General features: G+C 73.0%; 215 protein-coding genes and 1 pseudogene (2 of these 216 only partly in view). 111 read left to right on the top strand and 105 right to left on the bottom strand.

The window, feature by feature from the left end:
* Nucleotides 1-356, bottom strand: the 5' portion of a protein-coding gene (locus BLT67_RS06995) for an NUDIX hydrolase (protein WP_092666352.1). Its footprint begins 292 nt before the window's first position; 356 of the gene's 648 nt are visible here — the first part of the coding sequence; it begins with the start codon at nucleotides 354-356; the stop codon falls past the left edge of the window.
* 4 nt (nucleotides 357-360) lie between these two features.
* The gene (gene rmuC, locus BLT67_RS06990) at nucleotides 361-1,869 is read right to left on the bottom strand and encodes a DNA recombination protein RmuC (protein WP_092666351.1); all 1,509 of its coding nucleotides are present in this window, start codon (nucleotides 1,867-1,869) and stop codon (nucleotides 361-363) included.
* A gap of 161 nt (nucleotides 1,870-2,030) precedes the next feature.
* Between rmuC and BLT67_RS06985 the strand changes: the two genes are divergently transcribed.
* Nucleotides 2,031-2,765: an MBL fold metallo-hydrolase gene (locus BLT67_RS06985; RefSeq protein ID WP_092666350.1), complete on the top strand. Its 735-nt coding sequence runs from the start codon at nucleotides 2,031-2,033 to the stop codon at nucleotides 2,763-2,765.
* 279 nt (nucleotides 2,766-3,044) lie between these two features.
* On the opposite strand, the gene BLT67_RS06980 is transcribed toward BLT67_RS06985, so the two are convergent.
* From BLT67_RS06980 to BLT67_RS06970, 3 genes are read right to left on the bottom strand one after another with little or no spacing between them, the layout of a single operon-like run.
* On the bottom strand, nucleotides 3,045-3,266 hold the full coding sequence (locus BLT67_RS06980; RefSeq protein WP_092666349.1) for a DUF5302 domain-containing protein: 222 nt from the start codon (nucleotides 3,264-3,266) through the stop codon (nucleotides 3,045-3,047).
* The gene (locus BLT67_RS06975; protein WP_157674256.1) at nucleotides 3,263-4,417 is read right to left on the bottom strand and encodes a DUF998 domain-containing protein; all 1,155 of its coding nucleotides are present in this window, start codon (nucleotides 4,415-4,417) and stop codon (nucleotides 3,263-3,265) included. Before BLT67_RS06975 ends, BLT67_RS06980 begins: the two co-directional genes overlap by 4 nt.
* Nucleotides 4,414-5,493 carry a DUF998 domain-containing protein gene (locus BLT67_RS06970; protein ID WP_092666347.1) on the bottom strand — a complete coding sequence of 360 codons (1,080 nt, stop codon included), beginning with the start codon at nucleotides 5,491-5,493 and terminating at the stop codon, nucleotides 4,414-4,416. Before BLT67_RS06970 ends, BLT67_RS06975 begins: the two co-directional genes overlap by 4 nt.
* Nucleotides 5,494-5,568: 75 nt before the next feature.
* On the opposite strand from BLT67_RS06970, the gene BLT67_RS06965 reads away from it, so the two are divergent.
* From BLT67_RS06965 to BLT67_RS06955, 3 genes are read left to right on the top strand one after another with little or no spacing between them, the layout of a single operon-like run.
* Complete coding sequence (locus BLT67_RS06965) at nucleotides 5,569-6,783, top strand: glutaminase (protein ID WP_092666346.1); 1,215 nt, start codon at nucleotides 5,569-5,571, stop codon at nucleotides 6,781-6,783.
* Between the two features lie 54 nt (nucleotides 6,784-6,837).
* Entirely contained in the window at nucleotides 6,838-7,317 is a 480-nt protein-coding gene (locus BLT67_RS06960) for a DUF2975 domain-containing protein (protein ID WP_092666345.1), read from the top strand.
* Nucleotides 7,317-7,547, top strand: a complete 231-nt coding sequence (locus BLT67_RS06955; RefSeq protein WP_092666344.1) for a helix-turn-helix domain-containing protein — start codon at nucleotides 7,317-7,319, stop codon at nucleotides 7,545-7,547. The genes BLT67_RS06960 and BLT67_RS06955 overlap by 1 nt, the downstream gene beginning before the upstream one ends.
* A gap of 55 nt (nucleotides 7,548-7,602) precedes the next feature.
* Here BLT67_RS06955 and BLT67_RS06950 read toward each other — a convergent pair whose 3' ends face one another.
* The 4 genes from BLT67_RS06950 to BLT67_RS06935 all read right to left on the bottom strand — a co-directional run bounded on the left by BLT67_RS06950 (nucleotide 7,603) and on the right by BLT67_RS06935 (nucleotide 11,188).
* Nucleotides 7,603-9,102 carry a PTS ascorbate transporter subunit IIC gene (locus BLT67_RS06950; protein WP_092666343.1) on the bottom strand — a complete coding sequence of 500 codons (1,500 nt, stop codon included), beginning with the start codon at nucleotides 9,100-9,102 and terminating at the stop codon, nucleotides 7,603-7,605.
* A gap of 34 nt (nucleotides 9,103-9,136) precedes the next feature.
* Entirely contained in the window at nucleotides 9,137-9,409 is a 273-nt protein-coding gene (locus tag BLT67_RS06945; RefSeq protein ID WP_092666342.1) for a PTS sugar transporter subunit IIB, read from the bottom strand.
* A 19-nt stretch (nucleotides 9,410-9,428) separates the two neighbouring features.
* On the bottom strand, nucleotides 9,429-9,884 hold the full coding sequence (locus tag BLT67_RS06940) for a PTS sugar transporter subunit IIA (RefSeq protein ID WP_092666341.1): 456 nt from the start codon (nucleotides 9,882-9,884) through the stop codon (nucleotides 9,429-9,431).
* Between the two features lie 107 nt (nucleotides 9,885-9,991).
* A complete protein-coding gene (locus BLT67_RS06935; protein ID WP_092666340.1) occupies nucleotides 9,992-11,188 on the bottom strand; it encodes an ROK family transcriptional regulator in 1,197 nt (398 codons plus the stop codon).
* A 53-nt stretch (nucleotides 11,189-11,241) separates the two neighbouring features.
* Between BLT67_RS06935 and BLT67_RS06930 the strand changes: the two genes are divergently transcribed.
* Entirely contained in the window at nucleotides 11,242-13,338 is a 2,097-nt protein-coding gene (locus tag BLT67_RS06930; RefSeq protein ID WP_092666339.1) for a transketolase family protein, read from the top strand.
* 3 nt (nucleotides 13,339-13,341) lie between these two features.
* On the opposite strand, the gene BLT67_RS06925 is transcribed toward BLT67_RS06930, so the two are convergent.
* The 7 genes from BLT67_RS06925 to BLT67_RS06895 all read right to left on the bottom strand — a co-directional run bounded on the left by BLT67_RS06925 (nucleotide 13,342) and on the right by BLT67_RS06895 (nucleotide 20,664).
* The gene (locus BLT67_RS06925) at nucleotides 13,342-14,283 is read right to left on the bottom strand and encodes a hypothetical protein (protein ID WP_092666338.1); all 942 of its coding nucleotides are present in this window, start codon (nucleotides 14,281-14,283) and stop codon (nucleotides 13,342-13,344) included.
* A 218-nt stretch (nucleotides 14,284-14,501) separates the two neighbouring features.
* The gene (locus BLT67_RS06920) at nucleotides 14,502-15,383 is read right to left on the bottom strand and encodes a S1 family peptidase (RefSeq protein WP_092666337.1); all 882 of its coding nucleotides are present in this window, start codon (nucleotides 15,381-15,383) and stop codon (nucleotides 14,502-14,504) included.
* 194 nt (nucleotides 15,384-15,577) lie between these two features.
* Nucleotides 15,578-16,699, bottom strand: a complete 1,122-nt coding sequence (nrdF, locus tag BLT67_RS06915) for a class 1b ribonucleoside-diphosphate reductase subunit beta (RefSeq protein WP_092667568.1) — start codon at nucleotides 16,697-16,699, stop codon at nucleotides 15,578-15,580.
* 31 nt (nucleotides 16,700-16,730) lie between these two features.
* Entirely contained in the window at nucleotides 16,731-18,881 is a 2,151-nt protein-coding gene (nrdE, locus tag BLT67_RS06910) for a class 1b ribonucleoside-diphosphate reductase subunit alpha (RefSeq protein WP_197674406.1), read from the bottom strand.
* On the bottom strand, nucleotides 18,869-19,267 hold the full coding sequence (gene nrdI, locus BLT67_RS06905) for a class Ib ribonucleoside-diphosphate reductase assembly flavoprotein NrdI (protein WP_092667567.1): 399 nt from the start codon (nucleotides 19,265-19,267) through the stop codon (nucleotides 18,869-18,871). Before nrdI ends, nrdE begins: the two co-directional genes overlap by 13 nt.
* Before the next feature lie 32 nt (nucleotides 19,268-19,299).
* The gene (gene nrdH, locus BLT67_RS06900) at nucleotides 19,300-19,527 is read right to left on the bottom strand and encodes a glutaredoxin-like protein NrdH (RefSeq protein WP_092666335.1); all 228 of its coding nucleotides are present in this window, start codon (nucleotides 19,525-19,527) and stop codon (nucleotides 19,300-19,302) included.
* A gap of 363 nt (nucleotides 19,528-19,890) precedes the next feature.
* Nucleotides 19,891-20,664 (bottom strand): DUF4232 domain-containing protein, encoded by a 774-nt coding sequence (locus tag BLT67_RS06895; RefSeq protein WP_157674254.1) that lies wholly within the window; start codon nucleotides 20,662-20,664, stop codon nucleotides 19,891-19,893.
* 98 nt (nucleotides 20,665-20,762) lie between these two features.
* Between BLT67_RS06895 and BLT67_RS06890 the strand changes: the two genes are divergently transcribed.
* Nucleotides 20,763-21,299, top strand: coding sequence for a type 1 glutamine amidotransferase domain-containing protein (locus BLT67_RS06890; protein ID WP_092666333.1), 537 nt, complete (start codon nucleotides 20,763-20,765; stop codon nucleotides 21,297-21,299).
* Between the two features lie 81 nt (nucleotides 21,300-21,380).
* On the opposite strand, the gene BLT67_RS06885 is transcribed toward BLT67_RS06890, so the two are convergent.
* On the bottom strand, nucleotides 21,381-22,400 hold the full coding sequence (locus BLT67_RS06885) for an LLM class flavin-dependent oxidoreductase (protein ID WP_092666332.1): 1,020 nt from the start codon (nucleotides 22,398-22,400) through the stop codon (nucleotides 21,381-21,383).
* 189 nt (nucleotides 22,401-22,589) lie between these two features.
* Here BLT67_RS06885 and BLT67_RS06880 point away from each other — a divergent pair, with 189 nt between their 5' ends.
* The 6 genes from BLT67_RS06880 to BLT67_RS06855 all read left to right on the top strand — a co-directional run bounded on the left by BLT67_RS06880 (nucleotide 22,590) and on the right by BLT67_RS06855 (nucleotide 29,649).
* Complete coding sequence (locus BLT67_RS06880) at nucleotides 22,590-23,027, top strand: hypothetical protein (RefSeq protein WP_092666331.1); 438 nt, start codon at nucleotides 22,590-22,592, stop codon at nucleotides 23,025-23,027.
* Nucleotides 23,028-23,132: 105 nt separating this feature from the next.
* Entirely contained in the window at nucleotides 23,133-25,655 is a 2,523-nt protein-coding gene (locus BLT67_RS06875) for an ATP-dependent Clp protease ATP-binding subunit (RefSeq protein WP_092666330.1), read from the top strand.
* Nucleotides 25,656-25,744: 89 nt separating this feature from the next.
* Nucleotides 25,745-26,413, top strand: a complete 669-nt coding sequence (locus BLT67_RS13700; RefSeq protein WP_157674252.1) for a hypothetical protein — start codon at nucleotides 25,745-25,747, stop codon at nucleotides 26,411-26,413.
* 140 nt (nucleotides 26,414-26,553) lie between these two features.
* On the top strand, nucleotides 26,554-28,146 hold the full coding sequence (locus BLT67_RS06865; RefSeq protein WP_231945433.1) for a DHA2 family efflux MFS transporter permease subunit: 1,593 nt from the start codon (nucleotides 26,554-26,556) through the stop codon (nucleotides 28,144-28,146).
* 46 nt (nucleotides 28,147-28,192) lie between these two features.
* Nucleotides 28,193-28,609 carry an SAM-dependent methyltransferase gene (locus tag BLT67_RS06860; protein ID WP_092666328.1) on the top strand — a complete coding sequence of 139 codons (417 nt, stop codon included), beginning with the start codon at nucleotides 28,193-28,195 and terminating at the stop codon, nucleotides 28,607-28,609.
* Nucleotides 28,610-28,710: 101 nt separating this feature from the next.
* Nucleotides 28,711-29,649, top strand: a complete 939-nt coding sequence (locus tag BLT67_RS06855) for an NAD(P)/FAD-dependent oxidoreductase (RefSeq protein WP_092666327.1) — start codon at nucleotides 28,711-28,713, stop codon at nucleotides 29,647-29,649.
* On the opposite strand, the gene BLT67_RS06850 is transcribed toward BLT67_RS06855, so the two are convergent.
* The 8 genes from BLT67_RS06850 to paaA all read right to left on the bottom strand — a co-directional run bounded on the left by BLT67_RS06850 (nucleotide 29,646) and on the right by paaA (nucleotide 36,432).
* Complete coding sequence (locus BLT67_RS06850; protein ID WP_172801992.1) at nucleotides 29,646-30,464, bottom strand: DUF805 domain-containing protein; 819 nt, start codon at nucleotides 30,462-30,464, stop codon at nucleotides 29,646-29,648. The two genes, BLT67_RS06855 and BLT67_RS06850, sit on opposite strands and share 4 nt — an antisense overlap.
* 58 nt (nucleotides 30,465-30,522) lie before the next feature.
* Nucleotides 30,523-31,275, bottom strand: a complete 753-nt coding sequence (locus BLT67_RS06845; protein WP_092666325.1) for a maleylpyruvate isomerase family mycothiol-dependent enzyme — start codon at nucleotides 31,273-31,275, stop codon at nucleotides 30,523-30,525.
* A gap of 56 nt (nucleotides 31,276-31,331) precedes the next feature.
* On the bottom strand, nucleotides 31,332-32,105 hold the full coding sequence (locus tag BLT67_RS06840; RefSeq protein WP_092666324.1) for an enoyl-CoA hydratase/isomerase family protein: 774 nt from the start codon (nucleotides 32,103-32,105) through the stop codon (nucleotides 31,332-31,334).
* A 221-nt stretch (nucleotides 32,106-32,326) separates the two neighbouring features.
* Nucleotides 32,327-33,475, bottom strand: coding sequence for a 1,2-phenylacetyl-CoA epoxidase subunit PaaE (gene paaE, locus BLT67_RS06835; protein ID WP_092666323.1), 1,149 nt, complete (start codon nucleotides 33,473-33,475; stop codon nucleotides 32,327-32,329).
* Nucleotide 33,476: 1 nt separating this feature from the next.
* A complete protein-coding gene (gene paaD, locus BLT67_RS06830) occupies nucleotides 33,477-33,986 on the bottom strand; it encodes a 1,2-phenylacetyl-CoA epoxidase subunit PaaD (protein ID WP_092667565.1) in 510 nt (169 codons plus the stop codon).
* Complete coding sequence (gene paaC / locus BLT67_RS06825) at nucleotides 33,986-35,038, bottom strand: 1,2-phenylacetyl-CoA epoxidase subunit PaaC (protein WP_231945432.1); 1,053 nt, start codon at nucleotides 35,036-35,038, stop codon at nucleotides 33,986-33,988. The genes paaD and paaC overlap by 1 nt, the downstream gene beginning before the upstream one ends.
* The gene (paaB, locus tag BLT67_RS06820; RefSeq protein WP_092666322.1) at nucleotides 35,035-35,340 is read right to left on the bottom strand and encodes a 1,2-phenylacetyl-CoA epoxidase subunit PaaB; all 306 of its coding nucleotides are present in this window, start codon (nucleotides 35,338-35,340) and stop codon (nucleotides 35,035-35,037) included. The genes paaC and paaB overlap by 4 nt, the downstream gene beginning before the upstream one ends.
* Before the next feature lie 126 nt (nucleotides 35,341-35,466).
* On the bottom strand, nucleotides 35,467-36,432 hold the full coding sequence (gene paaA, locus BLT67_RS06815; protein ID WP_197674455.1) for a 1,2-phenylacetyl-CoA epoxidase subunit PaaA: 966 nt from the start codon (nucleotides 36,430-36,432) through the stop codon (nucleotides 35,467-35,469).
* 184 nt (nucleotides 36,433-36,616) lie between these two features.
* Here paaA and paaI point away from each other — a divergent pair, with 184 nt between their 5' ends.
* From paaI to BLT67_RS13800, 4 genes are all read left to right on the top strand, one after another.
* The gene (gene paaI / locus BLT67_RS06810) at nucleotides 36,617-37,087 is read left to right on the top strand and encodes a hydroxyphenylacetyl-CoA thioesterase PaaI (RefSeq protein WP_197674405.1); all 471 of its coding nucleotides are present in this window, start codon (nucleotides 36,617-36,619) and stop codon (nucleotides 37,085-37,087) included.
* Nucleotides 37,084-38,400, top strand: coding sequence for a phenylacetate--CoA ligase PaaK (gene paaK, locus BLT67_RS06805; protein WP_092666319.1), 1,317 nt, complete (start codon nucleotides 37,084-37,086; stop codon nucleotides 38,398-38,400). Before paaI ends, paaK begins: the two co-directional genes overlap by 4 nt.
* A 127-nt stretch (nucleotides 38,401-38,527) precedes the next feature.
* Entirely contained in the window at nucleotides 38,528-39,148 is a 621-nt protein-coding gene (locus BLT67_RS06800) for a TetR/AcrR family transcriptional regulator (RefSeq protein WP_092666318.1), read from the top strand.
* A gap of 226 nt (nucleotides 39,149-39,374) precedes the next feature.
* Entirely contained in the window at nucleotides 39,375-40,055 is a 681-nt protein-coding gene (locus BLT67_RS13800) for a transglycosylase family protein (RefSeq protein ID WP_092666317.1), read from the top strand.
* 283 nt (nucleotides 40,056-40,338) lie between these two features.
* Here BLT67_RS13800 and BLT67_RS06790 read toward each other — a convergent pair whose 3' ends face one another.
* The 6 genes from BLT67_RS06790 to BLT67_RS13395 form a co-directional block, all read right to left on the bottom strand.
* The gene (locus BLT67_RS06790; protein WP_092666316.1) at nucleotides 40,339-40,734 is read right to left on the bottom strand and encodes a nuclear transport factor 2 family protein; all 396 of its coding nucleotides are present in this window, start codon (nucleotides 40,732-40,734) and stop codon (nucleotides 40,339-40,341) included.
* Nucleotides 40,735-40,886: 152 nt separating this feature from the next.
* Nucleotides 40,887-42,950: a phenylacetic acid degradation bifunctional protein PaaZ gene (paaZ, locus tag BLT67_RS06785; RefSeq protein WP_092666315.1), complete on the bottom strand. Its 2,064-nt coding sequence runs from the start codon at nucleotides 42,948-42,950 to the stop codon at nucleotides 40,887-40,889.
* Nucleotides 42,951-43,033: 83 nt separating this feature from the next.
* Nucleotides 43,034-43,912 carry a 3-hydroxyacyl-CoA dehydrogenase family protein gene (locus BLT67_RS06780; protein ID WP_092666314.1) on the bottom strand — a complete coding sequence of 293 codons (879 nt, stop codon included), beginning with the start codon at nucleotides 43,910-43,912 and terminating at the stop codon, nucleotides 43,034-43,036.
* Nucleotides 43,909-44,763, bottom strand: a complete 855-nt coding sequence (locus BLT67_RS06775) for an enoyl-CoA hydratase/isomerase family protein (protein ID WP_092666313.1) — start codon at nucleotides 44,761-44,763, stop codon at nucleotides 43,909-43,911. Before BLT67_RS06775 ends, BLT67_RS06780 begins: the two co-directional genes overlap by 4 nt.
* A 154-nt stretch (nucleotides 44,764-44,917) precedes the next feature.
* The gene (locus BLT67_RS06770) at nucleotides 44,918-46,102 is read right to left on the bottom strand and encodes a thiolase family protein (RefSeq protein WP_092666312.1); all 1,185 of its coding nucleotides are present in this window, start codon (nucleotides 46,100-46,102) and stop codon (nucleotides 44,918-44,920) included.
* A gap of 269 nt (nucleotides 46,103-46,371) precedes the next feature.
* Nucleotides 46,372-46,524 carry a hypothetical protein gene (locus BLT67_RS13395; RefSeq protein ID WP_157674250.1) on the bottom strand — a complete coding sequence of 51 codons (153 nt, stop codon included), beginning with the start codon at nucleotides 46,522-46,524 and terminating at the stop codon, nucleotides 46,372-46,374.
* 147 nt (nucleotides 46,525-46,671) lie between these two features.
* On the opposite strand from BLT67_RS13395, the gene BLT67_RS06765 reads away from it, so the two are divergent.
* A complete protein-coding gene (locus BLT67_RS06765) occupies nucleotides 46,672-47,196 on the top strand; it encodes a DinB family protein (RefSeq protein WP_092666311.1) in 525 nt (174 codons plus the stop codon).
* Nucleotides 47,197-47,352: 156 nt separating this feature from the next.
* Here the strand turns inward: BLT67_RS06765 and BLT67_RS06760 are convergent, their stop codons facing one another.
* From BLT67_RS06760 to ku, 4 genes are all read right to left on the bottom strand, one after another.
* Entirely contained in the window at nucleotides 47,353-48,525 is a 1,173-nt protein-coding gene (locus BLT67_RS06760) for an acyl-CoA dehydrogenase family protein (protein ID WP_092666310.1), read from the bottom strand.
* Nucleotides 48,526-48,616: 91 nt separating this feature from the next.
* Nucleotides 48,617-49,834 carry a CaiB/BaiF CoA transferase family protein gene (locus BLT67_RS06755; protein ID WP_231945431.1) on the bottom strand — a complete coding sequence of 406 codons (1,218 nt, stop codon included), beginning with the start codon at nucleotides 49,832-49,834 and terminating at the stop codon, nucleotides 48,617-48,619.
* Nucleotides 49,835-49,907: 73 nt separating this feature from the next.
* Nucleotides 49,908-52,439, bottom strand: a complete 2,532-nt coding sequence (locus BLT67_RS06750; RefSeq protein ID WP_231945430.1) for an ATP-dependent DNA ligase — start codon at nucleotides 52,437-52,439, stop codon at nucleotides 49,908-49,910.
* A gap of 1 nt (nucleotide 52,440) precedes the next feature.
* Complete coding sequence (gene ku / locus BLT67_RS06745) at nucleotides 52,441-53,367, bottom strand: non-homologous end joining protein Ku (protein WP_092666309.1); 927 nt, start codon at nucleotides 53,365-53,367, stop codon at nucleotides 52,441-52,443.
* Between the two features lie 109 nt (nucleotides 53,368-53,476).
* Here ku and BLT67_RS06740 point away from each other — a divergent pair, with 109 nt between their 5' ends.
* Nucleotides 53,477-54,586, top strand: a complete 1,110-nt coding sequence (locus BLT67_RS06740; RefSeq protein ID WP_157674248.1) for a carboxylate-amine ligase — start codon at nucleotides 53,477-53,479, stop codon at nucleotides 54,584-54,586.
* Between the two features lie 460 nt (nucleotides 54,587-55,046).
* On the opposite strand, the gene BLT67_RS06735 is transcribed toward BLT67_RS06740, so the two are convergent.
* Together BLT67_RS06735 and BLT67_RS06730 are read right to left on the bottom strand one after the other, a co-directional pair.
* Nucleotides 55,047-57,656 (bottom strand): ATP-binding protein, encoded by a 2,610-nt coding sequence (locus BLT67_RS06735; protein ID WP_092666307.1) that lies wholly within the window; start codon nucleotides 57,654-57,656, stop codon nucleotides 55,047-55,049.
* 73 nt (nucleotides 57,657-57,729) lie between these two features.
* The gene (locus BLT67_RS06730; protein WP_092666306.1) at nucleotides 57,730-60,351 is read right to left on the bottom strand and encodes an ATP-binding protein; all 2,622 of its coding nucleotides are present in this window, start codon (nucleotides 60,349-60,351) and stop codon (nucleotides 57,730-57,732) included.
* A gap of 91 nt (nucleotides 60,352-60,442) precedes the next feature.
* On the opposite strand from BLT67_RS06730, the gene BLT67_RS06725 reads away from it, so the two are divergent.
* Nucleotides 60,443-61,288, top strand: coding sequence for a DUF1206 domain-containing protein (locus BLT67_RS06725; RefSeq protein WP_092666305.1), 846 nt, complete (start codon nucleotides 60,443-60,445; stop codon nucleotides 61,286-61,288).
* Nucleotides 61,289-61,293: 5 nt separating this feature from the next.
* Entirely contained in the window at nucleotides 61,294-62,115 is an 822-nt protein-coding gene (locus tag BLT67_RS06720) for a DUF1206 domain-containing protein (protein WP_092666304.1), read from the top strand.
* A 31-nt stretch (nucleotides 62,116-62,146) separates the two neighbouring features.
* Here BLT67_RS06720 and BLT67_RS06715 read toward each other — a convergent pair whose 3' ends face one another.
* The gene (locus BLT67_RS06715; protein WP_092666303.1) at nucleotides 62,147-62,608 is read right to left on the bottom strand and encodes a hypothetical protein; all 462 of its coding nucleotides are present in this window, start codon (nucleotides 62,606-62,608) and stop codon (nucleotides 62,147-62,149) included.
* Nucleotides 62,609-62,771: 163 nt separating this feature from the next.
* Between BLT67_RS06715 and dcd the strand changes: the two genes are divergently transcribed.
* Both dcd and BLT67_RS06705 read left to right on the top strand, forming a co-directional pair.
* Nucleotides 62,772-63,350 (top strand): dCTP deaminase, encoded by a 579-nt coding sequence (dcd, locus tag BLT67_RS06710; RefSeq protein WP_092666302.1) that lies wholly within the window; start codon nucleotides 62,772-62,774, stop codon nucleotides 63,348-63,350.
* 4 nt (nucleotides 63,351-63,354) lie between these two features.
* Complete coding sequence (locus BLT67_RS06705) at nucleotides 63,355-64,296, top strand: hypothetical protein (protein ID WP_092666301.1); 942 nt, start codon at nucleotides 63,355-63,357, stop codon at nucleotides 64,294-64,296.
* Nucleotides 64,297-64,612: 316 nt separating this feature from the next.
* Here BLT67_RS06705 and BLT67_RS06700 read toward each other — a convergent pair whose 3' ends face one another.
* Nucleotides 64,613-65,539 (bottom strand): endonuclease domain-containing protein, encoded by a 927-nt coding sequence (locus BLT67_RS06700; protein ID WP_157674246.1) that lies wholly within the window; start codon nucleotides 65,537-65,539, stop codon nucleotides 64,613-64,615.
* Nucleotides 65,540-65,811: 272 nt separating this feature from the next.
* Nucleotides 65,812-67,251: an MFS transporter gene (locus BLT67_RS06695; protein ID WP_092666299.1), complete on the bottom strand. Its 1,440-nt coding sequence runs from the start codon at nucleotides 67,249-67,251 to the stop codon at nucleotides 65,812-65,814.
* Nucleotides 67,252-67,362: 111 nt separating this feature from the next.
* On the opposite strand from BLT67_RS06695, the gene BLT67_RS06690 reads away from it, so the two are divergent.
* The 9 genes from BLT67_RS06690 (at nucleotide 67,363) to BLT67_RS06650 (ending at nucleotide 76,173) form a co-directional block, all read left to right on the top strand.
* A complete protein-coding gene (locus tag BLT67_RS06690; protein WP_092666298.1) occupies nucleotides 67,363-67,845 on the top strand; it encodes a cation:proton antiporter regulatory subunit in 483 nt (160 codons plus the stop codon).
* Nucleotides 67,846-67,853: 8 nt separating this feature from the next.
* On the top strand, nucleotides 67,854-69,011 hold the full coding sequence (locus BLT67_RS06685) for a cation:proton antiporter (protein ID WP_092666297.1): 1,158 nt from the start codon (nucleotides 67,854-67,856) through the stop codon (nucleotides 69,009-69,011).
* Nucleotides 69,012-69,248: 237 nt separating this feature from the next.
* Complete coding sequence (gene dnaK, locus BLT67_RS06680; RefSeq protein WP_092666296.1) at nucleotides 69,249-71,117, top strand: molecular chaperone DnaK; 1,869 nt, start codon at nucleotides 69,249-69,251, stop codon at nucleotides 71,115-71,117.
* Between the two features lie 2 nt (nucleotides 71,118-71,119).
* Nucleotides 71,120-71,842, top strand: a complete 723-nt coding sequence (locus BLT67_RS06675) for a nucleotide exchange factor GrpE (RefSeq protein WP_092666295.1) — start codon at nucleotides 71,120-71,122, stop codon at nucleotides 71,840-71,842.
* A 33-nt stretch (nucleotides 71,843-71,875) separates the two neighbouring features.
* On the top strand, nucleotides 71,876-72,835 hold the full coding sequence (locus tag BLT67_RS06670) for a DnaJ C-terminal domain-containing protein (RefSeq protein ID WP_092666294.1): 960 nt from the start codon (nucleotides 71,876-71,878) through the stop codon (nucleotides 72,833-72,835).
* Nucleotides 72,835-73,269 carry a heat shock protein transcriptional repressor HspR gene (locus tag BLT67_RS06665; RefSeq protein ID WP_092666293.1) on the top strand — a complete coding sequence of 145 codons (435 nt, stop codon included), beginning with the start codon at nucleotides 72,835-72,837 and terminating at the stop codon, nucleotides 73,267-73,269. The genes BLT67_RS06670 and BLT67_RS06665 overlap by 1 nt, the downstream gene beginning before the upstream one ends.
* Nucleotides 73,270-73,450: 181 nt before the next feature.
* Complete coding sequence (locus BLT67_RS06660; RefSeq protein WP_092666292.1) at nucleotides 73,451-74,356, top strand: hypothetical protein; 906 nt, start codon at nucleotides 73,451-73,453, stop codon at nucleotides 74,354-74,356.
* Between the two features lie 12 nt (nucleotides 74,357-74,368).
* A complete protein-coding gene (locus BLT67_RS06655) occupies nucleotides 74,369-75,592 on the top strand; it encodes a hypothetical protein (protein WP_092666291.1) in 1,224 nt (407 codons plus the stop codon).
* Complete coding sequence (locus BLT67_RS06650; RefSeq protein ID WP_092666290.1) at nucleotides 75,589-76,173, top strand: hypothetical protein; 585 nt, start codon at nucleotides 75,589-75,591, stop codon at nucleotides 76,171-76,173. Before BLT67_RS06655 ends, BLT67_RS06650 begins: the two co-directional genes overlap by 4 nt.
* 188 nt (nucleotides 76,174-76,361) lie before the next feature.
* Here BLT67_RS06650 and BLT67_RS06645 read toward each other — a convergent pair whose 3' ends face one another.
* On the bottom strand, nucleotides 76,362-76,859 hold the full coding sequence (locus BLT67_RS06645) for an Hsp20/alpha crystallin family protein (RefSeq protein WP_092666289.1): 498 nt from the start codon (nucleotides 76,857-76,859) through the stop codon (nucleotides 76,362-76,364).
* Nucleotides 76,860-77,166: 307 nt separating this feature from the next.
* On the opposite strand from BLT67_RS06645, the gene BLT67_RS06640 reads away from it, so the two are divergent.
* The gene (locus BLT67_RS06640; RefSeq protein WP_092666288.1) at nucleotides 77,167-77,880 is read left to right on the top strand and encodes an ABC transporter ATP-binding protein; all 714 of its coding nucleotides are present in this window, start codon (nucleotides 77,167-77,169) and stop codon (nucleotides 77,878-77,880) included.
* Nucleotides 77,877-79,160, top strand: coding sequence for an ABC transporter permease (locus tag BLT67_RS06635; RefSeq protein ID WP_092666287.1), 1,284 nt, complete (start codon nucleotides 77,877-77,879; stop codon nucleotides 79,158-79,160). The genes BLT67_RS06640 and BLT67_RS06635 overlap by 4 nt, the downstream gene beginning before the upstream one ends.
* A gap of 8 nt (nucleotides 79,161-79,168) precedes the next feature.
* On the opposite strand, the gene BLT67_RS06630 is transcribed toward BLT67_RS06635, so the two are convergent.
* Both BLT67_RS06630 and BLT67_RS06625 read right to left on the bottom strand, forming a co-directional pair.
* A complete protein-coding gene (locus tag BLT67_RS06630; protein WP_092666286.1) occupies nucleotides 79,169-79,771 on the bottom strand; it encodes a uridine kinase family protein in 603 nt (200 codons plus the stop codon).
* 216 nt (nucleotides 79,772-79,987) lie between these two features.
* Entirely contained in the window at nucleotides 79,988-81,967 is a 1,980-nt protein-coding gene (locus tag BLT67_RS06625; protein ID WP_092666285.1) for an FAD-dependent monooxygenase, read from the bottom strand.
* A gap of 131 nt (nucleotides 81,968-82,098) precedes the next feature.
* On the opposite strand from BLT67_RS06625, the gene BLT67_RS06620 reads away from it, so the two are divergent.
* Nucleotides 82,099-82,764, top strand: coding sequence for an IclR family transcriptional regulator (locus BLT67_RS06620; protein WP_092666284.1), 666 nt, complete (start codon nucleotides 82,099-82,101; stop codon nucleotides 82,762-82,764).
* 23 nt (nucleotides 82,765-82,787) lie between these two features.
* On the opposite strand, the gene BLT67_RS06615 is transcribed toward BLT67_RS06620, so the two are convergent.
* From BLT67_RS06615 to BLT67_RS06595, 5 genes are all read right to left on the bottom strand, one after another.
* Entirely contained in the window at nucleotides 82,788-83,165 is a 378-nt protein-coding gene (locus BLT67_RS06615) for a DUF2255 family protein (protein WP_092666283.1), read from the bottom strand.
* A 35-nt stretch (nucleotides 83,166-83,200) separates the two neighbouring features.
* Nucleotides 83,201-83,569 carry a type II toxin-antitoxin system death-on-curing family toxin gene (locus BLT67_RS06610; protein WP_092666282.1) on the bottom strand — a complete coding sequence of 123 codons (369 nt, stop codon included), beginning with the start codon at nucleotides 83,567-83,569 and terminating at the stop codon, nucleotides 83,201-83,203.
* Nucleotides 83,566-83,769: a CopG family transcriptional regulator gene (locus BLT67_RS06605; RefSeq protein ID WP_092666281.1), complete on the bottom strand. Its 204-nt coding sequence runs from the start codon at nucleotides 83,767-83,769 to the stop codon at nucleotides 83,566-83,568. Before BLT67_RS06605 ends, BLT67_RS06610 begins: the two co-directional genes overlap by 4 nt.
* Nucleotides 83,770-83,812: 43 nt before the next feature.
* Nucleotides 83,813-84,574: an alpha/beta fold hydrolase gene (locus BLT67_RS06600; protein ID WP_197674442.1), complete on the bottom strand. Its 762-nt coding sequence runs from the start codon at nucleotides 84,572-84,574 to the stop codon at nucleotides 83,813-83,815.
* A gap of 111 nt (nucleotides 84,575-84,685) precedes the next feature.
* Nucleotides 84,686-85,597 carry a hypothetical protein gene (locus tag BLT67_RS06595; RefSeq protein ID WP_092666279.1) on the bottom strand — a complete coding sequence of 304 codons (912 nt, stop codon included), beginning with the start codon at nucleotides 85,595-85,597 and terminating at the stop codon, nucleotides 84,686-84,688.
* A gap of 249 nt (nucleotides 85,598-85,846) precedes the next feature.
* Here BLT67_RS06595 and BLT67_RS06590 point away from each other — a divergent pair, with 249 nt between their 5' ends.
* Together BLT67_RS06590 and BLT67_RS06585 are read left to right on the top strand one after the other, a co-directional pair.
* Nucleotides 85,847-88,150 (top strand): ATP-dependent Clp protease ATP-binding subunit, encoded by a 2,304-nt coding sequence (locus BLT67_RS06590; protein WP_231945614.1) that lies wholly within the window; start codon nucleotides 85,847-85,849, stop codon nucleotides 88,148-88,150.
* A gap of 263 nt (nucleotides 88,151-88,413) precedes the next feature.
* Entirely contained in the window at nucleotides 88,414-89,838 is a 1,425-nt protein-coding gene (locus BLT67_RS06585; RefSeq protein ID WP_092666277.1) for a sugar porter family MFS transporter, read from the top strand.
* Nucleotides 89,839-89,854: 16 nt separating this feature from the next.
* Here the strand turns inward: BLT67_RS06585 and BLT67_RS06580 are convergent, their stop codons facing one another.
* Nucleotides 89,855-90,136: a hypothetical protein gene (locus BLT67_RS06580; protein WP_157674244.1), complete on the bottom strand. Its 282-nt coding sequence runs from the start codon at nucleotides 90,134-90,136 to the stop codon at nucleotides 89,855-89,857.
* A gap of 56 nt (nucleotides 90,137-90,192) precedes the next feature.
* Nucleotides 90,193-91,515 (bottom strand): cytochrome P450, encoded by a 1,323-nt coding sequence (locus tag BLT67_RS06575; RefSeq protein ID WP_092666275.1) that lies wholly within the window; start codon nucleotides 91,513-91,515, stop codon nucleotides 90,193-90,195.
* 402 nt (nucleotides 91,516-91,917) lie between these two features.
* On the opposite strand from BLT67_RS06575, the gene BLT67_RS06570 reads away from it, so the two are divergent.
* On the top strand, nucleotides 91,918-93,456 hold the full coding sequence (locus BLT67_RS06570) for a DEAD/DEAH box helicase (RefSeq protein WP_092667561.1): 1,539 nt from the start codon (nucleotides 91,918-91,920) through the stop codon (nucleotides 93,454-93,456).
* Nucleotides 93,457-93,531: 75 nt separating this feature from the next.
* Here BLT67_RS06570 and BLT67_RS06565 read toward each other — a convergent pair whose 3' ends face one another.
* Nucleotides 93,532-94,587, bottom strand: a complete 1,056-nt coding sequence (locus BLT67_RS06565; protein WP_092666274.1) for an ROK family protein — start codon at nucleotides 94,585-94,587, stop codon at nucleotides 93,532-93,534.
* 87 nt (nucleotides 94,588-94,674) lie between these two features.
* Between BLT67_RS06565 and BLT67_RS06560 the strand changes: the two genes are divergently transcribed.
* A complete protein-coding gene (locus tag BLT67_RS06560) occupies nucleotides 94,675-95,841 on the top strand; it encodes a pyroglutamyl-peptidase I family protein (RefSeq protein ID WP_172801989.1) in 1,167 nt (388 codons plus the stop codon).
* 188 nt (nucleotides 95,842-96,029) lie between these two features.
* On the opposite strand, the gene BLT67_RS06555 is transcribed toward BLT67_RS06560, so the two are convergent.
* From BLT67_RS06555 to BLT67_RS06545, 3 genes are all read right to left on the bottom strand, one after another.
* The gene (locus BLT67_RS06555; RefSeq protein WP_092666272.1) at nucleotides 96,030-96,692 is read right to left on the bottom strand and encodes a YdeI/OmpD-associated family protein; all 663 of its coding nucleotides are present in this window, start codon (nucleotides 96,690-96,692) and stop codon (nucleotides 96,030-96,032) included.
* Between the two features lie 111 nt (nucleotides 96,693-96,803).
* Nucleotides 96,804-98,477, bottom strand: coding sequence for a glycoside hydrolase family 3 N-terminal domain-containing protein (locus BLT67_RS06550; protein WP_231945613.1), 1,674 nt, complete (start codon nucleotides 98,475-98,477; stop codon nucleotides 96,804-96,806).
* A gap of 48 nt (nucleotides 98,478-98,525) precedes the next feature.
* Nucleotides 98,526-99,575: a threonine aldolase family protein gene (locus tag BLT67_RS06545; RefSeq protein WP_092666270.1), complete on the bottom strand. Its 1,050-nt coding sequence runs from the start codon at nucleotides 99,573-99,575 to the stop codon at nucleotides 98,526-98,528.
* A 143-nt stretch (nucleotides 99,576-99,718) separates the two neighbouring features.
* Here BLT67_RS06545 and BLT67_RS06540 point away from each other — a divergent pair, with 143 nt between their 5' ends.
* Both BLT67_RS06540 and BLT67_RS06535 read left to right on the top strand, forming a co-directional pair.
* Nucleotides 99,719-100,051, top strand: coding sequence for a hypothetical protein (locus BLT67_RS06540; RefSeq protein WP_092666269.1), 333 nt, complete (start codon nucleotides 99,719-99,721; stop codon nucleotides 100,049-100,051).
* A gap of 136 nt (nucleotides 100,052-100,187) precedes the next feature.
* Nucleotides 100,188-101,540, top strand: coding sequence for a cryptochrome/photolyase family protein (locus BLT67_RS06535; protein ID WP_092666268.1), 1,353 nt, complete (start codon nucleotides 100,188-100,190; stop codon nucleotides 101,538-101,540).
* A gap of 70 nt (nucleotides 101,541-101,610) precedes the next feature.
* On the opposite strand, the gene BLT67_RS06530 is transcribed toward BLT67_RS06535, so the two are convergent.
* The 7 genes from BLT67_RS06530 to BLT67_RS06495 all read right to left on the bottom strand — a co-directional run bounded on the left by BLT67_RS06530 (nucleotide 101,611) and on the right by BLT67_RS06495 (nucleotide 108,006).
* Nucleotides 101,611-102,351, bottom strand: a complete 741-nt coding sequence (locus tag BLT67_RS06530) for a hypothetical protein (protein WP_092666267.1) — start codon at nucleotides 102,349-102,351, stop codon at nucleotides 101,611-101,613.
* Between the two features lie 13 nt (nucleotides 102,352-102,364).
* Nucleotides 102,365-103,267, bottom strand: coding sequence for an ABC transporter ATP-binding protein (locus BLT67_RS06525; protein WP_092666266.1), 903 nt, complete (start codon nucleotides 103,265-103,267; stop codon nucleotides 102,365-102,367).
* Entirely contained in the window at nucleotides 103,264-103,623 is a 360-nt protein-coding gene (locus BLT67_RS06520; protein WP_092666265.1) for a GntR family transcriptional regulator, read from the bottom strand. The genes BLT67_RS06525 and BLT67_RS06520 overlap by 4 nt, the downstream gene beginning before the upstream one ends.
* Before the next feature lie 152 nt (nucleotides 103,624-103,775).
* Entirely contained in the window at nucleotides 103,776-104,651 is an 876-nt protein-coding gene (gene erm / locus BLT67_RS06515) for a 23S ribosomal RNA methyltransferase Erm (protein ID WP_092666264.1), read from the bottom strand.
* 435 nt (nucleotides 104,652-105,086) lie between these two features.
* A complete protein-coding gene (locus BLT67_RS06505) occupies nucleotides 105,087-106,217 on the bottom strand; it encodes an ABC transporter permease (protein WP_092666262.1) in 1,131 nt (376 codons plus the stop codon).
* On the bottom strand, nucleotides 106,214-107,095 hold the full coding sequence (locus BLT67_RS06500) for an ABC transporter ATP-binding protein (RefSeq protein ID WP_092666261.1): 882 nt from the start codon (nucleotides 107,093-107,095) through the stop codon (nucleotides 106,214-106,216). The genes BLT67_RS06505 and BLT67_RS06500 overlap by 4 nt, the downstream gene beginning before the upstream one ends.
* A 200-nt stretch (nucleotides 107,096-107,295) precedes the next feature.
* Complete coding sequence (locus BLT67_RS06495) at nucleotides 107,296-108,006, bottom strand: RraA family protein (protein WP_092667560.1); 711 nt, start codon at nucleotides 108,004-108,006, stop codon at nucleotides 107,296-107,298.
* A 52-nt stretch (nucleotides 108,007-108,058) separates the two neighbouring features.
* On the opposite strand from BLT67_RS06495, the gene BLT67_RS06490 reads away from it, so the two are divergent.
* Nucleotides 108,059-108,844, top strand: a complete 786-nt coding sequence (locus BLT67_RS06490; protein WP_231945612.1) for a hypothetical protein — start codon at nucleotides 108,059-108,061, stop codon at nucleotides 108,842-108,844.
* Between the two features lie 46 nt (nucleotides 108,845-108,890).
* On the opposite strand, the gene BLT67_RS06485 is transcribed toward BLT67_RS06490, so the two are convergent.
* The 4 genes from BLT67_RS06485 to BLT67_RS06470 form a co-directional block, all read right to left on the bottom strand.
* Entirely contained in the window at nucleotides 108,891-109,766 is an 876-nt protein-coding gene (locus BLT67_RS06485) for a response regulator (protein ID WP_092666260.1), read from the bottom strand.
* Nucleotides 109,763-111,007: a sensor histidine kinase gene (locus BLT67_RS06480; protein WP_092666259.1), complete on the bottom strand. Its 1,245-nt coding sequence runs from the start codon at nucleotides 111,005-111,007 to the stop codon at nucleotides 109,763-109,765. The genes BLT67_RS06485 and BLT67_RS06480 overlap by 4 nt, the downstream gene beginning before the upstream one ends.
* A 207-nt stretch (nucleotides 111,008-111,214) precedes the next feature.
* Nucleotides 111,215-112,168: an agmatinase gene (gene speB, locus BLT67_RS06475; RefSeq protein ID WP_092666258.1), complete on the bottom strand. Its 954-nt coding sequence runs from the start codon at nucleotides 112,166-112,168 to the stop codon at nucleotides 111,215-111,217.
* A gap of 57 nt (nucleotides 112,169-112,225) precedes the next feature.
* Complete coding sequence (locus BLT67_RS06470) at nucleotides 112,226-112,687, bottom strand: SRPBCC family protein (RefSeq protein WP_092666257.1); 462 nt, start codon at nucleotides 112,685-112,687, stop codon at nucleotides 112,226-112,228.
* A gap of 101 nt (nucleotides 112,688-112,788) precedes the next feature.
* Between BLT67_RS06470 and BLT67_RS06465 the strand changes: the two genes are divergently transcribed.
* Together BLT67_RS06465 and BLT67_RS06460 are read left to right on the top strand one after the other, a co-directional pair.
* The gene (locus BLT67_RS06465) at nucleotides 112,789-113,229 is read left to right on the top strand and encodes a DUF6153 family protein (RefSeq protein WP_092666256.1); all 441 of its coding nucleotides are present in this window, start codon (nucleotides 112,789-112,791) and stop codon (nucleotides 113,227-113,229) included.
* An 83-nt stretch (nucleotides 113,230-113,312) separates the two neighbouring features.
* On the top strand, nucleotides 113,313-113,924 hold the full coding sequence (locus BLT67_RS06460) for a DUF305 domain-containing protein (RefSeq protein WP_231945611.1): 612 nt from the start codon (nucleotides 113,313-113,315) through the stop codon (nucleotides 113,922-113,924).
* A 20-nt stretch (nucleotides 113,925-113,944) separates the two neighbouring features.
* On the opposite strand, the gene BLT67_RS06455 is transcribed toward BLT67_RS06460, so the two are convergent.
* A complete protein-coding gene (locus BLT67_RS06455) occupies nucleotides 113,945-115,156 on the bottom strand; it encodes an MFS transporter (RefSeq protein WP_157674242.1) in 1,212 nt (403 codons plus the stop codon).
* A gap of 149 nt (nucleotides 115,157-115,305) precedes the next feature.
* Between BLT67_RS06455 and BLT67_RS06450 the strand changes: the two genes are divergently transcribed.
* From BLT67_RS06450 to BLT67_RS06425, 6 genes are all read left to right on the top strand, one after another.
* A complete protein-coding gene (locus tag BLT67_RS06450) occupies nucleotides 115,306-115,908 on the top strand; it encodes an RNA polymerase sigma factor (protein ID WP_157674240.1) in 603 nt (200 codons plus the stop codon).
* Complete coding sequence (locus BLT67_RS06445) at nucleotides 115,905-116,762, top strand: hypothetical protein (RefSeq protein ID WP_092666254.1); 858 nt, start codon at nucleotides 115,905-115,907, stop codon at nucleotides 116,760-116,762. Before BLT67_RS06450 ends, BLT67_RS06445 begins: the two co-directional genes overlap by 4 nt.
* Nucleotides 116,759-117,538: a hypothetical protein gene (locus tag BLT67_RS06440; protein WP_092666253.1), complete on the top strand. Its 780-nt coding sequence runs from the start codon at nucleotides 116,759-116,761 to the stop codon at nucleotides 117,536-117,538. Before BLT67_RS06445 ends, BLT67_RS06440 begins: the two co-directional genes overlap by 4 nt.
* Before the next feature lie 22 nt (nucleotides 117,539-117,560).
* Nucleotides 117,561-118,391 carry a hypothetical protein gene (locus tag BLT67_RS06435; protein WP_157674238.1) on the top strand — a complete coding sequence of 277 codons (831 nt, stop codon included), beginning with the start codon at nucleotides 117,561-117,563 and terminating at the stop codon, nucleotides 118,389-118,391.
* Nucleotides 118,392-118,674: 283 nt separating this feature from the next.
* Entirely contained in the window at nucleotides 118,675-119,577 is a 903-nt protein-coding gene (locus BLT67_RS06430) for a hypothetical protein (protein WP_092666251.1), read from the top strand.
* Between the two features lie 303 nt (nucleotides 119,578-119,880).
* Complete coding sequence (locus BLT67_RS06425; protein WP_092666250.1) at nucleotides 119,881-121,116, top strand: hypothetical protein; 1,236 nt, start codon at nucleotides 119,881-119,883, stop codon at nucleotides 121,114-121,116.
* A gap of 106 nt (nucleotides 121,117-121,222) precedes the next feature.
* Here BLT67_RS06425 and BLT67_RS06420 read toward each other — a convergent pair whose 3' ends face one another.
* The 4 genes from BLT67_RS06420 to BLT67_RS06405 all read right to left on the bottom strand — a co-directional run bounded on the left by BLT67_RS06420 (nucleotide 121,223) and on the right by BLT67_RS06405 (nucleotide 125,975).
* Nucleotides 121,223-123,040, bottom strand: a complete 1,818-nt coding sequence (locus tag BLT67_RS06420; RefSeq protein WP_172801988.1) for an HNH endonuclease signature motif containing protein — start codon at nucleotides 123,038-123,040, stop codon at nucleotides 121,223-121,225.
* A 270-nt stretch (nucleotides 123,041-123,310) separates the two neighbouring features.
* Nucleotides 123,311-124,138 (bottom strand): MetQ/NlpA family ABC transporter substrate-binding protein, encoded by an 828-nt coding sequence (locus tag BLT67_RS06415; protein ID WP_092666248.1) that lies wholly within the window; start codon nucleotides 124,136-124,138, stop codon nucleotides 123,311-123,313.
* A gap of 41 nt (nucleotides 124,139-124,179) precedes the next feature.
* Nucleotides 124,180-124,992, bottom strand: coding sequence for a methionine ABC transporter permease (locus BLT67_RS06410; protein ID WP_092666247.1), 813 nt, complete (start codon nucleotides 124,990-124,992; stop codon nucleotides 124,180-124,182).
* A complete protein-coding gene (locus BLT67_RS06405) occupies nucleotides 124,989-125,975 on the bottom strand; it encodes a methionine ABC transporter ATP-binding protein (protein WP_092666246.1) in 987 nt (328 codons plus the stop codon). Before BLT67_RS06405 ends, BLT67_RS06410 begins: the two co-directional genes overlap by 4 nt.
* Nucleotides 125,976-126,227: 252 nt before the next feature.
* Here BLT67_RS06405 and BLT67_RS06400 point away from each other — a divergent pair, with 252 nt between their 5' ends.
* On the top strand, nucleotides 126,228-127,010 hold the full coding sequence (locus BLT67_RS06400; protein ID WP_092666245.1) for a hypothetical protein: 783 nt from the start codon (nucleotides 126,228-126,230) through the stop codon (nucleotides 127,008-127,010).
* Nucleotides 127,011-127,274: 264 nt separating this feature from the next.
* Nucleotides 127,275-128,384: a hypothetical protein gene (locus BLT67_RS13390; protein WP_157674236.1), complete on the top strand. Its 1,110-nt coding sequence runs from the start codon at nucleotides 127,275-127,277 to the stop codon at nucleotides 128,382-128,384.
* Between the two features lie 456 nt (nucleotides 128,385-128,840).
* Here BLT67_RS13390 and dcm read toward each other — a convergent pair whose 3' ends face one another.
* A complete protein-coding gene (dcm, locus tag BLT67_RS06395; protein WP_092666244.1) occupies nucleotides 128,841-130,214 on the bottom strand; it encodes a DNA (cytosine-5-)-methyltransferase in 1,374 nt (457 codons plus the stop codon).
* Nucleotides 130,215-130,276: 62 nt separating this feature from the next.
* Here dcm and BLT67_RS13835 point away from each other — a divergent pair.
* Both BLT67_RS13835 and BLT67_RS06390 read left to right on the top strand, forming a co-directional pair.
* Nucleotides 130,277-130,540, top strand: a pseudogene (locus BLT67_RS13835) (hypothetical protein); the annotation flags it as partial.
* On the top strand, nucleotides 130,517-130,786 hold the full coding sequence (locus BLT67_RS06390) for a DUF559 domain-containing protein (RefSeq protein ID WP_331712170.1): 270 nt from the start codon (nucleotides 130,517-130,519) through the stop codon (nucleotides 130,784-130,786). The pseudogene BLT67_RS13835 and the gene BLT67_RS06390, both read left to right, overlap by 24 nt.
* A gap of 173 nt (nucleotides 130,787-130,959) precedes the next feature.
* Here BLT67_RS06390 and BLT67_RS13385 read toward each other — a convergent pair whose 3' ends face one another.
* Nucleotides 130,960-131,775 (bottom strand): restriction endonuclease, encoded by an 816-nt coding sequence (locus BLT67_RS13385; RefSeq protein WP_157674234.1) that lies wholly within the window; start codon nucleotides 131,773-131,775, stop codon nucleotides 130,960-130,962.
* Nucleotides 131,776-132,393: 618 nt separating this feature from the next.
* Nucleotides 132,394-133,386 carry a glucose-6-phosphate dehydrogenase (coenzyme-F420) gene (fgd, locus tag BLT67_RS06380; RefSeq protein WP_092666242.1) on the bottom strand — a complete coding sequence of 331 codons (993 nt, stop codon included), beginning with the start codon at nucleotides 133,384-133,386 and terminating at the stop codon, nucleotides 132,394-132,396.
* A 186-nt stretch (nucleotides 133,387-133,572) separates the two neighbouring features.
* On the opposite strand from fgd, the gene BLT67_RS06375 reads away from it, so the two are divergent.
* The 15 genes from BLT67_RS06375 to BLT67_RS06305 all read left to right on the top strand — a co-directional run bounded on the left by BLT67_RS06375 (nucleotide 133,573) and on the right by BLT67_RS06305 (nucleotide 150,061).
* A complete protein-coding gene (locus BLT67_RS06375; protein WP_157674232.1) occupies nucleotides 133,573-134,445 on the top strand; it encodes an ABC transporter permease in 873 nt (290 codons plus the stop codon).
* Nucleotides 134,442-135,263 (top strand): ABC transporter ATP-binding protein, encoded by an 822-nt coding sequence (locus tag BLT67_RS06370; RefSeq protein WP_092666240.1) that lies wholly within the window; start codon nucleotides 134,442-134,444, stop codon nucleotides 135,261-135,263. Before BLT67_RS06375 ends, BLT67_RS06370 begins: the two co-directional genes overlap by 4 nt.
* The gene (locus BLT67_RS06365; protein ID WP_092666239.1) at nucleotides 135,260-136,084 is read left to right on the top strand and encodes an ABC transporter permease; all 825 of its coding nucleotides are present in this window, start codon (nucleotides 135,260-135,262) and stop codon (nucleotides 136,082-136,084) included. The genes BLT67_RS06370 and BLT67_RS06365 overlap by 4 nt, the downstream gene beginning before the upstream one ends.
* A 14-nt stretch (nucleotides 136,085-136,098) precedes the next feature.
* Complete coding sequence (locus tag BLT67_RS06360; RefSeq protein WP_092666238.1) at nucleotides 136,099-137,244, top strand: ABC transporter substrate-binding protein; 1,146 nt, start codon at nucleotides 136,099-136,101, stop codon at nucleotides 137,242-137,244.
* Between the two features lie 2 nt (nucleotides 137,245-137,246).
* Nucleotides 137,247-138,104, top strand: coding sequence for a nitrilase-related carbon-nitrogen hydrolase (locus BLT67_RS06355; RefSeq protein WP_092666237.1), 858 nt, complete (start codon nucleotides 137,247-137,249; stop codon nucleotides 138,102-138,104).
* A 164-nt stretch (nucleotides 138,105-138,268) separates the two neighbouring features.
* Nucleotides 138,269-139,861, top strand: a complete 1,593-nt coding sequence (locus BLT67_RS06350) for an NCS1 family nucleobase:cation symporter-1 (protein ID WP_157674230.1) — start codon at nucleotides 138,269-138,271, stop codon at nucleotides 139,859-139,861.
* Complete coding sequence (locus BLT67_RS06345; protein ID WP_092666235.1) at nucleotides 139,858-141,003, top strand: zinc-binding dehydrogenase; 1,146 nt, start codon at nucleotides 139,858-139,860, stop codon at nucleotides 141,001-141,003. The genes BLT67_RS06350 and BLT67_RS06345 overlap by 4 nt, the downstream gene beginning before the upstream one ends.
* Nucleotides 141,004-141,005: 2 nt before the next feature.
* Nucleotides 141,006-142,505, top strand: a complete 1,500-nt coding sequence (locus tag BLT67_RS06340) for an aldehyde dehydrogenase family protein (protein WP_157674228.1) — start codon at nucleotides 141,006-141,008, stop codon at nucleotides 142,503-142,505.
* Nucleotides 142,502-143,944: a dihydropyrimidinase gene (gene hydA / locus BLT67_RS06335; protein ID WP_092666233.1), complete on the top strand. Its 1,443-nt coding sequence runs from the start codon at nucleotides 142,502-142,504 to the stop codon at nucleotides 143,942-143,944. The genes BLT67_RS06340 and hydA overlap by 4 nt, the downstream gene beginning before the upstream one ends.
* Complete coding sequence (locus BLT67_RS06330) at nucleotides 143,941-145,005, top strand: LLM class flavin-dependent oxidoreductase (protein ID WP_092666232.1); 1,065 nt, start codon at nucleotides 143,941-143,943, stop codon at nucleotides 145,003-145,005. Before hydA ends, BLT67_RS06330 begins: the two co-directional genes overlap by 4 nt.
* Before the next feature lie 10 nt (nucleotides 145,006-145,015).
* Complete coding sequence (locus tag BLT67_RS06325; RefSeq protein ID WP_157674226.1) at nucleotides 145,016-145,768, top strand: IclR family transcriptional regulator; 753 nt, start codon at nucleotides 145,016-145,018, stop codon at nucleotides 145,766-145,768.
* A gap of 197 nt (nucleotides 145,769-145,965) precedes the next feature.
* Nucleotides 145,966-146,559, top strand: coding sequence for an amino acid synthesis family protein (locus tag BLT67_RS06320; protein ID WP_231945610.1), 594 nt, complete (start codon nucleotides 145,966-145,968; stop codon nucleotides 146,557-146,559).
* Complete coding sequence (locus BLT67_RS06315) at nucleotides 146,556-147,938, top strand: aminotransferase class III-fold pyridoxal phosphate-dependent enzyme (RefSeq protein WP_092666230.1); 1,383 nt, start codon at nucleotides 146,556-146,558, stop codon at nucleotides 147,936-147,938. The genes BLT67_RS06320 and BLT67_RS06315 overlap by 4 nt, the downstream gene beginning before the upstream one ends.
* Nucleotides 147,935-148,744: a carbon-nitrogen hydrolase family protein gene (locus BLT67_RS06310; RefSeq protein WP_092666229.1), complete on the top strand. Its 810-nt coding sequence runs from the start codon at nucleotides 147,935-147,937 to the stop codon at nucleotides 148,742-148,744. Before BLT67_RS06315 ends, BLT67_RS06310 begins: the two co-directional genes overlap by 4 nt.
* Before the next feature lie 111 nt (nucleotides 148,745-148,855).
* Entirely contained in the window at nucleotides 148,856-150,061 is a 1,206-nt protein-coding gene (locus BLT67_RS06305) for a pyridoxal phosphate-dependent aminotransferase (RefSeq protein WP_092666228.1), read from the top strand.
* A gap of 137 nt (nucleotides 150,062-150,198) precedes the next feature.
* On the opposite strand, the gene BLT67_RS06300 is transcribed toward BLT67_RS06305, so the two are convergent.
* The 5 genes from BLT67_RS06300 to BLT67_RS06280 form a co-directional block, all read right to left on the bottom strand.
* Nucleotides 150,199-150,654, bottom strand: a complete 456-nt coding sequence (locus BLT67_RS06300) for a hypothetical protein (RefSeq protein ID WP_092666227.1) — start codon at nucleotides 150,652-150,654, stop codon at nucleotides 150,199-150,201.
* Between the two features lie 35 nt (nucleotides 150,655-150,689).
* The gene (locus BLT67_RS06295; protein ID WP_157674224.1) at nucleotides 150,690-151,202 is read right to left on the bottom strand and encodes a GNAT family N-acetyltransferase; all 513 of its coding nucleotides are present in this window, start codon (nucleotides 151,200-151,202) and stop codon (nucleotides 150,690-150,692) included.
* The gene (locus BLT67_RS06290) at nucleotides 151,199-151,468 is read right to left on the bottom strand and encodes a type II toxin-antitoxin system TacA family antitoxin (RefSeq protein WP_092666225.1); all 270 of its coding nucleotides are present in this window, start codon (nucleotides 151,466-151,468) and stop codon (nucleotides 151,199-151,201) included. The genes BLT67_RS06295 and BLT67_RS06290 overlap by 4 nt, the downstream gene beginning before the upstream one ends.
* A gap of 70 nt (nucleotides 151,469-151,538) precedes the next feature.
* On the bottom strand, nucleotides 151,539-153,359 hold the full coding sequence (locus BLT67_RS06285; RefSeq protein WP_092666224.1) for a nuclease-related domain-containing DEAD/DEAH box helicase: 1,821 nt from the start codon (nucleotides 153,357-153,359) through the stop codon (nucleotides 151,539-151,541).
* A gap of 78 nt (nucleotides 153,360-153,437) precedes the next feature.
* Complete coding sequence (locus BLT67_RS06280) at nucleotides 153,438-154,163, bottom strand: IclR family transcriptional regulator (protein WP_197674441.1); 726 nt, start codon at nucleotides 154,161-154,163, stop codon at nucleotides 153,438-153,440.
* A 138-nt stretch (nucleotides 154,164-154,301) separates the two neighbouring features.
* Here BLT67_RS06280 and BLT67_RS06275 point away from each other — a divergent pair, with 138 nt between their 5' ends.
* From BLT67_RS06275 to BLT67_RS06230, 10 genes are all read left to right on the top strand, one after another.
* Nucleotides 154,302-155,108, top strand: a complete 807-nt coding sequence (locus BLT67_RS06275; RefSeq protein WP_231945609.1) for a 2-keto-4-pentenoate hydratase — start codon at nucleotides 154,302-154,304, stop codon at nucleotides 155,106-155,108.
* Nucleotides 155,105-156,001, top strand: a complete 897-nt coding sequence (locus BLT67_RS06270; protein ID WP_092666221.1) for an acetaldehyde dehydrogenase (acetylating) — start codon at nucleotides 155,105-155,107, stop codon at nucleotides 155,999-156,001. The genes BLT67_RS06275 and BLT67_RS06270 overlap by 4 nt, the downstream gene beginning before the upstream one ends.
* The gene (gene dmpG, locus BLT67_RS06265) at nucleotides 155,998-157,020 is read left to right on the top strand and encodes a 4-hydroxy-2-oxovalerate aldolase (protein WP_092666220.1); all 1,023 of its coding nucleotides are present in this window, start codon (nucleotides 155,998-156,000) and stop codon (nucleotides 157,018-157,020) included. Before BLT67_RS06270 ends, dmpG begins: the two co-directional genes overlap by 4 nt.
* A complete protein-coding gene (locus tag BLT67_RS06260; RefSeq protein ID WP_092666219.1) occupies nucleotides 157,017-157,814 on the top strand; it encodes a 2-keto-4-pentenoate hydratase in 798 nt (265 codons plus the stop codon). The genes dmpG and BLT67_RS06260 overlap by 4 nt, the downstream gene beginning before the upstream one ends.
* Nucleotides 157,811-158,647, top strand: a complete 837-nt coding sequence (locus BLT67_RS06255) for an ABC transporter permease (protein ID WP_197674440.1) — start codon at nucleotides 157,811-157,813, stop codon at nucleotides 158,645-158,647. The genes BLT67_RS06260 and BLT67_RS06255 overlap by 4 nt, the downstream gene beginning before the upstream one ends.
* Nucleotides 158,644-159,507, top strand: coding sequence for an ABC transporter permease (locus BLT67_RS06250; protein ID WP_092666218.1), 864 nt, complete (start codon nucleotides 158,644-158,646; stop codon nucleotides 159,505-159,507). The genes BLT67_RS06255 and BLT67_RS06250 overlap by 4 nt, the downstream gene beginning before the upstream one ends.
* 18 nt (nucleotides 159,508-159,525) lie before the next feature.
* Nucleotides 159,526-160,341: an ABC transporter ATP-binding protein gene (locus BLT67_RS06245; protein ID WP_197674439.1), complete on the top strand. Its 816-nt coding sequence runs from the start codon at nucleotides 159,526-159,528 to the stop codon at nucleotides 160,339-160,341.
* Nucleotides 160,338-161,135 (top strand): SDR family NAD(P)-dependent oxidoreductase, encoded by a 798-nt coding sequence (locus BLT67_RS06240; RefSeq protein WP_092666217.1) that lies wholly within the window; start codon nucleotides 160,338-160,340, stop codon nucleotides 161,133-161,135. Before BLT67_RS06245 ends, BLT67_RS06240 begins: the two co-directional genes overlap by 4 nt.
* Nucleotides 161,136-161,194: 59 nt before the next feature.
* Nucleotides 161,195-162,202, top strand: a complete 1,008-nt coding sequence (locus tag BLT67_RS06235; RefSeq protein WP_157674222.1) for an ABC transporter substrate-binding protein — start codon at nucleotides 161,195-161,197, stop codon at nucleotides 162,200-162,202.
* A 76-nt stretch (nucleotides 162,203-162,278) separates the two neighbouring features.
* The gene (locus tag BLT67_RS06230; protein ID WP_092666215.1) at nucleotides 162,279-163,724 is read left to right on the top strand and encodes an aldehyde dehydrogenase; all 1,446 of its coding nucleotides are present in this window, start codon (nucleotides 162,279-162,281) and stop codon (nucleotides 163,722-163,724) included.
* A gap of 173 nt (nucleotides 163,725-163,897) precedes the next feature.
* Here BLT67_RS06230 and BLT67_RS06225 read toward each other — a convergent pair whose 3' ends face one another.
* Genes BLT67_RS06225 through BLT67_RS06215 form a run of 3 tightly spaced genes read right to left on the bottom strand, consistent with a single transcriptional unit; the run spans nucleotide 163,898 to nucleotide 165,730 of the window.
* Nucleotides 163,898-164,101, bottom strand: a complete 204-nt coding sequence (locus BLT67_RS06225) for a tautomerase family protein (protein ID WP_092666214.1) — start codon at nucleotides 164,099-164,101, stop codon at nucleotides 163,898-163,900.
* Nucleotides 164,101-165,045 carry a VOC family protein gene (locus tag BLT67_RS06220; protein ID WP_092666213.1) on the bottom strand — a complete coding sequence of 315 codons (945 nt, stop codon included), beginning with the start codon at nucleotides 165,043-165,045 and terminating at the stop codon, nucleotides 164,101-164,103. The genes BLT67_RS06225 and BLT67_RS06220 overlap by 1 nt, the downstream gene beginning before the upstream one ends.
* A 31-nt stretch (nucleotides 165,046-165,076) precedes the next feature.
* Nucleotides 165,077-165,730, bottom strand: a complete 654-nt coding sequence (locus tag BLT67_RS06215; RefSeq protein WP_092666212.1) for a class II aldolase/adducin family protein — start codon at nucleotides 165,728-165,730, stop codon at nucleotides 165,077-165,079.
* Nucleotides 165,731-165,813: 83 nt separating this feature from the next.
* Between BLT67_RS06215 and BLT67_RS06210 the strand changes: the two genes are divergently transcribed.
* The 4 genes from BLT67_RS06210 to BLT67_RS06195 all read left to right on the top strand — a co-directional run bounded on the left by BLT67_RS06210 (nucleotide 165,814) and on the right by BLT67_RS06195 (nucleotide 167,675).
* Nucleotides 165,814-166,419, top strand: a complete 606-nt coding sequence (locus BLT67_RS06210) for a helix-turn-helix transcriptional regulator (protein ID WP_092666211.1) — start codon at nucleotides 165,814-165,816, stop codon at nucleotides 166,417-166,419.
* Between the two features lie 9 nt (nucleotides 166,420-166,428).
* On the top strand, nucleotides 166,429-166,809 hold the full coding sequence (locus BLT67_RS06205; protein WP_092666210.1) for a VOC family protein: 381 nt from the start codon (nucleotides 166,429-166,431) through the stop codon (nucleotides 166,807-166,809).
* A 39-nt stretch (nucleotides 166,810-166,848) separates the two neighbouring features.
* On the top strand, nucleotides 166,849-167,040 hold the full coding sequence (locus BLT67_RS06200; protein ID WP_092666209.1) for a hypothetical protein: 192 nt from the start codon (nucleotides 166,849-166,851) through the stop codon (nucleotides 167,038-167,040).
* Nucleotides 167,041-167,117: 77 nt separating this feature from the next.
* Nucleotides 167,118-167,675 (top strand): hypothetical protein, encoded by a 558-nt coding sequence (locus BLT67_RS06195; protein ID WP_157674220.1) that lies wholly within the window; start codon nucleotides 167,118-167,120, stop codon nucleotides 167,673-167,675.
* Here the strand turns inward: BLT67_RS06195 and BLT67_RS06190 are convergent.
* Nucleotides 167,672-168,082 carry a DUF3054 domain-containing protein gene (locus BLT67_RS06190; protein WP_092666207.1) on the bottom strand — a complete coding sequence of 137 codons (411 nt, stop codon included), beginning with the start codon at nucleotides 168,080-168,082 and terminating at the stop codon, nucleotides 167,672-167,674. The genes BLT67_RS06195 and BLT67_RS06190 overlap by 4 nt on opposite strands.
* A gap of 409 nt (nucleotides 168,083-168,491) precedes the next feature.
* Between BLT67_RS06190 and BLT67_RS06185 the strand changes: the two genes are divergently transcribed.
* The 4 genes from BLT67_RS06185 to BLT67_RS06170 all read left to right on the top strand — a co-directional run bounded on the left by BLT67_RS06185 (nucleotide 168,492) and on the right by BLT67_RS06170 (nucleotide 172,897).
* Nucleotides 168,492-169,850 carry an amino acid permease gene (locus tag BLT67_RS06185; RefSeq protein ID WP_092666206.1) on the top strand — a complete coding sequence of 453 codons (1,359 nt, stop codon included), beginning with the start codon at nucleotides 168,492-168,494 and terminating at the stop codon, nucleotides 169,848-169,850.
* Nucleotides 169,851-169,862: 12 nt separating this feature from the next.
* Nucleotides 169,863-170,282: a GNAT family N-acetyltransferase gene (locus BLT67_RS06180; RefSeq protein ID WP_092666205.1), complete on the top strand. Its 420-nt coding sequence runs from the start codon at nucleotides 169,863-169,865 to the stop codon at nucleotides 170,280-170,282.
* A gap of 357 nt (nucleotides 170,283-170,639) precedes the next feature.
* The gene (locus BLT67_RS06175) at nucleotides 170,640-172,151 is read left to right on the top strand and encodes a SulP family inorganic anion transporter (protein WP_092666204.1); all 1,512 of its coding nucleotides are present in this window, start codon (nucleotides 170,640-170,642) and stop codon (nucleotides 172,149-172,151) included.
* 140 nt (nucleotides 172,152-172,291) lie between these two features.
* A complete protein-coding gene (locus tag BLT67_RS06170) occupies nucleotides 172,292-172,897 on the top strand; it encodes a DUF2306 domain-containing protein (protein WP_231945608.1) in 606 nt (201 codons plus the stop codon).
* Nucleotides 172,898-172,983: 86 nt separating this feature from the next.
* On the opposite strand, the gene BLT67_RS06165 is transcribed toward BLT67_RS06170, so the two are convergent.
* Together BLT67_RS06165 and BLT67_RS06160 are read right to left on the bottom strand one after the other, a co-directional pair.
* Nucleotides 172,984-173,736 (bottom strand): SDR family NAD(P)-dependent oxidoreductase, encoded by a 753-nt coding sequence (locus BLT67_RS06165; RefSeq protein ID WP_092666202.1) that lies wholly within the window; start codon nucleotides 173,734-173,736, stop codon nucleotides 172,984-172,986.
* A 71-nt stretch (nucleotides 173,737-173,807) separates the two neighbouring features.
* Nucleotides 173,808-175,442 carry an amidohydrolase gene (locus BLT67_RS06160; protein ID WP_092666201.1) on the bottom strand — a complete coding sequence of 545 codons (1,635 nt, stop codon included), beginning with the start codon at nucleotides 175,440-175,442 and terminating at the stop codon, nucleotides 173,808-173,810.
* Nucleotides 175,443-175,581: 139 nt separating this feature from the next.
* Between BLT67_RS06160 and BLT67_RS06155 the strand changes: the two genes are divergently transcribed.
* The 10 genes from BLT67_RS06155 (at nucleotide 175,582) to BLT67_RS06110 (ending at nucleotide 186,827) form a co-directional block, all read left to right on the top strand.
* Complete coding sequence (locus tag BLT67_RS06155) at nucleotides 175,582-176,922, top strand: MFS transporter (RefSeq protein WP_092666200.1); 1,341 nt, start codon at nucleotides 175,582-175,584, stop codon at nucleotides 176,920-176,922.
* Between the two features lie 78 nt (nucleotides 176,923-177,000).
* Nucleotides 177,001-177,774, top strand: coding sequence for a FadR/GntR family transcriptional regulator (locus BLT67_RS06150; RefSeq protein ID WP_092666199.1), 774 nt, complete (start codon nucleotides 177,001-177,003; stop codon nucleotides 177,772-177,774).
* Nucleotides 177,775-177,906: 132 nt separating this feature from the next.
* Complete coding sequence (locus tag BLT67_RS06145) at nucleotides 177,907-178,809, top strand: LysR family transcriptional regulator (RefSeq protein ID WP_092666198.1); 903 nt, start codon at nucleotides 177,907-177,909, stop codon at nucleotides 178,807-178,809.
* Nucleotides 178,810-178,910: 101 nt separating this feature from the next.
* Nucleotides 178,911-180,218: an aminotransferase family protein gene (locus tag BLT67_RS06140; protein ID WP_092666197.1), complete on the top strand. Its 1,308-nt coding sequence runs from the start codon at nucleotides 178,911-178,913 to the stop codon at nucleotides 180,216-180,218.
* Nucleotides 180,215-181,696, top strand: a complete 1,482-nt coding sequence (locus tag BLT67_RS06135; RefSeq protein ID WP_092666196.1) for an NAD-dependent succinate-semialdehyde dehydrogenase — start codon at nucleotides 180,215-180,217, stop codon at nucleotides 181,694-181,696. The genes BLT67_RS06140 and BLT67_RS06135 overlap by 4 nt, the downstream gene beginning before the upstream one ends.
* Before the next feature lie 26 nt (nucleotides 181,697-181,722).
* Nucleotides 181,723-182,844: an alanine dehydrogenase gene (ald, locus tag BLT67_RS06130; RefSeq protein ID WP_092667553.1), complete on the top strand. Its 1,122-nt coding sequence runs from the start codon at nucleotides 181,723-181,725 to the stop codon at nucleotides 182,842-182,844.
* Nucleotides 182,845-183,083: 239 nt separating this feature from the next.
* Nucleotides 183,084-183,773 carry a DNA alkylation repair protein gene (locus tag BLT67_RS06125; RefSeq protein ID WP_092666195.1) on the top strand — a complete coding sequence of 230 codons (690 nt, stop codon included), beginning with the start codon at nucleotides 183,084-183,086 and terminating at the stop codon, nucleotides 183,771-183,773.
* 181 nt (nucleotides 183,774-183,954) lie between these two features.
* The gene (locus tag BLT67_RS06120; protein WP_231945607.1) at nucleotides 183,955-185,376 is read left to right on the top strand and encodes a type III PLP-dependent enzyme domain-containing protein; all 1,422 of its coding nucleotides are present in this window, start codon (nucleotides 183,955-183,957) and stop codon (nucleotides 185,374-185,376) included.
* A gap of 10 nt (nucleotides 185,377-185,386) precedes the next feature.
* Nucleotides 185,387-186,457, top strand: coding sequence for an ATP-grasp domain-containing protein (locus BLT67_RS06115; RefSeq protein ID WP_157674218.1), 1,071 nt, complete (start codon nucleotides 185,387-185,389; stop codon nucleotides 186,455-186,457).
* A gap of 58 nt (nucleotides 186,458-186,515) precedes the next feature.
* Entirely contained in the window at nucleotides 186,516-186,827 is a 312-nt protein-coding gene (locus BLT67_RS06110) for a hypothetical protein (protein ID WP_092666193.1), read from the top strand.
* 33 nt (nucleotides 186,828-186,860) lie between these two features.
* On the opposite strand, the gene nhaA is transcribed toward BLT67_RS06110, so the two are convergent.
* From nhaA to BLT67_RS06090, 4 genes are all read right to left on the bottom strand, one after another.
* Complete coding sequence (nhaA, locus tag BLT67_RS06105) at nucleotides 186,861-188,120, bottom strand: Na+/H+ antiporter NhaA (RefSeq protein WP_092666192.1); 1,260 nt, start codon at nucleotides 188,118-188,120, stop codon at nucleotides 186,861-186,863.
* 136 nt (nucleotides 188,121-188,256) lie between these two features.
* On the bottom strand, nucleotides 188,257-188,532 hold the full coding sequence (locus BLT67_RS06100) for a YgaP-like transmembrane domain (RefSeq protein WP_092666191.1): 276 nt from the start codon (nucleotides 188,530-188,532) through the stop codon (nucleotides 188,257-188,259).
* A gap of 2 nt (nucleotides 188,533-188,534) precedes the next feature.
* Nucleotides 188,535-189,950, bottom strand: a complete 1,416-nt coding sequence (locus BLT67_RS06095; protein ID WP_092666190.1) for an MBL fold metallo-hydrolase — start codon at nucleotides 189,948-189,950, stop codon at nucleotides 188,535-188,537.
* Between the two features lie 164 nt (nucleotides 189,951-190,114).
* Nucleotides 190,115-190,300, bottom strand: coding sequence for a hypothetical protein (locus BLT67_RS06090; protein WP_092666189.1), 186 nt, complete (start codon nucleotides 190,298-190,300; stop codon nucleotides 190,115-190,117).
* A gap of 98 nt (nucleotides 190,301-190,398) precedes the next feature.
* Between BLT67_RS06090 and BLT67_RS06085 the strand changes: the two genes are divergently transcribed.
* A complete protein-coding gene (locus tag BLT67_RS06085) occupies nucleotides 190,399-190,680 on the top strand; it encodes a metal-sensitive transcriptional regulator (RefSeq protein ID WP_092666188.1) in 282 nt (93 codons plus the stop codon).
* A gap of 42 nt (nucleotides 190,681-190,722) precedes the next feature.
* Here BLT67_RS06085 and BLT67_RS06080 read toward each other — a convergent pair whose 3' ends face one another.
* From BLT67_RS06080 to BLT67_RS06055, 6 genes are all read right to left on the bottom strand, one after another.
* A complete protein-coding gene (locus tag BLT67_RS06080) occupies nucleotides 190,723-192,027 on the bottom strand; it encodes a M18 family aminopeptidase (RefSeq protein WP_092666187.1) in 1,305 nt (434 codons plus the stop codon).
* 102 nt (nucleotides 192,028-192,129) lie between these two features.
* Nucleotides 192,130-192,957 (bottom strand): class I SAM-dependent methyltransferase, encoded by an 828-nt coding sequence (locus BLT67_RS06075; RefSeq protein WP_092666186.1) that lies wholly within the window; start codon nucleotides 192,955-192,957, stop codon nucleotides 192,130-192,132.
* Between the two features lie 75 nt (nucleotides 192,958-193,032).
* The gene (locus BLT67_RS06070; protein ID WP_092666185.1) at nucleotides 193,033-193,830 is read right to left on the bottom strand and encodes an alpha/beta fold hydrolase; all 798 of its coding nucleotides are present in this window, start codon (nucleotides 193,828-193,830) and stop codon (nucleotides 193,033-193,035) included.
* Nucleotides 193,831-194,132: 302 nt separating this feature from the next.
* A complete protein-coding gene (locus BLT67_RS06065; protein WP_092666184.1) occupies nucleotides 194,133-194,708 on the bottom strand; it encodes a dihydrofolate reductase family protein in 576 nt (191 codons plus the stop codon).
* Between the two features lie 159 nt (nucleotides 194,709-194,867).
* The gene (locus BLT67_RS06060; RefSeq protein WP_092666183.1) at nucleotides 194,868-195,098 is read right to left on the bottom strand and encodes a putative acetyltransferase; all 231 of its coding nucleotides are present in this window, start codon (nucleotides 195,096-195,098) and stop codon (nucleotides 194,868-194,870) included.
* A gap of 42 nt (nucleotides 195,099-195,140) precedes the next feature.
* Entirely contained in the window at nucleotides 195,141-195,476 is a 336-nt protein-coding gene (locus BLT67_RS06055; RefSeq protein ID WP_092666182.1) for a hypothetical protein, read from the bottom strand.
* A 140-nt stretch (nucleotides 195,477-195,616) separates the two neighbouring features.
* On the opposite strand from BLT67_RS06055, the gene BLT67_RS06050 reads away from it, so the two are divergent.
* Together BLT67_RS06050 and BLT67_RS06045 are read left to right on the top strand one after the other, a co-directional pair.
* Complete coding sequence (locus tag BLT67_RS06050; RefSeq protein ID WP_092666181.1) at nucleotides 195,617-198,115, top strand: DEAD/DEAH box helicase; 2,499 nt, start codon at nucleotides 195,617-195,619, stop codon at nucleotides 198,113-198,115.
* 290 nt (nucleotides 198,116-198,405) lie between these two features.
* Nucleotides 198,406-198,846: a nitroreductase family deazaflavin-dependent oxidoreductase gene (locus BLT67_RS06045; protein ID WP_092666180.1), complete on the top strand. Its 441-nt coding sequence runs from the start codon at nucleotides 198,406-198,408 to the stop codon at nucleotides 198,844-198,846.
* Between the two features lie 82 nt (nucleotides 198,847-198,928).
* On the opposite strand, the gene BLT67_RS06040 is transcribed toward BLT67_RS06045, so the two are convergent.
* From BLT67_RS06040 to BLT67_RS06010, 7 genes are all read right to left on the bottom strand, one after another.
* The gene (locus tag BLT67_RS06040) at nucleotides 198,929-199,111 is read right to left on the bottom strand and encodes a hypothetical protein (RefSeq protein WP_092666179.1); all 183 of its coding nucleotides are present in this window, start codon (nucleotides 199,109-199,111) and stop codon (nucleotides 198,929-198,931) included.
* Complete coding sequence (locus tag BLT67_RS06035) at nucleotides 199,108-199,728, bottom strand: SDR family NAD(P)-dependent oxidoreductase (protein WP_092666178.1); 621 nt, start codon at nucleotides 199,726-199,728, stop codon at nucleotides 199,108-199,110. Before BLT67_RS06035 ends, BLT67_RS06040 begins: the two co-directional genes overlap by 4 nt.
* A gap of 75 nt (nucleotides 199,729-199,803) precedes the next feature.
* Complete coding sequence (locus BLT67_RS06030; RefSeq protein WP_092666177.1) at nucleotides 199,804-200,403, bottom strand: dihydrofolate reductase family protein; 600 nt, start codon at nucleotides 200,401-200,403, stop codon at nucleotides 199,804-199,806.
* Nucleotides 200,404-200,461: 58 nt separating this feature from the next.
* A complete protein-coding gene (locus BLT67_RS06025; RefSeq protein ID WP_092666176.1) occupies nucleotides 200,462-200,977 on the bottom strand; it encodes a nitroreductase family deazaflavin-dependent oxidoreductase in 516 nt (171 codons plus the stop codon).
* 131 nt (nucleotides 200,978-201,108) lie between these two features.
* The gene (locus BLT67_RS06020; protein ID WP_092666175.1) at nucleotides 201,109-201,750 is read right to left on the bottom strand and encodes an NAD(P)-dependent oxidoreductase; all 642 of its coding nucleotides are present in this window, start codon (nucleotides 201,748-201,750) and stop codon (nucleotides 201,109-201,111) included.
* A 104-nt stretch (nucleotides 201,751-201,854) separates the two neighbouring features.
* On the bottom strand, nucleotides 201,855-203,093 hold the full coding sequence (locus tag BLT67_RS06015; protein ID WP_092666174.1) for a nucleotide disphospho-sugar-binding domain-containing protein: 1,239 nt from the start codon (nucleotides 203,091-203,093) through the stop codon (nucleotides 201,855-201,857).
* Between the two features lie 127 nt (nucleotides 203,094-203,220).
* A complete protein-coding gene (locus BLT67_RS06010; RefSeq protein ID WP_092666173.1) occupies nucleotides 203,221-204,591 on the bottom strand; it encodes a DUF6421 family protein in 1,371 nt (456 codons plus the stop codon).
* A gap of 394 nt (nucleotides 204,592-204,985) precedes the next feature.
* On the opposite strand from BLT67_RS06010, the gene BLT67_RS06005 reads away from it, so the two are divergent.
* Nucleotides 204,986-205,585, top strand: coding sequence for a hypothetical protein (locus BLT67_RS06005; protein WP_092666172.1), 600 nt, complete (start codon nucleotides 204,986-204,988; stop codon nucleotides 205,583-205,585).
* A gap of 1 nt (nucleotide 205,586) precedes the next feature.
* On the opposite strand, the gene BLT67_RS06000 is transcribed toward BLT67_RS06005, so the two are convergent.
* Together BLT67_RS06000 and BLT67_RS05995 are read right to left on the bottom strand one after the other, a co-directional pair.
* Nucleotides 205,587-205,925, bottom strand: a complete 339-nt coding sequence (locus BLT67_RS06000) for a hypothetical protein (protein WP_092666171.1) — start codon at nucleotides 205,923-205,925, stop codon at nucleotides 205,587-205,589.
* Nucleotides 205,926-205,980: 55 nt separating this feature from the next.
* Nucleotides 205,981-206,793 (bottom strand): exodeoxyribonuclease III, encoded by an 813-nt coding sequence (locus BLT67_RS05995; protein ID WP_092666170.1) that lies wholly within the window; start codon nucleotides 206,791-206,793, stop codon nucleotides 205,981-205,983.
* A gap of 125 nt (nucleotides 206,794-206,918) precedes the next feature.
* Here BLT67_RS05995 and BLT67_RS05990 point away from each other — a divergent pair, with 125 nt between their 5' ends.
* From BLT67_RS05990 to BLT67_RS05980, 3 genes are all read left to right on the top strand, one after another.
* On the top strand, nucleotides 206,919-207,518 hold the full coding sequence (locus tag BLT67_RS05990) for a DinB family protein (RefSeq protein WP_092666169.1): 600 nt from the start codon (nucleotides 206,919-206,921) through the stop codon (nucleotides 207,516-207,518).
* Between the two features lie 52 nt (nucleotides 207,519-207,570).
* Nucleotides 207,571-208,128 carry an orotate phosphoribosyltransferase gene (pyrE, locus tag BLT67_RS05985; protein ID WP_092666168.1) on the top strand — a complete coding sequence of 186 codons (558 nt, stop codon included), beginning with the start codon at nucleotides 207,571-207,573 and terminating at the stop codon, nucleotides 208,126-208,128.
* A gap of 236 nt (nucleotides 208,129-208,364) precedes the next feature.
* Nucleotides 208,365-209,291, top strand: coding sequence for an AEC family transporter (locus BLT67_RS05980; RefSeq protein WP_092666167.1), 927 nt, complete (start codon nucleotides 208,365-208,367; stop codon nucleotides 209,289-209,291).
* 15 nt (nucleotides 209,292-209,306) lie between these two features.
* Here the strand turns inward: BLT67_RS05980 and BLT67_RS05975 are convergent, their stop codons facing one another.
* Nucleotides 209,307-209,675 (bottom strand): hypothetical protein, encoded by a 369-nt coding sequence (locus BLT67_RS05975; protein WP_231945606.1) that lies wholly within the window; start codon nucleotides 209,673-209,675, stop codon nucleotides 209,307-209,309.
* Between the two features lie 137 nt (nucleotides 209,676-209,812).
* On the opposite strand from BLT67_RS05975, the gene BLT67_RS05970 reads away from it, so the two are divergent.
* The 3 genes from BLT67_RS05970 to BLT67_RS05960 all read left to right on the top strand — a co-directional run bounded on the left by BLT67_RS05970 (nucleotide 209,813) and on the right by BLT67_RS05960 (nucleotide 212,121).
* Nucleotides 209,813-210,286 carry a hypothetical protein gene (locus tag BLT67_RS05970; protein WP_092666166.1) on the top strand — a complete coding sequence of 158 codons (474 nt, stop codon included), beginning with the start codon at nucleotides 209,813-209,815 and terminating at the stop codon, nucleotides 210,284-210,286.
* Nucleotides 210,287-210,368: 82 nt separating this feature from the next.
* On the top strand, nucleotides 210,369-211,508 hold the full coding sequence (locus BLT67_RS05965) for an NAD(P)-binding domain-containing protein (protein ID WP_092666165.1): 1,140 nt from the start codon (nucleotides 210,369-210,371) through the stop codon (nucleotides 211,506-211,508).
* Nucleotides 211,509-211,518: 10 nt separating this feature from the next.
* Nucleotides 211,519-212,121 carry a hypothetical protein gene (locus BLT67_RS05960; protein ID WP_092666164.1) on the top strand — a complete coding sequence of 201 codons (603 nt, stop codon included), beginning with the start codon at nucleotides 211,519-211,521 and terminating at the stop codon, nucleotides 212,119-212,121.
* Nucleotides 212,122-212,148: 27 nt separating this feature from the next.
* Here BLT67_RS05960 and BLT67_RS05955 read toward each other — a convergent pair whose 3' ends face one another.
* A complete protein-coding gene (locus BLT67_RS05955; protein WP_092666163.1) occupies nucleotides 212,149-212,976 on the bottom strand; it encodes an HAD-IIA family hydrolase in 828 nt (275 codons plus the stop codon).
* A gap of 120 nt (nucleotides 212,977-213,096) precedes the next feature.
* On the opposite strand from BLT67_RS05955, the gene BLT67_RS05950 reads away from it, so the two are divergent.
* The 5 genes from BLT67_RS05950 to BLT67_RS05930 form a co-directional block, all read left to right on the top strand.
* Complete coding sequence (locus BLT67_RS05950; protein ID WP_157674214.1) at nucleotides 213,097-215,994, top strand: hypothetical protein; 2,898 nt, start codon at nucleotides 213,097-213,099, stop codon at nucleotides 215,992-215,994.
* Between the two features lie 59 nt (nucleotides 215,995-216,053).
* Nucleotides 216,054-217,478: a SpaH/EbpB family LPXTG-anchored major pilin gene (locus BLT67_RS05945; protein ID WP_092666161.1), complete on the top strand. Its 1,425-nt coding sequence runs from the start codon at nucleotides 216,054-216,056 to the stop codon at nucleotides 217,476-217,478.
* A 77-nt stretch (nucleotides 217,479-217,555) separates the two neighbouring features.
* Nucleotides 217,556-218,452: a class C sortase gene (locus BLT67_RS05940; protein WP_092666160.1), complete on the top strand. Its 897-nt coding sequence runs from the start codon at nucleotides 217,556-217,558 to the stop codon at nucleotides 218,450-218,452.
* 209 nt (nucleotides 218,453-218,661) lie between these two features.
* Complete coding sequence (locus tag BLT67_RS05935) at nucleotides 218,662-221,874, top strand: hypothetical protein (RefSeq protein WP_157674212.1); 3,213 nt, start codon at nucleotides 218,662-218,664, stop codon at nucleotides 221,872-221,874.
* A 77-nt stretch (nucleotides 221,875-221,951) separates the two neighbouring features.
* Nucleotides 221,952-222,083 carry the 5' end (the start) of a SpaH/EbpB family LPXTG-anchored major pilin gene (locus BLT67_RS05930; protein ID WP_092666158.1) on the top strand. Its footprint extends 1,326 nt past the window's final position, so 132 of the gene's 1,458 nt are visible here — the first part of the coding sequence; it begins with the start codon at nucleotides 221,952-221,954; its stop codon lies off the right edge, out of view.

Here is a 222,083-nt window from a genome sequence, read left to right as displayed (position 1 = left end):
TGCGCGACCACTTCGCTCGGCTGCGGCACGACCTCGCCGTCGACCGCCTGGGCGACGAAGAACCACGTGTGGAAGCGCGCCTCGAGCTGGGGCGGCGGCGACCAGTGCGACAGGGGCTCGAGCGACTCGGGCGCCACGATCAGGCCGGTCTCCTCGGCGGTCTCGCGCACCGCGGCATTGCGGGCGGCGAGCTGCGGGTCGCCGCCGACCTCGTCGACCGGCTCGACCTTGCCGCCGGGGAAGACCCAACCGCCCCCGAACGCGCCGCGGTCGGGGCGCTGCAGCAGCAGCACCTCGATGGCGCCGGCCCCGTCGCGCAGCAGCACGAGGGTCGCGGCGGTGCGGATCTCGGTCACGGGCTCACGCTATCGCCGAGCGCCGCCCATCCCCGGCAGCCTCGCCCGCGAGCGCCTCGATCGCGGCGTCGGCGTGCGTCGTGCCGGAGGCAGGCTCGACCTCGACCTCGAGCTCGACTCCCGACTCGGACCCGGTGGCGTGCACGTCGGGCTTCTGCGCGGGCACCGCGAGCACCTCGAGCGGCGGCGTGCGCTCGAGCGCGGGCTCGAGGCCCTGCAGGCTCGAGAACCGCCGCGCCTGCGTCACGACGTTCCGGTCGAGGGAGGCGTTGAAGGCGTTGTACGCCTCGACGGTGCGGTTGAGGCTGCTGCCGAGCTTCGTGAGGTGGCTGCCCATCGTGCCGAGCCGCTTGTGCAGCTCGCGCCCGACCTCGAGCACCTGCATCGCCTCGCCCGCGAGCTGCTCCTGCCGCCACGTGTAGGCGACGGTGCGCAGCAGCGCGACGAGCGTGGCAGGGGTCGCGAGCACGACGTTGCGCTCGAAGGCGCGCTCGAAGAGCGTCGGGTCGCGCTCGAGCGCGGCGTTGAGGAACGGCTCGGCGGGCACGAACATCACGACGAACTCGGGGCTCCCGGGCACGGCCTCCCAGTAGGCCTTCGAGCCGAGTTGGTCGATGTGGTCGCGCAGGTGGCGCGCGTGCGCGTCGAGCCGCTTGTCGCGCGTCGCGTCGTCGCGCGCCTCCATCGCCTCGAGGTAGCCCGAGAAGGCGACCTTCGCGTCGACGACGACCTGCTTGTCGCCCGCGAGGTGCACGAGCAGGTCGGGCCGCAGCGCGCCGTCGTCGGTCGCGTGGTGCGCTTGCTCGGTGAAGTCGACGTGCTCGAGCATGCCGGCCGCCTCGACCACGCGGCGCAGCTGCAGCTCGCCCCAGCGGCCGCGCACCTGCGGCGCGCGGAGCGCCGTGACGAGCTGCCGGGTCTCGACCGTGAGCTGCTCGGAGGACGAGCGCATCGCCTGCAGCTGCTCGGCGAGCGCGGCGTTCGCCTCGGCGCGCGCCTTCTCGGCGGCGGTCACCTCGCTCCGCACGCCCTCGAGCGTCTTCGAGAGCGGCTCGATGAGCTGCTTGACGGCTGCCTCGCGCTTCGCGAGCTCGGCCGCGCCCTCGGTCTGCGAGCGGCGCAGCCGCTCCTCGGCCTGCTCGAGGAAGACCGCCGAGTTGCGCTCGAGCGCCGCCGACGAGAGCTTCGCGAACTCGTCGGCGCGGCGCTGCGCGTCGGCCTGCAGCTCGGCGATCGCCTCGCGGCCGCGCTCGCGCTCCTCGGCGATGCGCCGCTGGGCGTCGGCGCGCACCTCGTCGAGCTGCGCCGTGTGCCGCCGCTCGGCGATGTCGCGCTCGCGGTCACGCTCGGCGGTGAGCGAGGCGAGCTGCGCGCGCGCGGCCTGCAGCTCGCCGGCGGCGCGGGCGTGGTCGGCGAGCGCCCGCGCACGCCCGGCGCGTGCGCCGAGCCACGCCCCCGCGGCGCCGGCGGCGAGCACGGCGACGAGGGCGACGATCATGAGCAGCGGTTCCATGCCCCCATGGCACCAGAGGCCGGTGACATCGCCGGGCCGCCGCGCCCGAGTGCGGCCGGGCCGGCGCGCCCTGCCGGAGAGCGCCTCCGCGGGACCCACGGCATCCCCGGCACCCAGCATCCGCCCACCGACTCGCCCCCGGCGCCCCGTAGGGTCGGGGCATGGTCGAGATCCAGCGCATCCTCGCGCCCAACCCCGGACCCATGACCCTCGACGGCACGAACACCTACGTGCTCGGCGGCGAGATCGTCGTCGACCCCGGGCCCGCCGACGTGCAGCACATCGAGCGCCTCGTCGCGCTCGCGCCGCGGCTCGTGCTCGTCACGCACCACCACCCGGACCACACCGAGGCGGCGGCCGAGCTCGCGCGCTCGGTCGGCGCCGAGCTGCGCGCGCTCGATCCCGACGAGTGCTACCGCGGCGCGCCGCTCGTCGACGGGGAGTGGATCCCGGTGGGGGACGTCGAGCTGCAGATCCTCGCGACCCCCGGCCACACCTCCGACTCGATCTCGATCGTGGTGCCCGGTCGCGCGGTGCTCACGGGCGACACCGTGCTCGGCCGCGGCTCGACCGTGATCATGCACCCCGACGGCTCGGTCGGCGCGTTCCTCGCCTCGCTCGACAAGCTCGAGGCCCTCGGCGACCTCGAGGTGCTGCCGGGCCACGGCGAGCCGCTGCCCTCGATCGCGCGCGCCGCCCGCGACTACCGCGCGCACCGCCACGAGCGGCTCGACGAGGTGCGGGCCGCACTCGCCGAGCTCGGCACGACGGCGGCGGATGCGTCGGTCGCCGCGGTCACCGACGTCGTCTACGCAGACGTCGACGGCAGCATCCGGCAGGCCGCGGAGGCGTCGATGGCGGCACAGCTCGCCTACCTCGCCGCCGCCGACCGGTAGCCGGCCGCGAGCGGCGCCGCCCGCGAGTCGCCGACCGCGAGCGGCGTGGGCCGCTCCTCGTCGCGCTCCGGATCCGCCGCGTGGCCGTCGCCCGCGCCGAGCGGTGCGGTCGCGCCTGACCGGTGCGGGCGAGCCAGCACCGGTCGGGCGGAACGGCACCCGTCGGCGCCAGGTGCGCACGGTACGCCGACCGTGCGATCGGGGACCGCACCGCCGCCGCCGGCGGAGACGCGAACGGGCCCGCGCGCAGCGCGAGCCCGTTCGAAGGGACGGGAGTGCTCAGCCGCTCTTGCGTCGGTGCACCCGCTTCTGCACGGCGGGGCCCGTGTGGGCGGACTGCACGCCGGCATTGGGGTTCATGCCCTGGCCGTGGTGGCCGAGCTTCTTCTTGTCGAGCGCCTCGCGGAACTTGCGGCGCTGCGCCTCCTCGGGCGTCTCCGTGCCCTCCGGGGTGTCCTGCGGGGTCTCGAGCTCGCCCTCGGCGGGATGGTGTTCGGTCATGCGACCACCTTGCCGCCTACCGCCCCGGATGTCGACCCCGGCGCGCGAGCGCCGCCCGCAGCATCCGTGCCCGCTGCTCCCGTGCCCCGCGCCCCCGCGCCGCCCGCCGCATCCGCCCGGTCGGCGGAGGCCGCCCCGAGCGCCCGCACGAAGACGCTGAGCCACACGAAGATCAGCCCGCACGCGGCGAACTCGAAGCCGGTGAAGTTGTAGTAGCCCACCGGCACCCACAGCACGAGCGCGACGACCGTGCCCGCGACCATCGCCGCCGAGGCGACGTGCACCACGCGCGGCAGGTGCGGCGCGAACCACGGCAGGCCAGCGCAGAGCACCGCGAAGATCACGACCATGCTCGAGGCGAACGCGATGTGCAGCCACTCCGCGACGTCGACGCGCACGAGCCCGGTGAGCGCCATGCAGGCGCCGATCGCGGCGAGCAGGCGCCCCACCCACTCGGCGCCGCCGCGCTCGTCGCGCTGCGTGAGCAGGTCGAGGTCGCTGCGCACGCAGCCGCCCAGCGTGGCGACGAGCACGCCCGAGAGCACGAGCGTCATGTTGAACGCGAAGCCCGACACGCCGCCGCCGGCGCCGAGCGACGAGAAGTGCACCTGCCACCAGCGCTCGTCGGATGCGGTGAGCATCGAGAAGAGCACCCCCACCACGAGGAACGTCGGCACGAGCACCGCGAGCGTGCGGGTCGAGATGTCGTCGCCGAGCGGATGCGCGAGGTAGGCGGCGGCGCCGGCCGCGATGCCGCAGACCAGGGCGCCCGCGAAGGCGTCGAGCTCGAGCCCGACGAACCCGGCCTGGAAGACCTCGCCCGCCGAGACCGCGGCGAGGTAGCCGAGCCCGAAGACGACGAGCGCCATCGCGATCGTCGCGGCCGCCGTGAGCGTGCGGCGCAGCCGGCGGCTGAGGGTCGGCAGCGGGGCGGCGGAGCGCACGCGCGCGACGGCGAACGACCCCGCGCCCGCGAACCCGGTCGTGAACGCCGCGACGCGCGCCACCGACCCCGCGCCGCCGATCGGGTGGGTGCCGCCCTGCAGCAGCGCGAGCCCCACCGCGAACGCGGCGACGCCCGCGACGCCCGCGGTCACGACGGCGGCGAGCTCGAGCCGGGCGCGGGCTCCCTGGTCTGCTGCCGTGCTCATGCGCGGCGCAGGGGCAGCGCCAGGCGCGGCACGGCCGAGGGGCGGGATGCGTCGGGCGCGCACGCGCTCAGCGTGCGCACGAGGGTGGTCATCCAGACGAACGCGATGCCGACCGCGATCGCCTCGAGCGCCGCCGCGTTGTAGATCCCGGCCGGCCGCCACAGCAGCAGGGCGGCGACGATCGCGGCGCCGGCGCCGAGCGTGGTCCAGCGCATCGCCGCCGGCGGCCCCGGCATGACGAGCGTGACGACGACCGCCGTGAGCGCGAAGAGTCCGAGCGAGCCGAAGGCGGCGATGTCATGCAGCAGCGGCGCGCGGGCGACGGGGAAGGCGCCGACGCCCGCGAGGGCGGCGCCCGTGGCCGCGAAGAGCGCGACGACGGCCGCGATCGCGGGCAGCCGCGCGTCGCCGAGCCACCGGTGCAGGTCGCGGCCGACGTACGAGCCGATCGTCGCGACGAGCAGCCCGGCGACGATGACGGTCGCGTTGAAGGCCCAGCCGGCGCCGAGCTCCGAGAAGTGGCGCTCCCACCAGCGCGGGTCGGCGGCGGTGAGCATCGAGAAGACGGTGCCGATCGTCAGGTAGACGAACAGCAGCGTCGCGAGGTCCCGCGTGCGCAGCTCGACGCCCGCCTGCCACGCGAGCCAGCCGCCCGCCGCGCTCGGGAGCGCCGTGAGCAGCGCCCCGCCGATGAGCGGCGCCTCAAGCCCCTGCAGCCCCTGCGCGAGGATCTCGCCCGCGGTGAGCACGCCGAGGTACGCGACCGCCGCGAACGCGAGGGTGAGCGCGACGGTCGAGGCGTGCGAGACCGCCCGCTGCCAGCCGGGCATCGGCGCCGTCTCGCCTCGGCGGTGCAGCAGCGTGCTCAGCACGAAGGCCGCCGCGGTGACGATCGCCGCGATGCCGGCGGCGGGCTCGGCGACCGAGCCGTCGCCGGCGATCGGCCGCGGGCCGCCCGCGAGCGCGATGAGCGCCGCGGCGAGGCCCGCGCCGAAGCTCGCCCAGGCGGCGGCGATAGCCCGCGACTCCTGCCGGGCCGCGTCGCCGCGTGCGTCGTCGTCGGTGCGTGCCTCCACGCATCCGATGGAACCACGATCGGGTGACCCGGCGGCGCCCAGCCGCGCCGCCGGCCGCGCCGATACCCTCGCCGCATGCGCAGCCCCGTGCCCGACCTGCTCGATGCGGTGCTCGAGGAGTGCCGCGACGCCGGCGACGACGGGGAGCTCGCGGGCTCCATCCCCGAGCTCGCCGACGCCGACCCCGAACGGTTCGCGCTCGCGCTCTGCACGGTCGACGGCACGCGCTACGCGGTCGGCGACGCCGAGCACCGCTTCACGATCCAGTCGATCTCGAAGCCGTTCGTCTACGCGCTCGCGCTCGCCGATCGCGGCTACGACGAGGTGCTCGACCACGTGGGCGTCGAGCCGTCGGGCGATGCGTTCAACGAGATCTCGCTCGAGGACAACGGGCGGCCGCGCAACCCGATGATCAACATCGGCGCGATCACGACGCACGCACTCGCCGGCCCGCGCGGCGCGACGGCCGAGCAGAGCACCGCCCGCGTGCTCGAGGGGCTCTCGACGTTCGCGGGCCGCGAGCTCGAGGTCGACGAGGCGGTCGAGGCCTCCGAGCGCGAGACCGCCGACCGCAACCTGGCGCTCGCCTACCTCGTGCGGGCCCGCGGCAAGCTGCAGGACGAGCCGCACGACGCCGTCGACGGCTACATCCGCCAGTGCTCGGCGCTCGTCGACGTGCGCGACCTCGCCGTGATGGCGATGACGCTCGGCGCCGGCGGGCGGAACCCCGTCACCGGCGAGCAGGTGGTGCCCGCGTGGGTGTGCCGGCAGGTGCTGAGCGTCATGGCGACGTGCGGCATGTACGACGCGGCGGGCGACTGGATGACGACGGTCGGCATCCCCGCCAAGAGCGGCGTCTCGGGCGGCGTGCTCGGCGCCCTGCCGGGGCAGGTGGGCATCGGCGCCTTCTCGCCGCGGCTCGACCGCTTCGGCAACAGCGTGCGCGGCTCGCGCGCGTTCGAGCGGCTCTCGACCGAGATGGGCCTGCACCTCATGCACGCGCCCGAGGTCGCGGCGCACGTGCTCTACGGGCTCGTCGAGCCCGACGACGATGCGGATGGGCTGCGCGAGGTGCGGCTGCAGGGCACCATGCACTTCGCCGCGGCCGAGGCGGCGCTGCGCGAGCTCGAGGCGGTGCCCGATGACGGCGCCCCCGTCGTCGTCGACCTCTCGCGCGTCGGCTCCGCGAACGCCGTCGGGCGGCGGATGCTGCGGGAGGGCGTCGAGCGCCTCCGTCGCGACGGGCACGAGGTGCGGGTCGAGGACCCGGACGGCGTGCTCGACGACTGAGGCGACGCATCCGCATCGATTGACATTCGATAGATAGTGCTCGATCATCGATACATGCTCCGCTCCCGGCTCGTCCTCCTGCTCCTCCGGATCGTGCTCGTCGCCGCCGCGCTGTGGCTCGGCGTCGTGCTCGTCTTCTCGCTGCCGGGCGAGCTCGCCGACGAGGGGCTCGTCTTCCGCGTGATCGCGCAGATCGTGCTCTCGATCGTCATCCTGTGCGTGCTCGCCGTGATCGTCTGCACCTGGCGGCTGCTCACCCTCGTCGGCCGCGACCGCATCTTCAGCCCGGAGTCGCGCCGCTGGGTCGATGCGATCGCGTGGGCGCTCGGCATCGCGTGGGTGCTGTTCGCGGGCGGGGCGCTCGCGGTCGCTGCGGTGATCTTCGTCACCCCGGCGCTCCGCGATCCCGGCGTGCCGATGGCGCTGTTCGGCATGGTGGTGCTCTCGGCGCTGCCGGTGCTGCTCATGCTCGTGATGCGCGGGCTGCTGCGGCAGGCGACCGCCTATCGCGCCGAGCTCGACGAGGTCATCTGATGCCGATCGTCGTGCGCATCGACGTCGAGCTCGCGAAGCGCAAGCTGAGCGTCGGGGAGTTCGCCGAGCGGGTCGGCCTCACGCCCGCGAACGTCGCGGTGCTCAAGAACGGCCGCGCGAAGGCGGTGCGCTTCTCCACCCTCGACGCGATGTGCCGCGTGCTCGAGTGCCAGCCGGGCGACCTGCTCGAGTGGGTGCCCGACGAGGAGGGCGACCGCAGCTCCACGTGACGCGAGAGGTCCCGCACCGATGCGGTGCGAGACCTCTCGGTCGGTGGGGCATCCGTCAGGCGCGGGTCTCCGGCTGCTTCGCCGAGGCCTCAGCATCCGCCTTGGCGGCCGCCTGCTGAGCCAGGTAGGCGTCACGCTTGGCGCCGGGCACCCAGCCGCGGTCGACCACGCGCTTCTGGTAGACCGACGCGGCCACCACGAGCACCACCGCGATCAGGATCGAGACGATGACGCCCGGCACGACGCCGCCCAGGAGGCCGAGGCCGATCAGCGTGCCGAACCATCCGAAGTCCGCGTCGCCGAACGTCGTGTTCGCGAAGCCGAACTCGCCGAGCACGAGCAGCAGCAGCGCGGGCAGGATCGTGATGATCACGCCGTTGACGAAGCCGCCGACCGCCGCGCCGACCCGGCCGCCGGTGGCGTTGCCGAAGACGCCGGCGCCACCGCCCGTGAAGAAGTGGGGCACCATGCCGGGCAGGATGAGCGCGAGCCCGAAGGCGGGGTTCAGCCAGATCGCGATGAGCCCGAGGGACACGAGCCCGCCGGCGAACGAGGCGAGGAAGCCGATGAGGACGGCGTTGGCGGCGTAGGGGAAGACGATCGGCACGTCGAGGGCGGGCTTGGCGCCCGGCACGACCTTCTCGGCGATGCCCTGGAAGGCGGGGACCAGCTCACCCAGCACGGTGCGGACGCCGTACAGGATCACCGCGACGCCGACGCCGAACATCAGCGCCTGCATGAGTCCGGCCATCACTGCGGAGCCCGCGTCGGCGCTGCCGAAGATCTCGATCGTCGTCTCCGGCATCGACACGAGGCCCCAGACCACGAACACCTCGTAGATCAGCACCATCGAGAGGGCGGTCGCGACCATCGAGTCGCGCAGGAACTTCAGGCCCTGCGGGAAGCGGATCTCCTCGGTCGATCGGCTGCGCGGCCCGGTGACCTGGCCGGCGGCGCCCGCCGCGATGTAGCCGAGCGTGCCGAAGTGGCCCATGGCGATCGTGTCGTCGCCGGTGATCTTGCGCATCCAAGGCTGCGCGAATGCCGGCATCACCACCATGATCACGCCGAGCAGGAGCGCCCCGACCAGCACGACGAGCCAGCTGAGGTCCTCGCCGAAGCCGACCGTCAGCACGACGGAGAGCAGCAGCGACATGAAGACCATGTGGTGACCGGTCAGGAAGATGTACCGCAGCGGGGTGAAGCGCGCGAGTGCGAGCATCACGAGGAAGCCGAGCACGAGCACGTACGCGCTCGTGGCGCCGTACTGCTCCGACGCGATCGCGGTGATCACCTCGTTCGTCGGGATCACGCCCTGCGCCCCCGTGACGGCAAGGATGAGGTCGCCGAGCGGGGTGAGCGAGCCGACGACCACGCCGGCGCCCGCGCCGAGGATGAGGAAGCCGAGCGCCGCCTTGAGGCCACCGCCGATGACCTGCCCGGCGGAGCGGCCGAGTGCGATGAGGCCGATCGCGGTGATGAGGCCGATCAGGTAGGCGGGCACGTTGAGGATCTGCTGCCCGATGAAGTTGAGGATGTCGACGAACCACTCCATTGTGGTGCTCCTTCCGGGGGTGGGGGACTGCTGGTCAGCCCAGCTGGGCCTGGATCTTGTCGGTGATCTCTTGCACGTCGGTGAAGTTGTTGATGACGACGACCGACGCGGGCACATCGCCGATCTCGTCCGCGAGGTCCTGGGAGGTGAGCACCATGTCGGCGGTGCGCGCGACGCCGCGCGCGACGCCGATGTCCGCGGCCTCGACGTCCGCATCCACCCCGAGCGTGCGCAGCGCCTTCTCGGCGTTCATCTTCAGCAGCACCGAGGTGCCGATCCCCATGCCGCAGACAGCGACGATCTTCATGGCTGGTCCTCTCGTTCGATCATGATCCGGACGCGCGCGACAGGATCGCCCGCACGCCTGCAGGGCTCGTGGCCGCGCTGAGCTCCTCGAGCACGGCGGGCTCGGCGAGCACGCCGGCCAGCGCGGCCATCATCTCGATGTGCCCATCGTGGTCGGTGGCGGCGAGTCCCACGACGAGCCGCACCGGATCGTTCACGGCGTGGCCGAAGGGCACCGGCTCGGCGAAGGAAACCCAGCTGATGCCGGTGCGCCGGACCGCGGGCGATGGTCGCGAGTGCGCGAGCGCGAAGCCGGGTGCGATGACGACGTACGGGCCGTGGGCATCGATCGCGGCGATCATCTCGTCGGTGTACGCCTCGGTGGCGACTCCGGTGGCGACCAGCCGGTCTCCCGCCAGGCGCACCGCATCCCTCCAGTCGTCGGCGCGGGCGCCGACCTGGATCGCCTCCTCGGGCAGGGAATCCGCCAGGTTCACCTCGACTCCTTCGTCGCTGGTCCGTTCTGCAGGGAGCCTAGTGCAGACGCGACGACTTTTGCACAGTGTTGAGCGGAAGTGCGGCAAGCCATCGGCGCGCCGCGCGGTCAGCTCGACGGCGTGCCGCGCGTCAGCTCGCTGATGCGCGCGGCCTCGAACAGCGCGTCCTGCGCCAGCAGGGAGGCTCCGCGGACGCCGGCGCGATTGCCGAGGCGCGCGCGCTCGACCACGAGTCCCTGCTTGGAGAAGGCGTGGCCCGCGCGGAAGAGCGACCGGCGGATCGCTCCGACGAAGCGGTCGCCTGCCTCGGCGAGGTTGCCGCCGATCACCACCGCGGAGGGGTTCAGGAGGCCGACGACATCGGCGATGGTGTAGCCGATCTCCTCTCCCGCCTCCTCGATGGCGGCGACCGCCTCGCTGTCCCCGTCGGCGACGAGCGCGACGATGTCGGCGCTCGTCCGGATGCGGACCCCGTGGCGCTCCCGCTCGTCACGAGCGAGCTGCTCGCGGATCGTGCCGCCGGAGGCGACCGTCTCCAGCCGGCGGAGCGGCTCGCTCAAGGCGGTGCGCAGCGGCGCGCTGAGCTGGCCGGAGCCTCCCCGGCTCCCGCGGTGGATCGAGCCGTCGAGCACGAGCGCGCAGCCGACGCCGATGCCGGCCTTGACGACGACGAGGTCGCGGTGCTCCGGCCATGCCAGGCGGGCCTCCCCGATGGCCAGGATGTTCGCGTCGCGGTCGACGGTCACGACGACTCCGTGCGGCAGCGGACCCAGGAAGTCGGCGATGCGCACGTCATCCCAGCGGGGGTCGAGCTGCGGGCTGCCGAGCGTGCCCGTCTCGCTGTCGACGGGGCCCGGCACGCCGATGCCGATGCCGCGCACGTCGGCGAAGGATCCGCCGAGGCCGAGCAGCAGATGCTCGAACACCTGCATCGCCCAGGCGAAGATGTCGTCGGGGCCGTCGTACAGCCCGATGTCCGCCTCGCTCTCGCACAGCACCGTGCTCACGAGGTCGGTGACGCCGACGCGCGTGTGCGAGCCGCCGATGTCCATGGCGAGCAGCAGCCCAGCGTCCTTCGCCACCGCGAACGCGCTCGCGGGCCTGCCGCCACCGCTGTCCTCGAGCCCGGCCTGCACGATGATCCCGGCCGCGAGCAGCTCATCGAGCCGCTTGGCGAGCGTGACCCGCGACCAGCCGAGCTGCTCGATCAGGGCGCTGCGGGTCGTCGCGGCCCCGGAGCGGATGAGGTCGAGGACGACCCCCGAGCCGGTCGCGCCTGGCTTCGGCCGCGGCTGCTGCGCCATTGCGCCTCCTGGCTCCGTTGACTTTTGGATAGAAGTATACGAAAGTGGCCGCTATGGTCAACGACGCCACCGACATCCTGCCCGACGAGCGTCGCGTGAGCGACGCGGAGCTGCGCGCGCTCGCCTCGGCGACCGCGATCCCGGCGCACGTCGTGCAGTCGAAGGGCCATGGCCATGCGGGCACGGCGATGGCGCTCGCGCCGCTCGCCCACGTGCTGTTCCAGCGCGTGCTCCGGCACGATCCGGCGGATCCCGCGTGGGAGGGCCGAGACCGCTTCGTGCTCTCGGCCGGGCATGCGAGCCTGCTGCTCTACGTGCAGCTGCACCTGACGGGGTACGGCCTCGAGCTCGCAGACCTCGCGGCGAGCCGGGCGCTCGACTCCCGCACGCCCGGTCATCCCGAGCTGGGGCACACGCCGGGCGTCGAGATGTCCACCGGACCGCTCGGGCAGGGCGTCGCGAGCGCTGTCGGCCTCGCGCTCGCGGCTCGTCGGGATGCCGCGCTGCACGACGCCGGCACAGGGGTCTGGGACCCGACGGTCTACGTCATCGCGGGCGACGGATGCCTGCAGGAGGGCGTCTCGGGGGAGGCGTCGAGCCTCGCGGGCACACTCGCGCTCGACAACCTGGTGCTCATCTGGGACGACAACGCCATCACGATCGACGGCGGCACCGAGCTGGCCTTCGGCGAGGATGTGCGCGCCCGCTACCGCGCCTACGGCTGGCGCGTCATCGACGTCGAGGACTCCAGAGATCTCGACGCGCTCGAGGGCGCCTTGCGGGATGCCGCCGCCCGGGACGGCCGGCCGACGCTCCTCGCGCTGCGCACGGAGATCGGCTGGCCGTCGAAGCTCGTCGGCGGCACGTCCGCGGCGCACGCGGGCGCCTTCGGCGAGGAGGATGTGGCGGCGATCAAGGAGGGGCTCGGCTTCGCGGGCGACGCTCCGCTCGATGCGCTCGTCGAGCCGAGCGCTCTCGCGTGGGCTCGAGGTGCCGTCGATCGGGGTGCCGCGCTGCACGCGGAGTGGGAGCAGCGCCGCACGGCCTGGGCTGCAGCGAACCCGGAGGCGGCGCGCCGCCGGAGCGCGCTCGCGGCCGGCGCCGCGCGACCCGCTGTGCTCGGCGCAGCGCACCCGGACGCCGCGGAGCCCCTGGCGCTGCTGGCGGCGATGGAGCTGCCTGCCGAGGGAGCCGCGGTCGCGACGAGGAAGACCAACGGTCAGGTCCTCGCGCTCTTGCAGGGCTGGGGCGGGCTCTTCGGAGGCTCGGCCGATCTCTCGGGGTCGACGAACGTCGCGCTGCCGGGACGCGCCGCGTCCGCGACCGAGCACGCGGGCGACTTCGTGCACTTCGGCATCCGCGAGCACGCGATGGCCGCGATGCTCACGGGCATCGCGCTCCACGGGCTCTGGCGGCCGTACGGCTCGACCTACCTCGCGTTCAGCGACTACCAGCGCCCCGCAGTGCGCCTGCAGGCGCTCATGGGGGCGCCCGTGCTGCACGTCTACACCCACGATTCGGTGGCCGTCGGCGAGGACGGGCCGACCCATCAGCCGGTCGAGCAGATCGCGGCGCTCCGCACGATCCCGGGGCTGGACGTCATCCGGCCGGCCGATGCGGTCGAGGTCGCCGCGGTGTGGCGTCGCATCCTCGAGCGTCCGGCGGGTCCTGTCGCCCTGGTGCTCTCGCGACAGGACGTCCCGGTGCTCCCTCAGCCGGGAGCGAGGAGCGCTGCTGCGGTCGACGGCGCGTACGTCGCGTGGCAGCACGGCGACGGTGGCGGCGCCGCGATCCTCGCGACCGGCAGCGAGGTGCACGTCGCCATCCAGGCAGCGGAAGCGCTCGTCGACGACGGGATCGCCGTGCGCGTGGTCTCGATGCCCTGCTGGGAATGGTTCGAGCAGCAGGAGCAGTCGATGCGGGACCGGGTGCTGCCGCCCTCGCTGCGCGCGCGCGTCGCCGTCGAGGCCGGGCGCGGCGACGCGTGGCACCGCTGGGTCGGGCTCGACGGCCGCGTGGTGTCGATCGAGCGCTTCGGGGAGTCGGGGCCCGGCGCGGCGGTCCTCGAGCGGCGGGGGATCACCGCGATGGCGGTCGCCGAGGCGGTGCGCAGCGTCGTCGCCGCGCAGGCGCGCGACACCGCGCGCTGACCCTCACAGCAGCGTCTCCTCGGCGACGACGAACGGCACGGATGCGTCGACGTCGATCGTGCAGAAGCGGTACTGGTTCTTGTGCACCTGGGGCGATGCGCTCGCCTCGAGCCACGCGTAGACGTAGATCCCGTAGCGCCGCCCCGGCACCGCGACGAACGACGTCGCGAGGCCGTCGCCGACCGTCGCGGTGCCGGCCGCCGGCACGTCGTGCAGCAGGTCGGTCGTCGTGTGGGCGTAGGCGGTGATCCACGCATCCTGCTCCTGCCGCACCGCCGCATCGCCCGCCTTCCAGCTCTCGACGAGGATCCCGAGCAGGCACGAGACGGATGCGCGGGTCGCCTCCGGCTCCTCGTCCCACGTGGAGTGCGTGAACGACGCGGTCGTGCGCCACGGCAGGTAGGGCCGCACGGCGACCTGCGCGGCACCGTGCTCGGGCACGAAGAGCATGCCGGCGCCCGTCACCGCGAACGCCGACTGGCCGGAGTAGGCGTAGGCGTTGGCCTGCAGCAGCCCCTGCCCGATGATCTGCGGCGCCTTCGCGAAGATGATGCTGCCGCCCGGGCTGCCGTCCGTCCACGCGAAGCGGTAGTAGCGGCGCTCATGCTTGGCGTCGCGATCAGGGCCGTACACGTGGCGCAGGTCGCGCGGCTCGGGCGGCTTCCGGAAGCCGATGTGCTCGACGCCGGTGACCAGCACGCCGTCGGTGACACGCTGCAGCACCGTGCCGTGGAAGTCGCGCAGCGGCAGCCCGCGCATCGAGTCGCGGAACTGCTCGACGTGCTCGCGCACGACGGTTGCGATGGGTCGCCCGTCGTCGCTCGTCCAGTCGGGGTCGCGCCCACCATGGGGCGCGGGTGCGCCGCGACGCTCGCGCAGCCTCCGGCCGATCGTCTCGATCACGTGCTCGATGTCGTGGTTGTCGAGCAGCACGTCGTCGCTCATCGCCACCACCCCTCGGCAGTCGGCGTCACGATCCGCGTCGATCCCGGCCGGGTCGCGCGTCGGGACGGTTCGAAGCATCCCACCGCTTGAGCGCGCCCGCCAGAGCAGACCTGGCCCGAAGCAGACCTGGCCCGACTCAGACCTGGCCCGACGGCGGATGCGGCCGGCACCCCGAAGGGCGACCGGCCGCATCCGTCAGCGTCTGCTCGGGGGTGTGGTCAGATCGTCACGATCCGGATCTGCGAGAACTCCTCCGGTCCCACGACCGACGCGATCCAGTCGAGCACCTCCTGCCGGTCCGTCCGGTAGGAGAAGTCGACGCCGCGGCACCACGAGTTGAGGCCGAACGACGTCACGGCGACGATCGTGTTCGACTCGTAGCCGCCGTAGAAGACCGGGCCGCCGGAGTCGCCGGAGCACGTGCCGCCGCGGCCGTTGCCGTTGCCGTTCGTCTGCAGGTTGTAGCCGTCGGTGTTGGCGCTCCGCAGGTTCGTCAGCTTCGCCGACGCCATGAGGCGCTCGCGGAACGACGTGACCGAGACCGGGTTGCTCTTCGTCAGGCCGTAGCCGCTCGCCGTGAACGTCACGCTCTGGGTGCCGCGCGCCGTCGCGAGGCGGTCGAGCGACCCGGGCGCCGCGAGGGCCCCGTACTCGGAGAGCTGGATGGGCTGGTCGAGGATGACGATGCCCACGTCGTGGGTGTCGGGGAAGGACGCGAAGTCGTCGAAACCGTAGTTGTACAGCTCGTCGGATGTCGCGCACAGCACGCCGAGCGTGCCCGGAGCACACGTCTCGGGGTAGCCGGTGACGGGGTCGACCTGCGTCGCCGGGTCGTAGTTGGCGCCGGCATCCTGCTGGAAGTAGACGCGCGCCGAGGTGTTGCCGTCGGTGCAGTGCCCGGCGGTGAGGAACACCGTCGGGGTCAGCAGCGAGCCGGAGCACCGGCTCGTGAACTCGCCGGCCTCGTCGTAGAACACGACGAGCCCGACGTACGGGTGCTCGTTGTCCTCGACGTAGTTGCCGGTGATCGCGGACGCCGGGGCTGCGGCGCCCAGGATCAGCGCCACAGCGGCGACGACCCCCAGTAGTAGCTTTCGCATGGATCTCCTCCTTGAGATGAGCGAAGTCCGGGGCTCCGTCGTGCGGCTGCCCGTGTCTGCATGCGCGCGACGCTATCCGCAAACGGCGTTACGCTCAACCCGCAGACGGGCGGCGCCGCGAGCGATGCAGACCGGGAACGCGAAGCGGCCGGCCACCCGCTCGGGGTGACCGGCCGCATCCGTCAGCGATGGACTCAGAAGTCCCAGTCCTCGTCCTCGGTCGCCTCGGCCTTGCCGATCACGTAGGAGGAGCCGGAGCCCGAGAAGAAGTCGTGGTTCTCGTCGGCGTTCGGCGACAGCGCCGAGAGGATCGCCGGCGAGACGTCGGTGACCGTCGACGGGAACAACGGCTCGAACCCGAGGTTCATCAGCGCCTTGTTCGCGTTGTAGTGCAGGAACTTCTTGACGTCCTCGGTGAGGCCGACGGGGTCGTAGAGCTCGGCCGTGTACTTCGACTCGTTCTCGTAGAGCTCGTAGAGCAGCGAGTACGTGTAGTCCTTGATCTCGGCCTGCTTGTCGGCGGGCAGCTTCTCGTAGCCCTTCTGGAACTTGTAGCCGATGTAGTACCCGTGCACGGCCTCGTCACGGATGATGAGGCGGATGAGGTCGGCCGTGTTCGTGAGCTTCGCTCGGCTCGACCAGTGCATCGGCAGGTAGAAGCCCGAGTAGAACATGAACGACTCGAGCAGCGTCGAGGCGACCTTGCGCTTGAGCGGGTCGTCGCCCTCGTAGTAGCCGACGATGATCTCGGCCTTGCGCTGCAGGTAGGGGTTCTCGGTCGACCAGCGGAACGCCTCGTCGATCTCCTTCGTCGACGCGAGCGTCGAGAAGATCGAGGAGTACGACTTCGCGTGCACCGACTCCATGAACGCGATGTTCGTGTAGACGGCCTCCTCGTGCGGGGTGATCGCGTCGGGGATGAGCGAGACCGCGCCGACGGTGCCCTGGATCGTGTCGAGCAGCGTCAGGCCCGTGAAGACGCGCATCGTCAGCAGCTTCTCGGCCTCGGTGAGCGTGCCCCACGACTGCACGTCGTTCGACAGCGGCACCTTCTCGGGCAGCCAGAAGTTGTTGACCAGGCGGTTCCAGACCTCGAGGTCCTTCTCGTCCTCGATGCGGTTCCAGTTGATCGCCTGCACGAGGTGGTTGTGCTTGTGCTGCTGCTTCTGCGCCTCGGTCTGCTGCGCGCCCTCGGCGAAGGCCTCCTGCACCTCGACGCGCTCGGCCTCGATGGTCTCCTTCGCCTGCGAGGCGTCGACGGGGGATGCGTCGGCGAGCTCGTCGAAGGCGCTCGCGGCGGTGTCCTGCGTGTCCATGTTCGTGTCCTTCATCATCGTCTCGCCGGCGTCACAGCATGCAGCTGACGCAGCCATCCACCTCAGTGCCCTCGAGCGCCAGCTGGCGGAGTCGCACGTAGTAGATGGTCTTGATGCCCTTGCGCCAGGCGTAGATCTGGGCCCGGTTGATGTCGCGCGTCGTGGCGGTGTCCTTGAAGAACAGCGTCAGCGACAGACCCTGGTCGACGTGCTGCGTCGCCGCGGCGTAGGTGTCGATGATCTTCTCGGGGCCGATCTCGTACGCGTCCTGGAAGTACTCGAGGTTGTCGTTCGTCATGAACGGCGCCGGATAGTAGACGCGGCCGAGCTTGCCCTCCTTGCGGATCTCGATCTTCGACGCGATCGGGTGGATCGACGACGTCGAGTTGTTGATGTACGAGATCGAGCCGGTCGGCGGCACGGCCTGCAGGTTCTGGTTGTAGATGCCGTGCTGCTGCACGAGCGCCTTGAGCTCGCGCCAGTCGTCCTGCGTCGGGATGTGCACCTTCGCGGTGTCGAAGAGCTCCTGCACGCGCGCGGTCGCCGGCTTCCACTCCTGCTCGGTGTACTTGTCGAAGAACTCGCCCGAGGCGTACTTCGAGCGCTCGAAGCCGTCGAAGGTGCGACCCGTCTCCTGCGCGATGAGGTTCGACGCGCGCAGCGCGTGGAACAGCACCGTGTAGAAGTAGATGTTCGTGAAGTCGATGCCTTCCTCGGAGCCGTAGTGGATGCGCTCCCGGCCGAGGTAGCCGTGCAGGTTCATCTGGCCGAGGCCGATCGCGTGGCTCATGTCGTTGCCGCGGGCGATCGAGGGCACCGAGCCGATGTCCGACTGGTCCGAGACCGCGGTCAGCGCGCGGATCGCCGTCTCGACGGTGCGGCCGAAGTCGGGCGAGTCCATCGACAGCGCGATGTTCATCGAGCCGAGGTTGCAGGAGATGTCCTTGCCGACGCTCTCGTAGTCGAGGTTGTCGTCGTAGGTCGACGGGGTGTTGACCTGCAGGATCTCGCTGCACAGGTTGGACATGTTGATGCGGCCGTCGATCGGGTTGGCCCGGTTGACGGTGTCCTCGAACATCACGTACGGGTAGCCCGACTCGAACTGGATCTCGGCGAGCGTCTGGAAGAACTCGCGCGCGTTGATCTTCGTCTTCGTGATGCGCGGGTCGTCGACCATCTCGTGGTACTTCTCGGTCACGGAGATGTCGCTGAAGGGCACGCCGTAGACGCGCTCGACGTCGTAGGGCGAGAAGAGGTACATGTCCTCGCCCTTCTTCGCGAGCTCGAACGTGATGTCGGGCACCACGACGCCGAGCGAGAGGGTCTTGATGCGGATCTTCTCGTCGGCGTTCTCGCGCTTCGTGTCGAGGAACCGCATGATGTCGGGGTGGTGCGCCTGCAGGTACGCCGCGCCCGCGCCCTGACGGGCACCCAGCTGGTTCGCGTACGAGAAGCTGTCTTCGAACAGCTTCATGACGGGGATCACGCCGGAGGACTGGTTCTGGATCTGCTTGATCGGCGCGCCGTACTCACGGATGTTCGTGAGGTTGAACGCGACGCCGCCGCCGCGCTTCGAGAGCTGCAGCGCCGAGTTGATCGAGCGGCCGATCGACTCCATGTTGTCCTCGATGCGCAGCAGGAAGCACGAGACGAGCTCGCCGCGCTGCTTCTTGCCGGCGTTGAGGAAGGTGGGGGTCGCGGGCTGGAAGCGGCCGTTCACGACCTCGTCGACGATCTGCTCGGCGAGCGTCTCGTTGCCGGCCGCGAGCGCGAGCGCGACGTTGACCACGCGGTCCTCGTAGCGCTCGAGGTAGCGCTTCCCGTCGAAGGTCTTCAGCGTGTACGACGTGTAGTACTTGAAGGCGCCGAGGAAGGTCGGGAAGCGGAACTTGTAGCCGTAGGCCCGCTTCATGAGCGACTTGATGAACTCGAAGGAGTACTGGTCGAGCACTTCCTTCTCGTAGTACTCGTTCTCGACCAGGTAGTCGAGCTTCTCCTTGAGCGAGTGGAAGAAGACCGTGTTCTGGTTGACGTGCTGCAGGAAGTACTGGTTGGCCGCCTCGCGGTCCTTCTCGAACTGGATCTTGCCGTCCGGTCCGTAGAGGTTCAGCATCGCGTTGAGCGAGTGGTAGTCCATCGCCGACGCCTTGCCCGTCGTCATCTCTGGCGTCACTGTCGCCATAGTGCATCCAATCCTTCGTTGACGACGCGCACGTCGTCGGGGGTTCCGAACAGTTCGAAGCGGTAGAGGTGCGGCACGTTGCACTTGCGCGCGATGATGTCGCCCGCAAGCCCGTAGCCGGCGCCGAAGTTGGTGTTGCCGGCCGAGATCACGCCTCGCAGGTGCTTGCGGTTCTCCTCGTCGTTGAGGAACCGGATGACCTGCTTGGGGACGGCGCCCTTGCCGTTCCCGCTGCCGTAGGTCGGCACGATGAGCACGAACGGCTCACGCTGCTCCAACGGCGGATCCGAGGCGTAGAGGGGGATGCGCGAGGCCGGCCGGCCGAGCTTCTCCACGAATCGGGCGGTGTTGCCCGAGACGCTCGAGAAGTAGACCAGGTCGCTCACGGCGCCCCCCACGACGGCCGAGAACACGGGGCTCAGGCCGCGATGATCGCCTTGATGCGGTCGGGCTGGAAGCCGGACCAGTGGTCCTCGTCGGCGATCACGACGGGGGCCTGCATGTAGCCGAGGTCCTTGACCGTCTGCAGCGCCTTGTCATCGGCGGTGACGTCGAAGATCTCGTACTCGATGCCCTGCGCGTCGAGCGCGCGGGTGGTCATCGTGCACTGCACGCAAGCGGGCTTGGAGTAGACGGTGACGGTCATGTCTGGCGCTCCTTCTGTGCGGTCTGTGGTGAGCGGGGACTGCGGTGCGGCTGGGGCCGGGCTCCCACTATATGTGGGGTCTGGCGCCGGTCAACGGCACAAGATGGTGTGTTTCTCCACATCTGTTTCAACAAGAACTCCACAGATGTGATTCCCGCCGCGGAACGACGCGGAAGTTGCTGTGGAGAGCGCTCGCTGACAGCTGTGCACGGCCCCGGAAACCCGTTTCGCGACACGCCGAGGACGAATCACACGCGTGTGGTTCGAGCACTGCATCGGGCACCTCCGAGGGCTGCACCCATGCTCCACCCGACCGCCCACACGAGCCCCTCCCGCAGTGGCGCGGGGTGCGCGAGGGCACGCTCAGTCGGCGACGAAGGCGCCGACGCGCACGGTCGTGAGCATCCCGACGTCCATGCGGGCGTCGTGGGGCGGGCCGCTGTCGCCGCCGACCATCGTCTCGGCGCGGATCTCGGGCTCCACTCGCACCGGCGCCTGATCCTGCGCGAGCTGCACGACGAGCATCGAGATGTGCTCGTCGTGGGCGCCGGCGAGGGCGCCCGTCCATTGGATCGGCGCGCTCGCCGAGCCGCCCGGCTCGAGCACGAGCGGCATGGGCTCGCCCGAGTCCATCGGGCTCTGCTCGGCGAGGATGAGGAAGGTGCTGCCCCACTCGCCGCGTGCACCGATGCCGGGGTAGCCGCCGAGCGCGCAGGGGTCGCCGCCCGCGTTCGTGACGCGCAGCGTCGAGAAGCGGCTGCCCGCCGCGACGTCGTACCCCGAGAGCACGACCTCGACGTCCTCCGGCTCGCACGTCTCCGGCCGCACCGCGCCGGTCGCGGGCACCCGCAGCAGCGCCGCGAGCTCGTCGGCGGTGAGGGATGCATCCGGCTCCGCCACGCTGTCGGGCGGGCTGTCGAACCCCGGCGGCAGCTCGCTCTCGTGCGGCTCGGGCGCCGCGGTCGGGTCGGCGTCGGGCGCGGGCTCGACGGCGACGGGCGAGGGCGTCGGCTCGGGCGGCGGCGCGATGCAGCCCGTCACCGCGAGCGAGGCTGCCGCGCCGATCGCGAGCAGGCCCGCACGTCGAGCGGGCGGATGCGGGATGGGGTCGCCGGGGGACCGGCCGGCGTTCGCCATGGGCATGAGTATCGCAGGCTCATGGCTGACAGCCAGGGGGTGTCCAGGCGAGCGACGTAGCGTCGAAGGCGTACCCCGAACGAGAAGGAGGCAGCGCTATGGCTGACATCACAGGCAAGCAGGTCGCGTTCGTGCTCACGAACGGCTACGAGGACTCCGAGCTCACCAGCCCCTGGGAGGCCGTGCAGGCCGCCGGCGGCGTGCCCACGCTCATCGCGCCGAAGGGCGGCGAGGTCGAGGGCAAGAAGGGCCACACGCAGTCGGTGGACGCCCTCGTCGCCGACGTCGACGCATCCGCCTACGACGCCCTCGTGCTGCCGGGCGGCGTCGTCAACGCCGACCACCTGCGCATGGACGAGGACGCGGTCAAGCTCGTCAAGGGCTTCGTCGACGCGGGGAAGCCCATCGGCGTCATCTGCCACGGCGCCTGGATCCTCATCGAGGCCGGCGGCGTGCAGGGCCGCACCATCACGAGCTACCCGAGCCTGCGGACGGATCTCGTCAACGCCGGCGCCGAGTGGGTCGACCAGGAGGTCGTGACCGACGACGGGCTCGTCTCGAGCCGCACGCCCGACGACCTGCCCGCCTTCAACGCGAAGGTCGTCGAGGAGATCGCGGAGGGCGTGCACGTCTGACGCGCACCCCCTCGCCTCGGGGCCCCGCCCGCCGCTGCCGCGGCGCGCGGGGTCCCGTCGCGTGCGGCGATCGCGGAGCGGTCAGTCGCGCCAGCCGAGCTCGCGCGCGAGCAGGCCGAGCGACTCGAGCAGGTGCGCGTTGACGTCGAGGCCGAGCTGGCTCGGGAGGGCGAAGAGCACGGTGTCGGCAGCCTGCACCGCCTCGTCGGCGAGCAGTCGCCGCGCGACGTGCTCGGGCTCGCCCGCGTAGGTCGGGCCGCCGCGCACGGCGCCGCCCTCGATGCTGCCGCGCCCGTCGTGCCGCTCGTCGGCGAGGCCGAAGTAGCGGCGGTCGTCGTCGCTGCGGATGGGGAAGGCGCTGCGCGTCACGGCGGTGCGCGGCGGCACGACGTGGCCGGCTGCGGCGTAGGCGTCGAGGTAGTCGCGCACCTGGTCGGCCTGCTGCACGTGGAAGGGCCGTCCGTCGTCCTGCGTCAGCAGCGTCGACGAGAGCAGGTGGTAGCCGTGCTCGGCCGCCCAGAGCCCCGAGGCGTGGTTGCCGGCGCCCCACCACAGGCGATCGGCCAGGCCGGGCGAGCGCGGCTCGACGGGGAGGTCGGCGGCACCGCCCCGCTCGGCGGCGTGCGCGGAGCGCGCTTGCGGTTCGCCCCGCAGCGCCCGCCGCAGGTGCGCGGCGCGCTCGCGCGCGACCTCCGGCCACGCGGCGCCCTCGGGCAGCGGCAGCCCGAAGCGCGCCTGCCCGTCGACCGCCCGCTCGGGCGAGCCGCGCGAGATGCCCAGCTGCAGCCGGCCGCCCGCGATGAGATCGGTGGCGCTCGCGAGCTCGGTCATCGCGAGCGGCTGCTCGTAGCGCAGGTCGATCACGCCCGTGCTGAGCTCGAGCGTCGTCGTGCGCGCGGCCATCGCCGCCAGCAGCGGGTAGGGCGTGGCGAGCGACTGGTCGAAGTGGTGCACGCGCACCCACGCGCCGTCGACGCCCGACTCCTCGGCCGCGACCGCGAGCTCGACGTGCATGCGCAGCGAGTCGCCGGCAGTCGGCACGCGCGAGCCCGGCACGTCGCGGTAGTGGCCGAACGAGAGGAACCCGATGCGCTTGCCCATGCTGCGGGCAACCGGCGGGGCACCGCCCGCATTCCGGCGCACTCACCCCTGCCACCGCATCCGCGGCATCCGCAGCACCCCCGCATCCGGCGTCGTGCACACGCGCGACCGGATCGGGGGGTCGAGCGCAGCGCCGCGGCGCGGCATGATCGGTGGCAGCGCGACCCGCGCGCGACGAGAGGACGCACCATGGCAGAGGACGACGGCACGCTCTCCGACTTCGAGCGCAAGGCGCTCAAGGAGCGCACGGCCGAGCTGCGCAAGCAGGCGGGCCGCAAGGGCGGCAACAAGAAGGAGAAGGATCTGCAGGACGTGCTCGACACGATCCGCGACCTGCCCGAGCCCGACAAGGGCATCGCGCAGATGATCCACGAGGTCGTCACGGAGGTGGCGCCCGAGCTCGACCCGAAGACCTGGTACGGCTTCCCCGCCTACGCCAAGGACGGCAAGGTGCTCGTCTTCTACCAGCAGGCGAGCAAGTTCGAGGCGCGCTACGGCACGCTCGGGTTCCAGGACAACGCGATGCTCGACGACGGCCCGATGTGGCCGGCCTCGTACGCGATCGTCGAGGTCACGGATGCGGTGCGCACGACGGTCGCGGAGCTCGTGCGGAAGGCGGTCGGCTGACGCATCGCCGCTCGCCCGTGGCGAACGGGAATGCGCCGCACAGCCATCGTGCTCTAACTTGAGTCGAACGCACTCAAGTTTCGATGAGCACATGGAGGGGAGCTCATGGCAGCCATCTACGGCCCGGTCGGCGACGGATCGTTCGACGACCTCATCGCGCGGCTCATGCAGCAGGGCGGCCGCACGCCCGCGGCGCGCTCGATCGACCTGTCGCGCCTCATCTCGCGGCGCACCGGCTCGGTCATGGCGTCGGCGCTCGAGTACGCGCGCGCCCACAAGCACCCCGAGGTCGACGCGCTGCACCTGCTGCACGCGCTGCTCGAGCTGCCCGAGTTCTCCGCGGGCCTCCAGGCCGCTGGCGCCGACGTCGACGCGCTGCGCACGACGATCGCCGACCGCCTGCCCGCCGACGGCGAGGCCGAGGTGCAAGGGCCGCCGAGCCTCACCGCATCCGCCCAGCGCGCCCTGCGCGACGCCTACCAGCTCGCGCGCGCCAACGGCTCGAGCTACATCGAGCCGCAGCACCTCTTCTTCGCGTTCCTGTTCGCGGCCGACACCGCCGCGGGCGCCGTGCTGCAGGAGGCCGGGATCACGCAGGAGTCGCTGCAGCGCGCCCAGCTCGAGGCGCAGCGGCAGGCGATCGAGGCGCAGCACGGCCGGCAGCCCGGCAAGGCGGTCGACCCCTCCTCGAGCACGCCCACGCTCGACGAGTTCGGCATCGACCTCACGGCGCGCGCCCGCGAGGGCGAGCTCGACCCGGTCATCGGCCGCGCCGACGAGATCGAGCAGACGATCGAGATCCTCTCCCGCCGCACGAAGAACAACCCCGTGCTCATCGGCGAGGCGGGCGTCGGCAAGACGGCGATCGTCGAGGGGCTCGCGCAGGCGATCGTCGCCGGCGACGTGCCGAAGTCGCTCACGGGCAAGCGGGTCGTGGGGCTCGACCTCACCGCGATGGTCGCGGGCACGCGCTACCGCGGCGACTTCGAGGAGCGCATCACGAAGGCGATGGACGAGATCGCCGCGCACAAGGACGAGCTCATCGTCTTCATCGACGAGCTGCACACGATCCTCGGCGCCGGAGGCGGCGGCGAGGGCGGCATGGATGCGGCCAACATCCTGAAGCCCCGCCTCGCGCGCGGCGACCTGCACATGGTCGGCGCGACCACCCTCAACGAGTTCCGCCGCATCGAGAAGGACGCCGCGCTCACCCGCCGCTTCCAGCCCGTGCTCGTCGCCGAGCCCTCGGTCGAGGACGCCGTGCGCATCCTCGACGGGCTGCGCCCCGCCTACGAGCAGCACCACCGCGTCACCTACACGCCCGAGGCGATCCGCGCCGCGGTCGAGCTCTCGCACCGCTACATCTCCGACCGCTTCCTGCCCGACAAGGCGATCGACCTCATCGATCAGGCCGGCGCGCGGCTGCGCCTGCGGCTCGGCGCGAAGGTCGACGTGGATGCGCTGACGAAGGAGCGCGAGCACCTCGAGGAGCAGAAGCGGCAGGCCGTCGAGGCCGAGGAGTTCGAGGAGGCCACCCGCATCCGCGACCGCATCGCGACGATCCAGGCGACGATCGACTCGGGCTCGGGCGAGGACGGCGTCGTCGACGAGGAGGAGATCGCCGAGGTCGTCTCGCGCGCGACCGGCATCCCCGCATCCCGCCTCACCGAGGGCGACCGGCAGCGGCTCGCCGTGCTCGAGGAGGAGCTGCACGAGCGCGTCATCGGGCAGGAGGATGCCGTGGGCGCGGTCGCGAAGGCCGTGCGGCGCTCGCGGTCGGGGCTCGGCGACGCGTCGCGCCCGATCGGCTCGTTCCTCTTCCTCGGCCCCACGGGCGTCGGCAAGACCGAGCTCGCGAAGGCGCTCGCCGAGAGCCTGTTCGGCTCCGAGGGCGCGCTCGTGCGCTTCGACATGTCGGAGTTCGGCGAGCGGCACACGGTCGCGCGGCTCATCGGCGCGCCCCCCGGGTACGTCGGCTACGACGAGGCGGGCCAGCTGACCGAGCGCGTGCGCCGTCAGCCCTACTCGGTCGTGCTGCTCGACGAGATCGAGAAGGCGCACCCGGACGTCTTCAACCTGCTGCTGCAGGTGCTCGAGGACGGCCGGCTCACCGACGGCCAGGGCCGCACGGTCGACTTCCGCAACACCGTCGTCATCATGACGTCGAACCTCGGCGGCGAGGTGCTCTCGTCGCGGTCGGGCCCCATCGGGTTCCAGGCGGCGGGCGACGCGGCCGACGACGTGCGGGCGAAGGTGATGGGCAAGCTGCGCGAGCAGATGCGCCCCGAGCTCATCAACCGCATCGACGAGATCGTGCTCTTCCAGCGGCTCGAGCCGGAGCAGCTGCGGCAGATCGTCACGCTGCTGCTCGACCGCGTGCGCGACCGGCTGACGGCGCAGGATGTGCGGCTCGAGGTGACGGATGCGGCGGTCACGTGGCTCGCCGAGCACGGCTACGAGCCCGAGTACGGCGCGCGGCCGCTGCGCCGCCTCATCCAGCGCGAGGTCGAGGATGCGGTGGCCGACCTCATCGTCGGCGGGCTCGACTCCGGTGCGGTGCGCGTCGACGTCGAGGGCGACGAGCTGCAGGTCGCGGCGGTGGACGAGGCGCCGACGCCGGCGATGTAGCCCTCCGATTGCGGGCCGGGTGGGGAGCGAGCCGCTCGACCCGCGCCGCGGCGCTCCGATTCGCCGCGCGCTCGCGGGGCGCGCTGCGCGTGGAGCGCAGGCGTGCGAGCCTGGAGCGGCGGCGCGGCTGCGCCGCGCAAGAGCGAGCACAGGAGTCCGAGATCGAGCCCCGCACCACCTCCCCCGCCGACGCTCCCGCAACGCTCGGGCGCGGCGCGCACTGGCTGGGGCACCCGCAGATCAGCGGATCGATCGTCGGCGGCATCGCCGGCTCCGCGTTCGTGTGGGTGAACGCCGGCGCGCTGCCGGCGGGATGGAGGCTCGCGGCCGCCGTCGTCTGGGCGGGCGCGCTGGCGTATTGGGCATGGGCGGTGCTCATCGCCCGCCGGCCAGTGCCGCAGCTGGCGCGGCCGAGGCGATCAGCGCTCTGGGTCTACCTCGGCAGCGTCGTGGCGATGGTCGCGCTCATGGCGCTCGGCGCCTGGGTCGTGCGGGAGCTCGGCAGGCCGCAGCTGCAGGTCGCGGTCGTCGTGCTCGCCGTCGGCCTGCACTTCGTGCCGTTCGCCGCCGCGTTCGTCGCACCGGTGTTCCGCACGCTCGGCTGGGCGCTCGCGGCCATCGGCGCGCTCGGGCTCGCGCTCGGCGCGATCCTCGATCCCGTGGCGGCACCGGCCGCCGCGGTCGTCGCCGGGGTGGTCACGCTCGTGCTCGTCGCTCGCGCCAACCGCGCGCAAGGGGTGAGCCCGCGGTCCCGGTGAGTCGCTGCGCGGTATCTTCATCGCCCGGCACATAGCAAGCCGGGCTACATTGTCTGCGTCGAGAAGCCTCCGGACTGCGCGAGCGGCCCGTGCTCAGATCCCGCGGGCAGGTCCCCGTGGTCAGATCCGAAGGAGCATCCGTGAGCCAGCGCGTCGCATCCGCCAGCACCGCCGACCGCTTCGTCCGCTACCGATGGTGGGGGCTGCTGGCGATCAGCCTGGGCGTCGCGCTCATCATCATGGACTCGACGATCGTCTCGGTCGCGGTGCCAGCGATCGTCGACGAGCTCGGCATCTCGAGCACCGAGATCCAGTGGGTGCAGGAGATCTACACGCTGCTGTTCGCGGCGCTCCTGCTCACGTGGGGCCGGATGGCCGACCGGGTCGGCCGCCGCCGCATCATGCTCATCGGCATCGTGCTGTTCGTGGTCGCGAGCGTCGTCTGCGCGCTCGCCGGCAGCGGCGCGGTGCTCATCTTCGGCCGGGCGCTCCAGGGCCTCGGCGGCTCGATGATCCTGCCGACGACGCTCGCGCTGCTGAACGCGAACTTCCGCGGCCGGGAGCGCGGCATCGCCTTCGCGGTGTGGGGCTCGACGATCGGCGGCATGGCCGCGATCGGGCCGCTCGCGGGCGGCTGGCTCATCGAGCACGCGAGCTGGCGCTGGGCGTTCGGCATCAACGTGCCCGTCGGCATCCTCATCGTGGCTGGTCTGCTGCTCTTCGTCGCCGAGTCGCGCGAGGCGCGCGGCGCGGTGCAGCGGCTCGACCTCATCGGCGCGCTGCTGTCGATCGTCGGCTTCGGCGCGCTCGTGTTCGGGCTCATCGAGGGCCGCAGCTACGGCTGGTGGGCCGCCGAGGATGCCGCGCCGTTCACGGTCGGCGGGCTCTCGCCCATCCCGCTCGCCTTCGTGCTCGCGGTCGACGCGCTCGCCGCGTTCGTGCTCGTCGAGCGCGCACGCTCGCGCGCGGGGAGGGGCGTGATCCTCGACCTCTCGCTCTTCCGCATCCGCTCGTTCGCCAACGGCAACGTCACCGCGCTCATCGTGAGCTTCGGCGAGTTCGGCCTCATCCTCTCGCTGCCGCTGTGGTTCCAGAACGTGCTGGGCTTCACCGCGTTCGAGGCGGGGCTCGCGCTGCTGCCGCTCGCCATCGGGTCGTTCGTCGCGAGCGGCGCCGTCGCGGCCCTCACGAAGCGGATGCCGCCCGTCGTCGTCGTGCGCATCGGCCTCGTGCTCGAGATCGTCGCGATCGCGGCGCTCGCGCTGCTCATCCGCCCCGACAGCACGGGCTGGCTCACGTCGCCCGCGCTGTTCGTCTACGGGCTCGGCGTCGGCCTCGCGACGGCGCAGCTGACGAGCGTCGTGCTCGCCGACGTGCCCGTGGAGCGCAGCGGCCAGGGCTCGGCGACCCAGTCGACCGCCCGCCAGATGGGCTCGGCGCTCGGCATCGCCGTGCTCGGCACCGCGTTCTTCTCGACCCTCGCGAGCGGCACCGCCGACCGGCTCGCGGCAGCGGTGGCCGAGCAGCCGGCGCTGCAGGGCCTCATCGACTCGGTCACCGCGAGCTCCGGCGGCAGCATCGCGAGCCTCGCCGACGACCCGCGCACCGCGTTCGTGGCGGATGCGGCGCGGGCGGCGATGACCGACGGCACGGCGCTCGCCGCGTGGATCGCCGTCGGCGCGCTCGTGCTCGGCCTGCTCTCGAGCCTGCGCATCAAGCCCGCCGCCGGTTGACGCGCCGCCGGCGGAGCCCCATGCTCGTCGGACACGAGGAGGTGCCATGGCCGATCTCTCGGCACGACTGACGGCGGTGCTGCGCGCGCTGCCGCTGCGCGAGGGCATGCGCGTGCTCGAAGTGGGCTGCGGGTCGGGCGCGCTCGCCCGCGCGATCGCTGCGGAGGTCGGCGCGAGCGGCTCCGTGCTCGGCGTCGACCGGTCGCCGACCGCGATCCAGGCGGCTGAGCGGGCGAGCGACCACGGCAGCCTCGACTTCCGCGTCGCCGCCGTCGAGCGGTTCCGGCTCATGGGGCGCGAGCAGCCGTTCGACCTCGTCGTAGCCATCCGCGTGGGCGCGCTCGACGGCCGCCACCCCGAGCTCGAGGCCGAGGCGCTCGAGCGGCTGCGCGCGGCCACCGTGCCCGGCGCATCCCTCTACATCGACCGCGGCGACCCGCTCGAGCGGGTCGCGCTGCACTGAGGGGCCGCGATGCGCGTGTCGAGCGGGATGCGCCTCTTGAGAGGGATGCGCCTCTGGAGCGGGATGCGGCTGCCGAGCGGGATGCGGTGGGGGATGCCGGGATGAGCGAGCGGATCGCGGTGATCGGCGCGGGCGTCATCGGGCTCTCGATCGCGCACGAGCTCGCCTCGGCCGGGCGGGCGGTGACGGTGCTCGCCGACGCGGCGCCGCTCGAGACCACGTCGGCGGTCGCCGGCGCCATCTGGTTCCCCTACGCCGCCGAGCGCTCGCCCGCCGTCGACGCGATGCTCGAGGCGTCGCTGCGGCGCATGCGCACCATCGCGCTCGAGGAGCCCGACGCCGGAGTCGACCTGCGCAGCGGCATCATCGTGGAGCGCACGCCCGACCCCGACCGCGCCTGGACGCAATGGGTCGAGAGCGAGCCCGCCGACCCCGCCGAGCTCCCGGCGGGCGCGACCGGTGTGCGCACGACCGTGCCGCTCGCGACGATGTCGGTCTACCTGCCGTGGCTGCAGCAGCGCTGCGCGGGCCTCGGCGTGCGCTTCGAGCGGCGCGCGATCGACGACGTGGATGCGCTCGCGGGCGAGTGGAGCACGGCGATCGTGGCAGCGGGGGTGCGCGGGGGCGCGCTGCTCGGCGACGACGACGCGGTCGTGCCGATCCGCGGGCAGGTCGTGCGGGTCGCGAACCCGGGCATCGCCGAGTTCCGCATCGACGACGACAACCCCGGCGGCCTCGCCTACGTGCTGCCCCGCCGCGACTGCGTCGTGCTGGGCGGCACGGCGGAGCCGGGGGCGACGTCGCTCGCGCCGGATCCGGCGACCGAGGCGGGCATCCTCGAGCGCTGCGCGGCGCTCGTGCCCGAGGTGGCCGGTCAGCCCATCGTCTCCCGCGCCGTCGGCCTGCGGCCCGGTCGCTCGCGGCTGCGGATCGAGGAGGTGCCGGGGCGCGCGCTGCGGGTGATCGCGGCGTACGGGCACGGCGGCTCGGGCGTCACCCTGTCGTGGGGCACCGCCGAGCGCGTCGCCGGGATGCTCTAGCGCTGGGTGCCGGGCTGGCCGCCCGGCGCGTCACCGGGCTCGGTGCCGTGCGGGTGGCCGGGCAGCGGGGCGCCGGGCTGCGGTGCGGCAGGGTCGGCGCCGTACGCGGGGCCGCCGTAGGTCGGGCCGCTGTACGCCGCGCTGCTGTAGGCCGGGCCGCCGTACGCGGGGTCGCCGTACGCGGCGTTCGGCGCCTCGGCGCCGGGCGCCTGGCCGTAGGGCAGCTGCCCGGGCGCGGGCTCGTAGACGGGCTGGCCGAAGGCCGGCTCCGGGCCGGCGAAGGCAGCCTGCTGGCTGAAGGCGGGGTCGAACCGCACGCCCGCGGGGTGCGAGGGGAAGAAGCTCATGACGAGCGGCACGATCCCGAGGCTGATGATGTTGAGCAGGGCGAAGGCTCCGTGGAAGTTCGCGTCCTGCAGGCGGCGCCACTGCACCGCGAGGTAGGGGAGGAAGATGGCGAGCGTGATGACCAGCATGACGCCGAGCCAGCCGAGCATCGGGCCCATCGCGGCGAGCACGGCGTCGGGGTCGGGCTCGATCACGGGCGAGGAGGCCTCGAGCGCCATCGCCTCGCGCATGAAGCCGAACCAGGCGATCCAGAACGGGATCTGGGCCACGAGGGAGACGAGGGCGACGAAGAGGTAGGCCCACCAGTACTCGCTGCGGCTCGCGCGGCCCGAGAACGTCACGTAGCCGCGGAAGAAGCGCTGCACGGCCTGGCCGAACGAGGCGCCGTAGAGCGGTTGGCCGACAGGCAGGGGCGGACCGACGGGCAGGGGCTGGCCGGCGGGAGGGGGTTGGGTCGTGCTGCTCACCCTCCCATTGTCCCCCACCGAGGCGACACGCCGGTGCACCGCGCGTGAACGATCGATGTCATGGCGTGAGACCAGCGCGCAGCACCGCCTCGGCGAGCGCGCGGTCGCCGTGCACCTCGACGCCCTCGGCCGCGAGCCGGTCGTCCACGGGCACGCCGCGGCCCCACGCGAGGAGCGCGAGTGCGCGAGGCGGGCCTGCGATGACGACCTCGGGGGCGTCGTCGGCCGCGCCGCCGAGCGCGAGCCGCGCATCCGCCCCGGGGTCCGCCGACGCATCCGCCCCCGTGGGCTGGAAGACGATGCGCGCGGCGGGCGGTGCGACGCGGCCGAGGCGCAGCTGCCGCGGGTGCATCACGGTGACGACCTCGTCGAGGCAGTCGAGCCAGAGCGCGTCGTCGACGTCGACCGCCTCGCCGATCGCGGCCCGCAGATCCCAGAGGTGCACGAGGGTCTCGTGCGCCTGCCGGCGGTGCCAGAAGCGCACCGTGCCGGTTTGCTGCTCGCGGGGCACGCCGTCGTCGATGAGCGCCCACGCCCGCGCATCGGGGTCGAGCTCGGCGAGCGTCTCGCGCAGCTCGGCCGCGCACCGCTCGTAGAGCCCCGGCAGGTCGGCGAACGGCCCGCGGCCGAGGGGCGCCTCCTGGCGGCGCCGCGCCTGCCCAGCGGCCCAGTGGTGGATGCGCGCGAGGTGCACGACGAGCTGCTCGATCCGCCAGCGGCCGAGCCACGGGATGGGGGTGGCCGGGTCGGCGCGCCGGGCGGTCTCGAGGAAGTCGTGCTGCAGGCCGGTGAGCGCGCGCAGGTGGTCCATGACGGCAGGGTAGGGCGAGGCGCCCACGCTCGAGGCGCGCTCGGCCGCGGCGCGCCTCAGCCGCGGCCGGTGAACCGCGGCGCGCGCTTCTCCTGGAAGGCGGCGAAGCCCTCGCGGAAGTCGGCGGTCTGCCGCAGCTGCTCCTGCGCGACGTTCTCGGCGTCGACCGAGCGCCACAGCCCCTGCCGCTCGTCGCGGAGGCCGCGGATGATCTCCTTCGTCGCGAGGAACGCGAGCGTCGGCCCCTGCGCCGCGTGCGCGGCGGCGGCCCGGGTGGCCTCGAGCACCTCGTCGTCGGGGAAGGCCCGCGAGAAGAGCCCTGCCGCGACCGCCTCGGCGCCGCTCATGAGCTTCCCCGAGTAGATGAGGTCGAACGCGCGGTGCGCGCCGAGCCGCTCGAAGAGCAGCGCGTGGCCGCCCGAGTCGAGCGTCGCGCCGAGCGCGGCGAACGGGCTGCCGACCTTCGCCGACTCGGCGACGTAGACGACGTCGGTCGCGATCAGCAGGCCGAGCCCGATGCCGAGGCACGCGCCGTGCGCGACCGCGAACGTCGGGGCGGGGAACGCCGCCATCTGCTCGAGCACGGGCTGCAGGGTGCCGCGCATGAAGCCGAGCGCGTCGTCGGTCACCGGGTCGACCTCGGCGATGTCGCGGCCGGCGCAGAACGCCTTGCCCTCGCCGCGCAGCACGAGCGCGCGCACGCCCGCCTGCTCGGCGCGGGTGTACGCATCCGCGAGCTCGTGCAGGGCGGATGCGTCGACCGCGTTGCGCTTCTTGGGCGCGTTCAGGACGACCTCGGCGATGTCGTCGGCGATGGTCAGCTCGATCATGGGGCTCCTCGTGTTCGCTCGTCGAGCAGTGGCCGGAGGCCGTTGCTCCTCGGTCATCGAGTAGGCCCGCAGGGCCGTGTCGAGATGACGCCGTCGTGATCTCGATACGCGCTGCGCGCTACTCGATCACCGTATTGGGCCGTTGCGCCCGCAGGGCCGCATCGAGATGACGCCGTCGTGATCTCGATACGCGCTGCGCGCTACTCGATCACCGTATTGGGCTACACGTCGTAGTCGACGACCACCGCATCCGACGTCGGGTGCGACTGGCACGTCAGCACGTAGCCGCGATCGATCTCGTCGGGCTCGAGCGCGTAGTTCTCGGTCATCGTCACGCTGCCCGAGACGACCTTCGCGCGGCACGTGCCGCACACGCCGCCCGCGCACGCGAACGGCACGTCGGACCGCACCCGCAGCGCCGCGTTCAGGATGGACTCGCGCGCGGCGACGGGGCTCTGCACCTGCGACGACTGCCCGTCGAGCGTGAAGTCGAGGCTCCACGTCTCCTCGCCCGCCTCGACCGTGACGGGCCTGCCGCGGTCGCCCGCCGCATCCGTGGGCCGCCCCGTGGTGAAGAGCTCGAAGCGCACGTGCGCGGGGTCGACGCCCTTGCGCTCGAGCACGTCGCGGCACAGCTGCACGAGCTCGAACGGCCCGCACAGGAACCACTCGTCGACGCTCTCGGGGCGGATGAGGTCGGTGAGGATGCGCTCGAGGCGATCCTCGTCGATGCGGCCCGACATGAGCGGCGCGGCCCGCTGCTCGCGCGAGAGCACGTGGTGCAGCGCGAGGCGCGCGGGGTAGCGGTCCTTGAGGTCGGCGAGCTCCTCGATGAACATGACGTCGAGCGTCGAGCGGTTCGAGAAGAGGAGCGAGAACGTCGACGTCTCGCTGCTCGCGAGCACCTCGTGCGCGAGCGCCATCATCGGCGTGATGCCGCTGCCGGCGGCGATGCCGACGACGTGCGCGCCGTCGAGCGTCTCGAGCGTCGACGTGAAGGTGCCCTGCGGGCTCATGACGTCGATCCGGTCGCCCGGCCGCAGCTCGCTGTTCGCCCACGTCGAGAAGCGGCCGCCGAGGTCGCGCTTGATGGCGACCGAGATCGAGCCCCGGCTCGGCGGCCGGCAGATGGAGTACGAGCGGCGCATCTCGTGGCCGTCGATCGTCTTCCGCAGCGCCAGGTGCTGACCGGCGACGTAGCCGAAGGCGTCGTGCAGGTCGTCGGGCACCGCGAAGGTCACCTCGACCGACTCGCCCGTGAGCGGTCGCACCTCCGCGACCTCGAGGCTGTGGAACTGCCCGCGACGGCGGGCGGATGCGGTGCCCGCGGGGGCAGCGAGGCCGGTCGATCCCAGGTTGATGGCCGCCATGTCAGTGCACCTTGAAGTGGTCGAAGGGCTCGAGGCACGCGAGGCACTCGAAGTGGCTCTTGCACGCGGTCGAGCCGAAGCGCGACACCTCGCGGGTGCGGAGCGACCCGCAGCGCGGGCACTTGACGCCGAGCGAGAGCGGGATGGGGCCCGAGCGCTCGCCCGCGCGGTGCGTGGGCGGGGCGATGCCGTACTGCTCGAGCTTGGCCTTGCCGGCCTCGCTCATCCAGTCGGTCGTCCAGGCCGGGGTGAGCGTGAAGTCGACGCGCACGTCGCGGTAGCCCTCCGCGGTGAGCGCGAGCAGCACGTCGTCGCGCATCTGGTCGATCGCGGGGCAGCCCGAGTAGGTGGGCGTGAGCGTGACGACGATCGTGCCGTCCTCGTCGCGCACGTCGCGCAGCACGCCGAGATCGTCGATCGTGAGCACGGGCACCTCGGGGTCGACGACCGCAGCGGCGATGCGGCGGGCGTGCTCCACATCCGCGACCCGGGGCTGGCGCTGCTCGACCATCACCACGTCGCCCCCGGGTGCCGGCGGGCCAGCACCTGCATCTCGGCGAGCAGCGGGCCGAGGTGCGTCGAGTGGTTCCCGTGGCGGCCGCCGCCCGACGACTGGCCGATCTTGGGGTTCGTGAACTCCTCGACCGTGATCTCGGCCTCGGCGAGCACCGCATCCCACACCTCGTCGAAGCCCGCGCGGAGGCTCGAGGGGCGGGGCGCTGCGCCCCCGAGGCGGTCGTGCAGCGGGTCGTCGCGGAAGAGCTCGTCGGTGTACGGCCACAGGTCGGTGAGGCCCACGAGCATGCGACGGCGCGACTCGTCGGTGCCGCCCGCGAGGCGCAGCGTCCACTGCACGAAGTGGTCGCGGTGGTAGGCCACCTCCTTGACCGACTTCGCCGCGATGGCCGCGAGCGACGCATCCGTCGACTGCGTCAGCGCGGTGTAGAGCTCCTGCATCCAGATCGCGGCGATGAGGCCGCGCGCGACGGTGTGCGCGAAGTCGCCGTTGGGCTGCTCGAAGAGCCACGCGCAGCGGAACTCGTGCTCGTCGCGCCAGTACGCGAGGTCGTCCTCAGAGCGGTCGGATGCGGTGCCCGCGTAGTGCAGGAGCGAGCGCGCGTGCCCCAGCAGGTCGAGGGCGATGTTGCCGAGCGCCATGTCCTCCTCGAGCTCGGGGGCGCGCGAGATCCACCACCCGAGGCGCTGGGAGAGGATGAGCGCGTCGTCGCCGAGGCGCAGCGCGTACTCGGCGACGTCGGCGGTCGCCTTCGCCGATGGCACGCCCGAGAGCTCGGCGGCGAGGTCGAGCTCGTCGACGGTGACGTCGCCGTGCGCGTCGGCCGCCTCGGCCTCGTACTCGGCGTTGACGGTGGCGGCGTCGCGGTGGGGGGTCGCCGCCGGGGGCGCGGCGGTGGCTGCCTCGGAGTGGGGCGTGGCGGGGTGCGCCGCCTCGGAGTGGGGCGTCTCGGGTCGCGCCGTCTCCGGCCGCGCCGTGTCGGGCTGCGCCGGCTCGGCGGGCTGCGCGGCCTCGGCGAGCTCGGCGTCGTTCAGCTGGGCGTTCACAGGTGCGGCACCTCCGCGCTCTTCTCGTAGTACTTCGCGTGGCGGTAGTTCTTGCCCGCGGGGCTCTCGAAGAAGGCGCCCTTCTGGTCGGGGTCGCTCGTCGTGATCGCGCTCGAGCGCACGACCCACACCGAGACGCCCTCGTTGCGGCGGGTGTAGAGGTCGCGCGCGTTGCGCAGGGCCATGTCGTCGTCGGGCGCGTGCAGCGAGCCGACGTGCACGTGGCTCAGCCCTCGGCCGGCGCGCACGAACACCTCGTACAGCGGCCAGCCCTCGCCGGCGACGTCTCCGGGTGTCGACATCCTCGTCTCCTTCATCCTCTTGCGTGTGTGGGGGTGGTCACGACGCGCCGTGCGCCAGGGTCCGCCGCCGGCGTGTCGTGACCACCCGGGGGCGGGCCCGCGGCGTGTCGTGACCACCCGGGCGGATCAGGCGGCGGCGCGCTCCGCGGCGCGGGCGCGCGCGGCCTGCTTCTCGGCGTAGGCGGCGGCCGCCTCGCGCACCCAGGCGCCATCCTCGTGGGCGTCGCGGCGGTGCTGGATGCGCTGCGCGTTCGCGGGGCCGCGGCCGGCGAGCACCTCGTTGAACTCGGTCCAGTCGATCTCCGACATGTCCCAGCTCTTGGTCTCCTCGTTCCAGCGCAGGTTCGGGTCGGGCAGCGTGAGCCCGAGCACCTCGGCCTGCGGCACGAGCATGCCGACGAAGCGCTGGCGCAGCTCGTCGTTCGAGAAGCGCTTGATCTTCCACGCCATCGACTGCGCCGAGTTGGGCGACTCGTCGTCGGGCGGGCCGAACATCATGAGCGAGGGCCAGTACCAGCGGTTCACCGCGTCCTGCGCCATCTGGTGCTGCTCGGGGGTGCCGTTCGAGAGCTCGAGCAGGATCTCGAAGCCCTGCCGCTGGTGGAACGACTCCTCCTTGCAGATGCGCACCATCGCGCGGCCGTAGGGGCCGTACGAGGCGCGGCACAGCGGCACCTGGTTGCAGATCGCGGCGCCGTCGACGAGCCAGCCGATCGCCCCCATGTCGGCCCAGGTGGGCGTGGGGTAGTTGAAGATCGACGAGTAGCGGGCGCGCGAGGTGATGAGCTGCTCGGTCATCTCGTCGCGCGAGATGCCGAGCGTCTGCGCGGCGGAGTACAGGTAGAGCCCGTGGCCGGCCTCGTCCTGCACCTTGGCCATCAGGATGGCCTTGCGCTTGAGGCTCGGCGCGCGCGAGATCCAGTTGCCCTCGGGCTGCATGCCGATGATCTCGGAGTGCGCGTGCTGCGAGATCTGGCGGATGAGCGTCTTGCGGTAGGCGTCGGGCATCCAGTCGCGCGGCTCGATTCGCTGGTCGGCCTCGATGATCGCGTCGAACGCGGCCTGCGCCTCGGCCAGCTCGGCCTCGGTCATCGGCGCGTCACGACGGGCGGATGCGTCGGGTGCGGTGAGCGTCATCGTCGACTCCTCGGTGGCGGTGCGAATCGGAATTAGTGACCGAACGTTCAGTAAGTATAGACTCGGTCGCGACGGACCTGCAACGGGTCCTCCGGCAGGTGCAGAACCGACGCCCGACCCCAGACGCAATGGAGCGTGCATGGCACTCGAGACGAGCCCACCCGCAACACCCGCGGTCAGCAGGGACGAGACCTGGCTGGCCACGATCATGGCCGAGACCGACAACGCCAAGGCGGCGTTCGGCATCGAGATCGCCGAGCTCGAACGCGGCCGCGCGGTGCTCACGATGCCCATCGCCGAGTCGATGGTGAACGGCTTCGGCATCACGCACGGCGGGCTCGTCTTCACGCTCGCCGACACCGCCTTCGCGTACGCGTGCAACGAGGACGAGCACGTCACCGTCGCCTCGGGCGCCGACATCACCTTCGCGAAGGCCACCCACGCGGGCCAGACGCTCACCGCGACCGCCGAGCGGCGCTGGCGCGCTGGCCGCAACGGCATCTACGACGTGACGATCGTCGACGAGACCGGCGAGACCGTCGCCGAGTTCCGCGGCCGCTCCTTCACGACCAACCGCACCGCACCGACCGGACCTGGAGGGCCCGCATGAGCAACGCATCCGTCGACGTCGCCGGCCACGACCTGCGCGACCCGGGCGAGCGGCTCCCGCTCGACGAGCTGCGCGCGCTGCAGCTCGAGCGGCTGCAGCAGACGGTGGCCCACGCGTACGCGAACGTGCCGACCTATACGCGGAAGCTCGACGAGGCCGGCGTGCACCCCGACGACATCCGCTCGCTCGACGACCTCGCGCGCCTGCCCTTCACGACGAAGGAGGATCTGCGCCAGTCGTACCCGTTCGGCATGTTCGCGGTGCCGCGCGAGCAGGTCGTGCGCATCCACGCCTCCTCCGGCACGACCGGCCGCCCGACCGTCGTCGGCTACACGCAGGCCGACCTCGACAACTGGGCGGAGGTCGTCGCCCGCTCGCTGCGCGCGGCGGGCGTGCGCCCGGGCATGCGCGTGCACAACGCCTACGGCTACGGCCTCTTCACCGGCGGCCTCGGCGCGCACTCGGGCATCGAGCGGCTCGGCGCGACCGTCGTGCCCGTCTCCGGTGGGCAGACCGCGCGGCAGGTGCAGCTCATCCGCGACTTCGAGCCCGACGCGATCATGTGCACGCCGTCGTACCTGCTGACGATCGCGGATGCGTTCGAGGACGCCGGGCTCGACCCGCGCGAGACGTCGCTCAAGGTCGCGATCTGCGGCGCCGAGCCGTGGACCAACGAGATGCGCCACGAGCTCGAGCAGCGGCTGGCGATCGACGCGGTCGACATCTACGGCCTCTCGGAGGTCATGGGGCCGGGCGTCGGCAGCGAGTACGCGTCGACGAAGGACGGCCCGACGATCTGGGAGGACCACTTCCTGCCCGAGATCATCGACGGCGAGACCGGCGAGGTGCTGCCCGACGGCGAGATGGGCGAGCTCGTCTTCACGTCGCTCACGAAGACCGCGTTCCCGGTGCTGCGCTACCGCACGCGCGACCTGACGCGGCTGCTGCCCGGTACCGCGCAGCCGACGATGCGGCGCATCGAGAAGATCACCGGCCGCAACGACGACATGATCATCCTGCGCGGCGTCAACCTCTTCCCGACGCAGATCGAGGAGATCGCGCTCGAGATCGAGCACCTCACGCCGCACTTCGTGCTCGAGCTCGTCAAGCGCGGCAAGATGGACGGCCTCGTCGTGAAGATCGAGTGCCAGCCGGGCCTGAAGCCCGTCGTGATGACGGCGGCCGGCGAGGTGCTGAAGGCGCGCGTGAAGGAGCGCATCGGCACGACCGTCGACGTCGAGATCGTGCCGTCGGGGTCGCTGCCGCGCTCGGAGGGCAAGTACAAGCGCGTCTACGACCTGCGCGACCGGTGAACGCCACCTCACGGTGGTCGAGTAGGCCGCGCAGCGGCCGTATCGAGACCCACGGCCAGCCGCCTCGATACGCCGCTTCGCGGCTACTCGACGACCGTGGGCGGTGCACCGCTGAGAGGATGACCGGATGACCGCCACCGAGCCCGTCGCCGCCGCCGCCCGTCGCGGCCGCCCGGGCTACGACCGCGACTCGATGCTCGAGGTCGTCGTCGAGGCGTTCAACGAGCGCGGCTACGACGCGACCTCTCTCGGGGTGCTCGCCGACCGGCTCGGGCTGTCGAAGTCGGCGATCTACCACCACTTCGCGTCGAAGGAGCAGATGCTCGAGGTGGCGCTGGGCAAGGCGCTCGACGCGCTCGAGGCCGTGTTCGACGCGCCGGAGGCCAACGAGGGCCCCGTGATCGACCGCATCCGCTTCGTGATCCGGGGCGCGGTGCTCGTGCTGTGCGAGCGGCAGCCCTACGTGACGCTGCTGCTGCGGCTGCGCGGCAACACCCCGATCGAGCTCGAGGCGATGGCGCGGCGGCGCGCGATCGACCGGCGACTGCGCGCGCTGTTCGAGGCGTCGCGCGACGAGGGCACGCTGCGGCCGGACATCGAGCCGCGCGTCGCCGAGCGGCTCACCTTCGGCATGGTCAACTCGATCGTCGAGTGGTACCGCCCGGGCGGACCGATCACGCCCGAGCAGCTCGCCGACTCGGTGCTGCAGCTCGTGCGCACGGGGCTGCGCGAGCCGGCGTCGCTGTAGCCCGCGTCGCTGCAGCCGGCAGGGGCGTCGACCTCGCCGCGTCGTGGTGCACCTGAGAGCGCTGATTGTTATCGAATCGTGATCTTTGGTAGCGTCGTCGGCTTGAACCGCGAAGGACGGCCGTCGCATCCGCCCCGAGAGTCCTTCGTGCCATGGAATCGAGTTCCGGTCGGGCGGTCGGATGCGCGGAGATCCGCGCGCTGAGACGGGGCCGTGGAGTTCACCCATGCAGCAGTCCATCACTGACGCACCCAAGTCGAAGCGCCTCGCGCGCGGCGGCCTCCTGACGGGCGTCGGCGTCGCCGTCTTCGGCGCCGCGATGCTCGTGCCGACCGCGGCGAACGCCGCCGACGGGGCGACCTGGGACGCGCTCGCCGAGTGCGAGTCGGGCGGCAACTGGTCGATCGACACCGGCAACGGCTACTACGGCGGCCTGCAGTTCTCGCTGTCGACGTGGCAGGCGAACGGCGGCTCGGGCAACCCGGCCGACGCGTCGCGCGCCGAGCAGATCCGTGTCGCCGAGAACGTGCTCGCCACGCAGGGCTGGGGCGCCTGGCCCTCGTGCTCGGCGCAGATCGGCGCGAGCGGCCAGGCCGAGCCGAGCAGCGCGCCCGCCGCGGCGCCGCAGTCGGCTCCCGGCGCGCAGGCCTCGAACGCGCAGGCCGGCGCGAACGCCGCGCCGCAGGCCCGGGAGCAGGCCTCGCCCGAGGCGCTCGGCCTGCAGCTGCCCGACGTCGAGCCGGGCGATGAGACCTACACGGTCGAGTCGGGCGACATGCTCTTCGAGATCGCCGAGGAGCTCGACGTCGAGAGCGGCTGGCTCGGCATCTACGCCGTCAATCAGGATGTGCTCGACGACCCCGACCTCATCATGGCGGGGCAGGAGCTCGTGCTGCCGGCGGAGTAGGGCCGGGGCACCTCGACCCTAGAGCGGTACCGGTCGGTCGCTGCGCGCGTGCGTCGGCGGCCGATCGGTACCGCTCCGTCGTGTTCCGGCGGATGCGGGGGCGCGGATGCGGTCGGGTTCCGGTCTCGTGACGCGTCCGGCTGCGCCGGGCGCTCCTCGACCTACGAGCGTGATGGGTCCGGCTGCGCGGGGGCTCCTCGATCTGCGGGGATGACGCGTCCGGCTGCGCCGGGCGCTCCTCGGGCCGCGGGGGTGACGCGTCCGGCTGCGCCGGGGGCTCGACCTACGAGGGGGCGACCTCGACCCACGCGGCGCGCCAGGCGGGCGGCTCGAAGGGTTCGCTCCAGTAGGCGGTCTCGCGGGCGATGCGGTCGCCGCGGAACTCGAAGATGAACACCGTCGCGTAGACGGCGCTGCCGCCGTAGTCGAGCGACGCCTCAGCGACGACCAGGTCGCCCGCGCTCAGCAGGCGCCGGGGCGTGATCGTCGGCAGCTGCGGGAACGCGCCGTAGACGCCGCGCCGGTTCTCGCCGCCCACCACCCGCTCGCCGGACTGCGGCCAGTCCATCACCGCATCCTCGTGGAACAGCTCGTCCATCACCGAGATGTCGCGGTCGTTGATGCAGGCGATGAGCCGCTCGACGACGGCCTCATGCCCAGGGTTGCGCGAGTCAGCCATGGCGCACCTCCCTCTCAGGGACGGTGTACACCTGGGCGGCCGCTGGCGCCAGGGCGAGGTCGGCGGTGGCGGTCTCGTGACGCGTGCGGCTGCGCCGCGCGCTCCTCGACCTGCAGGGGTGACGCGTGCGGCTGCGCCGCGCGCTCCTCGACCTACGATGCGGTCTTCGCGACGTAGGTCAGCAGGTCGTACTGCGCGACCGTCTCGTCGTGCTGGTTCGTGAGCACCGCATCCCACCGCACCTCGCCGTAGTCCTCGGTCTCGCGCGGGGTGATCTGCTTGGCGGTGAGCGTCACGCGCAGCGAGTCGCCGGGGGAGACCGGCGTCATGAAGCGCAGGTTGTCGAGGCCCGTGTTCGCGAGCACGGGGCCGGGTGCCGGCTCGACGAAGAGCCCCGCCGCGAACGACAGCAGCAGGTAGCCGTGCGCGACCCGCCCGGGGAAGAACGGGTTGGCCTCTGCCGCCTCCTGATCCATGTGGGCGTAGAAGAGGTCGCCGGTGAACTCGGCGAAGTGCTCGATGTCGTCGAGGCTGATCTCGCGCCGCTCCGAGACCACCTGGTCGCCGATCCGCAGCTCGGCGAGCGACTTGCGGAACGGATGCGGTGCCTCGGCCGACGCCGGCGCCCCCGCGTGCCACACCCCGGTGAGCGCCGTGAGCATGGCCGGCGAGCCCTGCACGGCGGTGCGCTGCATGTGGTGCAGCACCGAGCGGATGCCGCCGAGCTCCTCGCCGCCGCCGGCGCGGCCGGGCCCGCCGTGCACGAGCATCGGCAGCGGCGAGCCGTGGCCGGTCGAGGCGCGCATGTCGTCGCGGTCGAGCAGCAGGATGCGGCCGTTGTGCGGCGCGATGCGGCGGGTGAGCTCGCTCACGAATGCCGCATCGTGCGACGCGACCGAGGTGACGAGCGATCCGCCGCCGCGCGCCACGAGCTCGGCGGCCTGCTCAGCGCTGCCGTACTCGACGAGCGACGAGACCGGGCCGAACGCCTCGATCGTGTGCAGCGCATCCGCCTCGGGGTCCTCGAAGGCGAGCAGCGTCGGCGCGACGAACGCGCTCGACTCGGGCGCCTCGCCCATCGACCCGTCGGCGAGCGTCACGTGGCCCGCGTCGCCCCCGACGACGATCGCGCCGCCGCCCTCGCGCAGCTTCATGACCTGCTGCAGCACCTCGTCGCGCTGCTCGACCGACGCGAGCGGACCCATCGTGACGCCCTCGGCGCGCGGGTCGCCGACGACCACCTTCGCGGCGATCCGGTCGCGCACGGCCGCGGCCACCGCATCCGTCATGCCGCTCGGCACGATCGCGCGGCGGATGGCCGTGCACTTCTGCCCCGCCTTCGACGTCATCTCGGTGACGAGCCCGCGCACGAACGCGTCGAACTCGGGGGTGCCCTCGGTGGCGTCGGGCCCGAGCACGGATGCGTTGATCGAGTCGGTCTCGGCGGTGAAGCGCACGCCGCGGGCCTGCACGGCCTCGTGGCGGCGCAGCGCGTCGGCGGTCGAGGCGCTGCCCGTGAAGCCGACGGTGTCGCCGAGGCGCAGGTGGTCCATGAGCTCGCGCGCCGAGCCGTTCAGCAGCTGCACGCTGCCGGCTGGCAGCAGGCCCGACTCGGCGAGGATGCGCACCATGTGCTCGGCGACGAAGCCCGTGGGGGTCGCCGGCTTGATGAGCGTCGGCATGCCGGCGAGGAACGCGGGCGCGAGCTTCTCGAGCGAGCCCCAGACGGGGAAGTTGAACGCGTTGATCTGCACCGCGACGCCCGGCAGCGTCGTGCAGATGTGGCGGGCGAGGAACGAGCCGTCCTTCGAGAGCACCTCGGCGGGCCCGTCGAGGTAGATCGACGACTGCGGCAGCTCGCGCCGGCCCTTCGACGAGTAGGTGAAGAGCACGCCGATGCCGCCGTCGACGTCGACCCAGCTGTCGGCCTTCGTCGCGCCCGCCTTGACGCTCAGCTCGTAGAGCTCGTGCTTGCGCTCGGTGAGGGCGAGCGCGAACTGCTTGAGCAGGATCGCCCGCTGGTGGAACGTGAGCGGCGCGAGGCTGTGCTGGCCGACGGTGCGCGCGTGCTCGAGCGCGGCATCGAGGTCGAGGCCTGCGGCGCTGACGCGCACGACCTCCTCACCGGTGGATGCGTCGCGGACGACCGCGGCGTCGGTCGCGTCGGCGGGCTCCCACCAGGCGTCCTGGATGTAGCTGGGCAGCAGTCGGGTCATCGTCGATCCTTCTTCTCTCGTCGTCTCGTCGTCTCCGGTCTCCTGACGCGTTCCGCTGCGCGGCGCGCTCCTCGACCTGCGGGTCAATCCCAGTGGTAGAAGCCGCGGCCGCTCTTCTTGCCGAGGCGGCCGTCGGCGACCATGTCGCGCAGCAGCTGCGGCGGCGCGAAGCGGTCGCCCAGGTCGCGGTGCAGCTGCTCGGCGATGCCGAGCCGCACGTCGAGCCCCACGATGTCGGTCGTGCGCAAGGGGCCGACCGGGTGCTTGTAGCCGAGCTCCATCGCGGCGTCGATGTCGCCCGGGCTCGCGACGCCCTCCTCGACCATGCGGATCGCCTCGAGCCCGATCGCGACGCCGAGCCGCGAGCTCGCGAAGCCCGGCGCGTCGTGCACGGTGACGGGCGTCTTGCCGAGCGCCTCGACCCACGCGCGCGCGTCGTTCGCGAGCGCCGGGACCGTCGCCTCGCCGAGCACGATCTCGACGAGCGCGGATGCGGGGACCGGGTTGAAGAAGTGGAGACCCAGGAAGCGCTCGGGGCGCGCGAGGCCCGCCGCGAGCCGGTCGATCGAGATCGAGGACGTGTTGCTCGCGAGCGCCGCCTCGGGCGCCAGGACCGCCTCGACGCGGCCGAGCGCATCCGCCTTGAGCGCCTCGTCCTCGGGGACGGCCTCGATCACGAGACCGCTGCCGGCGAAGGCGGCGACGTCGACCGCGGTCGCCACGCGGCCCTCGAGCTCGGCGAGCGGCTCGGACCAGCCGCGCTCGACGCTCCTCCGCAGGCTCTCGGTGACCCGCTCGCGGGCCGCGTGCGCGGCGACGTCGTCGCGCTCGACGACGACCACCTGGCTGCCGGCGAGCACGAACGCGTGCGCGATGCCGGCGCCCATGCGGCCGCCGCCGAGCACCCCGACGCGCTCGGGCGCGCCTGCGCCGACCACGGCATCCGTGTCGTCTGCGGTCATCGCTGCTCCTGATCGGTGTCGGCTCGGCTGGTGGCAGCCGCGCTGCTGGGGGCGGAGTTGGTCTCGCCCGGGCTGGTGTCGGCCGAGCCGCGCTCTGCCGGGCGGTTGCCGCTCGAGCGGCCGCGCCGCTCGAGGAAGTCGGTCATGCGGCGCATCTTCTCGTCGCTCTCGAACAGCACCGCCTGCTCGCTGAGCTCGATGCGCGGGTGCTCATGCGCGGGCGCGAGCAGCGCGCGCTTGGTCGCCTGGGTCGCGGCCGGGTCGAGCGCGGCGACCCGCTCGGCGAGCTCGGTCGCGCGCGCGAGGGCCGCCTCGGGCTCGAGCACGGCGCTCACGAGGCCCGCGGCGAGCGCCTCGTCGGCGCCCAGGATGCGGCCGGTGAGCAGCATCTCGCTCGCGAGCGCGTCGCCGACGATCTGGGGCAGCCGCCAGGTCGCGCCGGCCGCGGCGATGATGCCGAGCCCGGTCTCGGGGTTGCCGATCTTGAGCGTCGGCGTGCCGATGCGGATGTCGGCGGCGTAGGCGAGCTCGGCGCCGCCGCCGAGCGCGTAGCCGTCGAGCACGGCGATCACCGGCATCGGCAGGGCGCGGATGCGCTGGAAGCAGCGGGTGTTGATGCCGGCGAGCGCGTCGGGCGCGCGGCGCTCGCGCAGCTGCGCGATGTCGGCGCCGGCCGCGAACGAGCCGCCGGCGCCCGCGAGCACGAGGGTGCGGCGCTCGACCTCGAGCCGGGCGCAGAGGGCGTGGAGTGCGTCGACGAGCTCCTGGTCGATGGCGTTGCGCTTCTCGGGGCGGTCGAGGGTGGCGAGCAGGTGGGTGCCGCGATCCTCGATGCGGAGGGTCTCGCTCATCGCCCCGCCCCCTCGCTCGTAGCGCGGCGGCGGGCCGCCTCCCGCTCGCTCGTCGAGTAGCGGCCGGAGGCCGCGTATCGAGACGACGGACGGTCATGGTCTCGATACGGCCGGCTGCGCCGACCTACTCGACCAGCGAAAGGCGACGCGGCGCTCATACGCGCTCCACGATGATCGACGTCCCCTGGCCGACGCCGACGCACATCGTGGCGAGGCCCCGGTCGGCGCCCTCGCGCTCCATGCGGCCGAGCAGCGTCACGACGAGCCGCGAGCCCGAGGAGCCGAGCGGGTGGCCGAGCGCGATCGCGCCGCCATCGGCGTTGACGATCGACTCGTCAAGCCCGAGCCGCCGGATCGTGCCGAGCGACTGCGTCGCGAACGCCTCGTTGAGCTCGATCGCCCGGAGGTCGTCGATCGAGAGCCCGGTGCGCGCGAGCAGCTTCTCGGTCGCGGGCACGGGCCCGAGCCCCATGATCTCCGGCGCGATGCCGGCGCTCGCGCCACCCACGACGCGCGCGCGGGGCGTCAGGCCGAGCCGTTCGACGGCGGCGTCGCTCGCGACGACGATCGCCGATGCGCCGTCGTTGAGGCTGGATGCGTTGCCGGCGGTGACCACCGACCCTCCGGCCACGACGGGGCGGAGGCGCGCGAGCGCATCCATCGTCGTCTCCCGTCGCGGGCCCTCGTCGACCGCCACGTCGCCGGCCTTGGTCGGCACGGCGACGATCTCGTCGGCGAAGCGGCCGGCGTCGATCGCTGCGATCGCGCGCTCGTGCGAGCGCAGCGCGAACGCGTCCGCGTCCTCGCGGGTGATGCCGTCGACGCGCGCGACCTCCTCGGCGGTCTCGGGCATCGAGAAGGTCGCCTTGTCGCGCGCCGCGAGCCGCGGGTTGGTGAAGCGCCAGCCGATCGACGTGTCGAACGCCTCGCCGGGCTTCGCCCACGCCCGCTCGGGCTTCGCCTGCACCCAGGGCGCGCGGGTCATCGACTCGACGCCGCCGGCGATCACGAGGTCGGCGTCGCCGGCGCGGATCATCTGCGAGGCCATGATGATGGCCGACATGCCGCTCGAGCAGAGCCGGTTGACGGTGATGCCGGGCGTCTCGTCGGGCAGGCCCGCGAGCAGCGCGGCCATGCGGGCGACGTTGCGGTTGTCCTCGCCGGCCTGGTTGGCGCCGCCGAGGATCACCTCGTCGACCGGCTGGCCCTCGATGCCGGCGCGGCGCACGGCCTCGCCGACCACGAGGGCGGCGAGGTCGTCGGGGCGGATGCTCGCGAGTGCGCCGCCGTAGCGGCCGACGGGCGTGCGGACGCCGCCGACGAGAAGGGCCTCGGGCATGGGACTCCTGACTGCGCTGTCTGCGGGCCGACCGGACCGAATTAGTGACCGATCGTTCAGGAATACAGTATGCGGCGGCGGATGCGGCTGCAAGCGCGGCGCGGTCCGCGCGGCCGTGCGCGGCCGTGCCGCCTGCGTGGACGGGTGCGCGCTGCCGCCGTTCGTCAACCGGGTGTCACGCTCTTCGGGCTGGCGGGCGGCTCGCTGGGGCCGAGCACCGGCTGACCGATGACGCCGCGCTCGTCGTGCGGCCGGGCGGCGCGCGAGCGTCAGGCGCGCCGGCCGCCCCGCCGGCCCAGCAGCTCGGCGCCGCGCGCGAGCCCGATGACGACGGCGCCGAGCGCCACCACCGTCCCCGCGGCGATCGCGAGCGCCACGAGCGATGCGCTCGCGATCGTCTGCAGCAGCTCGAACATCTCCATGGTGCGGTCCTCTCCGTCTGCCTCCGACGCTAGGAATCCGGGGTGGGCCGCCGCATCCGCCCGACGGCCAGAGCGGGTCATCCTCGGGGATGATCCGCAGCCGGGCCGGGCCGTGCGGGGCCGGCCCGGCCGTGCCAGGCTGGCGGCATGCCGATCGAGCCAGACACGAAGGACTGGACGTGGGTGCTGCACGAGCGGTGCCCCGAGTGCGGGTTCGACCCGCTCGACGCGCCGCGCGACGACCTCGGCCGCCGCATCCGCCACGCCGCCGCCGCGATGCACCAGCGGCTGCACGGCGACGCAGTGACGGAGCGGCCCGACGACGCGACGTGGTCGCCGCTCGAGTACGCCGCGCACGTGCGCGACGTGTGCGACGTGATGCGCACGCGGCTGCACCAGATGCTCGGCGAGGACGATCCCGTGTTCGCGAACTGGGATCAGGATCAGGCGGCGATCGACGGCGACTACGCGAGCCTCGACCCCGAGCACGTCGCCGCCGAGGTCGACCTCGCCGCGGCGCAGCTCGCGAACGCGGCGGATGCGGTGCCCGCGGATGCGTGGGGCCGGCCGGGCAGGCGCTCCAACGGCTCGGTGTTCACGGTCGAGACGCTGCTCGTCTACGCGCTGCACGACCTCGAGCACCACGTCGTCGATGTGACGAAGGCTCGCTGAGGCGGCGGCGGATCGCTGCCTCGGTCTCGTGACGCGGGCGGCCTGCGGCCGCGCGCTCCTCGACCAGCGGGGTGGGTCTCGTGACGCGGGCGGCCTGCGGTCGCGCGCTCCTCGACCAGCGGGTGGGAGCGCTCCTCGACCAGCGGGGGCGGGGGACTACCCGCGGAAGGCGGCGATGCCCGTGAGCGCCTGCCCGATCACGAGGGTGTGCACCTCGTCGGTGCCCTCGTAGGTGCGCACGCTCTCGAGGTTGGCCGCGTGCCGCATCGGGGAGTGCTCGAGCGAGACGCCGTTGCCGCCGAGCAGCGCCCGCGCCTCGCGCGCGATCTCGATCGCGGTGCGGCAGGAGGCGAGCTTGCCCATCGAGATCTCGTGCGGGCGCAGCAGCCCCGCGTCCTTGCGGCGGCCGAGGTGCAGCGCGAGCAGCTGCGCCTGCTGCAGCGCGAGCACCATCTCGGCGAGCCGCGCCTGCGTCAGCTGCATGCCCGCGAGCGGCCGGCCGAAGACCTCGCGCTCGCCCGCGTAGGCGAGCGCGACCTCGAGCGCATCGCGGCCGGCGCCGAGCGCGCCCCACGCGATGCCGTAGCGCGCCTCGTTGAGGCACTCGAACGGCGCGCGCAGCCCGCGCGCCTCCGGGAGCCGCGCCGACTCCGGCACGCGCACGCCGTCGAGCACGATGTCGCACTGGATCGACGCGCGCATCGAGAGCTTCGGCTCGATCGGCGTCGCGGTGAAGCCCGGCGTCGGTCGGCCCTGCGCGGAGGTCTCGACGAGGAAGCCGCGCACCCCTTCCTCGGTCTGCGCCCAGATGACCGCGACGTCCGCGATCGACGCGAGCCCGATCCAGCGCTTCGCGCCGTCGAGCACCCAGTCGTCGCCGTCGCGCCGCGCGAACGTCGTCATCGCGCCGGGGTCGCTCCCGGCGCCGGGCTCGGTGAGCCCGAAGCACCCGATCGCCTCGCCGGCCGCCATGCGCGGCAGCCACTGCTGCCGCTGCTCCTCCGACCCGTGCTTCGCGATCGCCGTCATCGCGAGCGACCCCTGCACCGACACGAAGGTGCGGATGCCGCTGTCGCCGGCCTCGAGCTCCTGCATCGCGATGCCGTACTCGACCGCCGAGCGCCCCGCGCATCCGTGGCCCGTCAGGTGCATGCCGAGCAGCCCGGCCTCGCCCAGCACGGGCGCGAGCTCGCGCGGGAAGTGCCCGCGCTCGAACCAGTCCGCGATGTGCGGGCGGACCTCCCGGTCGACGAGCGCCCGCACCCGCGCGCGCACCGCGCGCTCCTCGTCGGTGAGCAGCGATTCGAGATCGAGCAGGTCGGTAGTCATGGGGCTCCTCGGTGTGGATCGGCGTGGGTCGGGTCGGATGCGTCGGGGGCGGAGGCGGGGTGTGGTTGCGCGGGTCGGCGGGATGCCGGGGTCACGGCGCGGGTCGCGACAGCCAGCCCCGCACGTCGGCGTCGTGCTCACCGAGCAGGGGCGGCGCGGCGCTCGCGGTGCGCGCGCGACCGTCGATGCGGATGGGGGAGGCGGGCTGCCGGCCGGCACCGGCGCCGCCGCGCACCTCGACGACGGGCTCGAGACCGAGCTCCGCGGCGAGCTCGAGGCCCTCGCCGATCGTGCGCACGCGGCTCGCGACGAGCCCGGCGGCGAGCATCCGCCGCTCCCACACGGCGGCGCCGTGGCGCGCGAGCGCGCGCTCGAGCAGCGGCACGAGCGCCTCGCGGTGGGCGACGCGCTGGGGATTGGTCGCGAAGCGCGCGTCGTCGGCGAGCTCCGGCGCGCCCAGCAGGGCGGCGAAGGCCCGGAACTGCGCGTCGGTGCCGACCGCGACCGCGAGCGGCCCGTCGCCGGTGTCGAGCAGCTGGTAGGGCACGATCGACGGATGCGCGCTGCCGGCTCGGCGCGGCTCGGTCGCCGGCGCGCCCGCGGCATCGCGATCCGCGTCGGCTGGCGGCACGACGGGCCCGAGCACGGTCTGCAGCTGGTTGACGAGCGCCGCCTGCGCGCTCGTCAGCAGCGCGACCTCGACGAGGCCGCCGCGCCCGGTGCGCTCGCGCCGCAGGAGCGCCGCGAGGATGCCGGAGAGGGCGTCCTTCGACGTCAGCACGTCGACGACCGCGACGCCGGCCTTCGTCGGCGGTCCGTCGGCGTCGCCCGTGATGTGCATGAGGCCGCTCGCCGCCTGCACGACGAAGTCGTAGCCGGCCCGGTCGGCACCGCCGGGCTGTGCGCCGTACCCGGTGATCGAGCACCACACGAGCCGCGGATGCTCGCGCAGCAGCGCGTCGCGGTCGAGCCCGAGCCGGGCGGCGCCGCCGGGCCGGAAGTTCTCGATCACGACATCGGCGCGAGCGATGAGCTCGCGGGCGAGGGCGCGGTCGTCGCGATCGGTCAGGTCGAGCGCGACCGACTCCTTGCCGCGGTTGGCGCTGTCGAAGTAGGTCGAGCCGGTGGCCGACGCGGGCGGCGACCAGGTGCGGGTGCCGTCGCCGACGCCCGGCTGCTCGACCTTGATGACGCGCGCGCCGAGATCCGCGAGCGCTGTGCCGGCGAGCGGCCCGGCGAGCACGCGCGACAGGTCTGCGACCAGCAGTCCTGCGAGCGGCGCGTCGTCGGGCGGGGCGTCGTGGCTCACCCTGCCAGCATGCCTGAAAGGGCGTGCGCGGATCGCCCTGCGGCCCCCGCCCGGGGTGCTCCGCTCCTGCCGACTACCGCGCGTTCAGGTCGGCGAGCGACTTGTCGGGGCGGAGGCCCCGCCACACGGGGTGACGCAGGGCGCCGGAGGCGGTGAGCTCGGTGTGCTCGACCTCGGCGACCGTCGCGCGCACCCACCGTGCCGTCCGCGCGACGTCCGAGGGCAGGTCGTCGACCGCGGGCACGGTCTTCCGCTCGCGCAGCTGCTCGCGCAGCCGATCGCGCTGGGCATCGGTGAAGCCCGTGCCCACCCGGCCGGCGTAGCGCATCCGCCCGCCCTCGCCCGGCAGCGCGAGCACGAGCGAGCCGACCGTGCCCGCGAGCGACCCCTTGCCCTCGAGCCAGCCGATCACGACGACCTCTCGCGCGAGCACGTGCTTGAGCTTGAGCCAGTCGCCCGAGCGGGCGCCCGACCGGTAGCGACTCTCGCGCCGCTTGGCCATGACGCCCTCGAGGCCGCGCTCGCTCGTCGCCTCGAGGATGCTCGCGAGGTCGCCGCGCAGCGGCTTCGAGAGCTTCACGCGCGGCCCCTCGCGCACGAGCTCGGCGAGCCGCGCCTGCCGCGCCTCGAGCGGCTCGTCGACGAGCCGCCGACCCTCGACCTCGAGCACGTCGAAGAGCATGAGCGTCGCCGGCGTCCGCGCGGCGGCCCGCGCCGCCTGCCGGCCCTCGAGCCCGCCGCGCTCCTGCAGCGCCGCGAAGCTCGCCGACCCCGCGCTCGATCCCGACCGCTGCAGCACCACGATCTCGCCGTCGAGCACCGCCTCCTCGGCGTCGACCGCACCCGGCACGGCCGCGGCGAGCTCGGGGAACGCGCCCGCGTAGTCCTTGCCGCCGCGGCTCACGAGCCGCACCTCGTCGCCGCTCACCTGCACGATCGCGCGCCAGCCGTCCCACTTGAGCTCGTACGACCACTCCGCTTCGTCGTCGATGTCGGATGCGTCGGCCGCCGTCGCGAGCATCGGGCGCAGCTCGGTCTGCGGTGCGGCCTTCGCGCGGGCACCGGCAGGCTTCGCAGCGGCCTTCGCCGAGCCGGCCTTCGCCGAGCCGCCTTTCGCCGAGCCGCCTTTCGCCGAGCCGCCCTCCGCCGAGCCCGCCGCAGGCGTCTCGCCCTCCGTGGCGGCGCCGCTCCCGCCGACGACCGGCGGCGCATACCCCTTCTTCCGCGCATCCCGCGCCGGGTCCTGCTCCTTCATGCGGTGCAGCAGCCAGTGCCGCTGCTCGGCATCCGTGCGGATGAGCGCGAAGCGGTAGGGCTCGCCGCCGAGCCCCCCGTCGGGCCGGCCGTGCAGCGTGCCGATCACCTCGTCGTCGCGGAACTTCTCGAGCTCCACGCGCCCCGCGTCCCAGATGCGGATCTCACCCGCGCCGTACTCGCCCTTCGGGATCGTGCCCTCGAAGCCGCCGTACTCGAGCGGGTGGTCCTCGGTCTGCACCGCGAGCCGGTTGCCGTCGCCCGCGCCCGGTAGCCCCTTCGGCACCGCCCACGAGACGAGCACGCCCTCCTGCTCGAGCCGCAGGTCGTAGTGCAGCCGCCGCGCGTGGTGCTCGTGCACGACCCACGAGTCGCCCGTGCCCGCGCCCGGCACGGGCGGCCCCTCGGGGATCGGCTCGGGCGTGCGGGAGGCCGAGCGCAGCCCGCGGTACTTCGCGAGTCGGTCGGGCGGCGGGTCGAGCGCCGCGATGAGGTCGCCGTCGCGCTCGAGCCGCTCGAGCACCTCGCCGTACTCGAGCTGCGTGAGCCCGCCGGCTTCGATCTCGTCCCACGTGCGCGGCGCCGCGACGGTCGGCCGCAGCCGCCCGCGCAGCGAGTAGGGCGCGACGGTCGTCTTGGAGCCGGAGTTCTGGCTCCAGTCGATGAGCACCTTGCCCTGCCGCTTCGCCTTCTTCATGTCGCTCACGATGAGGTCGGGGTGCATCTCCTCGAGCGACCGCGCGAGCTGGTGCGCGACCTCGCTCGCCTGCTCGGAGGTGACGGTGCCGTCGAGCCGCGTGTAGAGGTGGATGCCCTTCGAACCGCTCGTGAGCGGCACGGGGTCGAGCCCGATGTCGATGAGCAGCTCGCGCACCCACAGCGCGACGCGCGCGCAGTCGTCGAGCGTCGCGCCCTCGCCCGGGTCGAGGTCGAGCACGAGCCGGTCGGGGTTCCAGCGCTCGCCGTCGACGACCCGCCACTGCGGCACGTGCAGCTCGAGCGCCCCCATCTGCGCCATCCACGCGAGCACCGCGGGCTCGGTCACGACGGGGTAGTGCTTCGGGCCCGTGGAGTGGCGCTGCTCGATCGTCTGGATCCACTCGGGCGCGCCCCGCTCGAGCGTCTTCTGGAAGAACACCTCGCCCGGCGCATCCTCGGTGCCGACGCCGTCGGGCCAGCGCTTGCGCGTGACGGGGCGGCCGGCCATGTGCGCCATGAGGGGTGCGGATGCGCGCAGCACGTACTCGAGCACGTCGCGCTTGGTCGTGCCGGTGGCCGGGTACAGCACCTTGTCGGGGTTCGAGAACCGCAGCCGCCTCCCTCCGACGGCGATCCGGTCGGCGTCGGCCACGTCAGGCGGACTTCTTCTTCGTCGCGCGCTTCTTGGCGGGCTTCGGCTTCGCGTCCGCGTCGGCAGCCTCGTCCTCGTCGGCGGCCGCCTGCTTCGTGCGCCCCTTGGCACCCGACTTGGAGGACCCGGACTTCGTGCCCGCCGCATCCGCCTTCTTCTTCTCGACCGAGCGCTGCAGCGCCTCGAGCAGGTCGATGACCTCGCCGCCCTCGTCCTCGGCCTTGCCGAAGGTCGCGGCGGTGTCGAGCGCGTCGCCCTGCTCGAGCTTCGCCTCGACGAGCGTGCGCAGCTGCTCCTGGTACTCGTCGACGTACTGCTCGGGCTCGAAGTCGGCCTCGAGCTCGGACACGATCGAGCGGGCGAGCTGCATCTCGCGGTCGCCGACCGTGATGTCGCTGCTGAGGCTGTCGAACTCGGCGGCGCGCACCTCGTCGGCCCAGCGCAGCGTCTGCACCATGAGCACGCCGTCGCGCACCCGCATCGACGCGAGCCGCGTGCGCTGGCGCAGGGAGAACTGCACGATGGCGGTGCGCTCGGTCTCCTCGAGCACGCGCCGCAGCAGCACGTAGGCCTTCGGGCTCTTCGAGTCGGGCTCGAGGTAGTAGCTGCGCTCGAACAGGATCGGGTCGATCTGCTCGTTGGGCACGAACTCGAGCACCTCGATCTCGCGGCTCTTCTCGGCCGGCAGCGCCTCGAAGTCCTCCTTCGTCAGCACGACCGTCTGCTCGCCGTCGTCGTAGGCCCGGTCGATGTGCGCGTACTCGACCTTCTTGCCGCACACCTCGCACTTGCGCTGGTAGCGGATGCGGCCGCCGTCGGCGTCGTGCACCTGGTGCAGCTCGACGTCGTGCTCCTCGGTCGCGGCGTACAGCTTCACCGGCACGTTGACCAGCCCGAAGGTGATCGAGCCCTTCCAGATCGCTCGCATGGGGTTACTGTCCCCCGAACCCCGGGCCGCCGCCACCCCTGAAACGCCCAGGTTCGTGGGGCAGCGCGCCGCGCATCCGATGCTCAGCCCGGTGGGGGACAATCCGGGCATGACGCTCAGCACGCCTCCCGCGGGGGCGCCGCGCACCCTCGGGGTCGAGGAGGAGGTCATCCTGCTCGAGCCCGAGACGCTCTCGCCGGTCGACGTCGCCGACGAGGTGATCGCCGAGCTCACGCACCTCGACACGTCGATGTCGTTCATCACGCACGAGTACCTGCGCGCGCAGGTCGAGTTCTCGTCGCCCGTGCTGACGGATGCGGATGCGGCCGACCGGGTCGTGCGCGAGTTCCGCCGGGCGATGGGCCAGGCCGCCGAGCGGCGCGGCCTCATCGCCGCGAGCGTCGGCACGCCGCCGGGGCCGGGCCGCTCGGGCACCGCCGCGGGCGAGCGCTACGTGCGCTTCGACACCGAGCTCGGCGCCATGCGGCCCGACCACCAGATCCAGGGGCTGCACGTGCACGTCGCGATCCGCTCGCGCGACGAGGGCGTCGCGGTGATGCGGGCGCTGCGGCCGTGGCTCGCGCCGCTCATCGCCCTCTCGGCGAACTCGCCCCGCATGGCGGGGGTCGACACGGGCTTCGCGAGCTGGCGCACGATCGTCGGGCGCCGGTTCACCACGGCCTCGGTGCCGCCGATCTTCGCCGACGCCACCGACTACGACCGTCGCGTCCGCGCGCTCGTGGGCATGGGCACGACGTTCGACACCGCGTCGCTCGCGTGGATGATGCGGCTCGCCGAGCGCTGGCCGACGGTCGAGCTGCGGGTCTTCGACGCGCAGCTCACCGCCGACGAGACGGTCGCGCTCGCGCTGCTCGCGCGCGCGCTCGTCGAGACGGCGGCGGCGGGCGAGCTGCCGCACGCAGAGGCGGCCTCGCACGCCGAGCTCGTCGACGCCTCGGTCTGGCACGCGGCGCGGCACGGGCTCGAGGACGGCCTCGTCGACCCCGCAACGGGCTCGCAGGCTCCCGCATGGGTCGTGGTCGAGCGGATGCTCGGGGCGGCCCGGCCGGCCCTCGTCGCCGCGGGCGATGCGGAGCGCGTCGACGCCTACGTCGAGCACGTGCGGGCGGTCGGCAACGGTGCGCACCGGCAGCGCGAGGCGCTCGCGGACGGCGCCGCGGCGCTCGGGCGCCTGCTGCGGGCGACCTTCACGGCGTAGCCGCGCCTCGCCGGTCGAGGAGCGCGCGGCCGGAGGCCGCACGCGTCACGAGACCCAGCTCCCTCGCCGTCGGTCTCGATACGCGGGCTGCGCCCGCTACTCGACCAGCGGAACTGTCCACCCGCCGGTCGAGGAGCGCGCGCCGCAGGCGCACGCGTCACGAGACCCAGCTCGCTCGCCGTCGGTCTCGATACGCGGGCTGCGCCCGGTACTCGACCAGCGGAAGTGACCACCCGCCGGTCGAGGAGCGCGCGCCGCAGGCGCACGCGTCACGAGACCCAGCTCCCTCGCCGTCGGTCTCGATACGCGGGCTGCGCCCGGTACTCGACCAGCGGAGCTGTCCACCCGCCGGTCGAGGAGCGCGCGCCGCAGGCGCACGCGTCACGAGACCCAGCTCGCTCGCCGTCGGTCTCGATACGCGGGCTGCCGCCCGCTACTCGACCAGCGGAGCTCACCCCCGTCACGAGACCCCGCTCGCCCCCACCCCCGCGAGCGCATACGCCGCCGCCTCGAAGACCCCGTACTCCCGCCCCCGCTCCTCCGCCTCCCGCAGCGCCCCCGCATCCGCCCGCTCGGCGAGCGCGGCGAGGTAGCGCGTGTGGAAGACGAACACCTCGGCGTCGAACGCGGCGGTGCGCTTGCGGATCGTCGCGGCGGCGCCCGCGAGCACCCCCGCCCGCTCGACCTCGCCCCGCTCGGCCGCGACCGCGCAGAGCCCCTCGATCCCGTAGGCGACGCCCTCGTCGTGGCGCAGCGCCACCGAGCCCTCGAGCGCATCGACGTAGAGCCGTTCGGCGCCGTCGACGTCGCCGCCGAAGAGCCGGACGCGGGCGAGGTGGTGGGTCGCGACGGTCGCGGCGAAGCGGTCGCCGCTGCCCTCTGCAGCCTCGACCGCACGCCGGAACCGCTCCTCGGCGGTCGCGAGGTCGCCGCCGAGCGTCGAGGCACGCCCGAGCGCGACGAGCGCGAGCGACTCGCCCCAGCCGCTGCCGACCGCGCGGAAGCGCCGGGCGCCCTCCTCGACGCGCGCCGTCGCGGTCGCGAGATCGGGGTCGGGGGTCGAGAGCTCGGCGAGCCCGGCGGTCGCGGTCGTCATCGCGACGCCGAGCTCGTCGCCGCCGGCGGCGAACTGCTCGGCCGCCTCGAGCAGCTGGGCGGGGATGTCGTGCGACGGCGCGATCCACATGTCGCGCCAGCAGCGGTAGAAGGTGGCGATCGCGCGGGCGCGCGGCGAGCGGTCGCCCGCGCCGTCGCTCACCTGCTCCATCCACAGCGGCACCTCGGTGAGGTAGCCGCCGACCCACCAGTAGAGGAACAGGCGCCACGCGACGTCGGCGACCGTCTCGGCGTCGCCGGTGCTCACGAGGTGCCGCACCGCGCCGCGCAGGTTGCCGCGCTCGAGGTTGAGCCGCGCGACGGCGCGCAGCTGGTCGGCCCAGCCGAGCCCCCGGCCCTCGCGGCGCGCGAGGTCGACGTAGACGGCCGCGTGCGCGTCCCGCGCCGCGCGCTCCTCACCCGCCTCCTGCAGCTGCTCGACGCCGTGCTCGCGCACGGTCTGCAGCATCGAGAAGACGGCCTCGCCGTCGACGTCGTCCTGCTCGAGCAGCGAGCTGTCGACGAGCGTCTCGAGCGCCGTCCACACGTCGGCCTGCCAGCCGCGGAGCGCCGCGAGCGCCTCGACGGAGGCGAGCGTGAAGCCGGGGGAGAAGACCGACAGGTCGCGCAGCGCCAGCCGCTCGGGCTCGGCGAGCAGCCCCGTCGACCACTCGATCGTCGAGCGCAGGGTGCGCTGCCGCGGGGGCAGGTCGCGCGACGCGTCGACGAGCAGCGGCAGCTGCCGGTCGAGCCGCCGCAGCATCGCGGCGGGCGTGAGCACCCGCATCCGCGCGGCGGCGAGCTCGAGCGCGAGCGGCAGCCCCTCGAGCACCCGGCAGATGCCGACGACGGCCTCGGCGTTCGCATCCGTGACCGCGAAGTCGGGCTTGACCGCGTGCGCGCGCTCGGCGAGCAGCTCGACCGCCGGCGACGAGCGCGCGCGGGCGATCGAGTCGGGCGCGTCGGCATCCTGCGCCGCGAGGGGCGGCACGTCGACGACGCGCTCGCCGCGCACCCGCAGCAGCGTGCGGCTCGTGACGAGGAAGGTGACCTCGGGGGCCGCGCTGAAGAGGGCGACGATCGTCGGCGCGGCCGCGACGAGCTGCTCGAAGTTGTCGAGCACGATGAGCATGCGCCGGCCCTCGAGCGCGATCGCGAGCCGCTGCTCGATCGGCATCTCGCCCGTGTCGCGGATGCCGAGGGCGTACCCGATCGTGGGCAGCAGCAGCTCGGGCTCGAGCACGTTCTCGAGCAGCACGAACGCGGTGCCGTCGGGGAAGCGCTCCTGGGCGCGCCGCACGACCTCGATCGCGAGCCGGCTCTTGCCGATGCCGCCGGGCCCGACGAGCGTCACGAGCCGGTTCGCCGGGTCGTCGAGCAGCGCGAGCACCCGGTCGACCTCGCGCTCGCGGCCGATGAGCCGCGTGTACGGCGCGGGCGCGCGGGCCGCGCGCAGGTCGATCCCGGGCGCGGTCGCAGTCGGAGCCTGGCGCGCCGCGTCGAAGCGCTCGGCGAGCAGCGTCGCGAGGTCGGCCTCCACGAGCTCGGCGAGCGACTCGGGGCTGTCGTAGCCCTTGTAGGAGGCCGCGTCGTCCTGCTCGATGCGCGCGACGAGCGCGTCGAGCCGAGGCTCGCGGCTCGCGCCCTCGCGCAGGTAGATGAGGCGCGGCATCGCCGGCGGCGCGAGCCGGTACTCGTCCTCGAGCCCCGAGATCTCCTCGCCCGGCGCGATCCAGCCGTAGCGCTCGCCGTAGATGCCGATGAAGACGTCGCTCTGCTCGAGGTAGGCGCGGTAGAGGTCGCGCGGCGGGTGCGGCCGCGCGCCGAGCTCGAACATCACCGGCGCGAGGTGCAGCCGCTCGATCGCACCGCGCACCGCGCGCCGCTCGGGCTCGAGCTCGCGCAGGGTCGACGAGACGAAGATCCGCAGCCGCTGGTCGGGGGTGCGGATGCGGCCGGGCGCGTCGTCGCTCACCGTCCCGCCCCGCTCACCACGGCCCCGCCCACGACCGGCTCGCTCACCCCTCGCTCGCTCACCACCGGCTCGCTCACCACTGCGCCAGCGCGGGAGCGATGCGCTCGCGCTCGGCCTCCGGCAGCGCGAGCTCGATCGCCTCCACGACGCTCAGCGTCTCGCCGTGGCGCTCGCCGGCGGCCACCGCATCCGGGTCGGCCGCGCGCATCGCGTCGAGCTGCGGCGTGTGCACCGTGAAGACCTCGGCGTCGAACACGCCGATGCGCTGACGGATGCCGTCGGCGGCCGACGAGAGCGCCCCGGCGCGCTCGCCGTCGCCGCGCGCCGCCGCGACCGCGCACAGCCCCTCGAGCCCGTAGGCGACCCCCTCTTCGAAGTGCAGCCGGATCGAGACGAGCAGCGTGCGGATGCAGCCGCCTTCGGCCGCATCGATCTCGCCGCGCACGAGCTGCAGCCGCGCCTGGTGGTTGCCGGCGACCGAGAGCGTGAAGAGGTCGCCGCTCGCCTCGGCGACCCCGGTCGCGCGGTCGAAGTGCCGCTGCGCGTCGTCCGTGCGGCCCCGCAGCCACGCGAGCCGCCCGAGGGACACCTCGGTGATCGCCTCGGCCCAGCGGTTCTCGAGCGCGCGCAGCCGCTCGACGGCCTCGCCGAGCTCGCGCTCGGCGGTGTCGAGCTCGGGCAGCGGCAGCTGCAGCCGGGCGGTCGCGCGCGCGGCGGTCGCCATCGCCGCGGCATCCTCGTCGCCGCTCTCGGTGAAGAGGCGCACGCACTCGCCGATGCCCGCGACGACCTGCTCGGTGGGGCGCTGCCACATCTCGCTCCACAGCGCGAAGAACCACGCGATCGCACGCGTGCGCGGCTCGATCGGCTGCTCCTTGTCGAGCAGCTCGAGCATCCACACGCGCACCTCGCCGAAGAAGCCGGCGATCCACCAGTAGACGAGCAGCCGCCACGCGAAGTCGCCCGCGTCGTCGAGCCGCCCGATGTGCACGAGGTGCCGCACGGCGGCGCGCAGGTTGGGCAGCTCGAGCCCGAGCTCGACGACCGCCTCGCCCTGCCCGGGGCCGCGCAAGCCCGGCGCGACCCGCTCGACGAGCGCGCTGTAGTGGTCGGCGTGCGCCGCCCGCATCGCCGATGCCTCGCCCTTCTCCTTGAGCCGCCCGAGCGCGTACTCCCGCACGACCGCGAGCAGCGAGAGCACCGAGCGGCCGCCGATCTCGGCCTGCTTCACGAGCGACGCGTCGACGAGCGCCGCGATGCCCTCGATCGCCCGCCCCTCCCACGCGCGGCCGGTGCCGAGCGCCTCGACCGCCTCGAGCGTGAACTGCCGCGCGAAGACGCCGAGGTCCTCGAGCAGCGCGCCGTGCTCGGCCTCGAGCAGGCTCACGCTCCAGTCGATCGTCGACCGCATCGTCTGGTGGCGGCCCGGCACGTCGCGCGCTGCGGTCGTCAGCAGCGGGAGGCTCTGCTCGAGCCGCTCAGCGATGCCCTGCGGCGTGAGGAGGCGCGCCTTGGCCGCCGCGAGCTCGATCGCGAGCGGCAGCCCCTCGAGGCGGCGGCAGATGTCGGCGACCGCATCCGCGTTGGCGTCGGTGAGCGAGAAGGAGGGGTTCACCGCGCGCGCCCGGTCGACGAAGAGGCGGCACGCGGCCGAGCGCAGGGCCCGCTCGGCGCTGCCGTGCGCGACCGCGGGCACCCCGAGCGCCGACACCTCGTAGACGCGCTCGCCGCGGATGCGAAGCACCGTGCGGCTCGTGACGAGGAAGGTCGTCTGCGGCGCGATCGCGTAGAGCCGCACGAGCAGCGGCGCCGCGTCGACGATCTGCTCGAAGTTGTCGAGCACGAGCAGCGTGCGGCGGCCCGCGAGCGCGCGCGCGATGCGCTCCTCGAGCGCCGCCTCGCCGTTGTCGCGGATGCCGAGCACGTACGCGATCGTCGGCAGCAGGAGCCCCGGCTCGAAGACGCCCTCGAGGGGCAGGAAGTAGCGGCCGTCGGGGAAGAGGTCCTCGGTCGCGCGGGCTGTCTCGACGGCGAGCCGGCTCTTGCCGATGCCGCCGGGCCCCACGAGGCTCACCACCCGATCCTCGCCCCGCTCGAGCAGCGCGCGCACCTCCTGCAGCGCGCGCTCGCGCCCGACGGTCGGCGTGTACGGCACGGGGAGCCGCGACACGGGCGTCGGCGGGATCTCATCCGGCCCGCCGCCCTCGGGCATCCGCGACTGGTCGAAGCGCTCGGCCAGGAGCGTCGAGAGGTCGCTCGCGACCTGCTCCTCGAGCTCGTCGGCCGACGAGAACGGCAGGTAGGCGGCGGTGTCGTCCGAGCGGATGCGCTCGATGAGCGCCTCGAGCCGCGGCTCGCGCTGCTGCGACTCGCGGATGTAGATGAGCTTCGGCATCGTCGACGGCGCCAGGTGGTACTCGTCCTCGAGGCCCGAGCGCTCCTCGTCGGGCGCGACCCAGCCGTAGCTGTCGCCGTAGATGCCGATGAAGACGTCGCTCTGCGAGAGGTACGAGCGGTAGAGCGCGCGCGGCGGGTGCGGGCGCGCGCCGAGCTCGAACATGACCGGAGCGAGCCGCAGCCGCTCGATCGCGGCGCGCACCGCCCGCCGCTCGTCGGCGAGCTCGCGCAGGGTCGAGCTGACGAACACGCGGATGCGCTGGTCGGGTGTGCGGATGACCGGTCGTCCCCCACTCATGGCGAAATCCTGCACCCGCGGGCCCCGCGACGCCACGGTTCTTCGGGAACTCCTCGGCGCATCCCCGGGAACGACGGGTTAGCGTGGCCGGATGGTGGATGGGGAGCGGGCGCGAGACGCCGCGTCGCAGGCGAAGGATGCGGCCGGCCGCGCGGCCGGGCAGGCCCAGGATGCGGCGGCGAGGGCCGAGCGCAGCCGCACCGCGCGCCGCGTCGCCCTCGTCGGGCAGATCGCCAACGGCATCGTGCACCTCATCATCGGCGGCATCGCGCTCGCGGTCGCGTTCGGCGCCGGCGGCTCGGCCGACCAGTCGGGCGCGATGCGGGCCCTGCAGCAGACGCCCGTCGGCGGGGTCGCGCTGTGGGCGGTCGGCATCGCGATGCTCCTGCTCGCGGTGCACTCGGCGGTCTCGGCCGTCGCCGCCTCTCGGCGGGACTGGAAGGACGCGGTGCGCGCGGGCGGCCGCGCCGCAGCCTACGTCGCGGTGGGCGTGACGGCGCTCGTGTTCGCGCTCGGCGGCAGCTCCGACAGCGAGGAGAGCACCCAGTCGTTCTCGGCCACCCTCATGGCGAGCCCGTTCGGGCAGCTGCTCGTCGGCGCCGTCGGCGTCGGCATCGCCGGCATCGGCGTCGCGTTCATCGTCAAGGGCCTGCGCCTGAAGTTCCGCGAGGACGTCGCGCCGCCCCGCCGCTTCCGGCGCGCGGTCGACGTGCTCGGCGCCTCGGGCTACGTCGCGAAGGGGCTCGCGGTCGTGATCGTCGGCGTGCTGTTCGTGATCGCTGCCGTGCAGCACGATCCCGAGGAGGCGGGCGGCCTCGACGGCGCGCTCCAGTCGCTCACGTCGGTGCCGGGCGGCGTCATCGCGCTCGTCGCGATCGCGCTGGGCCTCATGCTCTACGGCCTCTACTGCTTCGCGCGCGGCGCCTGGTCGCGCTGACGAGCATGGGCGAGCGCTCGGCCCGCAGCGGCGCGAAGCGCGCCGCCCGGAAGGCGCAGCGCGCCGCCGCCGAGGCCGAGCGGCACAGCGCGACCGACTGGATCGAGGCGATCGGGCAGTCGGCCAACGGCCTCGTGCACGTCATCATCGGCGGCATCGCGCTCGGCATCGCGTTCGGCGCGGGCGGGCCCGCCGACCAGTCGGGCGCGATGCGCGCGCTGCAGAGCACGCCGGTCGGCGGGCTCGCGCTCTGGATCGTGGGCGTCGCGCTCGTCGGGCTCGCCCTGCACGCGTTCGTCGTCGCGATCGCGTCCTCCCGCAGCGACCGGCGCGACGCGTTCCGCGCGGCGGGGCGCGGCATCGGCCACGCGGTGGTCGGCGGCACGGCGCTCGTGTTCGCGGTCGGCGGCCAGGTCGACGGCGAGCGCACGGTCGAGGACATCTCCGCCGCGGTGCTGCACAGCGCCATCGGCCCGTGGCTCATCGGCGCGGCAGGACTCGTCGTCGCGGGCGTCGGCGTCGCATTCGTCGTGCGCGGCGTGCGGAGGCGCTTCTTCGAGGACGTCGCACCGCCGCCGCGGTTCCGGCGGCTCGTCGAGGCGCTCGGCGCGCCGGGCTTCGTCGCGAAGGGCATCGCGATCACGATCGTCGGCGCGCTCTTCGTCATCGCCGCCGTGCGGAGCGACCCGCAGGAGGCGGGCGGCCTCGACGGCGCCCTGCAGTCGCTCACGACCGTGACCGGCGGGGTGATCGCGCTCGTCGCGATCGCCGTCGGGCTCATCGTCTACGGCGCCTACCTCGTCACGCGCGGCATCTGGGCGCGCTGACGCGCGGGTCGCGACCCGTCGCGCGGATGCGTCAGCGCTTGCCGGGCTGGCGCCGCGGGTGCGGCAGGATCGGGTTCCGCAGCCGCGCGAGCCGCATCGCGAGCTCGGCGGGGCGCACCGCTCCGCGCTCGTGCGGCGGCAGGTCGTCGAGCGTGGGCTCGGGGTTCTGCTCGACCTCTGCCTGGTCCTCGGCGACCGCCTCCGACCGGCCGTCGCTCGGGGAGGCGTCCTCCGGCGACTCCGGCACGTGCGGATGCTGCGCGACGTGCGCCTGCAGGCGTCCGTCGAGCGCGGTGAGGTCGGGGCCGGTCGACTGCAGGTCGCGGCCCATCGCGCGCAGGACGCGCACGACGGTCTCGTACTCGTCGTCGGTGACCCCGGCATCCACCCGCCGCGACACCTCCTCGTCGCCGAGCGAGCGGCGCGCGCGCTCGACCGCCGCCGCGGCCAGCTCGACCCAGTCCTCGAGGCGTCGATCCCGTCTGCCGTCCATGGGCACCCCCCTTGCGCGGGCGGCCCGATGCGGGCCCCTGCCGCCCATCGTCCTCTTATCCGCTGTGAACCGCATCCGCGCATCCGCTCGCCGTCGTCCGCCTCGTCGTGCGCCGCCGCCGGCGCGCCCCGGCGGCGCACCCGGTGCCCGATACGCTCCACTCGTGCTGCTCAGCGATCGCGACATCCGTGCCCGCCTCGAGTCGGGCTCCCTCGGCCTGCACCCGCTCGACCTCTCGATGGTGCAGCCCTCGAGCGTCGACGTGCGGCTCGACCGCGGCTTCCGGCTGTTCGACAACCACAAGTACCCGTTCATCGACCCCGCCCAGGATCAGCCGGAGCTCACGCGGCTCGTCGAGGTGCCGGCCGACGAGCCGTTCATCCTGCACCCGGGCGAGTTCGTGCTCGGCGCGACCTACGAGCGCGTCACGCTGCCCGACGACGTGGCCGCGCGCCTCGAGGGCAAGTCGTCGCTCGGCCGGCTCGGGCTGCTGACGCACTCGACCGCGGGCTTCATCGATCCCGGGTTCTCGGGCCACGTGACGCTCGAGCTCTCCAACGTCTCGACGCTGCCGATCAAGCTGTGGCCCGGCATGAAGATCGGCCAGGTCTGCTACTTCCAGCTCTCGTCGCCGGCCGAGGCCCCCTACGGGCACGGCGGCAACCTCAACCGCTACCAGGGGCAGCGCGGGCCGACGGCGTCGCGCTCGTTCCAGTCGTTCCACCGCACGCCGATCGAGTGAGCTGATGGCGGGCCCGCTGCGCGTCGAGCGCGACATCGACGCGGCGCGCTGGTTGCAGCGCGCGCTCGCCGACGACGCGAGCGTAGCGCTCGCGGTGCCGCCGATCTTCGACGCGTACGCGCGCATCCTGCATCCCGCGACGCTGTCGACACCCACGGGCGAGGCGGATGCGTGGGGCCAGCCCGTGCACGCGTCGCGCGAGATCTCGTGGGCCGAGGCCGCCGCGCTGATCGGCGACCCGGTCGGGCAGCCGAACGGGTGGACGCTGTGGCAGCGCCGCTTCGGCGAGGTCGAGCGCACGCTGCCCGACGGCTCGACGCTCGTCGACGGCCACGTGCTCGCCGACGGCAGCCGCATCGACGAGCCGCATGAGGGCGACGTGCCCGTGCCGCTGCTCGCCGCGCTCGCCGCGCTGCTCGTCGACGAGCACGGCGATGCGGATGTGCTCGCGGCGTGCTGGGAGGGCAGCGAGCTCGACGCCGACAACCCCGGCTTCGTCTTCGCGTGGAGCGACGGCGAGCGGCTCTCGCGCCGCGAGCTGCATCGCATGCAGCGCGAGCAGCAGGCCGCGCACGCGGCGGCGGTGCGCGCCGCGATCGACGCCGAGGTGACGTCGGCGATGCGCGCGGGCGACGTGCTCGGGCTCCCGCGCGAGCAGCAGGGCCGCGGTCACGTGCTGCTGCGGGGCAGGCTCTCGACGTTCGCCGACGAGCGATGGGTCGAGGCGGCGGGCCTCGGCTGGCGCAGCGATCGCTGGGATCGGGGTCGCACGCCCAACGCCCTCTGGCCCGTCGAGCCCGCGGGCGCGCCGGCGTGGTTCGTCGCGACCGAGCTCGATCTCGACTTCACGCTCGTCGGCGGCTCCGGCCACTTGATCGGCCGCGTGCTCGGGCATCCCGCGCTCGAGGCAGAGCGCATCCGCCCCACCGACCCGCTGCTGCCGTGACGCGGCGCAACGCCCTGCCGCGGGTCGCTCGGCGCGCAGCGCTCGGGCACCCGGTGCGGCAGATCCTCCGCCACATCTGAGCCGCATCCCGCTGTAGGGAGTCGCGGCGCGCAGCGGAATGGCGGGGCTCGCGGGTCAGACCGGTAGCGGTTGGTCGCGCCCGAGTCGGCCACGCGACCATCCGGTACCGCTGTGCCTATGGTGTGCCGCTCCACCTCGCAGACCGGTACGTGATGGTCGTGCGCGCCCCGTCCGCGCGGCGATCCGGTACCGCTCTGCCGTCGCCGGCGCGGTAGCCGCGGTGCAGAGCGCACGCTCAGGCGCGTCGGTCGCGCGCCGCGCGGACGCGACGCACGAGGCTCTGCCCGCCGTGCCGCAGGTCGGCCTTCGTCGCGCGCACGACGATCCAGCCGAGCGACTCGAGCAGGTCCTGGCGCGCGATGTCCTTCGCCCACTGCCCGGGATCGAGGAGGTGATGCTCGCCCTCGTACTCGATCGCGATCCGCAGCTCGGGATAGGCGAGATCGAGCACCGCGCGCCGCTCGCCCGCGACCCAGACCTCGTGCTGCACCACCGGCTCCGGCAGCCCCGCAGCGACGATGCAGAGGCGCGCTCGCGTCTCCTGCGGCGATTCCGCTCCGACCCGCGCCTCGACGAGGGCCGCGCGCATCGCTGCGACGCCACGCATGCCCCGGCAGCGCTCGAGGAAGGACGCGAGCGTCTCGGGTGTCGCGGCCGGACGCCGCAGCCGGAGGCCGGGGTAGTGGTCCAACGGCGTCAGCAGCGCGTCGACGAGCACGACGAGCTCGCTCGAGGTCACCCGATCGGCCATCGTCAGCACCGCCGCGGCAGGCTCGAGCAGCCGCAGCCCGTCGAGCGTCACGACGTCGAGCCGGCTCGCGTCGAACTCGCGCGTGCGGGTGCCCCGCGCGCGAGTGCGCGTCGTCCCCGCTGGCACGCCGATCACGAGCGCCTCGTCGGCGACCCAGCTGCGAGGCACGGGCAGCCCCCACAGCCTGGCTGCCGTGATGCCCGCGAACGCGTGCCCGGGGCGCATGCGCACCGCGAACGAGGCGGCGAGCTCGGTCACCGCGACCGGCTGCTCCGCACGTCGCACGCCGAAGAACGGTCGCGACAGGTCGGCGCCACGCAGTCGCCGCGGCGTGACCCCCGCCGCGATCGCGTCGGCGGTCGTGAACGGGCCGTCGGCGAGCGGCTCGGGCAGCGGTGCGAAGGCGGGCATGCGCGCATCGTGCAGCCGGCCCGCCTGCTCGTGCGCTCGCATCCGCCCCATGTGTGGAGAGCCGTGCCGCATGGTCGCGCGCGACGCGGGTCCCGAGCCCATCCTGCGCCGCTCGGCGCGCCGACCCTCGGCGCGGCATGACTGCGAGCGCCGGAGCCGCACGACCGGTACCGGATGGTCGCGCGCAGAGGCCGCAGGCGACCATCCGGTACCGCTCTGCGTTCCAGTCGGGGCGGGCGCCGCCCCGAGAGAGCGCCGAGCCCCGCCGCGCGTCAGTCGCGGTCGGCGATGAGCGTCGGCTTGGGGCTCACGGGCAGCACGAGCAGCAGGCCGGCGATGAGCACGATGACGATGCCGAGGATGCCGAAGCGGGTGTCGCCCGCGAGCGTCACGAACAGGCCGAAGAGCGTCGGTGCGAGGAACGACACCGCGCGGCCCGTCGTCGCGTAGAGGCCGAACATCTCGCCCTCGCGGCCCTCCGGCGTGATGCGCGCCATGAACGAGCGAGAGGCCGACTGCACCGGGCCGACGAAGGTCGACAGCGTGAGGCCGAAGACCCAGAACAGTCCCTTGGGCTCGATGAAGAGCACCGCGAGCCCCGAGAGCGAGAGCGCGATGAGGGAGACGACGATGACGACCTTCGGGCCGAAGCGGTCATCCGCCCAGCCGCCGATGAAGGTGCCGGCGCCTGCCGTGACGTTCGCGGCGATCGCGAAGAGGATGACCTCGGTCGAGGTGAAGCCGAAAACCGACGACGCGATGATCGCCCCGAAGGTGAACACGCCAGAGAGCCCGTCGCGGAAGACCGCCGAGGCGACGAGGAACAGCAGGGTCTTGGGCGACGTGCGGCCGATGCGCACGAGCGTGCGCGCGAGGATCCGGTACGACTCGGCGATCGAGGCGCGCGCGGGCGCGGCGTCGGTCGGGGGCAGCTCGGGCACGCGCAGCAGCAGCGGCAGCGCGAACACGAGGAACCACACCGCCGAGGCGAGCACCGCGAGGCGCACGTCGAGCGCCTGCCCGTCGAGGCCGTTCGGGATCTGCAGGACGCCGCCCGCATCCTCGGAGACGATCGGGAAGATGAAGAGCACCAGGAGCAGCGCGAGCAGCACGATGCCGCCGACGTAGCCCATGCCCCAGCCGTAGCCCGAGGTGCGGCCGAGCGCATCCTTCGTCGAGACCTGGTGCAGCATCGCGTTGTAGTTGACGGAGGCGAACTCGAAGAAGAGGTTGCCGGCGGCGAGCAGCGCCGCGCCGAGCCAGATGTACTCGGGCACGGGCGTGACGAAGAACATCGCGCCCATCGCGAGGATCGTGATGCCCGTGTTGACGCCGACCCACAGCTTGCGGCGGCCGCCGCCGTCGGAGCGCTGCCCGATCACGGGCGCGAGCAGCGCCACGAGGAGGCCCGCGATCGCGACCGCCCACGCGACGATCGCCGCGTTGTCGGCGAGCGCGCGCGTCAGGCCGTCGCCGCCCGCCTCGACGATCGCGGGATCGACGAAGAGGTCGGATGCGATGTACCGGCTGAAGACGAAGGTCGTCACGACCGCGTTGAACGACGCCGAGCCCCAGTCCCACAGCGCCCACGCGCGGGCGCGCCGGCCGAGCTCGCGCCGGGTGACGGGGGCGACGCCGACCTGCGACGGCTGCACCAGCTCGTCGGGCGAGGGCTTGCGGGGTGCCGTGGCGGGCTGCTGAGGGACGCTCATGACCCTGAGCGTAGGGCTGCCGGGCGAACGCGCGATGCAGGCGCGGTGACGCGCCGGATTCGACCCGCAGCCGCCGCGCCCGACGGCGGCTCGCGGTGCGACAATGCCGCTGTGCAGATCACCCAGACGCTGCTCCCCGGCGTGGGGATGCGCTACGACATGACGACGGCGAGGGGCGTGCCGCTCTCGGTCGTCGTGCACCGCGAGGGGCAGGCCGACCTCTGCGTGCTCGATCGCGACGATCCCGACGACGTGCGGCTCCAGCTCGCGCTCAACGAGGACGAGGTGGATGCGCTCGCCGAGCTGCTGGGCGCCGCCCGGATCGCGGAGGGCCTGCTCGACGTGACGCGGGCGATCCCCGGGCTCGAGACGGCGCGGCTCGCCATCGAGCCCGGCTCGCCGTTCGCGGGCCACCCGCTCGGCAGCACGCGAGCGCGGACGCTCACGGGCTGCTCGATCGTGGCGATCGTGCGCGGCGACGACGTCGTGGCGGCGCCCGGCCCTGACGAGCGGCTCGAGGCGGGAGACGTGCTCGTGGTCGTGGGATCGGCGACCGGCATCGACCAGCTGCGCGTCAGGCTGCAACCGGCGTAGGCCCGTCCATGCACGACGTCGCGCCCCTGCTCCTCGAGCTCGGCGTCGTCGTGCTCGCGGTGTCGCTGCTGGGGCTCCTCGCGCATCGCATCGGCATCTCGCCCGTGCCGCTCATGCTGCTCACGGGGGTGGTGCTCGGCACGGGCGACATCGTCGACATCACTCACGCCGAACCGTTCATCGGCACGGCCGCCGAGATCGGCGTCCTCCTGCTGCTGCTCATGCTCGGCCTCGAGTTCACGGCGGAGGAGCTCGCGCAGTCGCTCGCGCGGCACAGCCGCTCAGGGCTCGTCGACATGGTGCTGAACGCAGGCGCCGGCTTCGCCGCCGGGCTCCTGCTCGGGATGCCGCTGCCGGCGTGCCTCGCGCTCGCGGGCATCACGTGGGTGTCGTCCTCGGGCATCGTCGCGCGCATGCTCGCCGACCTCGGCAGGCTCGGCAACCGCGAGACCCCCGCGGTGCTCTCGATCCTCGTGATCGAGGACATCGCGATGGCGATCTTCCTGCCCATCCTCATCGCCGTGCTGACCGGCGCCGAGTGGTGGCAGGCGCTCGGCGCGGTCGCGCTCGCCCTCGGCGCGGTCTCGACGATCCTCGTCGCCTCCCGCCGCGCATCCGCCCGCCTCGGGCAGCTGCTCAGCCACCCGAGCGACGAGCAGGTGCTGCTGCGCCTGCTCGGCATCACGCTCGTCGTCGCCGGGCTCACGCAGCTCCTCGGCGCCTCTGCGGCGGTGGGCGCGTTCCTCCTGGGCATCGCGGTGCCGCCGTCGCTCGCGGTGCGGGCACGGAGCATCCTGGGGCCGCTGCGCGACCTCTTCGCGGCGATCTTCTTCTTCTCGTTCGGGCTGCCGATCGTGGCCGCCGAGCTGCTGCCGGTGCTGCCGGCCGCGCTGCTGCTCGCCGTGGTCACGACCGGCACCAAGCTCGCCACCGGCTGGTTCGCCGCCGGGCGCGACGGGGCGCAGCGGCGCGGACGGCTGCGCGCCGGCGCGGCGCTCGTGCCGCGCGGCGAGTTCTCGATCGTCATCGCCGCGCTCGCGGTCTCGGCGGGCCATCCCGAGGTGGGCGCCGTGGCCGCGTGCTACGTGCTGCTGACCGCGATCGGCGGCCCGCTGCTCGCCCGGTGGATCGTGCCCGCGCGCTCGTCCGCGCGCCCCGTCGCCTGACGCATTCGGTCGCCTGTGAATCCGCCGACAAAGTTGACACGACTCGACTCAAGGTGAGAAAGTTGAGTCATCGCGACTCAAGTCGAGCGCCCAGCCCGGGCGCCGGTCGCCGCCGGGGTTCCGGGGGATGGGTCCACCGCCATGATGCGCCGCTCGCGAGAGCGCGCGTGGGGGCTGTCGGTGGGCTCGTCCGCCGGAATCAGGCACCATCTCTGCGCAATTAGGAGGCAAGAGACTATGGCACGAGCAGTCGGCATCGACCTCGGCACCACCAACTCCGTCGTCGCGTTCCTCGACGGCGGCGAGCCCACCGTCATCGCGAACGCCGAGGGGTTCCGCACGACGCCCTCGGTCGTCGCGTTCGTCAAGGAGGGCGAGACCCTCGTCGGCGAGCCGGCCAAGCGCCAGGCCGTCACCAACGTCGACCGCACCATCACCTCGGTCAAGCGCCACATGGGCACCGACTGGAAGCAGACGATCGACGGCAAGCCCTACACGCCGCAGGAGATCTCGGCGCGCATCCTCGGCAAGCTCAAGCGCGACGCCGAGACCTACCTCGGCGAGAAGGTGACGGATGCGGTCATCACCGTGCCCGCGTACTTCAACGACGCCGAGCGCCAGGCCACGAAGGAGGCCGGCGAGATCGCGGGCCTCAACGTGCTGCGCATCATCAACGAGCCCACCGCGGCGGCCCTCGCCTACGGCCTCGACAAGGGCAAGGAGGACGAGCTCATCCTCGTCTTCGACCTCGGCGGCGGCACGTTCGACGTGTCCCTCCTCGAGGTGGGCAAGGACGACGACTTCTCGACCATCCAGGTGCGCGCGACCGCCGGCGACAACCGCCTCGGCGGCGACGACTGGGACGACCGCGTCGTCGAGTGGCTGAAGAAGCGCTTCAAGGAGCAGACGGGCGTCGACGTCTCGAACGACAAGATCGCGATGCGCCGCCTCAAGGAGGCCGCGGAGCAGGCCAAGAAGGAGCTCTCGTCGTCGACGACCACGAGCATCCAGCTGCCGTACTTCTCGCTCACCGAGGCGGGCCCCGCCAACCTCGAGGAGACGCTGACGCGCGCGCAGTTCGAGCAGATGACGCAGGATCTGCTCGACCGCACGAAGAAGCCGTTCGAGGACGTCATCCGCGAGGCCGGCATCAAGGTGAGCGACATCGCGCACGTGGTGCTCGTCGGCGGCTCGACGCGCATGCCCGCCGTCTCGGAGCTCGTGAAGTCGATGACGGGCGGTCAGGAGCCCAACAAGGGCGTCAACCCGGATGAGGTCGTCGCCGTGGGCGCGGCCCTCCAGGCCGGCGTGCTGAAGGGCGAGCGCAAGGACGTCCTGCTCATCGACGTCACCCCGCTCTCGCTCGGCATCGAGACCAAGGGCGGCATGATGACGAAGCTCATCGACCGCAACACCGCGATCCCGACGAAGCGCTCGGAGACCTTCACGACCGCCGAGGACAACCAGCCCTCGGTCGCGATCCAGGTCTTCCAGGGCGAGCGCGACTTCACGCGCGACAACAAGGCGCTCGGCACGTTCGAGCTCACCGGCATCGCGCCGGCGCCGCGCGGCATCCCGCAGATCGAGGTCACCTTCGACATCGACGCGAACGGCATCGTGCACGTCTCCGCCAAGGACAAGGGCACCGGCAAGGAGCAGTCGATGACCATCACGGGCGGCTCGAGCCTCTCGAAGGAGGACATCGACCGCATGGTCAAGGACGCCGAGGAGCACGCCGCCGCCGACCACGCCCGCCGCGAGGCCGCCGAGCAGCGCAACGCGGGCGAGACGCTCGTCTACTCGGTCGAGAAGGTGCTGACCGACAACGCCGGGCAGCTGCCCGACGACGTGAAGTCCGAGGTGCAGGCCGACGTGGATGCGGTGAAGGCCGCGCTCGCGGGCGACGACGACGAGGCCGTCAAGACCTCGGTCGAGAAGCTGCAGCAGTCGCAGTCGAAGCTCGGCGAGGCGATCTACCAGCAGGCGCAGGCGCAGCAGCCGGCCGGTGCGCCCGGCGAGGAGCCGCAGGCCGCGCCGACGGAGTCGGAGGACGACGTCGTCGACGCCGAGGTCGTGGACGACGAGGACGAGGCGGAGAAGAAGTAGCCGTGGCCGAGCACGAGGAGTTCGAAGAGCCGCGCGTCAACGACAAGCGACGCATCGACCCCGTGACGGGCGAGCCCCGCGAGCAGGCCACGGCCGGCTCCGGGGCCGCCCCGGCATCGGGCGAGGCGGCGGCCGACGAGGCCGCCCCCGCTGGCGAGCCTGCTGCCGAGGGCGCCGAGGAGGCGCCCGCCGCCGAGTCGCACGACGCGGTCGAGCCGGCCCCCGCATCCGACGACCTCACGCCCGAGGATCGGGCGCTGCTCGAGGGCGAGGCCGCGGCGATCGAGGCTGAGCGCGCCGCGCTCGAGGCCAAGTCGCAGCAGCAGCTCGACGAGCTGCAGCGCCTGCGGGCCGAGTACGTCAACTACCGCAACCGCACCGAGCGCGAGCGCGCCGGCGATCGCGACGCGACCATCGCATCCGTGATCGAGGCCATGCTGCCGGCGCTCGACGACCTCGACCTCGCCGACAAGCACGGCGACCTCGTCGAGGGCCCGCTCGCGATCGTCGCGCAGAAGCTGCGCGGCTCGTTCGAGCGGCTGGGCGTCGTGCGGCTGGGCGAGGTCGGCGAGCCGTTCGACATCGACAAGCACGAGGCGATCGCGCAGCTGCCCAACCCGGAGGTGACCGAGATGGTCGTCGCCGACGTGGTGCAGACCGGCTACCGGGTCGGCGAGCGCGTGCTGCGCGCCGCGAAGGTCGCGGTGTTCGTCCCGGCAGAGTGAGGCAGGGCCGCATGGGCCGGAGGGAGGTGACGCATGGCGAGCAATGACTGGTTCGACAAGGACTTCTACGCCGTCCTGGGCGTCGCCAAGGACGTCTCCGCCGCCGATCTGAAGAAGCAGTACCGCAAGCTCGCGCGCCAGTTCCATCCGGACTCGAACCCGGGGGATGCGGCGGCCGAGGCGCGCTTCAAGGAGATCTCCGAGGCGCACGCGGTGCTCTCGGACCCCAAGCAGCGCAAGGAGTACGACGCGGTGCGCGCGATGGCCGGCGGTCGGCCGCGCTTCGCGCCCGGCGGCGCCGGCGGCTTCGAGGACGTCTTCGGCGGCTTCGGCGGCGGCCCGCGCGTGCAGTACTCGCAGGGCGACTTCGAGGATCTGCTCGGCGGCATGTTCGGCGGTGCGGGCGGCGGGTTCGGCGGGTTCGGCGGTGCGCGCCGCCCCGCGAAGGGCCGCGACGTCACGGCCCGCGCCGCGCTCGACTTCACGTCGGCGGTGCAGGGCGACACGCTCAAGCTCACCGTCGGCGGGAAGACGATGACGGTGAAGATCCCCGCGGGCGTGCACGACGGCCAGCGCATCAAGCTCGCCGGCAAGGGCGACCCGTCGCCCACCGGCGGCGAGCCCGGCGACCTCATCCTCACGGTGCAGGTGCGGCCGCATCCGGTCTTCACGATGGACGGCCTCAACCTGCGCGTCGACGTGCCGGTCACGTTCGCCGAGGCGACCCTCGGCGCGACGATCGAGGTGCCCACGCTCGGCGGCAACCCGGTGCGGCTCAAGGTCGCGCCCGGCACGCCGTCGGGTCGCGTGCTGCGCGTCAAGGGGCGCGGCGTCGCGGGCAAGAAGGGCACGGGCGATCTGCTCGCCACCATCCAGGTCGCGGTGCCGGGCCACCTCACGAAGCAGCAGGTCGAGCACCTCGAGGCGTTCGTGGCGGCGGGTCCGCACGAGTCGCCGCGCGACGAGCTGCTCGCCAGGGCGAAGGCCAGCTGATGCTGAGCGCGCCCACCGGTCTCGACGAGACGTCGCCGATCTTCTCGATCGCGGCGGCGGCCGAGCTCGCCGGGCTGCACGCGCAGACGCTGCGGCAGTACGACCGGCTCGGCCTCGTCGAGCCGGCGCGCACCGCCGGCAACACCCGCCGCTACTCGATGCGCGACGTCGGGCGGCTCAAGCAGGTGCAGCTGCTCTCGAGCGAGGGCGTCTCGCTCGAGGGCATCCGCCGCATCCTCGAGATGAGCGATGAGAACCGCGAGCTGCGGCAGCGCGTGCGCGAGCTCGAGAGCGCACTCGCGGATGCGGTGATGCAGCAGGCGGGCCGCCGCGTCTTCGCCGCGGGGCACGCGGGCATCACGACGATCCGCGCGGGTGCCCGCCCGGCGAAGCCCGGCTCCGTCGTGCTCTGGCGGGGCGGCCCCGGCCACTGACCCCTCGCCGGCCCCTCGCCGGTCGAGGAGCGCGCCCGCGCAGCGGGCACGCGTCACGAGACCCCCAGCCGGGCACGCGTCCCCTCCGTCGGTCGAGGAGCGCGCCCGCGCAGCGGGCACGCGTCACGAGACCCCGCACATCCGCAGGCGCCCTCCCGGCCCTCGGTGCCATGATGTGCCCGTGGAAGAGACCCCGAAGCCGCGCCCCGTGCCGCGCGACGCCTCGTCGCCCATCCCGCTGCCCGTCGACGACGGCGAGCAGCGCCCCATGCGGTCGACCGCCCGCGAATCGGCGCCGGCCCCCACCGCGCAGCACCCGCGCGTCGAGGCGGGCTCGGAGCGCTGGAGCTCCGCGACGCATCCCGATGCCGTCGCGCCCGCAGCCCCCGCCACCGATGCGACGCCCACCGCCGTCGCCCCCAGGCCGGAGGAGCGCGCCGACGCGACCGAGCGCATCCAGGAGCCCACGCTCGTCGAGCGCGTGCAGGTGCAGCGGCCGGGCCTCGGCAAGCGCGAGCGCCGCGGCGCCGTCGTCGCCGGCGCCCTCGGACTGCCGCTCGTCACGCTCGGCCTGATCACGCTCGCGGTGCCGATCGGCGCCTGGTACGTCACGACGGTCTTCAAGTCGGTGATCATGGCGGTCGCGGCGCTGTTCGCGACCGAGTCGCAGGTGCGTGAGCTCGACCGCTCGATCACCGCCGTCGACCCGACCGCCTTCGGCAACGTGTCGTTCTGGCTCATCGTCATCGGCGCAGTGCTCACGATCGGCGGCATCCTGCTGTCGTGGCTCGTGCTGCGCTCGCACGGTGTCTTCCATCCGTTCCTCGTCACGCTCACGGCCGTGCCGATGGCGCTCGGCCTCTCGGCCATCCTGCAGGCGGGCGCGGCCGCGCTCGCCGGGCTCGTCTTCCAGCTCGGCGACGGCGGCATCTCCGCGGTCATCGCCAACGCGCTGTTCGCGCTGCTGCTGTTCCTCGTCGCCGCGGTCGCGATCGCGGTCGCGGTCGGCATCGGCGTGTGGCTGTGGATGGCGTCGGTCTTCCGCGCGACCGTCGTGACCGGCGCCCCGACCACCGCGAAGGGCTGACCTCCGCGCACCATGACCGCCGATCCTGCCGACCCCGCGGGCCCTCCCGGCGCGCCGCCGCCGCCCGGCGCCGACACGCCGGTGCCGGCGGATGCGGCCGAGCGGGCCGCTGCCGCGGGCCGCGCGAGGCGGCAGGAGCGCGCGGAGCGAGCGGCTCGCGATCGGCTCGTGCCGACCACGGCCGTCGAGAGCAGGGCCGAGGAGCGGGCGCGGATGCGGCGGGCGCGGCTCGGCCTCACCGCGGCGCCGTCGCCGATCGGCGCCGGGGTGCCGAACCCCGCGGCCGGCATGCCCGCGGGGCCGTTCGCGCCGCCACCCGGGATGCTGCCGGCGGTCGCGGAGACGATGCCGCAGCGCTTCGCGCCCGCGGGCTGGTCGGCATATGGCGGACGCACCTACGGCGGTACGCCATACGGCCAGCCAGCGAGCCCCTACCCGGCGCCCGTCGGCCCCTATCCGGTAGCCCCCGCCTCATATCCCTATGGCGTCGGCCCGTACCCCTACAGCGTCGCGCCGGCACCGTTCCCTCAGCCGATGCCCTACGGGGCAGGCCCGTACCCGGCGGCCCTCATGCTGCCGCCGCGCATCGTGTGGACGAGGCGTCAGCGCTCCGCGGCGCTCCTGAGCTCGTGGCTCGGCCAGACCGTCATGGCGGTCGCGACGCACCTGCTCACCGCGTTCCTCCTGGTCGTCGGCTTCGCCGCGCTCCTGCACGCATCCGGCGACACCGCCGACTTCGAGGCCGACTCGTTCACCTCGGTGATCGCCCGCTGGACGATGCCCGACCGCGTGTGGCCGACGCTCATCGTCGGGCTGCTGATCGGCGGCGGACTGCTCGTGTGCGGGTGGCTGCTCCACGCGCTGTGGGCGAAGTCGGCGGGGCTCGCGAAGCCGCACCGCTCCGCGTGGCTCGCGTGGCTGTGCACCACAGCGTCGACCGGGCTCCTCGGCATCGCCCTGTGGCCCCCGGCGATCGTGTTCGCCTTCACCGCCTCCCTCATGTCGACGAGCGCGTCGCTCACCACGGGCTCGATGTGGTCGACGCTGTTCTGGCTGCTGGGCATCGCCGCCGTGCTCACGGGCGGCGTGGGATTCCTGTTCGGCTGGCTGTTCCTCTCGCAGGCGCGGCCGCGCATCGACATCGCCGCGATCCTGGCGGCCGAGGAGGCCGCGGCGCGTGCCGCCGACGAGGCCGAGCTCACGCGCGTGCGGCTGCGCGGCGAGCCCTCGCGATGAGGGCGCTGCGGGCCGGCCCGCCCGACCCGCTCGACGCGACGCAGCGGGCCGCGGTGCGATCGGCCGGCGCGATCGGCCTCGCCCTCGTCGGGGCCGGGGCGAGCCTGCTGTGGGGGCTGCTCGTCGCGGCGCTCGTGCTCGCGGTGGTGCGCGCGGCGGTCATCGACCTCTTCGACGACGTCGAGTGGGGCCTCGCGGTCGTCGCGTGGATCGAGGCGCTCGACCTCTCGTGGCTCGTGCCGATCGTCGCGGTGCTGCTGCTGGTCGCGGCGTCGTCGATCGCGCTCGGATGCTGGGCGAGCGAGCGGCGGATGCTGCGGGCCGGCGTCGTGGGAGCCACCGTCGTCACCGCGCGGGGCGCCGCCCTCGGCACCGGCCTGCAGGCGGTGCTCTCGACGCTCTCGAGCTGGGTGCTCGGCCTGCTGCTGCTCCTGACCGGCGTGGTCGGCTTCTGGATCGTCGCCGGGCTCTGGCTCGTCGGCTCGATCGCCGCGTCGGCCCTCATCGGCTGGCTCGCCGGCCCGCGCACGTGGCTCGCGGTCGCGCGCCGGGAGGCGCGTCGCGCCGCTGCCGGGGTCTGAGGCGGGTCGGGCGCGGACCTGGCCGATCGTCACCGGAGTATTTCCGCGTTCAGCGACTGCATGAGTGGATAGTCCACGCATGGCACGCGAGGCGCGTGGATCTTCCGGCGCCGCCCGGGCAGCACGGCGGCGGCGCCCTGCCGTGACGGCCCGAGGGCCGCGGGGGCAGGACGCCGCCGTGGGGGAGGTCAGGCGGATGCGCCGCTCGCGGCCGTCTCCGATGAGGCGCCGCTCGAACTGCTGCTCGAGCCGGATCCCGCGCTGATCTCGCTGCGGCCGTCGCGCTGCTCGACCGCGATCTTGCGGGGCTTCGCCCGCTCGGCGATCGGGATCGTCAGCATCAGCACGCCGTGCTGGTAGTCGGCCTTGATGTGGTCGAGGTCGACGTCGTTGCCGAGCCCGAGCTGGCGGATGTAGCGGCCGGCGGGCCGCTCCTGCGCGAGCCACTGCGCGCCGTCGACGGCGCCGATCGTCCGCTCTGCCTGGATGGTGAGCGTGTTGGCGTCGACGTCGAGGTCGATCGAGCCCGGGTCGATGCCCGGCAGGTCGACGTTGACGACGTAGTGGTCGCCCGCGCGGTAGAGGTCCATCGGCATCCAGCTCGCGGAGCGCTGCGTGCCGCCGCTCGTCAGCAGGCGCGCGGCCATGCGGTCCATCTCGCGGAAGGGATCGAAGGTCAGTGCCATGACAACCACCTCCTCATCGCGGGCCGTCGCCCTGTGCGGCGGCCCCGTGTGTCTGGCAGCTCCCCGGGTGGTGCGACCCGGGTCTGCTCCTATTGTTGGCACTCTTCCTTAGAGAGTGCTAATTGCTCGCTCCCGGATCGCTCAGAGCGCCGCCTCGCGCGAGCGAGGGCGGGGGCGCACCCGACGGAAAGCCGGGGGAGCATCCTCCGGTCAACCCCCTGCCGAGACCTGCCCCGGCACGCGAGGCTCGAAGCGCTGCCGCGGTCCGCCGCGCACTCGCAGCCCGACCCCAGCACCAGGAGGAGCCATGCACGAGCTCGTGCTCGACGCATCCGACATCCACAAGTCCTACGGCAGCGGCGACAGCCGCTTCGATGCGCTCAAGGGGGTGTCCCTGCAGGTGCGCCGCGGCGAATCGCTCGCGATCGTCGGCAAGAGCGGCTCGGGCAAGTCGACCCTCATGCACATCCTCGCGCTGCTCGACGCGCCCGACGCCGGCACCCTGCGCATCGACGGCACCGACACCGCACAGCTGCGCCGCGCCGAGGTGCAGCGGCTGCGGAACGCCGAGTTCGGCTTCGTCTTCCAGCAGTTCTTCCTCACGCCCGACGCCACCGTGCTCGAGAACGTGATGCTGCCGCTCACGATCGCGGGCGTCGGCCGCCGCGAGCGCACCGAGCGCGCGATGGAGGCGCTGCGAGCGCTCGAGCTCGACGACAAGGCGAAGAACCGCGCCACGGCGCTCTCGGGCGGCCAGAAGCAGCGCGTCGTGATCGCCCGCGCGCTCGTGAACCGGCCGTCGGTGATCTTCGCCGACGAGCCCACCGGCAACCTCGACACCGCCACGGGCGGCATCGTCGAGGGCATACTGTTCGACCTCGTGCGCGAGCAGGGCATCACCCTCGTGGTCGTCACGCACGACGACGAGCTCGCCGCGCGGTGCGACCGCCGCGTGCACCTGCGCGACGGCCTCGTGGTCGGCGCCGACGCATCCGCGCTCGCCGGGGCGGTGGCAGCATGAGGGCGGCCGACGTGCTGGGCTCGGCGGTGCGCAACACCTTCCGCAGCAAGCTGCGCACCTCGCTGACGGTCATCGCGATCGTCATCGGCGCGTTCACGCTCTCGATCACGAGCGCGATCGGCGCGGGCGTCTCGAGCTACATCGACGCGCAGCTCGGCATGGTGGGCGCGCCCCACGCGCTCGTGGTCACCCCGGCGGCGGAGGACGGCGCCGGCGGCGACGGCCCCCGCGAGTACGACCCGGAGCGCTCGGTGGCCGGCGGCGCCGCGGGCCCCGTGGCGCTGAGCGGCATGAGCGCCGCCGACTTCGACGACATCGCCGGGGTCGCCGGCGTCGAACGGGTGCAGCCCATCGCGATGCTCGCGGTCGACTTCATCGAGACCGCCGGCAGCGACCGCTTCGAGCTCGCGATCGACCCGTCGAGCGAGGCGATGCAGTTCGACCTCGCCGCGGGCAGCCACGTCGCCGACGTCGCCGAGCGGCAGCTGCTGCTGCCGACGCCCTACGTCGAGGCGCTCGGGTTCGCCGATGCGGCCGACGCCGTCGGCGCGACGGTGACCCTCGGGGTCACGGATGCGGTGGGCCAGCAGCACGAGGTCACCGCGGTCGTGGCCGGGGTGGCGCAGGCGTCGTTGCTCGAGCCGGGCGCCGAGAGCAACCAGTCCCTCACCGACGCGCTCGTCGACACCGCATCGACCGGTCGCGCCGACAGCGGCGGCGCCGTGCACTACGCAGCCGTCGCCTTCGCGGCGGAGGACGTGACCGACGAGCAGCTGCAGGCGATCAAGGACGACCTCGCGGCGATCGGCTTCCAGGCCATGACGGTCGACGACCAGATCGGCATGTTCCGCGCGGTGATCGACGGGATCGTCAACGTGCTGAACGCGTTCGCGATCATCGCGCTCATCGCCGCCGGCTTCGGCATCGTCAACACGCTGCTCATGAGCGTGCAGGAGCGCACGCGCGAGATCGGCCTCATGAAGGCGATGGGCATGGGCAGCGGACGGGTCTTCGGCCTGTTCACGACCGAGGCGGTGTTCATCGGCCTGCTCGGCAGCGCGATCGGCGCGGGCCTGGCCATCGTGGCGGGCACGCTCGCGAGCGGTGCGCTCGCCGAGACGCTCTTCGCCGAGCTGCCCGGCCTGCAGATCATGCGCTTCGAGGCGGTGCCGGTGCTCACGGTGATGCTCATCGTCATGGCGATCGCGTTCCTCGCCGGCACGCTGCCCGCCCGCCGGGCCGCCCGGCAGCACCCGATCGAGGCGCTCCGCTACGAGTAGGCGAGCGGCTACTCGCGGCCCGGCGCGAGCATGCGCCGGGCCGCGCGCATGCGCACGGGGCGGCACCCCGCATCCGTGAGCGAACGCAGGATCGCCGGCTCGCGCCGCGCGAGCAGGATGCCGCGCTTGATGAGGAACGCGGGCGCCTTCCGCCGCTCGCGCAGGTCGCGCGCGAACCGCAGCCCCATCGTCACCCAGCGCGAGCGCCGCACGACGATCGCGTCGGCGAGGATACCGCGGCGGCGCGCCTCGGCGACGACCTCGCCGACGAAGACGCCCTCCGCGACGAAGCGGGTCGCGCCGCCGAGCGTCACCTCGTGGGTGCCGACGGATGCGCTGCGCGAGATGTCGTAGACGGGCGCGGTCGTGCGCCCGGTGCGCGCGAGCTCCTCGAGGGCGTCGGCCGCGCGGTCGAGGTGCCAGCTGCCCGGGTGGTCCCAGTCGACCTCGCCCGTCGGCAGCCGCGGCAGCAGCGGGTCGCCCGCCTCGCGGTAGTAGTCGTCGAGCCGCAGCACCGGCAGCCCCGAGTGGTGGGCGATGCGCGACTTGCCCGAGCCGGAGGCGCCGCCGACCAGCACGACGCGCGCGAGGGGCTCGTCGGGCGCAGGCATGGATTCGATTCTGCCGGATGCTCGGGGGCAGGTCGGACGCGGACGGCTGCACCCGGAGGAAGCCCGGATCGCAGCTGCGCCAGCGCGATCATCCTTCGGACGCCGACGGCTGCCACCGGAGGAAGTCCGGATCGCAGCTCCGCCGGCGGGATCATCCACATGGGAGACCGGGGATCCGGACTTCCTCCGGGCACCGGCGCCCCGAGGCGCCCGCCCTCAGCCGTTCTCGGTCGGGATGAGCTGCGTCTTCTCGGCGATCTCCACCTCGACGTCGAGCTCGGCCGCGGGCGTCGCGCCCGTGTCGGCCGGCTCGAGCATGTGCTGCGCGAAGAACGCCGTGAGCTCGTCGCGCGCCGTGAGCGGCAGCACGCCCGCGACGTACATGTCGGGCCGCACGATGACGATCGCGCCGTCGCGGCTGATCTCGCGCTCGCGGTGGATGTCGCGGCCGTGGCCGGCCGAGAAGACCTGGTTGATGTCGATCAGGCCGTAGGGCACCTTGACGGGTCGGAACGCATCCGGCACCGCGTTGGGGTCGATCTCGGTGTAGTCCTGCTGGTAGATCACCTTGGTGTCGAACACCGCGTCCTCGTCGCCGCCGGTGGGCGTGTAGCGCACGCGCGGCGAGGCCGGGTCGGTCGCCCACCAGGTCGCGAAGTCGGCCGTCGGCGTGCCCGCGCGCGCGGGCGCGGCGGCGTCGGCGAAGACGTAGACCCGCCAGCGGCCGTCGGCCTCGTGGGTGTGCCCGAGGTGCCGCCAGCGGTTGTCGGCGCGGCGGATGACCTCGGCCGACTTGAAGCGCTTGCCGACCGGGTAGCCCTTCGCGAGCTCCTGGTGCTCGTCGCCGAGGGTGATCATCGACTCGGCGTACTGGGTCATGAAGCCCGCCGGGAACTCGATCGTCTTGAGGTAGTAGGCCTCGAGCTCGTTCGGGTCGTCCCACTCGTCGACGGGCTTCGCCATGAGCGTCGACCACTCCTTGTCGAAGTCGATCAGGTCCTGCGCGACGACCTGCCGCTCGGCCGCGTAGGTCGACAGCAGCGACTCGGGCGCGCGCCCCTCGAGCACGGCGGCGAGCTTCCAGCCCAGGTTGAAGCCGTCCTGGATCGACACGTTCATGCCCTGCCCGGCCTTCGCCGAGTGCGTGTGGCACGCGTCGCCCATGATGAACGCGTGCGGCGCGCGGACCCCCGCGAGCTCGGCCGGCACGTCGTCGAAGCCGTCGGTGATGCGGTGCGCGACCTCGTAGACCGACCACCAGGAGACGGCCTTCACGTCGAGCGTGTAGGGGTGCAGGATGCGGTTGGCCTTCGCGATGATCTCCTCGACCGGAGTCTGCCGCACCTTGCCGGCGTCGTGCTCGTCGGTCTCGCCGAGGTCGACGTAGATGCGCACGAGGTACTCGCCCTCGCGCGGGATGAGCAGGATGTTGCCCTGGTCGTGCGACTGCACCGAGCACTTCACCTGGATGTCGGGGAAGTCGGTGTTGGCCATCACGTCGATGACGCCCCACGCGTGCAGCGAGGCGGCGCCCTGCAGCTTGTGGCCGAGCGCCTTGCGCACGCTCGAGCGGGCGCCGTCGCCGCCGACGAGATACTTCGCGCGCACGGTGCGCTCCTCGCCCTCGCGCGGGCCGGCGCAGTAGCGGATGCGGGCGGTCACCGGCAGGTCGGCGTCGGGATCGATCGTGGCGTCGAGGAACTCGATGCCGTAGTCGGGCACGATCCGGCCCGGCGCGCGGACAGCGTCGCGCAGGAAGTAGTCGAGGATGCGCGACTGGTTGACGTAGATGTGCGGGAACTCGCTCATGCCGGTCGCGTCGTCGGGGGCGCGCGAGGCGCGGGCGATGCGAGTGGGCTCCTCGGGGTCGGGCTTCCAGAAGCACATCTCGACGTTGCGGTACGCCTCGTCGATCACCTCGTTCGCGAAGCCGAAGGCCTGGAACGTCTCGACCGAGCGCGCCTGGATGCCGTCGGCCTGGCCGACCGCGAGCCGGCCGGGGCGCAGCTCGATGGCGCGCGCGTTGATGGAGGGGAAGCGGGAGAGCTGGGCGGTGACGACCGCGGCTGCCGGGCCGGTGCCGACGATCAGCACGTCCATCTCATCGGGCAGCTCCGTCGGCCGGTCGATGCCGTGCCCGGCGGCGGGCTTCACGCGGGGGTCGCCGGACTCGTAGCCGCGGTGGTGGATCTGCATGCCGTGGTCTCCTTCGACCGTTCCCTGACGCCGCCGCCGAGTTCAGATGTTGTCTCGATAGTTGCGACGGATGTTCAACTACAGGTACGATCGTACGACCGGTCGGTGCACGTCGCAAGAAGCGGGGCCTCATGGCGGAGTCGGAGAAGACGGCTGCAGGATCGCAGACGCTCGCGCGCGGGCTCGCGGCGCTCGCGATGATCGGCGAGAGCGACACCCCGATCACGGTGCGCGAGCTGGCCGAGCGGCTCGGCATCCACCGCTCGATGGTCTACCGGCTCGTCGCGACGCTCGAGCAGAGCGGCTTCGTCGAGCGCACGGGCGGCGGGGAGCTGCAGATCGGCATCCGGCTCGTCGGCATCGCCCGCACGGCCGCGCGCGACCTGCAGACTGTGGCGCTGCCCGAGCTGCTGGCAGCCGCCGACGAGCTCGACGCGACCGTCTTCCTCGCGGCCTACGACGGCGAGGCGGCTGTCACGCTCGTGAGCGCCGAGCCGCGGAACGCCCACGCGGTCGTCGCGCAGCGGCCCGGCAGCCGGCACCCGATCGGCCGCGGCGCACCGGCGCGCGTGATCCGCTCGCAGGTCGACCCGGTCGCGCATCCGCCCGCTCGGTTCGAGGAGAGCCACGACGAGGTCTACGCGGGGCTCGCGGCGATCGCGGTGCCGCTCCTCCTGCCCGGTGGACGGCCGATGGCCATCGCGGCGCTGCACCTCGCGGGCCGCCCGGTCGACCCCGAGCCCATCGTGGCCCGCCTCGAGGGCGCGGCCGAGCGCATCCGCAGCCAGCTGCACTGAGGCGGAGCGCCGCGCCGGCCGCGTCAGATGCCGGGTGTCAGCCGCAGCGTGACGCGCCGCGACTCGGGACTCACGATCGTCGCGAGCGACTCCGGCCACGCGCCGTACTTCTCGCGCATGGCCGCGTCGATCGCGTCGTGCACCGTGTCGTCCTCGTCGAGGTGCTCTGCGGTGACGTCGGCGCTGACCCCGCCGGCCTTGATGTGCGCGAACGCGGCGTCGGCCGTGCGCCGGTACCAGGCGCTGTCGGGACCGTAAGCAGAGCGCACGTAGAGCTCGCCGTCGACGGCGGCGTGCCAGATGGGCACGGGCTTGCGGAGCGAGCCGTCGGCGCGGCTGGTGATGATCTCGAGCTCCTTCGCGCCGTGCACGGCGGCGAGCTCGTCGGGCTGCCAGGTCATGCCGCCACGCTAGGGGTGCGGTGCCGGCGACGCGCTCAGGCGGCGCGCCAGCGCCGGAGCGTCTCGGCGACCGATCGCACGTCCGCCTCACCGGTCGCGACCGCGATGACGGTGTCGTACGCCTCGTCGTCCGGCGCATCGAGGTCGACGCCGTTCAGGCCGAGGAACACGACCAGCGCGAGCCAGCCGAGCCGCTTGTTGCCGTCGGCGAGCGGGGGGCTGCGAACGATCGATTCGAGCAGCGCGGCGGCCTGCTCGTCGAGGGATGCGTAGGCGGGGGTTCCCCAGAGCGTCGTCGCCGGCCGCCTCGCGGCCGACTCGAGCAGCCCGAGGTCGCGCACGGAGCCGACACCGAGGTCGTCGACGAGTGCGAGCAGATCCTCGGTGGAGAGGTAGACGATCACCGGCCGAGTCGCTCGAGGAGGTCGGCGTAGCGGTGCCGCGCGCTCGCGGAGAGCTCGCGCACGGCCCGCTCGTGACCCCGCCGCGCCGCCGCCTCGCGGATCGCGCGCACGGTCGCCTCCTGTCGGCTCACGCCGTCGGCCTCGGCGAGCTCGGCGAGCATGCGCTCGTCGTCGGGAGTCAGTCGCAGCGTCATCGCCATGGAGCCACGATACCAGTGTGGTATCAGTCGTGGAAGGCGCGGTTCATGCGTCGAGGAAGCGCGACAGCACCTCGGTGAAGACCTTCGGCTGCTCGGAGTGCACCCAGTGCCCGGCGCCCTTGATCGTCACGCGCCGCACGCGCGGGAAGCGCGCCTCCATCGCCGGCACGAACTCGTCGCGCACGTAGCCCGAGTCGCTGCCGCCGATCCAGAGCACCGGTCCCTCGTAGACGGCGTCCGTCTCTGGGAAGCCGCGCAGCACGTCGAGGTCGCGCCGCAGCATCTCGAGGTTGGGCAGCCAGCGCCAGCCGTCGGCCTCGCGCCGCAGGCTCTGCAGCAGGAACGCGCGCACGCCCGGGTTCGGCACAGCATCGGCGAGCGCAGCGTCCGCGTCGGCGCGCGAGCCGATCGCGCCGAGGTCCATGCCGAGCATCGCGTCGATGAACCCGCGGAACTCGTCGGCCGAGCGGTACTGCACGGGCGAGACGTCGACGACGACCAGCCGCTCGACGCGCTCGGGGTGGCGCAGGGCCGCGAGCATCGCCGCCTTGCCGCCCATCGAGTGGCCGACGAGGGCGGCGGGCTCGTCGATGACGCCGGCCACCGCATCCGCCATCGCCTCGTAGTCGAGCCGCTCGCTCCAGGGCGACTGCCCGTGGTCGGGCATGTCGACGAGGGTGACGCGGTGGGATGCGGCGAGCGCCTTGCCGATCTGCGTCCAGTTCTTGCCCTGGCCGAAGAGGCCATGGCAGAAGACGACGGGCGAGCCCTGCTCGCCGAGGGTCGTGGTGTGGAGGTCGCTCACCTCGCCGACCCTATCGATGCCGCTCGCCGCTCGGCCGCGCTCGGCCGGGCCGCTCGCCCAGCCCGAGCTCAGGGCGCGCTGCTCGGCCGAGCGGCTCGCGCAGCGCTGCAGCTACCGCCGCACGTCGGCTGCGTCGACCTCGAACCCCGCGCGGTCCACCCGGCGGTGGAACCGCATGCCGGCGAGGCCGCCGAGCACGGCGCCGATGAGCGCCACGACCGCCACCACGACGGCCGAGATGATCGCAGCGGTCGTCTCCTGACCCTCGGGGAACGGCAGCGTGGGCATCGCACCCGGCGGCAGCGCGAAGTTCTGGCCGGCGACGAGGCCGATGAGCGCCGCGACGATCGCGATGATGACCGCCCATACCCAGACCGCGACGCCCTGCTTGGCGCCGTCGAACCGCGCCATGCGCCCGGCGACGTAGCCGCCGCAGTAGTAGCCGACGAACCAGATCACCAGCAGGATGACGATGCCCCAGATGCCGGTCGCCTCCAGGTTCCGCTGCGCATCCTGCGCCGCTTCGCCGATGCCGCCGGAGAGCGAGGCGATGAGCGCTGCGATCGCTGCAGCGAGTGCGGCGAGCAGCACGACTGCTCCCGTCGCGGTGAGCCAGCCGAAGAACGCGGCGCCGATCTTCACGCCGCCGAAGCGCTCGCGCTCGCGCGCGACCACGGCCTCGCGGACGTCGGGCAGGCCTGCGCCGGGCGCGCCGACGACGCCGCCCCGCTCGCGACCGTCGGCCACGCCGTCGCCGTCGCGGTCGAGCGCGCGCGTGCGCTCGTCGCGATCGACGACACCGTCTCGATCGCGGTCGCGCGCATCTGCCCTCCGCTGGCGATCGGTCGCACCGTCGACGACGCCGTCGCCGTCGCGCACATCCGCCCGCTCGCGGTAGTCCGCGACGCCGTCCGCCTCGCGGTCGACGGCGGCATCGTGCCGCCTCGTCGTGTCGTCCGCCATGCCCCGCGGGTTCGCGGGCACGCTCCGCGGGACGGAGCCGTTCGGGTGTTCGGTGGTCATGTCGATCTCCTCATCCGCTCACGTCATCGTGCTCGACAGGTCGCCGCGACGGCGTTCTGTACCCCAGTATCCGGTGCGGCGGCCCTTGTGGCCCGATCTCCCAGGCGGCGTTCAGCATCCGGTGGCCTGAAGGCGGGCGAATCCCTGGCGCTCAGGGCGAACCCGGAGTAAACTTGAGTCAACACCACTCAAGTTTCAAGCAGCGAGCGGATGCGTCGGGGGAGACGCGCTCGCAGGACAGGGGGATCGATGGCACGGATGGGCGGCATGATGCCTGGCCAGCAGGAGGAGCAGCAGTCGGCGCTCGAGCAGTTCGGCACCGACCTCACGGCGATCGCGCGCGCGGGGAAGCTCGACCCGGTGATCGGGCGCGACAGCGAGATCCGGCGGATCAGCCAGGTGCTCTCGCGGCGCACGAAGAACAACCCGGTGCTCATCGGCGAGCCCGGCGTCGGCAAGACCGCCGTCGTCGAGGGGCTCGCGCAGCGCATCGTCGCGGGCGACGTGCCCGAGAGCCTCAAGGGCAAGTCGCTCGTCGCGCTCGACGTCAACGCGATGATCGCGGGCTCCAAGTACCGCGGCGACTTCGAGGAGCGCATGAAGAACGTGCTCGCCGAGATCGCGAAGGCCGAGGGGCAGATCGTCACGTTCATCGACGAGCTGCACATCATCATGGGCGCCGGCGCCGCCGAGGGCAGCCAGGGCGCGAGCAACATGCTCAAGCCCATGCTCGCGCGCGGCGAGCTGCGCCTCATCGGCGCGACGACGCTCGACGAGTACCGCGAGTTCATCGAGAAGGACGCCGCGATGGAGCGGCGCTTCCAGCAGGTCTACGTCGGTGAGCCGTCGGTCGAGGACACCGTGGCGATCCTGCGCGGCCTCAAGGAGCGGTACGAGGCGCACCACAAGGTGACGATCGCCGACAGCGCCCTCGTCGCCGCCGCGTCCCTCTCGAACCGCTACATCACGGCCCGCCAACTGCCCGACAAGGCGATCGATCTCATCGACGAGGCGGCGAGCCGGCTGCGCATGGAGATCGACTCGGCGCCGACCGAGATCGACCAGCTGCGTCGCACCGTCGATCGCATGGAGATCGAGCGGCTCGCGCTCAAGCGCGAGAAGGACGACGCCTCGAAGGAGCGCCTCGCCGCGCTCGAGGCGACGCTCGACGAGCACCGCCGCGAGCTCGCCGAGCTCGACGAGCGCTGGCAGGCCGAGCGCGCGAGCCTCAACCGCATCGGCGGCCTGCGCGAATCGCTCGACGAGCTGCGCAGCCGAGCCGAGCGCGCGCAGCGCGACGGCGACCTCGAGCGCGCCTCGCGGCTGCTCTACGGCGAGATCCCGCAGATCGAGCGGCAGCTCGCCGAGGCCGAGTCGGCGGCCGCCGAGGCGGGCGCCCGCATGGTCGGCGACCAGGTGAGCGCCGACGACATCGCCTCGGTCGTCGCGGCGTGGACGGGCATCCCCGTCGGCCGCCTCATGCAGGGCGAGACCGAGAAGCTGCTCGCCCTCGAGGGCGAGCTCGCGCACCGCGTCGTGGGGCAGCGCGAGGCCGTCTCGGCGGTGTCGGATGCGGTGCGGCGCTCGCGCGCGGGCGTCTCGAACCCCGACCAGCCCACCGGCTCGTTCCTCTTCCTCGGCCCGACCGGGGTCGGCAAGACCGAGCTCGCGAAGGCGCTCGCCGAGCTGCTCTTCGACGACGAGAAGGCGCTCGTGCGCATCGACATGTCGGAGTACGGCGAGAAGCACTCGGTCGCACGGCTCGTCGGCGCCCCTCCCGGCTACATCGGCTACGAGCAGGGCGGGCAGCTCACCGAGGCGGTGCGCCGCCGCCCCTACTCGGTGATCCTGATGGACGAGGTCGAGAAGGCCCACCCCGAGGTCTTCGACCTGCTGCTGCAGGTGCTCGACGACGGCCGGCTCACCGACGGCCAGGGCCGCACGGTCGACTTCCGCAACACCATCCTCATCCTCACCTCCAACCTCGGCTCGGCGTTCCTCACCGACCCGACAGTCCCGCAGGCGCAGGCCCGCGAGCAGGTCATGGGGGCGGTGCGCGCGGCGTTCAAGCCGGAGTTCATCAACCGGCTCGACGACATCGTCATCTTCGACGCGCTCTCACCGGAGGAGCTCGGCGCGATCGTCGACATCCAGGTGCAGGGGCTCGACCGGCGGCTCGCCGACCGCCGCCTGGTGGTCGAGGTGACGGATGCGGCGAAGCAGTGGCTGAGCGAGCGCGGCTACGACCCGCTCTACGGCGCGCGGCCGCTTCGCCGGCTCATGCAGCGCGAGATCGACGACCGGCTCGCGCGGGCGCTGCTCGCCGGCGATGTGCGCGACGGCGACACCGTCGTGGTCGACGTCGCGCCGACCGGCACCGGCCTGTGGGTCGGAGCGGCCGGCGCCGACCGACCCGCGCAGTGGTCGTTCGACACCGGCGCGCAGGCCGGCGCGGGCGGTGCGGCCGCAGGCTCGACGGCCACCGGAGCCCACCCGGCCGGCGACGCCGACGCATCCGACGTCGTCGAGGGCGAGGCGCTCGACGACCTGTAGCGGCTGGTCGTCTCGATACGCCCCTGCGGGGCTACTCGACGAGCGTGATGCGGCGCCTCGCTGGTCGGGCGCCCTCGCTGGTCGAGGAGCGGCCGCAGGCCGCGTATCGGGACCGACTGCCGCCGCTCCTTGCTGGTCGAGTAGCGGCCGCAGGCCGCGTATCGAGACCGACTGCCGCCGCTCCTCGCTGGTCGAGTAGCGGCCGCAGGCCGCGTATCGAGACCGAGTGGCCGCCTGCGGGTTCGCGTTCGTAGGCTAGGACGATGCCCGCTTCCGCCCCCCTCCCGCCGCTGACGCCCGGCCCGCACCGCCGGCGGCTCGGCGTCATCGCGATCGTCGCGTGCTTCGGCGGGCTGCTGTTCGGCTACGACACCGGCGTCATCAACGGCGCGCTGCGGCCGATGAGCGGCGAGCTCGGGCTCGACGCGCTCACCGAGGGCGTGGTGACGAGCTCGCTCGTCTTCGCCGCCGCGTTCGGCGCGCTCGTCGGCGGGCGGCTGTCGGATGCGCTGGGCCGGCGCACGATGCTCGTCGCGCTCGCCGTCGTGTTCTTCGTCGGCACGCTCGTGGTGGTGCTCGCGCCGGGCTTCGCCGTGCTCGTCGCCGGACGCGTGCTGCTCGGGCTCGCGGTCGGCGGCGCCTCCACCGTCGTGCCGGTGTACCTCGCCGAGATGGCGCCCTTCGAGATCCGCGGCTCGCTCTCGGGCCGCAACGAGGTGGCGATCGTGTCGGGGCAGCTCGCGGCGTTCGTGGTGAACGCGGTGCTCGGCACGGCCCTCGGCCACCTCGACGGCGTCTGGCGCATCATGTTCGCGGTGTGCGGCCTGCCGGCGATCGCACTCTTCGTCGGCATGCTGCGCATGCCCGAGTCGCCGCGCTGGCTCGCCGAGCGCGGTCGGCGCGACGACGCGCTCGCGGTGCTGCGCACCGTTCGCTCACCAGAACGGGCGGAGGCCGAGCTCGCGCAGATCGAGCGCGTCGTCGCCGAACCGGCGGCACGGGCCGGGCTCTCTGCGGTGCTGCGCAGCCGCTGGCTGCGACGCATCCTGCTCGTCGGCATCGGCGTCGGCGTCGCCCAGCAGCTCACCGGCATCAACGCGATCATGTACTACGGCCAGAGCGTGCTCGTCGAGTCGGGCTTCTCCGAGTCGGCGGCGCTCATCGCCAACATCGCGCCGGGTGTGATCGCGGTGGTCGGCGGCGTCGTGGCGCTCGCGATGATGGATCGCATCGACCGTCGCACGACCCTGCTCGTCGGCTTCTCGCTCACGACGCTGTGCCACCTGCTCATCGGCGTCGCGTCGGTCGTGCTCGAGCCGGGGAACCCCATCCGCCCGTTCGTGATCCTCGCGCTCGTGGTCGCCTTCGTCGGCTCGATGCAGACGTTCCTCAACGTCGCCACGTGGGTCTACCTGTCGGAGATCTTCCCGCTCCACATCCGCGGCCTCGGCATCGGCGTCGCCGTCTTCGCGCACTGGCTCGCCAACGGCGCGCTCGCGCTCGCGTTCCCGTCGCTGCTCGCGGCGGTCGGGCTGACGGGTGCGTTCTTCCTCTTCGCGGCCGTCGGCGCGGTCGCGCTCGCGTTCATCGCCACCCAGGTGCCCGAGACGCGCGGGCGCACGCTGGAAGGGCTCGAGGCAGAGATCGTCTCCGGGCGGGCGTTCCGGCGGCGCGCGGTCGTCGGGTGATCGATCCGGGCGGGCGTCAGCCGCCGGAGTCGAGTCGCCCGATCACGGCGTTCGGCGAGTTCGAGACGTGCACGCCGGCGAGCGACGGACCGTCGTCGGTGAGGCGCCGGTAGCCGAGCCAGCCGAGCACGAGCCCGACGGGCACGAGCGCGATGAGGGCGACCACCATCGCGAGCTCGAGTCCTGAGCCGCTCGCGCCGAGGAACAGCAGCGACCACGGGTCGTCGCCGGTGTCGCGCGCCGAGCGGAACGCTGGGAAGACGCGTGCGCCGAAGCCCGCCACCCCAGCCAGCACCATGGTGCAGCCGACCACCAGCCGGTGCGCCCTGCGGGGTGGCCGGGCGCACCGCGCGATCAGTGGAAGGGGCAGCGCGCGGCCGACGCGGGGGCGGATGCGCTGCGGACGAGGCCGCCGGACGCGGGCTTCGTGGGCAGGCGGCGCCGGTTCACCTCGAGGCCCTCGCCGAGGATCGTCACGCGCGGGTCGCTCATCGCCGCGATCGCCGCGGCGAGGCACGCCACCGCGATCTCCTCGCCCGGGCAGCGGTGGCCGGTCGTGGGGTGGCCGCCGCCCTGCGGCACGAACGCGTCGATCGACTCCCAGTCGTCGCGGCCGACGAAGCGCTCGGGGTCGAACTCGTGCGCGCGCTCCCACGACTCACGGTCGGTGTTCGTGCCGAGGATGTCGAGGAGCACGCGGCCGCCCGCCTCGAGCCGCTCGCCGTCGAGCTCGATGTCGGTCGTCGCCGTCGCCGGCAGCATCGGCACGAACGGCGCGGTGCGACGCACCTCCTGCGCGAACGCGCTCGCGAGCGGCCCTCCGGCGAGGCTGCCGCGCTCCGTCGTCTCCGCGGCGATGCGGGCGCGCCACTCGGGCCGGTCGTGCAGCTCCTTCGCCGCGAACGCCACGAAGCGCGAGACGGCGATCGCCGGCCGGAACGAGTTCTGCAGCTCGATGCCCGCGAGCTTCGCCGGCAGCAGCTCGCCGTCGGCCTCGCGGTGCCACGCCCACGCGTGCAGCGCCGTGCCGGCGGCCGCCTCGAGCGTGCCCGCGCGCACCGCCTCGATGAGCTCGGCCGCGTGCCGATCCGACCACCAGCGGTTCGCGGCCGCCTTCAGGAACTCGGGGGAGTAGGGGGTGCCGAACCCGTCGACGATCTGCGCCTGCCGCCGTGCCCACCGGGTCTTCGCCGCATCCGTGCCCGGCAGGCCGGCCCAGCGCTGCATCGCGCGGCCGATCGCGCCGATCGCGGCGTCGTAGGCGGTGCGCTCGCCGCCGGCGATCCACGCGTCGAGCTCGGCCGCCCACTCGCGCTCGAGGTGCGGCTGGAGCCGCGCGACCTGCGCGGGGTCGTACGTCACCTGCAGGAACGTCTGCTTGCGGTGCAGGTGCTCGGCGCCGTCGAGCGAGTGCACCGAGTCGTGGCCGAAGAGCGTCTCCTGGATGAAGGCGGGCATCGCGCCGTGCCGCTCCACGCGCTCGGGGTCGTAGAAGAGCTCGACGCCGTCGGCGCCGCGCACGAGCAGCGAGTCGCCGCCGAGCAGTCGCAGCGGCACGGCGCGCGCGGTCGCGCTGCGGGCGCGGCGCCAGATGTGGCGGCCGAAGTCGTAGCCGCGCGCCAGGAACGTCAGGGTGTCGTCGCCGGCGGGGCGGAGGTCGGTGCGGGCAGTCGTCATGGGAGCGTCCTTCCGTCGACGGCGACCGTATCGCCGGGGTCTGACCGCCTGCCGAGCGAACGCCGAGCGCTGTCAGACCCCGCCTGCTAGCATGGGGGCACTGCGTGAGCCGGGCGTCGCCGCCCCTCACCTGCGTCGTTGAACGCTCCTCTCTCCACCCGGCCCTCCGAAGGCCGCGTGTCGATGAACCTTCCACGGCGAACGATCGCGAATCCTCGCGCTCGCCGAATCGCGTCGACGCATCCCACCAAGAAGGCCCCGCACCGCTGTGCGCGGCACCGGGATGCGCGCGCATGCTCACAGAAAGAGCCACTCTTGACCGACACCATCACCACCCCCGAGGTCACCACGACCTTCGCCGAGCTCGGCGTCCCCGCCAAGCTCGTCACCGCCCTCCAGGGCATGGACCGCCCGCGGCCCTTCCCGATACAGGCCGACACGCTGCCCGACACGCTCGCGGGCCGCGACGTGCTCGGCCGCGGCAAGACCGGTTCGGGCAAGACGCTCGCGTTCTCGATCCCGCTCGTCGCGCGCCTCTCCGGCGACCTCGCGGGCGGCGGCCGTCGCAAGGGCCTGCCGCTCGGCCTCGTGCTCGCTCCCACGCGTGAGCTCGCGACCCAGATCGCTGCCGAGATCGCCCCGCTCGCGAAGGCCGCCGGGCTCACCGTCACGACGATCTTCGGCGGCGTCTCGCAGCGCCCGCAGGAGACCGCGCTGCGCAACGGCGTCGACATCGTCGTCGCGTGCCCCGGCCGCCTCGACGACCTCATGCAGCAGGGCATCGCCTCGCTCGAGGCGATCGAGATGACCGTGATCGACGAGGCCGACCACATGGCCGACCTCGGCTTCCTCCCGGTCGTCACGAAGATCCTCGACAAGACCCCGAAGTCGGGCCAGCGCCTGCTCTTCTCGGCCACGCTCGACAACGGCGTGGACAAGCTCGTCAAGCGCTTCCTGCAGAACGAGGTGCTCCACTCGGTCGACGAGGCGCACTCGCCCGTCGCCGCGATGACGCACCACCTGTTCGAGGTGGCGCCGGACGACAAGATGCTGCTCGTGCGCCGCCTCGCGTCGGGCATGGGCCGCCGCATCCTCTTCACCCGCACCAAGCACCAGGCGAAGAAGCTCGCCAAGCAGCTCACCGCGTCGGGCATCCCGGCCGTCGACCTGCACGGCAACCTGTCGCAGAACGCCCGCGACCGCAACCTCGCCGCCTTCTCGGACGGCTCGGTGCGCGTGCTTGTCGCCACCGACGTCGCCGCCCGCGGCGTGCACGTCGACAACGTCGAGCTCGTCGTGCACGTCGACCCGCCCATGGAGCACAAGGCCTACCTGCACCGCTCCGGCCGCACCGCGCGCGCCGGCTCGGAGGGCGACGTCGTCACGGTGATGCTGCCCGCGCAGCGCCGCGACACCATGGCGCTGCTCCGCAAGGCAGAGATCACCGTGCAGCCGCAGGCCGTCGTGGCCGCGTCGGATGCGGTGGATGCGCTCGTGGGTCCGTACGCCCCGCACGTGGCGCCGGTCCCCGGCGGCCCGGGCTCGGGCAACGAGCTGCCGCAGCAGCGCGGCGGCGGTCGCTCGCAGGGCGCGAACGCGCGCCGGAAGCGCTCGGCGCGCGAGGGCGTCGCCGGCTCCGGTGCGCACGGCGCCGACTCGGGTGCCGCTCGCTCGGAGCGCCCGAAGAAGGATCGCTCGGGTCGCCCCGAGGTCAAGGCGAAGCGCTCGGGTGTCGCCGGCGAGGCGCCGCGCGGCGGCGGCCGGGGCGGCGCGCGTCAGGGCCAGTCGTCGCGCGGCCAGGGCGGCGCTCGCGCCGCGGCCCCGCGCGGCGGCTCGTCGGTCGCGTGGTCGTCGACGGGCGGCGGCTCGATGCAGGGCGGCCAGCCCGCCCGCTCGGGCGGGCAGCGCGGCTCGCGTCGCGCGTCGCGCCCCCAGGGCTGAGACGCACAGCCAGGTCACGTCGAGAGCGCCCTCCCGGTTCGCCGGAGGGCGCTCTCGCCCGTTCCGCGAGGCGAGTCAGCGTGAGGCGAGCACCGCCGCGCCGATCGCCGCCGCGTGATCGCCGAGCCGCGCGAGCTCGAGCCGTCGCGGCTGCGGCACCGCCTGCAGCGGCACGTGCTCAGCGAGCTCTCGCTCGATCACCGGCAGCAGCAGGTCGGCGCACGACAGCAGCACGCGACCGCCGAGCACGACGACCTCGGGGTCGAACGCGGGGAGCAGCCGCCGCAGCCCTGCCGCAACAGCCCAGCCCGCGCGCTCCATCACCGCGAGCGCCTCGGCATCGCCGGCACGCGCCGCCGCGGCGAGGTGCACCGCGGTGGGTCGCGCGCCCGCGATCGCGCCCGACGGTGCCTCGGGTCGCGCGCCCGCCGACGCATCCGCCGCCTCGGCCGTGCGCGCCGCCTCCGCCGCGGCGAGCGCGACCGCGGCCGGCACCCCCGCCGCGTCGCGCGCGAGCGCATTGCCGCCCGCGTACGACTCGATGCAGCCGCGCGCCGTGCACGAGCACACCGGCCCCGACTCGTCGACGGTCACGTGCCCCAGCTCGCCCCCGAGCCCGTGCGCGCCCAGCAGCGGCCGCTCGCCCTCGATGTACGCGCCCCCCACGCCCGTGCCGAGCGCGATCAGGATCGACGACGACGCATCCGCCGCCGCCCCCATCGCCGCCTCGCCGAGCAGGTAGCCGTTCGCGTCGTTGTCGAGCGTGACCGGCATGCCGAGGCGCGCCTCGAGCGCGGCGCGCAGCGCGAAGTCGCGCACGCCGAGGTGCGCCGCCCATACGACGGTCTCGCGGTCGCGGGTCATCCACGCGGCGATCGCGAGCCCGACCGCCGACACCGGCGACTGCCCGGTCGCGGCGAGGTGCTCGTCGAGCTCACGCACGCATGCCGCGACGGCGTCGACGAGCGACTCGGGCCCCTGGATGCGGTGCGGCGCGTGGGTGCGGACGAGCACGTCGGCCTCAGTGCGGGGCGCACCGCCGGGGGCACCGCCGGGGGCACCGCCGAGGGGCGCCCGCAGCGCCACCGCCGCGATCTTGGTGCCACCGATGTCGAGGCCTGCGATGGTCATCGCACCATCCTGCCGTGCCGCGGGCCCGCCCGGCGACGCGGCGACGCGGCCTGCCCCCGTTCACGCCGGGGGTGCAGGATGGGCGCCATGAAGATCCTCGTGACCGGCTTCGAGCCCTTCGGCGGCGACCCCGAGAACGCGAGCCTCGAGGCGGTGCGGCGGCTGAAGGCCGCCTGGGCGGACGCCCCGCAGCCGGGCATCGAGCTCGTCACAGGCGCCCTGCCGGTCGCCTTCGCGACCGTCGGCCCGGCGCTTGACGCGCTCGTCGACGCGCACCGGCCGGATGCGGTGCTCGCGGTCGGCGAGGCGGGCGGCCGCTCGGCGATCACGCCCGAGCGCTGGGCGGTCAACGAGGACGACGCGCGCATCCCCGACAACGCCGGCGACCAGCCGCGCGCCACCCGCATCGACCCGGGCGGTCCCGACCGCCGCGCATCCGCCTTCGACGCCGACGCGCTCGTGAGCGCCGTGCTCGCTGTCGGGCTGCCCGCCGACGCGAGCGCCGACGCCGGCCGCTTCCTCTGCAACCACGTCGCCTACCTCGTCGCGGGGCTCGACGTGCCCGGCGGCTTCGTGCACGTGCCCGCGGTGCGCTCGCACGGCAGCGCCACGGTCGGCGACGAGACCGACCCCGGGGCCGACGTGACGGGCACGGATGCGCGCGCCCGCGCATCCGCCCACACCCACGACGGCAGGGCGCTCACCTTCGACGACCTCGCGCTCGGGCTCGGCGCGATGGTGCGGGCGATCGCGCACGGCGACGCGGACCCCGCGGACGGCTCGACGCGCGAGCACGGGCGGGTCGACCGCGCGGCGACCGTCATCGAGGCGGCGGCCGACGACGTCTACGGGGCGCTGCTCGACCCGGCGGCGCTCGCGGCATGGCTGCCGCCCGAGGGCGCGACCGGTTCGATCGTCGACATGGATGCGCGCGAGGGCGGCGGCTTCGTGGTCGAGCTGCGGTTCGCCGAACCGGTCGATGCGAAGACGACGGCCGACACCGATGTGTCGCGCGTGACGTTCGTCGAGCTCGTGCCGGGGCGGCTCGTGGTGCAGCGGGTCACGTTCGACTCGGAGGACGAGCGCTTCGCCGGCGACATGCTCATGACGTGGCGGCTCGAGCCGGTCGCGGCGGGCACGCGCGTGACGGTCGCGGCGACCGAGGTGCCGGCCGGCATCGCGCAGTCCGACCACGAGCTGGGGCTCGGGCAGTCGCTCGCGAACCTCGCGCGGTACCTGGGCGGTGCTGGGTAAGGCTGCTCGCTCCTTGGTCTCGTGACGCGTGCCGGCTGCGCCGGCGCGCTCCTCGACCAGCGGACAGGGCGATGAGCCCGTAGGTCGAGGAGCGCACGCCGCAGGCGTTCGCGTCACGAGACCGGAGCCCGGGGGTCTCGATACGCGGCCTGCGGCCGCTACTCGACCAGCGAGGCGCCTTGCCGCCGCTACTCAGCCAGCGAGGCGGCAGCAGCGGCCGCCGCCGCCCGCTCCACCCACCGCGGCGTCTCGCCGTAGCGCTGCGGCGGGATGAGCCGGCCGGCGGCCGAGTCGTCGGCGAGCTGCCGCGCGCGCTGCTCGCGCGTCGCCTCGCGCTTGGCGCCGAGCACCCACGCGATCGCCGCGCGCCGATAGCTCTCGGTCGCCTCGGCGAGGAAGGCCCGCGCGGCGGGCGACGCGTCGACGTGCCGCTGCAGCTCCTCCGGCAGCGTGCGAGGCGCCGTCTCGTAGGAGTAGCCGGCACCCGTGTCGGCAGGGCGCGCCTCGAACGCCGCGAGGCCGGCCGGACGCATCCGCCCCTCGGCGATGAGCCGCTCGACGTGCGCGACGTTCACGGCCGACCACACCGATGAGCGCTTGCGCGGCGTCCAGCGCTGCCGGCGCGAATCGCCGTCGATGCGCTGCGAGAGCGAGTCGATCCAGCCGAAGCACAGCGCCTCGGGCACCGCCTCGGCCCACGTGAGGCCGCGCGGCGAGACGTGCTTGGCGTGCAAGCCCATCCACAGCTCGGTCTCGGTCTCGTGGTGCGCTTCGAGCCACGCGCGGAACTCCGACGCATCGCGGAAGAAGACCGCGGGCCGCTCCTCCGAGCCGCCGGGGGTGCCGATCATGGCGACAGTGAAGCACGCGCCACCCACGCCGTGCGCACGCTGCCGGGCACGCCTCGCACCCCGTCAGCACAGCCCGGGCCGGCGACGGCCCGGCCGTCAGCAACCCGGCCCTCAGCAGCCCGACGCCGGCAGCCCCTCGACCGCGACCGGCAGCCGCCCCCGCGCAACCGCGTCGCCCGCGAGCACCGCCGCGACCGCGTCGAACGCTCCCGCCGTGCGCCCGAACGCCGCGATCCGCACGGGCGCAGACGTGCCGGCGAGGGCGTGGGGCCAGTCGAGCGCCACCGCAGCATCCGCCGAGCCGCCACCCGATGCGCCGCGCAGCAGGCGCACGGTGCTGTCGGCCGCGCTCCCCGACACCGCCTGCAGCCCGTGCGCGTGCAGCGCGTCGGTCATCGCCGCGCGATCGGCGTCCGTGCCGCCGAGCAGCTGCACCCGCGGGCCGACGAGCGGCCCCGAGCACGGCCCCGAGACGAGCGTGATCGCAGCGGCCGAGAGGGCGGCGGATGCGTCGGCCGCGGCGGCCGTGGACGCCTCGACCCCGGTGATGTCGGCTCGCTCGGCGATGCGCGCCTGCCAGCGCTGCATCGCGATCACCCGCCCGGCCGCCTCGTCGAGCCGCGCACGGGGGAGCGCGCCCGACTCCACCGCATCCGTGATGCCCCGCACCGCCGCGGCGGCGTCGGGCGGTGTCAGCAGCAGGTCGGCGCCGGCCCGGAGCGCCTGCACGGCGATCGTGCCGCTGTCGCCGAACGCGGCGAGCGCCCCCATGCCGAGCGAGTCGGTGATCGCGACGCCCGTGAAGCCGAGCGCGCGCAGCCGCTCGTAGGCAGCGGGCGAGAGCGTCGCGGGCACGCCCGGATCCCACGCGTCGACCGCGATGTGGCCCATCATGACCATCGGCGCGCCGGCGTCGATCGCGGCCTCGAACGGCACGAGGTCGCGCGCGGCGAGCTCGGCGTCGGAGGCGCTCTGCTCGGGCAGCGCCTCGTGCGAGTCGACGGTGAGCGCGCCGTGCCCGGGGAAGTGCTTCGCCGCGGCGAGCACGCCGCCCGCCGAGAGGCCGCGTGCGGCCGCGGCCGCGGCTTCGGATGCGACGGCGGGATCCCCGCTCGCCGAGCGCGTGCCGATCGCGGCGTCGCGCGGCCCGATCGTGACGTCGGCGACGGGCGCGAAGTCGGTCGTGATGCCCACCGCGCGCAGCTCGTCCCCGAGGGCGCGGTAGGCGTCGTGCACCGGCTGCGCGTCGCCGCCGGCGACCGCCGCACCCGACGCGAGGAACGGCGGCATGCCCGGCCACCCGGAGCGGCCCCCGAGCCGCTGCACGATGCCGCCCTCCTCGTCGACGGCGACCATGGTCGGCCAGTCGCGCCGCTCGGCGCCCGCGGCCTGCACCGCATCGGCGATCGCGCGGACGCCGTCGGGCCCGCTCGCGTTCGGCGCGAAGAGGATGACCCCCGCGAGCCCCAGCTCGCGCACCTGCTGCGCGGCCGCATCCGGGTCGGTGCCGGCGAACTGGGCGACGACGACCTGTCCCGCCGCATCCGCCGTCGGCATCGCCGCGGCCGCCTCGATCCCCTCGTCGAGCTGCGCCTGCGTCGGGCCCCACGCGAGCGGCGGGGGCGGCAGAGGCAGCGGGGGTGTGGGGGCGGATGCGTCGGGTCGCGCCGACTGGGAGGCCGACGGAGCCGTGCGGGTCACGGAGGCCGGCGCGGCGCACCCCGCGAGCAGGCCCGAGAGGGCCAGCAGCGCCGCGATCATGAACCCCGATCGACGCAGCCTCATGCTTCGACGGTACGCGCTCCGCGGCCGCGGCCGCAGCGCCCGCCGGGCCTACCCGCCGACGGCCTCCCGCACGGCCGCGGCGAACGCATCCACGTCGTCCTCGGTCGTGTCCCACGTGCACATCCAGCGCACCTCGCCGGCCGCCGCATCCCAGTCGTAGAAGAAGAACGCGTCGCGCACGCGGTCGGCGACGCCCTGGGGCAGGCGCGCGAAGACGCCGTTCGACTGGGTCGGGTAGGCGAACGAGACGCCGTCGAGCGGCTCGACCGCCGCGCGCAGCCGTGCCGCCATCGCATTGGCGTGCGCCGCGTTCTCGCGCCACAGCTCGCCCTCGAACAGCGCGATGAGCTGCGCCGAGATGAAGCGCATCTTCGAGGCGAGCTGCATGTTGAGCTTGCGCAGGTAGACGAGGCCCGCGCCCGCGCGCTCCGACAGCACGACGACGGCCTCGGCGCCCATCGCCCCGTTCTTCGTGCCGCCGAGCGAGAGGATGTCGACGCCCGCATCCGTCGTGAAGGCGCGCAGCGGCTGCCCGAGCGAGACCGCCGCGTTCGACAGCCGCGCGCCGTCGAGGTGCAGCAGCATGCCGCGCTCGTGGGCGTGGTCGGCGATCGCGCGGATCTCGTCGGCGGTGTAGAGCGTGCCGAGCTCGGTCGACTGCGTGATCGAGACGGCGAGCGGCTGGGCGCGGTGCTCGTCGCCCCAGCCCCACGCCTCCTGGTCGATGAGCTCGGGGGTGAGCTTGCCGTCGGGGGTCTCGACGGTGAGCAGCTTCATGCCGCCGACGCGCTCGGGCGCGCCGCCCTCGTCGACGTTGATGTGCGCCGTGCGCGCGGCGATCACCGCGCCCCAGCGGGGCAGCAGCGACTGCAGCGCGAGCACGTTGGCGCCCGTGCCGTTGAAGACCGGGAACGCCTCGGCGGCCTCGCCGAAGTGGCCGCGCACGACCTCCTGCAGGCGTGCCGTGTAGTCGTCGGCGCCGTAGGCGGTCTGATGCCCGCCGTTCGCGGCGGCGAGCGCGGCGAGCACCTCGGGGTGCACGCCGGAGTAGTTGTCGGATGCGAAGCCGCGGCGGGCGGTGTCGTGGAGCGTCTGCACGCGACGATCCTCGCAGACGCGCCCACGCGCATCCGACGGATCCGGGGTACAGAATCCCAGCCCGGCGCGGCACAATGCCACCCAGGGGCACACCCGCCCCGCCTACTGCGGCGCAGCCCGCCGCTGCACGATCGGAGGACCAGATGGACACCGGATCGCACAACGACGACTCGCCCGTGCCCGAGCACGCGAGGCCCGTGCACCCCGACGGGATCGTCGACGACGCCGTCGACCAGGCCTCGCCCGAGGAGGGCATGGGGTCGAGCCCGGGCACCGAGGGCGCGCCCGTGCAGCAGCGCACGTCGCCCGTCGAGGGGCTCGGCGCGACGGAGGCCGGCGAGGGCTCGCCCGTGCGCGACGCCGAGTCGCCCGCCGAGGGACTCGGCGGCACGGGCTCGCCCGTGCAGGACGCCGAGTCGCCCGCTGAGGGCCTCGGGCCGTCGGGAGCCGGGAGGCCGCGCGCCGAGCACGAGTAGCGGGCACGCGGGCGGTGCGACGGCAGCGGCTGTCGCGCCGCCTCCGCACCTGTGCAATCCAGCTGCACCCTGCGCGACCCAGCTGCACCCGGGGCATCCCCAGCCGCGCGGGCGCCGCGACCACTAGCCTCGGCGCATGGGCACGCAGCTCGTCTGGTTCCGGCGCGACCTGCGGGTGCGCGACCACCCGGCGCTCGCCGAGGCCGCGGCTGCCGGCGATGTGCTGCCCGTCTTCGTGCTCGACCCCGCCTTCGACGGCGCGGGCGCGGCGCGCACCGCGGCCCTGCGCACCGCGCTCGCCGCCCTGCACGCCGCGACCGACGGCGCGCTCGTCGTGCGGTCGGGGCGCCCCGAGCAGGTCATCCCCGCGCTCGCCGACGAGGTGGGGGCGGATGCGGTGCACGTCTCCGGCGAGTCCACCCCGTACGGCCGTGCCCGCGACGCCCGCGTCGAGCGCGCGCTCGCGGTGCCGGTCGTCGCGACCGGCTCGCCCTACGCCGTGACGCCCGGCCGCGTGCGGAAGGACGACGGCACGCCCTTCCGCGTCTTCACGCCCTTCTCGAAGGCCTGGCTGCGGCACGGGTGGCGGGCGCCGGCCGAGCTGCCCGCGTCGTTCCGCTGGGTGCGGCGCATCGAGGGCGAGCCGCTGCCTGCGGCGCCCGAGGTCGAGGCCGACCTCTCGTGGGCGAGCGAGGAGGGGGCGCTCGAGCGCTGGCGCGCGTTCCTCGACGACGCGATCGACGACTACGACGCGCACCGCGACCGCCCCGACCTCGACGGCACCTCGCGCCTGTCGATCGCGCTCAAGCTCGGCGCCGTGCACCCGCGCACGCTGCTCGCCGACCTCGACCGGGTCGCCCCGCGCCGCAGCGCCGGCGCGCAGCGCTCGCTGCGCCGGTTCCAGACCGAGCTCGCGTGGCGCGAGTTCTACGCCGACGTGCTGCTGCACCACCCCCGCTCGGCGTGGCACGACTTCAGCGAGGCGCTCCGCGGCATGGCGTACGACGAGCCCGGGGACGGCTTCGTCGCGTGGCAGGAGGGACGCACCGGCTTCCCCTTCGTCGACGCCGGCATGCGCCAGCTGCACGCCGAGGGCTGGATGCACAACCGGGTGCGCATGGCGACGGCGAGCTTCCTCACGAAGGACCTGCACGTGTGGTGGCCGCACGGCGCCCGCCACTTCCTCGACCTGCTCGCCGACGGCGATCTCGCCTCGAACAACCACGGCTGGCAGTGGACGGCGGGCACGGGCACGGATGCGTCGCCGTTCTTCCGCGTCTTCAACCCGGTGCTGCAGGGCCTCAAGTTCGACCCCGACGGCGACTACGTGCGCCGCTGGGTGCCGGAGCTCCGGCATCTCGCCGGCGCCGCGGCGCACGAGCCGTGGAAGGCCGACGACGGCTACGCCGACGGCTACCCGGAGCGCATCCTCGACCACGCGGCCGAGCGCGAGGAGGCGCTCGCGCGGCTCGAGGCCGTCAAGCGCTGACGCGCGGCGATGGCCCGCACCAGGCGGTGCGGGCCATCGAGCGCGATGCCGATCGGCGGGGATGCGCGGTTCAGCGGGCCTGCGCCCGCCGCACGAGCGTGAACCACGCGGCCGCGCCGAGGGCGCCGACGAGCACGACGACGCCCATCCACGGCAGCCAGCCCATCGAGCCGATGTCGAACACCACCTGGCGGAACGCCTCCGACAGCAGCGCACCGCCGACGATCGCGACGACGACGACCGCGAGCCCGATCCAGAAGACCCAGAGGAACGACTGGCCCCAGCGGTGGAACGCGGTCGTGATCGCGGCGCCGAGGAACATGACCATGAGGATGAGCAGGAACGTCTGCGCGAGCGTCTGCCACCACTCGCCGGTGCCCGTGTAGACGGTGTTGAAGAAGCGGATGCCGAGCCCGAACCCGCCCGTCGCGACCTCGATGACCTTGCCGATCGTGACGATGACGGCGAAGAACAGCGCGTTGCCGAGGAACACGGCGGTCGTGCCGAGCGCGAACTCGCGGCGGGTGAGGCCGAGGCCGAGCGCGAGCGGGAAGTACTGCCCCATCGCGGTGAAGCCGAAGCCGATGAGCGGTCCGAGCAGCGCGAAGATCGCGCCGTTCCACTGCATCCCCGTGCTCATGCCCGCGCGCGCGTCGGCGAGCGAGTCGCCGCCCTGCGACGTCGCGACGTTGAGGATGATGGCGCCGATCACGAGCACGATCGCGAGCGAGAAGCTCATGATGAGCAGTGGCCAGCCGAAGGCCTGCAGCTTGTTGACGGTGTGGAGCTGGACGACGTTGCGGATGCGCATGGTCGGCCTCCTCTCAGACTCTCGCGCGCGCGTCGGCGCGGTCGGCGGCGTCGGCCGCGTTGGCGGTGGTCAGGTGCACGAAGAGCGCCTGGAGCGAGACGGGCGTGAGGTCGAGCCCGGCCTCGTGCGCGGCGCGCTCGTCGCCCTCGCGGGGCGTGAACGTGGCGCTCGCGAGCGTGCCGAGCGCCTTGCGCTCGAGCACGTCGCGGCCGCCCAGGAACGCATCCACCGCATCCGCCCTGCCCGAGACCGTGATGGCGGCGTCGTGCAGGTCGTCGGTGTCGGCGTCGAGCAGCACCTTCCCCTGGTCGAGGATGACGATGTGCTCGAGCAGGTTCGCGACCTCGTCGATGTGGTGGGTCGAGAGCACGATCGTGCGCGGGTGCTCGGTGTAGTCGGCGAGCAGGTCGTCGAAGAACATCTGCCGCGCGACCGCGTCGAGCCCGAGGTAGGGCTCGTCGAAGAAGGTCAGCGGTGCGCGGGCGGCGAGCCCGATGACGATGCCGACGGCGGAGAGCTGGCCACGGGAGAGCTTCTTGATGAGGCGCTTCGCGGGCAGCCGGTACTTGGCGACGAGCCGGTCGGCGTAGTCCTGATCCCAGTTGGGGTAGGCGCCGGCGGCGATGCGCAGCACGTCGATCGCGCGGAACGTGTCGGGGTACTTCTGGCTCTCCTGGATGAAGACCGTCTGCGAGAGCACGTCGACGTTCTCGACCGGCGTGCCCCCCAGCACCTGCATCTCGCCGGAGGTCGCGAACACCTGGCCGGTGAGCAGCTGCATCAGGGTCGTCTTGCCGGCGCCGTTGCGGCCGAGCAGGCCGTGGATGCGGTGCTCCTCGAGGCTGATCGAGACGTCGTCGAGGGCGGTGACCTCGGGGTAGCGCTTGGTGAGGCCGCGGGTGACGATGGCGGTCATCGTGCTGGCTCCTTCGTGATCATGCTGGCGAGCTCCTCGGGCGTGATGCCGAGCTGGGCTGCCTCGCGCAGCAGGGGTGCGATGTACAGGTCCTCGAACGCGAACCTGCGGCGTTGGCGGAGCGCCTCTCTGGCGCCTTCGGCGACGAACATGCCGATCCCTCTCCTCTTGACGAGCACCCCCGCGTCGACGAGGAGCCCGAGGCCCTTGCCGGCGGTGGCTGGATTGATGCGGAGGAACGCGGCCAGCTGGTTGGTCGAGGGCACGGGATCGTCCTCGGCGTAGGTGCCGTCGAGGATCCCGTCCTCGATCTGCTCAGCGACTGCTTGGAACAGCGGCTTGCTCTCATCGAGCATCACTGCCTCCTGGTGGTGTGGGTCGGATGTGCGCACATCCGGCGAGCGATCGAGCGGACTCGCTCCGTTGGTTCATTACTCAACTAATGAACCATGCAACCCATGAACCTGTCAAGCGCCGATCGAAGGCTCATGACGGCGGATGCGGTGGGTCACCGTGACGCGCGATGGGCGCGCCAGAGGTCGGACCAGTCGGCAGGGGAGAGATCGCGCGGCAGGCCGCCGGCGGCGTGGCCGCGATCGCGCAGCCAGCGCTTGGCCGCCTGCGGCGGCAGCACGCGCGCTGTCGGGAGGATGCGGGCCAGGCCGTGGCCGCCGCTGCCGAAGACGCGCGCGACCATCGCCGCGTAGTCGCGCCGCTGTGCTGGCGGCACGAGCGGCTGCGCGCGCCGACGCACCGAGAACAGGCCGCCGTCGACCTGCGGCATCGGGCGGTACGCCTGTCGCGGGATGCGGCGCACGAGCGCGAACTCGAACCACGGCGCCGACTGCGCGGTCAGCTGCGTGGCGCCGCCCACGCCCGCACGGCGACGGGCGACCTCCCACTGCGCGATGAGCACCGCGTCCGTCCACCCGGGTGCCGCGAGCAGGCGACGCAGCATGGCGGTCGTGATGTGGAAGGGCAGGTTCGAGACCACGACGTGCGGTGCGGCATCGAAGCGGTGGGCGAGTGCGTCGGCGTGCTCGACGCGAACGCGCCGTGGCGCGCGGGCGGCCAGCCGGTCGGCTCGGCGTGGGTCGGCCTCGAGGGCGCGGATGGGTCGGCCGAGCCGTGCGAGCGGCAGCGTGATGGCGCCGTCGCCGGGGCCGATCTCGAGGATCGGGCCTTCGGTGGCGGCGACGTGCTCGACGACGTCGGCGATGACGCCGGGGTCGACGAGGAAGTTCTGGCCGAGCTCGTGGCGGCCGGCGGCGTGCGGGCCGGCGGCGTTGGGGTGCGTGGTGTGCCGGTGAGGGGTGTGCTGGTGAGCGGGCTTGGGGTGAGCGGCCGCGCGCGGGTGCGCGCGACGATGGGTCTTGCGAGGCATGGGAGCTCCGGTTCGCGGTGGAGCCGGGCAGCGTGAACGGCGCCGCGCCGGCGAGTGGCGAACGGCGAGCTGCGTGCGTTCAGAGGATCCGGGAGCAGCGCGCCGTCAGCGGCGGCGCAGCCGGATGCTGGCGGTCATGCCAGCGCAGCTCGCCGCGATGGCGGCCGAGCTGCTGCAGATGGTTCCCATGCCGGCAAGCGTAGTGCCTGTGCCTGTGCCTGTGCCTGTGCCTGTGCCTGTGCCAGTGCCTGTGCCTGTGCTCGTTCTCGTTCTCGTGCTCGTGCCTGCCCGTCTACCAGCAGATATGTGGCAGATGGGGGTCATGGGGGCACGCGAAGCCCCGAAGCGTCACACATCTGCGGGGCGACGCAGCAGAGCGCCCCGATCCGGAGGATGCGGGGCGCTCGGGCTATGCGCGAGGAGCTCGGCGGGGCGCTACTGCTTCAGCGCGTCCTTCCACTTCACCATCGCGCCGGTCTTCAGCAGCGAGCGCTCGTAGACCTTCGCGGCGAAGCCGATCACCAGCACGGTGAACCCGGCAAGGATCGCCAGCGACAGGTACGGCTCCCACCACTGCTGCGTCTCGAGGTAGACCCGCATCGGCACCGCGACCGGCGCCGAGAAGGGCACGTACGACATGATCTGCAGCGCCAGCGGGTTGTTGTTGAAGACGATCACGAGGATGTACGGGATCATCACGAGCATCATCAGCGGGCTCGTCGCGGTGCCGAGGTCCTCGGCGCGCGAGACGAGCGCGGCGGCCGCGGCGTAGAGCGCCGCGAGCATGATGAAGCCGACCGTGAAGAGCACCACGAACCAGACGATCGGCATGCCGAGTCCGTCGAGCAGCAGCTCCGAGCCGGTGAGCGCACCGCCGAGCAGCACGACCGCGGCGATCAGGATGATCTGCCCGAACGCGAGCACCGAGTTGCCGATCACCTTGCCCGCGAGGATCGCGCGGGCCGGCACGGCGGCGAGCATGATCTCGACGATGCGCGACTGCTTCTCCTCGACGACCGACTGCGAGATGGTCGTGCCGAAGGTGATCGCGGACGAGAAGAACACGATGCCGAAGGCGATGCCGATGAAGTAGGTGAGCATCGGGTCGGGTGCATTCGGGTCGAGCAGCTCGAGCTCCGGCGCGACGCTCAGCAGCTGCAGCAGGCTCGTCGGCGCCTCGCGGTCGCCCAGCACCAGCAGACCGCTGGGCCCGCTGCCCGGGATGACCCCGGCGCTCACCGTGCCCGACGCGACGGCCTCGCGCACCGCATCCGCAGACCCGAGGGTCGTGACCGCGAGCCCGTCGAGCCCCTGCAGGGTCGGTGCGAGCGCGGCGACGGTGGCGACGGTGGTGTCCTCGTCGAACAGCGCGGGGCCGATCGACGAGAAGATGACGCCGGCGAGGATGACCGCGAGCATGATCGCGGTCGAGATGACGAACGACTTCGAGCGCAGGCGCACCATGATCTCGCGCTGCGCGACGATGCCGGTGGCGGCCCAGAAGCCGGTGCGGCCACGCTGGTTGGGGGCGGATGCCGTGGCCGGTCGGGTGGGGACGGTGCTCATCGCACGACCTCCTGGAAGATCTCGTTCAGCGGTCGGATGGAGGGGGCGAAGCTGCGCACGGCACCGCGCTCGATCGCCTCGCGGAGCACGCGGTCGGCGGCCTCGGGATCGTCGGCGGTGAAGCGCACGTGGCCGCCGTCGAACTCGAGCACCTCGATGCCGGCGATGCCGCGCACGAAGCCGGCGTCGCCCGTCTCGAGCACCCACTCGGGGCGGGTGTGGGCGGCGCGGATCTCGTCGCGCGTGCCCGCGGCGCGCACTTCGCCGTGGGCGAGGATGACGAGCGAGTCGCAGAGCCGCTCGACGACGTCGAGCTGGTGGCTCGAGAAGAGCACCGGGGCTCCTGCGCGGGCGACGTCGCGCAGCACCTCGAGCGTGACCTCGACGGCCATCGGGTCGAGGCCCGAGAACGGCTCGTCGAGCACGAGGGCCGTCGGCTCGTGCACGAGCGCGGCGGCGATCTGCGCACGCTGCTGGTTGCCGAGACTGAGCGACTCGAGCGTGTCGCGGCTGCGCTCGGCGAGGCCGAGCTGCTCAAGCAGCAGGTCGGCGCGCATCGCGGCGTCGGCGCCGCTCATGCCGTGCAGGCGGCCGAGGTAGACGAGCTGCTCGTGCACCTGCATCTTGGGGTAGAGGCCGCGCTCCTCGGGCATGTAGCCGAACTGCGCGCGGTCGTCGGCGGTGATCGGGCGGCCGTCGACGCGCACCTCGCCGCTGTCGGCGGCGAGCACGCCGAGGATGATGCGCATGGCGGTGGTCTTGCCGGCGCCGTTCGCGCCGACGAAGCCGGTCATCAGGCCGTCGTGCACGTCGAACGAGACGTCCTTGAGCGCCTGCTTGCCCTTGAAGGAGCGGCTGATCGCATGGATGGAGAGCATGCTTCGACGCTAGGCGGCCGGATGCGGGGCGCGCCTCCGCCGTGCGGCTGGAATCCGCGCTCCCCCTGGCGGGGGAGGGGTGCGCTGTCCCCTCCGATGGTGTGCCCTGGCCAGAGCGGTACCGCTTTGTCGCATGCGGCGAGCGGATGCGACCATTCGGTACCGGGCTGCGCGCTGCGCCGCTCGGGCGGCGCCACCGGCTACTCCTCGATCGCGCCGCCGATGGCGCGCAGGTGCTCGCGGAAGGTGATGCCGCGCTCGTCGCGGGCGCGCAGGTAGTCGCCGAAGGCCATCTGCTCGCGGAGGCTCGTGCCGGCGCGCATCGCGGCGGCCTGCCGGTGCTCGGTGTCGCGAATCGCGGCGGCCGCGCGGGCGATGGCGGATGCGTCGGCGAGCGGCAGGAAGATCGCCCCGTCGTCGTCGGCCACGACGAGGTCGGCGGCGGTGACGTCGTGCTCGCCGCACGCGGCCCGCTCGAGCGCATCCGCCGGCTGGGGGAGCGCGGCCGCCGGGCCGGTGGGCGACGCGCCGGCGCTCAGCACCGGCAGGCCGATCTCGCGCAGCTCGGCGGTGTCGCGATGCAGGCCCCAGATGAGGATGCCCGCGAGCCCTGCGCGCGCGACCTCGAGCGCGACGAGATCGCCCACGCACGCGCGGTCGGTGCGGCCGCCGTCGTCGACCACGAGCACCTCGCCGGGCGTCGCCCGCTCGAGGGCCTCGAGGAAGACGTCGACGCTGCCCGAGTGGCGCGCGGGGCGCGCACGCCCCGCGATGCGCATGCCGGGGGCGAGCGGTGCGAGCTCGGCCGGCGCGACGCGCACGGGGATGCCGAGCCGCATGCACGCGTCGGCGAGGTGGGCGGTCGTGAGGCTGTCGAAGGCGGTGAGGTCGTGGACGTCGGTGTCGCTCATGCCGCCATTGTGGCGCTGGTCGCGCGCGCCGAGCGGGAGGATGATGAGCGCCATGCTCGACGAACCGGTCGGCGCAGCGCAGCCCGACGCCGGCCAACCCCGTGCGGAGGAGCCCCGCGCCGAGGAGCCGCGTGCCGACCAGTCCGGCGCCACCCCGCTCCCGACGGGCGAGGCGGAGTCCGACGCCGTGCTCGCGCGCCGCGCGCAGATGCTCGCGACCGAGCACTGGGGCCTGCTCGCCGCCCGCAGCACCGCGCAGAGCGAGGTGCTCACGCGCATCACCATCTTCCTCACGCTCGTCTCCGCGGGCCTCGTGACCATCGGCATCCTCGGTCAGGCGTCGCGCTACGCGGGCTGGTTCTCGCCCGCGATGCTCGCGATCCTCGGCTTCGTGGCGCTCATCGGCGCGATGACGCAGCAGCGGGTGCTGCTCGTGAGCGAGGAGGACTTGATGTACGTGCTCGGCATGAACCGGCTGCGCGGCGGCTACGTCGACCTCGACCCGCAGGTCGGGCAGTACTTCCTCGCCTCGAGCGCCGACGATCAGGCGGGCGCGAGCGTCACCTACTCGTTCCTGCGGGCGAGGTCGCAGGCGAGCCACCTGCTCGGCAGCTCGATGGTGCTCATCCTCGTCGTCAACGCATGCGTCTACGGGCTGCTCGCCGGCGCGTTCGTCGTCTCGCTCGGGGCGGCACCGGGCTGGGCCATCGCAGCCGGCGCGCTCGTCGGCGCCGCGTGGATGGTCGTGTGGATGCGGATCGGCTACACGCACTACCGCGCGGCCATCCGCGCCCACACGCCGCGGCGCTCGAGCGGCAGCACGGCCTGGGCCCCCTGACGCGGCCGGTGGTGCTGCGCGGCCCGCGGCGAGCAGCACGCCGCGGTCAGCGCTGCGGCGCGATGACCCCGTGCTCGTAGGCCCAGATGACGGCGTGGATGCGGTCGCGGACGCCGAGCTTCAGGAGCACGTTGGAGACGTGGGTCTTGACCGTCGCCTCGCCGACGAAGAGCCGGGCGGCGATCTCGGCGTTGGAGTGGCCCTTGGCGAGCAGGAGCAGCGTCTCGTGCTCGCGGTCGGTGAGCTGGGGGGACGGGGCGCTGGCCTCTGGTCTCGTGACGCCGCCTTCGGCGGCTCCTCGACCGACGGGCGGAACGCCGCCTTCGGCGGCTCCTCGACCGACGGGCGGAACACCGCCTTCGGCGGCTCCTCGACCGGCGGGCCCGGGGGCGGCGGGTCTCGATACGGCGCCTTCGGCGCCTACTCGACCAGCGGGCGGGGCGGCGCCTTCGGCGCCTACTCGACCAGCGAGGGGGGTGTCGGCTCGACCAGCGGGCGAAGCCGCCGCCGTGAAGCGCTCGATCACGCGGCGGGTCACCTCGGGGCTCAGCAGGGCGTCGCCGCGGGCGAGCGCGTGCACGGCGTCGATCAGCTGCTCGGGCTCGGCGGTCTTCAGCAGGAAGCCGGCGGCGCCGGCCGAGAGCGCGTCGAAGAGGAAGTCGTCGCGGTCGAACGTCGTGAGGATGAGCACCGCCGCGTGGTCGTCGGCGGCGCAGATCGCGCGGGTCGCCTCGAGGCCGTCCATCACCGGCATCTGCACGTCCATGCAGATGACGTCCGGCCGCAGCTCGGCGGCGAGCCGCACGGCGTCGGCGCCGTCCTTCGCCTGCCCGACGACCTCGAATCCGGGCTCGCTGCCGAGGATCGTCTCGAACCCGGCGCGGACCAGGGCCTGGTCGTCGACCAGCAGGATGCGCGTCACCCGTCCACGCTACCGGCGCGGTCGCGGGCCGCAGGCGAGGGCATCCGCGCCCGCACGAGCCAGCCGCCGCGCGAGCGCGGCCCCACCTCGAGCACCCCGTCGAGCGCCGAGACGCGCTCGCGCATCCCGAGCACACCCGCGCCCGCGCCGTGCGCACCGCTGCCGCCGCCGCGCCCGTCGTCGGCGACCTCGACCTCGAGCTCGTCGTCGAGGTAGCGCACGCGCACGTCGACCTGCGCGAGGGGCCCCGCGTGCTTGCGCGCGTTCGTGAGCGCCTCCTGCACAATGCGATACGCCGTGAGCCCCACCATGGGCGAGACCGTGCGCGGCTCGCCGACCTCGGTGAGCGCGACGCGCTGCCCGGTCGCGACCGCCGAGTCGACGAGCGCGGGCAGGTCGTCGAGGCCCGGCGCCGAGCCGGTGCCGTCGTCCTCGGCGCGGAGCGTCACCACGAGAGCCCGCAGCTCGCCGATCGCGTCTCGCGCCGACTGCTCGACGTGCCGCAGCGCATCCGCCGCCTTCTCGGGATCGGTCGCGAGCACCCGCCGCGCTGCGCCCGCCTGCACGCCCATCGCCGAGACGTGGTGGGCGACGACGTCGTGCAGCTCGCGCGCGATGCGCACCCGCTCGAGCGAGACCGCCTGCTCGGCGAGCCGCTGCTGCTGGGCGGCGATCTCGGCGTGCGCGTCGGCGAGCCGCTGCTGCTCGAGGGACTCGCGCCAGGCGCGGTCGCCGAAGATCCAGCCGCCGCCGAAGTACGCGACGTTCACGACGATCTGGATGAGCAGGAACGCGAAGTAGGCCGAGACGCCGCGCTCGCCCGTCTCGGGGTCGAAGAAGCCGCGTACCGCCGAGGTCGCGAGCCAGGCGGCCATCACGAGCACGATGACGACGCGCGCCCACAGCGCGCGGCGGCGGTTCGTCTCCCACGCGCCGATCGAGTAGAACCCCATGAAGAGGTTGACCTGCGAGACGTAGAGCTCGAGCGAGCCGGTCTCGCCCGCGATGATGTAGATCGCGATCTGCGCGATCGAGACCGGCACCGGGTGCACGCGGCGCAGCACGAGCGGCGCGGGCAGCAGCACCGCGGCGAGCATCGGCTGCCAGATGGGCACGTCGTCGAACTGCAGCCCCGTCATGGCGCTGAGCGCCACCATCACGCAGCCGAGCGCCGCGAGCGCGCCCGCGAGCAGCGCGTCGGTGCGCATCGACGCGGCGTCGGGAGCGGGGCGCACAGGCATGGCTTCGAGCCTAGGCGGGCGGCGTCGGCGGTCGCCTCCGCCGGCAGGCGGGCGGATGCGTCGGGTCGCCTCCGTCGTGCGGGGGAGGCGGGTGCCCCGGCTGCCGGCCGCCGTGGGTGGGGTGTGGGCGCCCAGCGCGGTCGCGCCGGTGCGGTCCCATCAGCGCGGTCGCACCGGCGTGGTCGCTCCGCGCCGCGAGCTCCCGCGCTACCGCTCGGGCAGGTCGATGAGGGTCACGAACTCCCACGCGGTGTGCGCCGCCGCGAGGCCCGTGATGCCCGCGTGGTCGTGGGCCGGCAGCACCTCGACGACGTCGCATCCGACGATCGGCAGACCGCGCAGCTCGCGCAGCACGGCGAAGAGCTCGCGCGTGCTGATGCCGGCGACCTCGGGCGTGCCGGTGCCGGGGGCGTGCGCCGGGTCGAGCACGTCGATGTCGACCGAGATGTAGACGGGGCGGTCGCCGAGGCGCTCGCGGATGCGTGCGGCGAGCCGCTCGGCCGGCACGCGCCCGAACTCGTCGCTGCCGATCATCGCGAACCCGGCGCGCGCGTCGTCCTCGAGCTCGCTCGGGTCGTACACGCCGGCGCGGGTGCCGACGTGCTGGCAGTGCTCGAGGTCGAGCAGCCCCTCCTCGGCGGCCCGCCGGAAGGGCGAGCCGTGCCAGATGCTCGCGCCGTGCAGCACATCCCAGGTGTCGAGGTGCGCGTCGAAGTGCAGCACGGCGAGCGGACCGTGCTCGGCGGCCGCGGCCCGCAGCAGCGGCAGCGCGATGGTGTGGTCGCCGCCGATCGCGACGATGCGCGTGCCCTGCTCGACCAGCTGCCGCGCCTGCGCCTCGATCGCCGCGACCGCCGCCTCGATGTCGTACGGGCCGACGCGGAAGTCGCCCGCGTCGACCACCTGGCGGTCGCGGAACGGGAAGGCGTCGTGGAGGTAGTGGTACGGATGCAGCTGCCGCGAGTGCTCGCGCACGTGCGCCGGCCCGAAGCGCGCGCCCGGCCGGAAGCTCGTACCCGAGTCGAAGGGGATGCCGACCACTGCGATGTCGGCGTGCTCGACCTCGTGCAGCTGCGGCAGCAGCGCGAAGGACGCGATGCCCGCGTATCGGGGGAGGTCAGGATCCTCCCGCTGGCCGACGATGCCCTCGCGCTCTCGCATGGCGCCATGCTCGCACAGCGCGATGCTCGCACAGCGCCCAAGTCGCCGAGGCGTGCCTTACTGCTCCTGGGCGAACGACGCCTGCAGCGCCTCGAGCGTCGTGGTGCGCTCGCGCTTCGCGAGCACGCGGTAGACGGGCATCGCGAGCTGGCGGGTGCCGCGCACCTGCAGGCGCGCGGTGTGGCGCACGCGCGTGGTGCCGTCCCCCGCATCCGTGAGCTCGTAGCCGGGCCAGCCCTCGGCGATGATGCGACCGCGCCACGGCTCCCACCAGTGGTAGACGAGGCGGGTGGGGCGCTCGAAGACGGCGATCTCGCCCGGCGTCGAGCCGACCGAGGTGCGATCGACGTAGGTGGTGCCGCGGCGCGGCGGTCCGGGCGAGGTCTGCTCGGTCGCGCGGAAGATCGTGCGCTTGTGCGGCATCCAGTCGTGGTGGCCCTCGATGTCGGCGAGCCGGTCGAAGACCGCCTCGATCGGGGCGGCGATCACCCGCTCGAGCTCGAACTCGTACACGGCCATAGCCCAGCGTGCCCCGCACGGCGGCGGTGCACAAGCGGTCGGTGCAGGCGGGCCGGTGCAGGCCCGCTGGCGTCGGCCGCTCCGGGCGTAGAGTGTGCGGCATGGGCGAGCGGTCGGCAGTCGGAGCCGCGGCCCGAACGGGCGGCGGCATCCCCGTGCGGCGACTGCTGGCACTGGCAGCGCTCATCGTCGGCCTGCTCGGCATGCACACGCTCTCGGCTGCGCCGTCAGGGCACGGGTCCGCCGCGCCGACCCAGTCGATCGCCGCCGGCCACCACGCCTCCCACGCCATGACGGATGCGGCGGCGGCCGGGCACGACGACGGTGACGGCGCCGCTCAGCCCGCGCCGACGCACGACCACACCGCGATGATCACGTGCGTGCTCGCCCTGCTCGCGGGGCTCGTCCTGCTGCTGCCGCCTGCTCGGGGCGGTGCGGCCGCGCTGCTCGTGCTGCCCCGCCTCGCGTCTCGCGCGCCGGGCGTCGTCGGGCATGCGATGCCCCCGCCCAGCCTCGTCCTGCTCTCGATCAGCCGCACCTGATCGGTGGCCTGGCCCTTCCGCGGTCAGCCCGCGGCGCCTCGCGCGCCCATGCCACCGACCCCTCGAACGAGAGAGCAACGACCATGCACATGCACACCTTCCGCGCGCTGACGGCGCGCGTCCTCACCGCCGGCGCGCTCGTCGCCGGCCTCGCCCTCGCCGGCTGCGCGACCGGCGGAACCGGCAGCGCCCAGCCGACGCCCACCGCATCCGGCACCGCGTCGGCGCAGCAGCCGAACGCCGCCGACACGATGTTCACGATGATGATGATCCCCCACCACGAGCAGGCCATCGAGATGTCGGATGTCGTGCTCGGCAAGCCCGACGTCGACCCGCGGGTGCGCGACCTGGCCCAGCGCATCAAGGACGCCCAGGGGCCCGAGATCGCGCAGATGGAGGCCTGGCTCGACGCCTGGGGCATGCACGCCGACCCGCACGCGGGCATGGGCCACGGCGGCGGCATGGGCGGCATGATGTCGGAGGACGACATAGAAGCCCTCGAGCAGGCTGACGGCGCCGCGGCGAGCGCGCTCTTCCTCGAGCAGATGATCGAGCACCACGAGGGCGCGATCGAGATGGCCGAGACCGAGGTGCGGCAGGGTGCGATGCCCGACGTCATCGCGCTCGCCGAGTCGATCATCGAGTCGCAGCGGGCGGAGATCACCGAGATGGAGGGCCTGCTCGACGAGCTCTGAGCGGCGACCGCCCGGCCCCCTCAGCCGCGCCGCGGGAACGCGAGCATCGTCGCGCCGCTCAGCAGCCACACGAGGCCGGAACCGGCGAGCAGCAGCAGCGGGTCGAGGCCCGCGAGCGCGCCTGCGATCGCGGTGCCCGCGGCGCTCGCGGCGGTGCGGAGCGCGGCGCCGACCGTGAAGACCTGCGCGACGACGCCCTCGGGGCTCTCGGTGCGCCGCAGCATGAGCATCGCCGCGGTCGGCGCGGCGGTGCAGAGGCCCGAGATGCCGACGAGCGCCACCGTCCAGACGAGCCCGAGGTCGAGCGCGGCGGCGAGCGTCGCGAGGCCCGTGAGCCCGAAGCCGATCAGCATGGTCGCCTGCGGCGAGAGCGAGCGGCGGCGGATGGGTTCGATCGCCGCGCCGAGGAGCGCGCCGATCGCGAAGGCGGTCACCACGATCGCGCTCGCCGCGGGATCGCCGAGGGTCGCGACGGCGATGCCGATCGCGGCGATCGGCAGGATGCCGCGGCCGAGCTCGGCGAGCGTGCCCGAGGTCGTGACGACCGCGAGGCGCCGATGGGTCGAGAGCGCCACGATGCCGGCGGCCATCGAGCGCCACAGCCCCGTGCGCTCGGTCTCGCGCGGCTCGACGTGCAGCAGCGGGTAGGCGGCGACCGAGCACAGCGCGATCGCTGCCATCGCCACGAGCGCCCAGCGCGGTCCGACGGTCGGCGCGAGCACCGCGACGAGCGCGGGGCCGGCGACGCCGCTGAGGTTGTAGCTCAGCGCATCGAGCGCGTAGGCGCGGTGGTGGTCGCCGTCGTCGGCGGTCGAGAGGAAGCTCGACAGCCCGCCGAAGCCGAAGGGGTTCAGCAGCCCGCTCACCACGAGCGCGCTCGCGACGAGCCACACCGGCAGCGGGTCGAGCGCTGCGGCGACCGCGTACGCGGCGGCGGTGCCGGCCGCCGCGCCCATCATCCACGCGCGCGGGCGGTGCGAGCGGTCGAGCAGCGCGCCGACGAGCGGCGCGGCGACGATGCCGGGCATGAGCGCGAGCGCGACGAGCATGGCGCCGAGCGCGATGTCGCCGGTCGTGGCGACCGCGAGGATGGGGATCGCGATCTGCGCGCCGCTCGCGGCCGTGCGCACCGGCACCGAGGCGGCGAGCTGGCGGGCGCCCTGCGCGCGCGTGCCCGCAGTGAACTCCCGACCCGGGCGCCCGCCGGGCGCCGCACGATCGAGCCGCCTCACCCATCCATCATTCCGTGCAACGGATGCGCGCCGCGCCGCGGGCGAGCGGCGACCCAGATCACGCTGCGCGAGCGGGTCGCGGCGCGGATCGCCGCAGGTGCCGCGCGCCGCCGCTGTAACCCGTGCCCGCGACCCGGACAATCCAGGCTGTGGACCTCGCGCAGACCGACGAGCAGCTGTGGCATGCCGTCGTGCGCGGGGACGGGGTCGCCTTCGCGGCGGTCTTCGATCGCCACGGCGACCGCGTGTGGCGACACGCATGGAGACTGATGCAGCACCGGCAGGACACCGAGGATGTGACGGCCGCAGCCTTCGCTGAGGCGTGGCGGTCGCGTCGCCGCGTGCGCATCGTCGACGGCTCGGTGCTGCCGTGGCTGCTCGCCACCACGACCAACTGCGCGCGCAACGCGAGCCGCAGCATCCGCCGCAACCAGCGGCTCATCGCGCACATCCCGCTCGGGCCCGATGCGCCGGATGCCGCCGATGTCGCCGTCGATCGGCTCGAGCGCCTCGACGCGGGCAGCGCCGTCGCGCAGGCGCTGCGCGAGCTGCCCGAGCAGGATGCGCGGCTCATCTCGCTCGTGCTGCTCGAGGAGCTGCCGCTCGCCGACGCGGCGAGCGCGATCGGCCTCGGCTACGGCGCCGCGAAGACCCGCATCCACCGCGCGAAGACCAAGCTGCGCGCGGTGCTCGAGCGGCACGGCGCCGCGCCCGGCCTCGACCACCTCGACCTCGAGGAGGTGCCGGCATGAGCGAGCAGCCGCCCCCCATGGGCGATGACTTCCAGGCGCGGATGCGTCGGGGCCTGTCGACGATGGCGGTGCGGGAGCGCGTGCGCGAGCGCCGCCGCACGCAGGCGATCGCGGGCGGCGCGCTCGCGGTGATCGCCGCCGCGGTGGTCGGGGTGGGCGCGTGGCAGCTCGCCGGCGCCGCGGGCGACCCGCATCGCGATCAGGCGGCGCCGACGCCGGGCGTGAGCCAGCCGGCCGACACCCCTGCGCCGAGCGAGCCGGGCGCGAGCGAGGCCGCACCCACCGACCGGCCCGACCCGACCGCCCCGCCCGGCCTCGAGGGCGTCGCGGCCGGCGAGCCCGAGGTGCTCGACGTGCTGCGGTGCGAGGAGTGCGGCGACGCCGGCGCCGCGGGCCAGGCGCCCGTCGTCGAGCGCACCTTCGACGTCTACCTCGTGTGCGAGGCCGACGGCACGGTCGACTACGGCGGCCAGCGCTGGGTCGACTGCGCCGACCACCCCGCCGGCACCGGCTTCACGCAGCTCGGCGTAGCGGACCTGATCGACGACGGAGACCCGCGGTTCACCGCGAGCGACGACTTCGACGGCGCGCTCAGCATCGTCGACGCGGGCGCGCCGCCGGTCGGCAGCATCGACGGCGCGAGCGCGACCGTCTCGGTCGAGTGCCACCGCGACCAGGGCGCCGTCACCGTCGGCGGCGTGCGGTTCGACTGCGCCGCCGGCTGGGAGGGCTACGGCGTGCAGTCGGTCACCCAGGCCGCGTGGGGCGTGCCCATCCGGCCGGGCGAGATCGGCCCGCGCATCGAGCTCGAGGGCGACGCGCTCGTGAGCGTGACCTACGCGGTGGAGCGATGAGCCGGCTCGCGTGGGCGGCGGCGCTCGCGGCCGTGCTGGTGGTGAGCGGATGCGCGCCCTCCGGCATGCTCGAGGGTCCCGACCCGAGCACTCTGGCGCCCGCACCGAGCGGCAGCGCGTCGCCCGAGCCGAGCTCTGCCGACGGGGGCTCCGCGTCTCCCGACCCCGACGCATCCGCCACCCCAGCATCGGCCACGCCGGCGCCCGCTGCGACGGCGCCCGCCGCACCCGCCCTGCCGCCCCGCGCGATCGGCCTCCCGCAGATCGAGCCCGCCCTCACAGAGCTGCCGGTCGGCGGCGCCGTGGCGGGTGCCGGCGCGCGCGACCTCTACGTGGCGTGCTCGCTGCCGAGCCGCATCTGGACGGGCGGCACGCGCACCGATGGCGCCGTCGACGGCTCCGCGGCGGATTGCCGCGATGCCTGGGGCGGCGTCGTCGTGCAGCTCGGCGTTCCGGCCGGTGCGACCCGGGCGCACGCCGTGCTCGAGGCCGATGCGACGGCGCCCCTCATCGTGGCCATGCCCGCCGGTCGCGAGCTCGACACCGCCTCGCGCGCGGGCTTCGTGCGCGGCCTCGGCTCGCCGAGCGCGCTCGACATCACTGTCACGTGCGAGGGCGAGACGGGCCGGGTGACGGTGGGCGGCATCCCGTTCGATTGCTGGGGCGATGGGCTGGCGCTGCGCGTCGGCGTCGACCGGCTCGGCGGTCCGATGCCCATGATCGTGGCCGACGCCGGCGTGACCGCGTGGGTCGTGCTGCAGCCGGTGGAGGGATGACATGAGCTCCTTCCGGAATCGCATGCGAGCCGCCGCACTGGTCGTCGGGCTCGCGGCGGCCGGGCTCGCGGCGGCCGGGCTCGGCGGCTGCACCGCCGCCCCGCCCGCGCCGACCGGCACGCCCGACGCCTCCGCTGCGCCGACCGACGCGGCGGCCACGCCGGTGGCGACCGAGGGGGCGGATGCGGCGCCCACGCCCGATCCCACGGCCGTCGGCCCCGCGGGCGGCGCGATCATCGACGACCGCTCGGCGCCGAGCGCCCTCGCCGAGCCGCCGCGCTCGGGAGCGGGCTCTGCGCGCGAGCTCGAGGTGATCGACGGCCGCAACCACTGGCGGTTCACCACCGGGACCGGCACCGCGAGCTTCGCCGTGCCGCTCGACTGGCGCGTCGAGCCGCAGTACACCGAGGTGGTCGACGCGCGCGGCCGGGCGGCTTGGCTGACGATCGTGCGGCTGCTCGAGCCGAACGGCGACACCGCGCTCATGTTCACCGAGGGGCCTCGCGCGAACATGTCGCCGGGCGGCACGCCGGCGTCGTGGGACGCGGGGGAGCGGCGCGGGGTCGCGGGCGGTCTCGAGGCGGTCTCGTGGTCGTACGCGAGCGAGTACATGGGCTCGCCGTCACGCGAGCACGGCGTCGGGCTGACGACGGCGGGCGCAACGACGCTGCCCGACGGCAGCGTCTGCGCCGGCGACATGTGCCGCAGCTTCACCGGCCACCAGCCCAGCTGGTACGCGGGGGTGACGACGGCCGAGGCGTGGTTCGCGGGCGAGCTCGAGGAGCGGATGCTCGGCGTCGTGGCCTCGCTCGAGCTGCACCACGACGACCTGACCGCCTCCCCCTGGCAGTAGCCCCGCTCGCAGGTCGAGGGGCGCGCGCCGTCCCCTCGCCGGTCGAGGAGCGCGCGCCGAAGGCGCCCGCGTCACGAGACCCGTCCCCTCGCCGTTCGAGGCGGCCCGCAGGGCCGTCACGAGACCCCCGCCGTTCCCTCGCCGGTCGAGGAGCGCGCGCCGAAGGCGCACGCGTCACGAGACCCCCATCCGTGACCATCCCGTGACCTCCCGCCCGTAACCCGCACCGCACAGCGGACATGTCAGGTCGAGCGGGGAAGCGCCCCGCCGGAGAGGAACCGCGATGCGCGCATCGACGACCGGCCGGGCGGCCTCCGCCGCGGCGATCCTGACCATCGGTGCACTGCTCGCGGCCTGCGCGCAGGCGCCAGAGGAGCCCGCGGCGCCGCCGACGCCGACGTCCTCGACGACCGCCGCCGACCCCACGGAGACCGAGCCGATGCCCACCGCCCAGACCACCGCCGTCTCCGCCCCCGCGACCGAGTCCGAGGCGCCCGAGCCGACCACGGCATCCGTCACGCCCCCGGTGATCGACGGCTCGCCGTCGGCCACGCCCGCGGCATCGGTGCCGGCCGCCCGCTCGCAGCCCAACGACGAGGAGCCTGAGCCGGCACCCGCGCTCGAGACGCCCCCTCCCTCACCCGTCGCGCCCGGCACGTACACGACGCAGAACGGCTCGGCGACGTTCACGGTGCCAGCGGGCTGGTCGGGCACCGACCGCAGCTGGCCCACCCTCGACCCCGACACCGGTGCGCCGACGTGGATCAACATCGTCGACCTCGTCGGCCCGGGCGTCGCGCTCACCTACCTCGACACCCCGCAGTTCGGGGGCAGCTGGTCGTACGACGCCGAGCTGTGGGAGGCGGTGGATGCGCGCCCCGTGGGCGACGGCGACGTCGCGCAGTCGTTCTGGCGCGTCTCGCAGGGCCGCTACATCCCGCACGTCGCGCTCACCTACCTGCAGGGACCGAACGACTGGGGCTTCGACGAGGGGTCGGTGAACTCGCCCACCTGGTACGGCGAGAGCCGCAGCAACTACCGCTTCGAGGCGACTTTCGAGGGCCGGCCGTCGTTCGGCACCGAGGCCGAGGTCGTGACGTTCCTGCGCTCCGCGCCGGCGGTCGCGGCGCTCGACGTGGTCGCGAGCGTGCGCCTCACGGGCGTCGACGGCTTCACGATGCCCTGAGCGCCCCGCTCCCTCGCCGGTCGAGGCCCTTCCGCCGGTCGAGGAGCGCGCGGGCGCAGCCCGCACGCGTCTCGAGACCCCCGCTCCCTCGCCGGTCGAGGAGCGCGCGCCGAAGGCGCCCGCGTCACGAGACCCCACACCTCCACCCGGAGAGACCCGACGGCCCCGCGGAACACCGCGGGGCCGTCGCCGGGCGCCCGCATCGTGATGCAACCGTGACCCGGGAAGCGACACCCGAGCCCCGCATCCGGACATCTTGGGATGAGGCGGCCATCGCGGCCCGCCCGACGATGGAGGCACACCATGCGCACTCGCACCGCCCGCACCGCCGCCGCCCTCGGCACCGCCGCCGCGCTCGCCCTCGTCGCCGGCTGCGCGACGACCGCCGCGCAGCCGACCGCGCCCGCCGACCCCACCGAGAGCCCCGCGCCGCCCGTCGAGGCCGTCGTGCTCGAGCCGTTCACGACCCAGAACGGCACTGCGACCTTCGGCGTGCCGCAGGGCTGGCGCGTCGACGACACGAGCGTCGCGGCCACGAACCACGGCGGCGAGCGCCAATGGGTGAACCAGGTCACGCTCGTCGACGACGAGGAGCGGGCGCGGGTCACCTACGTCGACGGCTACATGTCCGACGTCGGCTGGGGCGAGGTGCCGTGGCGGCTGGTCGAGCAGCGCGCGATCGCGCAGTCGCCGCCTGCGGGCGACGCGACGGCCAGCGCCTGGTGGATGGAGCTCGAACCGGGCCGGTTTACGCCGCAGGTCGCGGTGACGGCGACGCCGAACGAGCTGGCGCCCAACACCTACCTGATGCACGTGGAGGGGCGCTTCGGCGTCTTCAGCGCCCACGTCGACGGGCTCGACGGCTGCGCCGAGGTGCTGGCGGATGCCGCTGCCGCCGAGGCGTGCCTGAGCGGTGCCGAGATGGCGACGACCATGGGCGTGCTCGCGTCGCTCGAGGTGCACGACGTGCCCTGGAATGCGATGCCGCAGGCGGCCGGCGATGCCGACGGGGAGGCCGCAGGGGAGACCTTCGAGACGCAGAACGGCACGATGCGCGTCACGCTGCCTGCCGGCTGGTCGGCGCGTGACCGCAGCGGCGAGGTGACCAACCACGACGGCCGCACGCAGTGGGACAACCACGTGCGGTTCACGGGGCCCGACGGCACGCAGGTCCGCTACTACGACGGCTACGCGAGCGACGTCGGCGCCCTCGATGCGTGGGGCGAGGTCGAGCGCATCGAGATGGCGGATGGGCTGGCCGCGGTCGCGTGGTGGGAGCAGCGGGAGGGCGGGGTCGTCGCGCGCGTCGCGCTCACGAGCCAGACCGAGGGATCACCGCCGTTCCCGTGGGCGCAGCTCGACGGCGTCAACCGCAACCACAGCGCGATGCTGCTGACGAGCGACGAGCCGGGCGGTGAGCGCCTGTTCGGCTCGGTCGCCGCGGCGGAGCGCTTCCTCGAGAGCGCGCCCGCGCGTGCGGCGCTCGAGGTCATCGCCGCGATCGAGCTCGTGCCGGTCGACCAGTATGCGATGCCCTGAGCGGGGCGAGTCGCGCGGCCGCGGATCGTGATGCGGCTGGTGGCGCACTCGATCGCCGCCCGACGCGTCGCCACGCCCGACAGGATTCGGTGACGTCCCTTGCGGATCAGCGCCGCAGCACGATCCTGGGCTGAGTCAGCGCATCGGCGCGACCGCCACGCTCGCGAGCGCGGGCCTGCCGCTCGAGCAGTGCCCTGAGGTGTCGTTCGCTCGGAGTGCCCGGGCGGCGGCGTCGCCTCGGTGGGCGAGTGGACGGTCGGGCCGCGTCGAGCGGATCCGGTTCGCTTGATGCGGTGCTCACCGTGTGGTCCAGCCCGGGCTTGCGCTCGCGGAGGTCCGGCAGCCGCACTGCGAGTGCAGCGGGTGCGGCGGTGGCGAGTGCGGCGGGCGCGGGGGCGGCAACAGCGGCGGGTGCTGCGGTGGCGAGCGGATGATCGCTCGCAGCTGCGTCGAGCGAGCCGGGCGCGGCGCCGCCGAGCCACGCCGAATCACCGGCCTCCGCGTCGAGCGGCACCGCGGCGACCGTGCTGCGGGCGGGCTGGAGCTCGGGGACGATGCGCCACTGGCCCGGCCCGGGTCCGGCCTCCTCGACCCGCAGTCGGCCGGCGTGGATCTCGTGGTGGTGGTAGTTGCAGACGAGGATGCCGTTGTCGACGTCGGTGGGGCCGCCGAGCTGCCAGGGCACGATGTGGTGGGTCTCGCACCAGGCGACGGGCATGCCGCAACCGGGTACTCGACAGCCCTTGTCGCGCCTGGCGAGGGCTCGCTTCTGCGCGCGGGTGAACAGCCGCTGCGTGCGGCCGAGGGCGAGTGGGTGGCCGTCGCCGTCGACGACCAGCTGCTGGACGTCGGCGTGGCAGAGGACCTGGTCGATGCGCTCGATCGGGAGGAGGCAGTTGGTGTGCTCGATCGTGAGGGTGCGCTCGGCGTGGCGGAGCCCCTGCACGTACGCGGCGTAGGCGTCGATCGTGCCGGTGAGCACGAGCGTCGGCGGCTCCCCGCCGGCGACCGGCGCGGTGCCGGAGGCCGCGTGCGCCTTCACCACGGCGATGAACGCGTCGTGCGCCTTCTGCTCGCGCGTGCGGTCGTCGAGGGAGACCTCCCCGCCGTCGCCGTCGCCGTCGCCGTCGCCGTCGCCGTGGCATGCCTTGCCGTCGCAGCCGCCCCTTGCGCAGCGATCATCGTGGAACGCGACGTTCACGCGCGGCCCCGTGTACGCATCCGCCAACGCCTTGATGGCCGCGCCGTCGTCGGCAGGGGAGCGGATGGTCGTGAGCCATGACCCGTCGGGCTGCTGTCGGATGCGCAGCGACCGAAGCGCCCGCTGCCGCTCGTCGTTCGGCAGCACCCCGTCGGGATCGAGCAGCGCAACGCAGCGGCGGGCGAGCACGACCAGCTGCTCGGGCGGCCGCGGCGTGGCGGGATCGGTCGCGTGGCCGACGAGCGTGCGCTCGGCGACGCGCAGCTGCTCGCCGTCGGCGCGCGGCGCCGCCGGGTCGAGGGTCGAGACGATCGCGTGCGCCTGCGCGAACGACAGCTCGCCCTCCGCGAGCGCGGCCGCGACCGCCGGGTACTTCGGCGGGATGCTGGCGCCGGTGAGCGCGACCGACGGGGCCGTCGCGCGCGCCATCAGCAGCAGGTCGAGGGCGCGGCCGGGGCGGATGCCGAAGGCGCGGCCGATGGCTTCCTTCGCGTGCCGGGCGCCCAGCAGCAGGCACAGCGGCTCGTCGGCCGAGCCCCGCGAGCGCTCCTCGACCTCGTGCGCGAGCCGCACCTGCAGGCTCTCGACGACCCTGGCCAGCTCCGCGACCCGGCCGAGCAGTTCGACCACCTCGCCGCTGGACGCGGTCGAGAACGACGGGGCATCCGCGAGCAGCGCGCGAGCAGCGTCGACCGCTGCTGCTGCTTGCTCGGTGCTCGTCATCGTCGCCTCCTTGCGAGGAGGGTAGATGCGGCCACCCACATCCATCCCCGACCTCGTGCGACGAGGGTATGGGCGGGCACTGACACGCGAATGCGGCCCGAAACGACGACCGCGCCGCGTGCTCGGAGCACACGGCGCGCTCGTCGGAAGGCCGAAGGATCAGGCCGCGACGAGCAGGCTTCGAGACGTGCGCGCCTGCGGCGCACGCTCCTCAGCCAGCGAGCGCACGCTCCTCAACCAGCGAGGGCGCGCCTCAGCCAGCAGAAGCGATCAGTCCTCGATCGGAACGATCAGCCCGCCCCACGTGTCGAGCATGTACTGCTGCAGCTCGTCGGAGGTCAGCAGCTCGTGCAGCGCCTCGACGCGCGGGTCGTCCTGCAGCTCGGGCGTGGTGACGAGCGCGTTGAAGTACGCCGAGTCGCTGCCCTCGACGAGGATCGCCTGCTCGCCCGTGAGGCCGGCCGGCAGCGCGAACGACGCGGTGACGAAGACGGCGTCGTTGTCGGGGATCGCGAGCGGCAGCGTGGCGTTCTCGACCTCGGTGAACTGGAAATTGCGCGGGTTCGAGGTGATGCCGTCGAGGTTGGTGGTGCCCTCGGCGATCTCGATCAGGCCCTCGGCCGCGAGGATCTCGAGCGCGCGCGCCTCGTTGGTCGGGTCGTTGGGGATGGCGATCGAGGCGCCGTCGGGCAGCTCGTCGAGCGAGCCGATCGACTCCGAGTAGTACGCGGCGGCGGGCAGGTAGATGTCGCCGACCGAGACGAGGTCGCCGCCGGCCTGGGAGTTGTACGTCTCCATGAACGTCGTGTTCTGGAAGAGGTTGGCGTCGGTCGAGCCGTCGCTGAGCGCCGGGTTGGGCGTGTTGTAGTCGGTGAACTCGACCCACTCGATGTCGAGCCCGGCGTCGGCGGCGAGGTTCTCGTCGACCCAGGTGAGCATGTCGCCGGCCGGCACGGGCAGGGCGCCGACGCGGATGGTGCCGAGCGAGCCGTCCTCGGGCGCCTCGGCGGGCGCGCCCGACGAGCAGGCGGCGAGGGCGGCGACGGCGACGCCGGCGACGATGGTGGTCGCGACGCGACGCTTGAGCGAGATGGTCATGGTGCTTCCTTCGGTGGTGAGGGGTCGGATGCGCGTGGCGGTCAGGCGCCGCGCGGCGGGTTGCGATCGATCGCGGCCTGGGCACCGCCCGCGACGTCCGCATCGAGGTGGGCCTGCGCATCCGCCACCGACCGCTTGCCGGCGCGGCGACCGGGCACCGCGCCGAGCCGGGTGGCCGCGAGCGTGAGCGCCCACTGGATGAGCTGCACGAGCACGAACAGGATGATGACGACGCCGACGATGTGGATGGCGCTGTAGCGCTGCATGCCGTAGGTGAGGGCGACGTTGCCGAGGCCGCCGCCGCCGACCACGCCGACCATCGCCGAGAAGTTGATGATCGAGGTGATGGTGGTGGCGGTGCCGAGCAGGATCGCCGGCCACGCCTGCGGCAGCAGCACGCGCTTGACGAGCAGCCAGCGCGACGCGCCGAGCGAGTCGGCCGCCTCGAACAGGCCCGGGTCGACCTCGCGCACCGCGATCTCGACGACGCGCACGAAGAACGGGATGGCGACGAGCGTGAGCGGCACGATCGCGGGGCCGGTGCCGATGAACGAGCCGAGCAGCCAGCGGGTGAGCGGGATGAGCGCGATCATCAGCACGATGAACGGCACCGAGCGGCCCAGGTTGACGATGAAGCCGAGCACCGCGTTGATCGCGCGGCCGAGCCAGCGCTGCCCGAGCGGCGCCTCGAGGAAGCGGCCGGGCTCGGTGCCGACGAGGATGATGCCGAGCGGCAGGCCCACGAGGAACGTGATGGCCATCGCGACGCCCGTCATGTAGAGCGTCTCCCACGTGCCCTCGAGCAGCACCTCGATGAGCTTGGCCCAGAAGTCGGGCGCGTTGACGTCGATCACGGGTGCACCTCCCAGGCGGTCACGCCCTGCGCGGTGAGCGCGTCGATCACCTTGAGGCCCACGGATGCGTCGCCGGGCACGGCGAGGCGGGTGCGGCCGGCCTGGTGGCCGTTGATGGTCTCGAGCGCCGCGCCGAGGATCGAGACCTCGAGCCCGAAGTCGCGCACGAGCTGCGCGATCACCGGGCGGTCGGCGCTGAGGGCCGTGTAGGTGATGTCGATGACGCGGTGGCCGGGGATGTAGTGGGCCTCGCCGACGGGGAAGAGCTCGGCGGCGACCTTCGAGCCGGGCGTGCGGATGAGCTCGTCGAGCGAGCCCTGCTCGATGATGCGGCCGTGCTCCATGAGCGCGGCGGCGTCGCAGATGCGCTTCACCACCTCCATCTCGTGCGTGATGAGGAGGACGGTGAGGCCGAGCTCGCGGCTGAGCCGCTGGATGAGCTCGAGGATCGAGCGGGTGGTCTCGGGGTCGAGCGCGCTCGTCGCCTCGTCGCTCAGCAGCACGTCAGGCTGGCTCGCGAGCGCGCGGGCGATGCCGACGCGCTGGCGCTGGCCGCCGGAGAGCTGGCCGGGGCGGTCGTCGGCGCGGTGGGCGAGACCGACGAGGTCGAGCATCTCGAGCGCCTTGGGGCGGCGATCTTTTTTGGGCGTGCCGACGGCCTCGAGCGCGAACTCGACGTTCTGGGCCACCGAGCGGTTGCCGACGAGGTTGAAGTGCTGGAACACCATGCCGATGCGGTGGCGCTCCTTGAGGAGGGCCTTGCCCTCGAGCGCGGTGACGTCGGTGCCGTTGACCAGCACGCGGCCCGAGTCGGGCCGCTCGAGCGCGTTGACGGTTCTGAGGAGGGTGGACTTGCCGGCGCCCGACTGCCCGACGACGCCGAAGATCTGCCCCTTCGCCACCTCGATGCTCACGTCGTCGAGCGCGACGACGGCGTCGGGGCCGTCGCCGAAGCGGCGGCTGACGTGCTCGATCGAGATCATGCGGCTCCCCGTGCCTTGGTGGGCGGATGCGGTGGGTCGCCTTCCATGGTCTCACGCTGTCTGATAGCGCGGCGGGATGTGACGTAATGAGACGCTTCCTGGGCGGGCGCGCCGGCCGGCGAGACTCCGCTCTGCTCTTGCGTCTCGGGCGGTGGGCTAAGTCTGCGGACGAATGCCACAACGACTTCGGGCGCCTTAAAGCCACTCGTGGCGCATGCGTGAGATGAGGTCGCCTCACGTTATGCTGCAAACATGGTCCTCAAGCGCGCCCGCGTAACTCAAACGCCGTCGCAGACCTCAGGTTCGATTGATTTCGATCGCTTCCGCGACGGACTGGCACGCGATAGTTCGCTGAGAGGCGAACTCGAAGCCGCGATGCGGCTCAACGTTGACCGCGTGAATCCGAGCGATCCAGGCAATCGCTTCATTGTAGGCGGCGCCATCGAGTGGCTGGTGGCGGCGGCGGCGTGGGCTCTGGGTGTGCTCACGATACCCGGCGGCCACTCCGTGCGCGGCTTCGATTTGATGGATCTGCAGGACGCGGCGCGCGGCTTGTGGAGCGTCAAAGCCCAGACGGCTCGGAAGAGCGGAGCTTTCCGGATCTCCAACGGGTTAGGGGGCAGCGGCAGAGGATTCGGAGATCCCACGATCTTCCTGTCGCCTAATCTGCCCGGACTCGTCTTCATCGATCCCGGTTTGCATCCGGCTGCTGCAGCAAGGGCTGTCGCTAAGAACGACGCTGTCGAATTGCCGTTCGCGGCAGTGAGCGTGCATGCCCAGCATCATCCTGAGTGCGTGGCGCCGCTGCAGGCTCCCGCGAACGAGAACCGCGGAATCGAGAACCCATTCCTCGCTTACGCGCAGACAATCGCAACCCCTGAGCGGTTTCCGCGGCTCGCGACGATGTTCACGGCAGCGAAGCCGCCGACGGCAGGGCGAGCCGCCGAGGTCGAGCGGCTAATCGAGATGAACCGAAGCGGCAAGATCACCGATGCCCAACTTCACGCCTTGGTGAACCAGTTGGCCGGCCTCTGAGGACCGGCGTGTCCTATCCGGGCACAACGGATTTCTTCTTGGCCGTGCGGGCCCTCCGCTACGGCTGCGTCGGCGTCCAGTGCAACTCGACGCGGGCGCCGGCGCCAGGCGCCTAGTCCCCACGATAGGCGCCAGCGATGAGCGTCAGTGGTGTTCCTGGCTGGGTGTGGCGAAACTGGTCTGCGCGAGCGGCCCGACAGCCGGTCGGCGTGTGGGCGCCCCGTCTCACCGTCGCGCGTGGCGCGAAGAGCTAATGTCCGTAACATGACAGGTGCTCAATCGACCGCTCAAGCCCGTCGCCGGATCGCCATCGACGCGCTCGGAAGCGAAATCAGCGCCCTCCCGAACTCGGCCGCGTCACGACTGGCTGCGCTGCTCCGTCAGCCGCGTCAGTTGGCTGTCAGCGCGGATATTGACGGGCTAGTGTCGGCCGCAATGTTGACTTCTGTAGCCCCGGAGTTCGAGATTGTAGCCTTCTCTCTGAGGTCGCAGGCCTGGCTGGTGCATCCCGATTTCCGCGAGAGAACGCCGTCCGACCTGATGATGATCGACCTATTTTCGACCCGCTTCGACAGTCTGAGCAATCACGTTGTGCGGTGGGGGTCGAAAAAGCCCCAAGTGACAGAGATACGAGACGCCTACCAGCACTGGGACGGCGTGGTGGATGCTGCGAGCCGCGAGAGATTGCTCGCGGTCCCTTCGCTATGGGCTGCGACTCAGGGCGGGTACGAAGAGTCAGATCGCGCAGATTCGGCTCGATACAAATATCCGCTCGGTACGGCACAGTTCTTGTTGGCGATGCTCGAGGTTTCGGGCAACGCTCCGCGGTTCTACGACCGCACATACTTACCATGGTTGGTTGCGAATTGTGACGACGGCATTCTGACCTACACAAGGTATTCGGACAACGCTCGGGTTTGGTGGCCGGTCCTCGCCGGTGCGGTGGGACCCGGCAGTCTGACTGAGCAGGTCTTCTCGATGGTGGATCGCATGCGACCACACGATTTCATAGACGCGGTCCACCGTCTCGACAGAGAGCGTGCGGCGTCGGGCACCGCCCCGTGGCTCGACGACAAGTGGAACCTGTTGGGGTCCACGCCCGACATACTAGGAACCGCGCTGCAATGGCTCGGCGAACTTACCGGGTGGCGAGACCCGTTGCGAGGTGGCGTGGCCAACTTAAGCTCGTGGGTGCAGATCACAGCACGCGGTGCAGGCATGGTTCGTTTCGGTGGTTCCAGCAAACTGTCGAGTGGTGAGCGCTCAGCCGCGGCGGAACGAATCCGAGCTGCTGCGTCAGCGCTCAACGCCAATTTCTACTACGGAGGCCGCGGCGATGGGTCGCGCTTCAACTGGGTTGGCGGGTGGGCCTGACTTCTCCGCGGCCGCCTAGCTCAACGCGCGCCGGCGCGCAGCGTGGGTCGATGCCCAGCGCGCGAAGGAATGACTGACCCGCGTCCTGCTGACTGACGTCGACAAGCGGATGTCCTGGCAACAATAGGAGCGCGACCGGACGACGTGACAATCGACGCTTCGCCGAGCCGCCGCGGGTTCCAGCGGTCAGCCGCTGCTGGCGGGGGAGCCGTGCGAGGGCGACCGGATGCCACCTCGCCGATGTCGGTGGAGTGGCGCGCGCGTTCGAATCTTCGACGGAGGACAAAGACGCCTCCGGTGTCCGCTGCATCCTGCGCTGATCACCGAAGGGGCGGATCTCGAACCACTACCTCGCCACTCGATGTCGATTCTGAGAGCACTGGGCGGCGGTGTGAGGCACTTCTTGCGCGGCAAGCGGCGGAGGATCCGCCTTCGACGGGCGTCGAACCTTGCGACCTACGCTGCCCGAGTCAGACGGGTCGGCTCGCCGAGCGCCTCATCGGGATTCAGCGGCGCGGACAAGATCGCGTCCAGCGCAGCGGGTGACGTCTCCTCGATCAACTTCGCATCCCGCTCGACGTGCGTCCGAAGCATGAAGTTCGCGGCGCCAACGTTTACTCCGTTGCCGAGTTGCTTGTACGTGAGCGCGTCTCGCTGGCCATCGAAGCCGAACCAGTCCGGTAGCCCTTGAAGGCGAGCGGCTTCGCGTGGCGAGATCCGGCGTCCTCGGGAGCCGAGGATCGAGGTCTGCGTGATTGCGACGAGCGCGGGCAGGTAGGTCGGACGCTTGGCGCGCAGGCCTGAGGGGCGAAGGTGCATGACGGTCTCGCGCAGATCTTCTGTCGATTGCGCCTGCCACTCCAGTTTGCGTCGAGAGGCGGGTAGTTCCCGCAGGTTGCCGTGGGCGTGCAGCCACGCATCGATGACATCGTGATGTTCGGTATAGAACGTGGCGTTCTTACGTAGGAAGTCGGCCTTCCACGCGGGTGTGCCCTCGTCGATCTCCAGCGCATCCAGGTGTGCGAACTCGTCCGCCCAGATGGGAAATCCTGGGAGCTTCGACACGCCCTTCCGTCGAAGCCGCTCGACGAAGTCAGCCCAGACGTCGATGACATACGAGTCGGCCTCGGATAGCCGGTAGTCCTCGACCCGCTCCACTTCGTGATCCGGCTGCACGAGCGGGCGCTGCTCGGGGCCGATCGGCGTCTTGAAGATGTCCCAATCATCCGGGTTCCAGTTGCCCACAGCTGCGCGCGGCACTAGTGGCTCGCTCGGGGACAGCTTTCGAGCGCGATCCGGATCGCCGACGTATGTCGCCATGATGAAGACCCGGTCGCGGATCTGCGGGCGTCCACCGAGCTCTGGCGGCAAGAAGTGAGGAGAAAAGACCGTCGGCTGAGTGGAGACCTTGTACCCGGCTTCCTGCATCAGACGAACGATGGTCGCCCAAGTCTCGCGGTGCCGCGGGCCCGCCAGGTTGCGCACGTTCTCAAGCATGACGACGGCGGGCTTGCGCTCTTGCAAGATGCGCAGGATGTTGAAGAAGAGTGTCCCGCGTGCCTCGTTGATCCCGCGTTGGAACCCGGATTTGGAGAACGGCTGACATGGGAAGCCCGCGCTCAGGACGTCGTGGTGGGGCACCGCCATCACGTCCTCCGTGAGTGGGATGATGTCACCCTGAGGTGCCTGGTCCCAGTTCTGGGCGTAGATCGCGGCGGCATGGGCGTCGATCTCCGATGCCATGGCGAGCGATCCGCCGTTCACAGCGCCGAGCGTCGCGTGGAAGCCGCCGATGCCGGCGAAGAGGTCGACGAACCTGAAGGAGGGCATAGATCGAATGTACCTTCGGCCACTGACGAGAGCTGGCCAGCTCGCCGAAGCTGTGGAAAGCTATGAGTGAACTAGGCGACGAACTAGAGACGGTGCTGCGCCCCAAGTGGACGCAGCGAGGCGGGTGGGCGTCGAGCCCGGGCGTCGCGTCCGTCATGCGTGCGAACACCCGTCGAGACACGAATCCGGAGCTCCGCGTCCGGCGAGTACTGCACGCGTCCGGGTTGCGTTTCCGCGTGGACCTCGCCCCGCTGGCCTCACAGCGATAGCGGCGGGCGGACATCGTGTTCACGCGCCGCAAGGTGGCCGTCTTCATCGATGGTTGCTTCTGGCACGGCTGCGCGAAGCACTTCGTGCCGCCGAAGGCCAACGCTGACTACTGGAGACTGAAGATCGCCCGCAATCGCGAACGCGATGCTGACACGTCGGCGATCTTGGAGAGCGATGGGTGGACGGTCCTCCGATTCTGGGAGCACGAGGACCCGCGAAAGGTGGCCGTCATCATCGCAGGGGTGGTGCGTCGAGCTCAAGGCGATGGCGCTCGACCGGCAGCCCCGACCGCTGGGGACTAGCCGGGACCGGCCAGTCCGCGCGGGTGCTCTCCTGCAAGGGTTCGCGCCAATCGAGTCAATGGCACTTCGTGGATACCATCGCGCGGCGTCGCTACCGTGTCGGCATGCATCAGGCGTCGCGCCACGGCGCACGCGCCGCCTTATCCCCTTGCGCGGGCGCATGCGCGGCGCAATCAGTCCAATCCCGACCGAAGCACCTCGTCCGCCTCATCCGTGATGGGCGTGATTTCAGCAGTCGCGACGTCGTAGTGCACCACGTGAACGGGTGCAACACGAGCAAACTCCAGGCCCGCTTTCGTGACTTTCCCGCTCGTCCACAGCATCGCGGATCTTCTCTGCGCGACCGCAACGGCGAAGATTTCTCTCACCTCTTCGACAGGAACATACCCGGCATAGTGTTTAACGGAGATGGCGAACCGATCCGTAAGAACATCAACGCCGCCATCGCCGGTCCCAGGCGTAACGCGCGCGTTGCGGGCGCCGAGCCAATGCGCCGCGTCGCGCACCCAGTGCTCGGCTCCCGTCGCGGTTACCCCATACTTTTGTGGCTGAGGAGGCGGGGCGTCACCCCGTCCTTCGTATCTGGTCCTGGTGCGCGAGCGCTCCGCCACCACGCCGGCGAGCGAGTCGTAATGGCCATGAAGCGCGGTTCGGCTAAGTTCCGCGAGCCGAGCCCTAGCCTGCGACGAAGCTGCTCGATCGCGCTCGCTTAAAGCCGGGCGGAATAGTCGAAAGAACGCCCTGACTTCAAATGCAAAGGAACTTCTGATTGCCCGAGAGGCCTCACTTGCCAACTGCTCCGCGGATACTTCCACATATTGATGCGCACGCTCGTCGAATCGTACGAGTGGTTCGCGCGCGACGCCGGGCTGTACGAGGGCGGTGAGTGCGTCCACGGCCGGTGCTGATTCGCGCGAGCGGATCCCAAAATTGCCTGCGTCGCTCGCGGGCGCGAGCGGTGCCGAGAGCCGCCCGACCTCTACCGCCATGTGGGTCAGCAACGCGAGGCTGTTCCCTGATAAGGACCCGGTCTCACGAATCTCTTGTCGCGCCGTCTGCGCTGCGGAGTCTGCGAGTGACCACCTGCGGCTCGGCGCCGCTAGCGCGCTCTCCCTCCAGTGGGACGAGAAGTGCTCGAAGACGCCAGTAGACCTCGCGAGTCGGCGTCCCTCCATCATGCCGGCCGCGAGGTCAGCGAGAAGATCCTCCGGTCTCGGCATCACTGTCAAGTGAACTGCAGTCGGCAAGTAGGAGGTGAAGAGATCTGCCAGCTCCAACAATTCGCGACGGGCACCCCACCGCGCGGAAGGTCGCTCCCGCAGCAGTTTCAGCGCCAACTCGTAGTCCGCCGGCACCAGGTCTTGAATCGTCGCGTCCCGCGCGAGTTCGCGTCCGGCCGCCCGAGCCGCCGAAGAAGCCAGCCGCAACTGTTGATCCCCACTCACGATTTCATCTTCTCGCGATCGCGTAGCCGACGGTGACCGGCGCAAGAACAGCCGCGGCTCGACGGGCGCTGCAGCTGATGTCATAACCGGGCATTGGCGGGCTCGGTTCCTGCAGGCCCGGCCTATTGCCGCGACGCACATAGCGCGCTGGCGCGCTGGCTGTCAGTCTCGCGGAAGCAGCGGCATCACATCCTCGGCGAACTGCGTCAGGAAGCGGCGCTGGTCGTGTCCGGGGCCGTGGAAGACGAGGTGGCGGAAGCCGAGGTCGATGTAGTGCTTGATGGCGGCGGCGGTCTCCTCCGCATCCGATGAGACGATCCAGCGCTTCGCGACCTGCTCGATCGGCAGGGCGTCGGCGAGGCGCTGCATCTCGGCGGGGTCGTGGATGTTCTGCTTCTGGTCGGGCGTGAGCGAGAGCGCTGCCCAGAAGCGCGTGTTCTCGAGCGCGAGCTCGGGGTCGCGGTCGTAGGAGACCTTGATCTCGATCATGCGGTCGACGTCGGCGTCGTCGCGGCCGCCGGCGGCGATGCCCTCCTCGAGGTTGGGCACGATCGTCTCGGTGTAGTACGCATCCCCCTTGCCCGAGGTGCAGATGTGGCCCTCGCCCACGCGGCCCGCGTACTTCGTGGTGGCCGGGCCGCCGCCGGCGATGTAGACGGGGATGCGCTCGGCCGGCCGGTCATAGATGGTCGCGCCGTGCAGCGAGTAGTAGTCGCCCTCGAAGTCGACCCGCTCGCCGTCCCACAGCGCCCGCATGAGGCGCACCGCCTCGCGCAGCCGCGCGAAGCGCTCGGGCAGCTCGGGGTAGTGCACGCCGATCGCCTGCTCGTTGAGCGCCTCGCCGGTGCCGACGCCGAGGATGAAGCGGCCCGGGTGCACCTGGCCGAGCGTGCCGAATGCCTGCGCGATCACGGCCGGGTGGTAGCGGAGGGTCGGGGTGAGCACGCTCGTGCCGAGCACGATGCGCTTCGTGCGCTCGGCGGCCATGCCGAGCCACGTCAGCGCGTTCGGGGCGTGGCCGCCCTCGTGGCGCCAGGGCTGCAGGTGGTCGGAGATGAAGGCCGAGTCGAAGCCGTGGCGCTCCGCCTCGACGACGAGCTCGAGCAGCTCTGCGGGCGCGAACTGCTCGGCGCTCGCCTTGTATCCGTAACGCATCCGTGGCCTCCTCGACCGGGCGGTGATCTCTGTTCCGTAACGACGGAGAAATGTCGTCGACATCTCCGCCTGCGAGGCTTAGCATGTCATCTACCGAACCTAGGGTCCAGTGAGTGAACCGGAGGTCTTATGTCGACGACGACGTTGGCCGGGAGGCGGACTGCCGCCGACCCAGCGCCGAGCGCGGTGCCGCCACCGCGCCGCAAGCAGCGCTCGAGCGCCTGGCAGTACGCCGTCATCACGATCGGCCTCGTGGTCGCGGCCGCTGCGCTCTGGGAGGGCTACAAGCTGCTCGGCGCCGCGACCGGGGGCATGATCCCGTTCACCGATGTGCCGCTGCCGATCGCCTCGAACGACATGGCGATGCCGCACCTGTGGACGATATTCGGCGCGCTCGGCGCGCCGGCGTCGACCGCGACCGACCAGACGCTGCTCGCCTACCTGCTCGTCGAGACGAGCGTGACGCTGCGGGAGGCCGCCTACGGCCTCGTGCTCGGCAGCGCCCTCGGCGTGCTGCTCGCGATCGGGCTGCGCGAGCTGCCGATCGTCTCGCGCGGGGTGATGCCGTGGCTCGTCGTCTCGCAGACGATCCCGCTCGTGGCGCTCGCGCCGATCATCGTCATCTGGGTCGGCGGGCTGGGCCTGCCGAGCTGGATCGCGGTCACGATCATCTCGGCCTACCTGTCGTTCTTCCCCGTCACCGTCAACACGCTGCGCGGCCTGAACTCGGCCGACCCGATCCACATCGAGCTCATGCGCTCCCTCAACGCCTCGCGCTTCCAGACCCTCGTCTGGGTGCGCATCCCCTCGGCCATCCCGTCGCTGTTCAGCGGCCTGCGGCTCGCGGCGATCGCGAGCGTGATCGGCGCGATCGTGGGCGAGCTCTCGGCCGGCACGGGGCTCGGCATCGGCCGCGCCATCCTCTCGGCCGCCTACTTCTACTCGACCGGCCCGGAGAAGCTCTTCGCCGCCGTGCTCATCGCGTCGCTCGCGGGCGTCGTCTTCGTCCAGATCATCGCCATCGCCGAATCGCTCGTGCTTCGCAGGAGGACCCAATGACCATCACCGACCGGGCCGACGCGCCCACCCAGGCCCCCGCCATCTCGCTGCGCGGCGTCAGCAAGACCTTCGACACCGCGAGCGGCCCCGTGCACGCGCTGCAGGACATCGACCTCGACATCCAGCCCGGCTCGTTCGTCTCGCTCATCGGCCCCTCCGGCTGCGGCAAGAGCACGCTGCTGCGCGTGATCGGCGACCTCATCGACCCGAGCGAGGGCGTCGTCGAGGTGCACGGCAAGAGCGCCTCGGCCGCCCGCAAGGCGCGCGACTACGGGATGGTCTTCCAGCAGGCGGGCCTCATGGACTGGCGCACGGTGCGGCGCAACATCGAGCTGCCGCTGCAGGTGCAGAACGTCGGCCGCGAGGAGCGCCGCGCGAAGGCCCGCGAGATGCTGCAGCTCGTCAAGCTCGAGCAGTTCGAGCACCACCGCCCGCGCCAGCTCTCCGGCGGCATGCAGCAGCGCGTCGCGATCGCCCGCGCGCTCTCGTTCCAGCCGCGCGTGCTGCTGATGGACGAGCCGCTCGGCGCCCTCGACGAGATGACGCGCGAGCACATGCAGCGGCACCTGCTCGGCATCTACCAGGAGACCGGCACGACCGTCGTCTTCGTCACGCACTCGGTCTCGGAGGCCGCGTTCCTCTCGACCGACGTGATCGTGATGTCGCCGCGGCCCGGCCGCATCGCCGAGCGCCTGCACATCGACCTGCCGCGCTACCGCAACGACGAGACGCGCGTGAGCGAGCAGTACTTCGCCGAGGAGGCGAAGGTGCGCGAGGCGCTGCACAGCGTGCTCGACGAGTCGCGGAGCGCCGCGTGACCGCCACGACCGCGATCGCGCTGCCCAAGCGCGCCGGCGTCCGGCCGAGCGGGAAGGCGCTGCTGTCGCAGGCGCTGCCGCCCATCGTCGTCGGCGTGCTCGCGCTCGTGCTGTGGGAGGGGCTCGTGCGGGCCCTGAACGTGCAGGCGTACCTGCTGCCGGCGCCCTCGGCGATCGGCGAGGCGATCGGGGCGAACCTCGCGACCATCCTCTCGGCGGCGCAGGTGACGACCGCCGCCGTGCTCGGCGGCATGGCGCTCGGCTCGGTCACCGGCGTGGTCGCCGCCTTCGTCGTGAGCCTCTTCGAGCGCGCGGCCAACACGATCCTCGTGCTCGTCGCCATCCTCAGCTGCGCGCCGGTCGTGGCGCTCGCGCCGATCTTCAACCAGTGGTTCGGCGCTTCCAACCTGATGTCGAAGATCGCGGTCGCGGCGATCATGGTGTTCTTCCCCGTCATGGTCAACACCACGCGCGGCCTGCTGCGCGTCGACCCGCTGCACCGCGAGCTCATGCAGTCGCTCTCGGCCTCGTCGCTGCAGCTGATGCTCTTCGTGCGGATCCCCGGCGCCCTGCCGTCGCTCTTCGACGGGCTGAAGATCGGCGCGACGCTCTCGGTGATCGGCATCATCGTCGCCGAGTACTTCGGCGGTACCGCCAACGCGCTCGGCGTGCTCATCGCCAACACCGCAGCCCTCTCGCGGTTCGAGCAGACCTGGGCGGCCGTCGCCGCCGCGAGCCTGCTCGGCCTCGCCGTCTACGCGTTCGTGCTGCTGCTCGAGCGCGTCGCCATGCCCTGGCATCACGCCATGAATCGAACCTGAGGAGGTTCACCCCGATGAAGAACCAGCACAAGCGCGCCGCCCGCAGCCTCTCGCTGCTCGCGGCAGCGGCCCTCGCGCTCACCGCGTGCTCGGGCATGGGCGCCGAGGCGCAGCCCGCGGCCGAGCCGACCGCCAACGGCGACTGCGCGAGCGTCGACAGCGTCACCGTCGTGCTCCAGTGGGTCGCGCAGGCCCAGTTCGCCGGCTACTACGCCGCCGACGCGAACGGCCACTACGCCGACCAGTGCCTCGACGTCACGATCCAGGAGGGCGGCACCAACGTCGTGCCGCAGCAGGTCGTGGCCTCGGGCAACGCCGAGTTCGCCGTCAGCCACGTGGTCAAGAGCATGCTCACGCGCGAGCAGGGCGCCGACATCGTCAACATCGGCCAGGTCTTCGAGCGCGGCGGCTACCTCCAGGTCGCGTGGGCGGATTCGGGGATCGAGTCGCTCGAGGATCTCGCGGGCACGCGCATGGGCTCGTGGGGCGGCGGCAACGAGCTCGTGCTCTACGGCGCGCTCCGCGACCGCGGCATCGAGCCGACGACCGACATCGAGATCCTGCAGCAGCCGTTCGACATGTCGATGCTGCTGAACCGCGAGGTCGACTCGGTGCAGGCCAAGGGCTACAACGAGCTCGCGCAGCTGCTCGAGACCGTCAACCCCGACACGGGCGAGCTCTACCAGCGCGAGGACTTCTCGATCATCGACCTCCAGGCCGAGGGCTACTCGGTGCTCGAGGACAGCCTCTACGCGCGCGACTCGTGGCTCGCGGAAGAGGGCAACGAGGACATCGCGACCCGCTTCCTCGCCGCGACCTACATGGGCTGGGCCGACTGCCGCGACGACGCAGACGCGTGCGTGCAGACGGTGCTGCAGCAGGGCAGCGCCCTCGGCACGAGCCACCAGCAGTGGATGATGAACGAGATCAACGCGCTCATCTGGCCCTCGACGAACGGCATCGGCCGCCTCGACGAGGCAAGCTGGCAGCAGTCGATGCAGTTCGCGATCGACGGCGAGATGCTCGAGGCCGAGCCCGAGGGCGGCTACCGTACCGACCTGACCGAAGCGGCGCTCGCGATCGTCGAGGAGGCCGGCTACGACATCATGGGCGCAGACTGGCAGCGCGCCGAGGTCGAGCTGGTCGAGGGAGGCCGCTAGCCATGCGCACCACGACATCCGCCATCCGCGTCGCGTGCGCGCAGACCGATCCGGTGCTCGGCGACATCGCGGCGAGCACCGCGGCCTCCGTCGACGCGATCCGAACCGCCGCTGACGCGGGGGCGGATGTCGTGGTGCTGCCCGAATGCGCGTCGAGCGGCTGGGCCTTCGCCGACGAGGCGGAGGCCCGGCCCGCGGCGCAGGGCCTCGACGGCGAGACGATCCGCGCCTGGCACGCCGAGGCGCGCGAGCGGGACCTGTGGGTGTGCGGCGGCTTCGCCGAGCTCGGCGACGACGGCCGCATCTACAACTCCTCCGCGCTCGTCTCGCCCGACGGCGTCGAATCGGTCTACCGCAAGGTGCACCTCTGGAACACCGAGCACGACGCCTTCACCCCGGGCGATCGCGGCTTCCCCGTGGTCGAGACCCCCTTCGGCCGCGTCGGCATGCTCATCTGCTACGACGCCTGGATCCCCGAGAGCTTCCGCTCGCTCGGCCTGCAGGGCGCCGACCTCGTGCTCGCGCCGAGCGACTGGGTGCCGAACCCCCGCCAGCCCGAGCACCTGCCGCCCTCGGCCCACATCGTCACGATGGCGGGGGCGCAGGCCAACCAGTGCTACGTCGCCTCGGCGAGCCGCGTCGGCACCGAGCGCGGCACCACGTTCATCGGCGCGAGCATCATCGTCGACCCGTTCGGCTGGCCGCTGACGCGCCCCGGCACCGACGGCGTCGATCTCATCTGGGCCGACATCGACCCGCTCGGCACGCGCGAGTCGCGCCTCGCCGACCCCTTCAACCGGCCCCTCGGCGACCGGCGGGCGGATGCGTACGCCACCGGCATGGAGGATGCACGACGATGAGGAGCGGGTGGTGCGATCCCGCCGCCCGTCACCTTGCATCCTAAGTGAACCGATGGTTCACTAGATGAACTGAGGTGCGCGAGCCACCGCTCGGAGCCTCCCCCAAAGCGATGGCGCTGCGGCCGCATGCCCGGCGCCGGAACCGACCGAGGAAGGTCTCGACCATGAGCAACGCCGTCGACGTGCAGCGCAGCACCGACGCCGCCGCCGATCCCGGGCTCGCCGCTGAGCTCGAGATCGAGCAGAGCGCGTACAGCAACGAGGATCTGAAGCCCGTGCCCAAGGCAAAGCGCACCTGGCACACCTACAACTACGCGGCGCTCTGGATGAGCATCGCCCACGGCATCCCCACCTACTACCTCGCCTCGGGGCTGATCGACCTCGGGATGAACTGGATGCAGGCGGTCGGCACGATCGCCCTCGGCAACCTCATCGTCACGATCCCGCTGCTGCTCAACAGCCACGCGGGGACGAAGTACGGCATCCCGTTCCCGGTCTTCGCCCGCGCCGCCTTCGGCCTCCGCGGCGCCAACGTGCCGGCGCTCATCCGCGCGATCTCGGCCTGCGGCTGGTTCGGCATCCAGACCTGGGTCGGCGGCCAGGCGATCTACACGCTCATGTCGGTCATGCTCGGCGAGGGCTGGCGCGACGCACCCGCCGTCGGCGGCCACGCGTGGACGCTGTGGCTCTCGTTCGGCATCTTCTGGCTCATCCAGATGGCGCTCGTGCTGCGCGGCATCGAGTCGATCCGCCGACTCGAGAACTGGGCGGCGCCGCTCATCCTCGTCGTCGCCGGCTTCCTCATGGCGTGGGTCGTGGGGCTCGCGGGCGGCCTCGGCCCGATCGCGAGCGAGCCGTCGTCGCTCGGCTGGGGGCCGGAGTTCTGGGCCATCTTCCCCGGCGCGCTCATGGGCATGATCGCCTTCTACGCGACGATGTCGGTCAACATCTCGGACTTCACGCGCTTCGCGAAGTCGCAGAAGGCGCAGATGGTCGGGCAGGCCTCCGCGCTCACCCCGACGGTCGCGCTCTTCACGACGATGGGCGCGCTCACGACCTCGGCGACCGTCGCCGTGTGGGGCGAGGCGATCTGGGACCCGGTCGAGCTCGTCGGCCTCATCCCCAACACGATCGCGGTGCTCTTCGCGATGCTCTGCATCATCGTCGCGACCGTCGCCGTCAACGTCGCCGCCAACACCGTCGGGCCTGCGTACGACTTCTCGAACGCCTTCCCGCGCCTCGTCTCGTTCAAGGTCGGCGGCCTCATCACCGGCGTCATCGCCATCCTCATGCAGCCGTGGAACCTGCTCGCGAGCTCCGACCTCTACATCTTCGTGTGGCTCGGCATCACCGGCACCTTCCTCGGCTCGGTCGCCGGCATCCTCGTCGCCGAGTACTGGCTCATCCGCCGCCGCACGCTCGTGGTCGCCGAGCTCTACTCGCCCGCCGGGCGGTATTGGTACCGCCACGGCCTCAACTGGCGCGCGCTCGCCGCGATGGGCGTCGCGCTGGTGCTCTCGATCGGCGGCGCCCACTCCGCCGGCGGGGTGCCGTTCCCCGAGGAGGGCCTCATCCCGGCGCTGCGCGGGCTCTACGACTACAACTGGCTCGTCGCGTTCGGCACCGGCCTGCTCGTGCACTGGGCGCTCGCGCGCTTCGCACCCGCCGACTCCCACCGCCGCGACGCCGCCGACCGCGCCAACGCCGCGCAGGCCGCCGCATCCGCCCCCGAGACGCCGCAGGAGGCGAACGCATGAAGACCGAAGCAGCCGTCGTGCTCGAGGCCGGCCAGGACTGGACGGTGCGCGAGATCGAGCTCGCGCCGCCGCAGGCCGGCGAGGTGCTCGTCGAGTTCACCCACGCGGGCCTGTGCTTCTCGGACGAGCACACCCGCGAGGGCGGGCTGGGCGCCATCCCGGTGGTCGGCGGCCACGAGGGCGCCGGCATCGTGCGCGAGGTCGGCGCGGGCGTCACGGGCCTCGAGCCCGGCGATCACGTCGCCGCGGTCTTCGTCTCGACCTGCGGCGCGTGCGACTGGTGCGTCACCGGCCGCTCGAACCTGTGCGAGCAGGCGGCCAACAACCCCGACAACGTCGCCGAGAGCGACCACCGGTTCTCGATCGACGGCGAGGCCGTGCCCGCCAACTGCGGCCTCGGCACGTTCGCGAGGTTCTCGGTCGTGCGCGCCCACACGCTCGTCAAGGTGAGCAAGGACGTGCCGCTCTCGGCGGTCGCGGTCGCGAGCTGCGGCGTGCTCACGGGCTTCGGCGCGGCCGTGCACGCCGGAAAGGTCGGCGTCGGCGACGTCGTGCTCGTGCTCGGCGCGGGCGGCGTGGGCGTCAACGCCGTGCAGGGCGCGCGCATCGCCGGCGCCCGCGACGTCGTCGTCGTCGACAGCAACCCGGCGAAGCTCGAGGCCGCGCGCGTCTTCGGCGCGACCTCGACCTTCGAGTCGATGGCGGATGCGGTGGCCCACCTGGCGGAGGTCCATCCCGTCGCGAAGGGCGCCGACGTCGTGATCGTCGCGACCGGCAACACGACCGAGGGCGTCGTGACCGCCGCCTACTCGGCGCTCGGCAAGGGCGGCACGCTCGTGCTCGCGGGCATGTCGCAGGACGTGATGGCGAAGAACATCCACCTGCCCGGCACGCAGCTGATCTTCAACGACCAGACCATCCGCGGCACGATCTTCGGCTCGTCGAACCCGCGCCACGACATCCCGCTCATCCTCGACCTCTACGCGCGCGGGCTGCTGAAGCTCGACGAGCTCGTCTCGCAGCAGTACGCGCTCGCCGACATCAACCGCGGGTTCGAGGATCTGCGCACCGGCAAGAACCTGCGCGGCGTCGTCGCGCACGAGGGTGCCGCCGACGGGCGCGCCGACGGAAGCGAGGCATGACCATGGAGACCACGAAGCTCTACATCGACGGCGCCTGGCGCGAGCCGAGCACCGACGCGCGCGGCACGACCGTCGACGCGAACACCGGCCAGCCGATCGGCAGCTACCCGGTCGGCGGCCCGGCCGACATCGACCGGGCCGTGACCGCCGCCAGGCGCGCCCTCGACGACCAGGCGGGGTGGGGCGGCTCGACGCCGGCCGAGCGCATCGCGATCATGCGGCGCTTCGCCGACGCGATCGAGCGCCGCCGCGACGCGATCGGCGCGCTGATCGCCGCCGAGGTCGGCACCCCGCTCGAGCGCGCGACGTTCTCGAACGCCGACGCCGCCACGGGGCTGCTGCGCTTCTACGCCGATGTGCTCGAGCGCACAGAGATCGAGGATCTGCGCCCCGCCGGCCGCGGGCACTCGCTCGTGCGCCGCGAGCCGATCGGCGTGGTCGCGATGATCGCGCCCTGGAACTTCCCGCTCTCGACGCTCTTCTTCAAGATCGGCCCCGCGATCGCCGCGGGCTGCACCGCGGTCATCAAGCCCGCGTCGGTCACCGCGCTCGACTCGTTCCTGATCGCCGAGGCCGCCGACGAGGCGGGCGTGCCCGCCGGCGTGCTCAACTTCGTGCCCTGCGACCGCGCGACGGGCGATCACCTGGTCGCGCATCCGGGCATCGACAAGGTCGCCTTCACCGGCTCGACCGAGGTCGGCCGTCGCATCGGCCGCATCGCGGGCGAGCAGCTCAAGGAGGTCTCGCTCGAGCTCGGCGGCAAGTCGGCGGCGCTGCTGCTCGAGGACGCCCCGATCGAGACGTTCATCGCCGAGCTGCACGACCTGTCGTTCTCGAACAACGGCCAGGCCTGCACCAACAACTCGCGCATCATCGTGCCCGACGCGCTCTACGACGACGTGCTCGAGGCGATCCGCGCCGAGGTGGGCGGCTGGACCGTCGGCGACAGCCGCGACGCCTCCACCGTGATCGGCCCCGTCTCGAGCGCGGGCCACAAGGCGTCGATCGAGCGCTACTACGGCATCGCGGCCCGCGAGGGCGCCCGCACGATCATCGGCGGCGGCAGCGACTCGCGCGACGGCTTCTTCGTGCAGCCGACCGTGCACGGCGACGTCACGCCCGAGATGACGGTCTTCCGCGAGGAGCTCTTCGGGCCGGCGGTCTCGGTCACGCGCTACTCGGGCGACGTCGAGGAGGGCATCCGGCTCGTCAACGACTCCGAGTACGGGCTCTCGGGCGGCGTCTTCACCGCCGACGAGCAGGTCGGCATCGAGGTGGCCCGCCGACTGCAGACCGGCACGGTCGGCTGGAACATCGCCAACTTCGACTTCGGCGCACCGATGAACGGCCGCAAGGCCTCGGGCGTCGGGTTCGAGCTCGGCGCCGAGGCGCTCACGCGCTACTTCCACTACAAGACGATCTTCACGCCGGTCGTGCCGGCGCGGATCGGCGAGCGTGCGCCGCTGCCGGGTGCGCGCACCGGGGCCGCGGTGCCCGCATGACGCGCACCCTCTTCCGCGGCGGCACGGTCGTCACGTCGACCGAGCAGACCCGCGCCGACGTGCTCGTCGACGGCGAGCGCATCGTCGCCGTGGGCCTCGATCTCGAGCGGATGCTCGGCGCGACCGACGCGTACGTGGTCGACGTGACCGGATGCGCGCTGCTGCCCGGCGGCATCGACACGCACACCCACTTCGAGCACATGGTCGCCTCGGGCGCCACCCGCACGGCCGACGACTTCACCTCCGGGTCGATCGCGGCGCTGTGCGGCGGCACGACGACGGTCGTCGACTTCGTGCGCGCCCCGGCCGGCACGGGCATCCGCGACGCCTTCCTCGCGCGCCGCGACCGCGCATCCGCCTCGATCGCGACCGACTTCGGGCTGCACCCGATGGCGACCGCCGCGGCGAGCGACGCCGACGCGATCGCGCAGCTGCAGCGGCTCGCGACCGAGGAGGGCGCGACGAGCTGGAAGTTCTTCATGGCCTACCCCGGCTCGATGGTGGGCGACGACGTGCTGCTCGCCGGCTTCCGAGCCGCCGCCGAGGTGGGCGCGCTGCCGATGGTGCACGCCGAGAACGGCCACATGGTGGCGGATGCGATCGCCCGCCTCGTGGCCGAGGGTCGCGTCGACCCCACCCACCACGTGCACGGCCACCCGGGCGCCGCCGAGGCGGAGGCGATCGGCCGCGCCGCCGCGCTCGCGCAGCAGGCCGGCAGCGAGCTCTTCGTCGTGCACGTCTCGGCCGCCGAGGCCGTCGAGACGCTCGTGCGGCTGCGCGACGAGGGCGTGCGGGTGGGCGCCGAGACGTGCCCGCAGTACGTCGCCGCCGCGGCCGACGCGCCGGAGGTGACCGGCGCGCTCGCGGCCGGCTACGTGTGCTCGCCGCCCATCCGCGAGGCCGCGAACCAGGAGGCGATCTGGCGCGGCATCGAGCAGGGCGTGCTGCAGACGATCGGCACCGACCACGCGGCGTTCCGGCTGACGCAGACCGACGACCTGCCGCCGCAGAAGGTCGTGCACGACGACTTCACGCGCGTGCCGAACGGCGTGCCGGGCGTCGAGGAGCGGCTCATGGTCATGCACGAGCTCGGCGTGCGCGGCGGCCGCTTCCCGCTCACGCGCTTCGTCGACCTCGTCGCGACCGAGCCGGCCCGCCGCTTCGGCCTCGACCGCAAGGGCTCGCTCGCGCCCGGCAAGGACGCCGACATCGTCGTGTGGGATCCGGCCGCGACCCGCGTGCTGCGCGCGAGCGAGCTGCACAGCCGCAGCGACTACAGCGTCTACGAGGGCCTCGAGGTGCACGGCACCCCGCGCCAGGTGTGGCGCCGCGGCACCCTCGTCGCCGAGCACGGCGAACCGGTCGGCGACGTCGCCGCGCTCGCCGGCACCGGCACCTACCAGTCCCGATCCACCATCCATCCGACGGAGGCACCATGACCCTGCAGCTCGGCATCCACCTGGGTGAGCGCTTCACCCTCGACGAGACCATGGCCGCGGCCGACCTCGCCGAGCGCTACGGCTTCGACTCGCTGTGGGTCGCGGAGGGACGGCTCACGCGCGACGCGATCTCGATCATGGCGCTGCTCGCCGACCGCACCGAGACGGTGCGCATCGGCTCGGGCGTCGTCAACAACAAGTCGCGCAACGCCGCGCTCATGGCGGTGAGCTTCAAGACGCTCGACGAGATCGCGCCCGGCCGCATCATCTGCGGCATCGGCGCGTGGTGGGAGCCCCTCGCCTCGAAGGTCGGCACGCCGCTCAAGAAGCCCGTCACTGCGATGCGCGAGTACGTCGACGTGCTGCAGCGCTTCTTCCGCAACGAGGAGGTGACGGTCGACGGCGAGTTCGTGCAGATGGACGGCGTGCGCTTCGACCGCATGTACGCCGAGAACGTCGCCGTCGACATCCCGATCTACGCCGGCGCCGTGGGCCCCCGCATGCTCGAGCTCTCGGGCGAGATCATGGACGGCGTCTACCTCGACTTCCTGCTGCCGGTCTCGTACGTCGACTTCGCCAAGCGGCAGCTCGACAAGGGCATCGCGAAGCGCACCGACGGCGTCACCGGCGTCGACATCACGCAGGCCATCGCGTGCGCGGTCGACGACGAGGATCCGCGCCGCGCGATCGACGCGTGCAAGAACTTCCTCACGATGTACCTCATGCAGCAGCCCCACATCGCCGAGCACGCGGGCGTCGCGCCCGAGGTGGTCGAGCAGATCCAGCAGGTCGCGGGCTGGCCGGCGACGCCCGAGGACATCGAGCGGGCGATGCAGTTCGTCTCCGACGAGGCCGTGCACGCGGTGTGCGCGGCGGGCTCGACGGCGGATGTCGTGGCCAAGCTCGAGGAGTACCACGCGGCGGGCGTGCGGGTGACGGTGCTCAACCCGCTCGGGGCGAACAAGCTCGGCACGATCGAGGCCGTCGCGCGGGCGCTCGCGCCCTCGACGGGCGCCGCGTCGGCCGCCGCGTCGGCTGCCCCGCAGTCGGCTGCTGCATGATGGAGCGGTGATGAACGAGCGCAAAGATGCAGGACTCGTGCAGAAGACGGTGCACATCGTGCGCTCCGTCGCGACGCACCCGGACGGCGTCGGGCTCTCGGAGGTCGCGCGCGACACCGGGTTCTCGAAGGCCACGTGCTTCCGCATCCTGACGGCGCTCGAGGACGAGGGGTGGCTCGTCTCGGACCCGGTGACGCGCCACTTCAGCCTCTCGCTCGGCCTCTTCATGCTCGTCTCCTCGCAGCACACGGCCGCGCGCCGGTCGGCGCTCGTCGACGACGTGCTGCGGGGCGTCGCCGCCGAGGTCGAGGAGGCCGCGGGGCTCGACCGGCTCGACCAGCAGGCGGCGCTCGTGCTGCGCGAGTTCTCGGGCCCGCACCAGATCGGCCACACGCCGCGTGCGGTGCCGCGGCGGCTGAGCGCCGTGCGCACCTCGACCGGCCGCGTCATGCTCGCCTACGGCGACCGCGACAAGGCGCGCGAGCTCTTCGAGGAGGACGCCGCGAGCGGCCGCCCGCTCGCGATCAAGGACGCGGCGGCGTTCGACGCGATGCTCGACGAGGTGCTCGAGCGCGGCTACGCCGTGTCGAGCGACGAGCTCGAGCCGGGGCTCACCGCGATCGCGGTGCCGGTGCGCATCGACGACGAGGTGCCCTACTCGACGTGGGTCTCCGGCCCGACGTTCCGGATGCGCGAGCGCGAGCAGGCGCACGTCGTCGAGGCCCTGCGGGGCGCGGCCGAGCGCCTCGCCGTGCTGCTCTAGGGGCCGCCTTCCGCGACCCGAGCGCCCTGCCGCGCCCGGGCCGCACGCGCGCGCCCGCGCATCCGGACCATCGACCGCGCGAAGGCTCGACATTCCGGCACCGGGCGGCGTACGATGTCGTCTAGTGAACCGATGGTTTAATAGATGAACCACGGGGGAGGCGAAGGAGCCTCCGGCCAGGACCAGGAGGAGTGGACGTGAGCATCGTTGTGAGGAAGATCGTGCGGCACCGCGAGGAGACGCTGCGCGAGAACGGTCAGGACGTGCCGCGCACGCACGTCGTCGCCTGGGTCGCCGCCGTGATCGAGAACCCCTACGGCACCGACGGCTACGTCGAGGATCTCGTCTCGAAGGCCGACGCGATGGGCCAGGAGGTCGGCGCGCTGCTCGGCCCGGCCACCGTCGAGCTGCTCGGCGAGGAGGTCGAGGGCTTCGGCAAGGTCGCGCTCGTCGGCATCGGCGGCGAGGTCGAGCACGGCTCGGCGATCATCCACAACCTGAAGTTCGGCAACGAGTTCCGCAGCGCCGCCGGCGGCACCGAGCTGCTGCCCGGCGCCGAGAAGGTCGGCCTCATGGGTGCGACGATCGACGCGGCGGTCAAGCACAAGCTCGACGCGAAGACCCGCTCGCACCACCAGACCATCCCGCTCTCGATCCCCGACGCCCCGCGCCCCGACGAGATCGTCATCGCGTGCGTCGCGACGAGCGCCGGCCGCCCGCTCGCGCGGCTCGCGACCTTCGGCGCAGAGGTCGGCGGCGCCGACAAGGCCAACGAGGGGGTGGCACGGTGACCGCCGTGCTGCCCGAGGCGACCACCGATGTGTGGACGCCCGAGCGCATCCTCGAATCCGACCGGCGCTACGTGATCCGCAGCTGGTCGCAGCAGGGCAAGCCCGCGCAGGCGGTGGTGACGGATGCGTCGGGGTCGTGGTTCACCACCGGTGACGGTCGCCGCATCCTCGACTTCCAGTCGCAGCTCGTGAACATGAACCTCGGGCACCAGCACCCGAAGCTCGTCGAGGCGATCCAGCAGGCGGTCGCCGAGATGGCCTACATCGGCCCCGGCTTCGCCGCGCGCGCCCGCTCGGAGCTCGGCGAGATGATCGCCGAGATCGCGCCGGGCGACCTCGACTTCTCGTTCTTCACCACCGGCGGCGCCGAGGCGAACGAGAACGCCATCCGCCTCGCGCAGCACATCACCGGTCGGCAGAAGGTCATGGCGCGCTACCGCTCGTACCACGGCGCGACCCTCGGCGCTCTCGCCGCGACCGGCGACCCGCGCCACAACAACGGCGGCGCGAACGTGCCCGGCATCGTCCGCTTCCACGACCCGTACACCTACCGCACGCCGTCGGGCCTGCCGCCCGAGCAGGACCCCGCGTGCCTCGGCGCCCCGCACCTCGAGGAGATCCTGCAGTACGAGGACCCCTCGAGCGTCGCGGCGATCATCATCGAGTCGATCACCGGCACCAACGGCCTGCTCGTGCCGCCGGACGGCTACCTGCAGTCGCTGCGTGACGTCGCCGACAAGTACGGCATCATGCTCATCGCCGACGAGGTGATGGCCGGCTTCGGCCGCACCGGCGAGTGGTTCGCGATCGACCACTGGAACGTGGTGCCCGACATCATCACGAGCGCGAAGGGCCTCAACTCTGGCTACATCCCGCTCGGCGCGATGATCGTCGGCGACCGCTCGCGCGAGTGGCTCGAGAGCAACAAGTTCTGGGGCGGCCAGACCTACGCCGGCCACCCGCTCGCGTGCGCCTCGGGCGTCGCGTCGCTGCGCATCATGCAGGAGGAGGGCGTGCTCGAGAATGTGCGCGAGCGCGGCGCCCAGCTCGACCGCGCGCTGCGGGCGATGCAGGAGCGCTACCCGATCATCGGCGACGTGCGCGGCAAGGGACTCTTCTACGGCATCGAGCTCGTGCGCGACCGCGCGACCAAGGAGCCGCTCGTGCCGTTCAACCCGGCCGGCACGGCGGCGAAGCCCATGCAGCAGATCGTCGCGGACGGCTGGGCGAAGGGTATCTACCTCTCGGCGAACAACAACGTGCTGCGGCTGACGCCGCCGCTCGTGATCACCGAGGAGGAGCTCGACCTCGCGATCGCGATGCTCGATGAGATCATCGGCGCGGCGGACTCGCGCCTGCAGAGAGGGGAGACGGAGTGAGGGCAGCAGCCATCCAGCTCGGCGTCGGCCAGAGCGTCGACGAGACCATCAGGACCGCCCGGGAGCTCGTGGACGAGGCAGCGGCCGACGGCGCCGACTTCATCGTGCTGCCGGAGCTCTACGCGGTGCCGTTCGTGCAGCCCGAGCCCGACCCCGAGTACTTCGCGCTCGCGGAGTCGCTCGACGGGCCCTCGAACACGATGGCGCGCGAGGCATCCGAGCGCCACGGCATCACCGTCGTCTCCTCGGTCTTCGAGGCCGCATCCGTGCCCGGGGTCTACCACAACACCTCGTGCACCTACTCTGCAGGCGAGCTCGTGCAGACCTACCGCAAGTCGCACCTGCCGTTCTCGAACGGCTTCCCCGAGAAGTTCTACTTCCGGCCCGGCGAGGAGGCCCCGTCGGCCGTCGACACCGTCGCCGGCCGCGTCGGCACGATCATCTGCTACGAGCGGCACTTCCCCGAGCTCGCCCGCGCGGTCGCCCTCGACGGCGGCATCGCGCTCGCGCTGCCGGTCGCGTGCGCGAGCAAGCCGATGCGGGATGTCTTCCAGATCGAGCTGCGTGCGCTCGCCATCGCCAACGGCATGGGCGTCGTCTGCGCCAACCGGTCTGGACTCGAGGTGGAGAAGGACTACTTCGGCACCAGCGCCGTCTACGGGCCCAGCGGAGAGATCCTCGCGCAGGTCGACGACGGCCCCGGCATCGCGATCGCCGATCTCGATCCGGCCGCGATCGCGGCCACCCGACGTACCCGTCCGTTCCTGCGCGATCGCCGGCCGGACATGTACGCAGCGCTCGTCTGAGCGCGCATCGACGGGACCCGCACCGGGGGTGATGACCGGCGCGGGTCCCGCTCGACTCTCCGCGCGACCGTGCCTTCGCCCGGCGCCGCTCCCACGATCTCGAGTCAGAAGGTGTGCACCGTGAACCGCATCTCCGCCCGCATCGCCGCCATCAACGAATCCGCCACCCTCAAGGTCGACGCCAAGGCGAAGGCGCTGAAGGCCCAGGGGCGCGACGTCATCTCGTATGCCGCGGGCGAGCCGAACTTCGCGACGCCGCCGAACATCGTCGAGGCCGCGCGGCGGGCGCTCGCCGATCCGAAGAACTACCGGTACACGCCGGCGGCTGGCCTGCCCGAGCTGCGGGAGGCGATCGCGGCGAAGACGCTGCGCGACTCGGGGCTCGCGGTCGAGCCGTCGCAGGTGCTCGTGACGAACGGCGGCAAGCAGTCGGTCTACCAGGCGTTCCAGACGATCCTCGACCCGGGCGACGAGGTGCTCGTCCCCACCCCCTACTGGACGACCTACCCCGAGGCGATCGGGCTGACGGGCGCCCGCCAGGTCGACGTGTTCGCCGGCGCCGACCAGGGCTACCTCGTCACCGTCGAGCAGCTCGAGGCCGCCCGCACCGACCGCACCAAGGCGCTGCTGCTCGTCTCGCCCTCCAATCCCACGGGCGCGGTCTACCCCGTGGAGCGGCTGCGCGAGATCGGGCAGTGGGCGCTCGAGCACGGCCTCTTCGTCGTGAGCGACGAGATCTACCAGAACCTGACGTACGACGGGCAGCGCGCGGTCTCGATCGTGGAGGCGGTGCCCGAGCTCGCCGACCGGACGATCCTCGTCAACGGCGTCGCGAAGACCTACGCGATGACGGGGTGGCGCGTGGGCTGGATGGTCGGCCCGGCCGATGTGATCGCCGCGGCGCAGAACCTGCAGTCGCACCTGACGAGCAACGTCAACAACGTCGCGCAGCTGGGCGCGGTCGAGGCGCTGAACGGCCCGCAGGATGCGGTGGCCGAGATGCGCGCCGCGTTCGACCGGCGGCGCCAGACGATCGTGCGCGAGCTCTCCCGCATCCCGGGGTTCTCGGTGCCGGTGCCCACGGGCGCCTTCTACGTGTACGCGGATGTGTCGTGGCTGCTGGGCAGGGAATGGGGCGGTGTGACGCCCTCGTCGAGCCTCGAGCTCGCCGACCTCGTGCTCGAGCAGGCCGAGGTCGCCGCCGTCCCCGGCGAGGCCTTCGGCCCCTCCGGCTACCTCCGCTTCTCCTACGCCCTCGGCGACGACCCCCTCCTCGAGGGCGTGCAGCGCCTGCAGCGCCTCTTCGGCACCGCCTGACGAGTCCCCTCGCAGGTCGAGGAGCGCGCGCCGCAGGCGCACGCGTCTCGAGACCGCTGCGGCTCCACGCTCGTCGACGTGCCCACCCACGCCCGTCGAGTGGGCCCGCAGCGCGGCATCGAGCGCGCCCGCGCCGGTCAGGTCTGCTGGCTCGTGATCGCGCTGAAGCGGCAGTCGCGGCACCAGAAGGCATAGATGACGCCCTCAGTCCACTGCTCCCAGCCCGGGGCCCCGAAGGGCGTGAATGCGCCGAACTGGGCGACGATCGGCATCGTCCGCGCGCAGGAGGGACAGGTCGGGTAGATCTCGTCCTGCACCCAGGTGCCGACGCCGCCGACGCGGTTGATGTTGCCGAACCAATCCTGCACATGCCAGCGCGGCGGCGCTGGGTGGAACGTCGCGGGGAGGTCGGGGACCGGGTCGGGCACGGGCATGCCGATGTCGGCGAACCGATTCACGCGCTGCACCGAGATCGGTGCTTCTCCCTCGTGCGAGAAGCACTGCGTGTCCCACATGCACGGGAAGTTCGGACACGCGACGATCGTGCGCGGGACCGCAGCTCGCGCCGGGCGGTGAGCGAACGCCGCGTCCATGTCGCACACGGCGCAGGAGGCGGCCGCCCTGAACGTCAGCCGTTGCGCTGCGCCTGGATGATCGACTCGCGCAGGTCGTCGATCGCGGCGATGAGCGAGAGCGCCCCGTCGTTCACCGGGCGAAATCCGAACTTGCGATAGAAGGAAGCCGCGGTCTCGTCGGCCGCGTGTACCAACATCACGCGCGCGGCTGCGATCTCACCTGCGCGGACGGCCTGGATGACCGCATGCTGCAGGAGGCTGTATCCCAGCCCCCGGCCGCGGTGATCTCGATGGACAGCGAGCTTGCCGAGCAAGATGGCGGGGATGGGCGGCGGGCCACCCTTGCCGTCCTTGCCCGCGAGCCTTCGCTCGACGGCGAAGCTCGAGAGCGTGTAGAAGCCCGCGACATCGCCCGCCCCGTCGAGGGTGACAAAGGTGCGCGAGAAGCCTTTGACCTCATTCCTGAGTGCTTGGCCGCGCAGCCACGCGTCGATGCTCGTATTCCCGCACTCGAAGCGGTCGAGGTCGTGCTCGGCGGTGAGCGGCGCTGGCTGGCTGTAGCTCAAGCCTTGAACACCGACTGCCGGCGGAACAGGTCGACCATCTCGGCGATCGGGGCTGGGTCGTCGTCTAGCATGGCGCAGACGCGATCCCAGCTCTCGCTCTCGAGTGCGATACGCCGCTCGGAGTCGATCACCCGGTCTGCGGCGTCTCGCAGCGTCGACTTGATGAAAGCCGCCGAAGTCGTGCCGCGGATGCTGGCGGCGCGATCGACCGACTCCTTGAGGTCGGCGTCGACACGGACTTCGATTCGCTCCTTGGCGCCAGACATGTTCTCAATGTACGGCAAAACACCGGCGCACGTCAGATCGGGTCTTCCGGCGTGCGCGAGCTGATGGTGCTCAGCGGCTGGCTGCCGGGTCCGCGGCGACGACCTCGTCGAGGCTCGTCAGCACCACGAGGCGCTCGGTGGCGCGAGTCGCGCCGACGTAGAGCAGGTCGCGCCAGCCGGTCATCGAGTCGTCGACGTCGGTCAGCACGACCACCGGGGCCTCGAGCCCCTTGAAGAGGTGCACGGTGCCCCATCGGATGCCGGGGCCGTCCGCGTCGTCGGGGGCCAGCGCATCCGCCACCGTGCCCGTCGCACTGCGAGCGGCGGATGCGCGGCGCGGGGAGAGCACGAGGATGTCGCGGGCCTCCCAGCCCTCCTCCCACAGGTCGCGCAGCACCTGCTGCAGCAGCTCCTGCTGGTGCTCGGCGCTGTCGTAGCGGAGCACCTGGCCGCACTCGGCGCCCAGTTCGGCGCGCTCGTACTGCGCGTAGACGTCGTCGCCGAGCAGCTGCTCGACGAAGGCGGCGAGCTCGGGACGCTGGCGCACGTTGCGGGCGACCGTCATGCGGCCGGCGTCGGGGAGGCGGGCGAGGAGGAGGTCGCGCCTGGTGGAGGTGGTGGTCTCGAGACGCGTGCCGCCTGCGGCGGGGCGCTGCTCGACGGGCGCGGGGAGGGTCTCGTCACGCGAGCGAGCTGCGCCCGCGCGCTCCTCGACCAGCGAGGGAGCGGCGGTGGCGCGGGGGCGGTAGATGTCCTGGCCGTCGAAGTCGCCGGCGACGACGACGCGGGCGCCGGCGAGGCCGCCGACGAGCAGGCTGTCGAGCACGTCGAGGGTGGAGTCGCGCGCGAGGTCCTGCGCCTCGTCGGCGACGAGGCACGTGTACGGCGGCTCGAAGCCGGGCGACCGCGTGATCGCGAGCGTCGCATCCGGCAGGGTGCCGTTCCACCAGGCGTCGTCGGCGTCCGCCGGGGGCGTCAGCCCGGTGAGCGCGAGCATCGGCTGGTGCACGCGGGCGACCGTCAGGTCGGAGCGGTCGCGCAGCCGGTGCCGCAGCTCGGCCTCGAGCTTGCGGTTGAAGCACGTCAGCAGCACGCGCTCGTCGCGGTTGGCCGCCTGCAGCGCCGCCCGCACGGCGATGTTGGTCTTGCCGGTGCCGGCCGGACCCTCGACGACGAGCCGGGGGTAGTGCGCGAAGTACTGCAGCGCCTCCTCCTGCCGCTCGGTCGCCTCACGCAGGTCGCGCTCGCGAGCCGCGCGGGCGTCGGCGCTCAGCTGGCTCCAGGTGACCGGGGGCGTGAGCAGGGCGCGCGCCTCATCGATGTCGTCCTCGGTCGGGCGCCCCTCCTCGTAGCGCACGCCGCGGCGGCGCAGCTCGCGCTCGCCGGCGCGGAGCGCACCGACGATGCTCGTCACGAGCCGCTCGGGCTGCAGGTCGGGCCGCGTGAGGGTGACGTCGTGGGTCACGTCGATGCGCGCCTCGAGCTGCCCGACGAGCTCTCCGCCGCGGTTCGGGAACCACACCGCGTGCCAGATCGGGTAGCGCGGGTCGTAGGCGCGGCGCATGATCCACGACCGCAGGCTGCGGGCGTTCTCGATCGCCTGGTCGTAGGGGGAGCGGTCGGTGGGCTCCTGGCTGCCGAGCCGCCACAGCCCATCCGCCCCCACCTCGACGCGGTCGTGCGACTTCACCTCGATGACGAGGAGGCCCTCGCCGGGCACGAGCACGACGAAGTCGGCCTCGCCCTCGACCTGCGTCTCGTGGTGGCGGATGCGCAGGCCGTGCCACACGACCCAGCCGTCGGTGCCGGGGTGGTCGCGCAGCGCCTCGAAGACCTTCGCCTCGCCGGGCGGGGACTCGGGGCGCAGGATGCCGGGGATCATCGTGGCCATGGTCGGAGCGTATCCAGCGTCGAACTGCCTGCTCGCGAGGCGCGACACTAGGGGTTCCGCTCAGTGGAACATTGCAGTCTAGAGACGTAGCGTCGGGCGCCGCTCGACCTGGCGCGTGATCGCCTGGGCGGCAGTGAGCACGGCGGGTCCGACCCGTCGCACGTCGACGTCATCCATCCAGCCGGCCGCCGAGATCGCGGCGACCGGCTCGCCCGAGACGCTGCGGATGCACGCCGCGGCGCACGCGATGCCGGCACCGCTCTCCTCGCGCTCGTAGGCGACGCCGGAGGTGCGCACGCGCGCGAGCTCGCGGTGGAGGCGCGCGGGGTCCGTCACGGTGTTGGGGCCCAGCCGGCGCAGCTCGCCGCTGAGCAGCTCGTCGACCAGGTGCGGGTCGGCGTAGGCGAGCAGGGCCTTGCCGAGGCCCGTGGCGTGGGCGGGCATCCGCCCGCCGACGCGGCTCGGGAGGCGCGGCGTGCCGCGCGCGGGCAGGATCTCGATGTAGACGACCTCGCCGCGCTCGAGCACCGCGAGGTGCACGGTGAGGTTCACCGCGTGCCGCAGATCCGACATCGAGGCGAGCGCGAGCTTGCGCAGGTCGCGGGGCCGCGCCGCGGTCTCGCCGAGCTCGAAGACCTTGAGGCCCAGCCGTACCCCCGAGCCGTTGCGCTCGAGGAACTGGTGCGTCACGAGCTCGCTCACGATGCGCGAGGTGCTCGACTTCGCGAGCCCGGTGCGCCGGGCGATCTCGGAGACTCCGAGCGTCGTGTCCTCGGCGGTGAACGCGCCGAGGATGGCCGTCACGCGTCCGACCATGGACACCGACGGCTCCGGCGGGCTGTTCCGCTCAGTGGATCGCATTGTTGGAGTATGCCTCGGCTTCCACGCAGAATCCAAGCACCGGGGCGACGACGCCCGGAACCGGACGACGATGGAGTCGAAGTGGACGATCTGCAGCACGCAGCTCTGGGGGACGCGCTCCTCGAGGCGGCGGAGACCCGCGAGCCCATCGCCCCGCTGACGGCCGACCACCCCGGGATGAGCGTCGAGGACGCCTACCGCGTGCAGCTGCACCAGACCGCCGCGTGGGAGCGCGCCGGCCGCAAGGTCGTCGGCTTCAAGGTGGGCCTGACGAGCAAGGCCATGCAGCGCATGCTCGGCGTCGACTCGCCCGACTTCGGCCACCTCTACGACGACATGGTGCTCGACCCGGCCCAGCCGATCGACACGACCCGCTTCATCGCGCCGCGCATCGAGCCCGAGATCAGCTTCGTGCTGAAGGAGGAGCTCGCGGGCCCGGGCCTCACCGCCGTCGACGCGATCCGCGCGATCGACTACGCCGTCGCATCCATCGAGGTCATCGACTCGCGCATCGCCGACTGGAAGATCGGCCTCGCCGACACCATCGCCGACAACGCCTCCTCGGGCGCCCTGCTGCTCGGCACGCGCCCCGTGCGGCTCGACGAAGCCGACCTCGGCCTGCTCGGCTGCGTCGTGACGAAGAACGGCCAGGTCGTCTCGACGGGCGCCGGCGCGGCTGTGCTCGGCGACCCGGTCAACGGCCTGCTGTGGCTCGCCAACCAGCTCGGCAGCCTCGGCCGCTCGCTCCCGGCCGGCTCGATCGTGATGGCCGGCGCGCTCTCGGCCGCCGTGCCCGTCGCACCCGGCGACCGCGTGAGCGCCCGCTTCGCGCGCCTCGGCACGGTGAGCGCGCGCTTCGCCCCGCTGACGAACAAGGAGAACGCATGACTTCCACCGCCGCGATCGTCGGCTCCGGCAACATCGGCACCGACCTGCTCATCAAGATGCTGCGCAGCGAGGCGCTCGAGGTGCACTCGTTCGTCGGCATCGACCCCGCCTCCGACGGCCTCGCGCGCGCCCGCGATCTCGGTGTGCGCACGAGCGCCGCGGGCGTCGACTGGCTGCTCGCGCAGGACGACCTGCCCGACTTCGTCTTCGAGGCGACGAGCGCGAAGGCCCACCTCGCCAACGCCGAGCGCTACGCCGCCGCGGGCATCACCGCGATCGACCTGACGCCCGCTGCGGTCGGCCCGTTCGTCTGCCCGGCCGTCAACCTCGACGAGCACGTCGGCGCCGAGAACGTCAACATGATCACGTGCGGCGGCCAGGCCACCGTGCCGATCGTGCAGGCCGTCTCGAGCGTCGCGCGCGTGCCCTACGCCGAGATCATCGCCTCCATCTCGTCGCGCTCCGCGGGCCCCGGCACGCGCGCGAACATCGACGAGTTCACCGAGACCACCTCGCACGCGCTCGAGAGCGTCGGCGGCGCCGAGCGCGGCAAGGCGATCATCATCCTCAACCCGGTGAAGCCCGACATGATCATGCGCGACACCGTCTTCTGCTCGCTCGAGCCCGGTGCCGACGAGGCCGCGATCGCCGACGCGATCCGCGCGCGCGTCGCCGAGGTGCAGCAGTACGTGCCCGGCTACCGCCTCCGCAGCGAGCCGCAGTTCGACGAGCCCAACGAGCTGTGGGGCGGCATGGGGCGCGTGGGCGTGTTCCTCGAGGTCACCGGCAACGGCGACTACCTGCCGCCGTGGGCCGGGAACCTCGACATCATGACGGCCGCCGCGCTGCGCGTGGGCGAGCTGCTCGCGACCTCCAGGAAGGCCTTCGCATGAGCGACACCACCAAGCCCTTCGTGCGCATCACCGACACGACGCTGCGCGACGGCAGCCACGCCGTGCGCCACCAGTTCACCGAGCGCCAGGTGCGCGACGTCGCCGGCGCGCTCGACGCCGCGGGCGTGCAGGTGATCGAGGTGACCCACGGCGACGGCCTGAGCGGCTCGTCGTTCAACTACGGCTTCAGCAAGGTGCGCGACATCGAGCTCGTCGCGGCCGCCGTCGACGAGGTCGAGCAGGCACGCATCGCGGTGCTCATGCTGCCCGGGCTCGGCACCGTGGCGGACCTGCGCGAGGCGCACGGCGTCGGCGCACAGGTGGCGCGCATCGCGACGCACTGCACCGAGGCGGATGTGTCGATCCAGCACTTCCAGGCCGCGCGCGAGCTGGGCATGGAGACCGTCGGGTTCCTCATGCTCGCGCACCGCGTCGAGCCCGACGAGCTCGCGGCGCAGGCGCGGATCATGGCCGACGCCGGATGCGAGTGCGTCTACGTCGTCGACTCGGCCGGCGCGCTCTTCCCACACACGGCAGCGGCTCGCGTCGAGGCGCTCGTGCAGGAGCTCGGCGACGACGCGCAGGTCGGCTTCCACGGCCACCAGAACCTCTCGCTCGGCATCGCCAACTCGATCGCCGCGTACGAGGCGGGCGCGCGGCAGATCGACGGCACGCTCTGCGCCCTCGGCGCCGGAGCCGGCAACTCGCCGAGCGAGATCCTCGCGACCGCCTTCGGCGCCCTCGGCATCCCCACCGGCATCGACGAGGAGCGGATGCTCGCGGCGGCCGAAGAGGTGCTGCGCCCGATCATCACCCGCATGCCGGTCGCCGACCGGGCATCGATCGTGCAGGGCCGCTACGGCGTCTACAACTCGTTCCTGCTGCACGCCGAGCGCGCCGCCGAGCGCTACGGCGTGCCCGCCTACCAGGTGCTCAAGCGGGTCGGCGAGGCCGGCTACGTCGGCGGCCAGGAGGACATGATCATCGACGTCGCGATCGAGCTGGCGGCGGCACGATGAGCGACGCGATCGTCGACGCCGTCGCGACCGAGCTGCTCGCCCGCGAGACCGAGCGCCGCGACGGCGGCCGCCTCACCGAGCAGCACGCCGGCCTCGACCTCGACACCGCCTACGTCGTGCAGCGCGAGCTGATCGCCCGCAAGCTCGCCGCCGGCGAGCGGGTGGTCGGCGTGAAGCTCGGCCTCACCTCGCGCGCCAAGCAGCAGCGCATGGGCATCGACTCGCCGCTCACGGCCGTCATCACCGACGCCATGGCCGTCGACGTCGGCACCCCGCTCGAGACGAGCGAGCTCATCCACCCCCGCGTCGAGCCCGAGATCGTCTTCGTCATGGGGCAGCGGCTCGCCGGCCCCGGCGTGACGGCCGCGAGCGCGATGGCAGCGGTGCACAGCGTGCACGCGGGCCTCGAGGTGATCGACAGCCGCTACGCCGACTTCAGCTTCGCGCTGCCCGACGTCGTCGCCGACAACGCCTCGAGCGCGCGCTTCGTCGTGAGCCCCGACGGCTTCGACCCCGCCGGGCTCGACCTCGCGCTCGAGGCGGCCGTGCTGCGCGTCGACGGGGAGGTCGTCGACACGGCCACCGGTGCCGCCGTGCAGGGGCACCCCGCGCAGGCACTCGCCCTCGCCGCGAACGCGCTCGCCGAGCGCGGCGAGGCGATCGAGGCGGGGATGCTCGTGCTCACCGGCGGGCTGACCGACGCGGTCTTCGTCACCCCCGGCGGCGAGGTGTCGGTCGAGTTCACGACCCTCGGCTCGGTGACCCTGCCGATCGCGCCAGAGGCGACGCCGTGACCGCCGTCGCCGAGCGCCCGGCGTCGATCGCGCCCTCGCGCCTGCGCCGCTGGTCGCGCGGCGCGGGCGGCAAGCGCGTCATCCGCGGCGCGATCGGCGTGCTCGTGCTGCTCGCCATCGTCGAGGCGGCATCGCTCCTCGGGATCGTGCCGTCGACCGTGCTGCCCTCGGCCTCGAGCGTGCTCGCAGCGACCGCCTCGCTGCTCGTCAACCCGGTCTTCCTCGGCGACATCGGCGCGACGGTGCTCGCGTGGGCCGCGGGCCTCGGCATCGCCACCGTCGTGGGCGTCGGCCTCGGCCTCGTGCTCGGCTCGTTCCGCCTCGCGAACGAGGCGGCCTCGGCGGCGATCGAGTTCCTGCGCCCCATCCCGTCGGTCGCGCTCATCCCCGTCGCGATCCTCGTCTTCGGGCAGGACGCCGACATGAAGATCGCGCTCGTCGTCTACGCCTCGATCTGGCCGATCCTGTTCAACACGATCTACGGCGTGCGCGACGTCGACCCCATCGCCAAGGAGACCGCGCGCACGTTCCGGCTCAGCCGCGTCGCCGTGCTCACGCGCGTCAGCCTCCCGTCGGCCGCGCCCTTCGCGTTCACCGGCATCCGCATCTCGGCCGCGATCGCGCTCATCGTCGCCATCAGCGCCGAGCTGCTCGCCGGCTCCGCAGACGGCATCGGCGCCTTCATCCTGCGCACGAGCTCGGGCGGCGGCGACACCGCGCTCGTCTTCGGCGGCACGATCGTCGCCGGGCTGCTGGGCGTGCTCGTCAACCTGCTGCTCGTGGGCGCCGAGCGCCTGCTCTTCCGCTGGAAGACGAACGGAGTGCCCGCATGACCGCCGTCCGCACCCGCTCGGCCGACGCATCCGCCCCGGTCGCCGCGCCGCGCGCCCCCAAGCCGCTGCTCGAGCGCACCGGCTTCCGCATCGCGCTGCGATGGATCGTGCTCGTCGTGCTGCTCGTCGCCTGGCAGGTCGCGACGATGCTCATGCCCTCGCCGTTCTTCCCGCAGCCGGTGCGCATCTTCGAGCGCGCGTTCGAGCTGTGGCTGCCGAACGAGACCGGCTTCCTCAACGAGAACGTGACGACGGATGTGCTGCCGTCCCTCGGGCGGATGCTCGCGGGCTTCGGCGTCTCGGTCGTCGCGGGCGTCGTGCTCGGCGTCGCGATCGGGCTCAGCCGCCGCATCGGCGACTACATCGACCCCATCGTGCAGTTCATGCGCGCCGTGCCGCCGCCTGCGCTCATCCCCGTCTTCCTCGTGCTCTTCGGCACGGGCGACTCGATGCGGATCCTGCTCATCGCCTTCGGCACCGTCTGGCCGATCCTGCTCAACACCATCGAGGGCGTGCGCGGCATCGAGGCGCTCAAGTACGAGACCGCGACCGTGTTCCGCATCCGCTTCACCGACCGCCTCGCGCGGATCGTGCTGCCGGGCGCTGCGCCGAAGATCTTCGCCGGTGTGCGCACGAGCCTCGCGATCGCGCTCATCCTCATGGTGATCAGCGAGATGGTCGCCGCGTCGAACGGCATCGGCTTCGGCATCGTGCAGGCGCAGCGCGGCTTCGCCTTCCTCGACATGTGGGCCGGCATCGCGCTGCTGGGCGTGCTCGGCTTCGTGCTCAACCTCCTCCTGACCGTCGTCGAGCGTCGGGTGCTGCGCTGGCAGCGCACCGGCGGCCGCGAGACCGTCTGACCCCGAAAGGACCCGATCATGGCGATGCTCGATGTGGCACAGCTGACCCACACCTACGGTGCCGGCGCGAAGGCGCACCGGGCGCTGCTCGACATCTCGTTCAGCGTGCGGCCGGGCGAGCTGGTCTCGATCGTCGGCCCCTCGGGCTGCGGCAAGACCACGCTGCTGCGCACGATGGCCGGGCTCATGGAGCCCAGCGGCGGCGCTGTCTCGCTCGAGGGCGATCGCATCGTCGGCGTGCCGGAGGGGCTCGCGATGGTGTTCCAGGACTACCGCGGCTCGCTCTTCCCCTGGCTCAGCGTCGAGGCGAACGTCGTCTTCCCGCTGCGCGGCCACGGGCTCGAGAAGGACGACATCGCGGCGCGCGTGCGCGATTCGATCGCGGCCGTCGGCCTCACGGGCTTCGAGGACCGCTACCCCTCGCAGCTCTCCGGCGGCATGCAGCAGCGCGTCGCGATCGCGCGGGCCCTCGCCTACCGGCCCAAGATCCTGCTGATGGACGAGCCCTTCGCCTCCGTCGACGCGCAGACGCGCGAGGAGCTCGAGGACCTCGTGCTCGCCGTCAAGGCGCGCTTCGGCATGACGATCCTCTTCGTCACGCACGACATCGACGAGAGCGTCTATCTCGCCGACCGCGTCGTCGTGCTGTCGAAGCCGCCGACCTTCGTGCAGACCGTGCTCGACGTCGACCTGCCGGCCGAGCGCGACCAGATCGCCACGAAGGAGCACCCCGAGTTCATCCGCCTGCGCGGCGAGGCCGCGCGGCTCATCCGCTCGGCGCCGCACGGCGATCCCGAGGCGCACGCCGCGGCGCACGCCCCCGCCGCAGCATGAACCTGGGGCTCGAGGGCCGCGTCGCGATCGTGACGGGCGCCGGCGGCGGCATCGGCGCCGCGACGGTGCGGCTGCTGCTCGCCGAGGGCGCGCGAGTGGTCGCGGTCGAGCGCACGCCGGGCGCCGCATCCGCGCTCGCGGACGAGCAGGGCGACCGCATCGCCGTGCTCGAGCGCGACCTGCTCGACGACGCGACGCCCGACGAGGCCGTCGCGCTCGCCGAGTCGCGGTTCGGCGGCCTCGACATCCTCGTCAACAACGCCGCCGCGGCGCCCGTGCGCGACGGCTTCGCGCAGACGACGCCGGAGGACTGGCGAGCGACGCTCGAGCTCAACCTGCTGACGCCCGTGCGGCTCTGCCGCGCGGCGCTGCCGGCGCTCGCCGACCGCGGCGGGGTGATCGTGAACGTCGCGTCGACCTCGGGCCGCTACCCCGAGCCGATGCTCGTCGACTATGCGGCCTCGAAGGCCGCGCTCCTGTCGCTCACCGGCGCCCTCGCCACCGAGTACGGACCCGCAGGCGTGCGCGTGCTCGCGGTCGCGCCCGGTCCCACGCGCACGCCCATGTGGGATGCGCCCGGCGGCTTCATCGACGGCATCGCCGCGCGCTACGGCCTCGAGCGCGAGGCCGCGGTCGAGCACCACATCCGCGAGGTACGCGGCATCGCGCTCGGCCGTCCCGGCACGGCCGACGACATCGCCCGCACCATCGTCTTCGCCGCCTCCGACGCCGCTGCCCACACCTCGGGCACGACGCTCGCGGTGCACGGCGCCATGGCGTCGCACCTCATGTAGTCCCTCACCCGTCCACCCCGACCCACCCCATCCCATCCATGCACGTTCAAGGAGGAACCATGCACACCACCACCACGCGACGCCGCGCCGCCGGCGCGGTCGCGCTGCTCGCCGCTGCGGCCCTCGGCCTCGCCGGCTGCTCGACGTCGACGGCGACCCAGACCCCGGCACCGGCGCCGGACGCGAGCGAGTCGGGCGCGCTCGAGACGACCGAGCTGCTCGTCGGCATCGTGCCCGTCATCGACCACGCCTCGGTCTTCCAGGCGATCGAGGCCGGCTACTTCGAGGAGGAGGGCCTCGACGTCACCGCGCAGCCCGCGCAGGGCGGCGCCGCCGCCGTGCCCGCGATGATCGCCGGCGAGATGCAGGCCGCCTTCGCGACCTACCCGTCGTTCCTGCTCGCCCAGGCGAGCGGCGTCGAGATGAGCATCGTCGCGATGGGCATCGAGGGCACCGAGGAGACCGCGGGCGTCTACGTCGCCGAGGGCAGCGACATCGCCTCGATCGAGGACCTCGAGGGCGCGACCATCGCCGTCAACACGCTCAACAACACCGGTGACCTCACGATCAAGGCGCAGCTCGCCGAGGCCGGCGTCGACGCGAGCTCGGTGCAGTTCATCGAGCTGCCCTTCCCCGACATGGGCCCGACCCTCGCCTCCGGCGGTGTGGATGCGGTCTGGGTCGTCGAGCCGTTCCTCACGGGCCTCGAGGCCAACGGGGCGCAGAAGGTCTTCTCGACCTACGCCGGCCCGACCGCCGAGATCCCCGTCTCGGGCATCGGCATGACCCGCGAGTTCGTCGACGCGAACCCCAACACCGTCGCCGCCTTCCAGCGTGCCATCGAGCGCGCGAACGCCGACCTCGCCGCCGACCCCGACATCGCCCGCGAGCTCGTGACCGGCTACAGCCAGACGACCGCCGAGGTCGCGCAGCAGCTCAACGCCCCCACGTGGGTCGAGGGCGGCCCCTCGGCCGACGACCTGCAGGTGTGGAACGACCTCATGGTCGAGCTCGGCGCGCTCCAGGAGCCCGTCGACCTCGACGCGATGGCCGTCACGCAGGGCTGATCCGGCCAGCACCGAACCCGCGGTGGGGCGGCCCCGGCCGCCCCACCGCCACCCCCTTGCAGCAGAGAGGAACCCCATGGAGACCTTCGGTCATGTGATCGACGGCGAGGAAGTGCAGTCGGCCGACGGGCACGTCTTCACCAGCATCGACCCGTACACGCGCGAGCCCTGGGCGCAGATCGCGCTCGGCACCGCCGTCGAGGCCGACCTCGCCGTCAGGGCGGCGCGGAAGGCGTTCGACGAGGGGCCGTGGCCCCGCATGAGCGCGGGCGAGCGCCGCCGCCTCATCCACCGCTTCGCCGACCTCATCGAGGAGCACGGCGACGAGCTCGCGATGGCCGACACCCGTGACATGGGCAAGCCCATCACGCAGAGCCGCGGCAACGACGTGCCGCGGACGGCGCAGAACTTCCGCTTCTTCGCCGACCACGCCGCGCTCACGCCCGGCGAGGTGCTGCCGATGGACTCGGGCCACCACACCTACACGCGCTACGACGCCGCGGGCGTCGTGGTGGCGATCGCGCCGTGGAACTTCCCGATGATGCTCGAGAGCTGGAAGGTGGCGCCGGCGCTCGCGTGGGGCAACACCGTCGTGCTGAAGCCCGCCGAGGACTCCCCGGTCTCGGCGACGATCATGGCGCGGCTCGCGCTCGAGGCCGGCATCCCGCCGGGCGTCTTCAACGTCGTGCACGGCTACGGGCCGGACTCGGTGGGCTCGGCCCTCACCGAGCATCCGCTCGTCGACCGCATCACCTTCACGGGCGAGTCGAACACCGGCAAGGTCATCGCCCGCGCAGCGGCCGCGAACCTCGTGCCGGTGAGCCTCGAGCTGGGCGGCAAGGGCGCCAACGTCGTCTTCGCCGACGCCGACCTCGACAACGCGATCGCGTGGTCGATCAAGGCGATCTTCACCAACGGCGGCCAGGTGTGCCTCGCGGGCAGCCGCATCTACGTCGAGCGCCCGCTCGTCGACGAGTTCGTCGAGCGCTTCACCGCTGCCGCGAAGGCGATGGTCGTCGGCGACCCGAAGGACCCGAAGACGCAGATCGGCCCGATGTCGAGCGGCGTGCACTACACGAAGGTGCGCGGCTACTTCGACTCGATCCACGAGTCGAAGGGCAAGCAGCTCACGGGCGAGCTCGGCGAGGGCTGGTTCGTCACGCCGACCGTGATCGTCGAGCCCGACCGCGACTCGGCGCACCAGCGCGAGGAAATCTTCGGGCCGATCGTGACGATCACGCCGTTCGACACCGAGGAGGAGGTCGTCCACGAGGTGAACGACAGCCCCTACGGCCTCAACGCGATGGTCTTCACCGAGGATCTGACGAGGGCGCACCGGGTCTCGGCGCGCCTCGTCGTCGGCACCGTGTGGGTCAACTGCTTCTTCATCCGCGACCTGCGCGCCCCGTTCGGCGGCGCGAAGATGTCGGGCGTGGGGCGCGAGGGCGGCAGCTTCAGCCGCGAGTTCTTCACCGAGCCCAAGGCGGTCGTCATGCAGATGCAGCCGGCGATGCCCCACTGACGCCTGCCCCGACCGATCCCGCAGAGGCCGCCCGAGCACGGGCGGCCTCTGTGCGTGCGCCTGCGGCCCTCTGCGCGCGTCGATGCGCCTCCGCGTGCGCCGACGCATCCATCGACGGGGCATGCGAGAGCGCCGCGCACCCTCGCGGATGCGCGGCGCTCTCGTGCTGCCGGTCAGGCCTTGGCCGCGGCCGCCTTCTCGGCGAGCGTCTGCCCGCCCGAGAGCCACTGCGTCGGCGGCACCTCGGTGACGAGCACCCGCACGCTCGCCTCGGGCGCTCCGATCGCGCGCACGACGGCCTCGTGCACCTCGCCCATGAGGCTCCGCAGGTCGTCCTGGCTGCGGCCCTCGGCGATCGAGATCTGCACGAGCGGCATCAGGCGTCCTGTCGCTCGGTCACGGCCTCGGCCGGGGCGTCGGATGCTTCGGATGCGCGGGCGCCGAGCGGGCGGCGCACCTGGTACTGCGTCGACGCGCGCTGCGTGGTGCCGCCCCACATGTCGATCGACTTGGGGTGCGCGGGGTCGAAGTAGCGCGGCACCCACGTCGCGTCGTCCTCGATGCGGCGCACGCCATAGGAGTACTCGTACGTGAGGCCCTCCGGCCCCTTGAAGTAGATGAAGATGGCCGTCGACTGCGGGTGGCGGCCGGGGCCCTGCTCGATCTCGACGCCGTTGTCGAGCAGGAAGTTCCAGCTGCGCATGATGTCGTCGATCGACTCGACCTGGAAGTTGATGTGGCACAGACCGGGCTTGTCGCCCTTGAAGACGGCGAGCTTGTGGTGCACCGGGTCGAAGCGCATGAGCGCCGCGGCGTCGCCGATCCAGTCGCTGATCTTGATGTTGAAGTGGGTGCTCCACCACTCGTAGGCGGCGCGCACGTCGGGCGCGTCGACGCACAGGTGGCCGAACTCGGTGATACCGGCGTGGCGGCTGAACTGCACCTTGTTGGCGTCGTTGACCTGGTCGACGACGAGGTCGAAGCGGTTGCCCCACGGGTCGTCGAACGAGATGAACTCGCGCACGCGGCGCGAGCGCGCCTCCTCGGCGGTACCGCGCACCGTCGCGATGCCGGCGAGGTTCAGCTCGACCTCGGCCTGCGCGAGCGCGGCGCTGTCGAGCAGCACGAGGCCCGAGCTGAGCACGCCCGACTCGCCCTCGACGTACGCGAGGCAGTGGTGGCGGTGGTCGGCGCGCAGGTAGTGCACGCCGTCGTCCTCGCCCTGGTACTCCATGCCCACGATCTCGGTCGCGAAGCGCACGGCCTCCTTCGCGTCCGACGTGCCGGAGCGCACGTAGGCGATGTCGATGAGCTCGATCATCCTTGATCTCCTTCCCTCTCGAGCACGTGGCTCAGTCCATCCCGTGCGAGCGCACGAGGAAGTCGTACATGCGCGGCAGCAGCTCGTCGCTGCGCTCGCGCCACCATGCCTGCTCGTGGTCGGGCAGGGCGGATGCGTCGGGTCCGGCCGCGAGGGCGAGCTCGGCGCTGCGCTCGAGCAGCCACATGCGGGCGACCGCCTCGGCGAGGGTCGCTCCGCGCGTCACCGCGCCGTTGCCGCGCAGCACGACAGCGGGCGCCGCTCCGATCGCGCGTGCGACGGCCGTGCCGGCGTCGGCGTCCCGGACGAGCCGCGAGTCGTCGTACACGGGCACCTCGGCACCGAGCATGGCGCCCTGCCCGTCGAGGGCGCGGATGCGCAGGCCCGCGGCGATGGCCTTGGCGACGGCGCGGGGCTGGGCGCGGCAGACGGCGCCCGTCGCGGCGTCGGCTCGCGCGATCGCCACGTGGATCCACGCCTCCTTGGGCGTGCCCGGCGGCAGGTCGTCTGCGGCGAGGGGAAGGAGCGTGAGGTCGTCGGCGCGCTGGAAGGCGAGCGGGACGGGTGCGGTGATGAGCAGGGCGTCGCCCTCGCGCACGGTGACGTGGCCGAAGGCGTCGCTCAGCCGCGCGCTGGCCACCGCTCGCGCGGCTCGTGCGAGCTCGCGGCGCACTTCGTCGTGCATGGGACACCCTTCGTTGGTGACATGAGACTACATGTATGCGTAGAAATGTCAACGCAGAGGGGTCGTGGGCTAGCATCCATGCCATGTCACTGCCGCACGCGATCCTCGGGGTGCTCGAGGCACGCCCGATGACGGGCTACGAGCTCTGCCGCTTCTTCGACGGCACCGCTCGCTGGGTCTGGACCGCACCCCAGAGCCAGATCTACCCCCTGCTACGCAAGCTCGAGGCCGAGGGGTGGATCGAGGGCGAGGAGCAGGTGCGCGGCGAGCGGCTCAAGCGCACGAACTACTCGCTGACGGCCGCGGGCATGGACGAGCTGCGGCGGTGGCTCGGCGAGCCGCACGCCGAGCCGGCGGTGCGCGACGGCCTGCTGCTGAAGTCGCTCTTCTTCGACCTCGCCGACCCCGACGAGGCGGCGCAGGTGCTCGAGCAGCACGTCGCCGAGCTGCGCGAGCGCATCGAGCAGTGGTCGGCCCACCGGACCGCACTGCTCGCGCGCGACACCCCGCTGCTCAAGGAGCGGCTCGACCACCGCCCGGCCGAGACGCACGAGCGCATCGCGCGACTGAAGGCGCACGCCTTCGACCACCTCATCGACCAGGCCGAGCTCCGCATCCGCTGGTGCGAGCAGACGCGCGAACTGCTGCACGCGCCCGTCACGACGCCGGAGGCGGCGGCGCGCGCGTAGCCTGCTCGCATGCATGCCGCGCACCTCGTGCTGTACGTCGAAGACCAGGCGAGGGCGCGCGACTTCTACGGCGCGGTGCTGGGTGCCGGGCCGCGGCTCGACGTGCCGGGCATGACGGAGTTCGCCCTGCCGGGCGGCGCCGTGCTGGGGCTCATGCCCGAGGCGGGCATCCGTCGGCTGCTCCCGGCGATGCCCGACCCTGCCGCGGCGGCTGGCGTGCCGCGGGCCGAGCTCTACCTGCTCGTCGATGCGCCTGAGCGCCGGCTCGAGGCGGCCGTGGCCGCCGGCGCGACCGAGCTGTCGGCCGTGCAGCCGCGCGACTGGGGCGACGCGGCCGGCTACTGCCTCGACCTCGACGGCCACGTGCTCGCCTTCGCGTCGCGCGGCTGAGCGGCGCCGCACCCGCGCGCGAGCGGGTACGGTCGCCTCATGGACGAGACGATCACGCCGGTCGAGCTGTCGCGCGAGCTGGGCATGGACCGCAAGGGCAGGCAGATCCGCGGGTTCCTGCGCAATCCCGCCGACGGCGGCGGGCCGTTCGAGGGGCACGAGATCGGCACCGAGTGGCACCTGACGCCCGAGCAGGCCGACCGGGTGCGGCGGCACTTCCGCAAGGACTGACACGGGTCAGCCCCTGCGCCGGGGCCGCGCCGAGGCGCGGGCGATACTGGCCAGTGCGTCCAACAGATCGGAGCGCCGTGGACAACCCGCACCCTCGCCGCTCGCGCTCGCGCTCGCGCCCGCGCCCGCGCTGCGCGTTGGCCGTCGTCGTCCTGCTGGCGGGTCCCCTGGGCGGCTGCTCCGCGAACGCGGGTGCGCTCGTCGCCTTGGATGACGGTCAGGCAACGGTGTGCGCCCCGGCGGACGCCCAGGGCCGGGCGGTCTTCGGCGTCAGCACCGTGCAGAACCGCTCGGGCGCCGCGATCGACGTGGTCAGCGCCCGGCTGGTGCAGCCCGACGACATGGAGCTGCTCGGCCTCGAGCTGCGGAGCACCGATGATCAGGACGCCCAGGTGGTCGGAATGGACTACGACAGGTACGGGCCGCTGTCCATCCGGCTGCCCGAGGCTCTCGCGGCCGGCGACGCCAGGACGACGCTCGTGGGAGTCGGCGTGCCGCCCGACTCAGGTGGCGCGGCCGCATCGCTCGAGCTCAGCTATCGCGCCGACCACGGCTTCAACGGCACCGCGGTGACGCGCGTCGCCATGGTGGTGGTGCCGTTCGGCGAGGTCTGCCGGATGGCCGAGATCGGCTAGCTGTCGGTCGAGGCGTCCCGCTCGCGCTCACGGCGGGGTCGCCAGGTCGCGATGAGGCGCCAGCCGACGAGCTGCACGAGCAGCGCGAGCGTCGCGACGACGATGAACGGCAGCGCGGTGCCCTGACCGGTCAGCGCGCGCAGCAGCATGCCGCCGGCGACGGTCACGAGCCAGACCGGCACGCCGGTGCGCCACGGCGCGCGCGGCGCGCGCCACGCTCGGCTCACGAGCCAGCCCGCGCCGAGCGCCACGAGGAATGGCCACGCCGTCTCGGCGATGCCCAGCGGTGTGAGTGCCGCGTCATGGCTGCTGCGCCCGACGGTCGCGAAGAGGACGACGAAGAGCGCGTCGGCGAGCAGGGAGAGCAGCGCGCGGCGGGCGGCGACGCGGGTCGTGGGGGAGGGCATCGGGGCAACGGTAGCGCGGGTCGGGTTGCCGCGGAGGGGCGGGGTCTCGTGACGCGATCGGCCTGCGGCCGAGCGCTCCTCGACCGGCGGGTGGGGCGAGCGCTCCTCGACCGGCGGGTGGGGGTGGCGCGGGAAGTGCGGGGGTCTCGTGACGCGGTCGGCCTGCGGCCGAGCGCTCCTCGACCGGCGGGGTGTGGGGGCGGATGCGCCGACGGCGATGTCTGATACGTACGATTGGGACCGCGCCGCGGCCCGTCGGCCCGGCGCGATCAGATCAGGAAGGCGCCCTCTTGGCCACCGAACCCGCTGCCGACCAGCCGACCGCCGTCGCCCCGGACGCGCCCGACGCGCCCCGCGCATCCGCCCCCGCCGGCCCGGCGGCAAGAAGCTGCGCTCGCGGCACGTGACCATGATCGCGCTCGGCGGCATCATCGGCGCGAGCCTGTTCGTCGGCTCGGCGAACGTCATCCTCGCGGCCGGCCCGGCCGCGACGCTCTCGTACCTCGGCGGCGGCCTCATCGTCTTCCTGGCGATGCGGATGCTCGGCGAGATGGCGGCCGCGCGCCCCGCAGTCGGCTCGTTCATGGAGTACGCCCGCGTCGGCCTCGGCGACTGGGCCGCCTACATCGTCGGCTGGCTCTACTGGTACTTCTGGGTCGGCGTCATCGCCTACGAGGCGGTCGTCGGCGGCGGCATGCTGAACGCCTGGTTCCCGGCCCTGCCCGCGTGGGCCGGGTCGCTCATCCTGCTCGCCATCTTCGTCACCACGAACCTCATCTCCCTACGCGCGTTCGGCGAGACGGAGTTCTGGCTCGCGAGCATCAAGGTCGTCGCGATCGTCGTCTTCCTCGGCGCCGGCCTGCTGTTCGCGCTCGGCCTCTGGCCCGAGTCGACGATGTCGGTGGCCAACCTCTGGCAGCACGGCGGCTTCATGCCCAACGGCTTCGGCGTCGTCATCTCATCGATCGCGCTCGTGCTCTTCGCCTACTTCGGCGCCGAGATCGCCGTCATGGCCGCCGCCGAGTCCGAGGACCCGGCCCGCGGCATCCGCAAGGCCGCGAACACCGTCATCTGGCGCGTCATGCTCTTCTACGTCGGCGCGGTGCTCGTCATCGTCATGGTCGTGCCCTGGAACCAGCTGCCGACGCCCGACGAGATCCCGCCGTTCGCCTACGTCTTCAGCCTGCTCGGCATCCCGTTCGCCGAGGAGATCATGACGCTCGTCATCTTCACCGCCGTCATCTCGGTGCTGAACTCCGGCACCTACTCGGCCTCGCGCATGTTCGCCGCGCTCTCCGAGCAGCAGCTCGCGCCGCGCATCATGTCCAAGCGCTCGAAGCGCGGCGTGCCCGTCGCCGCGGTCATCGCATCCACCGTGGGCGGCCTCGTCGCGACGCTCGTCAACTTCCTCGCGCCGAGCTCGGGCATCTACGAGTTCATCATGAACTCGACGGGGCTCGTGGCGCTGTTCGTCTTCGTCTTCATCGCGGTGACGCAGTGGCGCCTGCGCGCGAAGATGACGCAGGAGGAGCAGGATGCGCTGACGCTCAAGGTCTGGATGTTCCCGGTGCTCAACGTGGTGCTGATCGCCGCGGCCATCGGCATCGTCGTGATCATGCTCGGCAGCGAGAGCGGTCGCGCGCAGGTGCTCACGAGCTGCATCGCGGCCGGCGCGCTCGCGCTCTTCTGGCCCGCCGTGCGGCGGAAGCTCGAGCGGGCGCGGGCGCGGGCGGGCGCTGCTGTGGCTGCGGGTGCGGCTGAGGCCTGACAGGCTCGCACCATGCGCTGCACGATCACGGAGGAGACGCCGTCGCGGGATGAGCTCGTCGCGCTCTACCGCTCGGTGGGATGGACCGCGTACACCGACGACGCCGAACGACTCGTCGCTGCGGTGCGCGGCTCGCACCTCGTCCTGACCGCACGGGATGCGTCGGGCGCCCTCCTCGGGCTCGTGCGGACCGTCTCCGACGGGCTCACGATCGCCTACATCCAGGACATCCTGGTCGCGCCGCAGCAGCAGCGAGCCGGGATCGGCGGCGCGCTGCTCGACGCCGTCATCGAGCGGACGGCCAGCATCCGGCAGACCGTGCTGCTGACGGACGACGAGCCGGGGCAGCGGGCCTTCTACGAGTCGCGGGGGCTCGTGGAGGCGCACGATGTGCGTCCGCACGCGCTGCGGTCGTTCGTGCTGCTGCGCTGAGGGCGCTGCTGGGCGGTTCCGGTCTCGTGACGCGTGCGGCCTCCGGCCGCGCGCTCCTCGACCTGCGGGGTGGGGGCGCGCGCTGCGGGGCGGATCCGTTCTCGTGAGGCGTGCGGCTGCGCCGCGCGCTCCTCGACCTGCGGGGTGGGGCGCCGCGCGGTCCTCGACCTGCGGGGTGATGACCGCGCGCTCCTCGACCTGCGGGTGCGGGGAGGGGCACGCGTAGACTCGAGGTGCCGCCGCAGCGCGGCCGCCGTCCATTCTGGCCCGCAGGGGCTGGGCGGCCCGCGTGAGGACGCGCATCCCGATCCATCCCCGGATGCCGCGCCCGGCGCATCCGCCACCCCAGGAGCCGACATGGCCAGCACGGCACCCGCGCGCGAGCGCTACCGCGACGACCCCTCCGTGCTCTCCGTGATGCGCAGCCCGCGGCTGCTGACCCGCGAGGCGCTCGCGGGCCTCGTCGTCGCGCTCGCGCTCATCCCCGAGGCGATCTCGTTCTCGATCATCGCCGGCGTCGACCCGGCGGTCGGGCTCTTCTCGAGCTTCGTGATGGCGGTGACGATCGCGTTCGCCGGCGGCCGGCCGGCGATGATCTCGGCAGCGACGGGCGCCGTCGCGCTCGTGATCGCGCCGATCATGCGCGAGCACGGCTTCGACTACTTCATCGCGACCGTGCTGCTCGCGGGCGTGCTGCAGATCGCGCTCGCGCTGCTGGGCGTCGCGCGCCTCATGCGCTTCATCCCGCGCAGCGTCATGGTCGGCTTCGTCAACGCGCTCGCGATCCTCGTGCTGCTCGCGCAGCTGCCGCACGTGATCGACGTGCCGTGGCTCGTCTACCCGCTCATCGCGGTCGGCGTCGCGCTCATCGTGCTGCTGCCGCGGCTGCAGAAGGTCGTGCCGTCGCCCCTCATCGCGGTGGTGGTGCTCACCGGCGCCGTGCTGATCTTCGGCTGGTCGGTGCCGAGCGTCGGCGACCAGGGCGAGCTGCCGCGCGCGCTGCCCCAGCTCTTCGTGCCGCAGGTGCCGCTGACCCTCGAGACGCTCGGCATCATCGGCCCGACCGCGTTCGCGATGGCGCTCGTCGGCCTCATGGAGTCGCTGCTGACGGCGAAGCTCGTCGACGACATCACCGACACCCGCTCGGACAAGACGCGCGAGTCGTGGGGCCAGGGCGTCGCCAACCTGCTCTCGGGCTTCTTCGGCGGCATGGGCGGCTGCGCGGTCATCGGCCAGACCATGATCAACGTCAAGGTCTCGGGCGCCCGCTCGCGCGTCTCCACGTTCCTCGCGGGCGTGTTCGTGCTCGTGCTCTCGGTCGTGCTCGGCGACGTCGTCGCGCTCATCCCGATGGCGGCGCTCGTGGCCGTGATGATCATGGTGGTCGTGTCGACGTTCGACTGGCACAGCATCCGCCCCTCGACCCTGGGGCGGATGCCCGTGTCGGAGACGCTCGTGATGGTCGTGACCGTCGTGGTCGTCGTCATCACCCACAACCTCGCGATCGGCGTGATCGTCGGCACCGTGACCGCGATGGTGCTCTTCGCTCGCCGGGTCGCGCACTTCCAGTCGGTCACGCGCGAGGTGCGCGAGTCGGATGGCGGCGAAGCGGTGCACTACGCCGTCGAGGGCGAGCTGTTCTTCGCCTCGTCGAACGACCTCACGACGCAGTTCGCCTACACCGCCGACCCCGAGCACGTCGTCATCGACCTCTCGCGCTCGCACATCTGGGACGCCTCGACCGTCGCGGCGCTCGACGCGATCGAGACGAAGTACGCGCGGCTCGGGAAGCGTGTCGAGCTGCACGGGCTCAACGCCGCGTCGACCTCGATGCGCGAGCGGATGTCGGGGCGGCTCGGGGGCGAGTAGGGCCGATCTTCCGGGGCGCCGCTCGCCGGTGTACACCTGATGCGGAGGCGGCGATGGCGGTGTCGAGGATCCCTGGACAGACAGCTCCGGCGCGTGCGGCGACAGCTGGGCCCGGCGGCGGCGGGCGCTGGATCTGGCTCGTGCCGCCCGCGCTCATCCTGCTCACGAGCATCCCGATCACGACCGGCGCGCTGCGGCTCACGCAGCTGAGCGGCGGCCCGGCGATCATGCCCGAGGCTGCGCGCTTCACCGAGTTCCCGCTGCCGGTCATCGCGCACATCGTGGCGGGGGTCGTGTTCGGCGTCGTCGGCGCGTTCCAGTTCGTGCCCGCGCTGCGGCGAGGGCGGCGCAGCTGGCATCGCGCGGCCGGCTACGTCCTCATCCCGGCGGGCTTCGTCGTGGCGCTCTCGGCGCTCTGGATGGCGACCTTCTCCGACCTGCCGCCCGGCGACGGGCCGGCGCTGCTCGTCGTGCGCTGGATCTTCGGCGGCTTCATGGTCGTCACGCTCGCGCTCGCGGTGCGGGCACTCGTGCAGCGGCGGTACGCGGTGCACGGGGCGTGGATGACGCGCGCGTATGCGCTCGGGGTCGCCGCCGGCACGCAGGCCTTCGCCCTGATCCCGGGCTCGCTCATCTACGGCTCCGACGACCAGACGTCGCGGGTGGTCGCGATGACCGCCGCGTGGCTCGTGAACCTGGCGGTCGCCGAGCTGGTGATCCGGCGGCGACGCCGGGCGCGGGCGTAGTGGAGCTCCCCTCTCAACGGCCATGCGCGACCGATGTGCACGTGACGTGCACATCGGTGCTGCATGGCCGTTGAGTGCGGAGGGCGTCAGCGGGCGGTGTAGCCGCCGTCGACCGCGATCGAGGCCCCCGTGACGTAGGCGGCCTCGGGCGAGGCGAGGTAGGCGACGGCCGCCGCGACGTCGTCGGGCGTCGCGAGCCGTCCGAGCGGGATGTCGGCGAGCGTCTCGGCGAGCGCCGCGTCGGGGTCGGGCTGGTCGGCGAGCCAGTCCTCGATGAGCGGCGTGAGCGCCATGCCCGGCGCGACGGCGTTCACGCGGATGTTGTGCGGCGCGAGCTCGACCGCGGCGCCCTTCGTGTAGGCCGCGAGCGCGCCCTTCGAGGCCGTGTAGGCCGTGAGCGTCGGCACGCCCGAGGTCGCGAGGCGCGACACCATCGTGATGATCGCGCCGCCACCGGTGGGGATCATCGCGCGCGCCGCCGCCGAGGTCGTGAGCATGGGCGCGATCGCGTTGAGCGCGAAGACGTCGGCGAGCTCCTCCTGCGGGGTGTCGACGATGAGGCCCGCGTGCCTGCGCCCCGCATTGTTGACGAGCACGTCGAGCCGGCCGAGCGCATCCACCACCTCGCGCACGACGCGGTCGGGCACGCCCGGCTCGGTCAGGTCGCCCGCGACGAAGAGCGCATCGCCCAGCTGCTCGGCCACCTCGGGCGACGGCGCGTGCCGCCCCGTCACCGCCACCCGCATGCCATCGGCCCGCAGACGCGCGGCGATCGTGACGCCGAAGCCTGAGGTGCCGCCTGTGACCAGGGCGACGCGCTGCGTCTCGGTGGGGGTCATGGGCCTGCCTCTCTCGGTGGCGGATGCGGTGGCGGGGTGCGGATGCGATGGTGCCGGATGCGCGGCGCGCGTCAGACGCCGTCGTCGCGGTGCGTGAAAGTGCCGCCCGCGATGGTCGCACGGACGGGGATCGCGCTGATGTCGGCGGTCGCGACCTCCGCCGGATGCGCCTCGAGCAGCACCATGTCGGCGAGCTGCCCCGGCGCCAGCCGCCCCTTGACCGCCTGCTGGCCGGTGACCTGCGCCGAGCCGACCGTGGCGGCGTGCACGGCCTCGTCGACGCTGATGCGCTCGTGCTCGCCGTAGATGCGGCCCTCCTCGCTGCGGCGCTCGACGAACGACTGGATGCCGAGCAGCGGCGCGCCGGCCGCGACCGGGCGGTCGGAGGAGAACGCGAGCGGCATGCCCGCGTCGAGCTGCGAGCGCGCGCGGATCGACCACTCGCCGCGCTGCGGCCCGACCGGTCCGCGGATGCCCTCGCCGAACGAGGGGATGAAGCTCGGCTGCACGACGCACGCGATGCCGAGGGCCGCGAGCCGCTCGAGCTGCTCGGGGCGCACGACCATGCCGTGCTCGACGCGGTTCGGCACCGGCGGGCGGCCGTGGCGGCGCGTCGCCTCCTCGATCGCGTCGAGCGCGAAGTCGAGCGCGGCGTCGCCGACGGCGTGGAGCGCGAGCGCCCAGCCCGCCGCCGCCGCCTCGAGGATGCGCCCGCGCATCGCGTCGGGGTCGTCCTGCAGGTAGCCGTGATAGCCGGGGCAGCCCTCGTACTCGTCGCGCATCTGCGCCGTGCGGCCGAGGATCGAGCCGTCGGTGAAGACCTTCACGGGCCCGAGCTGCAGCCGCTCGTCGCCCCAGCCCGTGCGCATGCCGGCGCCGAAGCCGCGCCGCACGGGCTCGTCGTCGTGGCCCGGGATCGGGGAGAGCGCATCCATCACCGGCATCACCTGCATGCGGGTGCGGAGGCGGCCGGCGTCGCGCGCAGCCTGGTAGGCGGCGAGCTCCGCGGGCGCGTGCCCGATCCAGCCCGCCGCGACCCCCGCATCCGTCACGCTCGTGAGCCCCTCGCGGGCGTACTGCGCGGTCGCGAGCTCGAGCGCCCGCTCGATCGAGGCGAGCGGGTAGGGGAGCAGGATCGCCTGCACGAGCGCCATGGCGCGCTCCTCGAGCACGCCCGTCGGGCGTCCGTCGTCGCCCAGCACGATGAGCCCGCCCTCCATCGGCTCACCGGCGCGCGCGTCGACGCCCGCGAGCCCGATCGCGGCGCTCGACGCCTGCCCCGAGTGGCCGGATGCGTGCTTGATCCACACGGGACGGCCCCCGCTCGCGCGGTCCAGGGCGTCGCGGTCGGGCACGGCGCCGTCGAGCAGCACGGGGTTGTAGCCGGCGGCGACCACCCATTCGCCCGGGGCCGTCCTCTGCGCCTGCGCCTCGACCGCGCGGTAGATGTCGTCGAGCGAGGCGACGGCCGAGAGGTCGGCCTCCATGAGCGTCGTGCCGAACCAGACGCTGTGGGTGTGCACGTCGTTGAATCCCGGGAGCAGCGCGAGGCCGCGCGCGTCGAGCGTCTCGCGCGCCTCGAGGCCGTCGACCTCGTCGTCGAGCGCCACGACCCGGCCGTGCAGCACCGCGAGGGCGCTCGCGCGCGGCCGCGAGGCATCCCGTGTGTCGATGCGGGCGTTCCGCACGATGAGGTCGACCTTCATCACAGCTCCTTCGGTGGCGCGGCCCGCCTGGTGCATCCACGAGTCTTGCAATCGAGCCGTCCGTCAAACATAGTATGTATCACCTAATGCGACGGGCGGACGGCATCCGCTCGCCGGTCCCTTCCCAGACGGAGACACCATGGCAACGACGCCAACCACCACCCAGCACACCGACCCTCGCGCGGCGGCCGACACGCGCCGCCTCCGCAGGGTCGCCACGACATCCTTCATGGGCACCGCGATGGAGTGGTACGACTACTTCATCTACGGCCTGTTCGCCGCCCTCGTGTTCGACGAGCTGTTCTTCCCGAGCTTCGACCCCGCCGTCGGCACGGTGCTGGCCCTGCTCACCTTCGGCATCGGCTTCGTCGCCCGTCCCGTCGGCGCGATCATCTTCGGCCACCTGGGCGACAGGATCGGGCGCAAGAAGACGCTCGTCGTGACCCTGCTCGTCATCGGCCTCTCGACGGGCATCATCGGCCTCCTGCCGACCTTCGACGCGATCGGCTTCGCCGCGCCCATCCTGCTGACGACCCTGCGCTTCATCCAGGGCCTCTCGCTCGGCGGCGAGTGGAGCGGTGCCGTGCTGCTCGCGGTCGAGCACGCGCCGGCCAAGCAGCGCGCGTTCTACGGCGCGATGCCGCAGTACGGCTCGCCCGCCGGCACGCTCGCATCCTCCGGCATCGTGGCACTCGTGACGCTGCTGCCCGAGGACGACCTCATGGCCTGGGGCTGGCGCATCCCGTTCCTGCTCTCGTTCGTCTTCCTCGCGATCGCCCTCTACATGCGCCTCCGCGTCGAGGAGTCGCCGGTGTTCACCGACGTCGTGCAGACGCAGCGCGCCGAGCAGCCGAAGGCGAAGCTGCCGCTCATCGAGGTCTTCCGCCACGCGGGCGGCCGGGTGCTCATCGTCATCGCGACGGTGCTGTTCGCCTCGGGCGGCTTCTTCCTCATGACGACGTACGCCGTGAACTTCGGCACCGGCGAGCTCGGCATGGAGCCCTGGAAGCTGCTCGTCGCGACGATGGTCGGCGCGGTGCTCGAGGCGATCGGCATCTACATCGGCGCGAAGCTCGGCGACCGCTGGGGCGCCTGGAAGACCGTCGTCTTCGGCGGCGGCATCGCCGTGGTGCTCGTCGTGCCCATCGCGCTCATGCTGGGCTCGGGCGTCGAGGTGCTCGTCATCGTCGCGGTCGCGCTCGGCATCGGCATCCTCGGCATCCCCTACGGACCGCTCGGCACGATGCTCTCCGAGCTGTTCGAGGCGCGCTACCGCTACTCGGGCGTCGCCGTCTCGTACAACATCGGCGGCCTCATCGGCGGCTTCGTGCCCTCGATCGCCGCTGGGCTCGCGCTCGCAGTGGGCAGCGCGGTGCTCGTCATCCCGATCCTGCTCGGCATCATCATGGCGCTGTGCGTCGTCGGCGGGCTCATCGCCGGCCGCGTGCTCTCGCGCCAGAGCGAGACGATCGCGGCCTGAGGCCGACGGGGTGCCGCGCCGTGGGTCTCACCGCGGCGCGGCACCTCGCTACGATCGGACGCGGCGCGGGAGGTGCAGATGAGTGTGAGCGCAACCGTGCGCGACGGCTGGTCGAGCGCCGCCGCCGCGATCGGCGCCCTCAAGAGCGACCGCGTCGTCGCCGTGCTCGAGCAGCAGATCCTCAGCGGCGAGCTCGCCCCCGGCACGATCCTCCCGACCGAGCCAGAGCTGTGCGCGATCCTCGGCGTCAGCCGCACGGTGCTGCGCGACGCGGTGCGCGCGCTCGTCGCCCGCGGACTCCTGAGCGTGCGGCAGGGCCGCGGCACGATGGTCGCGCAGCCGAGCGACGAGGCGTTCTCGACGGCGATGGTCGCGCTGCTGTCGCGCTCCGGCCTCACGGTGGCCGAGGTGATGGATGCGCGGCAGACGGTCGAGATCATGCTCGTCCGGCTCGCGGCGGCCTCGGGCGCGCAGGCCGACTGGGACGAGCTCGAGCGCACCGAGCGGGCGCTCATGGAGGCGATCGCCGCCGCGGACGACGTGGCCGCGCACGCCGCGCACGCCGAGTTCCACGCGGGCATCCTGCGGGCCACGCACCAGCCCGCGCTCGTCCTCATGCTCGGGCCCATGAACAAGGTCGCGCTGCTCACGGGCACCGCCTCGGTGCGCAGCGGCACGACCGAGGACTGGGACCTCGAAGCGCACCGCGCGATCCTCGAGGCGCTGCGCCTCGGCGACGCGGATGCGGCCGAGGCGGCCATGCGCGCCCACTTCGAGCGGCTCGACCGCTCGCCGATCTACCTCGACCTGCTCGACCGGCCGTTCGCGCAGGCGTACTTCCGCGCGCCCTAGGGCCCTCGGTCGTCGAGTAGCCCCGAAGGGGCGTATCGAGACGACGTCCGCTGCGCGAGCGACCGGTCTCGATACGGCGCCTGCGGCGCCTACTCGACCAGCGAGGGCGCGCAGCCTGCGTAGGCTTCGAGCGTGCTCGACCTCCACCGCCTCGTGCTGCTGCGCGCCGTCGGGCTGCACGGCGGCATCACCGCCGCGGCCCGCGAGCTCGCGTACAGCCACTCGGCCATCTCGCAGCAGCTCTCGCTGCTCGAGAAAGAGGCCGGCACCCCGCTGCTCGAGAAGGTCGGCCGCAGCGCCCAGCTGACCCCTGCCGGCCTCGAGCTCGTGCGCAACACCGAGCCGATCCTCGCCGCCCTCGAGCACGCCGAGGCCGAGCTCGCCGCCTCGCACGACCAGCCGCTCGGCGTCGTCACGCTCGCGGTCTTCCCGTCGATCGGCCGCGGCGTGCTGCCCGCCGCCCTGGTGGCGCTCGCCGACGCGCACCCCGGGCTCGACGTGCGGGTGCGCGTGCTCGATCCCGAGGACGCGGCGCTGCGGCTCGTCTCCCGGCAGGTGGATGCCGTGGTCACCGACTCCTACCCGGGCACGCAGGTCGCGCCGACGGGCGGCATCCACGCGAGCGTGCTCGGCCGCGACGCCGTGCGCGGCTACCTCCCCGCGGCGCACGCCGACGCCGACCTCGAGCGGCTGCGCACGCTGCCGTGGGTCATGGAGCCGCGCGCGAGCGCATCGACCCAGTGGGCCCTGCGGGTGTGCCGCGAGCTCGGCTTCGAGCCGCACGTCGCGCACGAGTCGAGCGACGTGCTCTTCCACCTGCGGATGGTCGAGGCGGGCGTCGCGGCCGCCTTCCTGCCGGACCTCGTGGTGCGGGAGACCGGCAGCCGCCTCGCACCGAGCGCGCAGCTGCCGGCCGACCAGCACCGCAGCATCCTCTTCCTCACCCGCTCCGGCGCCCAGGCGCATCCGGCCCTCGCGGTCATCGAGCGGGCGATCGCCGACGCGTTCGCAGAAAGCGTCAGCAGAGCCGACTGATACCGGTCGGAAACGGTCACTGCGAGCGACCCTTCCGGGCACCTACAGTGCTCATGGCAGCGACGCCTTCGCGTCGCGCCCAGGACGACGAAGGAGACGCGATGACGCTCACCGACACCACCGCATCCGCCACGGCTGCCCCCTCGGGCGCCGTGCTCGACGGTCCCGCGCTGTGGTCGGCGCAGGCGCAGATGCCCGCCGTGCTCGGCCGCCAGCTCGTGATCGAGCGCGCCGAGGGCTCGTACCTCTTCACGACCGACGGTCGGCGCCTCTTCGACGGCACCGCGGGCCTGTGGCACGCGAACGTCGGCCATGCGCACCCCGAGCTCGCGCAGGCCGCGTTCGACCAGATGCGCACGCTCGAGACCTTCCACATCTTCCAGCGCTTCGCGAACGACCGGGCGATCGAGCTCGCCGAGCTGCTCGCCGGCATCTCGCCCATCCCGCGCTCGAAGGTGCTGCTCAACTCCGGCGGCTCCGACGCGATCGACCTCGCGTGCAAGCTCGCGCGCCGGCACTGGCAGCGCGAGGGCCGCACGAGCAAGCAGATCATCCTCAGCCGCGAGCACGCCTACCACGGGCTGCACGCCTATGGCACGTCGATCGCCGGCCTCGACTTCAACCGCGAGGGCCTCGGCACCGAGTCGCTCGTGCCCGAGACGGCGCGCGTCTCCCACGACGACCTCGCCCAGGTCGAGGCGGCGATCGAGCGCATCGGCGCCGAGCGCATCGCCGCGATCGTGAGCGAGCCGATCCAGGGCACCGGCGGCGTCAACCCGCCCGCGCCCGGCTACCTCGAGGGCCTGCAGCGGCTCGCGCGCGAGCACGACATCCTGCTGATCCTCGACGAGGTCATCACCGGCTTCGGCCGCACCGGCGAGATGTTCGCGGCCGAGCGCTACGGCATCGAGCCCGACATGATCACCTTCGCGAAGGGCGTCACCTCGGGCTACGCGCCGCTCGGCGGCGTGCTCGCGGCACCGCGCCTGTGGGAGCCGTTCTACGTCGACGCGCCCGACACCCCGGTGTTCCGCCACGGCGCGACCTACGCGGGCCACGCGACGGCGGCCGCGGTCGCGATCGCCAACCTCGGCATCCTCGAGCGCGACGGCCTCGTGGCGCGCGCCGCCGAGCTCGAGCACGTGCTGCGGCGCGAGCTCGAGGGCCTCGCGGCTCGCCAGGAGGCGGTCGTCGACGTGCGCGTCGCTGGTTTCCTCGGCGGCATCGGCCTCGACGAGCGCATCGCGAACGACCGCGTCGCCGACCGCGCGATCGAGCACGGCTTCATCACGCGGCCGCTGCGCGGCAACACGCTGCAGCTGAGCCCGCCGTTCATCGTCAGCGACCAGGAGGTCGTCGACTACGTCGCCGCGATCGAGCTCGCGATCACCGAGGAGGCCGCCCGATGAGGGCCACGACCACCGCCGGGCTCGTGCCGGCCGACGCATCCGCCCTCGACCGCGCCGACCGCGTGATCGCGGGACTCGGCCTGCCCGCCACCGGCATCGACGTCGCCGACCCAGCGACCGGCGCGCAGATCGGCCGCATCGCCGACATCGACGTCGACGGCGCCCTGCGGGCGGTCGAGACGGCGGATGCGGCGGGTCGCGCCTGGGCGCGCACGACCCCGCGGCAGCGCGCCGACGTGCTGCACGCGTGGCACGCGCTGCTCGTCGAGCACACCGAGGACCTCGCGCACCTCATCACGCGCGAGATGGGCAAGCCGCTCGCCGAGGCGCGCGGCGAGGTCGCCTACGGCACCGACTTCGTGCGCTGGTACGCCGAGGAGGCCGTGCGGCCGGCCGGCAACTTCCGCGAGGCGCCTGCGGGCGGCTCGAGCATCCTCACCCGCCGCGCGCCGGTGGGGCTCGCGGTGCTCATCACGCCGTGGAACTTCCCGCTCGCGATGGCGACCCGCAAGATCGCGCCCGCGATCGCCGCGGGTTGCGCGGCGGTCGTGAAGCCCGCGACGCTCACGCCGCTCACGACGATCTTCGCCGTCGAGCTCGCCCGCCGCGCGGGCGTGCCCGCCGACCTCGTGCAGGTCGTGACGACCTCGAGCGCGTCGCGCTTCAGCAGCGCCGTGCTGGCGGATGCGCGGGTGCGGAAGGTGTCGTTCACCGGCTCGACCGAGGTCGGGCGGACGCTCCTCGAGCTCGCGGGCCGCAACGTGCTGCGCTCGTCGATGGAGCTCGGCGGCAACGCGCCGCTCATCGTCTTCGACGACGCCGACCTCGAGCGCGCCGTCGAGGGCGCCGTCGCCGCGAAGCTGCGGAACGCCGGCCAGTCGTGCATCGCCGCGAACCGGTTCTTCGTACAGGAGGGCATCGCCGACGCGTTCGTCGAGGGTGTCGCCGAGCGGCTCGCCGACGTGCGGGTCGGCAGCGGCTTCGGCGACGGCACCGTCGTGGGGCCCCTCATCGACGACCGCGCGGTCGCCTCGATGAAGGCCTTCACCGAGGATGCGCTCGAGCGCGGCGCCGAGCTGCGCGCCGGAGGATCGGCGATCGAGGGCGACGGCTCGTTCTTCGCGCCGACCGTGCTCGACCGCGTGCCCGAGGGCGCCGACGTCGCCCAGCGCGAGATCTTCGGCCCGATCGCCGCCATCCAGCGCTTCCGCACGCAGGAGGAGGCGATCGAGCGGGCGAACGCGACCGAGTTCGGGCTCGCCGCCTACGTGTTCACCGAGAGCCTCGACCGGGCGCTCAACGTGGCCGACCGCATCGAGAGCGGCCTCGTGGGCATCAACCAGGGCGTGCCCTCCAACGCCGCCGCCCCGTTCGGCGGCGTGAAGCAGTCGGGTCTCGGGCGCGAAGGGAGCGCCGAGGGCCTCGAGGAGTACCAGTCGGTACGGTTCTACAACATCGCCCGTCGCGAGACGGCGTGACCCCCGTGAATCAGAAGGAGAGCGTCGTGCAGATCGGCGTCGTCAAGGAGATCAAGCCGCGGGAGGAGCGGGTGGGCATGACGCCCGCCGGCGCCGCCGACCTGGTGCGCAGCGGCAGCACCGTGCTCGTCGAGAGCGGAGCCGGCGCGCGTGCCGGGTTCGACGACGAGCTCTACCTGGCAGCAGGTGCCGACATCGTCTCGCGCGAGGATGCGTGGGCGGCCGGCACCGTCGTGAAGGTCAAGGAGCCGATCGCCGAGGAGTACGGCTTCCTGCGGCAGGACCTCACCCTCTTCACCTACCTGCACCTCGCTGCCGACCGGCCGCTCACCGAGGCGCTGCTGGCGGCCGGCACGCTCGGCATCGCCTACGAGACGGTCGCCGACAGCACCGGGCTGCCGCTGCTGCAGCCCATGAGCGAGATCGCCGGCCGGCTCGCCGCGCACGCCGCGGCGACGCACATGATGCGGCACGGCGGCGGCCCCGGCCTGCTGCTGGGCGGCTCGCCCGGCGTCGCGCCGGCGCGCGTCGTCATCATCGGCGGCGGCGCGGTCGGCACGCAGGCGGCGCTGCTCGCCCTCGGCATGCAGGCCGAGGTGACGATCCTCGAGATGTCGCCCGCCCGCATCCGCCAACTCGACAGCCTGCTCGACGGCCGCGCGCGCGTGCTCATGTCGGATGTCGCGACGGTCGAGTCCGAGCTCGCGCAGGCGGATGTCGTGATCGGCGCGGTGCTCGTGCCCGGCCGCGCGGCGCCCAAGGTCGTCTCGCGGGCGCAGCTGTCGCTGCTGCGGCCGGGCGCCCTGCTCATCGACGTGGCGATCGACCAGGGCGGCGCGTTCGAGACGTCGCGGCCGACGACCTACGACGACCCGATCTTCGAGGTCGACGGCGTGCGCCACTACTGCGTCGCGAACATGCCCGGCGGCGTGCCGCAGACCGCGACCCGCGCGCTCACGAACGCGACGCTGCCCTACGTGCGCCGCATCGCGCAGCAGGGCGCCGAGGCGGCGATCGCGGCCGACCCGGCGCTCGCGCTCGGCGTCAACACGCGCGCGGGCAGCATCGTGCACCAGGGGGTCGCGGATGCGTTCCCCGACCTGCCGTCGTCGGTGGGCGGGGGCAGGTCGGCGGCGCTGCACCGCTGAGCCGCGGGCTTGCCGGGGCACCGGATCGCGCCTAGCGTCGGGGACCACCGTCCCTGAGCGCCGCTCGCGCGGCCAGACGAGAGAGGCCGATCCGGTGCAACCCAGCAGGCGCCAGCGGTGGTCGAGCAGCCGGCGCCCACGGTGGTCGAGTAGCCGGCGGAGCCGGCGTATCGAGACCACGCCAGCTCAGCGGAGATCGCGCTGACCCCGCCCCCGCATCCGCTCATACCCTGGATGCCATGACCGAGACCGTCGCCGCCCTGCAGGCCGAGCTCGCCGCGCTCGAGGATCCGCGGATGCGCGAGGTCAACGAGCGCCACGGCGACGACCACGGCGTCAACCTCGCGAAGGTGCGCGCGATCGCGAAGCGGCTCGGCACCGACCACGAGTTCGCCCTCGCGCTGTGGGCGACGGGCGAGACGCCGTCGCGGCTGCTCGCGCTGCTGATCGCGCGGCCGAAGTCGCTCTCGTCCGATGAGCTCGACGCGATGCTGCGCGAGGCGCGCGCGCCCAAGGTGCTCGACTGGCTCGTGAACTACCTGGTGAAGAAGGGGCCGCACGCCGAGGCGCTGCGGCTGCGGTGGATCGACGATGCGGATGCGGTGGTCGCCGCTGCGGGATGGGCGCTCACGAGCGAGCGGCTGCGCAAGGCGCGTCACGCCGCCGACGTCGCCGACCTCGACCTGCCCGCGATGCTCGACACGATCGAGGCCGAGATGGCGGATGCGCCCGAGCGGCTCATGTGGGCCATGAACGAGGCGCTCGCCACGATCGGGATCACGCAGCCGGCGCTGCGCGAGCGCGCGCGGGGCATCGGCGAGCGGCTCGGGGTGCTCAAGGACTACCCCGTGGCGCGCGGCTGCATCTCGCCCTACGCGCCGATCTGGATCGACGAGACGGTCGCGCGCCAGGGAGCGTCCCGCGCGTAGCGGTCCCCTTCCTGCAGCGCTGAGCGGGTGCTGATCCTGCCCACAGGGAGGCGGGCGGGTTCTGCGCGTGCCATTGGCGTCCGTTCGGCGACGAGGATGACCTCGTGCAGTACCGTCGGCGCCAGCGGTCGCCAGCCGGTTGCACTCGGAGCCCCGGCCCGATCTGACCGAGGTGGTCGACATGTCAGTGCAGAGCTCGATGCCCGAGGGGCTGATGGCGATCGACGGTGCCGCGCGGGGGCCGGCGGCTGCGCCGCCCGAGCATCCCCAGACCCCCGCCTTCGTCGTCGACGAGCCGCTCCTGGATGCGCTGCGGAGCAGCTTCCAGCACGCGATGGCCGCGCACTGGCCGAGCTCGATCCTCGCGTACTCCTTCAAGACCAACGCGCTCCCGTGGCTGCTCGCGTACTTCCGCCACCGCGGCGCGTGGGCGGAGGTGGCCTCCGACACGGAGTACGAGCTCGCCGTCGCCCTCGACTTCCCTCCCGACCGGATCGTCTTCAACGGGCCCGCCAAGCGCCGCGACCGCCTGCGCTCCGCCCTCATCGAGGGATCGATCGTCAACCTCGACGCGAAGCGCGAGGTCACCTGGGCCGCCGAGCTCGCGCGGGAGCGGCCGGAGCTCGACGTGCGCGTCGGCGTGCGCGTCAACTGGGATCTCGCCAGTCTGGTGCCGGGCGAGCTGATCTCCGAGGACGATGTCGCCCGCTTCGGGTTCAGCCTGGTCAACGGGGAGTTCGACGCCGCCGTGGCCGAGCTGCGGGAGGCCGGCGTCCGCGTCGCCGGCCTGCACATGCACAACAGCACCCGGTCGAAGAGCGTCGAGGTCTACCGGGCTGCCGCGCGCACGGCTGCCGACGTCGTCTCGACCCGCGGATTGACGCCGGACTGGATCGACATGGGCGGTGGGTTCTTCGGCGGCGTCGACGCGACCCCCACCTTCGACGACTACTTCGCGGTCATCCGCGAGGAGCTCGAGCGGGCCGTCGACCCGGAGCGGACGACGCTGATCGTCGAGCCCGGCGGATGCCTCGTGGCCCCGCCGTTCGAGTACCACGCGACCGTCATCGACGTGAAGGACGTCGGCCAGACTCGGTTCGTCGTGATCGACGGCAGCCGCACCGACACCGACCCCCTCTTCCGCCGCACCCGCCCGTACGAGCTGCGCGTGGCATCCGCGTCGGCGCGCGTCCTCCCCGTCCAGAAGGTGGTGGGTGCGACGCTGACGGAGCTCGACCGGGTGACCACGCTGCACGACGAGCGCGAGCTGCGGGTCGGCGACCGGCTCACCTTCTCCAAGCTCGGCGCCTACACGCTGCCCCTCAGGGGCCTGTTCATCGACTACCTGCCGAACGTCTACGTGCGCGACGCCGACGGCGCGCTGACGCAGGTGCGCCGCAAGTGGGGCGCGCAGGAGTTCCTGCAGGCCAACCTGTGGTCGGACGGCGACGGCAGCCTTCGAGGCCCCGCGCAGGATCCGACCTCGGCGTCCCCGGAGCGGCCCGCTGATGCCTCCGCCATGCTCGCCCCGCCGACGCCTGTCCGCAAGCCCCGCCGCCGGACCCGTGCCGGTCGCGACACCCGAGGAGCCGACGTTGCCTAGTCACGAGCCCATGAAGATCGTCATCGCGTCGGCCGGACGCCGCGCCCATTACCTCGAGTGGTTCCAGGACGCCTTGCGCGCGCTCGGCATCCGCGGCGAGGTCATCGCGATGGAGTACCGCAGCACCGCTCCCGGCTTCGGCGTCGCCGATCGTGCCGTCACGATGCCGGCGTACAACAGCCCGGAGTACGGCGACGCGATGCGGCAGTGGTTCGCCGACGAGCGCCCCGACGCCTTCTTCTGCATGAACGACTACGAGAGCCAGGTGCTCTCCGGCGAGCTCGCGGACGACCTGCGGCGCTCGGGCGCCGTGGTCGCCGTGCTGGCGCCCGACGAGCAGGCGATGGTCCTCGACAAGTACGCCATGGCCGAGAGCTTCGCCGCGCACGGGATCCCGACCCCCGCGACCTCCCTGGGCACCGAGGTCGACGACGTGCTCGCGTCCGCCTCCGCGGGGACCAGGTTCGTGGTCAAGCACCGCTTCGGCTCGGGCTCCTCCGGCCTCGAGCTCCCCACCACCGAGGATCTGCGGGCGGCGGTCGCGCGCTCGGCCGGATCGGCGCTCGGGCCGGACGGGCGCCCGGTGGACGCCGACCCGGCCGCTGTCGTCGTGCAGGAGTTCCTGCCCGGCGACGAGTACGGGCTCGACGGGGTCTTCTCCCTCGACGGGCGCTCGGAGCTGCTCGGCGTGATGGCCCGCAGGGTCGGCCAGAAGCGAGCCGGGGACACCGACGTCGCCACGACCGCCGACCCAGGACGGTTCCGCGAGCTCGTGGCGCAGGTCGGCAGGCTCCTGCTGCCCAGCGGCTCGATCGACATGGACGTGCGCGAGGACGGCGAGGGCGTGGCGCGAGTGATCGACATCAACCCGCGCTTCGGCGGCGGGTATCCCTACTGCCATCAGGCGGGCGCGCAGGTGCCGGCGGCACTCATCCGCAGCGTGCGCGGCCTTGAGCCCGACCCGGCGCTGCTCGACTACGAGATCGGCGTCACCTCCACGCGCCGGGAGGCGTTCACCGTCATCGGGCGGGAGGGTGCCACGAGCCGCGACGCCGCCCTCGCCGAGACGTCGCTCCGGTGATCGTGGCCCGCCCGGCACGCGCCGAGGGCGTGGGCCCGAGCCGGTCTACCCTTGCCGCATGATGCGCGAGCAGTCGGAACCCGGAGCGACGGTGAGCCTCGTCGTGGACGAGGCGCTCTCGAAGCTCGAGGCGCTCTCAGCCATCGCGGATGCGTGCGGCGGCGCGGTCGTCGACGCCGGCACCGCCCGCGCCCGCGTGCGGCTGGGCGACGGAGCGTGGGCGGAGGTCGAGGTGCCGAAGTTCGGCGATCCGCCGCCGCTCACGATCGACGTCCGCGCGGCCGATCCGACGAGCGCGCGCCAGCACGCGGAGCATCTCGCCGCGGGGCTCGAGCGGCTGGGCTGGCGGCCGCGCTTCCTCCGGGGCTGATCCGCGCGGCCCGCCGCGGACGCCTCGGACGCCTCAGTCGCCGATCCGCGCCTGCGCCGCGTCGGGGACGCCGTCCTCGTTCTCGTCCGCGCTCCGCGCTCGCCGCGCATCCCATCGCAGCAGCGGCGCCGCGAGCAGGGCGGCGACCCCCGAGCCGATCAGCACCGCGAGCTTCGCCGCGTCGGTGCGCGCGGTGTCGTCGAACGAGAGCTCGGTGATGAGCAGCGACACCGTGAAGCCGATGCTCGTGAGCAGGGCGACCGGCAGCAGGTCGCGGAGGCCGATGCCGTCCGGCAGGCGCAGCGGCGTCCAGCGCGTCACGAGCGCCGTCACGCCCAGCACGCCGAGGAGCTTGCCGACCACGAGTCCCGCGGCGACCGCGAGCAGCACGGGCTGCGCCGCGAGCTCGGCGAAGCCGCCGCCGTCGGCGACGGAGACGCCGGCCGAGCAGAACGCGAAGACGGGCAGCGCGATCGCCGTCGACCACGGTCGCACCGCCGCCTCGTGCTGGTGCGTGCGCGGGACGCGCTCGCCATGGATGCCGTGCGCCGGCACGCAGGCGCCGAGCACGACGCCCGCGATCGTCGCGTGCACCCCCGACTCGTGCATGCACCACCACGCCACGAGCGCGATCGGCAGCAGCACCCACCACAGGTCATAGCGCGAGCGCACGAGCAGGGCGAAGGCGGTGACCGCGACCGCGGCGCCGAGCAGCGCGAAGACCTGCACGGTTGCGGTGTAGAAGACCGCGATCACGACGATCGCGAGCAGGTCGTCGACCACCGCGAGCGTGAGCAGGAACGTGCGCAGCCCGATCGGCAGCCCGCGGCCGAAGATGGCGAGCACGGCGAGCGCGAAGGCGATGTCGGTCGCGGCGGGGATCGCCCAGCCGCTGAGCGCTGCGGGGTCGCCGGCCGCCACGACGATGCCGACGTAGACGAGCGCGGGCAGCGCCATGCCGCCGATCGCGGCGAGCACCGGCACGGCCGCGCGGCGCGGGTCGCGGAGGCTGCCGGCCGCGATCTCGTGCTTGAGCTCGACGCCGACGACGTAGAAGAAGACGGCGAGCAGACCGTCAGCCGCCCACGCGGCGACGCTCAGGTCGAGGTGCAGCGCGGCGGGACCGACGCGGGTCTCCGTGAGGCCCGCGTACGAGTCGCGCGCGGGCGAGTTCGCCCACACGAGGGCTGCCGCGGCCGCGATGAGCAGCAGCGCGCCGCTCGTGGTCTCGAGGCGCAGCAGCTGCGCGATGCGGGCTCGGCGTGCGCCGGTGGGCGTGCGGGTGGGTTCCACGGGGCTCCTCTCGACGCCACCGGACCCTGCGCCCGGTGGCACGCCGACCAGGCTTCCCGGCACACCGCCCACCAGCCTACGGAAACCGGCTGGCGCACGCCAGCGCACGCGGTACCGGGTCGTCGCCGCTCGAACCTCAGTGCTGCAGCGTCTCGCGCTCCTCCGGGATGCCGACGCGGTTGCGCTCGCCCCGCGTGGCTCGGCGTGCGAGCAGCGCGCCCGGGCACCAGCCGCGCACGGCCCCCACGATCAGCACCGCCGCACCGGCTGCAGCGAGCACCGCGACGACGGGCTCGTCGAGGCTGTCGACGGCGAACGCGGCGAGCAGCACCCCCACGAGCGCCTGCACGACGCGCTCGACGCCTCCCGAGGCGCAGGCGGCGCGGAGGCGCGCACGCCGGCTCCTGCGCATCGTCACGCCACGGCGGGCGTGCGGCCCGTCGCGCGCGCCCAGCCGGCGTACGAGCCGTCGAGCTCGATCACGTCGACGCCCGCTCGGCGCAGCGCGCTCGCGACGATGCTGTTGCGCACGCCGCTCTGGCAGTAGGTGACGACCGGGCGGTCGCTCGGCAGCTCGTCGAGCCGCCACAGCGCCCGGCCTCCGCTGAGGTGGAGCGAGCCGGGGATGTGGCCGTGGGCGTGCTCGCCGCGCCCGCGCACGTCCACGAGCACCGCATCATCGAGGCCGTCGAGCTCCTCCGGCTGCACGAGTCGCGGCTGCACGAGCTCGAGCCCGTCGAGCGAGCGGACGAAGCCATGGACCCGGTCGATGCCCACGCGCACGAGGTGGTCGCGCATCCGCTCGGCGTCGTCGGCGGATGCGGCGAGCAGCACGAGCGGGCGGTGCTCGTTCTCGGGGTCGTAGACCCACGCGCCGTAGCTCGCCGTCTTGCCCGTGTCAGCAGGGATCGCGAGGGCGCCCTCGACGGTGCCGTCGTGCACGCTGCGATGGTCGCGCGTGTCGACCAGGACCGCGGCGTCGGCGTCGAGGAGCGCGCGCACCTCCTCGGCGGAGCGCTCGGGGAGCGGCGCGCGGTCGCCGAGCAGGGCGGGGCCCTGGCGGTTCTGCCGCTTCATGCGCGCGAAGTAGGCGTGCGCGTCGGGCTGGCCCGTCAGGAGCGCCTCGACGAATCCCTGCTCGTCGTCGGCCGCGAGGTAGGGCGCCCACCAGGCGAACGTGCGCTCGTAGCCGACCGTGGTCGCGGCGATCGCGCCGAGCGCCTTGCCGCACGCGCTGCCCGCACCGTGACCGGGGAGCACCTGCACGTAGTCGGGAAGCGGCAGGAAGCGGTCGCGCAGGCTCGCGAACAGCTGCTTCGCACCCTCGAACCGGGTGTCGACGCCGCCGGCCGCCTCGTCGAGCAGGTCGGGCCTGCCGAGATCGCCCACGAAGACGAAGTCCCCGGTGAGCAGGAAGCCTGGCTCGGAGGCCTGCGCGCCGTCGGTGACGAGGAACGAGAGGTGCTCGGGCGTGTGGCCGGGGGTGTGCACGGCCTGCACGCGCACGTTGCCGACGACGATCGTGTCGCCGTGGCGCAGCCGCTCTGCCTCGTCGAAGCCGACGCCGTAGCGCCACTCGGGCCCGCCCTCGTCGGAGACGTGCATGCGCGCGCCGGTGCGCGCAGCGAGCTCGCGCGTGCCCGACAGGTAGTCGGCGTGGATGTGGGTCTCGGTCACGTGCGCGATGCGCAGCCCGTGCCGCTCGGCGAGCGCCAGCATCTCGGCGACGTCGCGCCGCGGGTCGACGGCGATGGCCTCGCCGGTCGCCTGGCAGCCGATGAGGTAGCTCGCCTGCGCGAGGTCCTCGTCGTAGATGCGCTCCAGGAGCATGGTGTCCCTCCCTCGTGTTCCGGTCGGTCAGCAGCGGCAGCGGTCAGCGGCGGGGACGCCCGCGAGGGCCTCCTCGACGTGCTGGCCGCATCCGGCCCAGGTCGGCTTGCCGCAGCGGTCGCAGGTGGTGCGTGCACACATGTCGTGTCCTCTCGTCCTCTCGCTCAGCGCCCGAAGAGGCGCGCGAAGAACCCGCCGCGGGTGCCGCGGGCCTCCGCCATCTCGCGCTCGGAGTGCTCGCCGCCGCACCACTGGGATGCCGCGACCGTGCGCCGCACCTCCTGCACGTGCTGACCGCATCCGGCCCAGGTCGTCTTGCCGCACACGCGGCACGTCGTCGCTCTGCACATCTCGCCCTCCAGGCGTCGTCGTCGTCCCGAGATACCCCCGGGGGTATGCACGACTATACCCCCGGGGGTATGGTGGGTGTCAATACGAGGAGGACCGCATGAGCACGCCAGACACCCACGCGGCGCAGAGCCCCGACGCGAAGCGCAAGATCGGCAACCGGCTCCGCCGCGCGCACGGCCAGCTGGCGGCCGTGATCGCCGCGGTCGAGGACGACGCGCACTGCCGCGACATCGTGCAGCAGCTCTCCGCGGTCTCGAAGGCGGTCGACCGGGCCGGGTTCCTCGTGGTCGCGAGCGCGCTGCAGGAGTGCCTCGCGGACGAGCCGGCGAACGCGGAGCGCGTCGACGAGCTCGAGAAGCTCTTCCTCTCGCTCGCCTGAGCGGCGGGCATGCGCTCGCGCGAGCGAGGAGCGCGCGCCCGCTCAGCCCGCGAAGAACGCCTGCGCCACCCGCGCGAGGTCGAAGAGGTCGCTCACGCCCGCCAGCTCGCGCGCCGAGTGCATCGACAGGATCGGGATGCCCACGTCGACCGTGCGGATGCCGAGCCGGGTCGCGGTGATGGGCCCGATCGTCGAGCCGCACGGCACCTGGTTGTTCGACACGAACGCCTGGCTGTGCACGCCGGCCTCGGCGCACCAGCCGTGCCACGCGGCGGCGCCCGCGCCGTCGGTCGCGTACCGCTGGTTGGCGTTGATCTTCAGGATCGGCCCCGAGCCGAGCACCGGCCGCACGACCGGGTCGTGCTTCTCGGCGAAGTTCGGGTGCACCGAGTGGCCGACGTCGCTCGAGACGTGCCACGACGACGCGAGCGCACGCATCCGCTCGCCCCGGTCGGCGCCGAGAGCGTCGCCGATGCGCGCGAGCACCTCCTCGAGGAACGGCCCCGCGGCGCCCGTGCGGGTCGCCGACCCGACCTCCTCGTGGTCGAACACCGCGAGCATGGGGATGTGGTCGGCGGCGAAGCCGTCGGCGAGCGCCGCCATCGCCGTCACGCCCGCGTGCACGCTCGCGAGGTCGTCGAGGCGGCCGCTCGCGAAGAGGACGTCGTCCTTGCCGAAGACGGCGCCGCGCTGCGCGTCGGCGACGACGAGGTCGTAGCCGCGGATGCGGCCGGCGTCGACGCCGGTGCCGGATGCGGTGACGACGGATGCGGCGACCTCGGCCAGCAGGTCGGCCGACTCGGGTGCGCCGAGCCCCCACACCGGCTGCGTGTGGGCCTGCTTGTCGAGCGCGAGGTGGTCGTTCGCCTCGCGGTCGAGGTGGATCGCGAGCTGCGGCAGCCGCAGCAGCGCCCCCGTCGCGGCGAGGTGCTCGCTGCCGTCGTCGAGCACGATGCGGCCCGCGAGGCGCAGCTCGCGGTCGAGCCACGAGTTGAGCAGCGGCCCGCCGTAGACCTCGACGCCGGCCTGCAGCCAGCCGAGGCGGCCCGTCGTCGGCTGCGGCTTGAGCTTGAAGCCGGGGGAGTCGGTGTGCGCGCCGAACACGCGCACGGGGGTCGTCGCCGTCGCCCCGTCGGGCACGATCCAGGCGATCGCGGCGCCCTCGCGCAGCACGACGTACCGGCCCGGGGCCGCGGGCCACGCATCCGTCTCGTCGAGCGCGGCGAAGCCCGCCTCCCGCAGGCGCCGCGCGACCTCGGCCGCCGCGTGGTAGCTCGAGGGCGAGGCCTCGACGAACGCGGCGAGATCCTCGGCGTGGGCGAGCGGGGCGGCGGGGGCTGCGGGCACGGCGGGACTCCTTGTGGGACGGGCTTCCGATCGTATCCGGGCAGCGGCGCCGGCCGGTCGGCGCCGCTGCCCGCAGCGCTGAGCGCACCGTGACCGCAGCGCTCAGCGCACCGTGCCGGTCGTGAGCAGGTACTCCCAGCGCATGAGGCCGTCCTCGAGGTGGCGGTCGCCGAGCTCCGCGAGCGCCGCGTCGAGCTCTGCGACGCGCTCGGGCTGCTCGGCGATGGCGCGGTAGGCGGCGATCGTCGGCCCGTAGGTCGCCTTGAAGAAGTCGCGGAACGCCGCGCCCGATGCGAACGCCGACACGTCGAGCTGCTCGCGCGCGAGCCGCAGCTCGACCCGCTCGCGCAGCAGCTCGCGCACGTGCTCCTCGTCGCCCCACAGCACCGGCGGCTGCGCGCCCTCCGGCGGCGGCGGTGCGAACGGCTTCATCGCCGCGAACATCTGCCCGATGAAGCCCTCCGTCGTCCACGCGATGAGTCCGATGCGGCCGCCGCGGCGCACGACGCGCGTCAGCTCGGCCGCGACCGGCGCGTGGAACGGCGCGAACATCAGCCCGACGCACGAGATCGCCACGTCGAACGCGCCGTCGTCGAACGGCAGCGCCTCGGCGTCTGCCGCCTGCCAGGTGATGTCGAGCCCCGCACCCGCCGACTTCGCCCGGCCGGCCTCGAGCAGCGCGGGCGTGAGGTCGCTCGCGACGACGCTCGCGCCCCGCTCGGCCGCGGGGATCGATGCGTTGCCGTCGCCCGCGGCGATGTCGAGCACGCGCTCGCCCGCGGCGACGCCGACCGCGTCGACGAGCCGCGGCCCGAGCGCCGGGATCACCTCGCGCGCGACCGCGGGGTAGTCGCCCATCGCCCACATGGCGGCGTGCTTCGCCTTGAGCTCGGGTGCGGCCGTGGTGACCGCGGCGGGGATGGTGTCCATGGGTCTGCCCCTCTCTCGATGCAACGAGGGTGCTCCCGTCCGGGCCGCGATTCCAGCCCCGATTCCCCCGCGGCGTCAGCGGACGCGCGCGGCGACGATCGCGGCGGTCGCGGCCGGGTCGACGGAGTGCCCGCGCGACTCCGGCACGCGCACGAGCTCGGCCGACGGCATCCGCTCGACGAGCATCGGCGCCGCGCGCTCGAGCAGCGGGAAGGTCTCGGCGCCCAGCAGCACCGTCGTCGGCACCCGGAGGTGCAGCATCCGCTCATCGGGGTCGGAGGTCGCGGCGGCGATGGTCGCGTCGTAGACGGTGGATTGCGCGAGCGACTCGAGGTGGGGCATGAGCTCGGAGGCGGCGATCTGCTCGATCATCGGCTCGGGCAGCTCGATGCCCTCGCGCTGGAAGGTGAGCACCGCCTCGCGGGTGCGGCCCGCGTCGACGAGCGACTGCAGGCGCTCGGGCAGGTCTGCGGCGGGCTCATCGAGGCCGAAGCGCATCGGCGGCTCGGAGAGGAAGAGGTGCGTGACCGGGGCGCCGTGCGCGGCGGCGAGCAGCGCGACGAGCGCGCCGGAGGAGTGGCCGAGCAGCACGGCGCTGCCGCCGACCGCGTCGATGACGGCCGCGACGTCCTCGGCCTCGCGCTCGGGGGAGAAGGGGGCGCGCTCGCGGGCATCCGCCGGCCCGTCGCCGCTGTCGCCGCGCGCGCGCCGGTCGACGGTGACGGCCTCGAATCCGGCCTCTGACAGGGCGTCGGCGATGGCGGATGCGTCGGCCGCGGTCGAGAAGGCGCCGCCGATGACGATCACGGGCGTGCCGCTGCCGCGACGGTGGAAGGCGATGGGCGTGCCGTCGGCGGATCGCGCGTGCTGCATGGGCGCCAGCCAAGCACCGGGCGAACCCAGCGACAACCCCCTCCGCCGGTCGAGGAGCGAGCCGCCGAGGGCGGCCAGCGTCACTCTCCGCTGGTCGAGGAGCGGGCGGGCGCAGCCCGCACGCGTCACGAGACCCGCCGCCGCGCGGCGACAAGCCCCCTCCGCTGGTCGAGGAGCGCGCGGGCGCGAGCCCGCACGCGTCACGAGACCACACGGTCGCGCGGAGCGCCGGTCCCCTCGCTGGTCGAGGAGCCCGCCGCCGCAGGCGGCACGCGTCACGAGACCCTCCACGCGAGCCGGCGTCAACCCAGCACGCGATACCGGACGTGCGTCGCCTTGGGCGACGTCTCGACCCGCACGATCTCGAGCCCGATCGGCGCCGGCAGCACGTCGACGATCCGGCGGCCGCCGCCCATCAGCAGCGGCACGTGATGCAGGCGCAGCTCGTCGATCGCGCCCGCGGCGAGCGCCGTCGGCACCCACGCCGAGCCGATCATGTGCACGTGGCGGTCGCCCGACGCGGCCTTCGCCTGCGCGATCGCGTCGACGACATCCGTCACGTAGTGCACGAGCGGCATGCCGGCGACCTCGGGCGGCGGCTCGCGCCGGCTGACGACGTAGATCGGCACGCCCATGCCGTGGTGGTCGCCGCCCCAGTGGTGCGTCTGCTGCGCGGTGCGGCTGCCCGAGAGCACCGCGCCCGCCTGCATCACCTCGGCGAGCTCGCGCAGGTCGGTCTCGGAGCCGCGCGGATCGTCGGGGTCGCCGAACCAGTCGTGCAGCGAGAAGCGCTCGCCGCCGGGCTGCTCGATCGTGTCGTTCGGGCCCGCGATGCAGCCGTCGAGCGAGACCGACATGTCGAGCGCAGCGAGGCCCATGGCGGGGACGGTACGTCGCGTCGGTCGCGGCCGCAACGGGTGACCTCGCCGGTCGAGGAGCGCGCGGGCGCAGCCCGCACGCGTCACGAGACCCGCCGCGATCCGCCCCTCCGCCGGTCGAGGAGCGCGCCGCCATAGGCGGCACGCGTCACGAGACCCTCAGCTCCCGCGGGCCCGCCGCTCTGGCGCCGGCGGCACCGGCTTCGCCGCGACGATGTCGCCGAACGTGATCACGACTTCGCCGCGACGGGTGGCGACCGTGCACTCCGCCGGGCCGACGCGCACGAGCTCGCCGAGCGCATCCGTCGCCCCGTGCTGCTCGCCGTGCAGCCGGTAGCGCACGACGATGCGCGTGCCGAGGGGCAGCGCGCGGAGCTCGGAAGCCTTCACATCGGCAACGGTAGCGGCGGCATCAGAGCCCGGGCCGCGCGCTCAACCGCCCAGCGCGGCAGCGCCGCCCGAGCCGACGGGCGGGTACAGCCAGGCGGCCCAGCCGCCCATCACCACCGCGACGGCGATCAGCGCGAGCGCCGGCACGATCGTGGCACGACCCACGTCGCGCCGCTCGGCGATGAGCTGCACGACCGTCGCCACGAGCGCGAGCGCCGCCGTCACCATCGCGGCCCAGCCGAGCATCCACAGCAGCTCGGCCGAGCCGTCGGGCGCGTGCACCGCGAGCGACGCCGCATGCAGCAGCATCGCGGCCACGACGGCTGCGCCCGCCGCGGTCGCGGCGGGAGCGAGTCCGGGATGGCGCTGCGCTGCCATGCCCCGACGCTAGCCGCGGCGACGGCGGAGCGCGCTGTGGCTTCGCGCAGGAGCGGGTCAGGGTTCCGGCGAGCGCCCTCGACCGGCGCGCCATCGACCAGCCGGGCGCGGCCGCGCGCCGATGCGACAGACTCGAGGGGATGACCCTCCTCGAGCACGCCCCGGCCACCTGGGATCCCGACCAGGCCTTCGACGCGTTCGAGGCATGGGCCGCCGGGCGCGGTCTCACGCTCTATCCGGCGCAGGAGGAGGCGCTGCTCGAGATCGTCACGGGCGCGAACGTCATCCTGAGCACCCCCACCGGCACGGGCAAGTCGCTCGTCGCCACCGGCGCCCACTTCGCCGCCCTCGCGCAGGGCAAGCGCACCTTCTACACCGCGCCGATCAAGGCGCTCGTGAGCGAGAAGTTCTTCGCCCTCGTCGACATCTTCGGGGCCGAGCAGGTCGGGATGGTCACGGGCGACTCGTCCGTCAACGCCGACGCCCCCATCATCTGCTGCACTGCCGAGATCCTCGCCAACCTGGCGCTGCGGCACGGCGAGCAGGCGGATGTCGGCCAGGTCGTGATGGACGAGTTCCACTACTACGCCGACCCGCAGCGCGGGTGGGCGTGGCAGGTGCCGCTGCTGACGCTGCCCCAGGCGCAGTTCGTGCTCATGTCGGCGACGCTCGGCGATACCACCGAGATCGCCGACGACCTCAGCCGCCGCACCGGTCGCGAGACCGCCGCCGTCACGGGCGTCGAGCGGCCCGTGCCACTCAGCTACGAGTACGCCGAGACGGTCGTGCACGAGACGATCGAGGATCTGCTCGCCACCGGCCAGGCACCCGTCTACATCGTGCACTTCGCCCAGGCCGCCGCGCTCGAGCGGGCGCAGGCCCTCGCATCCGTCAAGATCGTCAGCCGCGAGCAGCGCGACGAGATCGCCGCCGCGATCGGCGACTTCCGCTTCACCACCACCTTCGGCAAGACGCTCTCGCGGCTCGTGCGCGCGGGCATCGGCGTGCACCACGCAGGCATGCTGCCGAAGTACCGGCGCCTCGTCGAGCAGCTCGCCCAGCAGGGGCTGCTGCGGGTCATCTGCGGCACCGACACGCTCGGCGTCGGCATCAACGTGCCGATCCGCACGGTGCTGCTCACGGGCCTCACGAAGTTCGACGGGCAGCGGATGCGGCACCTCACGGCGCGCGAGTTCCACCAGATCGCGGGTCGCGCGGGCCGCGCCGGCTACGACACAGCGGGCACCGTGGTCGTGCAGGCGCCCGAGCACGAGGCCGAGAACGCGAAGCTGCTCGCGAAGGCCGGCGACGACCCGAAGGCGCGCCGCAAGCTCGTGCGCAAGAAGGCGCCCGAGGGCTTCGTCTCGTGGGGCAAGCCGTCGTTCGAGAAGCTCGTCGCCGCCGAGCCCGAGCCGCTGCACTCGCAGATGATCGTGAGCCACTCGATGCTGCTCAACGTCATCGGCCGCGGCGGCGACGCCTTCACGGCGATGCGCGAGCTCATCGAGGCGTCGCACGAGTCGCCCGCGCCGAAGGCGGCGCTTAAGGTGCGGGCGCTCGCGATCTACCGCACGCTCCGCACCGCGGGCGTCGTGGAGCAGGTGCCGGACGCCTCCATGCCCGGCGGCCAGCGCATCCGCCTCACGGTCGACCTGCAGCCGAACTTCGCGCTCAACCAGCCGCTCTCGCCGTTCGCGCTCGCGGCGATCGACCTGCTCGACCCGGCCGACCCGACGCATCCGCTCGACGTCATCTCGGTGATCGAGGCGACGCTCGACGACCCGCGGCCGATCCTGTCGCAGCAGCAGTTCCTCGCGCGCGGCGAGGCGGTCGCGGCGATGAAGGCCGAGGGCATCGAGTACGACGAGCGCATGGAGCTGCTCGAGGAGATCACGCACCCCAAGCCGCTCGACGAGCTGCTGACCGAGGCGCTGCGGGTGTTCGCCGCGTCGCAGCCGTGGGTGGGCGACTTCGCGCTGTCGCCGAAGTCGGTCGTGCGCGACATGTGGGAGCGGGCGATGACGTTCGCCGACTACACGCAGCACTACGGGCTCTCACGCTCGGAGGGGCTCGTGCTGCGCTACCTCTCGGATGCGTACCGGGCGATCCGGCAGACGGTGCCGGAGGAGGCGAAGGGCGAGGAGCTCCACGACATCATCGAGTGGCTCGGCGAGCTCGTGCGGCAGGTCGACTCATCGCTGCTCGACGAGTGGGAGGAGCTGCTGCACCCCCACTCGCCGGAAGCCGCGCCGGTCGCGCCGCCGCCCCCGCCGTCGGTCGTCGCGAACCCGCGGGCGTTCCGCGCCCTCGTGCGCAACGAGCTCTTCCGCCGCGTGCAGCTCGCGGCGCTCGACAAGCACGAGGAGCTCGGCGAGCTCGACCCGGGCTTCGGGGCGGATGCGTGGGGCGACGCGCTCGACGCCTACTACGACGAGCACGGCTCGATCGGCACGGGCGCCGACGCGCGCTCCTCGCGCATGCTCGTGATCGACGAGGGGCCTGCGGAGTGGCACGTGCAGCAGATCCTCGCCGACCCGGCGGGCGACCACGACTGGCGGATCTGGGCGACCGTCGACCTGGCCGAGTCGGCGGATGCGGGGGTCGCGGTCGTGCGCGTGACGCGCGTCGGGCGGCTGTAGCGGCGCTGGCGGGCTGGCGTGCTGGCGGGCGGGCTGGCGGGCTGGCGTGCTGGCGGGCGGGCTGGCGTGCGGGCGCGCCGTCGTTCGCGTCGTTCGCGGGGAGCGCCGGCCGTCGACCGGTGCTCGCGGGGTTGGAGCGCGTATGGCGGCCGCGACCGCCGAGCACCGGTTGAGCGACGGCGGCGGGCGGATGGGGGCGCGCGCCGCGCGGTCTGCGAGCGGCTGCACGGGCGCATGGGTGTGGAATGGATGCGGAGCGCGGGCAGGCCGCGCGGGCGAGAGGAGAGCGCATGCCGCTGGAGGGTGAGTACGCACCGAGCACGTCGGATTGGGCGCGCAAGCAGGCCGAGGCGTTCGAGGCGTCGAACGGCGCCGAGGCCAACACGCTGCGCGGCATGCCGATCATCGTGCTGACGACGGTCGGGGCGAAGTCGGGCAAGCTGCGCAAGACCCCGCTCATGCGGGTCGAGCACGAGGGGGCCTACGCGGCCGTGGCGTCGCTCGGCGGCGCTCCGAAGCATCCGGTCTGGTACTTCAACGTCAAGGCGCACCCGCACGTCGAGCTGCAGGACGGCGCAGAGAAGCACGACTACCTCGCGCGCGAGGTGAGCGGCGACGAGCGCGCCGCCTGGTGGGAGCGGGCCGTCGCGGCCTACCCGCCGTACGCCGACTACCAGGAGAAGACCGAGCGCCTCATCCCGGTCTTCGTGCTCGAGCGAATCGAGGCTTGAGCCCGGTACTCAACGGCCATGCGGCACGGATGTGCTCGTCAGCGACACATCCGTGCCGCATGGCCGTTGAGTGCGTGGGGCGTCACGGCTCGTCGGCGTCGCCCGCTCGTCGGTCGCCGGAGCGCAGGTACATGACGACCGCGACCGCGAGCAGCACCGCGCTGATCCAGCGCGGCAGCAGCGCGCCGGTCAGCAGCAGCGCGAGCGCGACGAGGCCGACCACGAGCCACGCGGTGCTCGGCGGGCCAGGCCGGGCGGCGCTCACCGCGGAGGCGCGAACTCGGCGGCCAGCTCGGCAGCGAGTTCGCGCACGTCGGTGGCGCCCGCGAACGCGCGCTCGGGCTCGGCCGCCCGGTCGGCGTCCGACACGAGCGCCTTCACGCGCTTGACGACCGTGCGCGCGGGCGTCTCGCGCAGCGCGTGGCCGACCGCCGCGACCCAGGTCTCGGCCGCCGCCTTGAGCGCCACGTAGTTGGCGTTGCCCGCGGTGGGGCGCTCGACCCCGGTGGACGACACGATCGCGACGACCCCCGCATCCGACCGCCCGATCGCGTCGGCGAACGCGCGCGTCGTGTTGCGCAGCGTGCCGACCACGCGCGCCTCGAGCCACGCCCAGTCGTCGTCGGTCTGCCCGGCGAGCCCGCCGCCGCCGCGCCAGCCGCCGACGAGGTGCACGAGGCCGTCGAGGTCGCCCACCTCTGCGGCGAGCGCCTGCACCGCCGCGAAGTCGCTCAGGTCGCACTCGAAGCGCTCGGTCGCGTCGACGAGCCCGAGCCGGTCGGCGTTCGAGCCGACGGCGATCACGTGGTGGCCCGCGTCGATGAGGGCGGAGGCGGTGGCGTGGCCGAGCGCGCTCGTGGCGCCGGCGATGAGGATGCGCATGCGCACAGTCTGCCCGAGGCGCCCGGGGGGCGGCGCCGCCCGCGCAGGGACGGCGCCGCGCCCGCCCGGCGGCCGTCAGCGTCCGGAGCGCCGCTTCGGCCCCGCGCCCTCCGGCACCGCGCCGTGCAGGTGGGGCTCGTAGACGAGCTTGAGCGTGCGCCCGTCGAGCACCGTCGACGAGACGAGGTCGAGGTCGAGCTCGGGCCCGCCCTCGAACAGCGACGCGAAGCCCGCATCCGCCGTCACTGCGGGGAAGACCATCAGCTCGATGCGGTCGACGAGCCCGGCCGCGAGCAGCGCTCGGTTGAGCGCGATGCTGCCGTGCGACCGCATCGGCACGTCGGTCTCGCGCTTCAGGCGAGCGATCTCGGCCACGGCGTCGCCGGCGTGCACGGTCGAGTTCGCCCAGCCGAGCGGCTCCTCGAGCGTGCGCGAGAAGACGAGCTTCGGCGCGGCGATGAGGCTGTCGTAGTACGGCTCGTCGTACTCGCGCACGAAGTGCCGGAACTCCCGGAACGTCGTGCCGCCGAAGACGAGCATCTGCTGCTGCGCGAAGGTGCGCACGCGGTCCTCGACCACCTCCGGCCCCTCCTTGCCCCAGTAGCCCGGCCATCCGCGGGCGGAGCCGTGCATGTCGAGGCTGCAGAAGTAGTCGAGCGTGTAGGTGGCGGGCATGCCGCGAGGCTAGCCCCAAGCCGCGCCTCGCGCGTCCCCCGCTCGCCGCGCCCGGGCGTCAGCGGCGCCCGCGCTCCCGGAACGGCGACGGCACCGCATCCGTCGTCAGCCGGAACAGCCGCACCGTGCGGCCCGAGTCGCGCTCGTACGCGCGGTAGCCGGGCCACTGCGCCTCGATGCGCGCCCACGCGGCGTCGCGCTCCTCGTCGGCCACGCGCTCGGCGCGCACCGGGTAGCGGCGGCCGCGCACGATCGCCTCGGCGTCCGGATGCGCGGCGAGGTTGGCGGTCCAGCCCGGGTGCGCCGCGCGCGCGAACGAGGTGCCCGCGATGATCGCACCGCCGTACCCGTCGGGCGTGTACATGAGCTCGGATGCGCGGGTCGCGCCGGTCTTGGCGCCCACGGTGCGCAGCACGAGCGACGGCACGAGCAGGTCGGAGACGAGCACCCGGCCGCCGGTCAGCCGACGCAGGATGCGCTCGGCGACGGGCAGCGCGCGCGGGCCGATGCGGCGGAAGGCCCGCGTGCGGGTGATCGGCGCGATGATGCGCCGCAGCCGGCCGCGGATGCCCATGCCTCGATCGTGGCACGGCGCGGCGGGCATGCAAGGGGCGCCACCGTCGCGGCGCGGCGGGCTCGCACGGCGCACCCCGCCGCGCCGCGGCAGGCACGCACAGCGCACCCCGCCCACCGCGGCGCAGTCGCTCAGTAGGCGAAGTGCACGTGCGCGCGGCGGTGCTCGCCGCTCTCGATCGCGTCGACGACCGCGAGGCCGAAGTCGGCGCCCGAGATGGCCGAGGTGCCGTCGGCGTCGACGATCGGCGTCTCGCCGCCCGTGCGGTACTCGCCGCGGCGGGTCTGGTCGGGGATGAAGCTGCCGAACGCGCCGGCGGGGGAGACGTACGTCCAGTCGAGCTCGTCGATGGCGCTCACGCGCTGGTAGGCCTCGAACAGCTCGAGCGCCTCGGGCTTGTACTCCGGCGCGAACGCGTCGGTGTTGACGATGCGCTCGCCCTGCTCGTCCTTGAGCGAGCCGAAGCCGCCGACGATGATGAAGCGCGTCGGCGTGCCCGCGAGGCGGCCCGCGATGTCGGCGTAGGCATCCGCGACCTTGCCCTCCATGTCGCCGCGCGGCGAGAGCGCGCCCACGACCACGTCGGCGCCGTCGATGGCCTGCGCGACCACGTCGCCGTCGAGCACCGAGCCCTGCAGCACGCGCGCGCCGTCGGGCGTGGCCCCGGGGGTCGAGCGCGAGACGAGCGTGAGCTCGTGGCCGCGCGCGGCGGCCTCCTGAGCGATGTTGCCGCCCGCGAAGCCCGTGGCGCCGAGCACCGTGATCTTGGCCATTGCGTGTCCTCTCGTCGGAAGCCGTCGCCATCAGACAACGACGCGGCCCGCGCGCGCATTCCGGCGGATGCGGCCGGCAGCACCCTGCGGCGCCTGCGGACCGACTACGGCGAGGTCGCGCAGCGCAGCTGCTCCTCGATGAGATCGGCGGCGCGGGGCGGGCCGCCGGCCGCCTCGAAGCCCGCGGCGACCGCGTCGACGCCCGCCTGCATCCCGCGTGCGCGCCGCACCGCATCCCGCACCCGCTCGGGGGTCAGCTGCTGCCGCGGCACCCGCACCCCGGCGCCCGCGTGCTCGACGCGCGCCGCCACCTCGAACTGGTCGCGGCCCCACGGCACGACGACGACGGGCACGCGATGGGCGAGCGCCTTCTGCGTGACGCCCATCCCGCCGTGCGTGATCGCGCAGACCGCCTTCTCGAGCACCTGCCCGTGCGGCAGGAAGCCGGTGATGTGCGCGTTCGCGGGCGAGCCCGTGCCGAGCCGGCCGTCGCCGGGCATCGTCGCGACCACGGTCACCGGCTCGTCGGCGAGCGCCTCGAGCGCGACCCGCGCGATGTCGGTGTCGCCCTGGAAGTCGCCAGAGACGGTCACGAGCACGACCGGGCCGTCGATCGCGTCGAGCCACGGCGCCGGCGCGGCGGGCGGCTCCCAGGTGGTTGGGCCGACGAGCGTGAAGTGCGGCTCCCAGTCGGTGTGGGCGTACTCGAGGGGCTCGGCCGAGGTGACGAGCGTCTTCGGTGCGCGGCGCAGCACGTCGTCGAAGGTGCGCTCGGGCGGCAGGCCCGCGACCTCCGCCCGCAGCGCGTTGATGCGCGGCATCGCGATCTCGGTCGCCGCCTGGAGCACGACGCGCGCGGCGAGCGCGTCGCGCACGCGGCCGAGCGGTCCGCGGGCGGGGGCGAGGCCCGGCCCGAACGGCGGCCAGCCCTTCGAGCGCACCACGGGCGTGTAGGGCGAGAGCACCACCCATGGCAGCCCGGAGCGCTCGGCGACCGCCGCCGCGCCCCAGGTGTTGATGTCGGTGAGCACGAGATCCGGCCGGTCGTCGTCGAGCATCGCCTGCAGATCCGGTCCGTCGAGGGCGCCGCGCGCGCAGTACAGCTGCGCGAGCCGCAGCAGCGCGTCGCGCGGGCTCGCGGCGCGCCAGTCGTCGAACTCGATCCGGTCGATCGCCGGGTCGTAGGCGTCGGCGTCGAAGCCGAGCTGCCGCATCCGGTCGACCTCGGCAGGCAGCGTGCGCAGCCGGATGCGGTGGCCGCGCCGCTGCAGCTCGAGCAGCACGCCGGCGAACGGGAACGCGTGCGCGAGCGCCGGGCTGGTGTAGGCGGCGATGAGGGCCACGGCTGGCCTCCTTGCAGGAGCGTCGGATGCGGCGGCTGGGGTCCGCGCATCCGCTGCGACCGGGGCCGCAGCGTACGTGGGCACAGCGTAGCGGAGGCCCGCCGCGTCGCGACGGGCCTCCGGCGCATCAGGACTCGGCGGTGATGCCCTTGGTGGATGCGATGACGTCGCGCATCTTCTTCTCGAACGCCTCGTAGAACATCGACAGCGGGAACTCGTCGTCCATCACGAGGTCGGTGAGCTGGCGCGGCGTGCCGTCGAGCGGCAGCTCGCCCGCCTTCCACTTCGATGCCGGGTGCGGCTCGACGACCGAGGAGACGAGCTCGTACGCGGCGAGCCAGTGGGCGACCTTCGGGCGGTCGATCGACTTCCAGTAGAGCAGCTCGATCGCCTCGCCGAGCTTGTTGACGACGTCGGGCACCTCGTCCCAGTCGAACGCCAGCTGCGTGTCGGTCCAGTGGAGCACCCGGTGCTGGTGCAGCCACGCGAACAGCAGCTGACCGCCGAGGCCGTCGTAGTTGCGGATGCGGGAGCCGGTGATCGCGAAGCGGAAGATGCGGTCGAAGATCACCGCGTACTGCACGTGCTTCGCGTGCTTCTGCAGGTCGCGCTCCGCATCCGTCGCTCCGTCCTTGGCGGCGATGCGGCGCTCGATCGCGACCGCCTCGCGGAACGCGGTGAGGTCGCAGCGCAGCTCCTCGAGCGAGTAGAGGAAGAACGGCATGCGCTGCTTGATCATGAAGGGGTCGAACGGCAGGTCGCCGCGCATGTGCGTGCGGTCGTGGATGAGGTCCCACATGACGAAGGTCTGCTCGGCGAGCGTCTGGTCGGCGAGCATCTCGGCGGCGTCGGCGGGCAGCTCGAGCTTCGTCACGTCGCACGCGGCCTCCACGACGCGGCGGAAGCGCGCGGCCTCGCGGTCCTGGAAGATGGCGCCCCACGTGAAGCTCGGGATCTCGCGCATCGCGACGGTCTCGGGGAACAGCACGGCCGAGTTGGTGTCGTAGCCGGCCGTGAAGTCGATGAAGCGCAGCGGCACGAACAGCGCGTTGGAGTAGTCGCCCGCCTCGAGCTCGGCGATGAACTCGGGCCAGATGACCTCGACGAGCACGGCCTCGACCTTGCGCTCGGGCGAGCCGTTCTGCGTGTACATCGGGAAGACCACGAGGTGCTGGAGGCCGTCGATGCGGTGCTCCTGCGGCTGGAAGCGCACGAGCGCGTCGAAGAAGTCGGGCTCGCCGAAGCCGCCCTCGGCCCAGCGCTCGAAGTCGATCGCGGCCTGCGCGAGGTACTCGGCGTCGTGCGGGAACTGCGGGGCGAGCTCGCGGATGCCCGAGGCGAGGTCGGCGACGAGGGCGCCAGCCGCGTCGTGGTCGCCGGCGTCCTCGATCGCGCCGTTCTTGGACTGCATCGGCTGCAGCGCCGTGGCGGCGGCCTTGATGCGCAGCCAGGCGGGGTGCTGGCGCAGGTCGGCGGCGGTGGCCTGGGTCATCGTCATGGGAGCCTCCCGGCGGTCTCGTGGGCGGGGTGATCGCACCGACGTCGCGGCGCTCGATCTGTGCGGGTTTCCAGCGTATTCGGGCCGATGCGGCAGTTTCTTGCGCTTCGGCCTGCCTTTCCTGCCGGTTCCCGGCGTGACGAGCGGGATCGCCGCGGCACGCAACCGCGTTGCGCGTGCGCGATGTGGGGGGTCGGTGGCACCATCGTGCTCGACGGCCTCGTGTACCCCAGCGCGCGGGCCGCCGCGCATCGTCGCGCCCGCGACGTCGCGGAGCAGCTCGAGACCCCGGAGCGAGACCATGGACGCCGAAGACCCCGCAGCGCGACACCCTGCAGAGCCCCCGCCCGCGGCGCCTCAGCCGGGCGCGCGCTCGCTCCTCGTCGCTCGGCCCGTGCTCGCGACCGGCATCGCCGTCGCGGTCGTGGTCGCGTTCCACGCGGTCGTGTGCCTCGCGATCATCGCGGCGGTCGACCCTGAGATCGACGATCCGGTCGCCTACCAGGTCGTCTCGGTGCACCTCCCGGAGCTCGCGTGGACTGCGCTCGTGATGGGCCGCGCGATCGCATGGCGGCGCTGGTCGCCCTTCTGGCTCGGCGCCTCGGCCGGCGCGGTGGTCGTCGGCTGCTTCATGCTCGCCTTCATCATCCTCATCGTCCGCATCGATGCCAAGGGCATCCCGATGGCGGTCGCCATCTCGTCGTGGGTGCTGCTCGCGGTGGCCATCCTCGTCGCGCTCACCATCCGCGCGTTCAGCGAGCACGACGACCCGCCCATCGATGCCGATGACGAAGCGGATGCGCGGGCGCCGCGGACGGGACGCGCGACGGGCGCGCACGCCGCCGAGGAGGCGCAGCGCCCCTCGGCCGACCCGCACGCGCCCGACGAGGCGACGGCCCAGGGAGCGGCGACTGCACAGGGAGCGGCCTCCGCCGCGGAGGATCCCGAGCAGCGCGAAGGCGAGGCCGACCCGCCGCCCCCGCTCACGTCCTAGCTCAGACGAGTCCCTGCGCGACGAGGAAGCCGACCCAGCAGCCCGCCGCGGCGAGCACGGGCGGCACGATCGCCCAGCGCTGCTTCGTCGCGGCCGCCGCGGCACCGATGCCGTTGCCCACGAGGGTGCAGCCGAGCACCGAGAGCCAGAAGACCATGCGCGCGGGGCCGTCGTCGGCGCCCGAAGCCGCCGCGGCCTCCGCGAGCCCGCTGTCGCCCGCCGGCGCGAGCACGAGCAGGCCGAGCACGTTGAGGAAGATGAGCACCCACGCCGCCATGCGCCAGCGATCCGCCGTCGTCCACTCGCGCTGCGGCTCGAGCTCCTCCCACTCCTCGGTCACGGCCGCACTCCGTACCTCGGCGCCCGCGCACCCGCGCGGGCCGACGCATCCGTCATCAGAAGATCATGGGTCGGTCGTCGTCGAGCTCGGTCTCGAGGTCGAGGTCGACGACCACCGGCACGTGGTCGCTCGGGGCGTCGCCGGATCGCTCGTCGCGGTGGATCTCGGCGCGCGCGACCAGGTCGGCGAGCTCGGGGCTGCCGAGCACGAAGTCGATGCGCATGCCCTCGTCCTTGTTCCACCGCCCGGCCTTGTAGTCCCAGTAGGTGTAGCCGGGGGCGCGATCGCGCACCACGTCGACGAGGCCGGCGTCGAGCAGCCCCTGGAACGCGGCGCGCTCGGGCGCCGAGACGTGGGTCGCGCCGTCGAAGACCCCGATGTCCCACACGTCGTGGTCGAGCGGCGCGATGTTGAAGTCGCCCATGAGCGCGAGCGGCTGCCCGCGCCACTCGTCGAGGAGGCCGGTGAGCACCCGCAGCCACTCGAGCTTGTAGCCGTAGTGGGCGTGGGTGAGCTCACGGCCGTTCGGCACGTAGAGGCTCCACAGTCGCACGCCCTCGACCGTCGCGGCCATCGCGCGGGCCTCGACCACCGGGTCGCCGGTGTTCGCGTACCCGGGCTGGCCGGGGAAGTCGCGCTCGACATCTGTCATCGGCAGCCTCGAGGCGATCGCCACGCCGTTCCACTGGCTGTGGCCGTGTGCCTGCACCTCGTAGCCCGCCGCCTCGAACGCCGCGTACGGGAACTGCTCGGTCTTGCACTTGATCTCCTGCATCGCGAGCACGTCGATGTCGCTGCGCTCGAGCCAGTCGACGATGCGTGCCGTGCGGGCGCGCACGGAGTTGACGTTCCAGGTGGCGATGCGCATGCCCCCGAGCCTACGAGAGCGGCGGATGCGTCGGCACATCGGCGCACGGGCTGGGGCAATGCGACGGATCGGCGGACGCGCCGACGGATGTCCGGCCCACGCGCACCGTAGTGCACTATGGAACGATGGGCACCGCGCGCGACCGCTACCTCCAGGCTCTCGACCTCTTCTCGGCCGAGGCTCGAGCGGGCGCCGATCGGCTCGGCCTGCCCACGGCGTGCTCGGAGTGGTCGATCGCCGATGTGGTGCGCCACGTCACCGCCGTGCAGTCCGCGCACGCGGGCGCCGCGCTGCTCGGCCGCGTTCCCGGTGAGCGCGAGGAGTCGGCCGACCACCGGGCGGCGATGGCGGCGGGCGGCGCCTTCGAGGTCATCGACGTGTGGGAGGCGCTCGCGGCCCAGCTGCGTCACGCCGCGCACGAGGCCGACGAGGATGCCTTCAGCTCGCTCGCGCTCGCGACCTTCGACATGGCGCTGCACGCGTGGGACGTGCGCTGGGCCGGCGTGCGCGTCGGCCTCGGCGCGAACCTCGACTTCCCCGACGCGCTGCTCGCGTGGATGGACCGGTACCGCGAGCGCGCCGACGACACCGTGATCCGCGCGCCCGGCGTCTTCGGCCCGGCCCTCGAGCCGCCGGCCGACGCGACGCCCTCCGAGCGCATCGCCGCGTGGACGGGGCGCCAGGCGCGCATCGCCTACGCGCCGCTCACCGCCGTCGGCGCCTGACGCGGCCCAGTGGCGCTCGCGCCTCGGGCGGCTCGCGCGTCGAAGTAGCCTGGTGGGCGTGACCGCGCGCGACCAGCTCATCCAGCTCATCCGTGACGAAGCCGTCTTCCACGGCGACTTCACCCTCACCAGCGGCAAGCGTGCGAGCTACTACATCGATCTGCGCAAGCTCTCGCTCGACCACCGGGCGGCGCCGCTCATCGGCGACGTGCTGCTCGACCTCATCGCCGACATCCCTGGCGTCGCAGCGGTCGGCGGCTTGACGATGGGCGCCGACCCGCTCGCGAACGCCGTGCTGCACCGCGGTCTCGCCCGCGGCCTCGCGGTGGATGCGTTCGTCGTGCGCAAGGAGCCGAAGGACCATGGCCGCGGCCGCCAGATCGAGGGGCCCGAGCTCGCCGGCAAGCGCGTCGTCGTGCTCGAGGACACCTCGACGACGGGCGGCAGCCCCATCAAGGCCATCGAGGCCCTGCGGAAGGTCGGTGCCGAGGTGGTCGCGGTCGCCGTGATCGTCGACCGCGCGACCGGCGCGCAGGCGGCCATCGAGGCGGAGGGCGTCGAGTACCGCGCGGCGATCACGCTCGACGACCTGGGCCTCACCCCGCAGTAGGCCTCGGCGCCTTCGCCGGTCGAGGAGCGCGCGGGCGGAGCCCGCACGCGTCACGAGACCCACAGCCCGTCCGCTGGTCGAGGAGCGCGCCGCCGCAGGCGGCTCGCGTCACGAGACTCACCGCCCACGCCGAGCGGCAGACCCCGCCGCTCGCACCCACCACGCGACCCCCGCGCACCGCGCTGCGGCAACCCGCGCGTAGTGCACACTAGATGTCAGACAGCGGGGGAGGTCGCGTGACCGGAGTGCTCATCGGCTTCGCCATCATCGGATTCGTCATCCTCGTCGGCTGGCTGCTCGCGCGCTTCAAGGTGGTCTCGCAAGAGGGCCGGCTCGTGCTCAACCGCACGTCGTTCTTCGCCGCGAGCCCCGCGCTCCTCTTCACGGTGCTCGCCGACTCCGACGTCGGGCTGCTCTTCTCGAGCGTGCTCGCGGTCGCGCTCCTCGCCTTCGCGGTCGTCGCGCTCATCTACCTCGTGGTCGCGCGCCTGTGGCTCACGAAGGACCCCAGCCGCCTCGCCCTCGCCGCGACCGCCACCGGCTACAGCAACGTCAACAACATCGGCCTCCCGGTCGCCATCTACGTCATCGGCGACGCGGGCTTCGTCGGCCCCATGCTGCTGCTGCAGCTGCTCGTCATCGCGCCACTGCTGCTCGTGACGCTCGACATCCTCACCGCCGGCCGCGCATCCGTCGCCGGCATCCTCACCCAGCCGCTCCGCAACCCCATGCTCATCGGCGCCGGGCTCGGCGCGATCGTGAGCGCCCTCGACATCCAGCTGCCGGCGCCCGTGCTCGCGCCGCTCGAGATCCTCGGCGGGGCGGCGGTGCCGCTCATGCTGCTCGCCTTCGGCATCTCGCTCGGCGGTGACAGGCCGCTGCAGCCGGGCACCGGGCGCCGCGAGGTGTGGCTCGCCGTGGTGCTCAAGAACCTCGCGATGCCCGTGGCCGCCTACGTGCTCGCCCGATTCGCCTTCGGCATGGACGACCAGCTCGTCTACGCGTGCACCGTGATGGCCGCGCTCCCGAGCGCGCAGAACATGTACCAGTACGCGCTGCGCTACGACCGGGCGACCGTCATCACGCGCGACATCGTGCTGCTGACGACCCTCGCGTCGCTCCCGGTGATGCTGCTGATCGCCTGGCTGCTCAAGCCCGCCTGATCTCGGACGGCCGCATCAGCGGCTCGGCCACTCCGTCGCAGGCGGCGCCGGACGCAAGCAGCCGCGCTCGGGCAACGGCACCTCCCAGAAGCGCGCCGACGCCGTCACGTCGCCGAAGTCGTCGAGCTTGACGCGGATGCGCGCCGGCGTGACCTCGACGACCCGCACCCGCACATCCGCCCCGTCGACCTCGAGCAGCCACGGCTCGTCGATCCAGGCGATCGTGTGCGCATCGAGCGCCTCCTCGACCGCGAGCCAGTCGCTCGGGTCGCCGAGCGGCCGCCCGAAGAGGTCCATCGGCTGGAACGCCTCGCCGACCTGCCGCACGAAGCCCACCACCTCGCCGTCGGCGCGGCGGTGCGGCATCCAGTCGTCGGGGATCACACGTCGAGGCTACCTGCCGGTGCGCTCAACCGAGAGAGGGGTCGGCTGCGACGACGATCGGCTCATCCGACCACGAGCCCGGTCGAGAGAGGCGGATGCGTCAGGCCGCGTCCAGCGCGCGGCCCTACGGTCGACGCATGTCGCACCCCGCACCGCACCCGCACCGGCCAGCCGAGCAGTCCGGGCAGCCCGGCCAGATCGCCCAGCACACGCAGCCTGCGCCCGGCGCGCAGCAGCCGCAGTACGGCCCGCATCCGACGTTCGCGCCGCCGGCCGCGGGCGAGGGCACGGAGCAGGGCAAGGGCAAAGCGTTCGCCATCGTCGCGATGGTCTTCGCGGTGCTCGAGCTGCTCTCCGGCCCGGTGCGCTCGGTGGTGTTCGCGGGCCTGCTCGCCGACGGCGCCGCCCCGTCGATGATCGGGCCGGCGAGCGCCGCGCTCGCGACGGCATCGGCGGTGCTCGCGCTGCTCGCGATCGGCTTCGGCCTCGCCTCCCTGCTGCGCGGCGAGCGCGCACGCGTGATCGCGGGCTCGGCGATCGGCGTCGGCGCCGCGGCGATCGTCGGCGCGCTCTCGGGGCTGCTGCAGGGCGCGCTCATCTCCGCCCTCTGACGCCGCGCGGCCCGACCGGGGAAGCGAACCCCGGCGCCCGGCGTTGTCCCTATCGTTGCGATTCGAACGATCAGGGGGAGCGATGACCGGCACCGGGGGCGAGCGCGCCGCGACGATCATGGTGATCGGCGCCGGCCAGGCGGGCCTCTCGGCGGGTCACCACCTGCAGCGCCGCGGCTACGCGAGCGCGCTCGACGAGCCCGATGCCGAGCGCACGTTCGTGATGCTCGACGCCGACGCGGCGCCGGGCGGCGCCTGGCAGCACCGCTGGGAGTCGCTGCGCATGGCGACCGTCAACGGCATCTTCGACCTGCCGGGCTTCCCGCAGCCTGCCATCGACCCGAGCGAGCCGAGCCGCGACGCGGTGCCCCGCTACTTCGCCGCGTTCGAGCGCGAGCGGCAGCTGCCGATCCTCCGCCCCGTCCGCGTCGAGACCGTCACGGCGGTCGACGACGACCCTGAGGGCGAGCTGCTCGTCGCCTCGAGCGCCGGCGCCTGGCGCACGCGCGCGATCATCAACGCGACCGGCACGTGGAACAACCCGACGCTGCCCGAGTACCCGGGGGCGGATGCGTTCCAGGGCCGCCAGCTGCACACCCGCGACTACGTGTCGGCGGATGCGTTCGCCGGCCAGCGCGTGGCGGTGGTGGGCGGCGGCATCTCGGCCGTGCAGCAGCTCGAGGAGCTCTCGGCCGTCGCCGACACCCGCTGGTACACGCGCCGCGAGCCGGTCTTCCTCGACGGGGACTTCGAACCGGAGACGACCGGCCGCGACGTCATCGAGCGCGTGACCGCCGATGCGGAGGCCGGCCGGCCCACGGGCAGCGTCGTCTCCTACACGGGCCTGCTCTGGACGGACTACGCGCTGCGCGCCAAGGCTCGCGGGGCGCTCGAGCGGCGGCCGATGTTCACAGCGATCGAGCCGCACGGCGTGCGCGAGGCCGACGGCAGCTTCACGAGCGTCGACGCCATCCTGTGGGCGACGGGCTTCCGCGCCGACCTCCGCCACCTCGACCCGCTCGGACTGCGCAACGACCTCGGCGTGCCGCAGGTCGTCGGCACCCGCGCGGTCGCCGACGCGCGCGTGCACCTCATCGGCTTCGGACCGAGCCAGTCGACGGTCGGCGCCAACCGTGCCGGCCGCGCCGCCGTGCAGGAGCTCGACCGGATGCTCGGGCGCGAGCGCAGGTCCCTCGCCGCCGCGGGCGCCCGGGCGGCGTAGCGTGGCAGGCATGCGCTGGTCGGATCGCCTCCTCAGGCTGCCGCCGCTGATCGTCGCCGGCGATCGCTTCTCCGGCTGGCTCGGCGTGCTCGTCGGCTGGACCGCGATCGGCTTCGGCGCGAGCGCCGCCTCCCGCGCGACGGGCCTGCTGCTCTCGTACCGGGACGGCGCGTGCGGCGCGCTCTCGCAGTCGATCTGCCAGGTCTCGGGATGGGGCGGGCTGCTCATGGGCATGGTGGCGCTCGCGGGCGGCACTGCGGCGTGGGTGTTCATGGCGCGCGGCTTCGGGCCGCCCGCCACGTGGTGGGTGCTGCCGATCGGTCTCGCCGCGCTCGCGCTCGCGCCCTTCTCGGCGGCAGAGGGGGCGGCGCTCTCGCCCGTGTGGCTGCTGCTGACGCTCGTCGCCGGCGCACTCGCGCTCGTGCTCGCGGCGCTCGCTGCGGGCCGCGGCAAGGCGGCCCGCTACGGCTGGATCCGGCTCGACGGCCTCGACGCGCGCGAGGCCGCGCACCGCGGCGTCGACAAGCTCGTCATCCCGCTCGCCGCGCTCGCGCTCGTCATCGCGGGCGGTGTCTTCGGCGCGCACGTGATCCGCCTGCTCTCCGAGGCCTGAGCGCCTGAGCGCCCGGCGCATCCGCCCTCAGACGTCGGCGCGGGGCTCGTCGAGCTCGGAGTCGACCGGCGCGGGCTCCAGCAGCTCCTGCACGCTGCGCAGCATCTCGTCGGGGCGGAACGGGAAGGTCTCGACGACCGCCGGGTCGCTGATGCCCGTCATGACGAGCACGGTGTGCAGGCCCGCCTCCATGCCGGCGACGATGTCGGTGTCCATGCGGTCGCCGATCATGCCGGTCACCTCGGAGTGCGCGCCGATCTTGTTGAGCGCCGAGCGGAACATCATGGGGTTGGGCTTCCCGACGATGTAGGGCACGCGGCCCGTCGCCTTCGTGATGAGCGCGTTGATCGCGCCGGTCGCCGGCAGCACGCCGTCGGCGCTCGGGCCGGTCGCGTCGGGATTGGTCGAGATGAAGCGCGCGCCGCCGGCGATGAGGCGGATCGCCTTGGTGATCGCCTCGAACGAGTACGAGCGGGTCTCGCCGATCACCACGAAGTCGGGCTTCGTCTCGGTCATCGTGAAGCCGATGTCGTGCAGCGCGGTGATGAGGCCCGCCTCGCCGATGACGTAGGCCGAGCCGCCCGGCATCTGGTCGTGCAGGAAGTCGGCGGTCGCGAGCGCGCTCGTCCAGATCCGCTCCTCGGGCACGATGAGGCCGGATGCGCGCAGTCGCGCAGAGAGGTCGCGCGGCGTGAAGATCGAGTTGTTGGTGAGCACCAGGAACTCGGTGCCGGCGTCCTGCCACTGCTGCAGCAGCTCCTTCGCGCCGGGGAGCGGGCGGTCCTCGTGGACGAGCACGCCATCCATGTCGGTGAGCCAGCATTCGATGTCAGCGCGGGTGCGGTCGATGGCCATGGGGCCAGGCTACGCCGCGCATGTGTCCGTCATGTGAACGACCACGACGCGCCGTCTTGAGCCAATCCGAAGCCAGATTGAGGATTCCTCCATTCGAACAGCGTTCGGTTTCGTTCACTTTTGAATCACCCGGAGACGCTGAGATTTCCTTGCGTTCTGAGCCCCCGGCTCCTGAGGTTCGCTCAATACGTTCATCGACGAAGCGAGCTGCGACGGAGACCACCGACGGCCAGCCCTCGAAGCGCACCGCGAGCTCGCTCACATCACGAACGATCCAGGGATGGAACTCGCATGCTCACGCGCACCTCTGCACGACGACGCCCGCTCGGCGTCGCCGTCGCCGTCGTTGCGCTCGCGGTCGCCGCGAGCGTGCTGCCGCAGATGCCGGCCTCCCCTGTCGAGGCCGCAGCGCTGCCGACGCAGGGCGGCTCGCTCTACTGGCGGACTGTCGACGGCAGCGGTGCGCTCTACGGCGGAGCGACGTACCGCGTCGAGAAGGCCCAGGGCAACGGCTCCGAGAACTGGGAGACCGCCCAGGCCCTCACCGTCGTGGACTGCACCGAGGCTCCGTGCTCGGGGCCGGATATCCACCCCGGTGCGGGCGAGCTGCAGGTGCTGCTGAACGACCCGAACCACAACGGCATGCGCCGCTACCGCGTCTCGCCCGTCCCTCAGCCGCCTGGTGCGACCTTCACGAGCACGGCCCCCGCCGCCACCGGGTCGTCGAACAGCTGGCTGTCGACCGTGACGCTCGGTCCGTTCCGAGTGGACCGCGTGGTGCTGCCCTCGGTTCCGTGTGCCGGTACGGCGTTCGCGCTGTTGAGCAGTGGCGCTGTGCAGCAGGTGTCGACGGCGAACTCACCTGTGGTGACCCTCTTCGGTGCCTGGACCGGCTTGACCGGCGAGGCCAACGGCCTCGCCGCCGGCACCGGCTCCGAGCTCTACGCGGTCGACCGGAGCGGCTCCAGGCTCAGCGCCGTGCTGCGGTACGACACCTCAGGCGGCTGGCGGCGCGTCCCCGTGAGCACGTCGGTCGCCTATTCGATCGTCGCCGGCGCGTACGACCGCGCGAGCAGCCGCTTCCTCTTCGGGGGATTCACGACCTCCGGTTCCTTCCAGCTGCACCAGTACGACGCGCAGAGCAACGCCGTCGCCCTCGTCGGCACGATCGCGACGGGAGCCTCGAGCGATGGCAGCGGCGACATGGCGTTCGACGGGGCAGGCGACCTGGTGATCATGCGCGCGGGCGCGACCTCGGTCACGACTTTCACGGTGGCGGCAGCCGCGCTCGCGGCTGCGAACGGCGGCTCGATCGCTGCGACGGCAGGCTCGCCTCGGGAGGTCAGCCTCAGCGGCATCAACGGCGCCGCGTTCGCCGACGACGGCTCCGTGCTGCTGTCGAACGCCACGACGCTGCGCCGCTACGACCCGGTCACCTGGACGCAGCGCTCGGAGATCACCACCGGCCTCGGTCCTGGTGCGACCGACCTCGCGACCTGCGCGGTGCCGGCGGCGAACTCGTCGCTGACCGTCGCCGTGCAGGTGACGAGGCGCGACCTCGCAGCGGACTCGTTCCAAGTGAGCGCCGCTGGCACCGTCAATCTGGGGCCGGCGTCGACCGGAGCCAATACGGCCGCGCAGGTCGGGCCGTCGGTCGTGACGCCGGGGCAATACACCGTCACTGCTGCGAGCGTTCCTTCTGCTCAGGCGCCCTACTACTCGGCCCGCATCGCGTGCACGGGCACGAGCTTCACTCCGGTCGATGGATGGTCCGCGTCTGTGAACGTGCCTGCCGGCGCCAGCGTCGTGTGCACCATCACGATCATGCCGCTCCGTACCGTCATCACCGTCGCGAAGGGTCTCCTGGGCCCGACCGATTCGGTCTCCTCGCCCGGCGCCGATTGGGCGATGGCCATCACCACCGCGTTCGGCAGCGGCAGCCCGACCTCGTTCGTGCGCACGACCCAGGCGTCCGGCGTGACGCCGGAGCTGCGCTTCGTGCACCCCTCGGCGACGACTCCGGCGACGATCACCGTTGAGGAGCCGGCTCGCGCCGGGTACGCACCGGAGTCAGTGCGCTGCGACGTGATTGCGCCGAGCGGAACACCCCTGCCCAGCGTCAGCGGCACGGCGACGCGCAACATCACTGTCCCGGGCGTGCCGGCCGGATCGACAGTGCACTGTCGCTTCCTCAATCGGGAACAGCCCACCACGCTGACACTTGCGGCGGCCGTCGCGGCGCCGGGCGGGGCCGCTCCGACGACCTGGCAGCTGTCGTCGCGCGACCCGCAGAACGTCCTTGGCCCCTCGGGTGCGACGGGTTCGCGCACCGCGACCGCGTCCGTCACGAAGGGCGTGCCGTACACGCTCACTGCTACGGGCGACCCTGCCTATCTCGGCACCTGGGCCTGCGTCGACCAGCAGGGCACAACCGTTCCCGTGACCGACAGCAAGGTGACCGTGGCGCAGGGCTCTCAGGTGACGTGCACCGTCACGCTCACGACCGCGCGGCTCACGCTGCTGAAGCACGTCGCCGGTCAGCCGAGCGCGCTGCTCGCGAGCGGGTTCACGCTCACGGCCACCCCGTCGACTGCCATCGCCGGCCTGCCCGCCGTCACGGTGCCCGGCAGCGAGACCGTTGTGCCCAGCGGCGCCGGCGCAAACAGCTTCGACGTGCGCCCCGACCACGAGTACCGACTCACCGAGGCGACGAGCTACGCGGCGCTCGGGCTCGAGCTCCAGCAGTACCGCGGAGGCTACCCCGCGAACGGCGTCTTCCTCGAGGCCGAGTGGGTGACCGTGACCTCGCCGACCGCCCGCGTCGCCGTCGGCGGGCACGAGGTCTACCGGTTCGTCAGCGCGGCGCCCGCGCCCCTGGCGCTGCCCCTCACCGGCGGCGTCGGCGCCGACACCTACCAGCTCGGCGGATCGGGCGTGCTGCTGCTCTCCTTCCTCGCCTCCGCGTTCCTCCTCGTCCGCACGAGGATCCGCTCCCGCACGGCAGGCCGCCGAGCGTGAACCCCAGACCCCAGCACAACCGTCCCTCTGCACCACCCCTCCAGGAAGGAACTGCCTCCATGGCAACAACCACCAAGAGCCTGTCGGCGCGCATCGTCGCCGGCTTCGGCGCCGTCGCCCTCGCGACGCTTGCCGCCTTCGGCGCCGTGCTGCCCGCTTCCGCTGCGGCCAACATCGACCCTGCTGCGCCGGCGGCGATCACCATCCACAAGCACGAGCAGACGGGGGCGGCCGGCGCTCCTGGCACCGGTGCTTCGACCGACCCGGTCGCCGGCGACCCGATTTCGGGCGTCGACTACTCGATCCGCCGGGTGACGAGCCTCGACGTCGCGCAGAACAGCACGTGGACGACGCTCCGGACGCTCAAGGCGCCGGCCGTGATCGCGGCTCCTGCCACGTACCCGCTCGGCGCGACGGCCGGCGTGAACGCCTGGACCGTGACGACGGGCGCCGATGGCAGCGTCCGACAGGTCGTTCCGCAGGGCGTCTACCTCGTCGAGGAGCTCGACGCTCCCGCGGCGGCCGGCATCGTGATCAAGTCGCAGCCGTTCCTCGTGGTGGTCCCGCAGCCCGTCGAGGCAACGGGCGCCTGGAACTATGACGTGCACGTCTTCCCCAAGAGCACGGTCTCCGACGTCACCAACCGCGCTGAGGCGTTCGAGCAGGAGGGCCTCGGCTCGAATGTGACGTGGACGCTCGACATCGGCGTTCCCGTCGCCACTGCCGGCACGACCGTCGACTCCTTCGTGATCACCGAGACGCTCGACGACCGCCTCGCGCACACCATCGGCGACACCGGCGCCGTGCGCATCACCGTCGGCAGCACGACGCTCGTGCGCGGCACGGACTTCTCGGTGACGCTCACGGGGCAGGCGCTGCGCATCGAGTTCACCGCCGCGGGTCGCGCTGTGCTCGCCGCCAACCCCGACCAGCGCGTGGCGGTGGCCATCGACACGACCGTCCAGAGCTTCGGCGCCGGCACGATCGGCAACTCGGCCACCATCACGATCAACGGCGCGAGCATCACGTCGAACACCGCATCCGTGTACTTCGGCGGCATCGAGCTGCAGAAGAACGACGACAATGGCGCGCCGCTGCAGGGCGCGATCTTCGAGGTCGTCGACGCCTCGGGCGAAGTGGTCGCCATCGGTGGCCGCACGGAGTTCACGAGCGACGTGAACGGCGTTGTCGCGATCGCCGGCCTGCGCACCGACGCGAACGGCGCGCAGACGTACCTGATCCGCGAGAAGTCTGCGCCCGCCGGGTATGTGCTCGGCGCGACGACCGAGTGGACCCTGGCGATTCCCGTCGGCGTCAACGCCGCCGTCGAGGCCGTGGTCGTCAACGACCAGGTGCCCGCCTACGCGCTGCCCATCACCGGTGGCGCCGGCCAGGCCGCCTTCATGATCGGCGGCGCCGGCCTGCTGCTCGGCGCCCTCGGCTTCATGCTCGTGCGTCGCCGCAAGGCCGCCGAGCAGGGCTGAGCCACCCAGACCCAGTCCCGCGGCAGCGGCCCCATCCCTCCGCTGCCGCGGGGCTGACCTCCTCCGAAGGAGCCACCGTGACGCTCGCCGCCGAGTCCGCCCCGGCCCCCCGCGCATCCGCGGCCTCGCCGGCGCGGCGGACGCGGCGGCGAGCGCCCGGCTCCTCGCTGATCGTCGCGCTCATGGTCATCGGCGGCGTCAGCACCCTGCTGTACCCGTCGATCGCGGGTTGGTTCAGCCAGCTCGAGCAGTCGCACCGCATCGACGACTACGCCGAGGTGATGACCGACCTCGGCCCGGAAGGGCGCGAGCAGGAGCTCGCCGACGCGCGCGCCTACAACCAGACCCTCACGGGCGGGGCGCTCATCGACCCGTACGGCGGTACGCCGCTCAGCGAGCAGCGCGCCATCGTCGCCGCCTACGAGGAGCAGCTCGACCTGGGCCCCGCCGACGTCATGGCCCGCATCCGGATCCCTTCCATAGCCGTCGACCTGCCGATCTACCACGGCACCGACGAGGTGACGCTGCGGAAGGGCGTCGGCCACCTGCTCGGCTCGGCGCTGCCGGTCGGCGGGGAGAGCACGCACAGCGTGCTGACGGGCCACCGCGGGCTGCCGGAGTCGGTGCTCTTCAGCGACCTCGATCAGGTGGCCGTCGGCGACGTCTTCGAGCTCGACGTCTACGGCGAGGTGCTGACCTACCGGGTGCGCGAGGTGCAGGTGATCGAGCCGAGCGAGACCGACTCGCTCGCGCCCGAGCTCGGCCGCGACCTCGTGAGCCTCGTGACGTGCACGCCCCTCGGCGTCAACAGCCACCGCATCATCGTCACGGGCGAGCGCATCCCCACGCCCGAGGCCGACGCGCCCGAGCGCATCATGCCGGAGATCCCCGGACCGCCGTGGTGGGCGGTGGGCCTCGCGTGCGGCTTCGCCTTCGCGGCGGCCTACCGCTCGATGAGCGCGCGCCTCACCTGAGCGAAGCCTGCGACCAGCGGCGTCTTTGCGTACAACGCACAGTGTTCGGTAACGCGCTTATCGTACGTTGAGGATTCGTTCGGTGAACGACCGCGGCCTCCTTGAGTCTTGCTCAATACGTTGCAGGCAACCCCAGCGGGGCCCGCGTCGGAGCGTCTCTTCTGCACTGGCAGGGCCTCAGCACCCGCCTGTCCGGAAGGTGTCTCGCCATGCGATCGCGCACGCCCTCACGCCGCCGCTCACCACGTTCGGTGCTCGGCCCGATCGCCACGGCGATCGCGTGCTCGCTCGCGCTGACGGTGCTCGCGCCGAGCGCTGCGAGCGCGGCCGACGCCGCCGCACCGTCGACATCCGACGCCCCCGCGGCCCAGACCTCCGCTGCGGCGTCGCTCACGGCGGCGGCAGCGCCGTCGGGCTCGGACGCGGCGCCGACCGAGTCTGCGTCGACGGCTCCGGCGCCCTCGGAGACCGCTGCTCCGCAGGCGCCTGTGGCGCAGCCCGCACCCTCCGCGCCGGCCCCCGTGCCCTCGGCCCAGCCGGCCCCCTCGGCCCAGCCGGCGCCGTCCGCGCAGCCGGCGCCGACGACCGAGCCCGCCCCCACGACCGCGCCCGCGCCCGCACCAGCGGCGAGCCCGGCCCCAGCCGCGCCGGCCCCTGCGCAGCCCTCGCCCGCCTCAGCCGCTCCGGTAGAGCCGACGGCACCTCAGGCGTCCGCCTCCCCGACGGATGAGCCGGTCTCCGAGCTCGCCGACGCCCCGATCGCGCCCCTCGCGGTCGGCGGGCCGGAGGCTGGGGTCGAGACGCCCTCGCTCCACTGGCTCGTCTCGCCCGCGGCGGCCGGCTCGACCTTCGAGGTGCAGCATCGCTCGCGCACCGGCACGGTGCTCGCGGGCGAGACCTGGTGGGCCGACTGGTCGGCGTGGAGCGCGAGCGCGACCGTCGCCGACTGCACGGCCGGCTGCGCGGGAAGCGGCGACCTCGACCCCGACGCGGGTGAGCTGCAGCTGAGCCAGGTCGGCGCCGATCCCGTCGCGGTGAACAGCGCCACAGCCCAGCACGAGTACCGGGTGCGCCCGGCTACGCCGCCGGCGGGCCGCTTCTGGACCGACACGAGCTGGCGCACCGCGAGCCTCACGTCGGCGAGTGCCGATCTCGGCACCTTCACGACCGCGGCCAACGCGGCGCTCGTGTGCACCGCGGGGTCGTTCTACTCGCTCTCCTCGACCGGCGTGATCACGCGCGTCACGCCCACGGGCGGCGGGGCGTCGACGAGCCAGGTCTTCGCGACCGTGCCGAACTTCGGCAACAACGAGGCCAACGGTCTCGGCATCGGACCGGGCGGCACCACGGCGTACCTCATCGAGCGGCCATCGTCCAACGCATCCGGCATCGGCGCGTTCCGCTACTACTCGGTCAGTCAGGGGTGGCAGCGCATCCCGCTCGCGAACGACGTGAGCCTCGCCTCCGCGCGCTACACCGCCGGTGCCGTCAACCTCGGCGACGGCAGCTACGCCTTCGCCGCCTTCACCAACGGCCAGTCGCAGAGCGTCGCGCTCTACCGCTTCACGCCGACGACAGGCGTCACCCGGCTCGGGCAGTTCACGACGCAGGAGACCACGCAGCAGGCCACCGGCGACCTCGCCTTCGACGCCGCGGGCAACCTGTACGTCGCGGTCACGTCCTCCACCACGGGCTCGCCGACGCGGATCTACACGATCGCCGCGCAGACGCTCGCGGCGGCGAACAACACGACGCTCGCCGTCGCGGCGTTCACGCCGATCGTGACCGGCCTCAGCGACGTCGTCGGCGCCGCCTTCAACGCCGACGGTCGCCTCTACCTCGGCAGCAGCACGGCGGTGCGCTCGTACAACCCGTCGACGCAGACCTTCGACGCCGGCAACGCCGCGAGCGGGCTCTCGAGCACCGACCTCGCGAGCTGCCAGACGCCGTCGACGCTCACGATCCTGAAGGATGTCGTGGCGCGCGCCGGGACCGGCGACCAGTTCACCATCAGCTCGCGCACCCCGGCCGGCGCGTCGCTCGCCTCGGCGACCACGACGGGGGCCTCCACCGGTGTGCAGTCCGCGCAGGCCGGGCCGGTCGCCGCGCTCGCGGGCGGCACCTACGCCTTCACCGAGACGTTCTCGAACGGCAACGCCTCGAGCTACGCGACGAGCTTCAGCTGCGTCGACCAGAACGGCACCGCGCTGCCGGTCGACACGAGCACGGCGGGCTCCGGCCGCGTGACGATCGCCTCGGCCGGCATGAGCGTCGCCTGCACCATCCGCAATGCACCGCTGACCGGATCCGTGACGATCCGCAAGGTGGTCGAGGACGTCGGCGGCGCGAACCGATCGCCGGGCGCCGGCTGGTCGGTCAGCACCTCGGTGACGGCGACGACGCCGACCGTGTCGCTCGTCGGCGCGGCGCAGCAGCAGACGAACGCCCAGGGCGTCGCCACGTGGGGGCTGGCCTTCGGCTCCGCGTCGGCCCGCGCCACCGTCTCGGTCGCCGAGCAGCAGCAGCCCGGGTTCGCGTTCCAGGAGGGCGCGTGCATCGTGCGGCCCATCGCATCCGCGCCCTTCGTGCAGAGCTTCACGACCGCCGACGGCGCACAGCTGCAGCAGGTGGCGCCCGGCACCCGCATCGAGTGCTCGTTCGTCAACCGTCGGCAGCCGACGCGGCTGACGCTCGTCAACCAGGCGACCGACGCCGATCCCGCCGCGTGGAGCCTCTCGGCGACCCCGACCGGCGGCAGCCCCATCGCCTTCACCACCGGCGTCGCGCAGGATGTCGCGCCCGGCGCCTATCAGCTCGCCGCGACCGGCGGCCCCGCGACCCACGTCGCCGGTGCGTGGAGCTGCGTCGACCAGGGCGGCAGCGCCGTCGCGGTGACCAGTGCAACGGTCACGGTCGCCGTCGGCACGCGCGTCACCTGCACCGTGACGCAGCAGACCGCGCACGTGGTGCTGCTCAAGCACATCGATGCCGCGATGGCGGGCTCGCTCCTGCCGGAGGACTTCGAGCTCACCGCCGCACCCGTCGACGCCACCCTCGGGCTGATCCCCACGACGGTGCAGGGCGCAGAGGCGGCGGATGCGGACAACACCGTGACCGTGCGCCCCGGCGCCGCCTACGCGCTCAGCGAATCGAGCAGCTACGCCTACCTGCAGCTGCGGCTGCAGCGACTCGAGGGCAGCACCTGGGTCGACGTGACGTCGAGCGAGATCACCGCCCCCGAGCCCGGGCAGACCACCACCTACCGGTTCGTGAACGCGGCGCCACCGGCGCTCGCGCTCCCGGTCACCGGCGGCCTCGGCGCCGACGCCTACCTCTTCGGCGGACTCGCGCTGCTCGTGCTCGCCGCCGCGGCGCTGCTGATCCGGATGCGCGTCATCCGCCTCCGAGGGCGGCTCACGTGATCCGGCCTGCCCCGTCCACCCGACACCTGTCCATCCACCCTCTGCAACACCCTGCATCACCGAAAGGAAGTGCCGCCATGGCATCCACGAAGAAGGGCCTGACGGCACGAGTCGCCGCAGGCTTCGGAGCGGTCGCGCTCGCGACCCTCACCGCCCTCGGCGGGGCCCTCCCGGCCTCGGCCGCCCCCAACATCGACCCGCAGGAGCCG

Source organism: Agrococcus carbonis (genome assembly GCF_900104705.1).
Lineage (GTDB): Bacteria > Actinomycetota > Actinomycetes > Actinomycetales > Microbacteriaceae > Agrococcus > Agrococcus carbonis.
The sequence above is the reverse complement of the archived record's forward strand: the minus strand, read 5'-3'. Positions and strand labels throughout refer to the sequence as shown.

Excerpts from the sequence above, each read along its gene's own strand:
- BLT67_RS06185 (WP_092666206.1), top strand. The coding sequence starts at position 168,492 with ATGATCGCGCTCGGCGGCATCATCGGCGCGAGCCTGTTCGTCGGCTCG.
- paaE (WP_092666323.1), bottom strand. The coding sequence starts at position 33,475 with ATGGCGGCCATCAACCTGGGATCGACCGGCCTCGCTGCCCCCGCGGGC.
- BLT67_RS06775 (WP_092666313.1), bottom strand. The coding sequence starts at position 44,763 with ATGAGCGAGACCCTCCGCATCGAGGATCGCGGCACCCACCTGCTCGCC.
- BLT67_RS06555 (WP_092666272.1), bottom strand. The coding sequence starts at position 96,692 with ATGATCGGCACCCCCGGCGGCTCGGAGGAGCGGCCCGCGGTCTTCTTC.
- nrdF (WP_092667568.1), bottom strand. The coding sequence starts at position 16,699 with ATGGACACGCAGGACACCGCCGCGAGCGCCTTCGACGAGCTCGCCGAC.
- BLT67_RS06330 (WP_092666232.1), top strand. The coding sequence starts at position 143,941 with ATGACCCTGCAGCTCGGCATCCACCTGGGTGAGCGCTTCACCCTCGAC.
- BLT67_RS06045 (WP_092666180.1), top strand. The coding sequence starts at position 198,406 with ATGCCGCTGGAGGGTGAGTACGCACCGAGCACGTCGGATTGGGCGCGC.
- BLT67_RS06155 (WP_092666200.1), top strand. The coding sequence starts at position 175,582 with ATGGCAACGACGCCAACCACCACCCAGCACACCGACCCTCGCGCGGCG.
- BLT67_RS06210 (WP_092666211.1), top strand. The coding sequence starts at position 165,814 with ATGTCACTGCCGCACGCGATCCTCGGGGTGCTCGAGGCACGCCCGATG.
- BLT67_RS06965 (WP_092666346.1), top strand. The coding sequence starts at position 5,569 with ATGCGCAGCCCCGTGCCCGACCTGCTCGATGCGGTGCTCGAGGAGTGC.
- BLT67_RS06425 (WP_092666250.1), top strand. The coding sequence starts at position 119,881 with ATGCGCACTCGCACCGCCCGCACCGCCGCCGCCCTCGGCACCGCCGCC.
- BLT67_RS06950 (WP_092666343.1), bottom strand. The coding sequence starts at position 9,102 with ATGGAGTGGTTCGTCGACATCCTCAACTTCATCGGGCAGCAGATCCTC.
- BLT67_RS06730 (WP_092666306.1), bottom strand. The coding sequence starts at position 60,351 with ATGAGTGGGGGACGACCGGTCATCCGCACACCCGACCAGCGCATCCGC.
- BLT67_RS06525 (WP_092666266.1), bottom strand. The coding sequence starts at position 103,267 with ATGACCGCCATCGTCACCCGCGGCCTCACCAAGCGCTACCCCGAGGTC.
- BLT67_RS06955 (WP_092666344.1), top strand. The coding sequence starts at position 7,317 with ATGCCGATCGTCGTGCGCATCGACGTCGAGCTCGCGAAGCGCAAGCTG.
- BLT67_RS06880 (WP_092666331.1), top strand. The coding sequence starts at position 22,590 with ATGGCAGAGGACGACGGCACGCTCTCCGACTTCGAGCGCAAGGCGCTC.
- BLT67_RS06340 (WP_157674228.1), top strand. The coding sequence starts at position 141,006 with ATGGAGACCACGAAGCTCTACATCGACGGCGCCTGGCGCGAGCCGAGC.
- BLT67_RS06575 (WP_092666275.1), bottom strand. The coding sequence starts at position 91,515 with ATGACGACTGCCCGCACCGACCTCCGCCCCGCCGGCGACGACACCCTG.
- BLT67_RS06220 (WP_092666213.1), bottom strand. The coding sequence starts at position 165,045 with ATGATCGAGCTCATCGACATCGCCTACGTGCGCTCCGGCACGTCGGAC.
- BLT67_RS06840 (WP_092666324.1), bottom strand. The coding sequence starts at position 32,105 with ATGATCGAGCTGACCATCGCCGACGACATCGCCGAGGTCGTCCTGAAC.
- BLT67_RS06895 (WP_157674254.1), bottom strand. The coding sequence starts at position 20,664 with ATGGCGAACGCCGGCCGGTCCCCCGGCGACCCCATCCCGCATCCGCCC.
- BLT67_RS06025 (WP_092666176.1), bottom strand. The coding sequence starts at position 200,977 with ATGGGCATCCGCGGCCGGCTGCGGCGCATCATCGCGCCGATCACCCGC.
- BLT67_RS06230 (WP_092666215.1), top strand. The coding sequence starts at position 162,279 with ATGGAGACCTTCGGTCATGTGATCGACGGCGAGGAAGTGCAGTCGGCC.
- BLT67_RS06075 (WP_092666186.1), bottom strand. The coding sequence starts at position 192,957 with ATGGACACCATCCCCGCCGCGGTCACCACGGCCGCACCCGAGCTCAAG.
- BLT67_RS06285 (WP_092666224.1), bottom strand. The coding sequence starts at position 153,359 with ATGGCCACGATGATCCCCGGCATCCTGCGCCCCGAGTCCCCGCCCGGC.
- BLT67_RS05970 (WP_092666166.1), top strand. The coding sequence starts at position 209,813 with ATGTCGCACCCCGCACCGCACCCGCACCGGCCAGCCGAGCAGTCCGGG.
- BLT67_RS06930 (WP_092666339.1), top strand. The coding sequence starts at position 11,242 with ATGGTCAACGACGCCACCGACATCCTGCCCGACGAGCGTCGCGTGAGC.
- BLT67_RS06960 (WP_092666345.1), top strand. The coding sequence starts at position 6,838 with ATGCTCCGCTCCCGGCTCGTCCTCCTGCTCCTCCGGATCGTGCTCGTC.
- BLT67_RS06685 (WP_092666297.1), top strand. The coding sequence starts at position 67,854 with ATGCACGACGTCGCGCCCCTGCTCCTCGAGCTCGGCGTCGTCGTGCTC.
- BLT67_RS06765 (WP_092666311.1), top strand. The coding sequence starts at position 46,672 with ATGCCGATCGAGCCAGACACGAAGGACTGGACGTGGGTGCTGCACGAG.
- BLT67_RS06885 (WP_092666332.1), bottom strand. The coding sequence starts at position 22,400 with ATGGGCAAGCGCATCGGGTTCCTCTCGTTCGGCCACTACCGCGACGTG.
- BLT67_RS06780 (WP_092666314.1), bottom strand. The coding sequence starts at position 43,912 with ATGACCGCAGACGACACGGATGCCGTGGTCGGCGCAGGCGCGCCCGAG.
- BLT67_RS06625 (WP_092666285.1), bottom strand. The coding sequence starts at position 81,967 with ATGCAGATCCACCACCGCGGCTACGAGTCCGGCGACCCCCGCGTGAAG.
- BLT67_RS06270 (WP_092666221.1), top strand. The coding sequence starts at position 155,105 with ATGACTTCCACCGCCGCGATCGTCGGCTCCGGCAACATCGGCACCGAC.
- BLT67_RS06290 (WP_092666225.1), bottom strand. The coding sequence starts at position 151,468 with ATGTCTGGCGCCAAGGAGCGAATCGAAGTCCGTGTCGACGCCGACCTC.
- BLT67_RS06770 (WP_092666312.1), bottom strand. The coding sequence starts at position 46,102 with ATGCCCGAGGCCCTTCTCGTCGGCGGCGTCCGCACGCCCGTCGGCCGC.
- BLT67_RS06115 (WP_157674218.1), top strand. The coding sequence starts at position 185,387 with ATGAAGATCGTCATCGCGTCGGCCGGACGCCGCGCCCATTACCTCGAG.
- BLT67_RS06645 (WP_092666289.1), bottom strand. The coding sequence starts at position 76,859 with ATGGCACTGACCTTCGATCCCTTCCGCGAGATGGACCGCATGGCCGCG.
- BLT67_RS06615 (WP_092666283.1), bottom strand. The coding sequence starts at position 83,165 with ATGACCTGGCAGCCCGACGAGCTCGCCGCCGTGCACGGCGCGAAGGAG.
- BLT67_RS06975 (WP_157674256.1), bottom strand. The coding sequence starts at position 4,417 with ATGAGCACGGCAGCAGACCAGGGAGCCCGCGCCCGGCTCGAGCTCGCC.
- BLT67_RS06135 (WP_092666196.1), top strand. The coding sequence starts at position 180,215 with ATGAGGGCCACGACCACCGCCGGGCTCGTGCCGGCCGACGCATCCGCC.
- BLT67_RS06030 (WP_092666177.1), bottom strand. The coding sequence starts at position 200,403 with ATGCCCGCCACCTACACGCTCGACTACTTCTGCAGCCTCGACATGCAC.
- BLT67_RS06590 (WP_231945614.1), top strand. The coding sequence starts at position 85,847 with ATGGCACGGATGGGCGGCATGATGCCTGGCCAGCAGGAGGAGCAGCAG.
- BLT67_RS06405 (WP_092666246.1), bottom strand. The coding sequence starts at position 125,975 with ATGATCTCGATCGAGCACGTCAGCCGCCGCTTCGGCGACGGCCCCGAC.
- BLT67_RS06845 (WP_092666325.1), bottom strand. The coding sequence starts at position 31,275 with ATGGACCACCTGCGCGCGCTCACCGGCCTGCAGCACGACTTCCTCGAG.
- BLT67_RS06010 (WP_092666173.1), bottom strand. The coding sequence starts at position 204,591 with ATGACGATGACCCAGGCCACCGCCGCCGACCTGCGCCAGCACCCCGCC.
- BLT67_RS06325 (WP_157674226.1), top strand. The coding sequence starts at position 145,016 with ATGAACGAGCGCAAAGATGCAGGACTCGTGCAGAAGACGGTGCACATC.
- BLT67_RS06085 (WP_092666188.1), top strand. The coding sequence starts at position 190,399 with ATGAGCACGCCAGACACCCACGCGGCGCAGAGCCCCGACGCGAAGCGC.
- speB (WP_092666258.1), bottom strand. The coding sequence starts at position 112,168 with ATGCGAGAGCGCGAGGGCATCGTCGGCCAGCGGGAGGATCCTGACCTC.
- BLT67_RS06345 (WP_092666235.1), top strand. The coding sequence starts at position 139,858 with ATGAAGACCGAAGCAGCCGTCGTGCTCGAGGCCGGCCAGGACTGGACG.
- BLT67_RS06760 (WP_092666310.1), bottom strand. The coding sequence starts at position 48,525 with ATGACTACCGACCTGCTCGATCTCGAATCGCTGCTCACCGACGAGGAG.
- BLT67_RS06415 (WP_092666248.1), bottom strand. The coding sequence starts at position 124,138 with ATGACCATCTCGCTCAAGCGTCGCGTCGCGACCACCATCGTCGCCGGC.
- BLT67_RS06245 (WP_197674439.1), top strand. The coding sequence starts at position 159,526 with ATGGCGATGCTCGATGTGGCACAGCTGACCCACACCTACGGTGCCGGC.
- BLT67_RS06205 (WP_092666210.1), top strand. The coding sequence starts at position 166,429 with ATGCATGCCGCGCACCTCGTGCTGTACGTCGAAGACCAGGCGAGGGCG.
- BLT67_RS06720 (WP_092666304.1), top strand. The coding sequence starts at position 61,294 with ATGGGCGAGCGCTCGGCCCGCAGCGGCGCGAAGCGCGCCGCCCGGAAG.
- BLT67_RS06140 (WP_092666197.1), top strand. The coding sequence starts at position 178,911 with ATGACGCTCACCGACACCACCGCATCCGCCACGGCTGCCCCCTCGGGC.
- BLT67_RS06150 (WP_092666199.1), top strand. The coding sequence starts at position 177,001 with ATGAGTGTGAGCGCAACCGTGCGCGACGGCTGGTCGAGCGCCGCCGCC.
- BLT67_RS06920 (WP_092666337.1), bottom strand. The coding sequence starts at position 15,383 with ATGCGAAAGCTACTACTGGGGGTCGTCGCCGCTGTGGCGCTGATCCTG.
- BLT67_RS06890 (WP_092666333.1), top strand. The coding sequence starts at position 20,763 with ATGGCTGACATCACAGGCAAGCAGGTCGCGTTCGTGCTCACGAACGGC.
- BLT67_RS06350 (WP_157674230.1), top strand. The coding sequence starts at position 138,269 with ATGAGCAACGCCGTCGACGTGCAGCGCAGCACCGACGCCGCCGCCGAT.
- BLT67_RS06250 (WP_092666218.1), top strand. The coding sequence starts at position 158,644 with ATGACCGCCGTCCGCACCCGCTCGGCCGACGCATCCGCCCCGGTCGCC.
- BLT67_RS06435 (WP_157674238.1), top strand. The coding sequence starts at position 117,561 with ATGCGAGCCGCCGCACTGGTCGTCGGGCTCGCGGCGGCCGGGCTCGCG.
- BLT67_RS06635 (WP_092666287.1), top strand. The coding sequence starts at position 77,877 with ATGAGGGCGGCCGACGTGCTGGGCTCGGCGGTGCGCAACACCTTCCGC.
- BLT67_RS06715 (WP_092666303.1), bottom strand. The coding sequence starts at position 62,608 with ATGGACGGCAGACGGGATCGACGCCTCGAGGACTGGGTCGAGCTGGCC.
- BLT67_RS06505 (WP_092666262.1), bottom strand. The coding sequence starts at position 106,217 with ATGAGCACCGTCCCCACCCGACCGGCCACGGCATCCGCCCCCAACCAG.
- BLT67_RS06190 (WP_092666207.1), bottom strand. The coding sequence starts at position 168,082 with ATGCCCTCCCCCACGACCCGCGTCGCCGCCCGCCGCGCGCTGCTCTCC.
- BLT67_RS06945 (WP_092666342.1), bottom strand. The coding sequence starts at position 9,409 with ATGAAGATCGTCGCTGTCTGCGGCATGGGGATCGGCACCTCGGTGCTG.
- BLT67_RS06020 (WP_092666175.1), bottom strand. The coding sequence starts at position 201,750 with ATGGCCAAGATCACGGTGCTCGGCGCCACGGGCTTCGCGGGCGGCAAC.
- BLT67_RS05990 (WP_092666169.1), top strand. The coding sequence starts at position 206,919 with ATGGGCACCGCGCGCGACCGCTACCTCCAGGCTCTCGACCTCTTCTCG.
- hydA (WP_092666233.1), top strand. The coding sequence starts at position 142,502 with ATGACGCGCACCCTCTTCCGCGGCGGCACGGTCGTCACGTCGACCGAG.
- BLT67_RS06065 (WP_092666184.1), bottom strand. The coding sequence starts at position 194,708 with ATGGGCCTCGCTGCGCTCGACATGTCGGTCTCGCTCGACGGCTGCATC.
- nrdE (WP_197674406.1), bottom strand. The coding sequence starts at position 18,881 with ATGGCGACAGTGACGCCAGAGATGACGACGGGCAAGGCGTCGGCGATG.
- BLT67_RS05955 (WP_092666163.1), bottom strand. The coding sequence starts at position 212,976 with ATGGCCATCGACCGCACCCGCGCTGACATCGAATGCTGGCTCACCGAC.
- paaZ (WP_092666315.1), bottom strand. The coding sequence starts at position 42,950 with ATGACCCGACTGCTGCCCAGCTACATCCAGGACGCCTGGTGGGAGCCC.
- BLT67_RS06670 (WP_092666294.1), top strand. The coding sequence starts at position 71,876 with ATGGCGAGCAATGACTGGTTCGACAAGGACTTCTACGCCGTCCTGGGC.
- BLT67_RS06095 (WP_092666190.1), bottom strand. The coding sequence starts at position 189,950 with ATGCTCCTGGAGCGCATCTACGACGAGGACCTCGCGCAGGCGAGCTAC.
- BLT67_RS06480 (WP_092666259.1), bottom strand. The coding sequence starts at position 111,007 with ATGCCTGTGCGCCCCGCTCCCGACGCCGCGTCGATGCGCACCGACGCG.
- BLT67_RS06875 (WP_092666330.1), top strand. The coding sequence starts at position 23,133 with ATGGCAGCCATCTACGGCCCGGTCGGCGACGGATCGTTCGACGACCTC.
- BLT67_RS06790 (WP_092666316.1), bottom strand. The coding sequence starts at position 40,734 with ATGGCTGACTCGCGCAACCCTGGGCATGAGGCCGTCGTCGAGCGGCTC.
- BLT67_RS06630 (WP_092666286.1), bottom strand. The coding sequence starts at position 79,771 with ATGCCTGCGCCCGACGAGCCCCTCGCGCGCGTCGTGCTGGTCGGCGGC.
- BLT67_RS06490 (WP_231945612.1), top strand. The coding sequence starts at position 108,059 with ATGCTCGACGAACCGGTCGGCGCAGCGCAGCCCGACGCCGGCCAACCC.
- BLT67_RS06530 (WP_092666267.1), bottom strand. The coding sequence starts at position 102,351 with ATGCGCATCCGCAACGTCGTCCAGCTCCACACCGTCAACAAGCTGCAG.
- BLT67_RS06235 (WP_157674222.1), top strand. The coding sequence starts at position 161,195 with ATGCACACCACCACCACGCGACGCCGCGCCGCCGGCGCGGTCGCGCTG.
- BLT67_RS06605 (WP_092666281.1), bottom strand. The coding sequence starts at position 83,769 with ATGGCGATGACGCTGCGACTGACTCCCGACGACGAGCGCATGCTCGCC.
- BLT67_RS06460 (WP_231945611.1), top strand. The coding sequence starts at position 113,313 with ATGCACATGCACACCTTCCGCGCGCTGACGGCGCGCGTCCTCACCGCC.
- BLT67_RS06420 (WP_172801988.1), bottom strand. The coding sequence starts at position 123,040 with ATGACGAGCACCGAGCAAGCAGCAGCAGCGGTCGACGCTGCTCGCGCG.
- BLT67_RS06465 (WP_092666256.1), top strand. The coding sequence starts at position 112,789 with ATGGGCGAGCGGTCGGCAGTCGGAGCCGCGGCCCGAACGGGCGGCGGC.
- BLT67_RS06935 (WP_092666340.1), bottom strand. The coding sequence starts at position 11,188 with ATGGCGCAGCAGCCGCGGCCGAAGCCAGGCGCGACCGGCTCGGGGGTC.
- BLT67_RS05960 (WP_092666164.1), top strand. The coding sequence starts at position 211,519 with ATGCGCTGGTCGGATCGCCTCCTCAGGCTGCCGCCGCTGATCGTCGCC.
- BLT67_RS06650 (WP_092666290.1), top strand. The coding sequence starts at position 75,589 with ATGAGGGCGCTGCGGGCCGGCCCGCCCGACCCGCTCGACGCGACGCAG.
- BLT67_RS06400 (WP_092666245.1), top strand. The coding sequence starts at position 126,228 with ATGGTCCTCAAGCGCGCCCGCGTAACTCAAACGCCGTCGCAGACCTCA.
- erm (WP_092666264.1), bottom strand. The coding sequence starts at position 104,651 with ATGCCTCGCAAGACCCATCGTCGCGCGCACCCGCGCGCGGCCGCTCAC.
- BLT67_RS06160 (WP_092666201.1), bottom strand. The coding sequence starts at position 175,442 with ATGAAGGTCGACCTCATCGTGCGGAACGCCCGCATCGACACACGGGAT.
- BLT67_RS13395 (WP_157674250.1), bottom strand. The coding sequence starts at position 46,524 with ATGGAGATGTTCGAGCTGCTGCAGACGATCGCGAGCGCATCGCTCGTG.
- BLT67_RS06240 (WP_092666217.1), top strand. The coding sequence starts at position 160,338 with ATGAACCTGGGGCTCGAGGGCCGCGTCGCGATCGTGACGGGCGCCGGC.
- BLT67_RS06725 (WP_092666305.1), top strand. The coding sequence starts at position 60,443 with ATGGTGGATGGGGAGCGGGCGCGAGACGCCGCGTCGCAGGCGAAGGAT.
- BLT67_RS05995 (WP_092666170.1), bottom strand. The coding sequence starts at position 206,793 with ATGCGCATCGCCACCTGGAACGTCAACTCCGTGCGCGCCCGCACGGCA.
- BLT67_RS06580 (WP_157674244.1), bottom strand. The coding sequence starts at position 90,136 with ATGGTGCTGGCTGGGGTGGCGGGCTTCGGCGCACGCGTCTTCCCAGCG.
- BLT67_RS06120 (WP_231945607.1), top strand. The coding sequence starts at position 183,955 with ATGTCAGTGCAGAGCTCGATGCCCGAGGGGCTGATGGCGATCGACGGT.
- BLT67_RS06110 (WP_092666193.1), top strand. The coding sequence starts at position 186,516 with ATGATGCGCGAGCAGTCGGAACCCGGAGCGACGGTGAGCCTCGTCGTG.
- BLT67_RS13800 (WP_092666317.1), top strand. The coding sequence starts at position 39,375 with ATGCAGCAGTCCATCACTGACGCACCCAAGTCGAAGCGCCTCGCGCGC.
- BLT67_RS06665 (WP_092666293.1), top strand. The coding sequence starts at position 72,835 with ATGCTGAGCGCGCCCACCGGTCTCGACGAGACGTCGCCGATCTTCTCG.
- paaA (WP_197674455.1), bottom strand. The coding sequence starts at position 36,432 with ATGACCGAGGCCGAGCTGGCCGAGGCGCAGGCCGCGTTCGACGCGATC.
- BLT67_RS06445 (WP_092666254.1), top strand. The coding sequence starts at position 115,905 with ATGAGCGAGCAGCCGCCCCCCATGGGCGATGACTTCCAGGCGCGGATG.
- BLT67_RS06985 (WP_092666350.1), top strand. The coding sequence starts at position 2,031 with ATGGTCGAGATCCAGCGCATCCTCGCGCCCAACCCCGGACCCATGACC.
- BLT67_RS06550 (WP_231945613.1), bottom strand. The coding sequence starts at position 98,477 with ATGAGGCTGCGTCGATCGGGGTTCATGATCGCGGCGCTGCTGGCCCTC.
- paaB (WP_092666322.1), bottom strand. The coding sequence starts at position 35,340 with ATGTCGACACCCGGAGACGTCGCCGGCGAGGGCTGGCCGCTGTACGAG.
- BLT67_RS05965 (WP_092666165.1), top strand. The coding sequence starts at position 210,369 with ATGACCGGCACCGGGGGCGAGCGCGCCGCGACGATCATGGTGATCGGC.
- BLT67_RS06695 (WP_092666299.1), bottom strand. The coding sequence starts at position 67,251 with ATGAGCGTCCCTCAGCAGCCCGCCACGGCACCCCGCAAGCCCTCGCCC.
- dnaK (WP_092666296.1), top strand. The coding sequence starts at position 69,249 with ATGGCACGAGCAGTCGGCATCGACCTCGGCACCACCAACTCCGTCGTC.
- BLT67_RS06070 (WP_092666185.1), bottom strand. The coding sequence starts at position 193,830 with ATGCAGCACGCGCGATCCGCCGACGGCACGCCCATCGCCTTCCACCGT.
- BLT67_RS06470 (WP_092666257.1), bottom strand. The coding sequence starts at position 112,687 with ATGGCCGTGTACGAGTTCGAGCTCGAGCGGGTGATCGCCGCCCCGATC.
- dcm (WP_092666244.1), bottom strand. The coding sequence starts at position 130,214 with ATGCCCTCCTTCAGGTTCGTCGACCTCTTCGCCGGCATCGGCGGCTTC.
- BLT67_RS06585 (WP_092666277.1), top strand. The coding sequence starts at position 88,414 with ATGCCCGCTTCCGCCCCCCTCCCGCCGCTGACGCCCGGCCCGCACCGC.
- BLT67_RS06855 (WP_092666327.1), top strand. The coding sequence starts at position 28,711 with ATGAGCGAGCGGATCGCGGTGATCGGCGCGGGCGTCATCGGGCTCTCG.
- BLT67_RS06175 (WP_092666204.1), top strand. The coding sequence starts at position 170,640 with ATGGCCAGCACGGCACCCGCGCGCGAGCGCTACCGCGACGACCCCTCC.
- BLT67_RS06440 (WP_092666253.1), top strand. The coding sequence starts at position 116,759 with ATGAGCCGGCTCGCGTGGGCGGCGGCGCTCGCGGCCGTGCTGGTGGTG.
- BLT67_RS06260 (WP_092666219.1), top strand. The coding sequence starts at position 157,017 with ATGAGCGACGCGATCGTCGACGCCGTCGCGACCGAGCTGCTCGCCCGC.
- BLT67_RS06360 (WP_092666238.1), top strand. The coding sequence starts at position 136,099 with ATGAAGAACCAGCACAAGCGCGCCGCCCGCAGCCTCTCGCTGCTCGCG.
- BLT67_RS06655 (WP_092666291.1), top strand. The coding sequence starts at position 74,369 with ATGACCGCCGATCCTGCCGACCCCGCGGGCCCTCCCGGCGCGCCGCCG.
- BLT67_RS05935 (WP_157674212.1), top strand. The coding sequence starts at position 218,662 with ATGCGATCGCGCACGCCCTCACGCCGCCGCTCACCACGTTCGGTGCTC.
- BLT67_RS06620 (WP_092666284.1), top strand. The coding sequence starts at position 82,099 with ATGGCGGAGTCGGAGAAGACGGCTGCAGGATCGCAGACGCTCGCGCGC.
- BLT67_RS13390 (WP_157674236.1), top strand. The coding sequence starts at position 127,275 with ATGACAGGTGCTCAATCGACCGCTCAAGCCCGTCGCCGGATCGCCATC.
- BLT67_RS06200 (WP_092666209.1), top strand. The coding sequence starts at position 166,849 with ATGGACGAGACGATCACGCCGGTCGAGCTGTCGCGCGAGCTGGGCATG.
- BLT67_RS06535 (WP_092666268.1), top strand. The coding sequence starts at position 100,188 with ATGGGCACGCAGCTCGTCTGGTTCCGGCGCGACCTGCGGGTGCGCGAC.
- nrdH (WP_092666335.1), bottom strand. The coding sequence starts at position 19,527 with ATGACCGTCACCGTCTACTCCAAGCCCGCTTGCGTGCAGTGCACGATG.
- dmpG (WP_092666220.1), top strand. The coding sequence starts at position 155,998 with ATGAGCGACACCACCAAGCCCTTCGTGCGCATCACCGACACGACGCTG.
- BLT67_RS06355 (WP_092666237.1), top strand. The coding sequence starts at position 137,247 with ATGCGCACCACGACATCCGCCATCCGCGTCGCGTGCGCGCAGACCGAT.
- BLT67_RS06980 (WP_092666349.1), bottom strand. The coding sequence starts at position 3,266 with ATGACCGAACACCATCCCGCCGAGGGCGAGCTCGAGACCCCGCAGGAC.
- paaD (WP_092667565.1), bottom strand. The coding sequence starts at position 33,986 with ATGGTCGAGCAGCGCCAGCCCCGGGTCGCGGATGTGGAGCACGCCCGC.
- ku (WP_092666309.1), bottom strand. The coding sequence starts at position 53,367 with ATGCGAGCGATCTGGAAGGGCTCGATCACCTTCGGGCTGGTCAACGTG.
- BLT67_RS06860 (WP_092666328.1), top strand. The coding sequence starts at position 28,193 with ATGGCCGATCTCTCGGCACGACTGACGGCGGTGCTGCGCGCGCTGCCG.
- fgd (WP_092666242.1), bottom strand. The coding sequence starts at position 133,386 with ATGCGTTACGGATACAAGGCGAGCGCCGAGCAGTTCGCGCCCGCAGAG.
- BLT67_RS06035 (WP_092666178.1), bottom strand. The coding sequence starts at position 199,728 with ATGCGCATCCTCATCGCCGGCGCCACGAGCGCGCTCGGCCACGCCACC.
- rmuC (WP_092666351.1), bottom strand. The coding sequence starts at position 1,869 with ATGGAACCGCTGCTCATGATCGTCGCCCTCGTCGCCGTGCTCGCCGCC.
- BLT67_RS06180 (WP_092666205.1), top strand. The coding sequence starts at position 169,863 with ATGCGCTGCACGATCACGGAGGAGACGCCGTCGCGGGATGAGCTCGTC.
- BLT67_RS06560 (WP_172801989.1), top strand. The coding sequence starts at position 94,675 with ATGAAGATCCTCGTGACCGGCTTCGAGCCCTTCGGCGGCGACCCCGAG.
- BLT67_RS06700 (WP_157674246.1), bottom strand. The coding sequence starts at position 65,539 with ATGCCCGCCTTCGCACCGCTGCCCGAGCCGCTCGCCGACGGCCCGTTC.
- BLT67_RS06430 (WP_092666251.1), top strand. The coding sequence starts at position 118,675 with ATGCGCGCATCGACGACCGGCCGGGCGGCCTCCGCCGCGGCGATCCTG.
- BLT67_RS06640 (WP_092666288.1), top strand. The coding sequence starts at position 77,167 with ATGCACGAGCTCGTGCTCGACGCATCCGACATCCACAAGTCCTACGGC.
- BLT67_RS06165 (WP_092666202.1), bottom strand. The coding sequence starts at position 173,736 with ATGACCCCCACCGAGACGCAGCGCGTCGCCCTGGTCACAGGCGGCACC.
- BLT67_RS06055 (WP_092666182.1), bottom strand. The coding sequence starts at position 195,476 with ATGGCAGCGCAGCGCCATCCCGGACTCGCTCCCGCCGCGACCGCGGCG.
- BLT67_RS06125 (WP_092666195.1), top strand. The coding sequence starts at position 183,084 with ATGACCGAGACCGTCGCCGCCCTGCAGGCCGAGCTCGCCGCGCTCGAG.
- BLT67_RS06370 (WP_092666240.1), top strand. The coding sequence starts at position 134,442 with ATGACCATCACCGACCGGGCCGACGCGCCCACCCAGGCCCCCGCCATC.
- BLT67_RS06740 (WP_157674248.1), top strand. The coding sequence starts at position 53,477 with ATGACGCTCAGCACGCCTCCCGCGGGGGCGCCGCGCACCCTCGGGGTC.
- BLT67_RS06300 (WP_092666227.1), bottom strand. The coding sequence starts at position 150,654 with ATGGACGCGGCGTTCGCTCACCGCCCGGCGCGAGCTGCGGTCCCGCGC.
- BLT67_RS06100 (WP_092666191.1), bottom strand. The coding sequence starts at position 188,532 with ATGCGCAGGAGCCGGCGTGCGCGCCTCCGCGCCGCCTGCGCCTCGGGA.
- BLT67_RS06500 (WP_092666261.1), bottom strand. The coding sequence starts at position 107,095 with ATGCTCTCCATCCATGCGATCAGCCGCTCCTTCAAGGGCAAGCAGGCG.
- BLT67_RS06495 (WP_092667560.1), bottom strand. The coding sequence starts at position 108,006 with ATGAGCGACACCGACGTCCACGACCTCACCGCCTTCGACAGCCTCACG.
- BLT67_RS06800 (WP_092666318.1), top strand. The coding sequence starts at position 38,528 with ATGACCGCCACCGAGCCCGTCGCCGCCGCCGCCCGTCGCGGCCGCCCG.
- BLT67_RS06565 (WP_092666274.1), bottom strand. The coding sequence starts at position 94,587 with ATGACCATCGCAGGCCTCGACATCGGTGGCACCAAGATCGCGGCGGTG.
- BLT67_RS06705 (WP_092666301.1), top strand. The coding sequence starts at position 63,355 with ATGGCGGGCCCGCTGCGCGTCGAGCGCGACATCGACGCGGCGCGCTGG.
- BLT67_RS06225 (WP_092666214.1), bottom strand. The coding sequence starts at position 164,101 with ATGCCGCTCGTGCAGATCTCGATCGCCGAGGGCCGCAGCCAGGACGAC.
- BLT67_RS13385 (WP_157674234.1), bottom strand. The coding sequence starts at position 131,775 with ATGGCGGTAGAGGTCGGGCGGCTCTCGGCACCGCTCGCGCCCGCGAGC.
- BLT67_RS06540 (WP_092666269.1), top strand. The coding sequence starts at position 99,719 with ATGGACACCGGATCGCACAACGACGACTCGCCCGTGCCCGAGCACGCG.
- BLT67_RS05945 (WP_092666161.1), top strand. The coding sequence starts at position 216,054 with ATGGCAACAACCACCAAGAGCCTGTCGGCGCGCATCGTCGCCGGCTTC.
- paaI (WP_197674405.1), top strand. The coding sequence starts at position 36,617 with ATGGCACTCGAGACGAGCCCACCCGCAACACCCGCGGTCAGCAGGGAC.
- BLT67_RS06925 (WP_092666338.1), bottom strand. The coding sequence starts at position 14,283 with ATGAGCGACGACGTGCTGCTCGACAACCACGACATCGAGCACGTGATC.
- BLT67_RS06595 (WP_092666279.1), bottom strand. The coding sequence starts at position 85,597 with ATGACCACCGAACACCCGAACGGCTCCGTCCCGCGGAGCGTGCCCGCG.
- BLT67_RS06215 (WP_092666212.1), bottom strand. The coding sequence starts at position 165,730 with ATGCACGACGAAGTGCGCCGCGAGCTCGCACGAGCCGCGCGAGCGGTG.
- BLT67_RS06520 (WP_092666265.1), bottom strand. The coding sequence starts at position 103,623 with ATGCTCGATGAGAGCAAGCCGCTGTTCCAAGCAGTCGCTGAGCAGATC.
- paaK (WP_092666319.1), top strand. The coding sequence starts at position 37,084 with ATGAGCAACGCATCCGTCGACGTCGCCGGCCACGACCTGCGCGACCCG.
- BLT67_RS06090 (WP_092666189.1), bottom strand. The coding sequence starts at position 190,300 with ATGTGCAGAGCGACGACGTGCCGCGTGTGCGGCAAGACGACCTGGGCC.
- BLT67_RS06050 (WP_092666181.1), top strand. The coding sequence starts at position 195,617 with ATGACCCTCCTCGAGCACGCCCCGGCCACCTGGGATCCCGACCAGGCC.
- BLT67_RS06570 (WP_092667561.1), top strand. The coding sequence starts at position 91,918 with ATGGACCGCCCGCGGCCCTTCCCGATACAGGCCGACACGCTGCCCGAC.